This is a genomic window from Rhizobium sp. 007, from assembly GCF_015353075.1.
In the GTDB taxonomy this organism is placed as follows: Bacteria; Pseudomonadota; Alphaproteobacteria; order Rhizobiales; family Rhizobiaceae; genus Rhizobium.
On record NZ_CP064187.1, the window covers coordinates 840,618 to 1,063,764 of the forward strand.

General features: G+C 61.0%; 223 protein-coding genes, 2 tRNA genes and 6 pseudogenes (1 of these 231 running past the window's edge). 105 read left to right on the forward strand and 126 right to left on the reverse strand.

The features are described from left to right. Positions 1-130 precede the first annotated feature (130 nt). Positions 131-310, forward strand: a complete 180-nt coding sequence (locus ISN39_RS04085; protein WP_074067081.1) for a hypothetical protein — start codon at positions 131-133, stop codon at positions 308-310. Between the two features lie 9 nt (positions 311-319). On the opposite strand, the gene ISN39_RS04090 is transcribed toward ISN39_RS04085, so the two are convergent. The 3 genes from ISN39_RS04090 to ISN39_RS04100 form a co-directional block, all read right to left on the reverse strand. Continuing rightward, positions 320-871 carry a DUF1254 domain-containing protein gene (locus tag ISN39_RS04090; RefSeq protein WP_074067082.1) on the reverse strand — a complete coding sequence of 184 codons (552 nt, stop codon included), beginning with the start codon at positions 869-871 and terminating at the stop codon, positions 320-322. Further along, entirely contained in the window at positions 864-1,451 is a 588-nt protein-coding gene (locus tag ISN39_RS04095) for a DUF1214 domain-containing protein (protein ID WP_194729268.1), read from the reverse strand. Before ISN39_RS04095 ends, ISN39_RS04090 begins: the two co-directional genes overlap by 8 nt. 433 nt (positions 1,452-1,884) lie before the next feature. After that, positions 1,885-4,023: a transglycosylase domain-containing protein gene (locus ISN39_RS04100; protein ID WP_194729269.1), complete on the reverse strand. Its 2,139-nt coding sequence runs from the start codon at positions 4,021-4,023 to the stop codon at positions 1,885-1,887. A 186-nt stretch (positions 4,024-4,209) separates the two neighbouring features. Here ISN39_RS04100 and ISN39_RS04105 point away from each other — a divergent pair, with 186 nt between their 5' ends. Both ISN39_RS04105 and ISN39_RS04110 read left to right on the forward strand, forming a co-directional pair. Further along, positions 4,210-4,683, forward strand: coding sequence for a YcgN family cysteine cluster protein (locus tag ISN39_RS04105; protein WP_194730098.1), 474 nt, complete (start codon positions 4,210-4,212; stop codon positions 4,681-4,683). A gap of 43 nt (positions 4,684-4,726) precedes the next feature. Continuing rightward, positions 4,727-4,980, forward strand: a pseudogene (locus tag ISN39_RS04110) (short-chain dehydrogenase); the annotation flags it as partial. Between the two features lie 95 nt (positions 4,981-5,075). Here ISN39_RS04110 and ISN39_RS37580 read toward each other — a convergent pair. Beyond that, positions 5,076-5,207 (reverse strand): hypothetical protein, encoded by a 132-nt coding sequence (locus ISN39_RS37580; protein ID WP_281438304.1) that lies wholly within the window; start codon positions 5,205-5,207, stop codon positions 5,076-5,078. 129 nt (positions 5,208-5,336) lie between these two features. Between ISN39_RS37580 and ISN39_RS04120 the strand changes: the two genes are divergently transcribed. Continuing rightward, entirely contained in the window at positions 5,337-6,020 is a 684-nt protein-coding gene (locus ISN39_RS04120; RefSeq protein ID WP_194729270.1) for a hypothetical protein, read from the forward strand. 17 nt (positions 6,021-6,037) lie between these two features. Beyond that, positions 6,038-6,346: a Dabb family protein gene (locus tag ISN39_RS04125; protein ID WP_194729271.1), complete on the forward strand. Its 309-nt coding sequence runs from the start codon at positions 6,038-6,040 to the stop codon at positions 6,344-6,346. Positions 6,347-6,859: 513 nt separating this feature from the next. On the opposite strand, the gene ISN39_RS04130 is transcribed toward ISN39_RS04125, so the two are convergent. Then, positions 6,860-8,107: an MFS transporter gene (locus ISN39_RS04130; protein WP_194729272.1), complete on the reverse strand. Its 1,248-nt coding sequence runs from the start codon at positions 8,105-8,107 to the stop codon at positions 6,860-6,862. On the opposite strand from ISN39_RS04130, the gene ISN39_RS04135 reads away from it, so the two are divergent. The 10 genes and pseudogenes from ISN39_RS04135 to ISN39_RS04180 all read left to right on the forward strand — a co-directional run bounded on the left by ISN39_RS04135 (position 8,013) and on the right by ISN39_RS04180 (position 18,043). Further along, positions 8,013-8,426, forward strand: coding sequence for a hypothetical protein (locus tag ISN39_RS04135; RefSeq protein ID WP_194730281.1), 414 nt, complete (start codon positions 8,013-8,015; stop codon positions 8,424-8,426). The genes ISN39_RS04130 and ISN39_RS04135 overlap by 95 nt on opposite strands. 297 nt (positions 8,427-8,723) lie before the next feature. Then, positions 8,724-8,972: a hypothetical protein gene (locus ISN39_RS04140; RefSeq protein ID WP_022714559.1), complete on the forward strand. Its 249-nt coding sequence runs from the start codon at positions 8,724-8,726 to the stop codon at positions 8,970-8,972. A gap of 52 nt (positions 8,973-9,024) precedes the next feature. Next, positions 9,025-9,696 carry a response regulator transcription factor gene (locus ISN39_RS04145; RefSeq protein ID WP_074067089.1) on the forward strand — a complete coding sequence of 224 codons (672 nt, stop codon included), beginning with the start codon at positions 9,025-9,027 and terminating at the stop codon, positions 9,694-9,696. Beyond that, on the forward strand, positions 9,686-11,089 hold the full coding sequence (locus ISN39_RS04150) for a HAMP domain-containing sensor histidine kinase (protein WP_022714561.1): 1,404 nt from the start codon (positions 9,686-9,688) through the stop codon (positions 11,087-11,089). Before ISN39_RS04145 ends, ISN39_RS04150 begins: the two co-directional genes overlap by 11 nt. Positions 11,090-11,207: 118 nt before the next feature. After that, positions 11,208-11,600, forward strand: coding sequence for a membrane protein (locus ISN39_RS04155; RefSeq protein WP_039844357.1), 393 nt, complete (start codon positions 11,208-11,210; stop codon positions 11,598-11,600). Positions 11,601-11,712: 112 nt separating this feature from the next. Further along, positions 11,713-12,849 carry a c-type cytochrome biogenesis protein CcmI gene (ccmI, locus tag ISN39_RS04160; protein ID WP_194729273.1) on the forward strand — a complete coding sequence of 379 codons (1,137 nt, stop codon included), beginning with the start codon at positions 11,713-11,715 and terminating at the stop codon, positions 12,847-12,849. Then, a complete protein-coding gene (gene ccmE, locus ISN39_RS04165) occupies positions 12,846-13,298 on the forward strand; it encodes a cytochrome c maturation protein CcmE (protein WP_074067092.1) in 453 nt (150 codons plus the stop codon). Before ccmI ends, ccmE begins: the two co-directional genes overlap by 4 nt. Next, positions 13,295-15,282: pseudogene (locus ISN39_RS04170) on the forward strand (heme lyase CcmF/NrfE family subunit). Before ccmE ends, ISN39_RS04170 begins: the two are co-directional and overlap by 4 nt. Beyond that, entirely contained in the window at positions 15,279-15,734 is a 456-nt protein-coding gene (locus ISN39_RS04175) for a cytochrome c-type biogenesis protein (RefSeq protein ID WP_194729274.1), read from the forward strand. The pseudogene ISN39_RS04170 and the gene ISN39_RS04175 overlap by 4 nt, the downstream one beginning before the upstream one ends. Before the next feature lie 92 nt (positions 15,735-15,826). Next, positions 15,827-18,043: an adenylate/guanylate cyclase domain-containing protein gene (locus ISN39_RS04180; protein ID WP_194729275.1), complete on the forward strand. Its 2,217-nt coding sequence runs from the start codon at positions 15,827-15,829 to the stop codon at positions 18,041-18,043. A 2-nt stretch (positions 18,044-18,045) separates the two neighbouring features. Here the strand turns inward: ISN39_RS04180 and ISN39_RS04185 are convergent, their stop codons facing one another. Then, on the reverse strand, positions 18,046-18,567 hold the full coding sequence (locus tag ISN39_RS04185) for a YHS domain-containing (seleno)protein (protein ID WP_194729276.1): 522 nt from the start codon (positions 18,565-18,567) through the stop codon (positions 18,046-18,048). A 41-nt stretch (positions 18,568-18,608) separates the two neighbouring features. After that, entirely contained in the window at positions 18,609-19,199 is a 591-nt protein-coding gene (locus ISN39_RS04190; RefSeq protein WP_194729277.1) for an ankyrin repeat domain-containing protein, read from the reverse strand. Positions 19,200-19,464: 265 nt separating this feature from the next. On the opposite strand from ISN39_RS04190, the gene ISN39_RS04195 reads away from it, so the two are divergent. From ISN39_RS04195 to ISN39_RS04210, 4 genes are all read left to right on the forward strand, one after another. Next, positions 19,465-21,027 carry a Do family serine endopeptidase gene (locus ISN39_RS04195; RefSeq protein WP_074067098.1) on the forward strand — a complete coding sequence of 521 codons (1,563 nt, stop codon included), beginning with the start codon at positions 19,465-19,467 and terminating at the stop codon, positions 21,025-21,027. A gap of 83 nt (positions 21,028-21,110) precedes the next feature. Continuing rightward, positions 21,111-21,857, forward strand: a complete 747-nt coding sequence (locus tag ISN39_RS04200; RefSeq protein WP_028739555.1) for a response regulator transcription factor — start codon at positions 21,111-21,113, stop codon at positions 21,855-21,857. Next, positions 21,854-23,260, forward strand: coding sequence for a HAMP domain-containing sensor histidine kinase (locus ISN39_RS04205; RefSeq protein ID WP_194729278.1), 1,407 nt, complete (start codon positions 21,854-21,856; stop codon positions 23,258-23,260). The genes ISN39_RS04200 and ISN39_RS04205 overlap by 4 nt, the downstream gene beginning before the upstream one ends. Before the next feature lie 83 nt (positions 23,261-23,343). Further along, positions 23,344-26,298, forward strand: coding sequence for a bifunctional [glutamine synthetase] adenylyltransferase/[glutamine synthetase]-adenylyl-L-tyrosine phosphorylase (locus ISN39_RS04210; RefSeq protein ID WP_194730101.1), 2,955 nt, complete (start codon positions 23,344-23,346; stop codon positions 26,296-26,298). Here the strand turns inward: ISN39_RS04210 and ISN39_RS04215 are convergent. The 3 genes from ISN39_RS04215 to ISN39_RS04225 form a co-directional block, all read right to left on the reverse strand. Continuing rightward, positions 26,295-28,613, reverse strand: coding sequence for a PAS domain-containing sensor histidine kinase (locus tag ISN39_RS04215; RefSeq protein ID WP_194730102.1), 2,319 nt, complete (start codon positions 28,611-28,613; stop codon positions 26,295-26,297). The genes ISN39_RS04210 and ISN39_RS04215 overlap by 4 nt on opposite strands. A gap of 182 nt (positions 28,614-28,795) precedes the next feature. Then, entirely contained in the window at positions 28,796-31,444 is a 2,649-nt protein-coding gene (gene pepN, locus ISN39_RS04220; RefSeq protein ID WP_194729279.1) for an aminopeptidase N, read from the reverse strand. A 176-nt stretch (positions 31,445-31,620) separates the two neighbouring features. Then, a complete protein-coding gene (locus tag ISN39_RS04225; RefSeq protein ID WP_194729280.1) occupies positions 31,621-32,724 on the reverse strand; it encodes a methyl-accepting chemotaxis protein in 1,104 nt (367 codons plus the stop codon). 306 nt (positions 32,725-33,030) lie between these two features. Between ISN39_RS04225 and ISN39_RS04230 the strand changes: the two genes are divergently transcribed. Together ISN39_RS04230 and ISN39_RS04235 are read left to right on the forward strand one after the other, a co-directional pair. After that, a complete protein-coding gene (locus tag ISN39_RS04230; protein ID WP_194729281.1) occupies positions 33,031-33,969 on the forward strand; it encodes a DMT family transporter in 939 nt (312 codons plus the stop codon). A 212-nt stretch (positions 33,970-34,181) separates the two neighbouring features. Continuing rightward, on the forward strand, positions 34,182-35,072 hold the full coding sequence (locus ISN39_RS04235; RefSeq protein WP_074067105.1) for a hypothetical protein: 891 nt from the start codon (positions 34,182-34,184) through the stop codon (positions 35,070-35,072). Here the strand turns inward: ISN39_RS04235 and ISN39_RS04240 are convergent. The 7 genes from ISN39_RS04240 to ISN39_RS04270 all read right to left on the reverse strand — a co-directional run bounded on the left by ISN39_RS04240 (position 35,069) and on the right by ISN39_RS04270 (position 43,444). Then, complete coding sequence (locus ISN39_RS04240; protein WP_167377852.1) at positions 35,069-35,218, reverse strand: hypothetical protein; 150 nt, start codon at positions 35,216-35,218, stop codon at positions 35,069-35,071. The genes ISN39_RS04235 and ISN39_RS04240 overlap by 4 nt on opposite strands. Before the next feature lie 45 nt (positions 35,219-35,263). After that, complete coding sequence (locus ISN39_RS04245) at positions 35,264-35,455, reverse strand: hypothetical protein (RefSeq protein WP_074067106.1); 192 nt, start codon at positions 35,453-35,455, stop codon at positions 35,264-35,266. 134 nt (positions 35,456-35,589) lie between these two features. After that, entirely contained in the window at positions 35,590-36,465 is an 876-nt protein-coding gene (locus ISN39_RS04250) for a uracil-DNA glycosylase (protein ID WP_194729282.1), read from the reverse strand. Between the two features lie 57 nt (positions 36,466-36,522). Next, positions 36,523-37,815 (reverse strand): Hsp70 family protein, encoded by a 1,293-nt coding sequence (locus ISN39_RS04255; protein ID WP_194729283.1) that lies wholly within the window; start codon positions 37,813-37,815, stop codon positions 36,523-36,525. A 302-nt stretch (positions 37,816-38,117) separates the two neighbouring features. Continuing rightward, positions 38,118-41,231 carry an efflux RND transporter permease subunit gene (locus ISN39_RS04260; RefSeq protein WP_194729284.1) on the reverse strand — a complete coding sequence of 1,038 codons (3,114 nt, stop codon included), beginning with the start codon at positions 41,229-41,231 and terminating at the stop codon, positions 38,118-38,120. Then, complete coding sequence (locus tag ISN39_RS04265) at positions 41,228-42,493, reverse strand: efflux RND transporter periplasmic adaptor subunit (RefSeq protein WP_194729285.1); 1,266 nt, start codon at positions 42,491-42,493, stop codon at positions 41,228-41,230. The genes ISN39_RS04260 and ISN39_RS04265 overlap by 4 nt, the downstream gene beginning before the upstream one ends. 162 nt (positions 42,494-42,655) lie before the next feature. Further along, entirely contained in the window at positions 42,656-43,444 is a 789-nt protein-coding gene (locus ISN39_RS04270) for an SDR family oxidoreductase (protein ID WP_194729286.1), read from the reverse strand. Between the two features lie 245 nt (positions 43,445-43,689). Here ISN39_RS04270 and ISN39_RS04275 point away from each other — a divergent pair, with 245 nt between their 5' ends. Next, positions 43,690-45,354, forward strand: coding sequence for an electron transfer flavoprotein-ubiquinone oxidoreductase (locus tag ISN39_RS04275; RefSeq protein WP_194729287.1), 1,665 nt, complete (start codon positions 43,690-43,692; stop codon positions 45,352-45,354). Positions 45,355-45,425: 71 nt separating this feature from the next. Here ISN39_RS04275 and ISN39_RS04280 read toward each other — a convergent pair whose 3' ends face one another. Then, a complete protein-coding gene (locus ISN39_RS04280; RefSeq protein WP_194729288.1) occupies positions 45,426-46,331 on the reverse strand; it encodes a DMT family transporter in 906 nt (301 codons plus the stop codon). Between the two features lie 145 nt (positions 46,332-46,476). Between ISN39_RS04280 and ISN39_RS04285 the strand changes: the two genes are divergently transcribed. Continuing rightward, positions 46,477-46,950: an Lrp/AsnC family transcriptional regulator gene (locus tag ISN39_RS04285; RefSeq protein ID WP_074067114.1), complete on the forward strand. Its 474-nt coding sequence runs from the start codon at positions 46,477-46,479 to the stop codon at positions 46,948-46,950. 348 nt (positions 46,951-47,298) lie between these two features. Here ISN39_RS04285 and mgtE read toward each other — a convergent pair whose 3' ends face one another. Together mgtE and ISN39_RS04295 are read right to left on the reverse strand one after the other, a co-directional pair. Beyond that, positions 47,299-48,675, reverse strand: coding sequence for a magnesium transporter (gene mgtE / locus ISN39_RS04290; RefSeq protein WP_194729289.1), 1,377 nt, complete (start codon positions 48,673-48,675; stop codon positions 47,299-47,301). Between the two features lie 269 nt (positions 48,676-48,944). Continuing rightward, a complete protein-coding gene (locus ISN39_RS04295; protein ID WP_194729290.1) occupies positions 48,945-49,958 on the reverse strand; it encodes a zinc-binding alcohol dehydrogenase family protein in 1,014 nt (337 codons plus the stop codon). Positions 49,959-50,062: 104 nt separating this feature from the next. Here ISN39_RS04295 and ISN39_RS04300 point away from each other — a divergent pair, with 104 nt between their 5' ends. Continuing rightward, entirely contained in the window at positions 50,063-50,455 is a 393-nt protein-coding gene (locus ISN39_RS04300) for a helix-turn-helix domain-containing protein (RefSeq protein ID WP_074067117.1), read from the forward strand. On the opposite strand, the gene ISN39_RS04305 is transcribed toward ISN39_RS04300, so the two are convergent. Then, positions 50,426-51,643 carry an MFS transporter gene (locus ISN39_RS04305; RefSeq protein ID WP_194729291.1) on the reverse strand — a complete coding sequence of 406 codons (1,218 nt, stop codon included), beginning with the start codon at positions 51,641-51,643 and terminating at the stop codon, positions 50,426-50,428. The genes ISN39_RS04300 and ISN39_RS04305 overlap by 30 nt on opposite strands. 312 nt (positions 51,644-51,955) lie before the next feature. Here ISN39_RS04305 and ISN39_RS04310 point away from each other — a divergent pair, with 312 nt between their 5' ends. Beyond that, positions 51,956-52,900 (forward strand): diacylglycerol kinase family protein, encoded by a 945-nt coding sequence (locus ISN39_RS04310; RefSeq protein ID WP_194729292.1) that lies wholly within the window; start codon positions 51,956-51,958, stop codon positions 52,898-52,900. Here the strand turns inward: ISN39_RS04310 and ISN39_RS04315 are convergent. Together ISN39_RS04315 and ISN39_RS04320 are read right to left on the reverse strand one after the other, a co-directional pair. Then, the gene (locus ISN39_RS04315) at positions 52,866-53,732 is read right to left on the reverse strand and encodes a nickel-binding protein (protein WP_194729293.1); all 867 of its coding nucleotides are present in this window, start codon (positions 53,730-53,732) and stop codon (positions 52,866-52,868) included. The two genes, ISN39_RS04310 and ISN39_RS04315, sit on opposite strands and share 35 nt — an antisense overlap. A 94-nt stretch (positions 53,733-53,826) precedes the next feature. Continuing rightward, positions 53,827-55,182 carry a glutamine synthetase family protein gene (locus tag ISN39_RS04320; RefSeq protein ID WP_194729294.1) on the reverse strand — a complete coding sequence of 452 codons (1,356 nt, stop codon included), beginning with the start codon at positions 55,180-55,182 and terminating at the stop codon, positions 53,827-53,829. An 83-nt stretch (positions 55,183-55,265) separates the two neighbouring features. Between ISN39_RS04320 and ISN39_RS04325 the strand changes: the two genes are divergently transcribed. Next, positions 55,266-56,633: an aspartate aminotransferase family protein gene (locus ISN39_RS04325; RefSeq protein ID WP_074067121.1), complete on the forward strand. Its 1,368-nt coding sequence runs from the start codon at positions 55,266-55,268 to the stop codon at positions 56,631-56,633. Here ISN39_RS04325 and ISN39_RS04330 read toward each other — a convergent pair. Genes ISN39_RS04330 through ISN39_RS04335 form a run of 3 tightly spaced genes read right to left on the reverse strand, consistent with a single transcriptional unit; the run spans position 56,630 to position 59,278 of the window. Further along, the gene (locus ISN39_RS04330; protein ID WP_194729295.1) at positions 56,630-58,138 is read right to left on the reverse strand and encodes a glycosyltransferase family 39 protein; all 1,509 of its coding nucleotides are present in this window, start codon (positions 58,136-58,138) and stop codon (positions 56,630-56,632) included. The genes ISN39_RS04325 and ISN39_RS04330 overlap by 4 nt on opposite strands. Position 58,139: 1 nt before the next feature. Continuing rightward, the gene (locus ISN39_RS37585; RefSeq protein WP_281438305.1) at positions 58,140-58,268 is read right to left on the reverse strand and encodes a hypothetical protein; all 129 of its coding nucleotides are present in this window, start codon (positions 58,266-58,268) and stop codon (positions 58,140-58,142) included. Next, on the reverse strand, positions 58,265-59,278 hold the full coding sequence (locus ISN39_RS04335) for a glycosyltransferase family 2 protein (RefSeq protein WP_194729296.1): 1,014 nt from the start codon (positions 59,276-59,278) through the stop codon (positions 58,265-58,267). Before ISN39_RS04335 ends, ISN39_RS37585 begins: the two co-directional genes overlap by 4 nt. Positions 59,279-59,352: 74 nt before the next feature. Here ISN39_RS04335 and ISN39_RS04340 point away from each other — a divergent pair, with 74 nt between their 5' ends. Then, positions 59,353-60,315 (forward strand): lysylphosphatidylglycerol synthase domain-containing protein, encoded by a 963-nt coding sequence (locus tag ISN39_RS04340; protein ID WP_194729297.1) that lies wholly within the window; start codon positions 59,353-59,355, stop codon positions 60,313-60,315. Here the strand turns inward: ISN39_RS04340 and ISN39_RS04345 are convergent. From ISN39_RS04345 to ISN39_RS04360, 4 genes are read right to left on the reverse strand one after another with little or no spacing between them, the layout of a single operon-like run. Further along, positions 60,283-61,527 carry an RNA polymerase sigma factor gene (locus ISN39_RS04345; RefSeq protein WP_194729298.1) on the reverse strand — a complete coding sequence of 415 codons (1,245 nt, stop codon included), beginning with the start codon at positions 61,525-61,527 and terminating at the stop codon, positions 60,283-60,285. The two genes, ISN39_RS04340 and ISN39_RS04345, sit on opposite strands and share 33 nt — an antisense overlap. Before the next feature lie 3 nt (positions 61,528-61,530). Further along, entirely contained in the window at positions 61,531-61,890 is a 360-nt protein-coding gene (locus tag ISN39_RS04350; protein ID WP_074067126.1) for a YciI family protein, read from the reverse strand. 3 nt (positions 61,891-61,893) lie between these two features. Next, positions 61,894-62,253: a YciI family protein gene (locus tag ISN39_RS04355; protein WP_194729299.1), complete on the reverse strand. Its 360-nt coding sequence runs from the start codon at positions 62,251-62,253 to the stop codon at positions 61,894-61,896. 11 nt (positions 62,254-62,264) lie between these two features. Beyond that, positions 62,265-62,615: a YciI family protein gene (locus ISN39_RS04360; RefSeq protein ID WP_194729300.1), complete on the reverse strand. Its 351-nt coding sequence runs from the start codon at positions 62,613-62,615 to the stop codon at positions 62,265-62,267. 155 nt (positions 62,616-62,770) lie between these two features. Between ISN39_RS04360 and ISN39_RS04365 the strand changes: the two genes are divergently transcribed. After that, on the forward strand, positions 62,771-62,989 hold the full coding sequence (locus tag ISN39_RS04365; protein WP_194729301.1) for a hypothetical protein: 219 nt from the start codon (positions 62,771-62,773) through the stop codon (positions 62,987-62,989). A gap of 6 nt (positions 62,990-62,995) precedes the next feature. On the opposite strand, the gene ISN39_RS04370 is transcribed toward ISN39_RS04365, so the two are convergent. Together ISN39_RS04370 and ISN39_RS04375 are read right to left on the reverse strand one after the other, a co-directional pair. Further along, a complete protein-coding gene (locus ISN39_RS04370) occupies positions 62,996-64,501 on the reverse strand; it encodes an AMP nucleosidase (protein WP_074067129.1) in 1,506 nt (501 codons plus the stop codon). 64 nt (positions 64,502-64,565) lie between these two features. After that, positions 64,566-64,736 carry a hypothetical protein gene (locus tag ISN39_RS04375; protein ID WP_167363805.1) on the reverse strand — a complete coding sequence of 57 codons (171 nt, stop codon included), beginning with the start codon at positions 64,734-64,736 and terminating at the stop codon, positions 64,566-64,568. Positions 64,737-64,899: 163 nt separating this feature from the next. Between ISN39_RS04375 and ISN39_RS04380 the strand changes: the two genes are divergently transcribed. After that, positions 64,900-65,601, forward strand: coding sequence for a glutathione S-transferase N-terminal domain-containing protein (locus ISN39_RS04380; protein ID WP_022714610.1), 702 nt, complete (start codon positions 64,900-64,902; stop codon positions 65,599-65,601). Positions 65,602-65,790: 189 nt separating this feature from the next. Then, a complete protein-coding gene (locus tag ISN39_RS04385; protein ID WP_194729302.1) occupies positions 65,791-66,027 on the forward strand; it encodes a hypothetical protein in 237 nt (78 codons plus the stop codon). 89 nt (positions 66,028-66,116) lie between these two features. On the opposite strand, the gene ISN39_RS04390 is transcribed toward ISN39_RS04385, so the two are convergent. Continuing rightward, positions 66,117-66,455: a DUF2147 domain-containing protein gene (locus tag ISN39_RS04390; RefSeq protein ID WP_194729303.1), complete on the reverse strand. Its 339-nt coding sequence runs from the start codon at positions 66,453-66,455 to the stop codon at positions 66,117-66,119. A 441-nt stretch (positions 66,456-66,896) separates the two neighbouring features. Between ISN39_RS04390 and ISN39_RS04395 the strand changes: the two genes are divergently transcribed. Beyond that, complete coding sequence (locus ISN39_RS04395; RefSeq protein ID WP_022714612.1) at positions 66,897-67,163, forward strand: sel1 repeat family protein; 267 nt, start codon at positions 66,897-66,899, stop codon at positions 67,161-67,163. A gap of 140 nt (positions 67,164-67,303) precedes the next feature. Here the strand turns inward: ISN39_RS04395 and ISN39_RS04400 are convergent, their stop codons facing one another. Further along, positions 67,304-68,416 carry a pyridoxal phosphate-dependent aminotransferase gene (locus ISN39_RS04400; RefSeq protein WP_194729304.1) on the reverse strand — a complete coding sequence of 371 codons (1,113 nt, stop codon included), beginning with the start codon at positions 68,414-68,416 and terminating at the stop codon, positions 67,304-67,306. Between the two features lie 91 nt (positions 68,417-68,507). After that, positions 68,508-68,915: a pilus protein PilZ gene (locus tag ISN39_RS04405; RefSeq protein ID WP_022714614.1), complete on the reverse strand. Its 408-nt coding sequence runs from the start codon at positions 68,913-68,915 to the stop codon at positions 68,508-68,510. A gap of 270 nt (positions 68,916-69,185) precedes the next feature. Between ISN39_RS04405 and ISN39_RS04410 the strand changes: the two genes are divergently transcribed. Further along, positions 69,186-69,632 carry a host attachment family protein gene (locus ISN39_RS04410; protein WP_022714615.1) on the forward strand — a complete coding sequence of 149 codons (447 nt, stop codon included), beginning with the start codon at positions 69,186-69,188 and terminating at the stop codon, positions 69,630-69,632. Between the two features lie 45 nt (positions 69,633-69,677). Here the strand turns inward: ISN39_RS04410 and ISN39_RS04415 are convergent, their stop codons facing one another. Further along, the gene (locus tag ISN39_RS04415) at positions 69,678-70,544 is read right to left on the reverse strand and encodes a LysR family transcriptional regulator (protein WP_074067131.1); all 867 of its coding nucleotides are present in this window, start codon (positions 70,542-70,544) and stop codon (positions 69,678-69,680) included. 276 nt (positions 70,545-70,820) lie between these two features. After that, on the reverse strand, positions 70,821-71,171 hold the full coding sequence (locus tag ISN39_RS04420) for a hypothetical protein (RefSeq protein ID WP_074067133.1): 351 nt from the start codon (positions 71,169-71,171) through the stop codon (positions 70,821-70,823). A gap of 337 nt (positions 71,172-71,508) precedes the next feature. On the opposite strand from ISN39_RS04420, the gene ISN39_RS04425 reads away from it, so the two are divergent. Further along, positions 71,509-71,943, forward strand: coding sequence for a glyoxalase superfamily protein (locus tag ISN39_RS04425; RefSeq protein ID WP_194729305.1), 435 nt, complete (start codon positions 71,509-71,511; stop codon positions 71,941-71,943). A gap of 20 nt (positions 71,944-71,963) precedes the next feature. Here ISN39_RS04425 and ISN39_RS04430 read toward each other — a convergent pair whose 3' ends face one another. From ISN39_RS04430 to ISN39_RS04465, 8 genes are all read right to left on the reverse strand, one after another. After that, positions 71,964-72,125, reverse strand: coding sequence for a hypothetical protein (locus tag ISN39_RS04430; protein ID WP_194729306.1), 162 nt, complete (start codon positions 72,123-72,125; stop codon positions 71,964-71,966). A gap of 102 nt (positions 72,126-72,227) precedes the next feature. Then, positions 72,228-73,058 (reverse strand): helix-turn-helix domain-containing protein, encoded by an 831-nt coding sequence (locus ISN39_RS04435; protein WP_194729307.1) that lies wholly within the window; start codon positions 73,056-73,058, stop codon positions 72,228-72,230. Positions 73,059-73,119: 61 nt separating this feature from the next. Beyond that, on the reverse strand, positions 73,120-73,332 hold the full coding sequence (locus ISN39_RS04440; protein ID WP_194729308.1) for a DUF1127 domain-containing protein: 213 nt from the start codon (positions 73,330-73,332) through the stop codon (positions 73,120-73,122). A 91-nt stretch (positions 73,333-73,423) separates the two neighbouring features. Next, a complete protein-coding gene (gene iolB / locus ISN39_RS04445) occupies positions 73,424-74,221 on the reverse strand; it encodes a 5-deoxy-glucuronate isomerase (RefSeq protein WP_194729309.1) in 798 nt (265 codons plus the stop codon). Between the two features lie 39 nt (positions 74,222-74,260). Next, positions 74,261-75,160, reverse strand: coding sequence for a myo-inosose-2 dehydratase (iolE, locus tag ISN39_RS04450; protein WP_194730103.1), 900 nt, complete (start codon positions 75,158-75,160; stop codon positions 74,261-74,263). 21 nt (positions 75,161-75,181) lie between these two features. Continuing rightward, on the reverse strand, positions 75,182-77,026 hold the full coding sequence (gene iolD / locus ISN39_RS04455; protein WP_194729310.1) for a 3D-(3,5/4)-trihydroxycyclohexane-1,2-dione acylhydrolase (decyclizing): 1,845 nt from the start codon (positions 77,024-77,026) through the stop codon (positions 75,182-75,184). Positions 77,027-77,050: 24 nt separating this feature from the next. Then, entirely contained in the window at positions 77,051-78,985 is a 1,935-nt protein-coding gene (iolC, locus tag ISN39_RS04460; RefSeq protein WP_194729311.1) for a 5-dehydro-2-deoxygluconokinase, read from the reverse strand. Between the two features lie 92 nt (positions 78,986-79,077). Then, on the reverse strand, positions 79,078-79,950 hold the full coding sequence (locus ISN39_RS04465) for a MurR/RpiR family transcriptional regulator (RefSeq protein ID WP_074067140.1): 873 nt from the start codon (positions 79,948-79,950) through the stop codon (positions 79,078-79,080). 209 nt (positions 79,951-80,159) lie between these two features. Here ISN39_RS04465 and ISN39_RS04470 point away from each other — a divergent pair, with 209 nt between their 5' ends. The 4 genes from ISN39_RS04470 (at position 80,160) to ISN39_RS04485 (ending at position 84,591) form a co-directional block, all read left to right on the forward strand. Continuing rightward, positions 80,160-81,275: a Gfo/Idh/MocA family oxidoreductase gene (locus ISN39_RS04470; protein WP_194729312.1), complete on the forward strand. Its 1,116-nt coding sequence runs from the start codon at positions 80,160-80,162 to the stop codon at positions 81,273-81,275. An 85-nt stretch (positions 81,276-81,360) separates the two neighbouring features. Further along, positions 81,361-82,578, forward strand: a complete 1,218-nt coding sequence (locus ISN39_RS04475) for an FAD-dependent oxidoreductase (RefSeq protein ID WP_074067142.1) — start codon at positions 81,361-81,363, stop codon at positions 82,576-82,578. An 83-nt stretch (positions 82,579-82,661) separates the two neighbouring features. Then, a tRNA-Ser gene (locus tag ISN39_RS04480) sits at positions 82,662-82,752 on the forward strand. A gap of 762 nt (positions 82,753-83,514) precedes the next feature. Continuing rightward, entirely contained in the window at positions 83,515-84,591 is a 1,077-nt protein-coding gene (locus tag ISN39_RS04485; protein ID WP_194729313.1) for a porin, read from the forward strand. A 98-nt stretch (positions 84,592-84,689) separates the two neighbouring features. On the opposite strand, the gene ISN39_RS04490 is transcribed toward ISN39_RS04485, so the two are convergent. Both ISN39_RS04490 and ISN39_RS04495 read right to left on the reverse strand, forming a co-directional pair. Then, a complete protein-coding gene (locus tag ISN39_RS04490; RefSeq protein ID WP_194729314.1) occupies positions 84,690-85,583 on the reverse strand; it encodes an alpha/beta hydrolase in 894 nt (297 codons plus the stop codon). 57 nt (positions 85,584-85,640) lie between these two features. After that, positions 85,641-87,716, reverse strand: coding sequence for a transglycosylase SLT domain-containing protein (locus tag ISN39_RS04495; protein WP_194729315.1), 2,076 nt, complete (start codon positions 87,714-87,716; stop codon positions 85,641-85,643). Positions 87,717-87,931: 215 nt separating this feature from the next. Here ISN39_RS04495 and dapA point away from each other — a divergent pair, with 215 nt between their 5' ends. The 3 genes from dapA (at position 87,932) to ISN39_RS04510 (ending at position 89,830) form a co-directional block, all read left to right on the forward strand. Beyond that, positions 87,932-88,816 carry a 4-hydroxy-tetrahydrodipicolinate synthase gene (gene dapA / locus ISN39_RS04500; protein WP_074067147.1) on the forward strand — a complete coding sequence of 295 codons (885 nt, stop codon included), beginning with the start codon at positions 87,932-87,934 and terminating at the stop codon, positions 88,814-88,816. A gap of 114 nt (positions 88,817-88,930) precedes the next feature. Further along, positions 88,931-89,410: an SsrA-binding protein SmpB gene (gene smpB / locus ISN39_RS04505; protein WP_022714633.1), complete on the forward strand. Its 480-nt coding sequence runs from the start codon at positions 88,931-88,933 to the stop codon at positions 89,408-89,410. 3 nt (positions 89,411-89,413) lie between these two features. After that, on the forward strand, positions 89,414-89,830 hold the full coding sequence (locus tag ISN39_RS04510; RefSeq protein ID WP_194729316.1) for a DUF3830 family protein: 417 nt from the start codon (positions 89,414-89,416) through the stop codon (positions 89,828-89,830). A 3-nt stretch (positions 89,831-89,833) separates the two neighbouring features. Here ISN39_RS04510 and ISN39_RS04515 read toward each other — a convergent pair whose 3' ends face one another. Next, positions 89,834-90,415 carry an NYN domain-containing protein gene (locus tag ISN39_RS04515; RefSeq protein ID WP_022714635.1) on the reverse strand — a complete coding sequence of 194 codons (582 nt, stop codon included), beginning with the start codon at positions 90,413-90,415 and terminating at the stop codon, positions 89,834-89,836. 295 nt (positions 90,416-90,710) lie between these two features. Here ISN39_RS04515 and rpoZ point away from each other — a divergent pair, with 295 nt between their 5' ends. From rpoZ to ISN39_RS04570, 11 genes and pseudogenes are all read left to right on the forward strand, one after another. Continuing rightward, the gene (rpoZ, locus tag ISN39_RS04520) at positions 90,711-91,115 is read left to right on the forward strand and encodes a DNA-directed RNA polymerase subunit omega (protein WP_022714636.1); all 405 of its coding nucleotides are present in this window, start codon (positions 90,711-90,713) and stop codon (positions 91,113-91,115) included. A 120-nt stretch (positions 91,116-91,235) separates the two neighbouring features. Further along, positions 91,236-93,449 carry a bifunctional (p)ppGpp synthetase/guanosine-3',5'-bis(diphosphate) 3'-pyrophosphohydrolase gene (locus ISN39_RS04525; RefSeq protein WP_074067149.1) on the forward strand — a complete coding sequence of 738 codons (2,214 nt, stop codon included), beginning with the start codon at positions 91,236-91,238 and terminating at the stop codon, positions 93,447-93,449. 164 nt (positions 93,450-93,613) lie between these two features. Beyond that, a complete protein-coding gene (locus ISN39_RS04530) occupies positions 93,614-93,763 on the forward strand; it encodes a DUF3563 family protein (protein WP_074067150.1) in 150 nt (49 codons plus the stop codon). A gap of 145 nt (positions 93,764-93,908) precedes the next feature. Further along, positions 93,909-94,499 (forward strand): DUF2062 domain-containing protein, encoded by a 591-nt coding sequence (locus ISN39_RS04535; protein WP_028739561.1) that lies wholly within the window; start codon positions 93,909-93,911, stop codon positions 94,497-94,499. Between the two features lie 25 nt (positions 94,500-94,524). Beyond that, entirely contained in the window at positions 94,525-94,929 is a 405-nt protein-coding gene (gene acpS, locus ISN39_RS04540; protein ID WP_022714639.1) for a holo-ACP synthase, read from the forward strand. Positions 94,930-95,043: 114 nt separating this feature from the next. Beyond that, a complete protein-coding gene (gene lepB, locus ISN39_RS04545) occupies positions 95,044-95,787 on the forward strand; it encodes a signal peptidase I (RefSeq protein WP_039846693.1) in 744 nt (247 codons plus the stop codon). Further along, positions 95,784-96,503, forward strand: a complete 720-nt coding sequence (gene rnc / locus ISN39_RS04550; protein WP_074067152.1) for a ribonuclease III — start codon at positions 95,784-95,786, stop codon at positions 96,501-96,503. Before lepB ends, rnc begins: the two co-directional genes overlap by 4 nt. 7 nt (positions 96,504-96,510) lie before the next feature. Next, the gene (gene era, locus ISN39_RS04555; RefSeq protein WP_074067153.1) at positions 96,511-97,452 is read left to right on the forward strand and encodes a GTPase Era; all 942 of its coding nucleotides are present in this window, start codon (positions 96,511-96,513) and stop codon (positions 97,450-97,452) included. A 257-nt stretch (positions 97,453-97,709) separates the two neighbouring features. Further along, positions 97,710-98,120: pseudogene (locus ISN39_RS36100) on the forward strand (hypothetical protein); the annotation flags it as partial. 54 nt (positions 98,121-98,174) lie between these two features. Further along, on the forward strand, positions 98,175-98,948 hold the full coding sequence (recO, locus tag ISN39_RS04565) for a DNA repair protein RecO (RefSeq protein WP_074067155.1): 774 nt from the start codon (positions 98,175-98,177) through the stop codon (positions 98,946-98,948). A gap of 98 nt (positions 98,949-99,046) precedes the next feature. After that, a complete protein-coding gene (locus tag ISN39_RS04570) occupies positions 99,047-100,042 on the forward strand; it encodes an aldo/keto reductase (RefSeq protein ID WP_194729317.1) in 996 nt (331 codons plus the stop codon). Here ISN39_RS04570 and ISN39_RS04575 read toward each other — a convergent pair. The 3 genes from ISN39_RS04575 to ISN39_RS04585 all read right to left on the reverse strand — a co-directional run bounded on the left by ISN39_RS04575 (position 100,039) and on the right by ISN39_RS04585 (position 103,416). Beyond that, positions 100,039-100,896: an MOSC domain-containing protein gene (locus ISN39_RS04575; RefSeq protein WP_194729318.1), complete on the reverse strand. Its 858-nt coding sequence runs from the start codon at positions 100,894-100,896 to the stop codon at positions 100,039-100,041. The genes ISN39_RS04570 and ISN39_RS04575 overlap by 4 nt on opposite strands. Positions 100,897-100,905: 9 nt before the next feature. Next, the gene (locus ISN39_RS04580) at positions 100,906-101,550 is read right to left on the reverse strand and encodes an HD domain-containing protein (protein WP_074067158.1); all 645 of its coding nucleotides are present in this window, start codon (positions 101,548-101,550) and stop codon (positions 100,906-100,908) included. Positions 101,551-101,622: 72 nt separating this feature from the next. Then, entirely contained in the window at positions 101,623-103,416 is a 1,794-nt protein-coding gene (locus tag ISN39_RS04585; protein WP_194729319.1) for an EAL domain-containing protein, read from the reverse strand. Between the two features lie 435 nt (positions 103,417-103,851). Between ISN39_RS04585 and ISN39_RS04590 the strand changes: the two genes are divergently transcribed. Both ISN39_RS04590 and ISN39_RS04595 read left to right on the forward strand, forming a co-directional pair. Then, positions 103,852-104,181, forward strand: coding sequence for a hypothetical protein (locus ISN39_RS04590; protein WP_194729320.1), 330 nt, complete (start codon positions 103,852-103,854; stop codon positions 104,179-104,181). A gap of 129 nt (positions 104,182-104,310) precedes the next feature. Next, a complete protein-coding gene (locus tag ISN39_RS04595; protein WP_194729321.1) occupies positions 104,311-104,826 on the forward strand; it encodes a superoxide dismutase family protein in 516 nt (171 codons plus the stop codon). 21 nt (positions 104,827-104,847) lie between these two features. Here ISN39_RS04595 and ISN39_RS04600 read toward each other — a convergent pair whose 3' ends face one another. The 9 genes from ISN39_RS04600 to ISN39_RS04640 form a co-directional block, all read right to left on the reverse strand. Continuing rightward, positions 104,848-105,423: a hypothetical protein gene (locus ISN39_RS04600; RefSeq protein WP_194729322.1), complete on the reverse strand. Its 576-nt coding sequence runs from the start codon at positions 105,421-105,423 to the stop codon at positions 104,848-104,850. A gap of 66 nt (positions 105,424-105,489) precedes the next feature. Continuing rightward, positions 105,490-106,392, reverse strand: a complete 903-nt coding sequence (locus ISN39_RS04605) for a mechanosensitive ion channel domain-containing protein (RefSeq protein ID WP_074067166.1) — start codon at positions 106,390-106,392, stop codon at positions 105,490-105,492. 32 nt (positions 106,393-106,424) lie between these two features. Then, positions 106,425-106,955, reverse strand: a complete 531-nt coding sequence (locus ISN39_RS04610) for a tyrosine phosphatase family protein (RefSeq protein ID WP_194729323.1) — start codon at positions 106,953-106,955, stop codon at positions 106,425-106,427. Continuing rightward, entirely contained in the window at positions 106,952-107,527 is a 576-nt protein-coding gene (locus tag ISN39_RS04615) for an HD family hydrolase (protein WP_074070213.1), read from the reverse strand. Before ISN39_RS04615 ends, ISN39_RS04610 begins: the two co-directional genes overlap by 4 nt. Before the next feature lie 26 nt (positions 107,528-107,553). Beyond that, positions 107,554-108,387 carry a folate-binding protein YgfZ gene (locus ISN39_RS04620; protein WP_194729324.1) on the reverse strand — a complete coding sequence of 278 codons (834 nt, stop codon included), beginning with the start codon at positions 108,385-108,387 and terminating at the stop codon, positions 107,554-107,556. 79 nt (positions 108,388-108,466) lie between these two features. Beyond that, positions 108,467-109,216, reverse strand: coding sequence for a hypothetical protein (locus ISN39_RS04625; RefSeq protein WP_194729325.1), 750 nt, complete (start codon positions 109,214-109,216; stop codon positions 108,467-108,469). Between the two features lie 11 nt (positions 109,217-109,227). Next, entirely contained in the window at positions 109,228-109,485 is a 258-nt protein-coding gene (locus tag ISN39_RS04630; protein ID WP_027507415.1) for a hypothetical protein, read from the reverse strand. A 100-nt stretch (positions 109,486-109,585) separates the two neighbouring features. Continuing rightward, entirely contained in the window at positions 109,586-110,017 is a 432-nt protein-coding gene (locus ISN39_RS04635; protein ID WP_074067175.1) for a TIGR02301 family protein, read from the reverse strand. 60 nt (positions 110,018-110,077) lie between these two features. Further along, positions 110,078-110,494 carry an NUDIX domain-containing protein gene (locus ISN39_RS04640; RefSeq protein ID WP_194729326.1) on the reverse strand — a complete coding sequence of 139 codons (417 nt, stop codon included), beginning with the start codon at positions 110,492-110,494 and terminating at the stop codon, positions 110,078-110,080. Positions 110,495-110,577: 83 nt separating this feature from the next. Here ISN39_RS04640 and ISN39_RS04645 point away from each other — a divergent pair, with 83 nt between their 5' ends. The 3 genes and pseudogenes from ISN39_RS04645 to ISN39_RS04655 all read left to right on the forward strand — a co-directional run. Beyond that, positions 110,578-110,898, forward strand: coding sequence for a YnfA family protein (locus ISN39_RS04645; RefSeq protein ID WP_194730104.1), 321 nt, complete (start codon positions 110,578-110,580; stop codon positions 110,896-110,898). A 44-nt stretch (positions 110,899-110,942) separates the two neighbouring features. After that, the gene (locus tag ISN39_RS04650) at positions 110,943-111,704 is read left to right on the forward strand and encodes an SOS response-associated peptidase (RefSeq protein ID WP_194729327.1); all 762 of its coding nucleotides are present in this window, start codon (positions 110,943-110,945) and stop codon (positions 111,702-111,704) included. A 143-nt stretch (positions 111,705-111,847) separates the two neighbouring features. Further along, a pseudogene (locus ISN39_RS04655) lies at positions 111,848-111,964 on the forward strand (amino acid transporter); the annotation flags it as partial. On the opposite strand, the gene ISN39_RS04660 reads toward ISN39_RS04655, so the two are convergent. The 5 genes from ISN39_RS04660 to ISN39_RS04680 all read right to left on the reverse strand — a co-directional run bounded on the left by ISN39_RS04660 (position 111,961) and on the right by ISN39_RS04680 (position 118,074). Further along, positions 111,961-112,104, reverse strand: a complete 144-nt coding sequence (locus tag ISN39_RS04660) for a hypothetical protein (RefSeq protein WP_022714660.1) — start codon at positions 112,102-112,104, stop codon at positions 111,961-111,963. The pseudogene ISN39_RS04655 and the gene ISN39_RS04660 overlap by 4 nt on opposite strands. A 167-nt stretch (positions 112,105-112,271) precedes the next feature. Then, positions 112,272-113,117 carry a CDP-diacylglycerol--serine O-phosphatidyltransferase gene (pssA, locus tag ISN39_RS04665; protein WP_074067183.1) on the reverse strand — a complete coding sequence of 282 codons (846 nt, stop codon included), beginning with the start codon at positions 113,115-113,117 and terminating at the stop codon, positions 112,272-112,274. A 17-nt stretch (positions 113,118-113,134) separates the two neighbouring features. Next, entirely contained in the window at positions 113,135-113,896 is a 762-nt protein-coding gene (locus ISN39_RS04670; protein ID WP_281438306.1) for a phosphatidylserine decarboxylase, read from the reverse strand. A gap of 77 nt (positions 113,897-113,973) precedes the next feature. Continuing rightward, entirely contained in the window at positions 113,974-115,851 is a 1,878-nt protein-coding gene (locus ISN39_RS04675) for an ABC transporter ATP-binding protein/permease (protein ID WP_194729329.1), read from the reverse strand. A gap of 213 nt (positions 115,852-116,064) precedes the next feature. Beyond that, entirely contained in the window at positions 116,065-118,074 is a 2,010-nt protein-coding gene (locus ISN39_RS04680) for a LysM peptidoglycan-binding domain-containing protein (RefSeq protein ID WP_194729330.1), read from the reverse strand. Positions 118,075-118,229: 155 nt separating this feature from the next. Between ISN39_RS04680 and ISN39_RS04685 the strand changes: the two genes are divergently transcribed. After that, positions 118,230-118,853, forward strand: coding sequence for a TIGR00730 family Rossman fold protein (locus tag ISN39_RS04685; protein ID WP_063855986.1), 624 nt, complete (start codon positions 118,230-118,232; stop codon positions 118,851-118,853). Positions 118,854-118,862: 9 nt separating this feature from the next. On the opposite strand, the gene rarD is transcribed toward ISN39_RS04685, so the two are convergent. Beyond that, a complete protein-coding gene (gene rarD, locus ISN39_RS04690) occupies positions 118,863-119,777 on the reverse strand; it encodes an EamA family transporter RarD (RefSeq protein WP_194729331.1) in 915 nt (304 codons plus the stop codon). Between the two features lie 111 nt (positions 119,778-119,888). On the opposite strand from rarD, the gene ISN39_RS04695 reads away from it, so the two are divergent. Next, positions 119,889-120,761 (forward strand): methyltransferase domain-containing protein, encoded by an 873-nt coding sequence (locus ISN39_RS04695; protein ID WP_194729332.1) that lies wholly within the window; start codon positions 119,889-119,891, stop codon positions 120,759-120,761. A gap of 3 nt (positions 120,762-120,764) precedes the next feature. On the opposite strand, the gene cimA is transcribed toward ISN39_RS04695, so the two are convergent. The 6 genes from cimA to cysS all read right to left on the reverse strand — a co-directional run bounded on the left by cimA (position 120,765) and on the right by cysS (position 126,592). Continuing rightward, positions 120,765-122,381, reverse strand: a complete 1,617-nt coding sequence (gene cimA, locus ISN39_RS04700) for a citramalate synthase (RefSeq protein WP_194729333.1) — start codon at positions 122,379-122,381, stop codon at positions 120,765-120,767. Between the two features lie 220 nt (positions 122,382-122,601). Beyond that, positions 122,602-123,558, reverse strand: coding sequence for a prolyl aminopeptidase (gene pip / locus ISN39_RS04705; RefSeq protein ID WP_194729334.1), 957 nt, complete (start codon positions 123,556-123,558; stop codon positions 122,602-122,604). Next, on the reverse strand, positions 123,555-124,031 hold the full coding sequence (locus ISN39_RS04710) for a GFA family protein (RefSeq protein ID WP_074067199.1): 477 nt from the start codon (positions 124,029-124,031) through the stop codon (positions 123,555-123,557). Before ISN39_RS04710 ends, pip begins: the two co-directional genes overlap by 4 nt. Beyond that, the gene (locus tag ISN39_RS04715) at positions 124,028-124,516 is read right to left on the reverse strand and encodes a GFA family protein (RefSeq protein ID WP_074067201.1); all 489 of its coding nucleotides are present in this window, start codon (positions 124,514-124,516) and stop codon (positions 124,028-124,030) included. The genes ISN39_RS04710 and ISN39_RS04715 overlap by 4 nt, the downstream gene beginning before the upstream one ends. Continuing rightward, positions 124,513-124,986 carry a GFA family protein gene (locus ISN39_RS04720; RefSeq protein ID WP_194729335.1) on the reverse strand — a complete coding sequence of 158 codons (474 nt, stop codon included), beginning with the start codon at positions 124,984-124,986 and terminating at the stop codon, positions 124,513-124,515. Before ISN39_RS04720 ends, ISN39_RS04715 begins: the two co-directional genes overlap by 4 nt. 214 nt (positions 124,987-125,200) lie before the next feature. Further along, on the reverse strand, positions 125,201-126,592 hold the full coding sequence (gene cysS, locus ISN39_RS04725) for a cysteine--tRNA ligase (protein WP_194729336.1): 1,392 nt from the start codon (positions 126,590-126,592) through the stop codon (positions 125,201-125,203). Positions 126,593-126,905: 313 nt separating this feature from the next. On the opposite strand from cysS, the gene ISN39_RS04730 reads away from it, so the two are divergent. Next, positions 126,906-127,655: a GH25 family lysozyme gene (locus ISN39_RS04730; RefSeq protein ID WP_194730105.1), complete on the forward strand. Its 750-nt coding sequence runs from the start codon at positions 126,906-126,908 to the stop codon at positions 127,653-127,655. 3 nt (positions 127,656-127,658) lie between these two features. Here the strand turns inward: ISN39_RS04730 and ISN39_RS04735 are convergent, their stop codons facing one another. The 4 genes from ISN39_RS04735 to radA all read right to left on the reverse strand — a co-directional run bounded on the left by ISN39_RS04735 (position 127,659) and on the right by radA (position 132,294). Continuing rightward, on the reverse strand, positions 127,659-128,399 hold the full coding sequence (locus ISN39_RS04735) for an SDR family NAD(P)-dependent oxidoreductase (RefSeq protein WP_074070214.1): 741 nt from the start codon (positions 128,397-128,399) through the stop codon (positions 127,659-127,661). Positions 128,400-128,491: 92 nt separating this feature from the next. Then, a complete protein-coding gene (purF, locus tag ISN39_RS04740; protein WP_074067213.1) occupies positions 128,492-129,982 on the reverse strand; it encodes an amidophosphoribosyltransferase in 1,491 nt (496 codons plus the stop codon). A 172-nt stretch (positions 129,983-130,154) separates the two neighbouring features. After that, positions 130,155-130,793: a CvpA family protein gene (locus ISN39_RS04745; RefSeq protein ID WP_039844445.1), complete on the reverse strand. Its 639-nt coding sequence runs from the start codon at positions 130,791-130,793 to the stop codon at positions 130,155-130,157. A gap of 97 nt (positions 130,794-130,890) precedes the next feature. Continuing rightward, the gene (radA, locus tag ISN39_RS04750) at positions 130,891-132,294 is read right to left on the reverse strand and encodes a DNA repair protein RadA (protein WP_194729337.1); all 1,404 of its coding nucleotides are present in this window, start codon (positions 132,292-132,294) and stop codon (positions 130,891-130,893) included. A 141-nt stretch (positions 132,295-132,435) separates the two neighbouring features. On the opposite strand from radA, the gene ISN39_RS04755 reads away from it, so the two are divergent. Beyond that, positions 132,436-133,071, forward strand: coding sequence for a LysE family translocator (locus ISN39_RS04755; RefSeq protein ID WP_074067219.1), 636 nt, complete (start codon positions 132,436-132,438; stop codon positions 133,069-133,071). Positions 133,072-133,079: 8 nt separating this feature from the next. Here ISN39_RS04755 and alr read toward each other — a convergent pair whose 3' ends face one another. Both alr and ISN39_RS04765 read right to left on the reverse strand, forming a co-directional pair. Continuing rightward, positions 133,080-134,240 carry an alanine racemase gene (gene alr / locus ISN39_RS04760; RefSeq protein ID WP_194729338.1) on the reverse strand — a complete coding sequence of 387 codons (1,161 nt, stop codon included), beginning with the start codon at positions 134,238-134,240 and terminating at the stop codon, positions 133,080-133,082. Positions 134,241-134,344: 104 nt separating this feature from the next. Further along, the gene (locus ISN39_RS04765; RefSeq protein ID WP_074060728.1) at positions 134,345-135,841 is read right to left on the reverse strand and encodes a replicative DNA helicase; all 1,497 of its coding nucleotides are present in this window, start codon (positions 135,839-135,841) and stop codon (positions 134,345-134,347) included. 316 nt (positions 135,842-136,157) lie between these two features. On the opposite strand from ISN39_RS04765, the gene ISN39_RS04770 reads away from it, so the two are divergent. Further along, positions 136,158-136,601, forward strand: coding sequence for a MarR family transcriptional regulator (locus tag ISN39_RS04770; protein ID WP_194729339.1), 444 nt, complete (start codon positions 136,158-136,160; stop codon positions 136,599-136,601). 77 nt (positions 136,602-136,678) lie between these two features. On the opposite strand, the gene rplI is transcribed toward ISN39_RS04770, so the two are convergent. From rplI to rpsF, 4 genes are all read right to left on the reverse strand, one after another. Continuing rightward, on the reverse strand, positions 136,679-137,257 hold the full coding sequence (gene rplI, locus ISN39_RS04775) for a 50S ribosomal protein L9 (RefSeq protein ID WP_039844450.1): 579 nt from the start codon (positions 137,255-137,257) through the stop codon (positions 136,679-136,681). A 21-nt stretch (positions 137,258-137,278) separates the two neighbouring features. Further along, the gene (locus ISN39_RS04780) at positions 137,279-138,262 is read right to left on the reverse strand and encodes a DUF2232 domain-containing protein (protein WP_194729340.1); all 984 of its coding nucleotides are present in this window, start codon (positions 138,260-138,262) and stop codon (positions 137,279-137,281) included. Between the two features lie 153 nt (positions 138,263-138,415). Then, complete coding sequence (gene rpsR, locus ISN39_RS04785) at positions 138,416-138,664, reverse strand: 30S ribosomal protein S18 (protein ID WP_004680498.1); 249 nt, start codon at positions 138,662-138,664, stop codon at positions 138,416-138,418. 13 nt (positions 138,665-138,677) lie between these two features. Then, complete coding sequence (rpsF, locus tag ISN39_RS04790; protein ID WP_039844451.1) at positions 138,678-139,139, reverse strand: 30S ribosomal protein S6; 462 nt, start codon at positions 139,137-139,139, stop codon at positions 138,678-138,680. Between the two features lie 293 nt (positions 139,140-139,432). On the opposite strand from rpsF, the pseudogene ISN39_RS37835 reads away from it, so the two are divergent. Next, a pseudogene (locus tag ISN39_RS37835) lies at positions 139,433-139,719 on the forward strand (plasmid stabilization protein). A 61-nt stretch (positions 139,720-139,780) separates the two neighbouring features. On the opposite strand, the gene ISN39_RS04795 reads toward ISN39_RS37835, so the two are convergent. Then, positions 139,781-140,824, reverse strand: coding sequence for an aldo/keto reductase (locus tag ISN39_RS04795; protein WP_194729341.1), 1,044 nt, complete (start codon positions 140,822-140,824; stop codon positions 139,781-139,783). 200 nt (positions 140,825-141,024) lie between these two features. Between ISN39_RS04795 and fabD the strand changes: the two genes are divergently transcribed. The 7 genes from fabD to gmk all read left to right on the forward strand — a co-directional run bounded on the left by fabD (position 141,025) and on the right by gmk (position 147,517). Then, positions 141,025-141,969, forward strand: coding sequence for an ACP S-malonyltransferase (gene fabD / locus ISN39_RS04800; RefSeq protein ID WP_194729342.1), 945 nt, complete (start codon positions 141,025-141,027; stop codon positions 141,967-141,969). 30 nt (positions 141,970-141,999) lie between these two features. Continuing rightward, the gene (gene fabG / locus ISN39_RS04805) at positions 142,000-142,737 is read left to right on the forward strand and encodes a 3-oxoacyl-[acyl-carrier-protein] reductase (protein WP_039844455.1); all 738 of its coding nucleotides are present in this window, start codon (positions 142,000-142,002) and stop codon (positions 142,735-142,737) included. A gap of 286 nt (positions 142,738-143,023) precedes the next feature. After that, positions 143,024-143,260 (forward strand): acyl carrier protein, encoded by a 237-nt coding sequence (locus ISN39_RS04810; protein WP_022714691.1) that lies wholly within the window; start codon positions 143,024-143,026, stop codon positions 143,258-143,260. Between the two features lie 88 nt (positions 143,261-143,348). Beyond that, positions 143,349-144,611 carry a beta-ketoacyl-ACP synthase II gene (gene fabF, locus ISN39_RS04815; protein WP_039844456.1) on the forward strand — a complete coding sequence of 421 codons (1,263 nt, stop codon included), beginning with the start codon at positions 143,349-143,351 and terminating at the stop codon, positions 144,609-144,611. 117 nt (positions 144,612-144,728) lie between these two features. After that, complete coding sequence (gene mltG, locus ISN39_RS04820) at positions 144,729-145,949, forward strand: endolytic transglycosylase MltG (protein WP_194729343.1); 1,221 nt, start codon at positions 144,729-144,731, stop codon at positions 145,947-145,949. Between the two features lie 14 nt (positions 145,950-145,963). Then, the gene (locus ISN39_RS04825) at positions 145,964-146,851 is read left to right on the forward strand and encodes a YicC/YloC family endoribonuclease (protein WP_194729344.1); all 888 of its coding nucleotides are present in this window, start codon (positions 145,964-145,966) and stop codon (positions 146,849-146,851) included. Positions 146,852-146,854: 3 nt separating this feature from the next. Further along, positions 146,855-147,517 carry a guanylate kinase gene (gene gmk / locus ISN39_RS04830; protein ID WP_022714695.1) on the forward strand — a complete coding sequence of 221 codons (663 nt, stop codon included), beginning with the start codon at positions 146,855-146,857 and terminating at the stop codon, positions 147,515-147,517. On the opposite strand, the gene rsmA is transcribed toward gmk, so the two are convergent. The 7 genes from rsmA to ISN39_RS04865 form a co-directional block, all read right to left on the reverse strand. Continuing rightward, the gene (rsmA, locus tag ISN39_RS04835; RefSeq protein WP_194729345.1) at positions 147,514-148,341 is read right to left on the reverse strand and encodes a 16S rRNA (adenine(1518)-N(6)/adenine(1519)-N(6))-dimethyltransferase RsmA; all 828 of its coding nucleotides are present in this window, start codon (positions 148,339-148,341) and stop codon (positions 147,514-147,516) included. The two genes, gmk and rsmA, sit on opposite strands and share 4 nt — an antisense overlap. Then, a complete protein-coding gene (gene pdxA, locus ISN39_RS04840; RefSeq protein ID WP_194729346.1) occupies positions 148,341-149,363 on the reverse strand; it encodes a 4-hydroxythreonine-4-phosphate dehydrogenase PdxA in 1,023 nt (340 codons plus the stop codon). Before pdxA ends, rsmA begins: the two co-directional genes overlap by 1 nt. Before the next feature lie 5 nt (positions 149,364-149,368). Then, positions 149,369-150,319 carry a SurA N-terminal domain-containing protein gene (locus ISN39_RS04845; RefSeq protein WP_194729347.1) on the reverse strand — a complete coding sequence of 317 codons (951 nt, stop codon included), beginning with the start codon at positions 150,317-150,319 and terminating at the stop codon, positions 149,369-149,371. 175 nt (positions 150,320-150,494) lie between these two features. Next, positions 150,495-152,861 (reverse strand): LPS-assembly protein LptD, encoded by a 2,367-nt coding sequence (locus tag ISN39_RS04850; protein WP_194729348.1) that lies wholly within the window; start codon positions 152,859-152,861, stop codon positions 150,495-150,497. Continuing rightward, a complete protein-coding gene (gene lptG / locus ISN39_RS04855; protein ID WP_092583163.1) occupies positions 152,861-153,949 on the reverse strand; it encodes an LPS export ABC transporter permease LptG in 1,089 nt (362 codons plus the stop codon). The genes ISN39_RS04850 and lptG overlap by 1 nt, the downstream gene beginning before the upstream one ends. Continuing rightward, positions 153,946-155,124, reverse strand: coding sequence for an LptF/LptG family permease (locus ISN39_RS04860; protein WP_074070217.1), 1,179 nt, complete (start codon positions 155,122-155,124; stop codon positions 153,946-153,948). Before ISN39_RS04860 ends, lptG begins: the two co-directional genes overlap by 4 nt. A gap of 106 nt (positions 155,125-155,230) precedes the next feature. Beyond that, positions 155,231-155,926, reverse strand: coding sequence for a phosphatase PAP2 family protein (locus tag ISN39_RS04865; RefSeq protein ID WP_194730106.1), 696 nt, complete (start codon positions 155,924-155,926; stop codon positions 155,231-155,233). Positions 155,927-156,163: 237 nt separating this feature from the next. Between ISN39_RS04865 and ISN39_RS04870 the strand changes: the two genes are divergently transcribed. Beyond that, positions 156,164-157,654 carry a leucyl aminopeptidase gene (locus tag ISN39_RS04870; RefSeq protein ID WP_194729349.1) on the forward strand — a complete coding sequence of 497 codons (1,491 nt, stop codon included), beginning with the start codon at positions 156,164-156,166 and terminating at the stop codon, positions 157,652-157,654. A 7-nt stretch (positions 157,655-157,661) separates the two neighbouring features. Further along, complete coding sequence (locus tag ISN39_RS04875; protein ID WP_194729350.1) at positions 157,662-158,111, forward strand: DNA polymerase III subunit chi; 450 nt, start codon at positions 157,662-157,664, stop codon at positions 158,109-158,111. A gap of 9 nt (positions 158,112-158,120) precedes the next feature. Here ISN39_RS04875 and ISN39_RS04880 read toward each other — a convergent pair whose 3' ends face one another. The 3 genes from ISN39_RS04880 to ISN39_RS04890 form a co-directional block, all read right to left on the reverse strand. After that, complete coding sequence (locus ISN39_RS04880) at positions 158,121-158,672, reverse strand: GrpB family protein (protein ID WP_074067253.1); 552 nt, start codon at positions 158,670-158,672, stop codon at positions 158,121-158,123. An 83-nt stretch (positions 158,673-158,755) separates the two neighbouring features. Further along, positions 158,756-159,682, reverse strand: coding sequence for a Gfo/Idh/MocA family oxidoreductase (locus ISN39_RS04885; RefSeq protein ID WP_194729351.1), 927 nt, complete (start codon positions 159,680-159,682; stop codon positions 158,756-158,758). A 117-nt stretch (positions 159,683-159,799) separates the two neighbouring features. Next, entirely contained in the window at positions 159,800-161,683 is a 1,884-nt protein-coding gene (locus ISN39_RS04890) for an ABC-F family ATP-binding cassette domain-containing protein (RefSeq protein ID WP_194729352.1), read from the reverse strand. A 460-nt stretch (positions 161,684-162,143) separates the two neighbouring features. Here ISN39_RS04890 and ndk point away from each other — a divergent pair, with 460 nt between their 5' ends. Further along, the gene (ndk, locus tag ISN39_RS04900) at positions 162,144-162,566 is read left to right on the forward strand and encodes a nucleoside-diphosphate kinase (protein ID WP_022714709.1); all 423 of its coding nucleotides are present in this window, start codon (positions 162,144-162,146) and stop codon (positions 162,564-162,566) included. A 73-nt stretch (positions 162,567-162,639) separates the two neighbouring features. Here ndk and ISN39_RS04905 read toward each other — a convergent pair whose 3' ends face one another. Next, positions 162,640-163,146 (reverse strand): hypothetical protein, encoded by a 507-nt coding sequence (locus ISN39_RS04905; protein ID WP_194729353.1) that lies wholly within the window; start codon positions 163,144-163,146, stop codon positions 162,640-162,642. Then, on the reverse strand, positions 163,143-163,688 hold the full coding sequence (locus ISN39_RS04910; RefSeq protein WP_194729354.1) for a CGNR zinc finger domain-containing protein: 546 nt from the start codon (positions 163,686-163,688) through the stop codon (positions 163,143-163,145). The genes ISN39_RS04905 and ISN39_RS04910 overlap by 4 nt, the downstream gene beginning before the upstream one ends. A 66-nt stretch (positions 163,689-163,754) precedes the next feature. Here ISN39_RS04910 and ISN39_RS04915 point away from each other — a divergent pair, with 66 nt between their 5' ends. Further along, positions 163,755-164,651: a branched-chain amino acid ABC transporter permease gene (locus ISN39_RS04915; protein WP_074067263.1), complete on the forward strand. Its 897-nt coding sequence runs from the start codon at positions 163,755-163,757 to the stop codon at positions 164,649-164,651. Here the strand turns inward: ISN39_RS04915 and ISN39_RS04920 are convergent, their stop codons facing one another. The 5 genes from ISN39_RS04920 to ISN39_RS04940 all read right to left on the reverse strand — a co-directional run bounded on the left by ISN39_RS04920 (position 164,652) and on the right by ISN39_RS04940 (position 169,131). Continuing rightward, positions 164,652-165,113, reverse strand: a complete 462-nt coding sequence (locus ISN39_RS04920) for a molybdenum cofactor biosynthesis protein MoaE (RefSeq protein ID WP_194729355.1) — start codon at positions 165,111-165,113, stop codon at positions 164,652-164,654. Between the two features lie 262 nt (positions 165,114-165,375). Then, the gene (gene moaD, locus ISN39_RS04925; protein ID WP_039844473.1) at positions 165,376-165,630 is read right to left on the reverse strand and encodes a molybdopterin converting factor subunit 1; all 255 of its coding nucleotides are present in this window, start codon (positions 165,628-165,630) and stop codon (positions 165,376-165,378) included. Continuing rightward, entirely contained in the window at positions 165,627-166,217 is a 591-nt protein-coding gene (gene pgsA / locus ISN39_RS04930) for a CDP-diacylglycerol--glycerol-3-phosphate 3-phosphatidyltransferase (RefSeq protein WP_022714716.1), read from the reverse strand. The genes moaD and pgsA overlap by 4 nt, the downstream gene beginning before the upstream one ends. A gap of 110 nt (positions 166,218-166,327) precedes the next feature. Continuing rightward, on the reverse strand, positions 166,328-168,367 hold the full coding sequence (gene uvrC / locus ISN39_RS04935) for an excinuclease ABC subunit UvrC (RefSeq protein ID WP_194729356.1): 2,040 nt from the start codon (positions 168,365-168,367) through the stop codon (positions 166,328-166,330). After that, complete coding sequence (locus tag ISN39_RS04940; RefSeq protein ID WP_194729357.1) at positions 168,364-169,131, reverse strand: SDR family oxidoreductase; 768 nt, start codon at positions 169,129-169,131, stop codon at positions 168,364-168,366. Before ISN39_RS04940 ends, uvrC begins: the two co-directional genes overlap by 4 nt. Positions 169,132-169,497: 366 nt before the next feature. On the opposite strand from ISN39_RS04940, the gene ISN39_RS04945 reads away from it, so the two are divergent. Next, complete coding sequence (locus tag ISN39_RS04945; protein ID WP_074067274.1) at positions 169,498-170,133, forward strand: outer membrane protein; 636 nt, start codon at positions 169,498-169,500, stop codon at positions 170,131-170,133. Positions 170,134-170,187: 54 nt separating this feature from the next. Here ISN39_RS04945 and ISN39_RS04950 read toward each other — a convergent pair whose 3' ends face one another. Beyond that, a complete protein-coding gene (locus ISN39_RS04950; protein ID WP_194729358.1) occupies positions 170,188-170,784 on the reverse strand; it encodes a glutathione S-transferase in 597 nt (198 codons plus the stop codon). Between the two features lie 55 nt (positions 170,785-170,839). After that, positions 170,840-171,709: a 23S rRNA (adenine(2030)-N(6))-methyltransferase RlmJ gene (locus ISN39_RS04955; protein ID WP_194729359.1), complete on the reverse strand. Its 870-nt coding sequence runs from the start codon at positions 171,707-171,709 to the stop codon at positions 170,840-170,842. 83 nt (positions 171,710-171,792) lie between these two features. Between ISN39_RS04955 and ISN39_RS04960 the strand changes: the two genes are divergently transcribed. The 3 genes from ISN39_RS04960 (at position 171,793) to ISN39_RS04970 (ending at position 175,982) form a co-directional block, all read left to right on the forward strand. Further along, positions 171,793-173,931, forward strand: coding sequence for a molybdopterin oxidoreductase family protein (locus tag ISN39_RS04960; protein WP_246763278.1), 2,139 nt, complete (start codon positions 171,793-171,795; stop codon positions 173,929-173,931). After that, positions 173,928-174,521, forward strand: coding sequence for an NUDIX domain-containing protein (locus tag ISN39_RS04965; RefSeq protein ID WP_194729361.1), 594 nt, complete (start codon positions 173,928-173,930; stop codon positions 174,519-174,521). The genes ISN39_RS04960 and ISN39_RS04965 overlap by 4 nt, the downstream gene beginning before the upstream one ends. Positions 174,522-174,818: 297 nt before the next feature. Continuing rightward, positions 174,819-175,982 (forward strand): alpha-D-ribose 1-methylphosphonate 5-triphosphate diphosphatase, encoded by a 1,164-nt coding sequence (locus ISN39_RS04970; RefSeq protein WP_194729362.1) that lies wholly within the window; start codon positions 174,819-174,821, stop codon positions 175,980-175,982. Positions 175,983-175,986: 4 nt separating this feature from the next. Here ISN39_RS04970 and purN read toward each other — a convergent pair whose 3' ends face one another. Both purN and purM read right to left on the reverse strand, forming a co-directional pair. Further along, positions 175,987-176,649, reverse strand: coding sequence for a phosphoribosylglycinamide formyltransferase (gene purN / locus ISN39_RS04975; RefSeq protein ID WP_074067283.1), 663 nt, complete (start codon positions 176,647-176,649; stop codon positions 175,987-175,989). Then, the gene (purM, locus tag ISN39_RS04980) at positions 176,646-177,719 is read right to left on the reverse strand and encodes a phosphoribosylformylglycinamidine cyclo-ligase (RefSeq protein WP_194729363.1); all 1,074 of its coding nucleotides are present in this window, start codon (positions 177,717-177,719) and stop codon (positions 176,646-176,648) included. The genes purN and purM overlap by 4 nt, the downstream gene beginning before the upstream one ends. 238 nt (positions 177,720-177,957) lie before the next feature. Between purM and ISN39_RS04985 the strand changes: the two genes are divergently transcribed. From ISN39_RS04985 to ppx, 4 genes are all read left to right on the forward strand, one after another. Further along, complete coding sequence (locus ISN39_RS04985; protein WP_074067286.1) at positions 177,958-179,079, forward strand: AI-2E family transporter; 1,122 nt, start codon at positions 177,958-177,960, stop codon at positions 179,077-179,079. Further along, positions 179,076-179,774, forward strand: a complete 699-nt coding sequence (gene hdaA, locus ISN39_RS04990) for a DnaA regulatory inactivator HdaA (protein ID WP_074067288.1) — start codon at positions 179,076-179,078, stop codon at positions 179,772-179,774. The genes ISN39_RS04985 and hdaA overlap by 4 nt, the downstream gene beginning before the upstream one ends. A 65-nt stretch (positions 179,775-179,839) precedes the next feature. Continuing rightward, positions 179,840-182,044, forward strand: coding sequence for an RNA degradosome polyphosphate kinase (locus ISN39_RS04995; protein WP_194729364.1), 2,205 nt, complete (start codon positions 179,840-179,842; stop codon positions 182,042-182,044). A gap of 12 nt (positions 182,045-182,056) precedes the next feature. Further along, positions 182,057-183,580 (forward strand): exopolyphosphatase, encoded by a 1,524-nt coding sequence (gene ppx, locus ISN39_RS05000; protein WP_194729365.1) that lies wholly within the window; start codon positions 182,057-182,059, stop codon positions 183,578-183,580. 291 nt (positions 183,581-183,871) lie between these two features. Here ppx and ISN39_RS05005 read toward each other — a convergent pair whose 3' ends face one another. The 5 genes from ISN39_RS05005 to ISN39_RS05020 form a co-directional block, all read right to left on the reverse strand. Beyond that, positions 183,872-185,230 carry an esterase-like activity of phytase family protein gene (locus ISN39_RS05005; protein WP_194729366.1) on the reverse strand — a complete coding sequence of 453 codons (1,359 nt, stop codon included), beginning with the start codon at positions 185,228-185,230 and terminating at the stop codon, positions 183,872-183,874. Between the two features lie 55 nt (positions 185,231-185,285). After that, a complete protein-coding gene (locus ISN39_RS05010) occupies positions 185,286-186,350 on the reverse strand; it encodes an adenylate/guanylate cyclase domain-containing protein (protein ID WP_194729367.1) in 1,065 nt (354 codons plus the stop codon). A gap of 93 nt (positions 186,351-186,443) precedes the next feature. After that, positions 186,444-187,589 (reverse strand): ribonuclease D, encoded by a 1,146-nt coding sequence (gene rnd / locus ISN39_RS05015; RefSeq protein WP_194729368.1) that lies wholly within the window; start codon positions 187,587-187,589, stop codon positions 186,444-186,446. 100 nt (positions 187,590-187,689) lie between these two features. After that, positions 187,690-187,815 (reverse strand): hypothetical protein, encoded by a 126-nt coding sequence (locus ISN39_RS37590; protein ID WP_257788099.1) that lies wholly within the window; start codon positions 187,813-187,815, stop codon positions 187,690-187,692. A gap of 235 nt (positions 187,816-188,050) precedes the next feature. Then, a complete protein-coding gene (locus ISN39_RS05020; protein WP_194729369.1) occupies positions 188,051-189,442 on the reverse strand; it encodes a multicopper oxidase family protein in 1,392 nt (463 codons plus the stop codon). A gap of 257 nt (positions 189,443-189,699) precedes the next feature. Here ISN39_RS05020 and aspS point away from each other — a divergent pair, with 257 nt between their 5' ends. Continuing rightward, on the forward strand, positions 189,700-191,490 hold the full coding sequence (gene aspS, locus ISN39_RS05025) for an aspartate--tRNA ligase (protein ID WP_074067298.1): 1,791 nt from the start codon (positions 189,700-189,702) through the stop codon (positions 191,488-191,490). 61 nt (positions 191,491-191,551) lie between these two features. Here the strand turns inward: aspS and ISN39_RS05030 are convergent, their stop codons facing one another. Next, complete coding sequence (locus ISN39_RS05030; RefSeq protein ID WP_194729370.1) at positions 191,552-192,739, reverse strand: hypothetical protein; 1,188 nt, start codon at positions 192,737-192,739, stop codon at positions 191,552-191,554. Between the two features lie 221 nt (positions 192,740-192,960). Here ISN39_RS05030 and parC point away from each other — a divergent pair, with 221 nt between their 5' ends. Together parC and ISN39_RS05040 are read left to right on the forward strand one after the other, a co-directional pair. Continuing rightward, positions 192,961-195,216, forward strand: coding sequence for a DNA topoisomerase IV subunit A (gene parC / locus ISN39_RS05035; protein WP_194729371.1), 2,256 nt, complete (start codon positions 192,961-192,963; stop codon positions 195,214-195,216). A 154-nt stretch (positions 195,217-195,370) separates the two neighbouring features. After that, positions 195,371-195,826: an SRPBCC domain-containing protein gene (locus tag ISN39_RS05040; RefSeq protein ID WP_022714738.1), complete on the forward strand. Its 456-nt coding sequence runs from the start codon at positions 195,371-195,373 to the stop codon at positions 195,824-195,826. Here ISN39_RS05040 and ISN39_RS05045 read toward each other — a convergent pair. The 5 genes from ISN39_RS05045 to hemB all read right to left on the reverse strand — a co-directional run bounded on the left by ISN39_RS05045 (position 195,815) and on the right by hemB (position 199,192). Further along, entirely contained in the window at positions 195,815-196,000 is a 186-nt protein-coding gene (locus ISN39_RS05045; protein ID WP_194729372.1) for a hypothetical protein, read from the reverse strand. The two genes, ISN39_RS05040 and ISN39_RS05045, sit on opposite strands and share 12 nt — an antisense overlap. Before the next feature lie 67 nt (positions 196,001-196,067). Then, positions 196,068-196,703: an EamA family transporter gene (locus ISN39_RS05050; RefSeq protein WP_194729373.1), complete on the reverse strand. Its 636-nt coding sequence runs from the start codon at positions 196,701-196,703 to the stop codon at positions 196,068-196,070. Next, a complete protein-coding gene (locus ISN39_RS05055; protein WP_194729374.1) occupies positions 196,704-197,480 on the reverse strand; it encodes an arginyltransferase in 777 nt (258 codons plus the stop codon). It abuts the gene before it with no gap. A 168-nt stretch (positions 197,481-197,648) separates the two neighbouring features. After that, positions 197,649-198,107, reverse strand: a complete 459-nt coding sequence (locus ISN39_RS05060) for an RDD family protein (protein WP_074067308.1) — start codon at positions 198,105-198,107, stop codon at positions 197,649-197,651. 71 nt (positions 198,108-198,178) lie between these two features. Then, positions 198,179-199,192, reverse strand: coding sequence for a porphobilinogen synthase (hemB, locus tag ISN39_RS05065; protein ID WP_194729375.1), 1,014 nt, complete (start codon positions 199,190-199,192; stop codon positions 198,179-198,181). A 132-nt stretch (positions 199,193-199,324) separates the two neighbouring features. On the opposite strand from hemB, the gene ISN39_RS05070 reads away from it, so the two are divergent. From ISN39_RS05070 to ISN39_RS05100, 7 genes are all read left to right on the forward strand, one after another. After that, positions 199,325-199,762 carry a DUF6163 family protein gene (locus ISN39_RS05070; protein WP_194729376.1) on the forward strand — a complete coding sequence of 146 codons (438 nt, stop codon included), beginning with the start codon at positions 199,325-199,327 and terminating at the stop codon, positions 199,760-199,762. A gap of 131 nt (positions 199,763-199,893) precedes the next feature. Then, a complete protein-coding gene (locus ISN39_RS05075; protein ID WP_074067312.1) occupies positions 199,894-200,409 on the forward strand; it encodes a MarR family winged helix-turn-helix transcriptional regulator in 516 nt (171 codons plus the stop codon). A 463-nt stretch (positions 200,410-200,872) separates the two neighbouring features. Beyond that, positions 200,873-202,174, forward strand: a complete 1,302-nt coding sequence (locus tag ISN39_RS05080; RefSeq protein WP_039844501.1) for a L,D-transpeptidase family protein — start codon at positions 200,873-200,875, stop codon at positions 202,172-202,174. 326 nt (positions 202,175-202,500) lie between these two features. After that, the gene (glyA, locus tag ISN39_RS05085; RefSeq protein ID WP_074067314.1) at positions 202,501-203,799 is read left to right on the forward strand and encodes a serine hydroxymethyltransferase; all 1,299 of its coding nucleotides are present in this window, start codon (positions 202,501-202,503) and stop codon (positions 203,797-203,799) included. 9 nt (positions 203,800-203,808) lie between these two features. Further along, the gene (gene nrdR, locus ISN39_RS05090) at positions 203,809-204,285 is read left to right on the forward strand and encodes a transcriptional regulator NrdR (RefSeq protein ID WP_022714748.1); all 477 of its coding nucleotides are present in this window, start codon (positions 203,809-203,811) and stop codon (positions 204,283-204,285) included. Between the two features lie 3 nt (positions 204,286-204,288). Continuing rightward, a complete protein-coding gene (ribD, locus tag ISN39_RS05095) occupies positions 204,289-205,545 on the forward strand; it encodes a bifunctional diaminohydroxyphosphoribosylaminopyrimidine deaminase/5-amino-6-(5-phosphoribosylamino)uracil reductase RibD (protein WP_194729377.1) in 1,257 nt (418 codons plus the stop codon). Beyond that, a complete protein-coding gene (locus tag ISN39_RS05100) occupies positions 205,545-206,165 on the forward strand; it encodes a riboflavin synthase (protein WP_074067318.1) in 621 nt (206 codons plus the stop codon). The genes ribD and ISN39_RS05100 overlap by 1 nt, the downstream gene beginning before the upstream one ends. On the opposite strand, the gene ISN39_RS05105 is transcribed toward ISN39_RS05100, so the two are convergent. The 3 genes from ISN39_RS05105 to ISN39_RS05115 all read right to left on the reverse strand — a co-directional run bounded on the left by ISN39_RS05105 (position 206,128) and on the right by ISN39_RS05115 (position 207,658). Further along, positions 206,128-206,661, reverse strand: a complete 534-nt coding sequence (locus ISN39_RS05105; protein WP_194729378.1) for a GNAT family N-acetyltransferase — start codon at positions 206,659-206,661, stop codon at positions 206,128-206,130. The genes ISN39_RS05100 and ISN39_RS05105 overlap by 38 nt on opposite strands. Positions 206,662-206,690: 29 nt before the next feature. Beyond that, positions 206,691-207,185: a cupin domain-containing protein gene (locus ISN39_RS05110; protein WP_074067320.1), complete on the reverse strand. Its 495-nt coding sequence runs from the start codon at positions 207,183-207,185 to the stop codon at positions 206,691-206,693. Positions 207,186-207,298: 113 nt separating this feature from the next. Then, complete coding sequence (locus ISN39_RS05115) at positions 207,299-207,658, reverse strand: hypothetical protein (RefSeq protein ID WP_074067322.1); 360 nt, start codon at positions 207,656-207,658, stop codon at positions 207,299-207,301. Between the two features lie 321 nt (positions 207,659-207,979). On the opposite strand from ISN39_RS05115, the gene ribH reads away from it, so the two are divergent. The 3 genes from ribH to ISN39_RS05130 all read left to right on the forward strand — a co-directional run bounded on the left by ribH (position 207,980) and on the right by ISN39_RS05130 (position 211,254). Next, the gene (ribH, locus tag ISN39_RS05120; protein ID WP_074067324.1) at positions 207,980-208,441 is read left to right on the forward strand and encodes a 6,7-dimethyl-8-ribityllumazine synthase; all 462 of its coding nucleotides are present in this window, start codon (positions 207,980-207,982) and stop codon (positions 208,439-208,441) included. After that, positions 208,438-208,920, forward strand: coding sequence for a transcription antitermination factor NusB (nusB, locus tag ISN39_RS05125; protein ID WP_074067327.1), 483 nt, complete (start codon positions 208,438-208,440; stop codon positions 208,918-208,920). The genes ribH and nusB overlap by 4 nt, the downstream gene beginning before the upstream one ends. Before the next feature lie 198 nt (positions 208,921-209,118). Beyond that, positions 209,119-211,254, forward strand: a complete 2,136-nt coding sequence (locus ISN39_RS05130) for a sodium-translocating pyrophosphatase (protein WP_074067329.1) — start codon at positions 209,119-209,121, stop codon at positions 211,252-211,254. A gap of 55 nt (positions 211,255-211,309) precedes the next feature. Here the strand turns inward: ISN39_RS05130 and ISN39_RS05135 are convergent, their stop codons facing one another. Beyond that, complete coding sequence (locus ISN39_RS05135) at positions 211,310-211,834, reverse strand: outer membrane protein assembly factor BamE (RefSeq protein WP_074067331.1); 525 nt, start codon at positions 211,832-211,834, stop codon at positions 211,310-211,312. 189 nt (positions 211,835-212,023) lie between these two features. Here ISN39_RS05135 and ISN39_RS05140 point away from each other — a divergent pair. The 7 genes and pseudogenes from ISN39_RS05140 to ISN39_RS05170 all read left to right on the forward strand — a co-directional run bounded on the left by ISN39_RS05140 (position 212,024) and on the right by ISN39_RS05170 (position 216,756). Then, positions 212,024-212,613: pseudogene (locus ISN39_RS05140) on the forward strand (ubiquinol-cytochrome C chaperone family protein). A gap of 10 nt (positions 212,614-212,623) precedes the next feature. Continuing rightward, positions 212,624-213,178 carry a DUF177 domain-containing protein gene (locus ISN39_RS05145; RefSeq protein WP_194729379.1) on the forward strand — a complete coding sequence of 185 codons (555 nt, stop codon included), beginning with the start codon at positions 212,624-212,626 and terminating at the stop codon, positions 213,176-213,178. Between the two features lie 105 nt (positions 213,179-213,283). Continuing rightward, on the forward strand, positions 213,284-214,330 hold the full coding sequence (plsX, locus tag ISN39_RS05150) for a phosphate acyltransferase PlsX (protein ID WP_039844515.1): 1,047 nt from the start codon (positions 213,284-213,286) through the stop codon (positions 214,328-214,330). A gap of 19 nt (positions 214,331-214,349) precedes the next feature. Further along, positions 214,350-215,321 carry a beta-ketoacyl-ACP synthase III gene (locus tag ISN39_RS05155; RefSeq protein WP_194729380.1) on the forward strand — a complete coding sequence of 324 codons (972 nt, stop codon included), beginning with the start codon at positions 214,350-214,352 and terminating at the stop codon, positions 215,319-215,321. 111 nt (positions 215,322-215,432) lie between these two features. Beyond that, positions 215,433-215,771 (forward strand): integration host factor subunit alpha, encoded by a 339-nt coding sequence (locus ISN39_RS05160; RefSeq protein ID WP_022714764.1) that lies wholly within the window; start codon positions 215,433-215,435, stop codon positions 215,769-215,771. A gap of 133 nt (positions 215,772-215,904) precedes the next feature. Further along, positions 215,905-216,489, forward strand: a complete 585-nt coding sequence (locus tag ISN39_RS05165) for a MerR family transcriptional regulator (protein WP_074067345.1) — start codon at positions 215,905-215,907, stop codon at positions 216,487-216,489. A gap of 6 nt (positions 216,490-216,495) precedes the next feature. Next, on the forward strand, positions 216,496-216,756 hold the full coding sequence (locus tag ISN39_RS05170) for a hypothetical protein (protein WP_194730282.1): 261 nt from the start codon (positions 216,496-216,498) through the stop codon (positions 216,754-216,756). Between the two features lie 88 nt (positions 216,757-216,844). Here the strand turns inward: ISN39_RS05170 and ISN39_RS05175 are convergent, their stop codons facing one another. Next, the gene (locus ISN39_RS05175; RefSeq protein ID WP_194729381.1) at positions 216,845-217,159 is read right to left on the reverse strand and encodes a DUF1236 domain-containing protein; all 315 of its coding nucleotides are present in this window, start codon (positions 217,157-217,159) and stop codon (positions 216,845-216,847) included. A gap of 252 nt (positions 217,160-217,411) precedes the next feature. Between ISN39_RS05175 and ISN39_RS05180 the strand changes: the two genes are divergently transcribed. From ISN39_RS05180 to ISN39_RS05190, 3 genes are all read left to right on the forward strand, one after another. Further along, the gene (locus ISN39_RS05180) at positions 217,412-218,077 is read left to right on the forward strand and encodes an HAD family hydrolase (protein ID WP_194729382.1); all 666 of its coding nucleotides are present in this window, start codon (positions 217,412-217,414) and stop codon (positions 218,075-218,077) included. 194 nt (positions 218,078-218,271) lie between these two features. Beyond that, positions 218,272-218,345, forward strand: a tRNA-Pro gene (locus ISN39_RS05185). A 248-nt stretch (positions 218,346-218,593) separates the two neighbouring features. Beyond that, complete coding sequence (locus ISN39_RS05190) at positions 218,594-218,773, forward strand: hypothetical protein (protein WP_194730283.1); 180 nt, start codon at positions 218,594-218,596, stop codon at positions 218,771-218,773. A 188-nt stretch (positions 218,774-218,961) separates the two neighbouring features. Here ISN39_RS05190 and ISN39_RS36105 read toward each other — a convergent pair whose 3' ends face one another. Continuing rightward, entirely contained in the window at positions 218,962-219,225 is a 264-nt protein-coding gene (locus tag ISN39_RS36105) for a hypothetical protein (protein ID WP_074067353.1), read from the reverse strand. A gap of 308 nt (positions 219,226-219,533) precedes the next feature. On the opposite strand from ISN39_RS36105, the gene ISN39_RS05195 reads away from it, so the two are divergent. Further along, positions 219,534-219,746, forward strand: coding sequence for a hypothetical protein (locus tag ISN39_RS05195; RefSeq protein ID WP_039844526.1), 213 nt, complete (start codon positions 219,534-219,536; stop codon positions 219,744-219,746). 3 nt (positions 219,747-219,749) lie between these two features. On the opposite strand, the gene ISN39_RS05200 is transcribed toward ISN39_RS05195, so the two are convergent. From ISN39_RS05200 to ISN39_RS05220, 5 genes are all read right to left on the reverse strand, one after another. Beyond that, positions 219,750-219,899 (reverse strand): hypothetical protein, encoded by a 150-nt coding sequence (locus ISN39_RS05200; RefSeq protein ID WP_167377858.1) that lies wholly within the window; start codon positions 219,897-219,899, stop codon positions 219,750-219,752. A gap of 74 nt (positions 219,900-219,973) precedes the next feature. Further along, positions 219,974-220,267, reverse strand: coding sequence for a transcriptional regulator (locus tag ISN39_RS05205; RefSeq protein ID WP_039844528.1), 294 nt, complete (start codon positions 220,265-220,267; stop codon positions 219,974-219,976). A 39-nt stretch (positions 220,268-220,306) separates the two neighbouring features. Continuing rightward, positions 220,307-221,551, reverse strand: a complete 1,245-nt coding sequence (locus ISN39_RS05210; RefSeq protein ID WP_194729383.1) for an O-antigen ligase family protein — start codon at positions 221,549-221,551, stop codon at positions 220,307-220,309. Next, positions 221,548-223,098: an undecaprenyl-phosphate glucose phosphotransferase gene (locus tag ISN39_RS05215; RefSeq protein ID WP_194729384.1), complete on the reverse strand. Its 1,551-nt coding sequence runs from the start codon at positions 223,096-223,098 to the stop codon at positions 221,548-221,550. The genes ISN39_RS05210 and ISN39_RS05215 overlap by 4 nt, the downstream gene beginning before the upstream one ends. A 46-nt stretch (positions 223,099-223,144) precedes the next feature. Beyond that, a protein-coding gene (locus tag ISN39_RS05220; protein ID WP_074067359.1) for a glycosyltransferase crosses the window boundary here: on the reverse strand, positions 223,145-223,147 show its 3' end. It continues 1,179 nt past the right edge of the window; the window shows 3 of its 1,182 coding nt (coding positions 1,180-1,182); its start codon lies off the right edge, out of view; it ends in the stop codon at positions 223,145-223,147.

The window sequence follows — 223,147 nt, forward strand, 5'->3', positions numbered from 1 at the left end:
GGTGCCGTGAGAAAGGCGCGAATGCCCTCGGTCCGGAATATCCGGCGCCGCAGGACGCGCTGGCCCGTGCAGGCGGGCAGGGTGAAATCCGCTCACGTTCATCCGTCTCGGGCAGTGCATGGAGACGAGAATGGCCATAGTAGTCGCATTGGCGGACCGGCGGCCACAGGTGCCACGCCGCAAGGAAAAGGAGCCGGTCAAGGCTCAGATTCTGCTGTTTACGGGCGTACGCTACGAGCGCCTCCCGGAGATGCCGAAGCGCCCGGCGCAGCGCGCATCGCGTGTGGAGAACCGCGTGGAGAACGAGTGAGGCCAGGCCTCAGTCGGCGGGTGCATAGGCCTCACAGCCGGCGCCCGCGAGGAAGCTTCTGGCTGCCTCATCGAAGCTTGCCTGCGGGGCAAGCGTTCTGAGCACTGCATAGCCTTGCGGGTGGCTCATCTCGACAAGAATGGTCGGCTGCAGCTCCGCCGGCAGCGATTTGCGCAAACCGGTAAGCTGGATCGGCGTTGCGACGAGAACATCCAGCGCTCCCCCCACAGACGTTCTGTCATTCATGCTGAAGACTTCGTTCGAGGCGCCGTCATAGACGGCGATCGACCAGAACGGCACGTTGCCTTTTGCCGTGAAGCGGACGGGGTTGTCTTCCAGATCGAAGGCGCAGACGGCGGTGCGCAGGAAAGGATCGCTGTTTGCTAGCCCCGCGTCGTCGTTTTGTGCTGAGAGCAGATAGAAATGGTTCGCATCGCCCTCAGCAAGCACCCGCGTCTGGGCGTCCCTGCCGGTGTAGTGCGGCAGCGCGAGAATGATGACGAGATGCAGCAGTGCGGCGCCGAAGAGGCCGGTCAGGATTGAGAATATCAGCCTAAGCATTGCCGCATCCGATCTTCGTAAGCCTCGGCATAGCGAGATCGATGACGCCCGAACTTCCGGCAGTCGGCGTGTCGAACAGCGTCAGCACCAGCCGGAACGTGCCGGCGGCGGGAAGCGCCAGCCAGTTGCCCGGTCTTGCATTGGCGGAAATGTCGATCGTGAAGCTGCTGTCGGCCTGGCGCAGGATCGTCCAGGAATTCAGCGCCGCCGGCAGCCCGGGACGGATAGAGGCGGGATTGCCGCTGTTGTCCGAAGTAAACAGCGTCCACAGCCGGGCAGGCGGCGTCTGGCCGCTGATGCGGTAGCTGCAGGCCGCGTTCAGCCGCTCGCCGCGGTCGTCGACGCTCGCCGTGAATGTCAGCCCCTCGGCGCTGCCATAAAGCAGCTTGCCGGCTCGGGCGCGGTGGGACTTCGCATAAGGATCGGCATCGGCCGTCTGCAATTCGGGAAAGGCTTCCCAGGCGCCGAGCTTGATTGCGCCAAACCCTTGCGTCGCGTCCAACGCATAGAGCGAAACCACGATTCCGCCGCCGAAAGCGACAATCAGCGTGATCGCGATAAAAAGCGGGAATCGAAACACTGCATGCCCTTGGAAACAAATCAGGCGAAAGGGTTAGCATTGATTCCGGCGGGGTGGAATGGCGCGGGCGCGGGCGCGGCCGAATACGCGGTGGAGGATTGGGGTGATATGTGGAGGAAGGAGAAGCTGCCATGCCAAAGACGAGCGACGATTTGCTGCCCAATCCGCATCCGGGCGAAATACTTCGAGAGGAGTTCTTGAAGCCGGCAGCTCGACGGAGATGCGTCGGCAGACGCTGTCGCAGTGTCACCGGAGCGGATCGCTGACATTGTGGACGGCAAGTGCGAGATGACATCCAAATTGGGCGACATCTCTGCAAGGTCTATGAGGCTCTTCGCCGCGCGGACGCACCGTGGCTGGGCTCCTGTGACGAGCGCAGGAATGAGGTTCGTGGGGGTGAACACGCGGCCACCCATCGGTCTTGCAGTGAAACCTACCCCGCGCTCGCCACCTTCTGCGCTTCGAGCGGCGGGGCGGATTTCAGCTTTTCGCCGAGGGCCTTGAGGATCCTGGTCGATTCCACCGAGAGCATGCGGGGACGGATGAGCTGTGGGATGCTGTCTTCGGGTTTGGCGGCGGCGGACTTGGCGGTGTCTTTGGCCGGCGGCGCCGGGTTTTCGACGCCGGGGATGGGACGCAGCACGATGCCCTGGTGGGCGTAATCCATGGCGCGCTTGAAGGTCATGGCGGGAAGCGAGCCGCCGGTCATGTTGTTCGTCGAGGTGTAGTCGTCATTGCCGAACCAGACGGCGCAGGTGTAGTTGCCGGTGAAGCCGACGAACCAGGCGTCGCGATAGGCCTGCGTCGTGCCGGTCTTGCCGCCGGTGAGGATGCCGTTGTCGAGCGCTGCCTTGCGGGCGGTGCCGAAATAGGGGATGCGGGTCAGCATCTGGTTCATGTAGGCATCGGCTTTTTCCGACAGCACGCGCTTGGCCGGCGGCTCGTCGCGGTCGAAATCGTAGAGCACGTCGCCGCCGTAATCGAGGATCTGGGCGATGCCATGGCGACGTGATTGATAGCCGCCCGCCGGAAACACGGCATAAGCCGTCGCCTGGTCGAGAACGGTGACTTCCGACGTTCCGATTGGGATTGTCACGTCGTCGCGCACCGGCGATTCGATGCCCATCGCCTTGGCCATGGCGCGGATCGGCTGGATGCCAAGCTTGTCCTTGGCAAGCCGCACCGGGATCGTGTTGATCGATTGCGCGATCGCCGTTTCGAGCGTAACGCGCCCGGCATAGCGGTTCGCGTAGTTGTGCGGGCTCCAGTTGCCCCAATAGATCGGCGCATCGACGATGGTAGTCTGCGGGGTCATGCCGCTCTCCATCGCCACTGCATAGGTATAGACCTTGAAGGAGGAGCCCGGCTGGCGCAGCGCCCGCGTCGCGCGGTTGAACTGGCTTTCGCCGTAGTCCCGTCCTCCGACCATGGCGCGCACCGCACCGCCGTTTTCAAGCATCACCATCGCGCCCTGCTTGGCGTGAAAGGACTCGCCATATTCGCGCAGCGACGTCTCGACTGAATCTTCTGCCGCCTTCTGGATACCCATGTCGATCGTGGTGCGCACGATCAGTGAATGCTGGTGGAAGCGGGCGGCAAGACGCTGGACCTCCTCGAAGGCCCAGTCGAGGAAGAAATCGGGCGATTCCTGCTCGTTGCGGTCGACGATCGTCGCCGGACTGCGGCGGGCGGCAATCACCTGGCCCTCGGTCATCAATCCGCTCTGGACGATATTGGTAAGCACTTCGTTGGCACGGGCGCGCGCCGCTGGCAAATTGACGTGGGGCGCATATTTCGCCGGCGCCTTGAAGAGGCCGGCAAGCATGGCCGATTCTGCGAGGTTCACATCGGTGATGTTCTTGCCGAAATAGAACTGCGAGGCCGCCGCCGCACCGAAGGTGCCGCCGCCCATATAGGCGCGGTCGAGATAGGTGGAGAGGATCTCCTTCTTCGACAGGTTGGCTTCGAGCCAGAGCGCCAGGAAGGCTTCGGTGATCTTGCGGTCGATCGAGCGCTCGTTGGACAGGAAAAGGTTCTTGGCAAGCTGCTGCGTCAGCGTCGAGCCGCCCTGGACGACTTCGCCGGCGCGGGCATTCTCGCTCATGGCGCGGAACAGGCCGATGAAATCAATGCCGAAATGGTCGAAGAAGCGGCGGTCCTCGGTGGCGAGCACCGCCTTGATCAGCGAATCCGGCAATTCGTCGATGGGCACCGAATTCTGATGGATGACGCCGCGGTGGCCGATGACATTGCCGTAGCGGTCGGTGAAGGTGACGGCGAAATCGCCGCGATTGCGCCAATCTTCCTTGGTAGCCTCGAAGGCAGGCTGGGCGAGGAGGAGCATCAGAACCGACCCGGCAGCGCCGAGCGTCAACGCTTCGCCGCTAAGTTCGAAGACTAAGCGCTTCCAGCCGCGCACGCGGAAGCGGCGGAAAAAGATGGTGACGTCTTCCCAGATCTCGGCGGAGCGGAAACCGGCGTTCCAGAGGGTGGAATCGATCCATGAATCGATCTTCAGCAGGATGTGCCGGCTCCTGCGAGGGCGTTCTTCTGGATTGTCCGGATCCTGCACGTTCTATATTCCCGCCCGATCGCGCTTGACGGCTGGCGAGCCAGGCGTCAGAGCACAGCCATCCTTCGGCATTGCGCTCTTCGATAAACGAAGCATGCTGAATAATTGATTGATTTGGCGGCCGATAACAAGAGAATTGAAGGCGTCTCACGCGGATTTGCGGACGCTGTTGCAAGAAAACGAATGATGAACGAACTACCCTTCTGGAAACGGAAAACGCTGAACGAAATGAACCGCGAGGAATGGGAAAGCCTCTGCGACGGCTGCGGGCTCTGTTGCCTCAACAAGCTGGAGGAGTGGGATTCGGGCGACGTCTATTTCACCTCCGTTGCCTGCAAGCTCCTTGACGGCCAAAGCTGCCGCTGCTCGAACTACGAGAAGCGGCGGGATTTCGTGCCGGACTGCGTGCAGCTGACGAAGGCGAACGTGCAGGAAATCGCCTGGCTGCCGCCGACCTGTGGCTACCGACTGGTGAACGAGGGGCGCGATCTTTACTGGTGGCATCGGCTGGTTTCCGGCGACCCGGAAACCGTGCACCAGGCCGGCATTTCCGCCCGCGGGCGGACGATCAGCGAGACGGAGATCGATCCCGACCACCTGGAAGATTATATCGTCGATTGGCCGCTGACGGTGGGCGACGGCGAGCGGGCGAAGAAGTAGATCCTAAGCGGCGGCGAAGCTTTCGAACGTGAAGGACGGGAAAGTGGCAGCAGACCTCAAGGGAAAGGCGGCACTCGTTGCCGGACGCACGCGCGGCTCCGGACGCGGGATCGTCGTGGAACTCGGCGCGGCGGGCGCGACCGGTCGCACGACAGAGAGCGGCAATTGGAATACGGAAGGCCGGAAACGATCGAGGAGACGACGGAGTTGGTGACGGCTGCCGGCGGCAAGGGCATTGCCCTGCGCGTCGACGGGCTTTCGGGCGGCTGCTCGCCGGACAGGCTGGATGCGCTCGTCTTGGCGCTGACGGCGCTGATCCTGGACGGCGGCGGCGAGCCGAGGGTGCGGGGGATTTGAAGGATCCGCCGTCTCGCCTTTTGAGTTTTATGAGTTTATCGCTGCTTGGGCGGCTGTGGCGCCGGGCGCTGCGTTTCGCGCGCCGGGCCGATCTGGCGCCACTCGTTTTCCATCTGGTCGACGAGGTGCTGTGGAATGGTGGGCTGGCTGTTGGCGGGCGTTTGCATTCGGTCTCCTGTCCTTCGGCGAGCTTCGACAGGAAACGCATGACATAGGCCAAATGCGGTGTAAATCAGGGGCTTAAACGCTTTAAACGATTGAAATTATTTTAATCGATTAGGACCAGGTCAGATTTCATGGTTATCCACATCGACCGGATATTCTTCTTCGATGCTGTGCGGCAAAGCCTGTTCAAAGGGACCCTTTCCGAGGGGCAGGTCGAGGGCATGACGGCGATTCTCGACTTCTTCGAGCAACGCATGCCGCAGGCGGACTGGCGGTGGCTGGCCTACATCCTGGCGACGGCTTTCCACGAGACGGCCTTCACGATGCAGCCGGTGCGTGAGACCCTGGCCGGCAGCGACGCAAAGGCGATCGAGATTCTCGACCGCGCCTATGCGGCAGGCAAGCTTTCCTGGGTGAAGACCGTTTACTGGAAGCCGGACGAGGACGGAAAGTGCTGGCTGGGCCGCGGGCTGGTTCAGCTCACCCACAAGCGCAACTACGAGGCGATGAGTGCGATCACCGGCATCGACCTCGTCGCCGAGCCGGACCGTGCGATGGAGATGGCGGCCGCCGTGACGATCCTGATCGAGGGCATGCTGGTTGGCAGTTTCACCGGGCACAGGCTTGCCGACCACCTGAACGCCGAAAAGGAAGACTGGGTGAACGCACGCCGCATCGTCAACGGCACTGACCGGGCGGAGAAGCTCGCCGAATACGGCCGGACCTTCCATGCGGCCCTGCGCCGCAAAGAGGCGCCGGGCATTCTGCAGCGGTTGAAGGGGTGGCTTGCGCGTGCTATCGCGCGGCTTTGTTGAAGATGAGGAGTGCCCCGGTGATCCGCCATATCGTTTTCTTCACCGCAAGCGCGGAAAACCTGGAGACGGTGCGCGCCGGGCTTTCGGTGCTGACGGCGATTCCGCATGCGCGGCTGTTGGAGATCGGCACCAATGTGAAGACCGACCAGCTCGGCACCGATGTCGACCTGGTGGTCTACGGCGAATTCGACGACGAGGCGGCACTTGCGGCTTATAAGGCGCATCCTGATTACCAGCGCTCGATCGAACTCGTGCGGCCGGTTCGGGAAATGCGGATCGCGGCGGATTACGATGTTGAGACAGCGGTAAGGCAGCCGCTCGGCTGATTGCGATTGACGGTTTGCGACGGCCCTGTGGGCCTCCTCACCATGAAAGCGTTTGATTGCGGATCGTTTGAAGTTTCGCGCTTCACCTGAATTTTGCCCCTCACTCCTCACCCTCACCCTCACCCTCTCCCCGCGCGCCTGGGGCGAGGGGACATGGCCCACGCCGGCTGCCGGCCGTGTAAGAGGGCGCGGCATATCCCTTCTCCCCGTAATCACGGGCAGAAGGTGGTGGCAGACGGATGAGGGACAGCGGCAGACTCTCAGGAAAACACCATGAACATCCGATCTTTCCTGCCGTGGGGCTTTACGGCGGACGAAAGATTGTGGCCGAGAAGAAGGCGGCGTCCGGTTTCCTGAGCTGGCAGCGCAGGGGCGGGCGAACTGGACGGGGTGCTCTTATGCGGCGCTGTCGCGCGAGGGCTTCATGAGAACCCGGTGGGGGCGATCGCTGCGTGCGGCTGACGCGCACGCACCGGGAGGCGAAGGCCAAGCTGCACGAAGCGGAGACGCGGTTCAGGGCTGTGACGGAACCAGCTGCTTTGCCGATCTGACCATTCCCGCCAGCATGAAAACGAAGACCAGGGCGAGGGCGGCGAGCGCTGCGCAGATGGTGAGCGTCAGTCCGGTGCCGACGCGGTCGAGGGTGGCGGTGAATATGACGGGGGCGATGGCGTTGGCAAGGTTTTGCGGCAGCGAGAGGCGGGCGGCTTGCAGGCCGTATTCGCGGGGCGAGAAGAAGGCGAGCGGCAGCAGCGCACGGGCAACGGCAAGCACGCCGGAGCCGAAGCCGTACATCACGATGAAGGCGACAAGCAGCGGCGTCGAGGTGCCGCATAGCAAAAGCATGAGGAAGCTTACCAGCATGAGGCTGATGCCCATGACCGAGGTGAGGATCGGGTTGCCGCGTTTTCCGAGCAGCATGTCGAGCCCGCGGGCGGAAATGCCGATGACGCCGCGGGCGGAACCGAGCTGCAGGGCAAGCGCCGGCGAGGCACCGGACTGGCGGAAGATTTCGATCAGCGAGGGCGCAATGCCGAAGCTGATGAAGGTGCCGAGCGTCGTCGAGGTGGCAAGCAGCAGGAAGGCCTTGCGGCGCTCACGCGGCGATAGCGCGATCGGTGGGGTATCCGCGGCGGTGCCTTGCGTGTGCGTTGCGGCGGGCTTCGGCAGGGCGAAAAGATGAAGCGGCAGGCAGACGAAAATGTGAAGTGCCGCCGAGAAGATGAAGGCGATGCGCCATCCATAGGCGTCCGTCACCAGCGTCAGGACCGGCCAGAAGAGCGTTGCCGACAGGCCGGTGAAGAGCATGAGGATGGCGATGATCCGCTTGCCGTTCAGGCCTTCTCGCTCGACGACGGCGGTATAGGCGGGCGCTGAAAGGCCAAGCGCGCCGCCAAGACCGATGACGATCCAGGCAGCCGCATAGAGGACGACCCCATGCGTGGCGGCAAGCATCAGCAGGCCCGTCGCGAAGGTGACCGACGATGCGGCAAGCACGCGGGCTGCACCAAAGCGCGCGAGCCAACGCCCGGTCGCGGGGCCTGCGATGGCACTGACGACCATCATGACGGTGAGGCCGGCAAAGACCACTTCGTTCGGCAGGCCGAGATCGGGCGCGACGACGCGGCCCATGACGCCGAGCATATCGAAGGTGGTGCCCCAGCCGATGAGCTGGCTGACGGCAAGCACGGCGATCGTCTGCGCCGAGCGCAAGGGGAATTTGAACATTCGTGCTGAAACGGATTTGAGAGCTGAGGACATGGGCCATAGCAGTTTTGCATGTGCGGCGAAAGCCGCGGCAACCATTTGCGGAACGGCGCCTCGCCTGACTGGTAAGAGGTGTGGCTTTGTATCTTCGGCCTTCATCAAGTCGTTTATGAAGGGCGCAAGGAAAACCATACTCATCACCCGCCCTCATCCTTGCAGGCTGCGCCCTGCGATGTCTCGCGGGCCGAGCCTATCTTATGAGCCGATTGGACTGTGGGCCGGCCTGTACGCGACGCCGGACGATGCGTGTGTGGTCTTGGCGCTGGCCGATCTGAAGGCGCAGGGATTGAGGTCTTCCTTTATTCCTTCGTGACGATGGACATGACCGAGGGAAATGCGCTGCCCGATCCTTGACGGCGGCGCAGACCAGGCAGCCTATCCCTTCGCGACCTGCCATCCGGCGGCCCGGCAGGTCGTTCGCGGAGGAAATCTCAGGCGGGACATCTGTGTTTTCACGGCATCCCGCCCTCTCGTCTTTCGGCTGTGGAAGTTCTGGAAAAATACAGTCCAGAATTGTTCTAAACGTCCGGCGTTACAGGGCATTCATTTGCCATTCAGGTCACGTGAGTACATAGTCGGACCAAGTTGGAATTACGTTGGAAGCATGCACATGGCCTCTCCCTTGAGCGTCGTAGTTTTGGCCGCCGGGCTGGCGGTATCGGCGCCCTCACCGGACGAACCGCGCGGTCTGATCGTGCGCGTCGCAGGCGATTGCAGCGCGGCGGCTGAGCAGGTCGTCGAGCAGACGGGCGGGCAGCTTCTTTCCGTGCAGCCATCGGGCAACACCTGCATCATCACCGTTCTCGTCCAGGGCAACGGCCAGCGTCCACGCAAGGTGACCGTCAGGGTTCCGATGTAGGCGGAATCGGCCTATGAAACACCAGTGATACACTTGAGGTGAAAGCGGACCGATGCGCATTCTGGTAGTCGAAGACGATGTCAATCTGAACCGGCAGCTCGCCGATACGCTGAAGGAGGCGGGCTATGTCGTCGATCAGGCCTTCGACGGCGAGGAAGGACATTTCCTCGGTGAAACCGAGCCTTATGACGCGATCATCCTCGACATCGGCCTGCCGGAGATGGATGGCGTCACCGTCCTTGAAAAGTGGCGCGGTGCGGGCCGCGGCGTGCCGGTTCTGATCCTGACGGCCCGCGACCGCTGGAGCGACAAGGTCGCAGGCATCGATGCCGGGGCCGATGACTACGTGACCAAGCCCTTCCATGTCGAGGAAGTGCTGGCGCGCATTCGCGCCCTGATCCGCCGTGCGGCCGGGCATTCCTCCTCCGAGATCATCTGCGGCCCGGTGCGGCTCGACACCAAGACCTCCAAGGCGATGGTCAACGGCGTGACGCTGAAGCTCACCTCGCACGAATACCGGCTGCTTGCCTATCTGATGCACCATATGGGCGAGGTGGTTTCGCGCTCGGAGCTCGTCGAGCACATGTACGACCAGGATTTCGATCGCGATTCCAATACGATCGAGGTATTCGTCGGCCGCCTGCGCAAGAAGATGGGCGTGGACCTGATCGAAACGGTGCGCGGTCTCGGCTACCGCATCCAAGCGCCGAACAATGCGCATTAAGTCGCTCACCGCACGCGTTCTGCTTCTAACGACCGTCTGGTCGACCGTGGCGCTTGTGGTGATCGGCCTGCTGATTTCCACGCTTTACCGCCGCAGCGCCGAGCGCGGTTTCCAGGATCTGCTGCGCGCCCAGCTCTACAACGTCATCAATTCCGTGACGATCGGCGATCAGGGCGCGCTGAGCGGCAGCCCCCAACTCGGCGACCTGCGCTTCGCCCAGCCGAGGACCGGCTGGTACTGGGTGGTGGAGCCGCTTGGAACCTACACGGCGGCGCCGCTGGTTTCGCCTTCGCTGGGATCGGCGACGATCCCTGTTCCCTCCGTGCTGGAAGCGCCCTTCGACAAGAATTACGAGCGCTATTACCAGGTGACGGACGCGACCGGAAACCGCGTGCAGGTGGCGGAAACCGAAGTGGTGCTCGACACGGACGGTCGCGCTGCGCGCTTCAGGGTGTCAGGCAATGTCGAGGTCGTCGAGAGCGACGTCAGCAACTTCTCCCACAGTCTCTATCTGGCGCTTGCCGGCTTCGGGGTCGGAAGCCTGATCGTCAATGCGCTTGCCATTCTCTACGGCCTGAAGCCGCTCGACAAGGCGCGCGCGGCGCTGGAGCGTATCCGGGCGGGAGAGAGCGAACTGCTGAAGGGCGATTTCCCGCGGGAAATCCTACCGCTTGCCAACGAGGTGAATGCACTGATCGACAGCAACCGGCGCATCGTCGAGCGCGCCCGGATGCAGGTCGGCAACCTGGCGCATTCGCTGAAGACGCCGATTGCGGTTCTGCTTAACGAGGCGAGGGTGCTTGAGCGCTCGCACGGCGAGCTGGTGCGCAGCCAGGCAGAAGCGATGCAGGGACAGGTGCAATCCTACCTCAACCGGGCACGCATCGCCGCACAGCGCGAATCGGTGCTGGCGCGAACCGATGCGGAACCTGCGCTGGAGCGGCTGGTGCGCGTGATGCGGCGGCTCAATGGCGACAAGGAATTCGAGCTCAACGTGACGCCTCAGAACCTCGCGGTTGCCATGGAGCAGCAGGATCTGGAAGAGACCGTCGGCAACCTTTTGGAGAATGCGTCGCGTTTTGCCACGACGAAGGTGCGGCTCAGCGCAGCCGAAGCGGCCGAGGATGTAAAGGGTGCCGAAGCAAGTGCGCGGCGGCACTGGGTGGAGCTTGTCATCGAGGACGACGGACCGGGACTGGAGCCCGACCAGATCCGCGAGGCGCTGAAGCGCGGGCGGCGATTGGACGAGAGCAAGCCGGGAACGGGCCTCGGGCTTTCGATCGTCACGGAGATTTCCAACGAGTATCAGGGCCGGCTCGAGCTCTCTCGTGGGGAGTGGGGCGGCCTGAAGGCGCGGCTAATCCTGCCCGGCGTCACAAAGGATGTTGCATGAGCAATTGCTTGATGCCACAAAGACATAGGCAATTGCATAGCATGCTTTGCCTTAATGCCGACATGGGGCGATGCGCATCTGGCGGCACTGATTCACACCCAGATGCTGGTTTGACCGAATGATGTTACGACCGAATGTTTTGATCGTTTCTTCGCTTCTTGTTGCCGTTGCGCTGTCGTCGTGCACGACCTCCAGGCCTTCGGCATCGGCGGCGTTCATCACGGCGCTGCAGGGCGGAATTGCCGGCCGCAGCGGCGTGCAGCTGAGCGACAGCGACAAGCAGCGGGCTCTCGAAGCCGAATACCGGGCGCTCGAAGGGGCTGGTGTCGGCCAGCCGGTCGTCTGGAGCGGGCGCAATGTAAGCGGTAAGGTTGTGGCGGCCGCACCCTATCAGGTGGGTTCGCAGAACTGCCGTCAATACACGCATACACTGACTGCGGACAGCAAGGACACCGTCACGCGTGGCGCGGCCTGCCGCAACAGTGACGGAAGCTGGTCGCCGCTCGGCTGACTTCGGCCGGTGCTGCAGATAACGTCCTGCTATTGCGGCCAAACGCCTCAAATCTTCGTCATTCCGACTTTGCCAGTTGGAATGGCCCCGCGCTTCAAGTATTTGGGCCGGTATGATGTTCTGGATTCTGGTGGCCACGATGACCGCGGCTGTTGCCGCCTTCCTGCTTTATCCGCTTTTGCGCGGCGCGAAGGCGGCTGACGACGACCGTGCCGGCGAAGCGGCGGTCTACCGCGATCAGCTGCGCGAACTCGATCGCGATCTGGCTGGCGGATTGATTTCGGCCGACGAGGCGGATTATGCGCGGGCCGAAATCGGCCGCAGGCTGATTGCCGTCTCGGCTGCCGAGCCGAAGACGGAACGCAAGCCCGTTCGCCCGCACCGTTTCAGCGAGGCTTTCGTTCTCCTGCTGCTGCCAGTTCTCGGGCTCTGTCTTTACATCACGCTCGGCCGTCCTGATGTGCCGTCGCGGCCGTTGGCGGATCGGCTGGCGGATCCTGGCAACGACATGGCGATGCTGATTGTGAAGGCGGAGCGGCATCTGGCTGAGGATCCGGAAGACGGCAGGGGCTGGGACGTGCTAGCGCCGATCTATTACAATGCGATGCGCATCGCCGATGCGGAAAAGGCCTACCGCAATGCCATCCGGCTGCTCGGGCCGAACCCGATCCGTCTCGACGGGCTGGCCGAAACGCTGATGGCGGGCGCCAACGGTGTCGTGACCGAGGAGACGCGCAAGGTGCTGGAGCAGTCGCTTTCGCTCGAGCCTGACAATCCGCGTGCGAGGTTCTACGTGGCGCTGAGCCTGGAGCAGGCGGGGCAACCGGGGCAGGCGAAGGCGGCCTTCGAGGCGCTGGCGAAAGAATCGCCCGCCGATGCGCCATGGCTGCCGCTGGTCAACGAGCATATCGCCAAAAACGGCGGCGCTCCGGTGGTGGCGGACGGCAAGGCGCCGGGCAATCCAACAGAGGAAGATGTCGCGGCGGCGCGGGATATGAGCAGTAGTGAGCAGCAGCAGATGATCCGCGGCATGGTTGAAAGCCTCGATGCGAAGCTTGTTGCAGACCCGAACAATTTCGAGGGCTGGATGCGGCTTGTCCGCTCCTATGCCGTCTTGAACGACAAGGATCGTGCCGCAAGCGCGCTGAAGCGCGCCTTGGGGGCCTTTCCTGCCGACGGCGAAGAGGGCAGACAGCTGATGGCGCTGGCGCGCGAACTCGGCATTGCGGCGGAAGGAGGAACGGAATGACGCGCAAGCAGAAGCGCCTGGCGGTGATTGGCGGCGGCATGGGCTTCATCCTCGCCGCGGTGCTGCTGGTCATGTTCGCCTTCAGCCAGTCGGTCGCCTATTTCTACATGCCGGCCGATCTTGCCAAAACACCGGTGGCGCCGGAGACGCGCATCCGACTCGGCGGGCTGGTCGGCGAGGGCAGCGTCGTGCGCGGCGCAGGCTCGACGGTGGAATTTGCCGTCACCGACGGCAGCGGCGATGTGGTAAAGGTCAAATATACCGGCATCCTGCCCGACCTGTTCCGCGAAGGGCAGGGGGTCGTGACGGAAGGCAAGTTTGCGGCCGGCAGCCGGGAGTTCCTCGCCGACACGGTGCTTGCCAAGCACGACGAGAAATACATGCCGAAGGACGTTGCCGACCGGCTGAAGGCGCAGGGTCTGTGGCAGGAAGGCGAGGGTACGCAATGATCATCGAGATCGGTCACTACGCACTTGTCCTGGCGCTGGCGGCAGCGATCGTTGTTTCGCTGGTGCCGGCAATCGGCGCGCGCAGGCTTGACCAGGCGATGATGGATGTCGCGCCGCTTGGCTCCGTCGTGCTCTTTGCGCTAGTGACCTTCTCCTTCGGCGTTTTGACCTATGCCCATGTGGTCTCCGACTTTACCGTCAGGAACGTCTGGGAGAACTCGCATTCGCTGGTGCCGCTGATCTACAAATATTCCGGCGTCTGGGGCAATCACGAAGGCTCGATGATGCTGTGGCTGCTGATCCTTGCGCTGTTCAGCGCCCTGGTGGCGCTCTTCGGCCGCAATCTGCCGGACAGGCTGAAGGCCAATGTGCTTTCGGTTCAGGCCTGGATCTCCGCCGCCTTCATCCTCTTCATCCTGTTGACCTCCAACCCGTTCGTCCGCCTCAATCCGGCACCGGCCGAGGGCCGCGACCTCAATCCGGTGCTGCAGGATATCGGGCTCGCCATCCATCCGCCGCTGCTTTATCTCGGTTATGTCGGCTTTTCGGTGTGCTTCTCCTTTGCCGTCGCCGCCTTGCTGGAAGGCCGGATCGATGCCGCCTGGGCGCGCTGGGTCAGGCCCTGGACGCTTGCCGCCTGGACCTTCCTGACGCTCGGCATCGCCATGGGCTCCTACTGGGCCTACTACGAACTCGGCTGGGGCGGCTGGTGGTTCTGGGATCCGGTCGAAAACGCCTCCTTCATGCCGTGGCTTGCCGGAACCGCACTGCTGCATTCGGCGCTGGTGATGGAAAAGCGCGAGGCGCTGAAGATCTGGACCGTGCTGCTTGCAATCCTCACCTTCTCGCTGTCGCTGCTCGGCACCTTCCTGGTGCGCTCCGGCGTCTTGACCTCGGTGCATGCCTTTGCCAGCGACCCGAGCCGCGGCGTCTTCATTCTCTGCATTCTCATGCTCTTCATCGGCGGGGCGCTGTCGCTGTTTGCGTTTCGCGCACCGCGTTTGAGTGCGGGCGGCCTGTTTGCGCCGGTCTCGCGCGAAGGCGCCTTGGTGCTGAACAACCTGATCCTCACGGTTGCCTGCGGCACCGTCTTGACCGGGACGCTCTATCCGCTGCTTCTGGAGACGCTCACCGGCGACAAGATCTCCGTTGGCGCGCCGTTCTTCAACATGACCTTCGGGCTCTTGATGGCACCGTTGCTCGTCGCCGTGCCGTTCGGGCCGCTGCTTGCCTGGAAGCGCGGCGACCTTTTGGGCGTGCTGCAGCGGCTCTATGTCGTGGCAGGGGTTGCCTTCGCCGCGGCGATCGCCGTCTTCTACATCGAGCATGGCGGACCGGTGTTGGCGGTTCTCGGGCTGGCGGCCGGGCTGTTCCTCGTCTTCGGTGCCATTGCCGACCTCTGGTATCGCGCAGGCTTCGGCAAGATGGCGGCGGAGATCGCATGGCGGCGGCTTTCCGGCCTGCCGCGTTCGGCTTTTGGCACGGCCTTGGCGCATGCCGGGCTCGGCGTCACCGTGCTCGGCATTGTTGCCGTTACGACATTTGCGACCGAGCATGTGCTTGAAATGAAGCCCGGCGAGACATGGAGGCGGGAGGCTACAGCGTCCATTTCGACGGCATGCAGCCGGCGGCCGGTCCAAACTACAAGGAAGATCGCGGACACTTCAGTATCCGCCGCGGCGGCGTCGAGGTTGCGGATGTCTGGTCGGCAAAGCGCGTCTATGCCGCCCGCCAGATGCCGACGACGGAAGCCGGCATCCTGACCTTCGGGGCAAGCCAGCTCTACGTGTCGCTCGGCGATCCGACCAGGGACGGCGGCATCGTCGTGCGCATCTGGTGGAAGCCGTTCATCCTGTTGATCTGGGGCGGGACGCTGCTGATGGCGGTCGGTGGCTTCGTGTCGCTCTCCGACCGGCGGCTGCGCGTCGGCGCCCCGCGCCGCAAGGCAAAACCGGTAAAACCGGTCTTGGAGGCGGCGGAATGATCCGGCCGATCCTCCTCGCCATCGCGCTGTTTCTTTCTGCAGAACCAGCCTTTGCCGTCAATCCCGACGAGGTGCTGGCCGACCCGGCGCTCGAGGCGCGTGCCCGGGCGTTGTCGGCTGAACTGCGCTGCATGGTCTGTCAGAACCAGTCGATCGACGATTCCGATGCCGGCCTTGCCAAGGACCTCAGGCTGCTGGTGCGCGAGCGCATCACCGATGGCGACACCGACGAGGAGGTGCTGAACTACATCGTTTCGCGCTACGGCGAATTCGTGCTGCTGAAGCCAAGACTCAGTACCCGCACCGTCCTGCTTTGGGGCGCGCCAGTGCTCCTGATCATCGTAGGTGGCATCTCACTGCTGGTGTTCGCGCGGCGGCGTGCGGGAAAGCCGACCGGTAGCCCGCTGACGGCGGAGGAGCAGGCAAAGCTCGACGAACTGCTTGGCAAGTGATCACGCCCCATCTTGCTGACAGCATAATGGCTTCGCCAATTAACCTGCGGTAAGATGCGCGCCCGGGAGCCATCGCAGCATGCGGGGAAGACATGGAGCGCCGTCTTGCAGCAATTCTGATCGCTGACGTCGCCGGTTACAGCCGTTTGAGCCAGATCGACGAAGAGAGCACGCGCCGCTGCTTCCAGGCGGATATGGACGACATCATCCTGCCCAAGATCACCGAACATCACGGCCGGCTGGTGAAGACCATGGGCGACGGCCTGCTTGTCGAATTTCACAGCGTTGTCGATGCCTTGCACTGCGCAATAGACGTACAGCGCGAGAAGGCATTGCGAAAAGCATCCGACGATGGAGCGATGCGGCTCGATTTCCGCATCGGCGTCAACCTTGGAGACATCATTGTCGAGGGCGACGACATTCAGGGTGATGGCGTCAATATCGCGGACCGCATACAGGGGCTGGCCGAGCCGGGCGGGATTGCGATCTCCGGCACGACTTACGATCAGGTAAAAACCAAGCTTGATGTCGGCTACACCTCGCTTGGCAGGCAAAAAGTGAAGAGCATCGTCGAGCCGATCCGCGTCTACCGGGTCGTGCTGGATCCGAATAAAGCCCGGATATTGCCGAGAAGCTTCAAGCGTCTGTTGAGGATGCCTGCCGGCCTAGCGGCTGCCATTGCCGTCCTGCTTTTGGCCGCTGCCACAGCCTACTGGTGGCAGCCGTGGGAGCTTGGCCTGACGCCAACGCTGGTCGAGCGCTTCGCCTATCCCCTGCCGGACAAACCTTCGGTGGCGGTGTTGCCGTTCATCAATGTCAGCGGTGATACGGAGCAGGATCATCTGGCGCAGGGGCTGACCGACGACCTGATCACGGAGCTGTCCAAGGTTTCGGGACTCTTCGTCATCGCCAGGCATTCAGTATTTGCCATTCAGAACGGTGCAGGAAAGATTCAGGATGTCGCCGCGGAGCTCGGCGTCCACTACGTGCTCGAAGGCACGTTGCAGCGCGCGGGGCCGCGGCTGCGGATCAACGTCAAGCTGATCGACGCGCTGAGCGGGCTTTCGGTTTGGGCCGAGCGCTACGACCGCCAATATGCCGATCTATTCGCAATTCAGGACGACGTCACCGGCAAGATCATCTCCGCGCTCGCGGTGGAACTCAGCGAGGGCGAGCGCACCCAGCTGGAGCGGATACCGAGCGACAATCTGGAAGCCTACGATTACTACATGCGGGCAGAGCAGGAGGGCCTCGCCTACAGCGACGTGGAAACCTATCGGCGCACGCTGTCCTATTATCAGAAGGCGATCGATCTCGATCCTAACTTTGCTGATGCGCATGCCGGCATTGCGCGCGTTGCCGTCGACGTCTGGCGCAACGACTACAACTTCCTCTGGTCGGCGGCTGTGGCGCGCAAGATCGCCTATGATGCGGCCGGACAAGCGCTCAAGCTCGACCCCGACAATGCGCGCGCCCACATTGTTCTCGCCCTGCTGCAGCTGGTTGACGGTCGGGCCGCGGAGGCGCGGGACTCGGCAAACCGGGCGGTACAGGCGCAGCCCAACAGTGCGGAGGCCTTCGGCAACCTGGCTTTGATCCTCGTCCATACGGGAAGTCACGAAGAAGCGGTAGCTGAGATGGAAAATGCTTTGCGGCTCGATCCCGCTCCACCGTCGAGCTTCCGGCTGCTGGCCGGAATCGTCTTTTACACCGCGCGGGACAACAGGCGCGCAATTCCGCTCATCGAGGCGGCGCGGGATGCGCTGCCCAACGCAGAGCCTGCGCGCGAGTACCTGACGGCAGCCTATGCGTATGAAGGGGACCGGGTTCGCGGCGCGAAGGAAAAGGCCAAGCTTCTGGAACTGTTTCCGGACGCCAACCTTACCTACTACAACTATCTCTACGACTACTGGCGCGAAGACGACCTGGAGCATCATCTAGCGGGATTGCGCGCGGCCGGGATTCCGGAATGGCCGTTTGGGTTCGTCGGTTCGGAAGCTGATCAGCTTGATGCAGACGCCTTGCGCAACCTGATCAGCGACAAGACGTGGAGCGGAAAACACAAAAACGGAACGGCGTTCGTCCAGTATTTCGACAAGGCCGGCAATACCGCCTACCGCAGCGCCAATACCAACATCACCGGCACGGTGGAGGTGCAGGGTAACAGGCTCTGCGAGCGGTTCGGCGGCTATTTTCTCGATCGCATGGTGTGCGGGCAGGTTTACAGAAACAAGGACGCCGGACAAGCCGGCGCCCAGTATGTTCACGTAACCCCGCAGGCGCTGAAGTTCTTCTCGCTGACCCCGTGAACTCACTCGGCCGACATATCCTGCCAGTCCTTGCGCACCTTGTCGGAAATCAAGGTGCTCTGCACCTCCGACCAGTGCTTTTGGGAGTCGACGACCTTGGTCGGCTTCTTTTCGAAGCCTTCCGCGGCACCGGGATCGTAACTCAGATAGAGCTTGCCATCGATGATCCGCCATGCCTTCGGGTCGATATTGGTCGTGACGGTTCCGAAGGAAACGCCATCAGCGCAATAGCCGCCGTATTGAGGCGCATATTTGCCGGGTTCGGCAATGAAGCGGTCGCGGTTTTCGGAACTGGTGAAATGCCATTCGGCACCCAGCCACCGATACGAATAGACCGGAGATCCTTCCACGGCCTTGTTCTCGGTGAAATAGGCCACGGGATCGTAGCCCTTGATCGCCACGTCCCCGAAATAGCCGGTATTCACCGGCTCTTCCGCCGATGCCGGCTGCACAAACGCCAAGAGGATCGCGGCGCCAGCGATAATATAGGCGGCAGCGCCGCCTGTCTGCTTGCGATATGACATGTGTCCATTCTCCCAGTTCGGGCGATGAGATGCAGCAAGCGCTATTTCCGCTTCGTGCACTCGCCGTACAGCCAGTCGCCGACCAGGTCGGCCTGCTGGCAAACAGCGCCCGCTTTCAACAGCAGGTCTGCGGCATCCCAGTGGGATCGCCATCCGGCCTGCGTCAGCGGCGTGTAGCCGTTGCGTTCCTTCGCCTCTATGTTTGCCTTGTGCGCGACGAGAAATGCGACGACATCGGCATGACCTTCTTCGGCCGCAGCATGAAGCGGCGACATTTGGTAGAAGTTCTTTTCATCATTGATCAGCGCACCCTTCGATACGAGCAGTTCAACGACATCGTGGTGCCCGCCATAGGCTGCCGCGTGCAACGCCGTCAGCCCGCCCTTGTTTCTGATCTCGATATCGGCGCCTTTTTCGAGCAGAAGTGCGACGATATCCTTGTTTCCGGCAAGTGCCGCGATCAGTAGAGGCGGCTCTCCTGCCGCATCCGGCTCGGCGATATTCGCGCCCTGATCGATAAGCTGGCCGGCATGTTCGCGATTGCCGTCCTTTGCCGCATCGTGCAGAGGACCAGCCCAGGCGAGCGAGATCCCAAGCAAGACACCCAACGCAGATATTCCGACAACCCTCATCGCATGACCCTTGCCCCAAGGCATCCTCGCCGGATCGGAAGAATATTTAAGATATCATGAATATATCTGGGGGAGCAAGAAGTACGGCGCTCAACCCGTCGAGGCTGCCTCGGACATTGAAATTTATAGAGCGTCGCTTATTCCTACATTACGAATTTTTCATTATGCGGACAGTTCGCAGTAAGGTGCGGCATCCTATATCTTCATCCATCGACCGATCCGGCATTGGCCGGGACGAAGACAAGAAGAAGAGAAGGTGCCTAAAATGTTCAAGACTCCCTCCCTCAAAACGATGCTGAAGGCGTCCACGGTCGCAGGTCTCGCTGCCGCCGTGTTTGCAACCGGTGTGCCGCTTGAGATCACGCGCTCCTACGCCGAAGCTGTCAATGTTCAAGCTCCGTCGGTCCCGAGCTTTGCGAATGTCGTCGACGCCGTTTCCCCGGCCGTCGTTTCCGTTCGCGTCGAATCCCGCATCAATCCGGCCTCCGACAGCACCGACGGCTTCGCGTTCGATTTCAACGGCCGCGGTTTCGACGATCTTCCCGACGACCACCCGCTGAAGCGCTTCTTCAGGCAGTTCGGCGAACAAGGCCCGAACGGTCCGCAGGGCGGTCCGAACAGAAGGTTTGGCCCACCGGATGGCAAGGGCCGCCTGCGCCCAGTCGCGCAGGGCTCCGGCTTCTTCATTTCCGAGGACGGCTATGTCGTCACCAACAATCACGTCGTTTCCGACGGCTCGGCCTTCGTTGCCGTCATGACCGATGGGACCGAGTTAGACGCCAAGCTGATCGGAAGGGACCCGCGCACGGACCTCGCAGTGCTCAAGGTTGACGGAAAGGGCCGCAAGTTCACCTATGTCAACTGGGCTGACGACAACAATGTCCGCGTCGGTGACTGGGTCGTGGCGGTCGGCAATCCGTTCGGTCTCGGCGGCACGGTAACGGCAGGCATCATTTCGGCCCGTGGCCGCGATATCGGCTCCGGTCCTTATGACGACTACCTGCAGGTGGACGCAGCCGTGAACCGCGGTAACTCCGGTGGTCCGACCTTCAACCTCAGTGGCCAGGTGGTCGGCATCAACACCGCGATCTTCTCGCCGTCGGGCGGCAGCGTCGGCATCGCCTTCGCGATCCCGGCTTCGACCGCCAAGGACGTCGTTGCCGACCTGATGAAGGACGGTACCGTTTCGCGCGGCTATCTCGGCGTACAGATCCAGCCGGTTACCAAGGACATCGCCGATTCGCTCGGCCTATCGGAAGCCAACGGCGCGCTGGTCGTCTCGGCTCAGGATGGAACGCCGGGCCAGAAGGCGGGCATGAAGGCAGGCGACGTCGTCACTGCCGTCAACGGCGAAACGGTCAAGGATGCCCGCGATCTGAGCCGCCGAATCGGCGCCATGCAGCCTGGCAGCAAGGTCGAAGTGTCGGTCTGGCGCGACGGCAAGGCTCAATCCCTCACCGTTGAACTCGGCACCTTGCCGATTGACCAGAAGGACGCTTCCAACGACGACAATGGTGGTCCGGCACCGCAGCCTGAGGCACCGGCATCCGAAAAGGCGCTTGCCGATCTCGGCCTGACGGTCGGCCCCTCCGATGACGGCAAGGGCTTGACGATCACCGGCATCGACGCGGATTCGGATGCTGCCGACAAGGGCATCAAGCAAGGCGAAAAGATCACCTCGGTGAACAACCAGCAGGTCTCGAACGCCGATGATGTCGTCAAGGTTCTGAACCAGGCGAAGAAGGACGGCCGCACCCGGGCTCTTTTCCAGATCCAGTCCCAGGAAGGCAGCCGCTTCGTTGCGCTGCCGATCAACGGCCAAGGCTGATCCTCCCACCTTGGCCTAAAAAGGGGAGCCGCGATCCGACCTCCGCGCGGCTCCCTTTCTCCATCTTTTCAAGGACGACGGCGATGACCCCACTGCAACAGGATGACGCTTTGAGCCTTGCCCAAACGCAACCGGCAGGTAATGTCGGCCGGATGAAGATTCTCATCATCGAAGACGATCTCGAAGCCGCGGCCTACCTCACGAAGGCCTTTCGCGAGGCGGGCATCATCGCCGATCATGCAAGCGACGGCGAAAGCGGGCTCTTCATGGGGTCCGAAAACAGCTACGACGTGATCGTCATCGACCGCATGCTGCCGCGCCGCGACGGGCTCTCCGTCATCAGCGAGTTGCGGCGCAAGGGCGTCCATACGCCGCTTCTCATTCTTTCCGCCCTGGGGCAGGTCGATGACCGCGTGACCGGCCTTCGCGCCGGCGGCGACGACTATCTGCCGAAGCCCTATGCCTTCAGCGAGCTTCTCGCCCGTGTCGAAGTGCTCGGCCGTCGCAAGGGGACGCCGGAGCAGGACGTGGTCTACCGCGTCGGCGACCTCGAACTCGATCGGCTTTCCCATGAAGTCCGGCGCGGCGGCAAGGAAATTCCGCTGCAGCCGCGCGAATTCCGCCTTCTCGAATATCTGATGAAGAATGCCGGGCAGGTCGTCACGCGCACCATGCTGCTCGAGCATGTCTGGGATTACCATTTCGATCCGCAGACGAACGTCATCGACGTGCATGTCTCGCGCCTGCGCTCGAAGATCGAGAAGGACTTCAGCCGGCCGCTGCTGAAGACGATCCGCGGTGCGGGATACATGATCAAGGACGAGGGATGAGCCGTTTTTGGGTTCTCTTCAAGTCCACCGCAGTCCGCCTTTCGGCCCTTTATATCCTGCTTTTCGCAATCTGCGCCGCAACGCTCGTCTTCTACGTGACGGCGATGTCGCAGCGGCTGCTCAGCGGGCAGATCCGCGAGGCCGTCCAGCAAGAAGTCGATGTGGTCAGGCGTGCGTATGATCTGGGGGGCATGAACGCGCTGCTGCGCGCGATGGAGCGCCGCACGCGTCAGCCGGGCGCCAATCTCTATGTCATCGCCGGCCCGTCGGGCGATATCCTTGCGGGCAACGTCGCCTCGGTGCAGCCGGGCGTCTTTGAGGAAACCGGTTGGACCTCCGTTCCCTTCTTCTATCAACGCTACGCCGACAGCGGGGTCGACCGCCGCCACATGGCGATCGCCAATATCTTCGTGCTCGACAACGGCCTGCGCATTCTCGTCGGCCGCGATCTCGGCGAGCCCGAGCGCTTCCGCGTGCTGGTGCGCCAGGCGCTGATGATCGCGCTTGCGATCATGGGCCTCGGCGCCATCATCATCTGGTTCGGTATCGGCCGCAACGCGCTGAAGCGGATCGATCGCATGTCCGCCGCAAGCAAGAAGATCATGGCGGGCGATCTCTCGCAGCGCCTGCCGGTCGGCGGTTCGGGCGACGAGTTCGACCGCCTGTCGGTTTCGCTGAACACGATGCTGGAGCGCATCGAAAAGCTGAACGAAGGCCTGCGGCAGGTTTCCGACAACATTGCCCACGACCTCAAGACGCCGCTGACGCGCCTGCGCAACAAGGCCGCTGATGCGATTGACACGGCCAATGAGGATCAGCGCCGCCTGGCTCTGGACGGGATCATTTCGGAATCCGATCAACTGATCCGAACCTTCGATGCGCTTTTGATGATCTCGCGCGTGGAAGCGGGTTCTGTCGCCGCGGAGATGTCGCCAATCGAGCTTTCGACGATTGTTGCCGACAGCGCCGAACTTTACGAGCCGGTTGCGGATGAGGCCGGACTGGTGCTGACATCCAGCATCGAACCCGGCATATCCATCCAAGGCAACCGCGAATTGATCGGCCAGGCGATCTTCAATCTGATCGACAACGCGATCAAATATTCCGGGGATGCCAAGGGCGGTGAAATCAGCCTGAAGCTGTTGCGCCGGCCCAACGGCATTTGCCTTTCGGTCGCCGACCACGGGCCGGGCATCCCCGCCGACAAGCGCGAGGATGTCATAAAGCGCTTCGTGCGGCTTGACGAGAGCCGGTCGAAGCCCGGCACGGGGCTTGGCCTTTCGCTGGTCGAGGCAGTGATGGAACTGCATGGCGGCACGCTGGAGCTTTCCGATACAGATCCGGAAAAAGAAGACGGTCGTGGCCTTACCGTCAGCGTGATTTTCCCCGTCAAGCCTGCTTAGGGTTGGCCGCCCCGGATTGTGACCCTAGGTTAGGGGCTCGTATGGCAGCGCTTATTCCGGGCGCGGCGGCACCGGGAGGTGAAATGCTGACGAATTCGACACACAGCCTGAAGGACGTGGGTGGCGGTTTATTGCGACCGCTGAACCAATCCGAGCTCAAGCTGGCGCTCGCCGACCTTCAGGATATCGGCAGACACGAACCGGCCGTCGCGGCACTGCTGAAGGCAGGTGGACCGCTATCCGACTTCATCGCTGCGGTACTGACGCTTTCGCCCTATCTTCGCGAGATTGCCACTATAGACAATGCGGTTCTCGCTGCTGCGATTTCATCGCCTGTCGAGCCGCAGATCGAAGTGCTGATCGCTGAGGCGCGCGACTGCTGGAAGCCCGACGACGGGATTTCGCCTGCCGAATCTGCCGTCATGAGCCGGTTGCGTACCATCAAGCGGAAAGTGGCGTTTCTTGTCGCTCTCGCCGATCTCGCCGGGCTCTTCGACGGGCGGCAGACGACGGCCTGGCTGAGCGCCCTGGCCGAAGCCTCGGTCAAGGCCGCGATCGACTATCTGCTGCTGTCTGCCCATGAGGCCGGCAAACTGCAATTGAAGGACGCCGAAAATCCGAGCGAAGGTTCCGGTCTGGTCGTGCTCGGGATGGGAAAGCTCGGCGCATCGGAACTGAACTATTCATCCGATATCGATCTTGTGGTTTTCTTCGACGAGCATGCCGGCATCGTGCCTGATCCGGATGATGCGATCGACATCTTTCCGCGGATGATGCGGCGGCTGGTGCGAATCCTTCAGGAGCGCACGGCCGACGGATATGTCTTCCGTACCGATCTGCGCCTACGTCCCGATCCCGGTTCGACCCCGCTTGCGATCCCGGTCGATGCCGCGATGATCTACTATGAAGGGCGCGGCCAGAATTGGGAGAGGGCAGCCTTCATCAAGGCGCGGCCCGTTGCCGGGGATATGAAGGCGGGAGAGGGGTTCGTGCGCGGGCTTGCGCCCTTCGTCTTCCGCAAATATCTGGACTATGCGGCGATCGCAGACATTCATTCGATCAAGCGGCAGATCCACGCGCACAAGGGTCACGGCGCAATTGCGGTCAAGGGGCACAATGTCAAGCTCGGCCGCGGCGGCATCCGCGAGATCGAATTCTTCGTGCAGACGCAACAGCTGATCGCCGGCGGGCGCATGCCGGCGCTGCGCAGCCGCGGCACGGAGGAGACGCTTGCCGAACTGACCAAGGCGAAATGGATCGATGCGGAAACCCGCGACGAACTGACAGAGGCCTACTGGTTTCTCCGTGATGTGGAACACCGCATCCAGATGGTGCGCGACGAGCAGACGCATTTGCTGCCGGAAACAGAGGCCGATCTGAAGCGCATCGCCTTCATGATGGGCTTTACGGATACGCCGAGTTTTGCTGAGCGGTTGGTGGAGGTGCTGCGGACCGTGGAGCGGCGCTATGCGCGGCTCTTCGAGCAGGAGACCAGGCTGTCGACCGATACCGGAAATCTGGTGTTCACGGGCCAGGCCGACGATCCGGATACGCTGGAGACGCTGAAGAAGCTCGGCTTCAAGCGCACGTCCGATATTTCCCGCATTATCCGCACTTGGCATTACGGCCGCTATCGCGCGACACAATCCGTCGAAGCGCGGGAGCGGCTGACGGAGCTCGCGCCGGAGCTGCTTCGCGTCTTCGGCGAAAGCAAGCGGGCTGACGAGGCGCTGCTGCGCTTCGACAGCTTCATTTCCGGCCTGCCGGCCGGTATTCAGCTTTTCTCCTTGCTCGGCAGCAATCCGGCGCTGCTTTCGCTGATCGTCAACATCATGTCTTCGGCGCCAAAGCTTGCCGAGGTGATCGCCGCCAAGCCGCACGTCTTCGACGGCATGCTCGATCCGGGACTGATGGCGGAGCTGCCGACGCGTGACTATCTCGGCGAACGTTTGAAGGCATCGCTGGCGCAGGCGGGCCACTACGAGGAGGTGCTGGACCGGCTGCGCATCTTTGCGGCCGAGCAGCGCTTCCTGATCGGCATCCGGCTCTTGACCGGCGCGATCAACGGGCGGATGGCAGCTCGCGCCTTCACCCATCTGGCCGACCTTGCGATCGAAGCCGCGCTCGATGCGGTCAGGCAGGAAATGCGGGCGGCACACGGCGATTTTCCCGGCGGCAAGGTCGCCATTGCCGGCATGGGCAAGCTTGGCAGCTTCGAGCTGACGGCGGGCTCCGACATCGATCTCATCCTGCTCTACGACTATGACGATGCCGCTTCCGAATCCGACGGCGGGAAGCCATTGGATGCCGTGCGTTACTTTACCCGCATGACGCAGCGTCTGATCGCGGCGTTCTCGGCGCCGACCGCCGAAGGCGTTCTCTACGAAGTTGACATGCGGCTTCGCCCCTCGGGAAACAAAGGCCCGGTCGCCACGCGCATCAGGTCTTTCGAGAAATACCAGCGCGACGAGGCTTGGACATGGGAGCATATGGCGCTTAGCCGCGCCCGTTTGATCTGTGGTGATCAGAGCCTGATGAGCGAGGCGGAACGGATCATCCGCGATGTTCTCTCAAAGAGACGCGATGCCGCAAAGGTGAGCCGCGACGTCGCTGAGATGCGCGAACTGATCGACAAGGAGAAAGCGCCGGACGGCATCTGGGATCTGAAACTTATTCCGGGCGGCGTAATCGATATCGAATTCATTGCGCAATATCTGGCGCTGATCGCGCCGGCGAGGAGCGTAACGGCGAAGATCGGCGGGATGAATACCGGCGAGGCGCTGAAGACGCTCGGGGCGAAGCTCCTGCCGGCGGCCGACCTCGACCTCTGCCTGGAGGCGTTCACGCTCTATACGGAGCTGTCGCAGCTGATCCGGCTTTGCATCGACGGGCCTTTCAATCCCGCCGAGGCGCCGTCCGGGCTGACCGAGCTGGTGTGCAGGGCAGGGGACTGCCCGGACGTCAAGACGCTTGAAGGCGAGATCAAACGGCTTTCGAAGGCTGTCCGGAAGATATTCCAGACGACGGTGAATTCCTAACGCGCTCCGTCCGGAATGCGGAACGAGACGACGGTGCCGATCGCCTCACGCGAACGGATACGCATCTTGCCGTCGTGAAGCGCCGTCAGCGAGCGGGAGATGGCGAGGCCGAGACCGGAACCGCCCTTGCTCTTGGCATATTGACTCTGAACCTGCTCGAAAGGTTGGCCAATCTTCGTGAGCGCTTCGTGCGGGATGCCGATCCCGGTATCGGCGATCGTGACGATGACGCCTGCCGCATCGCGGCGGGTGCGGAGCGCGATACGGCCGCCGTCGTTGGTGAACTTCACCGCATTGGAGAGAAGGTTGAGGAGGATCTGCTTCATGGCGCGGCGGTCTGCCGTCAGCGTCATGCCATCACAAACGCGCTGCTCGATGACGATGTTCTTCTGGGCGGCCGGAATGGCGGTGAAGCGCAGGCTTTCCTCGATCAGCGGCGCAAGATCGATCTTCTCGCGGTGCAGTTTCATGTGCCCTGCCTCGATCTTCGACATATCCAGGATATCGTTGATGACGTTGAGCAGGTGCTTGCCGCTGTCATGGATGTCGCGGGCATATTCGTCGTATTTCAGCGAACCGAGCGGGCCGAACATCTGGTTCTGCAGAATTTCGGAGAAGCCGAGGATGGCGTTGAGCGGCGTGCGCAGCTCATGCGACATGTTGGCAAGGAATTCCGACTTCGCCTTGTTCGCCGCTTCCGCGCGTTCCTTCTCGGCCTGGTAGTTGGCGTTTGCGACCGAAAGAGCAGCTTTCTGACTTTCGAGCGTCTGACGCGATGCCTTGAGGTCGCCGATGGTCGCGATGAGACGCCGCTCGGATTCGCGCAGGCGCTCCTGGTTGCGCTTCAGAAGCGTAATGTCGGTGCCGACCGAAACCATGCCGCCGTCGCGGGTGCGGCGTTCGTTGATCTGCAGCCAGCGCTCGTCGGCAAGCTGGACCTCGGTCGTGCGCGAATGGCCGGCGCCATCGGCATCCGCCATGCGGCGCTCGATGACCGGCCGGGCGGCTGCGGCGTTGACCACGCTGCGCTCGGTGCCTGGAACGAGGACGCTGTCTGGGAGCCCGTAGGCCTGCTGGAAGTGGGCGTTGCACATCACCAGGCGGTCATTCTTGTCCCAGAGAACGAAGGCTTCCGACGTGCATTCGATCGCGTCCGCAAGGCGCTGGTCGGCCTCGGCGTAACGCTGCGCGAGGCGATGCTGCTCGGTCACGTCCATCGCGATGCCGATCATGTGGACGCGGCCGGAATTGCTGCGGATCATCTGGGCGCGGGCGCGCATCCACACATAGTGGCCGCCGGCATGGCGCATGCGGAAGATCTGGTCGACCTGGCCGGAACTGCCCTTGGCGATCGAGCGCGCGATCTCGTGCAGCCCACCGTCTTCCGGATGCATCAGCCGCGCCGCGTCGCCGAAGGAAATCGATCTGTCGGAAGCCGGCAGGCCGAGCATGCCGTACATCGAACGCGACCAGAAGAATTCTCGGCTGTCGAAATCGAAATCCCAAAGCCCGCAGCGGCCGCGCGAAAGTGCTGTCTCGACGCGTTGGTTCGATTCGACGAAGATCTCGTCGGCGTCCCGGGCGCGCTTGACCTGCATGTAGTAGGCGTAAAGGATTACCAGCAAGATCGAAGAAATGCCGGCAAACAGCGTCACGTTGAGTGTCAGCTCTTCGCGCCAGAGCCTGCCGATCTCGTCCAGCGAGGTTGCTGCGATGATATAGCCGCCGGTGCTGCCGACCAGGGTGATTTCGGCGTAATGCGGATTGCCGCTGATCGTCGTTTCAATGACGCCGGCCCGATCTCCGAAGCGGCGGATGGCGGAAACCTCGGGAAAGAAATCGCCGGCATTCGATCCGACATAGGCAAGGCCCGCGGTGGATGCGGCGAAGACTTTGCCGCTCGTCTGCACGAGCAGAATGAAGGAGCCGCTGCCGAGACGGTCCTGTGGCAGGAATTTCGCAAGTTTTGCTTGGGCTTCGGCGGCTCTGCCGTTGTCGAAGAGATCGCTGGAATCGGCAAATACGGCCGCGGCGGTCGCCGCCGAAAGTGCGGTCGCATGCCGGGCGGCTGCGCCCATGCGGGTATATTCCGACATCATCCCGAAAAGATGCGAGGCTGCGACGACGGCAAGGAAGGCTACGATCAGTGCCGGGATGGCGCGCTTTAGGATGATTTCGGTGTGCGGAAGGCGGCTTGCTATCGGCTTGGAGATCGCCGCGGTGCGGTTGGAGGCATTGCCGTGCCAGGCACGAAGCCCCTCAAAATCAACACGCAGCCGCCCTCCGGCCGCAGTTGCCCGCCGCACGTTCATCATCACCAGCCTTGATCCCTCGTGTGATTCGCAGCGCCGCTCGCTCGAACCTCACTCAATGAATCATTACTGATTCGCCGTGTCCAGAGGGAAAGGTAAAAATCTGTTAACTATCTATAAGTGCTGTTTTTTTGCCGAGACGTTTCGAAGCGCCGCAGGCTCGCGCGGCGCCTGTGGCGAGCAAATCACCCCTTCAGCGTGCGCTCGACGATGTCGCGAACGTCCGTCGAAAGGGCGGGTGCGTGTTCGATCTCCGTCAGAGCAGCGCGGGCCAAACCGGCGCGCACCGGCTCCAGCGACCGCCATGAACGCATGGATGTCAGGATGCGGGCAGCAAGCTGCGGATTACGCTGGTCGATATCGAGGATCTCGCGCGCCAGGAAGCGATAGCCTTCGCCATCGGCCCGGCCGAAGCCGGTGGGATTGGTGAAGGCAAACGTGCCGACAAGCGCGCGAACGCGGTTCGGATTGGTGCGATTGAAGAGCGGACTTTCCATCAGCTTGCGGACCCGGTCGAGCGCGCTGGGGCCAGGGATGGTTGCCTGCACGGAAAACCACTTGTCGATGACGAGGGCGTTCTCCGCAAAGTGGTCCCGGAATGTTGAAAGAGCGGCGATCGCTTCACCGCTTTCGGGAAAGCGGTGAGCCAGGACCGTCAGCGCGTGCAGCCTCTCGGTCATGTTGTTGGCGGCGTCGAACGCAGCCTTGGCGCGTGCTGGGCCATTCTCCACATAGGAAAGGTAGGTCAGCGCGGCATTACGGAGCGCCCGGCGGCCGGCGCTCTTTGCGTCAGGGCTGAAGTCGCCCGGCGTGGTCATTTTCTCGAAGAGACCGGTAAAGATTGCGATTCCACGATCTGCAATCTGCTTCATGACGGCCTGGCGTCCGGCATGGATCGCATCCGGATCGTTGTTGCTGCCGAGTTCGCGGGAGATGTCGGATTCGCTCGGCAGGGCGAGCGCCTGGGCGCGGAAGGCGGGCTCAAGGCTCTCGTCGGCGGCGGCATGAAGCAGTGCATCGATGGAGGTCTGTTCGCAGGCAATCGCTCTGCCTTCACGCGCATCGCGCGCTGCCTTCAGCAGGTTCGGCAATGCCAGATCAGTCAGCGCCTGCCAGCGAGCGAAATGGTCCGTCTCGTGACGGGCGAGCAGCGCGAGGTCGGCGGGGCTTTGGTCGAGATGCAGGTTGATCGGCGCCGAAAAGCTGCGGTTGATCGAAACGACTGGCCGCGATCCGATGCCGTGGAGAACAGCAGTCTGCGTTCTGCCGATGAGATGCAGCACCTCTCCGGTATATTCGGCTCCTTCGACGGAGGCCGGCTCGATCTTGCCGCCGTTTTCGCCGAAGAGGGCGAGGCTGAGCGGGATATGCATCGGCTTCTTGTCGGTTTGGCCCGGCGTCGCCGGAACCATCTGCTCCAGAGACAGGCTGAAGGTCTTGGCGGTCGCATCGTAGCTGCCGGAGGCGGTGACGAGCGGCGTGCCGGCCTGGTGGTACCAAAGCGAGAACTGCGCAAGGTCGCGGCCGCTCGCATCCTCGAAGCACTTGACGAAATCCTCGATCGTGACCGCCTGGCCGTCATGGCGATCGAAATAGACGTCCATGCCCTTTTTGAAAGTCTCCTTGCCGAGCAGGGTGGCGATCATGCGGGTGACTTCGCTGCCCTTCTCGTAGACCGTTGTCGTATAGAAGTTATTGATTTCCCGATACTTCGTCGGACGAACCGGGTGGGCGAGAGGGCCGGCGTCTTCCGGAAACTGCTCCGACTTCAGATGCCGGACCTCGGCAATGCGCTTGACCGGACGCGAGCGCTGATCGGACGAGAATTCATGGTCGCGATAGACGGTCAGGCCTTCCTTGAGGCAGAGCTGGAACCAGTCGCGGCAGGTAATGCGGTTGCCGGTCCAGTTGTGGAAATATTCATGCGCGATGATCGCTTCGATATTGGCGTAGTCGGCATCGGTTGCGGTTTGCGGATCGGCGAGAACATATTTGTCGTTGAAGATATTGAGGCCCTTGTTCTCCATCGCCCCCATGTTGAAGTCGGAAACGGCGACGATCATGAAGATGTCGAGATCGTATTCGCGTCCGAAGGCCTCCTCGTCCCACTTCATGGAGCGCTTCAGGGCGTCCATGGCATAGGCTGCACGCGGCTCCTTGCCGTGCTCGACGTAGATCTTCAGGGCGACCTCCCGGCCGGACATCGTCGTGAACGTGTCCTCGATGACGCCGAGATCGCCGGCGACGAGCGCGAAGAGATAGCTCGGCTTCGGATGCGGATCGAACCAGGCCGCGAAATGCTTGCCTTCGCCATAGCCGGCGCCGCCGAGGAAGTTGCCGTTGGAAAGCAGAAGCGGATTGGCGGCCTTGTCGGCGATGATGTTGACAGTATAGGGCGCCAGAACATCCGGACGGTCTGGGAAATAGGTGATGCGGCGGAAGCCCTCGGCCTCGCATTGGGTGCAGTAGATACCGCCGGTGCGGTAGAGGCCCATCAGCTGGGTATTGGCTTGCGGATTTATGATCGTTGAGATCGTCAGTTCGAAGGGGTCGGCTGCGGGAAGGTTGTAGACGGCCAGGCTATCGGCTGTCGCCGTATATTGCTCCGGCGGCATTTCCATCTGGTCGAAGAGCAGGCCGGAAAGTGAAAGCTCGTCGCCGTCGAGAACAAGCGGCGCCTTCGGATCGGCACCTTCGCGGCGATGGAAGATCAATCGCGCTTCGACTTTTGTTTCTGTGGGATCAAGGTCGAAGGTCAGGTCCACGCGTTCCAGAACGAAATCGGTGGGGCGGTAGTCTGCCAGATTGATGACCTGGCCGGTGTCTGTACGCATAGTGTTCCCTGAAGACCTTTATCGATATGGGCTGGGACAGACGCGAATGCTCTGCCGTAGGTTTTGCAGCATCATCACATTAAAGTCTGAACTAAACTTAAAGCGAAATGGAGGGAGTGCAAGTTTGATTGCCGCAATTGGCGGAGATGCTTAGATGACAAGCGGACGAGCGTGCACTATCTGAGATTGAGCGCGGCCCTTATGGCAGCATCGTCTTCTGTCCGCTGGACGACGACGCCGTGCCACCCGAGACCGTCATAATCTTCGTATCCCAAGGTCTTGGCAAATGCGACGATCGATCCGTTGTTGTCGTAGTAGCTGCCGCGGGATTGGCCTGTCTGATTTTGCAGTGCGAAGTGGGTGAAGAGAAGCGCCGGATTGCTTGCGGCGATGATCCTGCTTGCGCCATCGAGTAGCATGACGGTCGTCTTTTCCGCGACCTGCGGCGGCAGGTTGGCCTCTTTGTCGACGATCGCCTGTCCCTGGTTCTGCCAGTCGAAATAGACGCCGAGCGTCCCGACGATCGCCCCGTCGACTTTGCCGCCTTCGCGGACGCCGGTGGCATAGACAAGCGCGGTCCGGCCGTCGTGCAGCGGGCTGGGGCGGACCTCGTCGACGATGTAGTCGTCGCCGCACTTGCAATGCGCCGCCGCCTGGAACCAGGCGTCGCCGGCAAGCGAACGGTTGGTGACTTTGCGCTGGAACTCGGGATTTGCCGAGGCGACGATACGCCCGGAAAGATCGGTCAGCACGAGGTCCAGATAGACCGTGTAGAACCGGTTTATCACGCCGAGCCGCTCGAACGCAAAGCTTGCCTTGTCGCTGCCCGGCTCCTGCAGGGCCTGCCACAATGCGGTATCGGTTGCCCACCATCGCACGTCGGCCGTCCGTTCGAAGAGGTTGCGCACGATAAGCTGGACGAGGGTTTGCGCAAGGTCCGTCAACCTCACGCCTTCCATCTCGTTCACCAGCGATTCCGCCATCGTCCGCGACAGCCCGATGCGGCCAAGGACGTTGCTCTCGAATTTTCCCGCGATATCGCTTGCAACCTGCGCCAGACGCTGTACCTCGTTGGCAACGACGGCAAAGCCCTTGCCGGTCTCGCCCGCGCGAGCGGCCTCGATCAGTGCGTTGATCGCCAGCAGCTTGATCTGCTTCACCACATGCGTGTTGGCTAAACTGAAATGCTCAAGATCGGTACCGATCCCTTCGGTCACAATGCGCATGGAACGCGGCGTTGCGGTCTGCTGTGTCTGATCGCTTGTCTTAAGCGGCATCATGGAGATGATCCTGGCAACAATTGAAGTGGCGGTTATGAAAGTGACGCTTGCGATACTGCTGAAATCAATGCGAGGTTATGGTTTTCAAAAGATTAAGAGTTGAAATGTTCGACCAAACATTTTTGGGCACATCTCTTTTGTGCTGATTTTTTGTGCAGCCATGCGCCGTAATGCGAGGGAACTGAATGCGCCGGCGCTTTTTTTTCACTTTTGGCCTGTTCTTCGAGCGCAGCGCCTGCCACAGTCATGTTGCGTCGAGTCTGACGTATTTCCCCGCTTCAAATTACTGGCGCACGAGTTTCTGACATGCAGTCGGCTTTCGAAAACCCGATGAGAGGTATCCTGATGAAGGTCTCATCGGTGGTGGTCTTTCTCGGCATGCAGACCTTCATCAAGCTTGCCGGTTCCGATGTCGCGCCGGGGCAGGTGACCTTCTATCGCTCCTTCTTCGCGCTCTTCCCGATCATGGGTTATCTTGCTTATCGCGGACAGTTGCGGGCGGCCTTCCGTACGGCAAATCCGATTGGCCATCTAAAGCGGGGCACGATCGGCATCCTTTCCATGGGCTTCGGGTTTTACGGCCTACTGCATCTGCCGTTGCCGGAGGCGATTGCGCTCGGCTATGCGACACCATTGATCGCGGTCATTTTCGCGGCAGTCTTCCTTGGGGAGACGGTCAGAATATACCGTTGGAGTGCGGTTTTCTTCGGTATCATTGGCGTTGCCATCGTCTCGTGGCCCAAGCTTACGCTTTTCAGGCAGGGCGGCATGGAGGCAGAACAGGGGGTCGGGGCGTTGTGCGTCCTGATGTCCGCCGTGCTTGCCGGCATGGCGATGATCCAGGTCCGCAAGCTCGTCGAAGAGGAAAGGACGGCGACGATCGTTCTCTATTTCTCGATGATCGCATCGCTGTTCTCGCTCGCGACGCTGCCGTTCGGCTGGGCCTCGCTCGATCTCGACACGATGTTTCTGCTGGTCTGCGCAGGATTTTGCGGCGGCGTCGGGCAAATTCTTCTGACGGAGAGCTACCGTCACGCTGATGTGTCGACAGTGGCGCCGTTCGAATACACGTCGATCCTGCTTGGCGGCATTGTCGCCTATTTCGTGTTTGGCGATGTCCCGGGCGTCCATATGATGGTCGGAACGGCGATCGTCATCGCAGCCGGCATATTCATCATCTACCGCGAGCATCAACTCGGGTTGGAACGCCGCAAAGCCCGGAAAGCCGGCACGCCGCAGCCCTGATCGGATCAAGGCAGAAATCCGCCTGCCGATCGTCCAACCCGGCCGGGAATGCACTGGCGAAATTTAAGGATACCAATCGGCCCCCAAATGTGGTTTCTAAATATGACGAAACTTCATTTATTCAAAGCCTTGCATGTCTGATTGGCCGCTGATGCCGGATCCTGGTCCCCGTGCTTAGCTGCTCCGAACGCTGGCTTGCGAGCGGGACGCCCATGAAATTTACGGCAGAAGAACTGGCGCGGCACCCTGATTTTCTGCTCAGCATCCGTCATCTGGCCGGGACTTTGCGCGGCATGTTCCAAGCCGGTCCGCGCCTTGCGCGTCTGCTCACCTCCCACCAGCGCTGGCTCCTCACCCAGACGGCCTATGCGCTCGCCATGCAGTACGATCCTGGCGATCCCTCTTCGGGGCTTTCCGCAGTTTCGCTGACGACGCTGATAACACGACACAAGGTCGCGAGCCGCAACACGGTTTTGAACTTCATCGAAGAGCTCTTCACCTATCGCTTCATCACCCATGCGCCGGGCGAAGAGCGCCGCCGCCCGCGTCATTTCGAACCGGCCGAAGTCAGCAATCAGGCAATGTACGGCTGGCTTCTCGCCAATCTCGCCGCTCTCGACATGTTGGACCACGGCGATCGCGCCGGCTGCCTGCAGGCGCATCCGGAGCTCCTTCGGATTGCCCAGCCGCTGGTTGCCCGCCGCTGCCTCGAAGATACGGCCTGGCGGGAGCCGCCGGAGCCCATTGCGCTCTTTCTTTGGACGGAAGCGGGCGGTCTGGTAGTGGACCATCTCATGGCTCGAATTGACCTTAACGGTGCCGACACCGAAAGGTTCGACGTCGGCCGCGTCGAAACGCGCAATCTGGCCGGCGATTTCATGATGTCGCGAACGCACCTCCAGCGCCTCTTTGCAAAGGCGGTGCAACAAGGCTGCGTTGGCTGGTACGACGAGCCCAGGAAGACGCAGTTATGGGTGTCGCGCGATTTCGTCAGGGAATATTGCAGCTGGCAGGCCGTCAAGTTTGCCTATGTCGAGGACGCCTTTCACGTTGCCCGGGCAAAACTGGAGTGCGTGCCGGCCAAAGTGCTGGCGCAAGCTTAAAGCGCGATCGCCGCGATTTCTTTGACCAGCGAATCCGGCTTGGCGGTGGAAAGCTCGCGCTGATACTCCTTCGCGGCGCAGACGGCAGCGCGGATATGCTCGATCGTGTCGATATTGCTCAGAAGCGAAACGAGAACTGCAGACATCAAAAAACTCCGATCGCGCGCCCGATGCCGGGCCGCGCGCTCATCTCAGTATTCCTGGAAATCCACGAAGATTGCGGAGGGCCGCGCCGTGCGGCCGCCGATACCGGTCCCGCGGGCGATCATCTGCTCGTTGGTCGCAAAGCCCAAGCGGCTGTAGCCTTGCGTGGTGCGAGCCGGATCACTTGCCAGGCGGAGGGTTTCAAACCCGCAGTGTATAGGACGAAAACTTGCGTTCATTGCCTTGGTTCCTGTCAGATTCCTCCCAAGACAAGACTATATATTGCAGTGCAGCATCGATTCTGCAATGCGCCAAAATAGGATACAGCCATGCGGGAAATGCATGGGTTGTTTCATAAAAACTTAATGTTTGTCTATTTTCTAATCAGTTCGAGCGACTTAAGGCGTGCCTGAAACGCCAGGAGATCACTCCAAGCCAGCCGCTTGTTGATCGGCGCGGTCAGGAGATCCTGCGGGTGTAGCGTCGCGATTGCCGGTATCGTCAGCGGCCCGGCACCGATCTCTTTCCACTGCCCGCGCAGGCCGTGAATGGTGTCGTTCTCGCCGAAAAAGAAGCGGGCGGCGAAATTGCCGAACAGCAGGATTACCTTCGGTTCGGCAAGCGCGATCTGGCGTTCGATGAAGGGACGGCAGATTTCCATCTCGGGGACAGAGGCGACACGGTTGCCTGGCGGGCGCCAGGGAATGACCTGCGTCAGAAGAATGCCGTCGCGATCGAGCCCAATGGCCGCCAGCATCCTGTTGAGAAGTTCTCCCCCGCGCCCGGCAAAAGGCGTGCCCTCGCGGTCGTCGTCGGCGCCAGGTGCCGACCCGATCACCATAATGCCGCTTGCAGCGTTGCCCGTCGCAAAGATCGTCGAACGCGCACTGTGCTTGAGATTGCAGCCGTTGAAGGCCTCGATCGCCGTCTTGAGCTCTCCGAGCGATCGCGCACTCTCGGCCGCAAAGCGCGCGTGCTGCACGGCTTCGCCATCAGGAATGGCAGGCTGCGGCCGAGGGGCTGCGCGCTCAGCCGGCGCTGCGGCTTGACGTTGCGCCGCCGCTGGCCGCTCGGGCTGGGTCGGGCTTTGCGGGGGAGCGGCGGCGTTGCGCCGCGCCACCTTCATCGCCTCGAACTCGGCGAAGCGATCGACTGCCTCCTCCTCCAGCAGCCATTCGACGCCGGCTTCTGCATGGAAATGCAGAAGCGCGGCAAGCTCGGCCGGGGAAAGTTCGTTGACGGAGACCATACGGCGACCTTAGCGAAGTGGCAGCAGCAATGAAAGGGCGGGTGCCGTGCTCTGCGGCTATTGCACAGTCCATTGCGCGATGTCGTCGCGTTCGCCGATCAGGGCAAGCCCGTGGGCAATGGAGAGAAGCTCGCCGCCGGTCTCGATCTTGCCGGCGTCGAAGCGTTCGGTGAAGATGCGGCGGACGGCAGGCACGAAGGATGTGCCGCCGGTCAGGAAGACCTTGTCGATGTCGCCGGGCTTGGTTTCTGTCTTCTCCAGAACGTCGTTGAGCGTGCCTTCGATACGAGCCAGATCCTCCGCGATCCAGCTTTCGAAGTCCTTCCGGCGAATGATGCGATGGCCGCCGCGGCCGAGCGGGCCGAAATCGAATGGTGCTTCGTCTGCCGAAGACAGTGCCATCTTGGTGGCGGAGATCGCCTGATAGAGCGGATAGCCCTCGTCGTGATCGACGAGATCGATGAAGGTCTCGAGCTTCTCCGGCTCGAGCGCCGTGCGGACCAGTTTCTTCAGATCCTCGAATTCGCGCGAGGTCTTGAAGATCGAAAGCTGGTTCCAGCGGCCGAAGCTCGAATAATAGTTCGACGGCACCTCAAGAATCTTGTCGAAGCTCTTGAAATGACTCCCCTTGCCGATCTGCGGCGCGACGATGTTGTCGATCATCCGGTAGTCGAAATGATCGCCCGCGACGCCGACGCCCGAATGGCCGACCGGCGTTGCCGTCAGCTTGCCGGCAACGGTTTGGAAGCGGATCAGCGAATAGTCCGTCGTGCCGCCACCGAAATCGGCAACGAGCACCGTCGCGTCCGACTTCAGGTTCTGCGCGAAGTAGAAGGCGGCGGCAACCGGTTCGTAGACGTAGTGGATTTCGCGAAAGCCGAAGCGCAAGAGCGCTTTGTTGTAGCGTTCGGTTGCAAGCGCCGGATCGGGATTGGCGCCGGCAAAGTGCACCGGCCGCCCCGTGACGATGCGCGTCACATCCGTCGACCAGTTTTCGCCCGCATAGGCGCGCAGCCGCCGGATGAAGACCTCCATCAGGTCTTCGAAGCTGTGGCGCTTGGCAAAGATCAGCGTGCCCTGGAAGAGGGCGCTTGCCGCAAAGGTCTTGATCGACTGGAGGAAGCGGCAATCGCCGGGATTGTCGATGAACTGGCGGATCGCCGCATGCCCGGCCTCGACCTTCAGGGCCGATGTGCCGAGCTGCGGATCCTTCATGAAGGAAAGCGCCGTGCGCATGCTGTCGGCCGTGCCTTGCGCGCTGGTGAACGCCATAGAATGCGTCGTCCCGCCATCGGCCGTGGCGAGAACCGTATTCGTCGTGCCGAAGTCGAAACCCAGCGCCTGAGCCATGCCCGCACCTCTTCATGCCGATTGTGATTGAGACCGGAGCCTTGCTCCGCATGAAGGACGCACGCGCGCCCAAAATTTAGGAGGGCGCGTGATGCCATAGAGGGGCGACACATTCAAGAGGGAAGGTCTGGTGGTGGGCCCCTCATCCGCCTGCCGGCACCTTCTTCCCGTAAACGCGGCGAAGGGGATATGCCGCGCTGGCTTGCCCACTTCTCCAACGTCGAGTGAGGCGCGTCCTCATCTCCCCGCAGGCGGGGAGAGGGTTAGGGTGAGAGGCAATGCGCGAAAGCCCGACCGAAAGATCACTCCGCCGCGATCGCCGTCGGCCCCTCTTCGTCCGGCATCGCTTCCTTTCGCTGCCAAAACCTCTGAAGCCAGCTGTTCAGGCGGCCCATCTCGATGAAGATAACGGGTGTGATGAAGAGCGTCAGAGCCTGGGAAACAATGAGGCCGCCGACGACGGCGACACCCAAAGGCTGGCGCAGCTCGGAGCTGGCACCGGTGCCGAGTGCGATCGGAAGAGCGCCGAGAAGCGCACAGAAGGTCGTCATCATGATCGGCCGGAAGCGCCGCACGCAGGCCTCGTGAATGGCCTCCATAGGCGACATCGATGTGGAGCGCAGGTTCTCCAGCGCCACGTCGATCATCATGATCGCGTTCTTCTTCACGATGCCGATCAGCATCAGGAGGCCGATGAGCGCGATGATCGAGAGGTCGAAACCCATCACCTTCAGAGCCAGCAGTGCGCCCAGAGCGGCGGCCGGAAGGCCGGACAGAATGGTGAGCGGGTGGATGAAGCTCTCGTAGAGAACGCCGAGGACCACATAGATCGTCAGCACCGCGGCGAGGATCAGAAGCGGCGTGTTGCCTTGCGACTGCTCGAAGATCTGCGCCGTACCGCCATAGGACGTGAAGACGTCCGCCGGCATGTTGATGTCCTTCTTGATCTGGTCGATCGCGGCTGTTGCGTCACCCAGCGCCTCATCGGCAGGCAGGTTGAACGAAACCGTCGTCGAGACGAGCTGACCTGTCTGGTTGATCGTCACCGGCCCGGTGTTTCGCTCGACCCTCGCGAAATTCGACAACGGGACCAGCGTGCCGTTGGTTGAGGCGACCCGGATATCCTGTAGCTTCTGGTCGTCCCAGGGCTTGTTGGTGTCGTATTCGACGATGACGTCGTAGCTGTCGCCGGTGGATTGGATTTGCGCTGCCGTATAACCGCTGAACGCTTCCTGCAGGGTCGTGCGCAGCTGGCTGTTGTCGATGCCGAAGGCGGCTGCCTTTTCGGAATCGACGACGATATTGGCCTGTAGCGCGTTGTTCTGCGCATCGGTTGTCACGTCGGTGAAGCGCGGATCGCCGCGCATTGCCTGCTGGATATTATTGGCCCAGAGGTTGGTCTGGTCGGCGCTGAGTGCCTGAACGACCAGCTGATACTGGCTTGCGGTCTGACGGCCGCCGAAGCGCAGGCTCTGCTGCGGCGTGATGAAGGCTTGCAGGCCGGGCACCTTGCCGATGCTGGCCCGCAATTCGCGCAAGGTCTGGTCAAGCGGCGGACGCTGCTCCTTGTCCTTCAGCTCGACATACATCGTGCTATTGTTGAGCGGGCTCCGCGCGTTGCCGCCGACGATCGACATGACGTGATTGACCGCCGGATTCTGTTTCACGATCGCTGCGGCCTGGTTCTGCAAGGCTACCATCGCCGGATAGGAGATGTCCTGGCGCGCCCTTGTGGAGATGTTCAGCCGGCCGATGTCCTCGGTCGGGAAGAAGCTGGAGGGCAGCGTCATGAACAGATAGGCGTTCAAGCCGACCGAAGCGAGGAACAGGCCAAGGATCGCAGGCCGGTGGCCGAGGCACCAGCCGACCGCCCGATCGTAACCTCGGAGCGTGCGTTCAAAGCCCGCATCGAACCAGCGGACGAAGAGGGGCGGGGTGCCCTTACCGCTTGAAAGCCGCGAGCCGAGCATCGGCGTTACCGTCAGCGAGACGATGGCGGATGCGACGATCGCCATTGCGACGACCATGCCGAATTCGTTGAAGATGCGGCCGACGACCCCGCCCATCAACAGGATCGGGATGAAGACCGCAATCAGCGACACCGACATCGAAATGATCGTGTAGCTGACCTCGCCGGCGCCCTTGATCGCCGCATCGAGGACCGGCATTCCCTCTTCGACATGCCTAAGAATGTTCTCCAGCATCACGATCGCATCGTCCACCACGAGGCCGACTGCGAGCGTCAATCCGAGCAGCGAGATGTTATCGACGCTGTAGCCGAGTACGTACATCATGCCGAAGGTCGAGATCAGCGAGAGCGGAACGGCAAGGCCCGGAATGATCGTTGCGGTCAGATGGCCGGTGAAGAGGTAGATAACGAGCACAACGAGGCCGATCGTCAGCAGCAGGGTGAACTTTACATCGGAAATCGCGTCGCGGATCGGCTTGGCGGAATCGTTCATGACCTTGGTGGTGACTGACGACGGGATCTCGGCATGCAGCGTCGGCAGCTTGGCGTTGATCGCATCGACGACCTCAACCGTGTTCGCATCCGGCTGGCGCTGAATGGCGAGGATGATGCTGCGGTTACCGTCGTACCAGCTGCCGGTATTCTGGTTCTCGACGCTGTCTTCCACCTTGGCGATGTCGCCGAGATGAATCGGCGCCCCGTTCGGGTTTGCGATCACCAGCGAGCGGAATTCCGCTGCGTTGGTGCGTTGCGTGTCGGCGTTGATCGTCATGCTCTGCGCGTCGTTCTGCAGCGTGCCGACCGGCACCTGGCTATTGGCGGCGCTGATTGCCTGGTTGACGGTATCGATGCCGATGTTGCGGGCAAGCAGCTTGTTGGGATCGACCTCGACGCGGACGGCATAAGTCTGTGCGCCGAACACGGTCACTTCGGCCACGCCGGGCAGGGTGGAGAGCGACGGCGAGATGATGTCTTCGGCGATGGCGTCGAGCTTGCTGCGCGGCATCGTATCGCTCTGCACCGCAAGCAGCATCACCGGCGCGTCGGCCGGGTTCGTCTTGCGGTAGCTCGGCGGCGTGGTCATGTTGTCCGGCAACTGCCGGGTCGCATGCGAGATTGCGGCCTGCACGTCGGCCGCGGCCGCATCGATGTTGCGGTCGAGGTCAAACTGCAGAATGATGCTGGTATTGCCGAGCGAATTGGTCGCGCTGATTTCGCTGATGCCGGGGATGGTCTGGAACTGCTTGATCAGCGGCGTTGCGACCGAAGTCGCCATGGTCTGCGGCGAGGCGCCGGTGAGCGCGGCCGAGACGTTGATCGTCGGGAAGTCGACCTGCGGCAAGGCCGCGACTGGCACGAGCCGGTAACCTGCAAGACCTGCAAGGATCACGCCGATGGCGAGAAGGGTCGTCGCAACCGGCCGCCGGATGCAGAAATTCGGGATCATTGTTTTGCCTCCGCCGCCAGGGTTTCGGTCTGGTGAGCCGGCTGGTCGGCGGAGGCGACGTTCAGCGCCTTGTCATCGAATTGCTCGTTGACATGCTGCTGGTCGGCAAGCTGCGCCTGTCCCTCGATGACGACGTGATCGCCTTCCGAGAGCCCGGCGGAAACGGCGGTGAAACCGCCGTTCTCGCGGGCGACGGTGACGGGCGTCATCTGCACCTTTTCATCCTTCACGACATAAGAAAAGAACCCGTTGGCGCCGGGGCTGACGGCGACGGTCGGTACGACGACCTGCTGTTCTTTATTGTTGAAGTGAACGACGAGATTGACGGATTGCCCGGGCCAGAGCGCGCCGGTCGCGTTTTCGAAGCGCGCCTTCGCGAGGATCGTGCCGGAAGCAGGGTCGACCGTATTGTCATAGAAGCTGATCGCCCCGCGGCGCACGCTGCCCTTCGTCGAATCCGGTGTGGTCGTGACCTCGACGGGTCCGGTGGCGAGCGATTGCTTCAACTGGCGCAGATCGCGTTCCTGCAGATGGAACTTCACATAGATCGGATCATACTGGGCAATCGTCACGATCGCCGTCCCGGCACCGACGAAAGCTCCAGGGCTGACCGCGATGTCGCCAAGGCGGCCGTCGAAAGGCGCGCGGATTTGCGTGTGTTCGAGCAGAACCTGATCGGAGGCGAGCGAGGCCTTGTCGGCCTCGACGGTGGCGGCAGCCGTGTCGCGAGCGGCCTTGGCCTGGTCGTAGCTCTGCTGCGTGCCGGCCTTTTGCGCCAGGAGATCGGCTGCGCGTGTGAGAGCGGTTTCGGCTTCCGAGAGCGTCGCTGTGTCTCGGATGATCGTCGCTTTGTCCTTGTCGACGGCGGCTTGCGCCGGCCGGTCGTCGAGCTTGACGATCAGGTCGCCCTGCTTGACCGTGGCGCCGTCGGTCGCGACGATCGAAGTGACAAGGCCCTGTTCCTGCGCGGCGATCGTGGTGGTGTTTTCGGCTTCCGCCCACCCCGATGCCGTGACGTCTCGCGGCAGCACTGTCTTCACGGCGGCGACCGTTTTCACGAGCGTCGGGCCGCTGCCTCCCCGCCGGTTATGCTGCCCGCCGCCTTGCTGGCCCGCTTGCGCCTTGCCGCCTTGTTGCGCAGGCGCCCTGACCAACTGCGAGACGTAGGGAAGCTGGTCGACGAAGGGAATCCTGTTTCCGAATTGCCAAATGCTGACGGCAGTAACTGCAATAATGGCGAAGGTGATCCAAAATTTCTTCATGTGTGAGACCGGTCTTGACGGGTTGCGCGAAGTTTCCGGTCCCGATTGAGCCGCCCATATTGCGGCGCGAAAAAGACATAATCCGCCGGCCGCAATCAATAAGTGGTTATAATGGCTTAAATTTTCGTAATGATCGGCGTGGCGCCTATCTCGCGCTTGCGGTCAAACCGAACGCGCCGCACCGCCGTCGCAACGGATCTGTGAGCCGGTGATGTAACTCGCCGGCTGGCTGCAGAGGAAAGCGGCGGTTGCTGCGAATTCCTCCACCTTGCCATAGCGGCCAACCGGAATGCGCGCTTCCTTGTCGCTGCGGATGTCTTCCATGCTTTTGCCGGTGCGCTTGGCGGCCGCGCCGTCAAGCTCGTCGAGGCGTCCGGTGAGGATGCTGCCCGGCAAGAGCAAATTGGCCGTCACGCCGTGGCTTGCGACTTCCGAGGCGAGCGTCTTCGACCAGCCGGCAAGGGCAGGGCGCAGCGTATTGGAAAGCGCCAAATTGGCGATGGGCTCTATGACGCCGGACGAGGCGACGGTGAGGATGCGGCCCCAACCTTGCGCCTTCATGCCCGGAAGCAAGGCGTTGGTCAGTGAAATGACACGCAGCACCATCGAGAAGAAATAAGTCTCGAGCTTCTCAGGCGTCATGTCCTCGGTCGTTCCGGGCGTCGGGCCGCCGGTATTGTTCACTAGAATATCCAGGCCACCGAACTTTTCCTTGACGGCGGCAGTCACCGTCTCGACGAATTTCTCGTCAGCCAGATCAGCCCAGATCCAGTCGGCCTTGCCGTTGCCCTCGGCGTTGATCGCCTTGCAGTTGGCCTCCAACTGCTCACCACTGCGGCCGCACAGAAGTACGTTTGCGCCTTCACGTGCGAGTGCGACCGCAATGCCATGGCCAAGCCCGCGCGACGAAGCCAGAACGAGTGCGCGTTTGCCGTTGATTTCGAGATCCATGATGTCCTCCAGATGCTTCGGCTTCTGTATAAGGCGCAGCCGACGGAAAAGGGAAGGGTGCTTCTACCGAAGAACAATTGACGTTAACGTAAGCGTTATATAATCTTGCGGTGGAGGAGATATTCATTGTGCGAATTGGAGGATCGGCTGTCGCTTCCCGGCTCGACAATGCTTTCCGGTTTTGACAAGACAATGACCCGACAAGGGGATTATGGCCGCGTGGGCGGCCGAACGGAGACGGATGAATGACCGAGACGACTGAGCTGCCGGAACGTGAGTCGATGGAATTCGACGTTGTGATCGTCGGCGGGGGACCTGCGGGTCTTTCGGCAGCCATCCGGCTGAAGCAGGTCAATCCGGAGCTTTCCGTCGTCGTTCTGGAAAAGGGGGCGGAAGTCGGCGCGCATATCCTCTCCGGCGCCGTCGTCGATCCGATCGGCATCGACCGGCTGCTGCCGGATTGGCGCAGCCAAAGCGATCATCCGTTCAAGACCGAGGTGACCGCCGATCATTTCCTGGTGCTCGGTCCGGCCGGTTCCGTCCGCCTGCCGAATTTCGCCATGCCGCCCTTGATGAACAACCACGGCAACTACATCGTCTCGCTTGGAAACGTCTGTCGCTGGCTCGCCACCAAGGCGGAGGCACTCGGCGTCGAGATCTATCCGGGTTTTGCGGCAACCGAGGTGCTCTACAACGACGACGGTGCGGTCATCGGTGTCGCCACCGGCGACATGGGCATCGACAAGAGCGGCGAGCCAGGGCCGAACTATACCCGCGGCATGGCGCTCATCGGCAAGTACACGCTGATCGGCGAAGGCGTGCGCGGCTCGCTCGCCAAGCAGCTGATCGCCAAGTTCGACCTTTCGAAGGGCCGCGAGCCGCAGAAGTTCGGCATCGGCCTCAAGGAGCTCTGGCAGGTCAAGCCGGAGCACCACAAGCCTGGCCTGGTGCAGCATTCCTTCGGCTGGCCGCTCGGCTTCAAGACCGGCGGCGGCTCGTTTCTCTATCATCTGGAGGACAACCTCGTCGCCGTCGGCTTCGTCGTCCACCTGAACTACAAGAACCCCTATCTCCATCCGTTCGAGGAGTTCCAGCGCTTCAAGACGCACCCGGCGATCCGCGGCACCTTCGAGGGGGGCAAGCGGCTCTCCTACGGTGCCCGCGCCATCACCGAGGGCGGCTACCAGTCGGTGCCGAAGCTTTCCTTCCCCGGCGGCGCGCTGATCGGCTGTTCGGCGGGCTTCGTCAACGTGCCGCGCATCAAGGGCAGCCACAATGCCGTGCTGTCGGGCATGCTGGCGGCCGACAAGATCGCCGCGGCAATCGCTTCGGGCCGCGCCAACGATGAAGTCGTCGAGATCGAAAACGACTGGCGCAAGAGTGATATCGGCAAGGACTTGAAGAAGGTCCGCAACGTCAAGCCGCTCTGGTCGAAGTTCGGCACGGCGCTCGGCGTGGCGCTCGGCGGCCTCGACATGTGGACCAACACGCTGTTCGGCTTCTCCTTCTTCGGCACGCTCGGCCACGGCAAGACCGATGCCCAGTCGCTGGAACCGGCCGCCCAGCACACAAAGATCGACTATCCGAAGCCGGATGGCGTCTTGACCTTCGATCGTCTCTCCTCGGTGTTCCTGTCGAACACCAACCACGAGGAAGACCAGCCGGTCCACCTGCAAGTCAAGGACATGGCGTTGCAGAAATCGTCCGAGCACGACATCTATGCCGGACCGTCGGCGCGCTACTGTCCGGCCGCCGTCTATGAATGGGTGGAGAAGGACGGCAAGGACACCTTCGTCATCAACGCCCAGAACTGCGTCCACTGCAAGACCTGCGACATCAAGGACCCCAATCAGAATATCAACTGGGTCCCGCCCCAGGGCGGCGAGGGGCCGGTCTATCCGAATATGTGAGGTCGAGCAGGCTTGATTTTCAAACACAAGGAGCCCGGCAAACGCTGGGCTCCTTTGTGTCCGGGTCTCATTCAGCGCTGACGGGCGGCGATGCCCGTCGACAATGCTACGCCGATCCCTGTGATGACAGCGGCTGCGATTTCCGCCAGACCGATTTCCTCGCCCAGCAGGACGCCCCCGCCAAGCGTTGCCAACACCGGCGTGATCGCCGTAAAGGCAGCCGCCTGCGTGCCGCCCAGCGTTTTGACGGCGGTGCCGTAGGCAACCATGGCGACAAGGCCGGACAGGATGCCCTGGCTCAGGACCTGTAGTCCGAGATCTCCAGCACTTGCCCGGGTCAGCGAGGTGCCGAAGCCGGTGGCAAGCGCTGCAATGATCAGGAACGACCAGATGGCGATCAGTGCGCTCGCCTGGATGGCGGTGAGCCCGCTGTGGCGGAAGGCGTGCGTATAGCTTGCCCAAAGAACGGCGCCGGCCGGCAAAAGCACGAAGCTCGTCCACGGCAGCGATGCATCCGAAAGGCTCTGCACAAGCAGGATCAGCACGCCGCAGACGATCGCGGCGAGGCCGAGCTTGCGGGTAATATCCGGCCGCTCCCCGAAGATGAATATGCCGATGAGTGCCGTCGCAAGCGGCATGGAGCCGCCGAGCAGGATGCCCGACGAACCTGCCGGGGTCGCATGGATGGCAAGTGTGGTGACGAGGAAGAAGACAGCACCTGCGCCGGTCACCATCAATGCCAGCAGATGCAGCGGAACGCCCTTCGGCAGCAGGCCGGTCTTGAGCCAAACGGGCGAAAGGGCAAGCGCAGGAATGCCGTAGCGGATCAGTCCGATATCGATCGAGCCGAGCGGCGTTGCTGCGCTGTGGCGGGTCGCAAGAAGCCACGTCGCCCAGATGAGCACCGTGACGGTTGCGCCCGCGTAACCGGCGATGAGGGATGGGGATTTCTCGTTGGCGATGCTGAAGCTGGTCATCGGTCTATCCTTTCTTGTCATTCGGTGCGCTGTCCGACCAAGAAAAAGATAGGCCCGATGGTCAGGGCATGTCCTTGCTATCTGTAGCGCCAAAAACATGCTAGCAGCAATGATCTGCCAACAATGAGGGCTGAAGGTAGAAAATATGCCAAATCTCGATAAATTCGATCTGGCCATCCTCGAATGCCTGCAGGAGGATGCACGCGCCACTAACGTCGAAATCGCCGAAAAGGTAAACCTCTCGCCGTCGCCCTGCCTGCGGCGGATCCGCAACCTGGAAAAAGCGGGTGTGATCCGCGGCTACCGCGCCGATATCGACCGAAAGGAAGTGGGGCTGGGGCTGACGGTCTTAGTCGAGTTCAAAGTGGCCCATCACAGCCGCGAAAATTCGGAATCCCAGCAGGCGGCTCTCCTTGCGATCCCGGAGATCGTTTCCTGTTTCCTGATTTCTGGAAGCGCGGATTTTCTGGCAGAAGTCGTGGTGGAGGACCTTGCTGCCTACGAGCGGCTTCTCACCGATACGTTGCTGACGCTGCCGAACGTCAGCGACATCCGCTCGAACTTCGCCATCCGCAGCATGAAGACCAACGGGCCTTTGAAGCTGCCCAAGGGGAGGTAGATCTGCACGCTCGCCAAGTCAGCCGGTAAAACAGATGGAGGGCAACATGTGAGCGAGCCTTGGTGGTGCCGAGAGCTCACCCTGGATTTTCTCATTCATGTCCTTGTGACAGGAATCCAGCCATGGGGCGTCCGCCGTGACCCTTTTCATTGAACAGGTCAGGACATGGCGCTGCTGGATCCCTGTGGCAAGCAAGGATGAGGAAGGAGGGTGAAGGCGCTCAACAACACAGCAACGTTGTGCATGCCGCTCGTCTCCTTGCTCGCTCCTTCGTCGCTCAACCCTTACCCGCTCTGAGGACGAGCCACCCAGTCCCCCTTCTCCGCCAGAAGAAGGGGAATAGCCTGCCTAAAGCAACGTCCCGCTAAGGATGAGCAGGGCCACGGAGAAGTAGATCACCAGGCCGCTCACGTCGACCAGCGTCGCGACGAACGGTGCCGACGCGCTGGCGGGGTCCAGGCGAAGCCTTTGCAGCAGGAACGGCAGCATCGAGCCGCAGAGCGAGCCGAAGGTGACGATGCCGATCAGCGCGGCGAAGACGGTGAGGCCGACGAGCAGCCAATGCTCGCCGTAGTCGTAGAGGCCGATTTTCTGCCACAGCACGATGCGGCCGAAGCCGACGAGCCCGAGGATGGTGCCTAGCACGATACCGGTCGGCAACTCGTGCAAGAGCACGCGCCACCAATCCGAAAGCTTGAGCTCGCCGAGCGCCAGGGCACGGATGATGAGCGACGTCGCCTGCGATCCGGAATTGCCGCCCGAGCTCATGATGAGAGGGACGAAGAGCGTCAGCACGATCGCCTTCTCCAACTCCCCTTCGAAATGCTGCATGGCGCTTGCCGTCAGCATCTCGCCGAGGAAAAGGGCCGAAAGCCAGCCGGCCCGTTTGCGGATCATGCCGAAAAAACCGATCTTCATGTACGGCTTGCCGAGGGCTTCCATACCGCCGAACTTCTGGGCGTCCTCGGTCGTATCCGCGATCATCGTGTCGATGACGTCATCGACGGTGACGATGCCGAGCATGTGGCCGTCGTCGCTGACGACCGGCAGCGCCAGCAGATTGTGCTTGCGGATCAGCCGGGCGACGTCCTCCTGCGTCATCAGCGGATCGCAGCGAACGAGGCCGCCCTTGTGCGCAACGGAGAAAACCGATGCCTGCGGTTCGCCGGTGATGAGGCGGCGCAGTGTCACGACATTGGTCAGCCGCTGCGTTGCCGCGTCGAGGACGTAGATCGCATAGACCGTCTCGCGCGAGCGCTCGACCTGGCGAACATGGTCGAGCGTCTCGGCAACGGTCCAGGCGTCCGGCACGCTGACGAACTCGGTCGTCATGATGCTGCCGGCCGTGCGCGGCGGATAGCCCATCAGGTGCTTGACGGCGAGCGCCGTTGTGCGGTCGAGCTTCGCGAAAAGGGTCGCGCGGGAATCCTCGTCCAATTCATGGAAGAGATCGGCGACACGATCGTTTGCGGTGGCGTTGAGCAGCCGCGCGGCGTGCTCGACCGGCATCTCGGCGAGAATTGCGGCAGCGTTGTGCAGCTCCGGCCTGCCGAGAATGCGGACGGCCTTCTGCTGCGGAAGCGTGGCGAGGATGGCCGCTGCCTCCGGGATGTCGAGTATGTTGAGACGCTCGACGCGCTCTGCGGTGGTGACCGCTCCGAGGCTGTCGTGGGTGAAGAAACGGGCAGCATGGCCTGCCCGCAGGGGGAAGCGATTGATGTTCACTGGCTCGCCTTTCCGTCGATCCGCCGCAGCGTCCGGCGGGCGAGCCCGACAGGAGTCGGTCAGCGCACGGCGGCCGCGTACGGCAAGGGCAATCGACTGCTACTGTCGCTTGGCATCGGGTTGATGGCTCCGTTGATTTTCCGCGGAAAAGCGCTGTCATCCGCGTGCCGTAAGACCTGCTCCTCCGATCGAGAAAAGTCAAGCGGCGGTGGTTTGTGAGCAAATGCCGCACCCGGGGTGCGGCAATATGCGCGGATTATCGATGCTGGTCAGAAGCCGGCGAGTACTGCCTTGCCCTTCATTCTGCCGCTCTCGACCATCGAATGCGCCTTCTTCATATTGGCAGCATTGATCGCGCCGACGGTTTCGCTGAGTGTCGTGCGGATATTACCGGCCTCGACAAGCTCCGACACCTTGTTGAGGAGGTTATGCTGCTCGATCATATCGGGCGTCGAAAAGAGCGGCCGTGTGAACATCAGCTCCCAATGCACCGAAACGGCCTTGCGCTTGAAGGGCACGACGTCGAGGAACTTCGGATCGTCGATCAGCGCGAAACGGCCCTGCGGTGCGATCGCCTCGACGATGTCGGGGATGTGGCTGTCGGTGTTGGTTGTCGAGAAGATGAAGCCTGGAGCCCCGATGCCGAGAGCCGCAACCTGCGGCGCGATCGGCTTGGAGTGATCGACGACGTGGTGCGCGCCAAGTTCCTTCACCCAGACCTGTGTTTCGGGACGGGAGGCGGTTGCGATGACTGTCAGATCGGTCAGCGCCCGGGCGATCTGGATGGCGATCGAGCCGACGCCGCCGGCACCGCCGATGACGAGGAGAGCGCGAGCAGCGCCCGGCACCGCGTCCTGAACCTTCAATCGGTCGAACAGTGCTTCATAGGCGGTGATCGAAGTCAGCGGCAGTGCGGCGGCGGCCGCGAAATCGAGGCTCTTCGGCTTGCGGCCAACGATACGCTCGTCGACGAGATGGAATTCTGCGTTCGAGCCCGGGCGATTGATCGCACCGGCATAGTACACCTCGTCTCCGGGCTTGAAGAGCGTGACATCCGGACCCACGGCCTTGACGATGCCGGCTGCGTCCCAGCCGAGAACCTTCACTTCATCTGCCGGTGGTGCCGAATGTGCCCGCACTTTCACATCGACCGGATTGACGGAGACGGCCTTGATTTCGACGAGCAGGTCATGCCCGGTCGCCTCCGGAACGGGCAGGTCGACATCGATCAGCGATGTCTCGGCGGAAATGGGCTGCGGGATCTTGTAGGCGACGGCGCGCATGGAAACCTCCTATGTTCGTTGCACGCAGGCTAGATGCGTCTTATGTTCGAAGATTGCAAGAATGCACAAATTCTGTACGTAGTACCAAAAAGGATACTGTAAAAATGTCGTTGCCCCGCGCCAAGCTGACGAAGAATTTCCCCGGCTGTCCGGTCGAGGCGACGCTGAGCTATCTTGATGGAAAATGGAAAGGCGTCATCCTGTTCCACCTCATGGACGGAACGTTGCGCTTCAACGAATTGCGCCGGAAGCTGCCGGCGGTGACGCAGCGCATGCTGACCAAGCAGCTGCGGGAACTGGAAGAATCCGGCCTCGTCTCGCGCACGGTCTATCCGGTCGTGCCGCCGCGTGTGGAATATGCGCTGACGCCGCTTGGCGAAACGCTGAAGCCGGTCATCCGCGCACTGGCGGCCTGGGGTGAAGAATATGTCTTCTGCCGCCCGGAAGGCCACGAACTGCGCGATCCTTCATGCGCGCCGGCTGCGCTCCAGGCGTAGCGACGCGGCGTAGACGAAGAGGCCGAACAAGGACAGCACGGCGCCGACATAACCCGTTGCCGCAAAGCCGTAGTCCCAGGCGATCACAAGGCCGCCGAGCCAGGCGCCGAGTGCATTGGCGATGTTGAAGGCAGAGTGGTTTGAGGCGGCGGCAAGCGTTTGCGCGTCGGCGGCGACGTCCATCAGCCGCGTCTGCAGCGCAGGACCGGCCGCAAAGCCGCAGCCGACGAGGAACACGCAGATCGCCAGCATAATGGGGCTTGATGCCGTCAGCGAAAACAGCGTCAGCACGACGATGTTGAAGACCAGCGAGCCGCCGATCGTTCCCATGATCGATTTGTCGGCGAGCCATGAGCCGACGATGTTGCCGGCATTCATGCCGACGCCGAAGAGGACCATCATAACGGCAACCAAGCTCTCCGGCAGCATCGCGACCTTCATGGTCGTACCGGCGATATAGCTGAACATCGCGAACATCCCGCCATAGCCGACGGCTGCGATGCCGAGCGTCAAGAGCACCTGCGGACGCTTGAAGGCGCCGAGCTCGCGCAGGAAGCTGGCACCGTCCGCGACCTGGTCGCGCGGCACGTAGTACCAGATGAGCGCCACGGTCACGAGGCCGATAACGCCGACGGAGGTGAAGGCGACGCGCCAGTCGAGCGACTGGCCGAAGAAGGTAGCAAGTGGCGTGCCGAGCAGGGTTGCGATCGTCAGACCCATCATCACCCGGCCGACGGTTCGCGCTCGCTTGTGCACCGGCACCATCGAAGCAGCGACAATCGCGGCGACGCCGAAATAGGCGCCGTGCGGCAGGCCGGTGATGAAGCGCATCACGGTGAAGCTCTCGAAGGTTGGGGCCAGTGCGCTCAAGATATTGCCGACCGCGAAAATGCCCATCAACAGCAGAAGCAGTGAGCGGCGTGTCATCTTGGCGGCGAGGACCGCGATCACCGGAGCGCCGATGACGACGCCGAGCGCATAGGCGCTGATGACATAACCCGCCTGCGGGGTCGTGACCGAAAACGTGTCCGCCACATTCGGCAGCAGGCCCATGATGGCGAATTCGCCGGTGCCGATCCCAAAACCGCCGCAGGCGAGCGCCAGCTGCACCAGGGCGATCGCCATCGGCGAGGGGGCTTCGCAAGCCGGACTGGAATCGATGGAATCGTCTACGGCGATCTGGCTCACGCGAGCTCCTGAGGCGTGTCTGCAGGGCAAACCATCCGAAGTGCGGGCGCTGAGGCGGATGTCGGCCGTTCTATGGCGGGAGACGGAGATCAAGAGTCTCCATCATTGAAATCATGGGTGATCGCGCCGTCAGCGTCGAGTGCGTTTTTCGCAGTGCAGCGTCCTGCTATGTGCATACGTGCATTGCAATATTTGCGCTTGGACGCCTCGCAGATACGTCGGTCACAGCCATGCCGCGCTTGAAAACGAAGAGGGTCCAACCATCTTAAGAGGCACTGATGAGACGCCACGACGCGAGGAACGGCACGCCTGATGAAGCTTGTAGGTTTTTTCAATAGAGACGGTGGTACCTTCCGCACCACCGATATGGAGGCCTACGAAAAGCGGGCAGAGGCGACCTTCCGGGAAGCGGGACATGACTTCGAGGCCATCGTCTTTTCCGGCAAGGAGATCGTTCCCGCGATGGAGCGGGCCGCCCGGCGCGACGATATCGACGGCATCGTCGCGGGCGGTGGTGACGGCACGATTTCGGCAGCCGCCTCGATTGCCTGGAAGAACGGCGTCGCCCTCGGTGTCGTACCGGCCGGAACCATGAACCTCTTCGCCCGCTCGCTGAAAGTGCCGCTCGATATCTGGCAGGCGCTGGATGTGTTGGCCACCGGCGAGGTCGATCATGTCGACATAGCAAGCGCCAACGGCCGGCCCTTTATCCATCAGTTCTCGGCAGGGCTTCATGCGCGCATGGTGCGATACCGCAACTCCTTCACCTATCGCTCCCGTTTCGGCAAGATGCGCGCCAGCGTCCGCGCAGCCTTCGGCGTAGTGCTCAACCCGCCGGAATTCGAAGTCGAATTCCAGGCGCTCGGCGTGCGCGAGACGCGCCGCGTATCGGCCGTTTCGGTCTCCAACAATCCCTTCGGCGAGAACGCGCTTCTTTACGCCGATAACCTGCGCAGCGGCGAGCTTGGCTTCTACACCGCAAAACCGCTGAAGCCGATCGGCGTCGCCCGTCTTGCCGTCGATATGCTGCGGGGCAAGGTGCGCGAAAATGCCGATGTGATGGTCATGCATCCGGCCGAAGTACATCTGCATTTCCCGAAGCTGAGGGCAAAGGCCAATTGCGTCATGGACGGCGAGCTTTTGCCGCTCGAACGCGACATTTCCATCAAGCTGCATCCCGAAGAGTTGAAGGTGCTGGTCAAGCAGGGCCTTGCCGCGCAGGTCAATGAGGCTGAGCGGCGGGAGCCTGCGGCTTAGTTTGCCTCTTCACGCCAGCATCGGCCCAGTCGCATTGGAATGCCAGCACGGGCTTCGAAAATCCTTTCAAACGCCGCCGCGTCGCATGCGTGAAAAGATCAGCGGTGCCGTACTCCCGAAAAATATTCTCCGACACGAGGATATGGTCGCCGGAGGCGGCCGCGCACAAGCGTGCTGCAAGTTGCACAGTGGAGCCGAACAGGTCGTTGCTGTCCTCGACGGGCTCGCCGCAATCCAGTCCGATGCGAACATGAATCGGCTCGGGGTTTCCGCGGTTGTAACGTTTGAATTCCTGCTGGATCGTCCTGGCGCAATCGACGGCTGCGGCTGTCGAGGCGAATGTCGCCATGATGCCGTCACCGGTGTGCTTCACCTCGCGGCCTGAAGAGCGGCTGAGGCATCTGTGCACGATCGAGTCATGCGCCCTGACCAGTTCGGTCGCCATGCGGTCGCCAAGGCGCGATGTCATCGCGGTCGAGCCGACGATGTCGGTGAACAGGATGGCGCGGTGGCCGGAATCCATCTCACCTGAGGCTTGTCCAGGCGCCGGCTCGGGGTCGTGAATTCGGCCAAGAAACGCCTCGACCGCCGACAACGCGACCTCGACAACCTCGCCGGCGACGAAGCCATGCGCTTCACGGTGCACGCATTGAGCGGTTTCCGCGTCGGGCGCGTCCACGAGGCAAAATGCGGTCCCGCGCCGCTGGCCGAACCAGTAGGTGAGGAACTTAACGCCATACCGGTCCTGAATCTCGAGATCCCTGCGATGGGCCTCGGCAACGTCGGCGGCTGTGGTTCCCGTGAGTTCATGCCGGTCCATGAAGATAGCCATTGCGCGCTCCTTTCGGAAACCTCCGCTTATAGAACGTTTCATTCTACGACTTGGACACCGCCCGGTCCACCTTTGAGATGGCTGCCGGCAAGCCTTAGACGCGCGGCAGATAGGTCCGGTAGTCGAAGTCCGAGACCGTGCGCAGATAGGTGATGGCTTCCTTGTATTTGGTGTCGCCGTAGAGTTTCTGATAGCGCTCGCCGAAGATGTCGGCGATGAAGGGCGATGCGCGAAAGGCTTCCACCGCCGTCAGGAAATCATGCGTCAGCCGAGCCGTGTTTTCCGGCACATGCGACGGCGTCGTCTCCTCGCCGGGGTCGAGATCGTCGTCGAGGCCAAGCAGCATGCCGCCGAGGATGGCGGAAAGCAGCAGGTAAGGATTGGCATCTGCGCCGGCGACGCGATGCTCGATGCGCGCTGCCGGCCCGTACGTATCCGGGATGCGGATCGCCGTGTCGCGATGGCCGGTGCCCCAAGTGAGGTCGATGGGCGCAAAGGAGCCCGGCTGGAAGCGGCGGTAGGAATTGGCGAAAGGCGCAAAGATCAGCTGCGCCTCGCGCATCGTGTTCAGCATTCCGGCGCAGGCGGATTTCAGCCGCTTCGGCTCACCGCCCTTTGCATCGAGGATATTGCGGCCTTCCCTGTCGATGACGCTCGCATGCACATGCAGGCCGGAGCCGGCATGTTCGGAATAGGGCTTGGCCATGCAAGTCGATTTGAGGCCGTGCTTGCGGGCGGCCTGTTCGGCGATGCGCTTCAGGTAAATGCAGTCGTCGGCGGCGGCCAAGGCATCCGGCCGGTGCAGCAGGTTGATTTCGAATTGCCCGGGCCCGAAGTCGGCCGTCGTCGCCTCCGCAGGCAGGTTCTGCGCCTTGGCATAGGCGCGCACCGTTTGCAGGTAATCGTCGAGCGCATCGACGGCGCTCATGTCGTAGAGCTGGAAACCGTTCGGCTCGCCGCGATAGGTCAGGCTTTTCGGCGGCGAGGGACGGCCGGTATCGCGCCAGTCCTGTTCCATTACATAGAATTCGAGTTCCGTCGCGACGACCGGCGTGAGGCCGCGCTCTTCGTAGCGCTTCAGCACCGCTGCCAGGATCGCTCGCGGATCCATGAAGCTCGGGCTGCCGTCGAATTCGTGCATGGTTGCCAGCACCTGCATGGAGCCTTCCGGCGTCGCCCAGGGCATCGGCGCAAGGCTGCGCTCATCGGCGATGCAATTGCCGTCCGGATCGCCGATCGTCAGCGACAGGCCGGTGATGTCGTCATTATCGTCGCCCCAGATATCGAGCGACTGCGTCGAGGAGGGGAGACGCACCGCGCCTTCCCAGATTTTCTTCTGGGCATCCAGCGGGATCTGCTTGCCGCGCAAATCCCCGTTCATGCCGACCAGCAGGATTTCGATCCTCGGTTCGCCTGTCGCAGCATTGCCATGCATGATGTCGGCCGTCATGATCTTGAAAATCCCCTCGGACAAGGCCAAGGTCGTAGCTCATTGAGACGGCCCGTTCAATCTCCGCAGGTGTTTTGCAAATCATGTCCGATACTTACCAGCGCTCAAATCTCGCCGCCATCGATGCCGCCCACCATCTGCATCCCTTTTCCGACATGAAGAAGCTGAATGCCGACGGCACGCGCATCATCCAGCGCGGCGAGGGCGTCTACATCTGGGATAACCACGGCAAGAAGTATCTGGATGGTTTTGCCGGGCTCTGGTGCGTCAATGTCGGCTACGCCCGCAAGGAAATCACCGATGCCGTCGCGCGGCAGATGAACGAGCTGCCTTACTACAACACCTTCTTCGGCACCACGAGCACGCCGACGACGCTGCTTGCGGAAAAGGTAACCGCGCATGCCGGCCGGCGCTTCAACCATGTCTTCTTCACCGGCTCCGGCTCAGAGGCCAACGATACCTGGTTCCGCATGGCGCGCGTCTATTGGAGTGCGGTCGGCAAGCCTTCGAAGAGGATCGTGATCGCCCGCAAGAACGGCTACCACGGCTCGACGGTTGCCGGTGCCAGCCTCGGCGGCATGAAATATATGCATGAGCAGGGCGACCTGCCGATTCCCGGCATCGTCCATATCGGCCAGCCTTATTGGTACGGCGAGGGCGGCGACCTCTCGCTCGCCGAATTCGGCCTTAAGGTGGCCCGCGAACTGGAGGCGAAGATCGATGAGCTCGGCGAGGAGAATGTCGGAGCTTTCGTCGCAGAGCCGGTGCAGGGTGCGGCGGGCGTCATCATCCCGCCTGAGACCTATTGGCCGGAGATCGACCGCATCTGCAAGGCGCGCAACATCCTGCTCGTTGCCGACGAAGTCATCTGCGGCTTCGGCCGTCTCGGCGAATGGTTCGGCCATCAGCATTTCGGCGTCGAGCCAGATCTGGCGCCGATCGCCAAGGGTCTCTCATCGGGCTACCTGCCGATCGGCGGCGTGTTGGTCAGCGGTCGCATCGCCGATGTGCTGATCAACGAGGTCGGCGACTTCAACCACGGCTTCACCTATTCCGGCCATCCGGTCTGCGCTGCCGCGGCGCTGGAGAACTTGCGCATCATCGAGGACGAAAAGCTGGTCGAGCGCGTCCGCGGCGACATCGGTCCTTACTTTGCCAAAGCCTGGGGCGCTCTCGGCGACCATGACCTCGTTGGCGAAGCGGTGAGCATCGGCCTGATGGGCGGCCTGCAGCTTACTGCCGATAAGAAGACGCGCACCCGATTCGAAAAGCCCGACGCGGTCGGAGCGCTCGTCCGCAACCATGCACTCGCGAACGGCCTCGTGCTGCGGGCCACCGGCGACCGCATGCTGGCATCCCCGCCACTTGTCATCACTCATGATGAGGTGGACGAAATGGCACGGATCGCAAGGATCGCGCTGGATGCGGCGTGGAAGGAACTGAAAATCTAATCCGCGGGCGCGACCCACGCGTAGCCGAAACGATAGGAATCGCCGTTGCGGGCGTAGTAATACGGAACCTCGATCGTCGAAACCTCGGGCGCGATGCTGCCGAGCTCCGGCACCGATTTTAGCCACTCGGCGGCTTTGGCGGGCAGGGCATTGCCTTGTGCAGTGCTTAGCGGCCAGACAACGAGCAGCGGGCGCTCCTTCGAGATCGAGACCGTAGGCTTGAACCCTGGATAGTCCGTTGAAATCACGGTCGCCGGAAGAAGGTCCTTCCGCAAATTCCCCGCAAGCAGGCTGCCTTCCGCGAGAATAGCGGCAGGCTCGCCCTGTTGCCGGAGCGCTGCGGCGAGCTGCGCGTAGGGAACGTTCAAACGCTCGTAATCGCCGTTCAAAGTGGCAGCTGCAATGCGTCCGAAGAGAATACTTGGAACGGCGATCATGATTATCGCGACGACCGGTACGAGGCGGCGCAAGGGATTTAGAACCGCAACATTCGATGCCTCGATCTTCAGGCAAAGATAAAGCGGGAAGATGAAGAAGAGCGGCACCAGCCAGCGATCCTTGATATGGGCCGCTCCGCCGAAAATGACGAGAAGCAGGATGCCAAGGATGGAAAAAAGCATAATGCGCTCAAGGAGCTGCGTCCACTGCGACCTGCCGGAGAAGGCCGAGAGAAACGGCTTGCCGAACGCGATCGCGAAGACAAGCAACGTGACCGCGCAAAAGCCAATCACTGCCAGAACGAGCAACCCTGAACCCATGGCGACCTGCACGACATAGCTCGCATTGCCGCCGTCGGTCAGCTTTTTCAGTGTCCGGGCCGTTGCGAAACCGAGATTGTCCTTCAGCCAGAAGAGATGCGGCAGTGCGATGACGAGAGCGGTGATTGTGGTCAGGGCCATGCGCCAGTCGAAGACGCGCTTGCGCATCTGCGGATCGAGCAGTGCCGCCAAGAGCGCCGAAGCGGGCAGAAGGGCGAAATTATATTTGGACAGCAGGCCGATGCCGATGCCGATGCCGGTCACGAGATATGAGAGCACATCCGGCTTCTTGAGCGATCGGATAAATCCGTAGAGGAAGACGCAGCCGGAGAAGAACACCGCGACCGTATGCGTCAGGTCGCGCTGCATTTCGAATGCGACTTGCGGAAGCGTCAGGAGCCCGAGCGTTGCGACCACCACAAGCACGCTGTTCTTCAGGATCATCCGTGCCGTCAGGCCGTAAATCACGTAGGATGTGAAGAGCAGCGCATTCTTGACGACGGCAAGCGAAAGCAGCGAGACACCGCTGATCGAAAAGGCGGCATATTGCAGCCAGTTATAGAAAGGCGGCTGCGGGCCATAACCGGCGGCAAGCCATTGTGAGCGGAAGGCCTGCTCGGCTTCGTCGAGCCCGAGTGTCGGCGGCATCGCCACGCGAACGGCGATCTGTATGAGAAAATATGCGGCAAGCACAGCGAAAAACCACCGCAAGTCGACGTTGCGGGCCTTGTCCACGTCCTCGTTCATTTCATTTCCGTTCAAGCCAGACATAGCCGAGCGCAAAGATGTTGCCGCTCTTGCCGAAGTGGTACGGGAGCGCCAGCGAGCCGATCGCGTGCGGTTCGATGCCGCAGCGAGCTGCCCCGCCGCCTCTCAAACGTCGCTTCCATCGAAAACCTGCCGCACGATGTAATTAGGCGAAGCGTCGTCGCGATAGTAGGTGCGGGCAATCATCTCGGCCAGAATGCCAGTCGTGATCAACTGCACGGACGAGAGCAGCAGTACGACGCCGACCATGAGCATCGGGCGGGTACCGATATCGTTGCCCAGAACGAACTTGTCGAAGAACAGGTAAAGCAGGATCAGCGTTGCGAGTGCTCCGAGGCCAAGGCCGAGCGAGCCGAAGAAATGGCCGGGCCGCGCCTTGTAGCGCATGAAGAACATCACCGACAGCAGGTCGAGGATAACGCGGAAGGTTCGCGAGATGCCGTATTTCGACTGGCCGTGCTGGCGAGCATGGTGCGTGACGGCCATTTCGCCGATGCGCGAGCTCGGGACGACGCCGGCGACCCAGGCGGGGATGAAGCGGTGCATTTCGCCCATCAGCTTCACCTGCTTGATGATGGAGGCGCGGTAGATCTTCAGGCTGCAGCCATAGTCGTGCAGCTTCACGCCGGTGATGCGGCCGATCAGATAGTTGGCGCACCATGAGGGAATCTTGCGCAGCAGCAGGCCGTCCTTGCGGTTCTTGCGCCAGCCGACCAGGAGATCGAGTTCACGGCGCTCGAGTTCGGAAATCATCGAAGGAATGTCTTTCGGATCATTCTGCAGGTCGCCGTCCATCGTTGCAATCAGCCGGCCTTGCGCCGTGTCGATGCCGGCCTGCATCGCAGCGGTCTGGCCGAAGTTGCGCTGCAACTCCACGATCCTGAGCGCCAGCCCTTCACGCCCTAGATATTTGCGGGCATTGACGAGCGTGGCATCCGTGCTGCCGTCATCGATCAGGATAAGCTCCCACCGGTAAGGATAGGCGACCATCGCATCGCAGATGCGTTCGACAAGCGGGCCGACGCTTTCTTGCTCGTTGAAGACCGGCACCACAAGCGAAAGTTCGAGCGACTGCGTTAGATCATTTGCGCTTTGCAGCGACTCTGACGTTGTCTGCAACTGTTATTGCTCCTAAAAGGCCGTGACGGCCAGTCGAGCGGCGTTTTGGCCGCTGAAGTCAGGAAGCCTAGTACATGAACTCTCCGGTTGGCGCCAGCCGACAATCCTGGTTCGGGCGCAATCGCATGACACTGCTGACGGTCGTAATCGTCGCAGCCTATGCATCCTTCATCGAGTGGTTCTGGGGATGGTCGGCCATCATCGCCCAATGGGCCGCCGTCGGCGTGATGCCGATCCTTGTGGCTCTTGCATTATTGACCAGTACCTATTTCCTGCGGACATGGCGCATTCTCGATTACTTCCCGCGGGAGACGGCGGGCAGTTTCCGCACGCTTTTCCGGGTGACGCAGGTTCATAACCTGCTCAATATCATGATGCCGTTTCGCACCGGGGAGACGAGCTTTCCGGTTCTCATGCGCGCGGAATTCGGCATTCCGCTGACGCGGGCAACCTCTGCCCTGCTTGTCATGCGTCTCCTCGATCTGCACGCGCTGCTTGCCGCAGCCGGCATCGGATTTGCGGCAGCCGCCCCGAGTGCCGTTCTGGCCTGGCTTTTGTGGGCCGCATTCCTGTTCTTGCCGATCACCGCTTTCCTGATCCGCAAGCCATTCCTTCGCTTCGGATTCCGGCTCTTTCCCACCAAGGCGCAAGGCTTCCTGTCGGAGATCGAAAACGGCCTGCCCGCAAATGCCTCAGCCTTCGCGCGGGCCTGGGCCATGACGGCGGTGAACTGGCTGGTGAAGGTCGTCGTGCTCGCCTGGGCGCTTAGCCTCATGGGCGTTTCGCCGCTCACGGCGAGCTTCGGCGGCGCGCTCGGTGGCGAGCTTTCGTCGGTTCTGCCGGTCCATGCGCCGGGCGGCGTTGGCACCTATCCCGCGGGCATTGCCGCAGGCGCCGTTGCCTTGGGTGCACCGGGCGGAAAGGCGGAGCTTGCAGCCCTGGCGCAGGCAAGCATCAACGCACATCTGTTGATCATCGTCTCCGCCTTGACGGGAACGGCAATCTCACTGCCCCTCGGGCGCCGCCGTCAGCTCTGATATCCTCTTGCGCAGGAAAGCCAGCTCAGGCCCTTGCTGGCAAAGGGACAGCGCGCGTTCATAGGCGGTGATCGCCTCCGCCGGTCGGCCGAGCTGGCGCAGGAAATCGGCGCGTGCGGCATGGGCAAGGTGATAGGTGCCGAGCTTTCCGGATGCCAGGATGCCGTCGATGATCTCAAGCCCTCTCTGCGGTCCTTCCGACATTGCGATCGCCACTGCGCGGTTGAGTTCGACGATCGGCGAGGGCTGCGCCGTAATCAGCAGGTCGTAATAGGCAGCGATGCGCGGCCAATCCGTTGCCTCCGGCGTTCCGGCCTTGGCATGTTCGGCGGCGATGGCGGCCTGGACAGTGTAGAGGCCGACCTCGCTAGGTTCCATCGCCCGCCGCAGCAGGTCCAGACCTTCTTCTATCTTCCTGCGATCCCAGGTCGATCGATCCTGCTCTGCAAGCAGGATCAGGCTGCGGTCCTCAGCGCACCGCGCCAGCCTGCGGGAGTCCTGCAGCAGCATCAGCGCCAGCAGGCCCTCGACATCGGGGTGCGGCAGCAAGTCCGCGACCAGCCGCGCCAGCCGGATCGCCTCGGCCGTCAGGTCCGCCCGTACCACTTCTGTGCCCCAAGAAGCCGAATACCCCTCGTTGAAGACGAGGTAGATGACGTGTAGCACGCGGTCGAGGCGCTCCGGCAGTTCGTCGAGGTCCGGAACTTCGTAAGGGATGCGGTCGGAACGTATCTTGATCTTTGCCCGCACGATCCGCTGTGCGACGGTCGGGGCCGGAACGAGGAATGCATGGGCGATTTCCTCGGTCGTCAGGCCGCAGACTTCGCGCAGCGCCATTGCCATCTGCGCGTCGGATGGAATGGCCGGATGGCAGCAGGTGAAGATCAGCCGCAGCATGTCGTCGCCGATAAGCTCCATGTCGCCGATCTCGGTCGCGTCGGCCTCGCCGTATAGGCTGTCTTCGATGTCCTTCAGCGACGCATCGAAGCGCGAGCGCCGCCGGATATGGTCGATTGCCTTGTGGCGTCCGGTGGAAACCAGCCATGAAAAAGGATTGCCGGGAACGCCGTCGCGCGGCCATGCGCGCGCGGCCGCCGCAAAAGCGTCGTGCAGGGCCTCCTCCGCCCGGTCGAAATCGCCGAGCAGGCGGATGAGAGTTGCCAGCACCCGTCTCGATTGCGACCGGTAGATGTCCTCGATCAGTTTCTCCAAATGCTACTCCGGTAAAGTGAGTATCCGCACCGGCCGCAGTTCCACGGCGCCGACGCGTGCGGAGGGGATGCGTGCGGCAATCTCCTTCGCCGCTGCATCGTCCGGTGCTTGGATCACGTAGAAACCCGCAAGATGCTCCTTGGTTTCGACATAAGGGCCATCGGTCGCCTGCAGTGCGTTGTTGCGGACCCGCAGCACGGTTGCTTTCTCCGGCATTTCCAGCGCATCGGAGTGGAGCATGATGCCGTTGCGGCGCAGCCCTTCGTCGAAGCTGAAATGCGCTCTGACGAGTTCGCCAGTCTCCTTCGGCGTCAGCGTGCCGTCAACGTCTGCGGAATTGTAGATCAGGCAAACATAACGCATCGACTACTCTCCGTCTTTGATGGAATAGGCAGGGCGGATCTCGACAGAGGCGTATTTCAGGATCGGGAAGCTCGAAACGATCGATTTCGCTTCTTCCATGTCCCTGGCTTCGAGCAATACGAAGCCGCCGAGGTGCTCCTTGATTTCTGCGAAGGGACCATCCGTGGCAACCGTCGTGCCCTTGCGGATGCGCAGAGTGACGGCTGACGCGGGCTCGCGCAGCGCAAGCGCAACCTGAAGGAAACCGCGCTCGCGCCAGAGATCGTCACTGACGATGCATTCCTGCGTCAGTGCCTCCCATTCTTCCTGCGGGACCAGCTTGCTTTTTTCGGTATCGAACCAGACCTGGCAAAGAAACTTCATGGCGTGCTTCCTCAGCCGAACGTGTAGACAGGACGAACTTCAATGCTGCCGAGCTTTGCCAGTGGGATACCGGCTGCGACACGGATCGCATCATTCAGATCGTTGGCCTCGATCAGGATGAAGCCGCCGAGTTGTTCCTTCGTCTCGGCATAGGGGCCATCTGTCACCGACACCTCGCCATTGCGGACACGGATGGTTACTGCACTCTTCGGCGATTGTAGAGCCTCGGCGTGGATCATGTGGCCGCTTGCGACGAGGTCCTCATCATAACCAAGCGAATCCCTGTCGAGCTTCTTCTTCTCCCCGTTCCTCATGCGCTCGAGCACGGATGGCTCGAACCACACCTGACACAGATATTTCATCGCCTGTCTCCTCCGGCCTGCCTCTCACAGCATGTTGACGAAGAGACTAGGCTGAATTCGACAGCAAAGAAAAAAATCTTTGTTCGCCCGGACTGTCGAAATCAGCGGCGCGCATTCGACAAAGCTCCATCGATAACATTGAAGGAGTGAAGGACATGGGAGTTCTGGAAGTCGCCATTGCAAGTCTCATCTGGGCGCGCCGCACGGAGCAGCCTCGCGATGAGCTTTACGGGACAGATATTGGCCAGTTTCTTGGGCGGATGGTGGTTGCCTTTGCGGTGTTTGCAACGGTCATCACAGGACTGCAGATTGCGGCCGCACGCCATGACGACCCGCAAACGGTTGCGGATCACACGATGGCAGAAGCGAATTGAAATGGCCTACTGGAACGCCGTCTCGAAGAAGCTGCGAAGCTTGCGGGAATGCAGTGCCTCCGGCGGCATTGCCGCAAGCTTCTGGATGGCGCGGATGCCGATCTGCAGGTGCTGGTTGACCTGTGTTCGATAGAAGGCGGTCGCCATGCCCGGCAGTTTCAGCTCGCCATGCAGCGGCTTGTCGGAAACGCAAAGAAGCGTGCCGTAGGGCACACGGAAGCGGAAGCCGTTGGCCGCGATCGTTGCCGATTCCATGTCGAGCGCGATGGCACGCGCCTGGGAGAGCCGCTTCACAGGGCCGCGCTGGTCGCGTAGTTCCCAGTTGCGGTTGTCGATCGTGCCGACGGTGCCGGTGCGCATGATGCGCTTCAGCTCGAAGCCTTCGTAGCCGGTGATTTCGGCGACGGCTGCTTCCAGCGCCACCTGCACTTCGGCAAGCGCGGGGATCGGCACCCAGACCGGCAGGTCGTCGTCGAGAACATGATCCTCGCGCATATAGGCGTGCGCCAGGACATAGTCGCCGAGCCGCTGGCTGTTGCGCAACCCGGCGCAGTGGCCAAGCATCAGCCAGGCATGTGGGCGCAGAACGGCCACGTGGTCGGTGATCGTCTTGGCGTTGGAGGGACCGACGCCGATATTGATCATGGTGATCCCGGCATGGCCCTTTTTCTTCAGGTGATAAGCAGGCATCTGCGGCAAGCGCGGGGCCGTGGCATCGGTTTCCGGCTGGCACGATCCGGCGTGGGTGATGATGTTGCCCGGCTCGACGAAGGCCGTATAGCCGTCCTCGCCGCCGCCCTTGGCTATCGTCCCGCGCGCCCAGGCGCAGAACTCGTCCATATAGAACTGGTAATTCGTGAAAAGCACGAAGTTCTGGAAGTGCTGCGCGCTCGTTGCTGTGTAGTGGGCAAGGCGGGCGAGCGAATAATCGGTGCGCTGCGCCGTGAAAGCGGCAAGCGGCGAGGGCTCGCCCGGCGGTGGGATATATTCGCCGTTGGCGATCTCGTCGTCGGTCGTATTGAGGTCTGGCGTGTCGAAGAGGTCGCGCATCGGAATGTCGATGAAGGTCGAGGCGGACGCTTCGACGTGCGCGCCCTCGCCGAAGGCGAAATGCAGCGGGATCGGCGTCGAGGACTCGGACACGACGATTGGAACGTTATGGCTCCTCATCAAGAGCGCCAGCTGTTCCTTCAGGTAGTGACGGAAAAGCTTCGGCCGGGTGACGGTCGTCGTATAGACGCCCGGCGCCGTCACATGCCCGTAGGAGAGGCGGGAGTCGACATGGCCGAAGCTGGTCGTCTCGATGCTGACCTGAGGGTAGAAGGCGCGGTAGCGCGAGGTAATCGGCGCGCCCTTGGCAAGCTCCGAAAAACTGTCGATCAGGAAGGTGGTATTGCGTTCGTAGAGCGCAGTCAGCGCATCGACGGCCTGCGCTGGATCGTCGAAGCTTTGCGGTTCAAAGGCAGGTGGCGAGGAAATATCAAGAGGTAATGGAGAGATTCGTTTGCTCATGGCGCATTATAGGTTGCCCTTTTTAACAAGCAAGCGACGCGCCTTCGGCCGGCGGGAGAATTATTCAGCGGACGCCGGTGCAGAAGGGGCTGGTCACGTTGAGGCAGGTGTAGTTCGCACCGAAATGCGATTGTGCTCCGCCCCCGCCGCCGCGCACGACCGCTGCCGAAAATGTAATCGCGAAAACCGCCGCGAACAGCGTGATGACGGTGAAGCGTCTTGCGAGAATAAGCACGTCCATGTTCCTCGGGCCGATATGCGTCTTATCGTTGAGATAACTCTTGCCACACGCCAGCTGAACGGGTGCTGAGGTTCCGGTTCATTTGGCGTTCACAATGGTCGACGGCTTGAAGGCGGCGCTTGGCAACTTATGTGTCTAGTCCCGCAAAGGAGATTTCATGACCGCACCGATCGAACTTTACTACTGGCCGACCCCGAACGGCTTTAAGATCAGCATCATGCTCGAGGAACTCGGCGTTCCCTACGAGGTGAAGTACATCAACATCGGCAAGGGCGAGCAGTTCGCGCCCGACTTCCTGAAAATCGCGCCGAACAACCGCATGCCGGCGATCATCGATCCGGACGGTCCCGGCGGGGCGCCGATCTCCGTCTTCGAATCCGGCGCCATTCTCCAATATCTCGGCCGCAAATACGGCAAGTTCTATCCACAGGACGAGCGCACGCGCGTGCAGGTGGAAGAATGGCTCTTCTGGCAGGTCGGCGGCCTCGGCCCGATGGCCGGCCAGGCGCACCACTTCCGCAGCTATGCGCCGGAAAAGATCGAATACGGCATCAACCGCTACACGAACGAAGTGAACCGCCTCTACGGCGTGATGAACAGGCGGCTGGAAGGCCGCGGCTACTTCGCCGGCGACTATTCGATCGCCGACATGGCCTGCATCGGCTGGGTGATCCCCTACGAGCGACAGGGACAGAACCTCAATGATTTCCCGAACCTCAAGGCCTGGTTCGAGCGCATGCATCAGCGCCCGGCGGTCTTGAGGGGTATCGAAGTCGGCAAGGAAGAGCGCGAACGCCAGGCGAATCTCGCCGAGGACAAGGAAGCGCAGAAAATTCTCTTTGGCCAGCGCGCCCGCTGAAGGCGGCACCCAAGGGTATGGCTTGAATGTCGAATTAAAGGCGAGGTCGCTTAAACCACGTTGTTAGGGCGGCCTTCCTTGTTCAAGATAATTCAGCCGTGAGTTCGCGGATTTCGATTGTTGCAGAAGGTCGCTTGGCAATGTTGCAAAAGTCAAAGGCTGCAACAGTTCCTCAACTTGTGAAGCGAAATGATGCCGGCTATCGACACGAAGTTAAAAATCGCTCTTCCCGAAATTGCCGATGATCGGTTGTTTTTCAGGGAGACGGCGTTCATCCATGTTGCGCGCGTTGTTCAGTCTGCCTTGGTTACTGGACAACGCTTTGACGGTGTCGCAACACCCCGCAGCCGCATCCTCTGGCATCTTGAGTCATCGATTTTTGCATGCGGGCACGCTGGCGTTGGCCCGGCATTTCTTCGGCCCTGACGACCAGGCTCGCGAGACTTCACGAGCGTTGGCCCAATAGCACCTCCTTGGAAGCCGATCCCGTGCAGTTTTTGCGGCCGCTTTTGATTCTAAAGCCGCGTCCAGGTCTGCGACTTGCAGAGTACCTTAAGCACGCAGCCCTTCATCTTTAACGAATTGCCGGAGAGGCTTCCCGAGCCGCTGTAGGTCTTGTCGTTTTTAGGGTCGGTGATCTCGCCGTTATAGGTGCCGCCGGTGCCGGCAAGTGTCCCGATCTTCTTGCCCGCGAATTTGCCGGTTTTCAGCGTCACGCAGTAGCTGCCGCCGCAAGAAGCGATTTGGGCGGTTTCGCCCGAGGCCGTCTTCCAGTTGCCGACGATCGGCTCCTCCGCGCAAGCAAGGCTGGCTGAAAGCGCCATGGCGCCGGCGAGAATAAGTGTACGGATCATCCTTTCCTCCCTGATGTCCTGAGCGCGGCGAAATTAACTGACGCGAACGTAAAGGTAAACAGGCGACAATCGTGAAATTTCGCTGATTTCCAAGGTGCTTTTTCGCAAAATTGTTTCCAGCCAGCTTTTTGCGGACTGATTTCGTGGTGAACGAAAGGTTGATTTTCAAACGTGAATCTTTCGTAAAATTGTCCGGAAAGTCCTTAATGCGCAGGGACTCCGATGTTTAACGAAAACCCAATTTTACCAAGCGTTTGCACTTTGTTTGTCTCAAATTAATCATGCATTTTAGGCGTTTTTTGAAAGCGTCCCGGCATAGTGGAGCTATCAAACGAGCGGGGCAAACCCGCCGGACCGAAGGGACCGAAAGCTGCGATAGACGGCAGGGCCTGGAAGGTAAAACAGGGCAAGTCGATAACAGACTAAACAGGGATTAAACCGATGGCACGCTTTGAAATGCACAATGCTGAAATGGCCACCATGGGTGGCGACAACAACGCCGATATCTTCTGCGAAATGGGCCTGATGTATGCAACGGGCCGCGGCTGCGACGTTGATCTCGTCGCCGCGCACAAGTGGTTGAACATCGCCGCGATCAAGGGCAACGACCGTGCTGCCGAACTTCGCGCCGATGTCGCCGCCACGATGGACAAGATGCAGCTCGCCGCGGCACTCCGCGCCGCCCGTGAGTGGATGACGGTCCACTGAGACCGTCTCCGGCGCGAAGGAACAATTGAGAGAAATAACAACCTCAAAAGAGGGGACTGGCGGGGCGCCTTGGACGGGGCCGGGGCCGGGAGAACGGAAACCGCGACCGGCAGGTAACAAGGCCGGCGCGGTCTTTCCATTTAGTCCAGCAAGCGGAGAACCTTGGGCAGCGCTTCCTCGAAGCGGGCCATATCCCGCTCCGGCCCGACGCTGACGCGGACGCAGCGGTTGAGCGGCGCGACACCCGGCATGCGGATGAAGACGCCGTGCTGCATCAGCCCGTCGACGATTGAGCGGGCATAGGTACCGTCGCGTCCGGCGTCGATTGCGACGAAGTTCGTGGCCGACGGCAGCGGCGAAAGCTGGTTGGCGCGGGCGATCGAGGCGATGCGTTCGCGCGCGGCATGGATATTGCCGACGACCTCGGCGAGATAGGCCTGATCCTTGAGCGCGGCAAGTGCAGCCGCCGTCGCCAGCCGGTTCATGCCGAAATGGTTCCTGATCTTGTCGAAGGCCAGCGCCGTGCCGGGCGTCGAGATGGCATAGCCGACGCGTGCCCCGGCGAGACCATAGGCCTTCGAGAAGGTACGGGTGCGCACGACGTTCGGCAGGCCGATCAGCGCCTCGATCGAGGGAAGTGAGCCGGCAGGGCCGGTTTCGCTATAGGCCTCGTCGAGCACCAGCAGGCAGGTTTCCGGAAGGGCGCGGGCGAAGGCGACGATCCTGTCGGCATCCCACCAGCTTCCCATCGGATTGTCCGGATTGGCGAAGTAAACGAGCGGGGCGCTTTCGCGCTTCACCGCATCGAGCAGGCCGGAGAGATCCTCGCGGTCGTTGACGTAGGGCACTGTCACCAGCCGTCCGCCGAAGCCTGCGACGTGGAAATTGAAGGTCGGATAGCCACCGAGCGACGTGACGACCGGCATTCCCGGTTCGATCACCATGCGGACGATCTGGCCGAGGAGTTCGTCGATGCCGCCGCCGATCGCGATATTGGCAGCCGTCACGCCGAGATGAGCAGCCAGCGCCTCGCGGAGATCGAAGTTCTCCGGATCGTTGTATTTCCAGATATCGCCGGCCTGCTCGCGCATCGCGGCAAGCACGGAGGGCGCGGGGCCGAAGCCGTTTTCGTTGGCGCCGATGCGGGCCTCGACCTTGAGGCCGCGCTGGCGCTCGATGGCCTCGGGGCCGACAAAGGGAACGGTGGAAGGAAGGACGCTGACCAGCGGCGTGAAGCGCGAGAAGGCGGACATCGAAATGCAGGTTCCAGGGATGATAAAATCGCGCCAACAATAGGCGCTGCCATCCTCATGGCAAGGAAGATTATTCTATCGCGCGCGTAGCTTACGGTCTGCTTTCGATACGCGGTGCGCGATACGCTTCGATCGCTTCGAGATTGCCGGCCATGAAGTCGGCGCGCACGACGCGCCGAAGCACTTCGGGGTCCAGCGTGTTGATGAAGCGGACACCGATGCGCTCGTTGTTGCGGTGCACCTCCGCGCAGCCGATGCGATAGGCAAGGCCGAGAATGTTGAGATAGTAGTGTTTCGGCAGCCCGGCCGCCGACGAGACGACGAAGGTGGCGCCGCCGCGGGAAATATCCAGGATCTCCGCGCTTCGAAGCGAGATGCCGGTCAGGCACGGGCGGACGGCGACGATGCGGGCCGGGCGCCGCACGTTGAACTGTTCCCAGCGTACGTCGTAAACTTCCGATCTGACCGTAGCAAGGTGGGTTGCTCGGAGCATGGACATGACGCGGCTCTCCCTGGGCCAAGCTCATCCTGGCCCTGTTGTCGCATAGCGTTACATGAATGTTTTTCGCATTCGTCAAACGGATCGAGATAATTTTAATGAAAGCTAATTTTGTTTTAAGTGCACAGGCCTGATTTCGTTCGTTCAGGCATCGGATCACCTCTCCGAATCGATTTATGCGTGGACCCTCCGAACTCTTTCAATTACTGTACGTTTTGCCTCTGTCGATGAAGCATTTCGCTTCGAATTATCATTTAAGAGGAAACGAAAATGGCTGACATCAAAGTGCCGTGGGAATCATGGGTCGTGGTCTGTGATGGTGCGAAGGCTTTGATCATGCGCAATGCAGGCAATGCGCTTCTCATGAACCTGCAGGTGCATGAAACGCTGAGCCAACCAAGCGAGCCTACCCGCGAACTCGGCACCGATAAGCCAGGACGGGCCCATGCTCCTGACGGCACGAGCGGCAGCGCCATGGAGCAAACAGACTGGCAGGAGCAGGCGGAAGCCGATTTTTTGAGGCGGATCGCCGCGAAGTTGGATAAGCTGGTCCGTGAAAGGAACGGTAGCCGCATCATCCTGGTTGCGCCGCCCAAGGCGCTCGGTACTTTGAGACCGAACCTGAGCGCCGAAGCCCAGGCAGCCATCTCCGCGGAAGTCCCCAAGGATTATACCAACATGCCGGTCGATGAGATCGAGCGCCGCCTGGCTGCCTGATCGTATCACCGGAAGAAGAGCGCGGGCAAAAGGCTCGCGCTTTTTTCATCCACCGCTCTTTCGCCCTGCAAACAAATCCTCGCTCTCGCCGAAAAGCGCCGCAAGCCTGTCGATGACCGTGCGCACCTCCGGACGCTGGCGCTCGTCGTCATGCGCCGTGATCCACATGTCATAGGTGAGCGGCTCGATGATCGGTCCGGCGCGCGTCAGGCCGGGCTCAGCATCGCCTATGAAGCATGGCAGCACGCCGCGGCCGGCGCCGCCGCGGATCAGGTGGAAGAGCATATGTGGCGTGTTCGTCCAGCCGGTGATCCAATAGTCCGGCTGCTCGAAGGTCCATTTGTCCGCCGGTGTGATCGCGATGTCGGTGCCCAGCGAAATCCAGTTGCGGTTGTCATCGTCGAAGCTTGCCGCCTGGTAGGCGGCGTGCGCTACCGTTACCGAACGCCGGATCGCGATATTGCCGTTTTCCGGACGGCTGTGCCGGATGGCGATATGCGCTTCGCGATAGGTGAAATCGACGCCCGCGTCGCAGGTCTTGTAGCACATGCGGAACCGGTCTTTCGGCGTCCAGATTCTTGCCAAGTGGTCGGCGATGAAACGCGACGTCCAGCTGTCGGCAGCCGTCGAAACGATCGGCAGGGTCAGCACTTCGCCGCGCCAGTCGGAGATCGACTGCGCGGCCTCCTGCATCAGGCGCACGCGCTCCAGAAGCGCCGTGCCGTCCTTTGCCAGAAGATAGCCGGTTGGCCCACGTGTGAAGAGCGCGCGGCCCGTAGCGCGCTCGAGCGCTAGCATGCGCCGGCCGATTGTCGGCGCGCTGAGGCCGGTCTTTGACGCAGCCGCCGACAGTCCTCCGGCGGTCGCAACATGGAAGAAGAGTTGAAGATCGTCCCAGTTCGCGTCTTTCATTTTTGAAAACCCCCTTTCTTCCGCAGGCTCTACATTCGGCTGCGGCGAAGGCCTAGTTCAAGTGCTCCAACAGATAGATGGAGAACCTGACAATGCTTCTCAACTGGGCTGTTCTCTGGAACGAGCTGGAGACAAGAAACAGAAGCCGCCGCCGCGATCCCCTGGCAGACCCGCTCGACGGGCCAGAATGGGACGGCCTGCGGTGGCTCCTGCCGTTGATCGTGTGGTTTGCCGCGCGCGACAGTGCCCGCCCTCCCGACCGGGCAGCAAGGCGCGTCAGACGTCCGCTTCGAAGCTCAGGCGCAGCACATGGTGCAGGAATTCGGCATTGATCAGCATGTTGAAGCTGATCGTCACAAGCTCGCCTTCGCGTTTGACGACCGTCGAACCGATCTCGTCTCGGATGCCGAGGATTTCCAGGAAGAAATGGTTCGGAACCTCGAGCGTCGGGCTCACTTCGAGGACGGCGCCGGCGAGATTGATGGTGCGGATTAGGCAGCGGACCTGCGTGCCGGTGCTGAGGTGATGGCCGACGAAAATGATCTTGCCGGGCCGGTCGAGCGAGAAATCCCGGTAGGATTTCTCCCGCTCGTTACTGTCGTCGTTGAGGTGCGTCTGAAAGGCCATTTCAGCCTCCGCTCGTTGTACGATTGAAAGGTAACGCATGAATGCTGACAGGTACTGAACCGGATCAATAGAATTTGAGCCTTATGCGTAGCTGGACGAAAAAACCCTTGATTTCGGCAATGGCGGAAGAGCCGCGCGGTCATTCTGGGGCAATTCTTGACAGAGCCGGCCGCTTCGCCCATATCAAGCGCCGGTTCGAGGCGCCGGCCGCTCGCGGATGAAAGTCCATGGTGAAGTCCTCGAAGTTCACGTCGCAGCCAATTGGTGCATGCTGACCGACGGCAATGCGAGCTCCCCTTTGCAGTCAAAATGGCATGCCTTCCGAAAGGCTCAGCACATGACGACCTATCTTACCAGCGATGAACTGAAGGCGCAGGCAAAGCGGCTTCGCCAGGCGATGGAAACACGCGGTACTGCGATTTCGCACAGTGCCGCGCTCGAACTCGTTGCCCAGCAACACGGCGTGCGCGATTGGAATACGCTTTCGGCTCTCGCAACGAAGCCGAACGCCGTTCCCATCGCCGCGCTCTCCGTCGGCTCGCACGTGCGCGGCCGCTACCTGAACCAGCCGTTTACCGGCAAGGTTCTGGCACTCGCAGAGACCGGCGGTGGGCTTCACAAGATCACCATCCATTTCGATGAACCGGTGGATGTCGTGACCTTCGAGAGCTTCTCCGCGTTCCGGCAGCGCATCAACGCGCAGATTGACACGAACGGCGTCTCGCCGCGGAAGACATCGAACGGCCAGCCGCATCTGGTACTCGATATCTAGCCGCGGCAGAGGTCCTGACCTCAGTTCTTGCCGGTCGTCGCTGCGGTTGCAGCGGCGTCGGCCTCCTTCAGCGCTGCGGCGCATTCTTCGCAGCAGACCTCGACAGTCTTGCCGCCGAGTTTGACGCTGATCGCCTCGGGACCGAGTTCGCAGTCGCAGGCAGCGCATGTGGTCTTCTTCATCGGATGATCCTCCGGTTGATCGTCCCGCAACCGGGACAGGATCATAAGATCATCAGGAGGGGCATCGGCGCTGTCGAAATCTTTAGCGATCGGCCCTGCGCTTCACCTCAGTCGCGCCAAGCGTTGAAATTCGGCGGGCGTCTGGCCGAAGGCCTGCTTGAAGGAGGCACTGAAGTGGCTGTGGCTCGAGAAGCCCAGATCGAGGCCGAGCGCGGTGAGATCCTCGTATTTTCCAAGAAGGTCAAGGGCGCGGGCAAGGCGCAGCCGCAGTTGATAGCGATAGAGCGGCGTCGCTTCCACCTGCTGGAAAACCTGGGTGAGATAGACGGGCGAGACGCCGACTTCCTTGGCGATCTCGGCCAGGGTCCAGCGGCGCGCGAGATCTGAAGAGAGCACGAGCTTTGCCCGGTCGACCAGCTTCTGCCGTCCGGCGCTGGCGCCTGCGGCATGCGAGGTGCGCTCGCCGAGCGAGCGGCGCACGAGTGTCAGCGCCAGTGTCTCGGCCTCAAGCGGCTCGGCTGCTTTCCGGTGTAGGCCATGGCGCAGCAGCGCAACCAGCGCCTGAGCGCGCGGATCGATCCGGCGGCGCTGGCGGCGGAAGGAGAGGAGTTCGCCTGCCTGCACCTGCTCCTTCGGCGCAAGCTCTGCAAGGACGGATTCGTCGATCGCCAGATCGATGCAGGCATCGCCGCCTTCGACCGGATGGCTGATCCGGTAACCCTGGCCGGCATTGAAGAACAGCATCTGGTTGGCTTCGGCCACCGCATCGTTGCGGCCGGCATGGCGCATGAAGACGCCGCGATAGGGGTAGACGAGGCTTGTCCTGTGGGCGCATTCCTCGCCGCTCTTGTGACGGCACTCCCCACTGCAGACGATGTCACGAATCGTCACGGTCTTCGTCTTCAAGAGCAGGGCGGTTGATATCTGCGGCATCGAGTCTTCCAGGTCCGATAGGCGGCGATACGGGGCCGGCCTGTTTGCACGGTATCACACCTCAGTAGCGTGAATAGACATGGACGTCGCTTTCGGTCTGGCCGCGCGAAAGACCGATATCCTTGAGCTGGTCGTCTGAAAGCTCGAGCAGGGCGTTGCGATTGCGCCGTTCGGCCATCCAGCGCGCTGCCGCGATGAGGATTGCAAGCAGCCACGCCTGCATCGCATGCGTGGAACGGAACCGTCGGGACGGGATGAAGCTTGAGCTGCGCATGGTGATCCTCCATCCCTTCTGATTGGATGGAGGCAGTGAACCACCTGCGCGGCTTTCGCGCTGTCAGATTATTTAGCGATCGAAGGCGGCGCTACGCCTTCAGCAGCCATTCGTGCTCGGGCGCATTGTGGAACTTCCAGATGCGCTTCGGACCGGCCATGACGTTGAGATAGTAAAGGTCGTAGCCGTGGCAGGCGGCACAGGGGTGGTAGCCCTTCGGCACCAGCGTCACGTCGCCGTCTTCCAGCACCATCACCTCGTCCAGCGAGCGGTCATCGGTGTAGACGCGCTGGAAGCCGAAGCCCTGGGGCGGGTTCAGGCGGTGGTAATAGGTCTCTTCGAGGAAGCTTTCGTTCGGCAGGTTGTCCTGGTCGTGCTTGTGCGGCGGATAGGAAGACGTATGGCCGCCCGGCGTGATGACTTCGACGACCAGCAACGAATGCGCCGAGCTGTCGTCCTCCGGCATGATGTTGTTGACGTAGCGGACATTCGTGCCCTTGCCGCGCGTGAGTGCCGGATGCGTGCCCGGCGGGATGGCTTTCGCCTCGTAGGTGCCGCCGCCCGGGCCTGAGCAGACGGCGAGTTCCAGATCGGTCTCGGCCGTCACAGACCAGGTCGATTCCATCGGGATATAAAGCGCATGCGGGCTGCCCTCAAAGGGGCTCATGCGCTCGCCGAGCGTACCGAATTCCTTGGTACCGGCCTTCGCCTTGCCCTTGCCGCTCACCCAGACGAGGCAGACCTCGCGGTCGCCGGTCTCGCCGGACGCAGTTTCGCCCGGCTTCAGCCGGTGGAGGTCGAAGCCCACATAGGTCCAGCCGGCATTCTCCGGTGTGACATGGGTGACGCGGCCGTTCGTGCCGTTCGGCTTGACCTTGAGATTGGGCATGGTGGTTTCTCCTTGTAAGCTGTGGGGGGGCCAGTCAACTCAGCCCTTGTCCAACCCAGCTTCCTTCGCAAAACCCTTCAGTGCCTTCAGCCCCATCGACTGATACTCGAACGGATTGCGCTTGAGCGGGTCCTGCTCGGCTTCGATAACCAGCCAGCCCTCGTAACCGTGTTCGGCGGCGACCCTAAGGACCGGCAGGAAATCGACGCCGCCCTCCTTGTCGCCGGGGACCGTAAAGACGCCGCGGCGCACGCCTTCGAGGAAGGAGAGCTTGTCACCCTCGACCTGATCGCGGATTTTTGGGCGGACGTTCTTCGCGTGGATATGGCGGACGCGGTGCATGTACTTCTTCGCGACGTCCACGGGATCGCTGCCGCCGAACCAGGCATGTCCCGTGTCGAGCAGCAGCTTCGTTGCCGGTCCGGTATTGTCCATCAGCTTGTCGATCTCGGCGCCTGTCTGCACGACCGTGCCCATATGGTGATGATAGACGAGATCGATCCCCTGATCCGCGCAATATTGCGCGATCGCCTCGATATCGGCGCCGAACTTCTTCCACTGATCGTCGGCGAGAGCCGGCTTGTCGGTGAGAGCTTTGCTGTCGTTGCCGTGGATGGCGTTCGACGTTTCGCAGACGATGCACACCTTGCAATCATTGGCCTTGAGCATGTCGAGATGCGGCTGGATCGCTTGTTTCTCGTCCTCGACACTGTGGTCGAGCAGGTTCAGCGAGTGCCAGCCGGATACGAAGACGAGCTTGTGCGCGGCGAGCACTTTCTTCAGTTCGTGGCCGTCGGACGGCATCTTGTGGCCCTTCTCGATGCCGTCGAAGCCGATCTTCTCGCAATCGCTGAGGCAGTCCTCGAGCGTCAAATGCGCGCCGATCGTGCGGTCGTCGTCATTGCTCCAGGCGATGGGGTTGGTCCCGTAGCGGATCATCATTGTCTCCGGATATGTGATTTAGCGTTGATGCTTGCGCGCTTCGACATAGTTCTTGCGCGCCTTGTTGACCTGTTCGCGCGGGCTGACCTCAGGAACGGCGACATCCCACCAGTGACCGCCGGCTTCTGTCGTGATCAGCGGGTCGGTATCGATGACGAAGACCGAGGTACGGTCGTTCTTCTTCGAATCGGCAATCGCCCTCTCCAGTTCGGCAATCGAAGAAACCTTGACCGCGATGGCGCCCATGCTCTCGGCATGCGCCCGGAAGTCGATTTCCGGCATCACCTGGTGGTAGGAGTCCTTCAGCAGGTTGTTGAAGTTCGCACCGCCCGTTTCCATCTGCAGGCGGTTGATGCAGCCGTAGCCGCGGTTGTCGAGCAGGACGACGTTCACCTTGATGCCCATCATCACCGAGGTTGCGAGCTCGGAGTTCAGCATCATATAGGAGCCGTCACCGACGAGAACGAAAACCTCCTTATCGGGGTTCGCCATCTTGGTGCCGAGGCCGCCGGCGACCTCGTAACCCATGCAGGAGAAGCCGTATTCCATGTGGTAGCTGCCGGGGGCTGTTGCTGGCCACAGCTTGTGCATCTCGCCCGGCAGGCCGCCTGCGGCGCAAAGGCCGATCGCCTTTTCCAGTTCGATCGAGCGCGTCACCGCGCCGATCACCTGCGCATCCGAGGGCAGGGCGGCATTGGTGGAAGCCATCGCCTTGTTGGCAGCATCCATCCAGATGTTCTTTTCCGTCGTCGCCCTTTCCGTGAGTGCCGCCGGTGCCTTCCAGCCGCCAAGCCCTTTCGACAGCGCCTTCAGGCCTTCGCGGGCGTCGGCGATCAGCGGCTGACCGTCATGCTTGTGGGCATCGTAGGCGGCGATGTTGAGGCCGAGGATCTTCAGCTTGTCGTTCTTGAACAGCGCCCAGGAGCCGGTCGTGAAGTCCTGGCAGCGGGTGCCGATGGCGATGATGAGATCGGTTTCCTCGGCAATGGCGTTGGCAGCCGAAGTGCCGGTGACGCCGACGGAGCCAAGCGCCAGAGGGTGGCGCTCGTCGATCGAGGATTTGCCGGCCTGGCTGACGACGACGGGAATGCCGTGGGCCTCGACGAAGGCTTTAAGTTCCTGCGTCGCCTGTGAATAGAGCACGCCGCCGCCGGAGATGATCACCGGCTTTTCGGCGGATTTGATCAGCGTGATCGCAGAGGTCAGTTCATCGGCGTCCGGCTGCGGACGGCGGATCGTCCAGACCTTTTCTTCGAAGAGGCTCTCCGGATAGTCGAAGGCTTCCGCCTGGACGTCTTGGCAGAGGGAAAGCGTCACCGGGCCGCAGTCCAGCGGATCGGTCAAGACCTGCATGGCGCGCTTCAGCGCCGTGATGATCTGCTCGGGGCGGGTAATGCGGTCGAAGTAGCGCGAGACCGCGCGAAAGGCGTCGTTGGCCGAAACCGTGCCGTCGCCCCAGTCCTCGATCTGCTGCAGCACCGGATCGGGCGCGCGGTTGGCGAAGACATCGCCCGGCAGGAAGAGCACCGGGATGCGGTTGACATGTGCGACGCCGGCCGCCGTCACCATATTCAATGCGCCGGGGCCGATCGAGGTCGTGCAGGCCATGAACCGCTGGCGGAAGCTTGCTTTTGCATAGGCGATCGCCGCATGCGCCATGCCCTGTTCGTTATGTGCGCGATAGGTCGGCAGCTCGCCGCGCACCTGATAGAGCGCTTCGCCGATGCCGGCGACATTGCCGTGGCCGAAGATCGCCCAGACGCCACCGAAGATCGGCACCTTCTTGCCGTCGACGACAGTCATCTGCTTCTTCAGGAAATGCGCAACCGCCTGCGCCATCGTCAATCGGATCGTCTTGCCCATCGGGCACCTCCCAAATGCTCTTAATTAATGCAGGCCGCGGGTTTTCAACCAGGCCTCGGTCAGTCGGCGGAAGCGTCCGGCCATGTCGGCGATTGCTTCCTCGTCATTCATATTGCCGGAGAGCCAGGCGCGCGCCGCATCGGCAAAGATGGTGCGGCCGACGGCAAAGCCTTTTACCGAAGGGGCGGCAAGCGTTGCCTCGAAGCCCTTCACGAGCTCTTCGGCCGGCGCCTCCAGCCCGAGCAGCACGATACCGCGGCACCACGGATCGTTCTTGGCGATCACGGCGTCGATCTTCCTCCAGGCAGCCATCGAGGCCTGCGGCTCCAGCTTCCACCAGTCCGGCTTGATACCGAGCGCGTAAAGCTCTTCCATCGCCGTCGAGATCGTGTCGTCGGTCAGCGGGCCGTTCTTGCTGGCGATGATTTCCACCAGCAGTTCGCGGCCGACCTTGCGCGCGGCCTCGAAGAGTGTGCGCAGCTTCTCCTGCTGCTTGCTCTTTAGATCGGTCGGATCATCTGGATGATAGAAGCACAGGCACTTGATGCAGTGGTCGAGCGGCCATTCGACAAGCTGCGAGCCGATATCCTGGCTGAACTCGAAGCGCAGTGGCTTCGAACCCGGCAATTCGACCGGCCGTCCGATCCAAGAGAAATTCTTGCTCGCCGCATCGAAGAAGGCGTCACGGCCGAACCGCTCGTCGATCAGCATGCCGTAGCCGTCGCGGCCGCCGGCAACGCGCGCTGCCGCTTCGACGGCCAGCCGCTTGAAGGCGACGATCTTCTTGTAGTCGACGCCCAACTCGTCGCAAACGCTGGTGAGTTGCGACCGATGGTCGATGGCGAGCGCCATCAGCAGCGGAATATCGCCCTTGCGCGTCGAAGCCCAGTGAATGTGGTTGATCGCCTCGTCCTTGCGTAGCGCGCGGTGCTCGCTACCGTTCTTCAGGAAGAAATCGAGCTCCGCCCAGGTCGGATATTCCGGCGAGCAGAGCAGGCGGGAGACGGCAAAGGCGCCGCATGCATTGGCCCAGGTGGCGCAGGTCTTCAGCGGCTCGTCCTTCAGCCAGCCGCGCAGGAAGCCGGACATGAAGGCGTCGCCGGCGCCGAGCACGTTGAAGACCTCGATCGGGAAGCCCTGGCCGATGATGCCTGCTTCCAGATCGTCGGCAATCGGTCCGTCGTAGACGATGCATCCCATCGCGCCGCGCTTCAGCACGATCGTTGCCGGCGAGAGGCGGCGGATTTCCTTGAGCGCGCCGAGCACGTCATCCGCGCCGGAGGCGATCAGGATTTCCTCCTCGGTGCCGACGATGAGATCGCAATCCGGCAGCGTCTCCTTCATCTTCGAAGAGACGCGGTCGGACTTCACATAGCGCTCGAAGCCTTCGGCATGGCCGGCAAGCCCCCAGAGATTCGGCCGGTAGTCGATGTCGAAGATCACCTTGCGGCCATTGGCCTTGGCGATCCGGATCGCCTTTCGCTGCGCAGCCTCAGTGTTCGGTCGCGAGAAATGTGTGCCGGACACGAGAACCGCGCGTGACGACTGGATGAAGTCCTCGTCGATATCGCCTTCGTCGAGCGCCATGTCGGCGCAGTCCGAGCGATAGAAGATCATCGGCGAAACGCCTTCTGCTTCCACCGCAAGCAGCACGAGTGCCGTCAGCCGTTCGTTGTCTGTCCGGATACCCTTAGTTTCCACACCTTCGCGCGCCGACTGCTCGATGATGAAGCGGCCCATCTGTTCGTTGCCGACGCGGGTGATCAGGCCGGACTTGAGGCCGAGGCGCGCCGTGCCGATGGCGATATTGGCAGGGCAGCCGCCGACGGATTTGGCGAACGAGCCGATGTCCTCCAGCCGCGAACCGATCTGCTGGCCATAGAGATCGACGGAAGAGCGGCCGATGGTGATTACATCAAGAGACGGCTCGGGCTGCAGACCCGGATTCGAATGTGCCATGATGTCCTCCCGCTCGATTCCTGCAGGACCTTGCCGCCTGCAGATTTTGAGTAATGAAACATTGGTTCCGAGTTTTTGTCAATTCGGAATATTTATTCCATTTTCTCTTTTGCGGTTTTGGGATGGTGAAGTTTGCGCCGGCGCTCGGCGATCGCCACCGGCAGCGCCATCACCAGCGCCATGGAGGCGGAAAGCGAGCGGAAGCCGGCAAAGTCAGCTTCGGCAACCTCGAACCAGCAGGCGGCGCGGGCCGCAAGCGGCGAGAAAGCCGAATCGGTTATCGCGACGACCGGCACGCCGCGATCGGCCAACCCTTCAGCCTGGCTGAGGCTGTCGGCAGCGTAGGGCGAGAAGCTGGCGGCGATCGCCGCATCCTTCGGCGTTGCGAACTGCACCATCTCCGGATCGACCCCATTCGGCGAAGCGACGATCTGGTGGCGGATGCCAAGTTTCGAAAGGGCATATGTCATATGCGCCGTAAGCGGATAGGAGCGGCGTTTCGCTATAAGATATATGGTGTCTGCCGCCGCCAGGATATCGACGGCCCTGGTGAAGGTCTCCGTCTCGACGGTCGCCGCCATGCGGTTGATGGATTGGGTGGCCGCGGCGATGAACCCTGAAAGCAGATTGGCATCTTCGTCACCTTCGGATCGCTCCAGCGTGGCGAGGCGCTCCTCGTAGCTCAGCGTCCGGTCGCGCAGCCGCTCGCGGAAAATACTCTGGAGATCGGAGAAGCCTTCATAGCCGAGGTGACGGGCGAGCCGCACCAGCGTCGACGGCTGGACGTCCGAAGCCACCGCGATGCTCGCCGTCGTGCCGAAGGCAATCTCGTCCGGATTGCCGAGCGCAAAGGCGGCGACCTGGGCCAACCGCTTCGGCATGCTTGCCTTGCGCTCGATGATCGTGCTGCGCAGGCTTTCGAAATCGCGTGGCACGCGCACAAATCTCTTGGTGTCGTTATCCATGCAGGCGGTCCATAGGATGAAACAAATATTCCATATTCAAAAGCATAAATGATTTCGCTTTTCGATCCTAACGGTTTTTAATTCCCTCGAAATCAAGGGTTTTGAACAATATTCGACATCGCCTGACGCAAATGACGCATCCGTGCCGCCTTGTCAAAACGGTCCAAATATTCCAAAAATCACCGCGGACATGGAGGAGAGTACGGAAAATGAAACCACTCGGCATCGGTTTGATCGGCACCGGTTATATGGGCAAGTGCCACGCGCTGGCCTGGAATGCGGTGAAGGCTGTCTTCGGCGATGTCGAGCGTCCAAGGCTCGTGCATCTCGCCGAAGCCAACGCAGACCTCGCGAAATCGCGCGCCGCCGAATTCGGCTTCGAAAAGGCGACGGCCGACTGGAAAGCGCTGATTGCCGATCCGGACGTCGATGTCGTCTCCGTTACCACACCGAACCAGTTCCATGCCGAAATGGCAATTGCGGCGCTCGAGGCCGGAAAGCATGTGTGGTGCGAAAAGCCGATGGCTCCCGCCTATGCCGATGCGGAGCACATGCTGAAAGCGGCGAGGGCTTCCGGCAAGGTAGCCGTTCTTGGATACAACTATATCCAGAACCCGGTCATGCGGCACATCAAGACGCTGATCGGTGAGGCTGCGATCGGCGCTGTCAACCACATCCGCGTCGAGATGGATGAGGATTTCATGGCGGATCCGGACGGCCCCTTCTATTGGAAGAGTGAACTGTCTTCCGGTTACGGCGCGCTTGACGATTTCGCCGTGCATCCGCTCTCGCTGCTCTGGTATCTCTTCGGCCACGTCGAAGCGGTCATTACCGACATGGTGAAACCTTATGCCGACCGTCCGCTCATGGAAGGCGGTCGCCGTGCGGTCGAGAATCACGATGGCGCAAACATCCTGATGCGTCTTGGCGGCGGCATCTCCGCCGTACTGATGGCAAACCGTGCCGCCTGGGGCCGCAAGGGCCGCATCGCACTGCAGATTTTTGGATCGAAAGGATCGATCGCCTACGATCAGGAACGCATGAACGAATTCGAGCTCTATCAGGCCGAAGGCCGCGGCACCGAGCAGGGCTTCCGCAAGATCCTCGCAGCGCCCGCCCACCAGCCTTATGACCGCTTCATTCCCGCGCCTGGCCATGGCCTTAGCTTCAACGACCTGAAGATCATCGAGTGCCGCGAGCTGATCCGCGCCATTTCCGGTCAGCCGTCGTCCTTGGTCACGTTCGAAGACGGTCTCAGGATAGAGAGGTCGGTGCATGCCATGGCACAGTCCTTCCACGAGCGCCGCTGGATCGAGATCGGCTGACGGGCAAGATCGCTTCCTGTTGACGGCGCCAAGGGCGGGGGCTACGTCTCGCCTCTATAATAACGCTGCTTGTGGGAGTGGGATCGTGACGGACAGACTGGTAATCATCGGTGCGGGGCAGGCGGGCTTCGCGATGGCCGCAAAGCTGCGCGCGCTGCACGACACCCGCCCAATCACCATTATCGGCGCCGAGGACGTTCTGCCCTACCAGCGGCCGCCGCTTTCGAAGAAATACCTGCTCGGCGAGATGACCTTCGACCGCCTGCTGTTCCGCCCCGAGCACTGGTATCCGGACAATAATGTCGAAATCCGCCTCGCGACCTGGGTCGAGCAGATCGACCGCGACAAGAAACAGGTCGCGCTGCAGGACGGCTCGATCCTTGACTACGGCACGCTGGCGCTGACCACGGGTTCGGCGCCGCGCAGGCTGCCGGCAGCCGTCGGCGGCGACCTCGACGGCGTCTATGTCGCCCGCGACAAGCGCGATGCAGACCTTCTCGCCAACGAGATGCGGCCCGGCCGGCGCGTCCTTATTATAGGCGGCGGTTATATCGGTCTCGAAGCGGCAGCCGTTGCGCGCTATCGCGGCCTCGAAGTGACCGTTATCGAAATGGCCGACCGCATTCTCCAGCGCGTTGCCGCCAAGGAAACGGCCGATATCATCCGCGCGATCCACGAGAGCCATGATGTCGTGATCCGCGAAAAGACCGGGCTTAAGCGTCTCGTCGGCAGGGATGGGCATGTTTGCGGCGCTGAGCTCTCTGACGGCTCGGTGATCGAGATCGATTTCGCCATCGTCGGCATCGGCGTCGTGCCGAACGATCAACTGGCCAAGGAGGCCGGTCTTGACGTTGCGAACGGCATCCTCGTCAACGAATTCGCCCGCACCTCGGACACGTCGATCTTTGCCGCCGGCGATTGCGCCGTGCAGCCCTGGCAGGATGGGCGGATAAGACTAGAATCGGTGCAGAACGCCGTCGACCAGGCTGAAGCCGTCGCTGCGGTCATCGCCGGCGGCGACGCGCCCTATGACCCGAAGCCGTGGTTCTGGTCCGATCAGTATGACGTGAAGCTGCAGATCGCCGGCTTCAACCTCGGCTACGACGAAACCCTTTTGCGCCCCGGCGCCCGCGAAGGCGCGCATTCCGTCTGGTATTTCAGGAACGGCCAGTTCATCGCCGTCGACGCGATCAATGACGCAAAGGCCTATGTGACGGGCAAGAAGCTGCTGGAAACAAAAATCAATCCCGACAAGGCCGTGCTGGCAGACGCGGCCGCCGATCTCAAGCAGTTGCTGGCTTAAGATCACAGCATTGTTTTCTTCCCGGGTGGAAGCCGAAAAAGCGCTTGCTTCACCTGCCGAATGACTCTATCAGGGCTCCCACCGGAGAGGTGGCCGAGTGGTCGAAGGCGCTCCCCTGCTAAGGGAGTATACGTCAAAAGCGTATCGAGGGTTCGAATCCCTTCCTCTCCGCCACGAAACGTTTTGTCCATACCGCACACATAGGCAACGATCTTACCTAAGTGTAGTGCACCCCGATTTTGAGACAGAAAAATGGCAGCAGTTCTCTGTTAGGAGGACTGATGAGGACGGACGATCCTGGGCGGCGGTTCAGTCGCGAGTTTAAGCTGGCCGCGGTTCAGCGAATGGCTGCCGGGGCCAATGTCGCCGATCTCTCGGGCAATCACCCTATCTCTCGGGTCGGGGGAAAAATCATAAAATCGGTTTGTTCTGCCCTCGGCCGATACGCATCCCCTGAAATCGAATCCCTCCGCGCCAGAATCGGCTGAAGAGAATCAATTCTCACCCGGAAGTGATTCCTGCGGTGAAGCATCGTCAATTCGGATGCCCCCTCATGCACGGTCGCATTGCGGGGCTGTCATAAAAGCCGCCGAATCCGGCTGGAAATTGGTATCAATGCGGCACAGGATGCGTCGTGCCATACATGTGAGGCGATGCTAAACCCCTGCAAAACCGGCAGTTTCTTAACAAACCATAAAGAAATGCGGCGGCGCCTGCCCAACTTGTGGCCTTTCAGCAACAGGGCGGCGGTAAGGCTGATGCAAATACCACAAAGGAGTAAGTTGGTGATTGCGTGACAGGCGCGGTCTTGTATTTTCAACCTCGGAAGCGAGGGCGGTTGATCGTCCGACTTCTTGAAACATGGGGATGGGGCAGGGAACGCTGCTCAAGGCGAAAAATCCCAGACCCGATCGAAACTTTGAATTGGAGGTCACTATGAACATCAAGAGCCTTCTTCTCGGCTCCGCTGCTGCTCTCGCAGTAGTTTCCGGTGCTCAGGCCGCTGACGCTATCGTCGCTGCTGAGCCGGAACCGGTTGAATACGTTCGCGTCTGCGACGCTTACGGCACCGGCTACTTCTACATCCCGGGCACGGAAACCTGCCTGAAGATCGAAGGTTATATCCGCTTCCAGGTTGACTTTAGTTTTGGCGACATCGCTGACCAGACCTACGGCGGCGAAGATTGGTCCGCTCGTACGCGCGGTCAGGTTGCCTTCACGGCGAAGAGCGACACCGAGTATGGTCCGCTCACCGGCGTTATCGTTTACCAGGCAAACTTCCGCCCGAACGGTGAGGCCAATAGCCAGGATAGTCAGAACGACACGGTTATCGATGAAGCTTACATCGATCTCGCCGGCTTCCGCGTTGGTAAGTTCGTCAACTGGTGGGATAATGACTTCTCCGGTGAAACGGAATCCATCAACAACAACACCAACTTCAACGCGATCCGTTACCAGTACGACGCTGGCGACTTCTACGCAGGTATCGCTGTTGAAGAGCTGACCAACACCGGCCTGGAACTCCGTGACGGCGTGCTTGTGCCGGCTGATGGTGGCAACAACGTCGGTATCGACGCGGCTGTCGGCGGCAAGTTCGGTGCCGTTAGCTGGGAAGTTCTCGCCGGTTACGACATGGACCGTGAAGACGGCGCCGTCCGTGGTATCATCTACGCAGACATCGGCCCCGGCACGTTCGGCCTCGCCGGTATCTGGGCGAGCGGTGCGTCGGACTACTACGCCCAGGGCGAGTGGACTGTTGCTGCGCAGTACGCTGTCAAGGCAACCGACAAGTTCACCATCACCCCGGCCGTTCAGTACATCAGCGACATCGAATCCGACGATGAGGGCGAATTCGACGGCGGTAGCGAATGGCGCGCTGGTGTGACGCTCGACTACGAGATCGTCGAGAACCTGACGACGAAGGTGACTGTCAACTACATCAGCGAAGATTTCGACGATGGTGAAGATGTTGACGGCGTAACGGGCTTCTTCCGCCTGCAGCGTTCGTTCTAATCTGATCTGACTTCGGTCAAATCGGGAAGCCCGGCTTTCGAGCCGGGCTTTTTGCGTTGTGGGTGGTCTGCATCCGGAGGCTCGGAGACGCTCTGCCGTCAGTGATCGTTGAGAAAGCGACGGATTTCCTCTGCTACATCCTCTAGATGCAGCAGCGGCGCATGTCCCTGTTGTCCTGCTGTGAACTGCCGTGCTGCCGGATGCCGCCGCCGCATCTCTTCGACCGTTGCCTTTGACAGCAGTTTTGAAGTCTCGCCGCGGATAACCAGCAGCGGTATCGCCGCCATCGCGTCGAACGGCTTCCAAAGATCCGGCAGCGGCTTGCTGAAATCGGCAGCGATCACTGCCTCAGCGATGGCCGGATCGATATCCGTGACCAACCCATAATCGGTTTCGCGATAGATTGCGAAGGCCATGCCGCGCCAATCGCCGGCGGAAAGAGCGGGAAATTCCGCCTCGTGCAGTTCGCGAAGCAATCCGGCCGCATCGTCCCAGTCACGGGGCTTTCGCGGATTTGCAAGATAAGCTTGAATATGCCGAAGCCCTTCCAGTTCGAGCACCGGCCCGACATCGTTGAGCACGACGGATGCCAGCAGTTCCGGCTTCATCTCGGCGATGAGATGCAGGATGAGCCCGCCACGTGACGTTCCGATGAAGACGGCTTGCGTGATGCCTAAGGCGCCGCAGGCGGTCAGAACGTCGTTTGCTTCCACGCCGAGATTGTAATTCTGCTTGTTGTCGTCCCACGCCGAGCGGCCGCGTCCCCGATAGTCGAGCGCGACCACGCGTCTGGGGCGCTCCGGGTCCTTCGAAAGGATGAGCGCAAGCTGATGAAAATCGCGGGAATTGCGTGTCAGGCCGGGAAGGCAGATTACGGGCGGATAGACGGATGCCGACGGATTCCGGGCTCCATAGTCGCGGGCGTAGAGCTTGAGCCCGTCGACTGACAGGTATGTCGTCTCCTCGAAGCCTTCGGTGGTGTTTGAAAACATTGCGATTTCCCAATTGCGCTCAGGAAATCTAGCCTGCTTCAGCGTCAAAGCAAATGATCAGGATGAAGACCGCCCGCCGATCAGGTCGCGCTCGATATCCGGCGTCTGCCCGAGCCGCGCCTTATAGACCTCGTAATTCTCCATCACGCGCTGGACATAGTTGCGCGTTTCCGGAAAGGGGATGCGCTCAATCCAGTCGACGATTTCATTGATGGATTTGCCGCGCGGGTCGCCGTAGCGGCTGATCCATTCGGGCACGCGCTTCGGCCCGGCATTATAGGCGATAAAGGTCAAGATGTAGGAGCCGCCGAAGGCGTCGATCTGTTCACCGAGATAATGCGCGCCGAGCGTGGCGTTGTAGCCGGCGTCCGCTGTCAGCTTGTCGGCTGAATAGGTGATGTTGTGGCGCTTGGCGACTGCCTTGGCGGTCCCGGGCAAAAGTTGCAGAAGGCCACGGGCGTTTGCGGGCGAGACGGCGGTGGGGTTGAAAGCGCTTTCCTGCCTTGCGATGGCATAGGCGAGCGCCTTGCCCGAGCCGGAGATATTCGCGTTCGAGGGAATGACGCCGACAGGGAAGGCCAGCGCCGCGACATCGATCCCGCGCGCATAGGCGATCTTGCCGACCTGCAGCGACAGGTGATGGTTGCCGGAGCCTTCCGCCTGCGCCGCCAGGATGGCAAGTTCGCCGGCACTTTGAAGCTGCTCGGCGAGCGCCAGGTAAAGGCTTGCCGCACGCCAGCCATGGCCTGCGGCCTCAAGGCGCGAAATTGCCTGAACGGCTTCGCGGGATTGGAGGCGCTGCCGGTCTTCCCTTGTGGGCGACGGATAGGCGACGTTGAGCGTCTTGCGCCCCAGCCGCTCAGCTGCGAGCTGACCGTAGAAAGTGCTCGGGAATTCTGCTGCTTTTGCGTAGAATTCGCTGGACTTGCCCGCCCCGCCGGCATCTGCGGCACGGCCCAGCCAATACCAGGCCCGCGAAACGGAAATCGGACCGTTCGAAACCTGAAGAATCTTGCGGAAATGCGTCTCGGCCGTCGCCGGATCCTGCAGCCCTCGCAACGCATACCAGCCGGCGTGGAATTCGGCTTCGACAATATCTGTCGGGTTCGTGGCGACATGGTTGGCGACGACACGGTAGGCGGCCTTGAACTGGCCCTGGTCGACGAGGCCGCGGCTGACGATGCGCTGCTCGTTCCACCACTCGCCGGAATTCACCAGTTCATCGCGCGCCGAAGGCATTTGCGCCAGAAGCTTGGCGGCTTCGGCATATTTGTCCTGCTTGCGCAGATATTCGATGCGGGCAAACAGATAGCCTGGGTCATTCGACCATTTGCCATCGACGGCATAAAGGAGCGCGCCGGCATTGGCCGCCTTGCTCGCGACCGCCGACCATGCGTTGTAGAGGGACTGCGCCTGGCCCATGTCGCCGAAGCGCTTGGCCTGCGCCGTCCGGCCGCGATACATCAGATATTCCATGCGCGCCTTGTGGTCGGCGGCGCCGAGCAGTGCTGAGAACTCCGCCAGGATCTTGTCTTCGGTGTCCTTGTCGAGTGCTTCGCTGCGCCAGACCTTGCGGATATGTTTCGCGGCCTGCGTTTGTCTGCCGGCAGAGACCAGCGCTCGCGAGAGGATGATCGCGCCTGGGGTCGTTTCCGGCGCGGTGTCGCCGAAAGCCGCAAGGATTGCAGCCGGGTCCGGATTTTCGTCGTAGAGTGCGCGCTCGGAATAAGCGCGCAGCTTGGTAAGTCCCGGCCAGCCTTTGAGTTCCTGTGCCGCGCCTGCGATTTCATAGGAAGGCACGCCCTTGATGCCGGAAACGGCGATCGACCATGTCAGGATATGCCGGTCGAGCGTGCCCTTGGCCATGCCGTTGCGGATCGAGATCGCCTGCTGCGCATTCTTGCTGGAAAGCGCATCTAATGCGGCCTTCAGGTTTCCGCTCACGGGCGCGACGGTCGTGCTGCGCGGGATGGCGCCGGTCATGATCGATTGAGGTGCCGAGGTTTGCGGCACGAAGCCGATCGGCCTTACCTCGGGTACCGGAGCGCCCGTGTCAGGCAGCGGCGAGGCGGCGCTGCTCCACGCGGCGGCGGCAAGGCCGAGGGTGGAGAGGATCAACACAGCTTTTTTCATCCGGGATACTCGTCAGGAAAATATGCCTCGAGTTTCGCAACAGGCCTCTTAATGAAACCTTACCGAAACCGGTAAAATTCGTTCACATTTGATGTCGGAATTTGCCCTAAACCGATCCATGCGCGCTTGTCGCGGCGATTTCGCCGCTTTATGGTGCGCAACCTATATTCAAGGAATGCGGCTGAAGCGTGGATATCGGCCGTGAGGAGTTGCGCATGTTTAAGGGATCCATTCCCGCCCTCGTCACCCCCTTCACTGATGCCGGACTGGTTGATGAAGCCTCCTTCGCTTCCCATGTCGATTGGCAGATCAGGGAAGGCAGCAGTGGTCTCGTTCCGGTCGGCACAACCGGCGAGTCTCCGACGCTGTCGCATGGCGAGCACAAACGGGTCGTGGAAATCTGCATCGAAGCGGCGGCCAGGCGCGTACCGGTCATGGCGGGCGCCGGCTCGAACAATACGCGCGAGGCGATCGAGCTTGCCCAGCATGCCGAAAAGGCGGGCGCCGATGCCGTGCTCGTCGTCACGCCTTATTACAACAAGCCGACCCAGAAGGGCCTGATCGCGCACTTCTCGGCCATCGCCGAGGCCGTCAGGCTGCCGATCTATATCTACAACATCCCCGGCCGCTCGGTGGTCGACATGACGCCGGAAACGATGGGCGCGCTTGCCAAGGCGCATTCGAACATCGTCGGCGTCAAGGATGCCACCGGCAAGATCGAGCGCGTTTCCGAACAGCGCATTACTTGCGGCAAGGATTTCCGCCAACTCTCGGGCGAGGATGCTACGGCACTCGGCTTCAACGCCCATGGCGGTGTTGGCTGCATTTCGGTAACGGCGAATGTCGCGCCGCGTCTCTGTGCAGAATTCCAGGCGGCAACGCTTGCCGGCGATTACAATAAGGCGCTCGAATATCAGGACCGTCTGATGCCGCTGCACAAGGCGATCTTCCTGGAGCCGGGCCTCTGCGGCGCGAAATACGGCCTCTCTAGGCTCGAACGCATGAGCCGCAACGTACGCTCGCCGCTGATCTCCACGCTGGAGCCGGCGACAGAAGCGGCAATCGATGCCGCGATGCGTCACGCCGGTCTGCTGAACTGAGCGAAGCTGGAAGGCGGGTTGCGTCCGTCTTCACAAGTTTCGGCTGTTCCCCTACATAAGGGCAGGAAATGAGGGCGCGCGGTTTTGCGCGCCCGCAAAGGATTGGATTGAGTGATGGCCCCCAAAGGCAGCCAGCGTATCGTGAAGAAGGTCGTGGCCGAAAACCGCAAGGCCCGCTTCAACTACGAAATCATCGATACATATGAGGCCGGGCTCGTTCTGATGGGCACCGAAGTCAAGTCCTTGCGCGAAGGCAAGGCCAATATCGCTGAATCCTACGCTTCGGATGAAGGCGGCGAGATCTGGCTCATCAATTCCTACCTGCCGGAATATCTGCAGGCCAACCGCTTCAACCACGAGCCGCGCCGCCGCCGCAAGCTGCTGCTTTCGAGCCGCGAGATCAACAGATTGCGTGCCGGCATCAACCGCGAAGGCATGACGCTGATCCCGTTGAAGATCTATTTCAATGACCGCGGCCGGGCGAAGATGGAACTGGCGCTCGCCAAGGGCAAGAAGCTGCACGACAAGCGCGAGTCCGAGAAGGAGCGCGATTGGAACAGGCAGAAGAGCCGCCTGCTGAAGGACAATGGCTAAGCGATGCGAAGGCTGAAGATTTCGGTGGCGTCGCAAGTCTTCGTGGCGAAGCTGGAGGTCGAAAAGGCGCCGAAAACCTGCGCGGCGTTCACGTCGCTGCTGCCCTTTCGAAATCAGACTATCCATTCGCGATGGAGCGGGGAGGCGATCTGGGTGCCGCTCGGCGATTATCAGTTCGGCGTGGATCTCGAAAATCACACCTGCCATCCGTCGCGTGGCGATATCCTGCTTTATCCGGGCGGGCACAGCGAGACAGAGCTGCTCTTTGCCTATGGCAGCTCGTCATTTGCGAGCAAGATGGGCGCTCTTGCCGGCAATCATTTCCTGACGATCGTCGAAGGCTGCGAACAACTCGATGACATGGGCAAACTGGTGCTCTGGAAAGGCGCCCAGCCGATCCTGTTTGAGGCTTTGGATTGAGAATTACTCCTCGAAGTCGCTCGCCGGGGCGATCTCGACAGGCTTCTGCGGGCGTTCGGACGGGTCGCGGCCGATCTCGCTTTTCAGCGACAGCAGATCGATGAAGTGATCCGCTTGGCGGCGCAGGTCGTCGGCGATCATGGGCGGCTGCGTCGCCATCGTGGAGATGATCGACACCTTGCGGCCCTTGCGCTGAAGGGCTTCCACAAGGGTGGTAAAATCGCCGTCGCCGGAAAAGATGACAAGGTGGTCGACGGTTTCGGATTGCTCCATGGCGTCGATCGCCAGTTCGATATCCATGTTGCCCTTGATCTTCCGGCGGCCCATGGAGTCGGTGAATTCCTTGGCAGGCTTGGTGACGACCTTGTATCCGTTGTAATCGAGCCAGTCGATCAGCGGGCGGATGGAGGAATATTCCTGATCCTCGATCAGCGCGGTGTAATAGTAGGCGCGCAGCAGGTAACCGCGTTTCTGGAACGCTTTCAACAGCTTGCGATAATCGATATCAAAGCCGAGGCTCTTGGATGCAGCGTAGAGGTTGGCGCCGTCTATGAAGAGTGCAATTTTTTCGCGTGGGTCGAACATCGCTTGCCAATCCAATTAGAGTAATCCAAATCTTCTTCGGTCAAAATTCCATAAAAACAATGGCTTAGTTAACGAAGAAAGAATAATTCTTAATTTATGAATTATTCATATAAGGGAGATTTAGGGCACGATTCGGCATATTCCAAGCAACTAACGGTGGAATTGTCACATTCACTCGAAAATTTTAGCAGGACGACCCATAAACGGCGGGGCGGTGCATGAAAAACTTGAATTTGTCGGCTTTTAATTGTATCGGGCGTTCTAATCCCGAAATCACGACCGTAAAGGACAGGCAATGGCCCGTGTCACAGTTGAAGATTGCATCGACAAAGTTGAGAACCGCTTCGAGCTGGTTCTGCTTGCCAGCCACCGCGCCCGGCTGATTTCCCAGGGTGCCTCGATCACCATCGATCGCGACAACGACAAGAACCCCGTCGTGGCGCTGCGCGAAATCGCCGATGAAACGCTGTCTCCCGACGATCTGAAGGAAGACCTCATCCACTCGCTGCAGAAGCACGTCGAAGTCGACGAGCCCGAGCCCGATCCGGCAAGCCTCATTGCCGCTGGTGGCGTTGCGGCTGCGGAAGGCGAGGAGCAGGACGATCAGCCCGAGACGATCACTTTCGACCAGATGTCGGAAGAAGAGCTTCTGGCCGGCATCGAGGGTCTTGTGCCTCCGGAAAAGAGCGACGACTACTGATACGTCGCGAGACGATTACCAATCGTCAATCTTGCGCCTTTATTGCTAAGGCATATTATGACCAGTGCGTGCGCCAATCGGTGATTGGCGCGCTTTTGTTTTTATTGGAGTAGTTCCGGGATGATGCGGCAGTACGAGCTCGTGGAGCGGGTGCAGAAATACAAGCCCGACGCCAATGAAGCTCTGCTGAACAAGGCCTATGTCTATGCCATGCAGAAGCATGGACAGCAGAAGCGCGCCAGTGGTGATCCTTATATCTCCCATCCGCTCGAAGTCGCCGCGATTCTGACGGACATGCATCTCGACGAGTCGACCATTGCCGTCGCTCTGCTGCATGATACGATCGAGGATACGACGGCGACACGCGCCGAAATCGACGAGCTCTTCGGCGAAGATATCGGCCGGCTGGTCGAAGGCCTGACGAAGATCAAGAAGCTCGATCTCGTCACCAAAAAGGCCAAGCAGGCGGAGAACCTGCGCAAGCTGCTGCTTGCGATCTCCGACGATGTCCGCGTGCTGCTCGTCAAGCTGGCCGACCGCCTGCACAATATGCGAACGCTCGACCATATGTCGGCTGACAAGCGTGCCCGTATCTCCGAGGAGACGATGGAGATCTATGCGCCGCTTGCGGGTCGCATGGGTATGCAGGACATGCGCGATGAGCTGGAGGAGCTTTCCTTCCGCCATATCAACCCGGAGGCTTACGAAACCGTCACGAAGCGTCTGCAGGAACTCTCGCAGCGCAACGAGGGCCTGGTCAAGAAGATCGAAACGGAACTGCGCGATCTGCTGGTGGCCAACGGCTTGACGACGGCTAAGGTCAAGGGGCGCCAGAAGAAGCCGTACTCGGTTTTCCGCAAGATGCAATCGAAGTCGCTTTCCTTCGAGCAGCTTTCGGATGTCTATGGCTTCCGCATCCTCGTCGAGGATGTTCCAGCCTGCTATCGCGCGCTCGGCATTGTTCATATGCGCTGGCGCGTCGTGCCTGGCCGCTTCAAGGATTACATCTCAACGCCAAAGCAGAACGACTACCGTTCGCTGCACACGACGATCGTCGGCCCCTCCAGCCAGCGCATCGAACTGCAGATCCGCACCAAGCGCATGCATGAGATCGCCGAATACGGCATCGCCGCGCACGCCCTTTACAAGGACGGCGCGACCAATACCGAGGGCGATATTCTCTCGCGCGAGTCTAATGCCTATTCATGGCTCCGCCACACGATCGAGGCGCTGGCCGAAGGCGATAGCCCCGAGGAATTCCTCGAACACACCAAGCTTGAGCTGTTCCAGGACCAGGTCTTCTGCTTCACGCCGAAGGGCAAACTGATCGCCTTGCCGCGCGGCGCAACGCCGATCGACTTTGCTTATGCCGTTCACACCAATATCGGCGACACGACGGTTGGCGCCAAGATCAACGGCCGCATCATGCCGCTGGTGACAAGACTTGCGAATGGCGACGAGGTCGAGATCATCCGCTCCGGCGTGCAGGTGCCGCCAGCTGCGTGGGAGGAGATCGTCGTGACCGGCAAGGCGCGTGCCGCAATCCGCCGTGCCACGCGCCTGGCCATTCGCAAGCAATATGCCGGCCTCGGCCATCGCATTCTGGAGCGCACCTTCGAGCGGGCGGGGAAGATATTTTCCCGGGACGCGATGAAGCCGGCGCTGCACCGCCTCGGCCAGAAGGATGTCGAGGACGCGATCGCCGCCGTCGGCCGGGGCGAGATGTCGTCGCTCGATGTCCTGCGCGCTGTCTATCCTGACCATCAGGATGAGCGTGTCACCGTCAAGCCGAGCGGCGACGACGGCTGGTTCAATGTCCGCAGCGCCTCTGGCATGATCTTCAAGGTTCCAGACAAGGCCAAGACGGAGGCGGAGACGGATGCCGATATGGGCCCGATCCGCGGCATTTCCGGCAATATCGCCGTGCAGTTCGCACCCGCAGGCGCCGTGCCCGGCGATCGCATCGTAGGCATCATGGAGAAGGGGAAGGGCATCACCATCTACCCGATCCAGTCGTCCGCGCTGCAACGTTTCGATGATCAGCCCGATCGCTGGATCGATGTGCGCTGGGACCTGGACGAGGCCAACAAGTCGCGCTTCATGGCGCGCGTGCTCATCAACGCATTGAACGAGCCGGGCACGCTGGCCAAGGTGGCGCAATCCGTTGCAGGCCTTGACGTGAATATACGTTCCTTAAACACGGTGCGCGTCGCCGCCGACTTCACCGAAATGGCGGTCGATGTCGAAGTATGGGATCTCCGCCAGCTCAACCAGCTGCTCGCGCAACTGAAGGATCTGGATTGCATTGCGACGGTGCGGCGCCTCTACGACTGAGGCGTCTGCACATTTTATAATCGCTTTGTTGCAGAATTCGCGTACCGAAAAGGCAAGGCATGCACGTCTTGCATGGCTGTGCCTATATTAGAGCGTTGGTAATTGTGCGCTGCAGCACCTATCTTCCGGTCATCAGAGAATGAACGAAAGAAAGAGCCAACGCTATGTTTACTCCGATCAAGAAAATCGCCCGCGCTCTTCGCGTTCCAAGCGTACAGGAACGTGAAATGGCATACCTCAACGGTTCGTATGACCGTATTGATCTTGAATACCGTCAGCGCCAGGTTGACCGGGGCCTGTTCCGTAGCCGTTGATTGCGGGTCTAGACTTCCAAGGATGCAAATGGGCGCCATGCATGACGCGCGCCCTTCGGTGAAGAGCTTCGGCGGCGGCTGAGGCGAGCCCCGAGACTTTTGACTGCTCTTGTCATGGCGACCTGCGCTGCCCTAAATAGCTGCCATGCTGTTTCGCCGTAGAAAACCTGCAGGATTTCGTGAAAGGACGCGAGAGTTGTTCTGGCCCCGCAAGGGCTTTCTGCGTCCGCTGCGCTATCTGAAGATGCGCATCCTGCGCCTGACGGCTTCGCCGCACGCCGTGGCAATGGGCGTTGCAGCCGGCGTCTTCGTATCCTGGACGCCGTTCATCGGCGTGCATTTCATCATGGCCTTCGTGCTTGCCTATTTCCTCTCCGGAAACATGGTTGCGGCCGCGCTCGGCACGGCGGCCTTCGGCAATCCCCTCACATATCCCTTCATCTGGGCGGCGACCTGGGAAATCGGTCATCTGCTGCTCATGCGCGAAAATGCGATGACCGGGCAGTCCGTCGATCTGATGGAGCTTTTTCACAAGCTCCGTTTCACCGAGCTCTGGAAGCCGGTGCTCGAGCCCATGCTGATCGGCGCCATTCCTCCGGCCGCCATCAGCTCCGTTGTGCTTTATATTCTGACGTTCTACACCGTGAAGGGTTTTCAGGTCCGCCGCCGCGAGAGGCTGATGGAGCGGGCGCGCCTTCACCTTGCCCATCCCACGCAGGATATTCCGACTGTATGATTTCGTTTCGACAGAGAGGCATCGCATGATCATCGGCATTGGCAGCGATCTCATCGACATCCGCCGTGTCGAAAAGTCGCTTGAGCGCTTCGGCGAGCGCTTCACCCACCGTTGCTTCACCGAGATCGAGCGGGCGCGCTCCGACCGCCGCGCCAACCGCGCCGAATCCTATGCGAAGCGTTTCGCCGCCAAGGAAGCCTGTTCGAAGGCGCTCGGCACGGGCATGGCGCAGGGCGTTTTCTGGAAGGATCTGGGTGTCGTCAATCTGCCGAGCGGCAAGCCGACGATGCAGCTGACGGGCGGCGCCGCTGTCGTGCTTCAGTCCATGCTGCCTGCCGGACACAGGGCGATGGTGCATTTGACGATAACCGATGATTATCCGCTTGCTCAGGCATTCGTGATCATTGAAGCCCTGCCGGAAAGCGCGTGAGGAGCGGCGTGTGGTCGCTTTTAATGTTCGCGGCATTGCCGCCACCCGCCGAAGCCGCTAGAGAGAAGCAAACAGAGAATGCGCCGCTGCGGCGCCTTTAAGGAACAAGACTGCGTGTCCGAAAAAGCCGATACTAAGCCGAACGCCCTTTGGGAAAATATTAAAGTCATTATTCAGGCATTGTTGCTGGCGATGGTGATCCGGACGGTCTTCTTCCAGCCGTTCACGATACCATCCGGATCGATGATGCCGACCCTGCTCGTCGGCGACTACATCTTCGTCAACAAATTCGCTTACGGCTATTCGAAATACTCGCTGCCTTTTTCGCCGAACCTTTTCAGCGGCCGCATCTTCGGCTCCGAGCCGAATCGCGGCGATATCGTCGTCTTCCGCTTCCCCCCGAACCCGGACATCGACTACATCAAGCGCGTCGTCGGCCTGCCGGGCGACCATATCCAGGTGACGGATGGCGTGCTCCATATCAATGGCAAGCCGGTTCCGAAGGTGGCCGACGGCGCCTTTACCTCGGATTACAAGCTCGATCCGGGCGAAGACGTGCCGGTGTTCCGCGAAACGCTCGACGATGGCAAGACCTACGACACGCTGGACCAGTCGCCCGTTTCGCGCGGCGACAACACCCAGGATTTCGTCGTGCCGGAAGGCCATTACTTCATGATGGGCGACAACCGCGACAATTCTCTCGACAGCCGTTTCGACGTCGGCTTCGTTCCGGCGGAAAACCTCGTCGGCCGCGCCAGCGTCATCTTCTTCTCGCTCGGCAACGACACGTCGTTCCGCGAAATCTGGAAATGGCCGGCCAACATGCGGTGGGACCGCCTCTTCAAGGTTGTTGAATGAGCAAAGTGCAGACGCTTTCGGCGGCGGACCGGACGAGGCTTGAAGCCTTGATCGGCCACGAGTTCGCCGGGAAGGAGCGCCTGGACCGGGCTTTGACGCATGCGAGCGCCCGCACGCAGAAGGGCGCCAATTACGAACGTCTGGAGTTCCTGGGCGACCGTGTGCTGGGCCTGTGCATCGCCGAACTGCTTTTTCGCACTTTCGGGACGGCCGGGGAGGGCGAGCTGTCGGTGCGCCTGAACCAGCTGGTCAGCGCCGAGACCTGCGCGGAAGTGGCCGACGAACTGGGTCTACACCTTTTTGTCCGCACAGGCTCCGACGTCAAGAAGCTCACCGGCAAGCGCATGATGAACGTGCGCGCCGATGTAGTCGAAAGCCTGATCGCGGCACTCTATCTCGATGGCGGTCTTGAGGTCGCCCGCCGCTTCATCCTGAAATACTGGGAAAAGCGGGCGACCCGCGCCGACGGCGCAAAGCGGGACGCCAAGACCGAACTGCAGGAATGGGCGCACGCGAAATTCGGCGTCACGCCGCAATATCGGGTTGAAGAACGCACCGGGCCGGATCATGATCCGCGCTTCACGGTGACGGTGGAAGTGGTCGGCGTGAAGCCGGAAACGGGAGTCGAGCGCTCGAAGCGTGCGGCCGAACAGGTCGCCGCAGCAAAGATGCTGGAACGCGAAGGCATTTGGCTGAAAGCCTCTGCCGGAAATTGACGGGACAATGACGGAAGAAAACGATATGGCGCATGAAGTCGCCGCTGAAACCAATGGCGAAACGCATTCCGGCTTCGTCGCCCTGATAGGCCCGACCAATGCCGGAAAATCGACCTTGGTAAACCGCCTTGTCGGTGCCAAGGTGTCGATCGTCAGCCACAAGGTGCAGACGACGCGCGCCATTGTCCGCGGCATCGCGATCCATGGCAATGCGCAGATCGTCTTCATGGATACGCCCGGCATCTTCAAGCCGCGCCGCAGACTGGACCGCGCCATGGTCACGTCGGCCTGGGGCGGGGCCAAGGATGCCGATCTCATCATGTTGCTGATTGACAGCGAGCGCGGCCTGCGCGGCGACGCGGAGGCGATCCTGGAAGGGCTCAAGGAGGTGCGACAGCCGAAGATACTCCTGCTCAACAAGATCGACCGCGTCAAGCGCGAAGACTTGCTCGCGCTGGCCGCTGCCGCGAACGAAAAGATCGCCTTCGAGCAGACCTTCATGATCTCGGCGGAGAACGGCTCCGGCTGCGACGACGTCATGGATTATCTGGCCAAGACCCTGCCCGAAGGCCCATGGTACTATCCGGAAGATCAGATTTCCGATCTGCCGATGCGCCAGCTCGCCGCCGAGATCACCCGCGAAAAGCTCTTCCTGCGTCTGCACCAGGAGCTTCCCTATTCCTCCCACGTCGAAACGGAAAAATGGGAAGAGCGCAAGGACGGCTCGGTCCGTATCGAGCAGGTGATCTATGTCGAGCGCGACAGCCAGAAGAAGATCACGCTTGGCAAGGGTGGCGAGACGATCAAGGCGATCTCCTCGGCATCCCGAAAGGAACTCGCCGAAATCCTTGAACAGCCGGTGCACCTGTTCCTCTTCGTCAAGGTTCGCGAGAACTGGGGCGATGACCCGGAGCGGTTCCGGGAAATGGGGCTCGACTTTCCGCGTTGACCGATTGAGAAAGACCGGCAGCTCGAATGGCTTGGCGAAACCAGGCGGCTGCTCATAAAATTTCTGCGGCCATGTCTTTTTTGAATGCAAATCGGTCAAACAGAAAATAAGGTCGGTGATGCCACTTTTCCTCCTATTTTGCTTCTTATCGACAGAATCGGAAAAGCGGCTCACTCAGGTCGCATGGCCTATAGCCCCCTAACCGGGCATAAGGGGGTACCAGAGGTAGAGATGCGGGTTATGCAGACGGTGTGCGCCGTAAACGGCGTTCAGCGAAGGGCGCGGAGATCATGAACGCAAGCCGTGTTCTGGTCCTTGAAGACAGTCTCATCATCGCGATGGAAGCGGAAGATATGCTCCGCGCCGTCGGCGTGGGGGCCATCGATATCGCAAGCGGCCTCGATCAGGCGATGGATGCCGTGAAGTCGGAAAGCTATGATTTCGCGCTGCTCGACGTCAATCTCGGCGAGGCGATGAGCTTCGGCTTTGCCCGGCATTTGAATGATACGGGCATCCCTTTCGGCTTCGTCAGCGGCTATTCCGATACGCGGGACTTCCCACCGGACCTCCAGGATGTGCCGCTTCTCGTAAAGCCCTTCGACGAAGGTGCGATGCGCGAATTCCTCGAGAAGCTCTTTCCGACTGCCGAATTGGACCCGGCTTCATGACATAGGGCTGTGCTTGCTTTAGGATCAATTCCGCAAGCTTGAGGGTCGTTCGCCATGCAGTGGCAGGATCATGCAATCATTCTTGGCGTCAAACGCCACGGCGAGACCAGCGTCATTGCCGAGGTGATGACGCGTGCTCGGGGCCGGCATCTCGGGCTGGTGCGTTCCGGCCGTTCGCGCGCGATGCAGCCGGTACTGCAGCCCGGCAACGAGGTGGATGTCATCTGGCGCGCGCGCCTCGACGAGCATCTCGGCGAATTCCGCGTCGAGCCGCTGCGGTTGCGCGCAGCACAGCTCATGGAAACAGCCACCGCCGTCTATGGGGTGCAGGCGATGGGCGCTCTTTTGCGGCTTTTGCCGGAGCGCGACCCGCATCCGCATCTTTACGATGCGCTCGAAGTCATCCTCGACAATCTCCACAATCCGGCGGATGCCGGTGAACTTTTCGTCCGCTTCGAGCTCGCCGTCCTCAACGACCTCGGCTTCGGCCTTGACCTTGCCGAATGCGCCGCAACGGGCGCGCGGACCGATCTTGCCTATGTCTCGCCGAAATCCGGCCGGGCGGTCAGCCGGTCAGCCGGTGCCCCCTGGGCGGACAAGATGTTCGTGCTTCCGGGCTTTCTCCGCGCCGACGGCAATGATGCCGCAGACTTCGACAGTCTGAGCGCGGCCTTTCGCCTGACGGGCTTTTTCTTGCATCGCCACGTCTACGAGCCGCGCGGGATCGAAGCGACTGCAGCCCGCGACGGCTTCATTCAGGCAGCCCTGAAGGCACTCAATTCGTCTCTCGGGGCCGTTCCTCCAGCGCCGGACGAGCTCTCGGCCTGAGGGTGGTTTTTCACTGCTGAAAAACATGCTGCGGAATTGGAGGTTTATCCGTTCCGGCGTCCTGCCTATGTCTGCTCATATTGCTTTGGAGGACTTTCATGCTGACGAAGACAGATAATGCGACAACGATCACGCTCTGGAATGGCCGCGAAATCCCGAGGCTCGGCATGGGCTGCTGGGCGATCGGAGGGCCGTTCTTCGCAGGCGACGTGCCACTCGGTTGGGGGGAGGTCGACGATGACGAGTCGATCGAGGCCATTCATCGCGCCGTCGATCTCGGCATCCGCTTTTTCGACACGGCTTCGAACTATGGCGCCGGGCATTCGGAAGAAGTCGTTGGCCGCGCGATCGGCAATCGCGACGATATCGTTATTGCCACGAAATTCGGTTTTGCCACCGACGAGAAAACGAAGCAGGCAACGGGCGCCTTTGCCGATCCAGCCTTCATCCGCCAATCGGCGGAAACGTCGCTGCGCCGGCTGAAGCGCGAGCGGCTCGATCTCCTGCAGTTCCACCTGAACGATTTCCCGCTGGAAGCGTCGGACGAAGTTTTCGATGTACTCGAGGCACTCAAGGCAGAGGGTAAGATCGACGCCTTCGGTTGGAGCACGGACTTCCCGGATCGCGCCGCCCGCCACGCAGGTTGCAAGGGCTTCGTATCCATACAGCACACGATGAATGTCTTTGAGCCGGTGCCGGCCATGGTCGATGTAGTCGAAAAGAACGGCCTGCTGTCCATCAACCGCGGACCGCTGGCGATGGGGCTTCTGAGCGGCAAGTTTACGCCGGAGAAGACAGTCGGCGCCAAGGATGTCCGCGCCACGAGCCTCGACTGGATGGTTTATTTCAAGGATGGGCGCATCGCGCCGGAATTCGCAGCCCGTTTGGAAGCCGTTCGCGACCTGCTGACCACCGGCGGCCGCACGCCGACACAAGGCGCTCTTGCGTGGTTATGGGCACGCTCGCCACGCACGCTGCCCATTCCCGGCTTTCGCACAGTCGCCCAGGTTGAGGAAAACGCCGGCGCTTTGGAAAAGGGACCGCTGCCACGGGATGTGATGGCACGGATCGATGCGGCGCTAGCCGGCCGCTAACCCGCCGCGCGCACCTTGAAAGCCCAGCCTTCCGGCCGTTCCTCGATGATGGTGACGGCATCGCCGATGGCGATCCGGCCGGTGCCGCGCGGTACGGCATTCCAGCCGAAAATCGCGCCGCGCACGCGGCGGTCTGCCGACATGCGGATGCGGCCCATGGCAGGCATCGGGTTTGGCACCTCGCGCGAGCCCGTCATTTGGTCCTGCGTCGTCATGATGCAGCGCGCGCAGGGTTTCACGAGATCGAAACGGATGCCGCCGATCTCGATTGCCGCCCAGCGGTCCTCCGGCCAGGCTTCGTCCGTATCGATAACGATGTTCGGCCGGAAGCGCTCCATGCCGACGCTGCCCTCCGCATGCGAGGCGAGGTTGGCGTTGAGCGCTTTCAGCGAGCCGGTCGTTGTCACCAGGATCTGATAGCCGTCCGCGAATGTCATGGGGGTCTCACCGCCTGCCCATTCGGGGTTGGCGATGCGCTGCGCCTGACTATCGAAGAAGACCAGCTTCACGTCCCGTCCGAGCCATTCGGAAAGCCGAGCATTGCTTTCGTCGTCGGCAACTGCGGCATTCACCAGGGATTTCCAGACGACGACATCCATGCGGCGGTCCGGCTGCGGCGGCGGGACGGCGATATCCGGCTTCCCCGTCATCACCAGCCGGAAAGCCCCCGGCTCGGGCTGGACTTCGATCCGGGCGAGTGCCGGCAATTCGCGTTGCGTGATGAAATGACCGTCAGGATCCGTCACCATCGCGCGCCGGTCGCCGGGAAGGCCGAAGGCGTCTACCGCCGAGAAAGGGATGGCGATGGCGCGCGCGCTCTTGAGCGGATAGATAAAAAGATCGCTGACGCGCATTTCGTTCTCCTAAATCTCGTCCATGAATGCCGTGAGGAAGTCGCGCAGACGCTTGTCGCGTTCGGCGGCAAGGGCGCGACCCGCCACCGTCTGAAATCCGTCGGCAAGTTTGAACAGCTTTGTCTGAAAATGGTCAATGGCATAGCGCCGGTCGTCGAGGGGGCGACGTTCGGCAGCCGGATCGAATGGATCATAAAGGCCCGACGCCATGCGGCCGCCGATATAGAAACAGCGCGCCGCGCCCACCATGCCGATTGCGTCGAGGCGGTCGGCGTCTTGCAATATTCGCGCTTCCAGGGTTTCCGGCGTGATGTTGGCAGAAAAGCTGTGGGTGGTGATCGCATGCGCAACGGCCGCGATCTCATCTGCCGCCCAGCCCAGTTTCTTCAGGATGCCGGATGCCTTCTCTGCGGCGAGTGCCGAGGCTTTGGAGCGCAGCGGTGAGCTCTTTTCGACCGCGACGCAGTCATGGAGCAGAACGGCGGCGGCTAGGATCCGACCGTTTCCGCCCTCTGTTGCGTGTATCCGCATCGCATTGCGGAAGACGCGCAGGATATGGGCAAGGTCATGCGACCCGTCATCGCCCTCCGCGGCGTAGGGAGTGAGTTTGGCCGCGAGACTTTCAAAAGGAGAAAAGGCCTTGGCTTCGAACATGCCTGTCACCGGATTTTTAGGAGTGCTCGGACTTTCGCATAAAGCTTCCGGACACGAGTCGCAATGAAGCTCTCAGCTCGCCTTCGCCATGGATCCGGAGCGTGATGCTGAAAGCAGCCGCGCGACGTCAGCGGCAGGTGCCGGCGGGCTGATGTAGTAGCCTTGAATCTCGTCGCATTCCTCGCTTTCGAGCAGGCTCTTCTGTTCGGCCGTCTCGACGCCCTCGACGGTGACGCGCATGCCGAGCGCGTCGCCGAGCAGGATGATTGCGTGCATGATGGCATAGGCCTCCTTGTTTTCGGCGATTCCGCAGACGAACGATTTGTCGATCTTGATCTTGTCGAAGGGAAAGCTCCTCAGGTAGCTCAGCGACGAATAACCGGTGCCGAAATCATCCATGGAAATCCGGATGCCGCGCTCCTTTAAGGCATGAAGGATCGGCAGCGTATCGTCGAGATTTTCCATCAGCACGCTTTCGGTGATCTCCAGTTCCAGCCGCGCCGGGGATATCGCAGCCTGCGCAATCGCCTCATCGACATCGGCCAGCAGATTGCTGCTGGTGAACTGGATCGCCGAGACGTTGACGGCGATCTTGATGTCTTCCGGCCAGCATGCGGCCTGGCGGCACGCCTTTCTCAGAACCCAGCGCCCGATATCGACGACGAGGCCGACCTCTTCGGCAAGTGGGATGAACTCCATCGGCGGCACGCGGCCGCGCGTTGGATGGTTCCAGCGTACAAGGGCTTCGAAACCGCAAATGCGTTGCTGACGCAGGTCGTAGAGCGGCTGGTAGTGCAGTTCGAATTCGTCGCTGTGCAACGCCAGCCGAAGGTCGGCTTCGAGCGCGTGGCGGGCCTGGATGCGGGATGCCATCTCGCTCGTGAAGAAGCGCTCGTGCTTGCGTCCGTCCGCCTTGGCCTGCGAGAGCGCGACACCGGCGTTGCGGAGCAATACGTCGGTCTCGGCACCATCTTCGGGCGCGAGTGCAATTCCCATCGAGACGCTGAGCTCGATCTGCTTGTCGCCGCGAAAGAAGGGCTCTGAAAGCTCGCGGCGGATCTGGTCGGCAAGCGCCGTGACATTCCACGGCTGCTGCCTTCCACGTTGAAGAATCGCGAATTCATCGGAGCCGAGGCGGGCCAGCATATTCTCGCTGCTAGCCGATGCACGGATGCGTTCTGCAACCTGGCGAAGGATGGCGTCGCCGGTCGAAACGCCCATTGTATCGTTGATAGATTTGAAGCGGTCGAGGTTCAGGTGCACGAGCGCGATCTGCTCGTTTGGCGCGCGCTCGGAAAGGGGGGCATCGACCTGCTCGCGAAAACGGATGCGGTTCGGCAGGCCGGTCAGCGGATCGTGATGCGCGAGGTGGGCGATCCGCTCGGCGGACTTCCGCTCTTCGGTGATGTCTGAATGGATCGCGATATTGCTGCCATCCGGTAAGACGGTCACAACACTGAAGATAATGCGGCCGTCGTCCATCAGCCATTCGCGCCGGCGGATTTTACCTTGGCCGGGCGGCATCGCAGACGCCTCTTTGGAGCGGTAAGCGGATCGAACCATCTTCCTCTCTTTTCCGGGGATCCTGGTGCTGAGAGCCCGCACAGAAACTCCAGGGACTGCCTGATCGGCGGAGAAACCGAAGAGCTGGCGGAACCGGTCGTTGCAGAGGATCAGGCGCTGTGCCGAATCGAAGACGCTGAGACCGAGCGGCAGGTTATCGAGCACGAGGGCGAAAAGGGCATGGTTGCGGCCATGGCTTCGATAGGTCTCGATGACCAGCGCCATGAGGCGCTTCGCATCGACTGAACCGTCGTTGTTTACGGCTTGGGTGCATTGCTGCCAAAAGAGCGTATCAGCATCCATGAGGGCAATTATCCTGCATGCAGGCCGCTGCGAATTACCGCTGATCCCCATAGCTCAAATCCGAGCAGGAAACGCCGCGCTTCGCACCGGGCATGCAAAGGCCTTTCTGAAAATCTTTAAAATATTCGATTTAAACAATACCGGAAACGACCGGTTCTGCTGCGGCAACCCGTTGCAATCATTATCTGTGGGCCGAATTAACAAGCGGTTGCCTGCGAAGTATATGAGAAATCGTATATTTCAACCATGCCACGTGCACGCTTAGGATGCAAGGCGGCAGCTTCGTGTAAAAGCTTTGTCAACCTTGATTAATGAGAGGTTAACAACTTATTGACCCGACTCGCAAATCAGTTTATCCACCGAGTCAGTTTTGATTTTCCCCCATCGTATTGCGTACAGACATCACCGGAAAAAAGGCGGTGAACGGAGGTTTGTATGACTCATGTTTCATCTGTTTCAGAAACGTCTTATGCCTATTTGGCGACCCTTTCGCGGCTGGACGCGAATGGTGATGGCGTATTGAGCCGCGGGGAGCGTGCAGCTGATGAAAAGCCCGGCATTTTCAAGCGGTTCAGTGAAGACCATGCAGGACGCGAGCCGCGCTCCACAGCTGGCGACAATGTTCTCGCCTTGATGATCGAACTTGGCGATAGCGGCGCCGGGAGCGTAGCGTCGAATTCTCAGGATGCGGCAGGCGAGAGCGATCACGCCTCCGAACTCTACCGCAATACATACGGCCAGTACGACCTCGACATCGCGCCCTGAGCTTGACCTGCAGCAATCGATGAAGCCGGCCCCGAATGGCCGGCTTTTTGTTTGTCTGATCTGCAGCAGGAACACCTTCCTCCATGAGGCGTTGGGAACAATAAGCTCTCAAAAATGGAAGGAATCCGCATGGCAAGGATAGTCACAATCGCGGCATTCGCCGTTGCCGCAACGGCTTCGATGGCATTTGCGCAGGATAAGCAGACAGCGGTTGCAAATTTTGTCGGCGAGGACGGCAAGGAGAACGGCCGTGCGACGCTGACGGCTGCGGCCAGCGGCGGCGTACTAATCGAACTCGAGGTCTCCGGCCTTCCGTCAAACCGATGGGTGGGGTTCCATGTCCACGAAGTCGGCAAATGCGACCCGGCCACCCATCATGAATCGGCAGGCAAGCATTTCAATCCGACGGAGGCCGAGCACGGCATCCTGACAGCCAAGGGTCCGCATGCCGGCGATATGCCGAATCAATTTGTCGACCAACACGGCGTGCTGCGCGCCCAGGTCTTCAACGGCATGGCGACGCTTGACGGCAAGGAGGACGGCGTTCGCGGCCGTGCGCTGATGATCCACGCAAATTCGGATGACTATCGCAGTCAGCCGGCGGGCGATGCAGGCGCAAGGCTCGCTTGCGGCGTTATCGAATGATGGGTGGGGCGCGCCGTCTTCTCAACTGTAGTAGAAGCGTTCGGCGTACCAGTCCGTCGAAGCCATCGGCTTTTCCTGCGCGACCCAGCGGGCGATATCGCTTTCCTCCAGCAAATCCGCCGTCACCTGATCTTCAACGCCGACAAAGATGAGATTGGTATTTTCCCTGAGGCGCGGATCGAGCGTAAAGCCCATCCGGCTGTCATTGGCGCTGTGAAGCAGGTCCATCCGGACATAGAAGAATTCCGGATGGTAGCTCATCCCGCTTGCCTCGTTGAAGGCATGCGCGACGTCGATGACCGACTTCGCCGGACCATTATAGGCCGTGATCGCCTCGTTAAGCCCGAAGGTCGCCCCGTAAAGAGCAGTGGAGCGGGCGGGAATGATGGTGATTTCGCCGTTCGTCAGATCGATCTGTTGACCAGAAAAGCTGCTGACCTGACCGTCGAGCGCGCCTCGGAAGAAATAGGAGAAGCGCCCGCGCGTCAGATAGATCGCCTGCCAGCGAAACCGCACATATTCCTCCGACGGCCCCATAAGGTCCTTCAGGGTCTGCAGGCACTGCAGAAACGTATCGCGGTAGTTCGGCAGCGGCATCGGTCCATCTCCTTGGGAGGTTAACCGATGGAGAGTCAAAACGTTCCGTGCCGGAGTGCCGGTTGCCTACCGGCGGCTTTTTCGTTCTGGCATCGCAGGCTCTCCGGCTATCATTTCGGCATCGGCGACCGCCGTCGGCCCGGACTGCGCTTCGGCGCCGTATAGGGGAATGAGATGCCCGGCCTGATCGATGGCGAGCTTGGCACGCTTGATCATGTCGCGGCTCACACCCCACCAGTCCCCGGTCTTGGCCCAATAGCGCAGCGTGAGACCGATCGTTGCGCCGCTCATGCTGTCGATGAAGACGGCAGGGGCTGGCGTTTTCAGGATGCGCGGGTCGGCCTTGGCAAAGCCGAGCAATCGCTCCATGGCGGCATCGGCATCGTCTTCATAGGCGAGGCTTATCTTCAACTCGTTCTGGCGCGTTGGTTCCCGGCTGTAGTTGGTGATCGGCGTGTTCCAGAGGATCGAATTCGGAGCGAGCCGATAGAGCCCGTCAAATGTCTTGAACTCCGTGGCGAAGAGACCGATCTCGCGAACGGTGCCCGAGACGCTGCTCGTCTCGATATATTCCCCGACCCGGAAGGGGCGCAGGATGAGCAGCATGATGCCCGCCGCGATATTCTGCAGCGTTCCCTGCAGCGCCAGGCCGATCGCCAGGCCCGCAGCGCCAAGAGCAGCGATGATCGACGCCGTCTGAACGCCGAATTGGGCAAGAACCGTGACAAAAACGAGGATTAGCAGAGCATAGCGCAAGACATTCGTGAAGAAACGCGCCAGCGTTTCGTCGATGCCACGCACCCGCGACATGCCTTCATAGGCCCAACGGCTCACGAAGCTCGCCATGACCCAGCCGGCGATCAGAAGGATAATCGCTCCGAGGATCGAGAACGAGTATTGCACGGCAAGTGCGCTTGCCTCGTTGAGCGCGGTGCGGGTTGCCGCGATGACGTCCGTTGCCTGCTCCATGCCAAGGCTAGATGGGGCAGGCGGCAGAAGCGTCAACCGTCAAATTCTGTCGTCACCGAGAACACGAAAGGCGCATTGCCATCGGCATCAGCACCGCGTCCGATGGCGCGGACGGCATCCACCAGACGGCCCTTCCTTTGGAGCAGCACATCGCCGATTTCGACGATTCGGGCATTGGGCGTCGCATAGGGCGAGGCGCTGCGCAGGCGCTTTGCCAGCGCCATCTCGTCCTGGTCCGGCGCAAGCGAAAGCGCGGCGATCAGGGCGGCGGCGGGGGAGCGGGAAACTCCCATCCAGCAATGGATCAGCAGAGGCGAGCGCTGATCCCAGGCGGCGGCAAAATCGATCAGCTGGCGCACATGCGCCTCCTCAGGTGCGACGAGATTTCCTGTTCCCTTGAAGGCGATGTCGTTCATGTACAGGAGCAGGTGGCGGTCGGCGGCAATCACGCCGGGCCGGTGGAAGGCCTGTTCCTTTGCCATCAGGCTGATCATTTCCCGCGCCCCGTGGCGCACCGCCATTTCGGCGATCCGGAAAAGCGGCGAGACGACGATCCTCGTCAAGGTTTCGCACTCCTCCGCATCGTCTCGATCGCCTCGAAGCGCTCGCAGAAGAGCCGCTGTGCCTCCAGCGCCGGAAGCGGCTCGATCAACAGCATGTCCTTGCTGATGCCGCGCGGCTGGCCGAAGAATTTCCGGGCTTCGACAGGCGTGAAACCGGCCAGGCAGGTCGCCTCGAAATAGGCCGCGATCGTATCGGCCTTCTTGATTTTATCCTTGAGTTCCCGTGACGGGTGCGGCGGCAGGCCGAAGCGCAGGTGAACCGCCGCCTCGAGACGCTTCTCCACGGCCTTATAGCCGCCGCCGACGACTGACTTGAACGGCGAGATCATGTCGCCGATCACATATTCCGGGGCATCGTGCAGCAGCGCCATCATGCAATCGTCCGGCGTCGCATGGTTGAACCGCCGGAAAATGTCCTCGACGACGAGGCAGTGCTGGGCGACGGAGAAGGCATGGTTCCCGCAGGTCTGGCCGTTCCAACGCGCGACACGCGCCAGGCCGTGGGCGATATCGCTGAGCTCGACATCGAGCGGCGAGGGGTCGAGCAGATCCAGGCGTCGGCCAGACAGCATGCGCTGCCATGCGCGTGGCTCCTTGCTCACGCGCTCGCCTCGTCGGCGCTCGCAGGGAAGGTGAGGCCGGACCAGGGCGGCAGTCTTAGCGAAACGGTCGTCTCTCCCGCCAGCAGCGAAATACCGCTTGCGATGGCTTCGCCGACGCGATCGATGCGGACGATCGCAAGCCCATTTTTGCCGACGACGGTGCCCAAAGCGCCGACCGGCTTTCCGGCAGCGGTGATCTCGGTCCCTGTGGCGGGCAGATCGGCATCGGCGCTGACTGATACGACACGCCGGCGCGCGGTGCCGCGATGCTGCATACGGGAAACCACCTCCTGACCGACATAGCATCCCTTTCTGAAGGAAAGACCACCGTTCAGATCCAGCAGCACGTCATGCGGAAACGCGTCCTGGAGGGCGAAATCCACACCGGAAATCGCAACGCCGTGCGCGGCGCGCAGGGCATCATAAAGCATGGCATCCGCCGTGCCATGATTGCCGCGGCAGCGCAGAAGCACCTCCCCGGCCTTCGCAAAGCGGCTGTCGGCCACGCCTTCCGCGGCCACTTCGTCCCAGGACACGGTAACGCCTTGCTCTTCGACCGGTTCAAGTGTCACAGCGGCGTGCAGTTTGTACATGGCCAGCCGCTTCAAGAGCGCATCCCGCTGGCCGGCGTCCGTCTCGATGATGAAATCGGCACCGTCGCGCCAGATCATGAAGTCGAACAGGATCTTGCCCTGCGGCGTCAGCAGCGCGCCCGGCCGGGCTTCGCTTGCGGAAAGCGAGACGATGTCGGTCGTAATGAGATTGTGCAGAAAGGCTTCGGCCCCGCTGACGCGGATAAGCGCGCGATCCTTCAGAAAGACGGCTGGCATGGCGGAACCTGTCGCGTTCGTTATCGCTCAGAAGTAAGTCTTCCGTGCGCTGGCTGCAAGCGGGATTGAAAGGCCAAGCTCAGTCGCCGGCCGTGAAGAACTTCCATTTGCCGGCGGGCGTAATGCCGAGACGGTAGAAAGTGTAGCCGCCGAATTCCTGCATGTCGGAAAGGTCGCCCGCAGTGACGATGCGCAACAGTTCCACGCGTTCCGGCGGGGTCAGAGCCTTCAAATCCTTCTCGGCGAAATAAGGCCAGACATACATCTCGTTCGGCGTGCCTGCGCCGACATGCACAAAACCGGTCGAGATCACGTCGAGCATGATTGCAAGGATCTCGTCGCCGTCCGGGTCGCCCGATAGGTCTTTCAGCGTGCCGATCGGGTCGTCCGTCGGTTCGCCCACTGACACTTGCGTCTGTTCGGCACCGCTGCCGAAGAGCGGCCGCAGGCGCTCCAGGTCGCCGGATGCTGCGGCTTCTACGATCTGCTCGCGCATGCGGCGCACCGGCTCCGGCACCTTGCTGATGTCGTAGATTACTTCGACAGGCTTCGAATCGTCACTCGCGCCCGGCGTCGTGTCGCTGCCTTGGCTGCTGTCCTTGCTGACGAGGGGATCCGGCATCGGCACGCCCGGAGACGTTGAAGGCGGTGTCTGGGACTGTCCGGAATTTTTCTGATCGGCCGCCTGCGGATCGGCTTGGCCCGGAATCTTCTGGAGTTCAGAAAGAGCATTTGCCGAAGGAGCCGCCAGAATGCCGGCGCTGAGACAAACAGCGAGCAGGAGCGGCGCGATCGAAAGCCGCGGTTCGGTGTCCTTACCGGTACGCATGGGACTCTCTATTATTGCAGGGTGCGGTTCGGAGAAAATTCGCCACCCAGCATACGTTCGCGCAACGAATCAAGCAGCGCCTCTGCACCCTTTTCGCCATGGCGGCGGATCGTTTCGCGCAGCGCTTGAACGATTGCCGTGTCGGCAATAATCTCTGGCTCGATACCGTCAGCCATACCGTCGGCCCAGGCTTCGTTGTGGTACTCCAGAGCCGCCTGCATCTTTTCGTGGACGATCATGTCGTCGATGTCATTGAGGCTTGGTTCCATCATCTCTTCCTCAAATTGCATGCCTTACTGCCTGGTTAACAACTCTATCAGCCTTTTCCCAAAACGACACGTGCGCGAGTGAAAACAGGTTAATTTATCCCTAATTTCCAAAGCGCGAGGTAATTTCTGTGGCGAGTGTTGCACCTTCGTTACGGTAGCGCTCTTCTGCCACGATGGCTGATGGAGTGCAATCGTTGTAGACCGAAGCAAAAGCGCGGTAGCCGCGGTTGAACGCCGCCGTCAGCCTTTCCTTCCGCTGCGGTTCGTCTTTCGTTTCCGAATCCAGCAGCTTTTGCATGTCGCTTCGCCATTCGCTGCCGCCCGGCGCCTTGCAGAGCGTGCGCAGGTAGTGGACCGAGCCGATCACCTCCGCCAGCCGCGAGAGCTTGTCGTCATAAGGCACGACCACGGGCGCTGCCGGCACGGCTTCGGGAACCGCCGGCGGAGCCTTGTCCTGCGCCCATGCCGCAGCCGCTATTGCCGAACCGGCGCAGACAACGAGAGGCAGAAAAACGCGTCGCACGGGAATCATATTGATAGAAGATACCTGCGCCGTGACCGGAACAAGGCAGGCTGATGACTATCCACGCCGTTATTGTTGCACGGAGAGCCGTTCGGCACATTCAAGCACCGACTGCGGCACCGGCAAGCGGCGGATTTCCTCGACGGTGTACCAGCCGAGAGCCGCTGCGTCGTCCGACGCCACCGCCACCGCGTCCCCGTCAGCCTCCACGGTGAAGACCGAAAGGAGAAAGTGGCTGCTGACGCTGCCGTCGGCGGCATGGGCCGTCAGGTCGTAGGACGCAAAGAGCTGCGGACTATAGGCGCGGATGCCGGTCTCCTCCTCAAATTCGCGCAGCGCCGTTTGATCAGGCGTCTCGCCATCCTCCGCCCGGCCGCCGGGAAAGGCGTACATATCCGCAGACGGCGGGTTGCGGCGGAGCACGAGGAGAAAGCGGCCGTCGCGCTCGAGGATCGCTGAAGACGCTGCTCTTGGTTCTGAAGTCATGACCTGCCGTCTCTACTCTCAGCCGGGGATTTGCGTATTCTCGTTTTGAATATTCAATCGCCGATTCGAAGGGAAGGGGCACCCTGACCTATATCATCTACGTTTTTGCAGCACTCTTCGAAATCGCGGGCTGCTTTGCCTTCTGGGCCTGGTTGAGGCTGGGCAAGCCGATTGGCTGGCTCGCGCCGGGCATGGTCTCGCTTGCCCTCTTCGCCTGGCTTCTGACGCTGGTGCCGAGCGAGGCGGCCGGGCGCACCTTCGCGGCCTATGGCGGCATTTACATCGTCGCATCGCTTGTCTGGCTGTGGCTTGCAGAAAACCGTGTTCCGGACCGTTGGGATATCGGCGGGGCGGCCGTCTGCCTTGCCGGAACGGCGATCATTCTCTTCGGGCCGCGTAGCTAGGGTTGCGCCTTGACGGTTGCGAAACAGGGTGCAAAGACAAATTCATGTGCGGACGCTATGCCTTGACGCTGACCCCGGAGGAGTTGAAGGAGATACTTGGGCTGCTGGAGCTCGGGGACTTTCCCGCGCGCTACAATATCGCGCCGACGCAGCCGATCCTCGTCGTCGTTTCCGGCGAAGCGCAGGAGCGCGGCAGCAATCTTCCAGATCGCCGCGCCGTGCTGGTGCGCTGGGGTTTCACGCCGTCCTGGGTCAAGGATCCGAAGGAATTTCCGCTGCTCATCAATGCGCGGGCCGAAACCGCAATCGGCAAGGCATCCTTCCGCGCCGCGATGCGCCATCGCCGTGTGCTCGTCCCGGCTTCCGGCTTCTACGAATGGCATCGTCCCTCGAAAGAAAGCGGCGAGAAACCCCAGGCTTATTGGATCAGGCCCCGCCGCGGCGGCGTGGTTGCGTTCGCCGGCCTGATGGAGACCTGGTCGTCGGCCGACGGCTCGGAAGTCGATACGGGCGCGATCCTGACCACGGCCGCCAACGCTTCCATCGCAACGATCCATGACCGCATGCCGGTCGTCATCAAGCCGGAGGATTTCGCCCGCTGGCTCGACTGCAAGACGCAGGAACCGCGCGACGTCGCCGGTCTGATGCAGCCGACGGACGAGGATTTCTTCGAAGCCATCCCCGTCGCAGACAAGGTCAACAAGGTCGCCAACATGGGAGCCGACCTGCAGACGCCCCTGGTGGTCGAGACGCCGCCGAAACCGCCCGGCAAGAAAGCTGGCGACGGCCAGCTCAGCTTCTTTTAAAACCCCATATCATTCAGCATTTTCCTGAAACCCAAAGTTCTTGATCGAGGCTGCCCTTTCGGGTTTGGGGTTCGGACAGGATCGCCTACGGGGGCCGCCGTCGGGTCGTTCCTCTGATTTTTTGGCTTGGGATATGGCGCGCGTTACTGCAGCCGGCATTCGCAAAACCCGCCGCGTGGCGGGTTCTCGATGTCATCATCGGTATCGTCATGAGCTTGCTGGCGATCAGCCTGCTCGTTCGTTTCTACCGTCCGGCTTAGGCGATCTTCTTGACGAGGGCCGGCTTGCTCTTCAGCATCAGCGCGGCGGCCAGAACGGCCTTGAGGCCGAGCGGGCGGTAATGTGTGCTCAGATCCGGCTTTGCCGCTTGTTCCGCCTGGTCTGTTTTCTTCGAGGTCACGATACTCTCCTTACACGCTTCCCTAGACTTTTTATTGTTCTGCTCTTTTGTCGCCAAAAACGACAAAATAGAGGCATGGTTTATCAGGAATTGTGTACTCCATGCACATTGCGCGAGGCTTGATGCGAAGCCTCGCGTTCGTCGGGGCTTACCGGGAGAGTACGAAATCAGATGTGGCGGCCGATATCGTCGTCGCCGTCGCCCGGTTCTTCGATCGTGAGCGTGCCGTACTTCAATCGCCACTTACGTGCTCCGAAGGGCAGCGACAGCAGGTAGACGATGACGGTGAACACCATGACCTCCCAGGTAAAGCTCATCAGGAGAGCGACATAGAGCACGACGCCGAGCATCAGCGGCAGCACCAGATCGCGCCGTAAGCGGCTGCCTTCGGACTTGCCGGACCAGACAGGCAGGCGGCTGATGAGCAGGAAAGCGATCAGAACCGTATAGGCCGAAGAGATATAGGCGAAGGTGCGGTCTTCGGTGAGGCCGAGGAAGCCGAGATAGACGGGCAGCAGCACCAGCATGGCACCGGCGGGCGCAGGCACGCCGACGAAATATTCGGATTGCCAGGGCGCGCGGTTTTCCCGTTCCGCCATGACGTTGAAGCGGGCGAGGCGGAGGCCTGCGGCGATCGCATAGATCAGCGCGGCGATCCAGCCGATGGAGCGCGCGCTGTCCAGCGCGAAGACATAGACGACGAGAGCGGGCGCGACACCGAAATTGACGATGTCGGCGAGCGAATCCATCTGCGCGCCGAACTTGGAGGTTGCTTTCATCAGGCGGGCGATGCGCCCGTCGATACCGTCGAGAAAGGCGGCCAGCAGCACCATTATCACCGCCAGCTCGTAGCGGCTCTCGAAAGCGAGGCGGATGCCGGTGAGGCCCGCGCAGATCGCCAGAATCGTGATGAGATTGGGAACGACGAGGCGTAGCGGAATTTCGCGGAGCCGCGGACCGCGCGCGGCATCGTTCGGGCCGTTCGGTTCGAAGGGCGGAAAAGGCGTCTCCATAGCACGCTCCATTCGTTCTAGCTGCGGCGGCTGATGACGGGTCCCTTGGCGGAGCCGAATTCAGCAAGTACCGTTTCGCCGGCAATCGCCGTCTGGCCGAGCGAAACACGTGCTGCCGCGCCGGCCGGCAGGAAGACGTCGAGCCTGGAGCCGAAACGGATAATGCCGAAACGCTCGCCGGCATCCAGCGGCTCGTTGTTATTGGCCCAGCACAGAATACGGCGGGCGACGAGGCCGGCGATCTGCACGACGCCGATCTGGCCGTGGACGGTCTCGATCACCAGCCCGTTGCGCTCGTTGTCTTCGCTGGCCTTGTCGAGCTCGGCATTCACGAAGCTGCCAGACCGGTAGTTGATGCTCACGACGCGGCCGCGCATCGGCGCGCGGTTTACATGGCAGTTGAAGACGTTCATGAAGACGGAGATGCGCAGCATCGGTTCGTTGCCTAGGTTCAGCTCGGCGGGCGGCGTTACCATCTGGATCGAAGAGACCTTGCCGTCGGCCGGCGAGATCACCAGGTCATCATCCTGCGGTGTCATGCGCTCGGGATCGCGGAAGAAGTAAGCGCACCAGAGGGTCAGGACGAGGCCGACCCAAAAGAGCGGCTCGAATATCCAGCCAAGGATCAGCGAAGCTACGAAGAACGCGGCGACGAATACATAGCCTTCCTTGTGCACCGGAACGATGGTGTTTCGAACGGTATTGAGCAAGCTCATCGACGCTGGTCTCCTCGCGCTTTTTCGTTCCCGCTGGTTATAGAAAAAGTCCTGCGGGAGCAATGCCGTGCCGCTTCCGCCCGACCTTATGGCATGGTTCTAAACAGCAAAACGACAGAGCGGCCCTTTGGTTCGAACGCTCAGCTTGCCGGCGCGAGACGGGCAACTATGCCCAGGTCGTCGCTTTCGCGCACTTGCTTCAGATGTTCCTCCGCCTGCGTTGCTTCGCGCTGGCGGTTCCACATCGAGGCATAGAGGCCATTTTTCTCGAGCAGCGCCGCATGCGTTCCACGCTCGGCGATCTCGCCGCTTTTCAAGACGATAATCTCATCCGCGCCGATGACGGTCGACAGGCGGTGGGCGATGACGAGTGTCGTGCGGTTCTTCGAAACGACGTCGAGGGCCGCCTGGATTTCCCGCTCCGTCGTCGTGTCGAGCGCCGAGGTCGCCTCGTCGAGGATCAGGATCGGCGGCGCCTTCAGGATCGTGCGGGCGATGGCGACGCGCTGTTTCTCCCCGCCCGAAAGCTTCAATCCGCGCTCGCCGACCTTGGTTTCGAAGCCCTCCGGCAGCAACTCGATGAAATGCGCGATCTGGGCAATTTCCGCAGCCGTCTTCACCTCGGCATCGCCGGCCGACGGGCGGCCATAGCGGATATTGTAGGCGACTGTGTCATTGAAGAGCACGGTATCTTGCGGAACCATGCCGATCGCCGAGCGAAGGCTCTTTTGCGTGACATGGCGGATATCCTGGCCGTCGACTGTGATCGCGCCGCTCTGGATGTCGTAGAAACGGTAGAGTAGGCGCGAAAGCGTCGATTTGCCGGCGCCGGACGGGCCGACGACCGCGACGGTCTTGCCGGCCGGGACTTCGAAGGAAATTCCCCTAAGGATCGGCCGCACCGGATCGTAGGAGAAATGCACGTCCTTGAAGCTGATCGCGCCCTGACCGATCTTGAGCGGAGCGGCGTCCGGCGCATCGGTTACCTCGGGCGTCACGTCGAGCAGGTCGAACATCTGCTCTATATCCGTAAGTCCTTGGCGGATTTCGCGATAGACGAAGCCGATGAAGTTCAGCGGCACGGAAAGCTGCAGCAGCATGGAATTGACGAAGACGAAGTCGCCGATGGTCTGCTCGCCGCGCTGGACGGCAAAGGCTGAAAGCAAAAGCATGACTGTCGTGCCGAGGCCGAAGATGACGCCCTGGCCGAAGTTCAGCCAGCCGAGCGAGGTCCAGACATCGGTCGCTGCCTTCTCGTAGCGTTCCATCGACCTGTCGAAGCGTCTGGCCTCCATCTCCTCGTTGCCGAAGTATTTGACGGTCTCGAAGTTGAGGAGGGAATCGATCGCCTTGGTGTTGGCGTCGGTATCGCTGTCGTTCATCGTCCGGCGGATGGCGATGCGCCAGTCCGACGCGCGGATCGTGAACCAGATATAGGCCCAGACGGTGAAGGCGGTCACTGCGAGATAGGAAAAACCGTAGCCCCACCAGAAGATCACGGCGGTCAGCAGGAATTCGATGACGGTCGGAACCGAGTTCAGGATCGTGAAGCGCACGATCGTCTCGATGCCCTTCGTGCCGCGCTCGATGATCCGCGACAAGCCGCCGGTCTTGCGCTCCAGATGGAAACGCAGCGAGAGTTCGTGGATATGCACGAAAGTCCGGTAGGCGAGCTGGCGCACCGCATATTGGCCGACGCTTGCAAAGAGTGCGTCGCGCAGTTGATTGAGGCCAAGCTGGATCAGGCGGGTGAGGTTATAGGCGATGACCAGTACGGTCGCGCCGACGAGGAGCGGCGGCAGGGTTCCGGCGAGATCCACGCGGCCGTTCAGGGCATCGGTCGACCATTTGAAGAAATAGGGAACGAGCAGCAGCACAAACTTGGAGACGAGCAGGAAGACCGTTGCCCAGACGACGCGCATCTTCAGGTCCGTCCGTCCGGAAGGCCACATGTAGGGCCAAAGATTGAAGAGCGTCCGCAGGAGGTTGGATTCCGAAACCGTCTTGCCGTTTGCCATGCCTATCTCCAGCCCGGTCGGGCTCGGCCGCGGATGCGGCGTTTCGATACGGCAAAAGTGCAAAAAGCGGAGATGCCCGATTGAGCCTCCGCAGACAGGATCGCCGTCTCCGCCACATAGGGTGCGCGACGTGCGAATGCAACATGTGAAAAGCCGGGGAAAGACAAAGGCCGGGCGCTATATCGGCCCGGCCTTTCCATCACCTGGTTCGGCTTAGAAGTGCTCGCCGGAAAGGCGCTTGCGATGAAGCTCTTCGGCGTTCGGCAGGGCTTCCTTCGGCAGGCCGAAAATCTGTCCGGGCAGGATGCGGTCCGGATTGTTGATCTGGGTTTCGTTCGCCATGTAGATCGTCGTGTAGCGGACGCCGAGGCCGTAGAAGCGGCGCGAAATCTGCCACAGCGTGTCGCCGCGGCGGATGATGACGGCGGTGTTGTTCGCCGTTAGTGGCGCCTGCTCGATCGTCTTCGGCTGGCTCGGGTCGGCCGCTGCTTCGTTTGAAGCCGGTGTGCCGGCTACCTTTGGCGCGGGCGTGGCTGTAAGACCATCGATCGTCGTCCCAAGATTGCCGAGAGCGTCGCCTACGGAATTTGTATCCTTCGGCAGTGCCTGGAGCATGGCGAGCGCGCTTGAGGCCGACTGCGAGGCTGCGCCTGCCGTCTGCTTGAAGGCAGGTGTTGCCTCTGCTGCCGGACGGAATTCGGCGATCGAGCGAAGCGCGAATTCGGTTGCCGAACGCGCTGCCGCAAGCTGCTCGGCGCCAGGAAGCTTGCCGTCGGCGAAAAGGCCCTTCAGCAGCCCAAACGCCTTACCCGCATCGGCTCTCAGCTTGCTGAGTTCACCTTCATCGAGGGGAACCATCGCGGCACCAGCGTCGTTTGCGGGCGGGTTGCCGGGCTGCGCCGCTACGGTGACCTGGTCGCCTGCCGGGCGGGTGAAGTTGACGGAGGCGCGGATGAGCACCTTGCCGCTGCCGTCGACGACATCGACGCGGATCTTGTGGTCGCCGACCGAAAGATCCATCACGCCGTCGATGACGAAATGGCCGTCGGCGCCTGCTGTCGCCTTGCCGATCAGGGCGTCGTCCGCATAGGCGATCACGTTGGCGTTCGGCTTGGCGGTGCCAGCGACGAAGATCTTCTTGCCTTCGATTTCAACTGCGTTGACCATCACCTCGGCCGGTGCCGAGGCTGTATCGCTTGCGCCTGCCTGCGGTGCACCCGGAACTGCCGGTGCGGTATTGGCGATCTCGGGCGAGCCGGCTGGCAGGCCCGGCTGAGCGGAAGCCTGTTCGTCTGCTGCGGGCTGAGCAGCCGGCCTGCCGGCCGTCGGTGCCGTGATGATGCGGCTCGCTGCGCCTGGCTTGGAAACCATGGCGAGCAGCTCGGAGCCGCTGCCGTCCTTCGGCACGGAAACGGTTGCGACTTCTTCGGAAGTCAGGCTCTTGCCGTCCTTGCCGGTCGTCTTGAGCACGAGCTGGTGGTCGCCGGGCGGCAGCGGGTTGTCGAGGACGGCGGCAAAATCGCCGGTCGGGCCGACATTCGTCGTAGTGACGACCTTGTCTCCGTCCATGACTTCGAGCTTGCTGTTGGGCGTGGCCGAACCGGCGATGACGGTGGACCCGTCCGGCTCTACACGCAGAACGTCGAAAGCCGGGAGCTTCGATCCGATATTTGCATCGGTCGCCGGTGGGGTCGACGCAGGCTGGCTTCCCATCGCGCCGGACAGCTCCGCCTCGGCCTTGGTAATGGCGGCAAGCGCGTCGGCGATGTTTTCCGGCAGGGCCCGGACGATTGCCAGCGCCTTTGCCGCGCCGTCCTTGGCTTTCGTAGCGGCGGCCGCGGTCGCCGGATCGGTGCCTTCGGGGATTGCGAAGTCGGCGAGCGCCTTCAGCGAGCCCGCCGCCTTCGTCTTGGCGGCATCGAATGCTTCGCTCGTCGGACCCTTGCCGTCTGCAAAGTGCGCCTTAAGTTGCGTGAGAGACTGACCTGCATCGGCCGAAAGACGGCCGAGCTTCTCGGTCGTAACCGCCGAGTCGGCAGCCGCGTTCTGCGCGCTCTTGCCGGCTTCTTCAACCGTGTTCTTGACCTCGGAGCCTGCTTGATTGATGGCATCGCCGATTTTCGACGCGTCTTCGCCGATCCGGGGCATGACCACGAAGACCATCAGAAGGATCGCAACTGCAAGCACTGCGAAAGCCAGCAAGCCGGCACGATTTCTCATCATTCACTCTCCCCAGACGGCAAATGTGCCGTAGTACTAAAAATTGCTAGCGATTCCCGTTGCTTTTCACAAGCATTCAAAGCAATGACGCAGGCTCAACGCGCAGCTTTTCTGTCATTTTTCTTGACTGCGCAGGCATGGAATAGTTGTTTTCCCATATGAGCGATCAATCTCATTCAATTCAGTCCATCTGTGTCTACTGCGGGTCGAGGCCCGGACGGGATACGGCATACATGGCCGCCGGGCGCGCGCTCGGCAAAGAAATCGCCGAATACGGCCTGCGGCTCGTATATGGCGGCGGCACCAAAGGCATCATGGGTGCTGTTGCGAGCGGCGTGCTTTCCAATGGGGGGCAGGTGACCGGCATCATCCCCGAATTCCTGATCGACATGGAGGCGACGCGCCATTCCCTCGGCCAGCTCAACGAGCTCATTGTAACGCCGGACATGCATGCGCGCAAACACCTGATGTTCGAGCGTTCCGACGCCTTCGTGGCGCTGCCGGGCGGGATCGGCACGCTGGAGGAAATCGTCGAGATCATGACCTGGGCGCAGCTTGCCCGTCACGAAAAACCGATGGTCTTCGCCAACATCAAGGGCTTCTGGGACCCGATGATGGAACTGATGAAGCACATGACGGATGAGGGTTTCGTGCACACCGCCCATCGGGTGCAGCCGCTCGTCATCGACGACGTCTCCGGCATCATTCCAGCCATCATGGCGCAGGCAGCGGAACTCGCTGCCGACCGTGAGGGCGAGGATGCCGTGATTTCGAAGATGTGAGGCGGGCGCTCAGCGCCCGCGCGTTGCGTTCAGCATCGACCACGTATAGAGCACGAGGCCTGCCCAGATGAGCGGGAAGGCGATCATGCGCGCTGTATCCAGCGGTTCGTGGAAGACGAAGATCGCGATCAGGAAGATCATCGTCGGCGCGATGTACTGCATGATGCCGATCGTCGAGAGCTTCAGAAGCTTTGCGCCGTTGGCGTAGATCATCAGCGGTGCGGCAGTGACGATACCGCAGCCGAAGAGCAGTGCTGTATCGCTGAAGCCGGTCTGAACGAAGTGGCCTTCGCCACTGAAGAACTCCAGATAGACGATGTAGAGGACGGCCGGAACGCTGAGAATCAGGACCTCGAGCAGGAAGCCCTGGTTGGGGCCGAGCTGCAATGTCTTGCGGAAGAAGGCATAGAAGGCCCAGCTGAAGGCGAGGGTCAGCGCTACCCACGGAAGCCCGCCGCCGTCGACGGCGAGAACGACAACGGCAATGGCCGCCAGGCCGATTGCGACGATCTGAGCCGGGCGCAGCTTCTCCTTGAGCAGCACCGAGCCCATGAAGATGCTGATCAGTGGGTTGATGAAATAGCCCATGGCGGCATCGAGCGAATGTCCGGTGCCGATCGCCCAGACATAGGTACCCCAGTTGACGGTGATGAGTGCCGCCGTCAGCGCAGCCATTGCGAGCATGCGCGGCGAGCGCAGCGCGTCGCGGATTTCCTGCGTACGTCCGAGCGCGACCAGCACGAGGCCGGCAATCGGAAGAGACCAGAGAACGCGATGCGCAATCACCTCGGCCGGAGAAATATGCGCCAGCGCCTTCATGTAGATCGGCAGGAATCCCCAAAGAAGATAAGCGGTCAGCGCAAAGGCGAAGCCGCGCGCGCTATCTTCGTTTTTGATGGCAGGAGGGCTCGCTTCGGCAGACATCAGGTGTTTCCAGCTTTGTTCTTCTTCTGATCTCGATTAGCTTAAGTGCCGTGAATAGACCAATTCATTTCGGTGAATGGATTGTCAGCGGATTTGAGGCGGAGGACTTGCATGGCTTTCGAGGATGAGCCGCCATACCGGCAGATTTATGCCCGCCAGATACTGGCGAAGGCAGGTGTTGCGAAGAACGACAGGCTACTTGCAGCCCTTGCCAAAGTGCCGCGCGAAAAATTCGTCGGTCCGCCGCCCTGGGTCTACAACGACTTCCGCCATTATCGGGAAATGGCTTCCACCGATCCGGTCGTACTTTATCAGGATTTGTTGATCGGTCTTAATACCAGGCGTGGGGTCAACAACGGCATGCCCTCCCTTCACGCGTCCGCCCTGAATGCCCTTGGAATTCGGGAGGGCGAGACGGTTGCCCATCTGGGTGCCGGGACCGGCTATTACACTGCGATCATTGCCGGACTCGTCGGCTCCTCTGGCAAGGTCGTCGCCGTCGAATACGACGAAGCGCTGGCCGAAAAGGCGCGGGAAAACCTTTCCGGTTATCCCAATGTCGAGGTAGTGCAGGGCGATGCGGCCGATTGGCCGAAGGAAGACGCCGACGTCATATACGCCAATTTCGCGCTCGACCATCCGCCGGCTGCCTGGATCGAAAACCTGGGCGTCAGTGGGCGGCTGTTGTTTCCGCTCGGGATCCCGGCAGTCGAAAATGGCAGGGCGACCGGCTTCACCCGTTCGGCAGGCTTCCTGCTTATAGACCGTCGCGCCCGAGGTTTTGGCGCCCGCTTCATTCAGCCGGTCTCCTTCGTCTGGGCGGAGGGTCAAGAACCGCCGCCGTCCGGTCGCCACGAGGGTCTGGCGGAAGCCTTCCGCAGCCGCCGGCTGTTCCAGGTTCGCAGTTTCCGCTGGCGGACTGCGGCCCAAGGCGAAGAGTGCTACGGCGAGGAGGACTGGGGGCTTTCTTTCGAGGAGCCGTGATCTTCACTCCGCCGCGATCTTGCCCGCCAGCTGACGGTTCTTCATCAGCTTGTAGATCACGGAATCCATCAGCGCCTGGAACGAGGCGTCGATGATGTTTTCCGACACGCCCACCGTCCACCAGCGCAGGCCGTCGCTGTCGGTGGATTCGATCAGCACGCGCGTGATGGCTTCGGTGCCGCCATTGAGGATACGCACCTTGAAGTCGGCGAGAACCAGGTCGTCGATTTCGTGCTGATACTTGCCGAAATCCTTGCGTAGGGCCAGGTCGAGCGCGTTGACCGGGCCGTCGCCTTCCGCCACCGACATGATCGTGTGGCCGTCGATCACCATCTTCACGACGGCTTCCGAGACGATCTTCACCCGCCCGTGCGAGTCGAAGCGGCGCTCGACCATCACGCGGAAGCCTTCGATCGAGAAGAATTCCGGGATGGTGCCAAGCGTGCGGCGGGCCAGCAGCTCGAAGCTCGCATCCGCCCCCTCATAGGCGTAGCCAGAAGCTTCGCGCTCCTTGACGATGGAAATCAGCCGGTCGAGCTTCGGATCGTCCTTGGCGACCTCGATGCCCCGGCGTTTCAGAGCATTGATGAAATTCGCCTTGCCGCCCTGGTCGGAGACCATGACCTTGCGGTAATTGCCGACACTTTCCGGCGGCACATGCTCGTAGGTGCGCGGGTCCTTGAGCAGTGCGGAGGCATGGATGCCTGCCTTGGTGGCGAAGGCAGAAGCGCCGACATAGGGCAGTTGATGATCTGGCGAGCGGTTCAGAAGCTCGTCAAAGGCATGGGAAAGGCGGGTGAGGTTCACCAGCCGCTCCGCATCGATGGTGGTTTCGAAGCGGGTGCTGTAGGTGTCCTTCAGGGCCAGCGTCGGGATCAGCGTCACCAGGTTGGCATTGCCGCAACGCTCGCCGATGCCGTTGAGCGTCCCTTGGATCTGGCACACGCCGGCCTCGACGGCCGCAAGCGAATTGGCGACTGCCTGACCCGTATCATTATGCGCATGGATGCCGAGACAGTGACCGGGAACGCCTGCGGCAATCACCGCCTCGACGATGGCGTGGATCTCGGGCGGCTGCGCGCCGCCGTTGGTGTCGCAGAGCACGACCCAGCGGGCACCCGCTTCATAGGCGATCTTCGCGCAGGCGAGCGCATAGGCGGGATTGGCCTTGTATCCATCGAAGAAATGCTCGCAATCGACGATCGCCTCCTTGCCGGCGGCGACGGCTGCCTTCACGCTCTCGGCGATGCATGCGAGGTTTTCCTCGTTGGTGCATCCGAGCGCGACCTTGACGTGATAGTCCCAGCTCTTGGCGACGAAACAGATCGCGTCGCTCTTTGCCTGCAACAGCGCTGCGAGGCCCGGATCGTTGGAGGCTGAAACGCCCGGCCGCTTCGTCATGCCGAAGGCGACGAATGCTGCCTGGCTGGTGCGCCTCTCTGCGAAGAAGGCAGTGTCCGTCGGGTTCGCGCCCGGATATCCGCCCTCGATATAATCGAGGCCGAACTCGTCCAGCATGGTCGCAATCGCAATCTTGTCCTCGACCGAGAAGTCGATCCCGGGCGTCTGCTGCCCGTCGCGCAGCGTCGTGTCGAAGAGGTAGATTTTTTCTCTGGTCACCGAGGTGCCTCCGAAGCATTTGATCTTATGCCGTGCGCCTCACCCCCCTCTGCCGGCAGAGCCGACATCTCCCCCGCAAGGGGGGAGATTGGGAATATGCGGCGGCTCTCTCCCGCTGCATCGATGGTTGCACGAGTGGGTGCGGACAGCCGATCTCCCCTCTTGTGAGGGAGATGCCCGGCAGGGCAGAGGGGGGTATCCACGACGCGCATCATTTGCCTTATTTCCCCGCAAACTTGTCCGTTGCCCGGATCAGCTGATCCAGGATGCCGGGTTCGGAAAATGCATGGCCTGCACCTTCGATCAGGTGGAATTCCGCCTTCGGCCAGGCCTTGTGCAGCGCCCAGGCGAAGCGGGCGGGGCAGGGCATGTCGTAGCGACCGTGCACGATGACGCCCGCAATATCCTTGAGCTTGTGCGCCTCGCGGATCAGTTGGCCTTCCTCCAGCCAGCCGGCATTGACGAAGAAATGGTTCTCGATGCGGGCGAAGGCATAGGCGAACTCGGCCTCCTCGAACTTGCCGCTAGTCGACGGCTCGGGCAGTAGCGTGATCGTCTCGCCTTCCCAGATGCTCCAGGCATGCGCGGCTTTGAGCGCGATTGCCTTGTCGTCGCTCGTCAGGCGGCGGTGATAGGCCTGCATCATCTCGTGACGCTCTTCCGGCGGAATGGGAGCAATGAAGCGTTCCCACTTGTCCGGGAACATTTCCGAAACGCCGAACTGATAGTACCAGTCGAGTTCCGCTTTCGTGAGCGTATAAATGCCGCGCACGATGAGTTCGGAGACCCGATCGGGATGCTTTTCGGCATAGGCGAGCGCCAGCGTCGAGCCCCAGGAGCCGCCGAAGATCTGCCATTTCTCGGCCCCAGCCATATCGCGCAGACGCTCGATGTCGGCAACGAGATGCCACGTCGTGTTGGCGTTCAGATCCGCATGCGGCGTGGATTTACCGCAGCCGCGCTGGTCGAACAGCGTCACGTCGTAGAGCGCCGGGTCGAAGAGGCGGCGATGCACGGGCGAAATGCCGCCGCCAGGACCGCCGTGCAGGAATACGGCGGGTTTGGCGCCCGGCGTTCCGCAGCGTTCCCAGTAGATCACATGGCCGTCGCCGACATCGAGATTGCCCGAAGCATAGGGTTCGATTTCAGGATAGAGGGTACGCAGCACTTCGGTCATATCTTCAAGCCTTTCGCGGGCCATATGTCGGTATCGTGGTCGGGATGCTGGAAGGAGATGATCTGCTCCTGCCGGGCATAGTAATCGGGATCCCGGTGAACCGGTGTGTCGAAGATCGTTTCGACCCAGGGCAGACGCGAGTCGTAATTCACCTGGATCTGCGGCGCGAGATCGCTGCGGTCGTCGAAGGTGCCGATCGCAAGCTCCAGCCCGCCGGGATGCCGGTAGGTCATCGGCGTGCCGCAACTGCTGCAGAAACCGCGGTCGATATTGATCGAGGATTGGAAATAGCTCGGCTCGCCGCGCGTCCACTCCACGCCCTCTTCCGGCGCGGTAATGAGCGCCGAAAAGAAGCCGCCGAACTGCTTCTGGCACATGCGGCAATGGCAGATAGACGGACGCCCCAGCTTGCCGCTGATACGAAAGCGTATGGCGCCGCATTGGCAGCCGCCTGTTCTGATAGGTTCGCTCATGTCTGGGCTCCGGATGGCCAGTGGTTCGTATCGTGATCGGGATGCTGATGATTGCTGGCTGCGATCGCGTCTTCGCGCTCCGAGCTCCCGGCGGCGGGCTCTACCGGCAGGGTGTCCAGCGCGTGAAACCAGCTCATCTTGCGACCGGTATTCGATTGCATCACCGGCCTGACCGCATCGGGATCGTCCAGCGAGCCGAGTGTAATGTTGACGGACTCGGCACGAGGTATGTCGTAGAAGAGTGGCGTGCCGCAATCGCCGCAGAAGCCGCGGCGAACGAGATCGGAAGAGCGAAACCACTTCGGTTTTCCGCGCGTCAACGCAAAATCCGTTCGCATGACCGCTCCGAGCGGCAGGAAATAGTTGCCCGCCGCCTTCTGGCACATGCGGCAATGGCAGATATGCGGATAGCCGAGTTCGCCCGCCGCGCGATAGCGCACCGCGCCGCATTGGCATCCGCCGCTATGGCTTGTTCCCGCCGTCATTTGCGCTCCTCTGGCCACTCTGTCGTGTCGTGATCTGGATGCTGATAGGAGACGATCTCACTGGTGAATGCGGCCGTCTCGACGTCGTCCTCCGTCCGTGTGCCGGGAAGCTCATGCAGTTTGTCCGTGAACGGCAGCTTGCCTTCGATGCCATACTGGATCGTCGGCGGCAGAAGAGCCGGATCATCGAACGCGCCCGCTGCAATCGCCATCCCATCCGGCGCCTCATAGGTCAGCGGTGTGCCGCAATCGCCGCAGAAGCCGCGCTCGGCGAAATTGGAGGAACGGAATGTCTTCCGCTCGCCGCGCGTCCACTCGAAATCAGCCCCGCGCACGGAAACAAGCGGCGCATAATAGCCGCCGAACGCCTTCTGGCACATGCGGCAATGGCAGATCGACGAATGCGAAAGCTCGCCTTCCACCCGGAATCGGATCGCACCGCACTGGCAGCCGCCGGTGTAGACAGTCATCGACTCTTCCTCCCGTTTGGCATGGGTAAAAAGACCCCTTCCAACCCTCCCCACAAGGCGGAGGTCTGGTTCGCGCCGCCGCGGGCATTGTCAGCGCCAATCTCGGCGGATGCTGCATGCTCGACAGGAGTGTTGCTCCGAAGCGGCGTGACGCAGTAGCCCCTCCCATTTGTGGGGAGGGGTTGGGGAGAGGCATTTTTCGATAGCACTGACCTCACCGCTTCACCTCCCAGGTCGTCACGCGCTCGCCGGTGACCGCATCTTTGCCGTCCTTGAGCTGGATGCCCTCGGCAAGCAGCGTCTCGCGGATCTTGTCGGCCTCATTGAAGTTTTTTGCCTTCAAGAGTTCAAGGCGGGCGCGCACCCGCCTGTCGATCTCGGCGGCGACCGCCTCATCCACTTCCGTTTCCTTCGGCTCTACGCCGAGAAGGGCAGCGCTCGCCGCGAAGGCGGCGGCGTTGCCGGACTGCGCCAGGGCATGAAGCGCCTGAACGGCGGCGACGGTGTTCAGGTCATCGGCAAGCGCGTTCAGTACTGCCTCGTCCGGCGACGCGTCGCCGGCATCCGCCGCTGGCCACTTCGCCAGCAGGCGTTCGGCCTCTTCTAGCCGCTTGATCGAAAAATCGATCGGCTCGCGGTAATGCGTCATCAGCATCGCAAGCCGCAAAACTTCGCCCGGCCACTTCCGGCCGCCGAATTTTTCGGTGTGCAGCAGCTCGTAGATGGTGACGAAGTTGCCCTCGGATTTCGACATCTTGCGGCCCTCGACCTGCAGGAAGCCGTTGTGCATCCAGACATTCGACATCACATCCGTGCCGTGGGCGCAACGGGATTGGGCGATCTCGTTTTCGTGGTGCGGGAAGATCAGGTCCAACCCGCCGCCGTGAATATCGAAGACCTCGCCGAGATAGCGCTGGCTCATCGCCGAGCATTCGATATGCCAGCCCGGACGGCCGCGGCCCCAGGGGCTTTCCCAGCCCGGTTCGTTATGGCTCGAAAGCTTCCAGAGAACGAAGTCGCCGGGGTTCTTCTTGTGCGCGTCGACGGCGACGCGCGCGCCGGCCTGTTGCTCGTCGAGATTGCGCTTCGAAAGGGCGCCGTAATCCGCCATGGATTTCGTGTCGAACAGCACTTCGCCCTCCGCCTGATAGGCGTGGCCCTTGGCAATCAGCTTTTCGATGATCTCGATCATCTGCGCGATGTTTTCGGTCGCGCGCGGCTGGATGGTCGGATCAAGGCAGCCGAGAGCCGTGGCATCTTCGAGATACTGCGTCTCGGTTTTTTCGGTGACCAGGCGGATCGCCTCGTTCAGCGGCAAGCCGGGGTGGTCGCGCAGAGCCCGCAGGTTGATCTTGTCGTCGACGTCGGTGATATTGCGCGCATAGGTGACGTGCTCGGCGCCATAGACGTGCCTGAGCAGCCGGAACAGCACGTCGAAAATGATGGCGGGCCGCGCATTGCCGATATGGGCGTAGTCATAAACCGTCGGCCCGCAGACGTACATGCGGACGTTGAGCGGATCGATGGGCTTGAAGACCGTCTCCTCGCGCGTCAGCGTATTGTATAGCTTGATTTCCGGCTTCTTCAGTTCCGGCTGGCCGGCCATGTCTATTCTCCCAAAATGCAATGATCCGAAAAATACCGCCGCCGGCGGGCCGGGGCGTTTCTCATCTTTGGGTATTTGGGAGACGAAAACGGCCAGGCCAGCGAGCGCGCTAGCGAATAATCTTCCGGCAGATAATGCAGGTAACCGTTTTCATGGCGGGTTTTATGGCGCGGGAACGATGTTTGGTCAAGTGGTGCGTAAGAGACGAGCGTCGCGAACGCAAGTGCAGGGCTGGCATGGCGAACAATTCGCCATCTTTCCGGCGCAAGCCTTTCCTGGCCAAAGGCGGAAGCGGTGGAGCGAGAGAGCATCAGTGAAGAAAGCAGTTCAACGAGCCGTCATCAGCGCGGCGATTCTAGCGGTCGCATCCGCTTCCTATTTGGCTTACGATTTCGGCATGGTCCGCTTCAATCATCCATCCATCAAGGACTATCCGATCCAGGGCATCGACGTTAGCCACCATCAGGGCGACATCGACTGGAAGAAGCTCGCCGCTCAACTGAATGTCCGCTTCGCCATCATGAAGGCGACAGAGGGCGGGGATCATAAGGACAGGCGATTTGCCCGGAACTGGCAGGCCGCAAAAGAGGCCGGCATCGTGCGCGGGGCATATCACTTCTTCACCTTTTGCCGTCCGGGCCGTGAGCAGGCGCAGAACGTATTGGCGACAGTTCCCAAAGAGCAGGGCACGCTGCCCATTGCGATTGATCTCGAATTTGTCGGCAACTGCGACAAAGTTCCGACGGTCGAGCAGCTGACCGCCGAGGTCAATGCCTTCCTGGCCGAGATCAAGAGCACATATCCGGAAAAGCCGATATTCTACGTCACGCAGGAATTCTTCGACCAATATCTGAAAGGCAACGAATCCAGCTTCCCGGATCATTATCTCTGGCTGCGCAGCGTATTCAAAGAACCAGAGCAGGAAAAATGCGGCCGCTGGTCGATATGGCAGTTTGCCGACAACGGCAAAGTCGATGGCATCGACGGGCCGGTTGACCTCAACGCGCTCTGCCCTACGGAAACGGGCCTTGCGGCGCTGTTTGCTGAAAAAGCCGGCCGGTAGCCCTTATTCCGGCAGCCGGTAATCTACAAGCCTGTTCTCGCGGACGATGAAGAGCTTGCCTGTCTCGGTTACATCCGGGCCGACGAGCGGCAGGATCGCCTTGGCGACTTCGGAAGGATGCGGCAGCGTCGCGGGATCTTCGCCGGGCACGGCCTGGGCGCGCATGGCGGTGCGGGTGGCGCCGGGATCGACGCTGGTGATGCGAAGAGCCGTCGACCGGCTTTCGCCGGCCCAGGTGCGGGCGAGCGCTTCGACCGCGGCTTTCGACGCGGAGTAAGGCCCCCAGAAAGGCCGGCATTTGTGAGCGGCAGCCGAAGAAATGATCACGGCGCGGCCGGCGTGCGAGCGCGCCAGCAGCGGATCGACGGAGCGGATCAGCCGCCAGGTGGCCGTGACGTTGATGTTCATCACTTTGTCGAAGGTCTTTGCCTCGATATGGCCAATCGGCGAGATGACGCCGAGCACACCGGCATTGGCAACGAGGATGTCGAGCTTGCCCCAGCGCTCGAAAATCGAGGCGCCGAGCGCGTCGATGGCGTTCATATCCGCAAGATCGAAAGGCACGAGTGTGGCGCTGCCGCCCGCAGCCTTGATCGCGTCGTCAAGCTCCTCGAGGCCGCCGACCGTGCGGGCGCAGGCGATCACGTGGGCTCCGGCCTTTGCCAGTTCCAGCGCCGTGAAATAGCCGATGCCCCGCGATGCACCGGTGACGAGTGCGATGCGGTTTTTGAGGTCGATGGTCATGATCGTGTGGTCCGTGTCGGTTGCGCGCAAACGCATCCCACCTAATGAGGGGAAGAGGAGGCGCCGGCGTTCATTCAGGTTTATGAAGTCCCTTAGCCGTTGCTGGCCATCACGGCGAGCTTGCGCACGTTGCTCGTGCTTTCCTTGTCGAGCAGGCGCGTCGGGTAGTCGCCGGTGAAATAGTGGTCGGTGAACTGCGGATTCTCGTTGTTGCGATCTTCCCCGCCGACCGCACGATAAAGCCCGTCGATCGAGAGGAATTCGAGCGAGTCCGCGCCGATGTAATCGCACATCGCCTTCAGGCTGTTGTACTGGTTGGCAAGCAGCTTGTCGGCGTCCGGCGTATCGATGCCGTAGAAGTCCGGGAAATAGATCATCGGGCTTGCGACGCGGATATGGACTTCCTTCGCGCCTGCGTCGCGGATCATCTGGACGATCTTCAGCGAGGTGGTGCCGCGCACGATCGAATCGTCGACGAGGACGACGCGCTTGCCTTGGATCATCGCCCGGTTGGCCGAATGCTTCAGTTTGACGCCGAAGGCGCGGATCTGCTGCGTCGGCTCGATGAAGGTACGGCCGACATAGTGGTTGCGGATGATGCCGTATTCGAAAGGAATGCCGCTCTGCTGAGCGTAACCGAGCGCTGCCGGCGTACCGCCGTCCGGAACCGGCACGACGACATCGGCATCGACCGGGGCTTCCTTGGCGAGATTGATGCCCATGTTCTTGCGGGCGACATAGATGCTGCGGCCGCCGACGACGGAGTCAGGGCGAGCGAAGTAAACAAATTCGAAGAGGCAGAGACGCTCCGGCTTCGGCGCTTCGGGCTTGCGGGCGTCGATGGTGATCGAGCCGTCCGGCTGGATTTCGCAGATGACGACTTCGCCGTTCTCGACGTCGCGGATGTATTTGGCGCCGATGATGTCGAGCGCACAGGTCTCCGAACAGAAGATCGGCTTGCCGTCGAGCTCGCCCATGACGAGCGGACGGATGCCGATCGGGTCGCGCGCGGCGATCAGCTTCGTGCGGGTCATGGCCAGCATCGAATAACCGCCTTCCATCTGGCGGATCGCATCGATGAAGCGGTCGGAGGAGGAGACCTGTTTGGAGCGGGCGATCAGGTGGAGGACGACTTCGGTATCCGAGGTCGACTGACAGATGGCGCCGTCGGCAATCAGTTGACGGCGAAGCGTCAGGCCGTTGGTGAAGTTGCCGTTATGGGCGACAGCGATGCCACCGACTTCCAGTTCGGCAAAGAGCGGCTGGACGTTGCGGAGCGCCACTTCGCCCGTCGTCGAATAGCGCGTGTGGCCGATGGAGATGAAGCCTGGCAGCTTCGCGAGCGTTGCAGGATCGGTGTAGTGGTCGCCGACGAGCCCCATGCGCTTTTCGGTATGGAACTGGCGGCCGTCGAAGGTGACGATACCGGCCGCTTCCTGTCCACGGTGCTGGAGGGCGTGAAGCCCGAGAGCCGTCAGCGTTGCTGCATCGGGATGGCCGAGAATGCCGAAGACGCCGCATTCCTCGTGGAGTGTATCTCCATCGAGTTCATCGTTGAGCGTGGAGGAATGGGACTGGTTCATTGATGCGGGCCTTTGCTCTCACAAGAATGGATCGGCTTTCCATAGCATGATGCCGGATTCAGGCATTTTAAACGGCGGGGGCCCGGCAGAGCAAATGCCCGGCCGGACCCTTATGTCACGTCCCGCTCAAATGGCAATTGCCACGCGGCAGGTCAAGCTGTTGAACACTGTGTCAATTCGACTGCGGCTGCGCGCCGCCCGACGGGGCTGCGCCACCTGCAGGCGCTGTATCATCCGCCGGGGCCTGTTCGCCGGCCGGTGCATTGCTACCTTGCGTGCCTTCGGCCGGCGGCTGAACCTTCTCGAGCACGCTGGCTTTCACCATCTGTGCGAATTCCTCAGGCAGGACCGATTGCAGCTTTACGACCATCGAGTCAAGGAACGGCTTGGACTTGGCGTTGTTCACCCAAGAGGGCCGGTGATCGGCATCGACGAGCCAGTTCCAGAAGGCCACTGCCACGACGAGAAGCAGTATGCCGCGTGCCGCGCCGAAGAGGAAGCCCAAAGTGCGGTCAAGCGCGCCGATCCGGCTGTCGATGATGAAATCGGCAATCTTCATGGTGATGAACGAGATGACGATCAGCGCAATCAGGAACACGACGGCGGCGGAGCCGACGATCGCGATGCGGTCATCATCGGTGTACCTCTTCGCGTAAGGCACGAGGTACGGATAGAGGTAGTAGGCAGCGGCGGCCGAGCCGCCCCAGCTTGCGATCGACAGCACCTCGCGTGAAAAGCCGCGGACCATCGCCAGAACGGCGGAGAATAGGACGACGCCGATGACAATACCGTCGAAAATCGTGATGGGCATATAAATTCAACTCCAGGACCGCCGCGTCGGTGATGCGGTTCGGTCGGGCCTCATTCGTGTGCATCCTATATCATCACCGTTTATGGCAATGAAAGGATCAAACCTCGTCTTCCACACGTCGTAGCGCACCTTTGGATCCGGCAATGCGCACGACCAGATCCGGCAGGCTGTCGATCTCGCTCCAGCGTCCGCCCGAACCCTTCGGCAAATCGACGGATGCTGACGGAAGCAGCGCTGCAGAAAATCCCAGCTTCTCGGCTTCTTTGAGGCGCTGAGGGGTATGCGCAACCGGACGGACGGCCCCCGACAGGCTGACTTCGCCGAAATAGACGCAATCGGCCGGCAGAGCAATACCGGCAAGCGAGGAAACCAATGCGGATGCGACGGCGAGATCAGCGGCCGGCTCGCTGATACGATAGCCGCCGGCGACATTCAAATAGACGTCATGCTGGCCGAGCCGAACGCCGCAATGGGCCTCGAGCACCGCAAGGATCATCGAAAGTCTGGCGGAATCCCAGCCGACCACGGCGCGGCGCGGCGTTCCGAGCGATGTCGGCGCCACCAGCGCCTGCACTTCGACGAGGATTGGGCGCGTTCCTTCCATGCCGGCGAAGACCGCCGCTCCCGGCGACTTTTCATTGCGCTCGCCGAGGAAAAGTTCAGATGGATTGCCGACCTCACGCAGGCCGCCGTCGGACATTTCGAAGACGCCGATCTCGTCGGTCGGCCCGAAGCGGTTCTTGACCGTGCGCAGGATGCGGTAGTGATGGCCGCGGTCACCTTCGAAGTAGAGCACGGCGTCGACCATGTGTTCCACCACCCGCGGACCGGCGATCTGGCCGTCCTTGGTGACGTGGCCGACGAGAACCATGGCCGCTCCCGTCTGCTTGGCGAAGCGGATCATCGACTGCACGCCGGTGCGCACCTGCGTGACCGTTCCGGGCGCCGATTCGGCCAGTTCGCTCCAGAGAGTCTGGATGGAGTCGATGATGACGAGGTCCGGCCGCTTGCCGTCGGCGAGCGTCGCGAGGATATCCTCGACATTGGTCTCCGCGGCAAGCATGACGTCGGTATCGGCCGCGCGCAGGCGCTGGGCGCGCAGCCGCACCTGCGCCACGGCCTCTTCTCCCGAGACGTAGATGATCTTGTGGCCGCGGCGCGAAAGCGCTGCCGCCGCCTGCATCAGCAGCGTCGACTTGCCAATGCCGGGATCGCCGCCGACGAGCACCGCCGAGCCGCGCACGAAACCGCCGCCGAGCGCCCGGTCGAGTTCCGAGATGCCGGTATGGATGCGCGGCGCTTCTTCGATCTCGCCGGAAAGCGCCGTCAGCGTCACCGGGCGGCCCTTCTTCGGCGTCCTTGCCGGTCCGCCGCCAATCCCGCCCATCGGATCTTCTTCGACGATGGTGTTCCACTCGCCGCAGTTTTCGCATTTGCCCGCCCAGCGGTTGTGGATCGTGCCGCAGCTCTGGCAGATGAATTGTGTCCTGGCCTTGGCCATCAATGATGCTTTCGTCCATGAGCGCCGGCGCGCCCGAATCAGATTTGCCCTAGATAATGGCCTGCGGGAGCGATCAAAACTAATGATTTTCCCATCAGGCGCCCAAGTGGCAGCCTGGCGGGGTCATCCGACGGATCGCCCATGCTCGATTATTCGCTCGCCCACTGGATCGCCTTCTTCACCGCCGCCGTGCTTCTGAACCTGTCGCCGGGTCCGGATATGGCTTTTATCCTCGGCCATACGATCAAGAGCGGCACGCGTGCCGGCTTTTCGGCTGTCTTCGGCATCTGGACCGGCGCATGCCTGCACGCGCTTCTCGCAGCCTTCGGCCTTTCGGCGGTCCTTGCCGCCTCTGCCGTTGCCTTCTCGGCAGCGAAGTGGATTGGTGCGATCTATCTCGTCTGGCTCGGCATCCAGGCCCTGCGGTCGAGCGGCGAGGGCGGCTTCGTCAAGGCGACAGGCGAAAGGCTGGGCTCAGGACGGATCTACCGGCAGGGTTTGCTCGTTTCGCTGCTTAACCCGAAGGTTGCGATCTTCTTTCTCGCCTTCCTGCCGCAGTTCGTCGTCGAAGGCGCTGGGCCTGCCTGGCTACAGCTTTCCGTGCACGGTGGGCTGATTATCGTCGTGGCCGCCTTCATAGAGCCGCCGCTGATCCTAGCCGGAGGGCGGCTTGCCGATCTGATCAAACGCAACAGGAGGGTCGGCCTCTGGCTCGATCGCGGGCTTGGCGCGCTGTTCGTTGCCCTCGGCGTGCGGCTGGCCCTGACAAGCCGCTGAGCCGGACCTCATTCTTCGCTGGCGTATTTTCGCTCATACCGCAACCCGACGCTTGCCAGCATCTCGTAGCTGATCGTGCCTGCCGCCCGTGCCGCATCGTCAACGGGGATGTTCTTGCCGAAGAGCTCGATGTAATCGCCGGCACGGATGAGGTTTTCCGGTAGGTCGGTCACATCGAAGATGGAAAGGTCCATGGTGATGCGCCCGGCGACCGGCACGGTGTAGCCCTCAAAGAAGCCTTGGCCGCCCTGCGGCACGACTTGGCGAAGCGGGACGCCGCCGCTCGACTGGCTGCGCATGTAGCCGTCGGCATAACCGGCGGAAACGATGGCGAGGCGGCTATCGCGGTCAAGCTTCAGCGCCCGGCCATAACTCACGGATTCGCCAGCGCGCACGGTGCGGACCTGGATCACGCGGGCCTCCGCGGTCGCAACCGGCCGCATGGGGTTCGCCATGCCGCTCACCGCTTCGCCGCCGTAGATGGCAATGCCGGGGCGCGTCAGGTCGAAATGATAATCCTCGCCAAGAAAGATGCCGCCGGATGCTGCGAGGCTTGATTCGATACCTTCATATGCGGCGCTAACCTTGCGGAATGATTCGAGCTGCTGCTTGTTCATCTGCGATGAAGGATCGTCGCCGCAGGCGAGATGGCTCATGACCAGAACCGGGGCGAAGCTGGCCGGGCGGGAGACGTCATCAGCCAGCGCAAGCGCTTCGTCGATATGAAGGCCGAGCCGGTTGAAGCCGGTGTCGACATGCAGCGCGCAAGGGTAATCGCCATACTCCGAAAGCACCGCCATCCAAAAGGCGAGCTGCTCCTCGGAGGAGATGACCGGCACGAGGTCGTTTTCAAAGAAACGTCGTTCAGTGCCTAGCCAGATGCCGGCGAGCACGAAGATGCGCGCATCAGGCGCGTAGAGGCGCAGCGTCACGCCTTCATCGACCGTTGCGACGAAGAAGTCGCGGGCACCCGCGATGTAGAGCGCTTCCCCAGCGTCCTCGATGCCCATGCCATAGGCGTCGGCCTTCACGACCGCGGATGCGCGCGCCCTTTTGGAGCGCCGTGCCATGTCCCGCCAGTTTTCCGTCAGCGCAGTCAGGTCGACAGTCAGTCGCACGCCGGCGGAAGCAAACCTGTCTTCTTCGGAGGCGGCGGAAATTTCAGTCATGAATCCACATAAAAAAATGGCCGGAGATGAGTCTCCGGCCAGTTTAAAGGTCAATTTGGTCAATAGGAAGTCCGCCCCGCACTGCAGCAAGAAATCGGAACTACTCAGTGTTCCTCGTACTGAATGAAGGACGGGTCGGCGAGGTCGGCAAAGCGCGTGAATTCCGCCTGGAAGGCAAGCTTTACTGTGCCGGTCGGTCCGTGACGCTGCTTGGCGATGATGACGTCCGCCGTGCCCTTCACCTTGTCGAACAGCGCTTCCCATTCCGCATATTTCGGATCGGCCGGATCGCGGGGTTCCATGTTCTTGACGTAATATTCCTCGCGGAAAACGAAGAGCACGACGTCGGCATCCTGCTCGATCGAGCCCGATTCACGCAGGTCGGAGAGCTGCGGGCGCTTGTCGTCGCGGCTTTCGACCTGACGCGAAAGCTGTGAGAGCGCGATGATCGGAACGTTCAGTTCCTTGCCGAGGGCTTTCAGGCCGGTGGTGATCTGGGTGATTTCCTGGACGCGGTTCTCGTTCGACTTACCCGAGCCGGTCATCAGCTGCACGTAGTCGACGACCAGCACGTCGAGGCCGCGCTGGCGCTTGAGCCGCCGTGCGCGGGCGGCAAGCTGGGCGATGGAGATGCCGCCGGTCTGGTCGATGTAGAGCGGCACCTTCTGCATCATCATCGAGCAGGCGACGAGTTTTTCGAAGTCCGCGTCGTTAATGTCGCCGCGGCGGATTTTCGAGGAGGAGACTTCCGTCTGCTCGGAGATGATGCGGGTGGCGAGCTGTTCCGACGACATTTCGAGCGAGTAGAAGCCGACGACGCCACCGTTCTTCGCCTTCATGCTGCCGTCGGATTGGACTTCGCCCTCATAGGCGGCGGCGATATTGTAGGCGATATTGGTTGCAAGCGAGGTCTTGCCCATGCCCGGACGTCCGGCAAGGATTATCAAGTCGGAGCGCTGCAGTCCGCCCATCTTCGAATCGAGCGAATGGATGCCGGTCGAAATGCCCGAGAGGCCGCCGTCGCGCTCCTTGGCGACTGCCGCCATGTCGATCGCCAGCGCCACGGCGTCGTTGAAGGCCTGGAAGCCGCCGTCGTAGCGGCCGTTTTCGGCAAGCTCGAAGAGGCGGCGTTCGGTATCTTCGATCTGCGTCTGCGGCGGCATGTCGAGCGGCGCGTCGTAGGCGATGTTGACCATGTCCTCGCCGATGGTGATCAGCGCCCGGCGCAGCGCCAGATCGTAGATCGCGCGCCCGTAGTCCTCGGCGTTGATGATTGTCACGGCTTCGCGGGCAAGGCGCGCGAGATATTCGGAGACCGTCATGTCGCCGACTTTCTCGTCGGCCTTCAGGAAGGTCTTGATCGTCACTGGATTGGCGATCTTGCCCATACGGATGATGTCGCCCGCGACCTCGAAAATCTTGCGGTGGAGCGGTTCATAGAGATGGATCGGCTTCAGGAAGTCGGACACCCGGTAATAGGCGTCGTTGTTCATTAGGATGGCACCCAGAAGCGCCTGCTCGGCTTCGATGTTGTTGGGTGCTTCGCGGTAGTGCTGCTCTGCTGGAGCAACGGCGGCAATCTTTCGCGCGGCGTCGTTCATCTTGATCCGTTCTGTCTTTTCCGTTCCCGGATTTGAAGGCTCGCCAAGGCAAATGCAAGTGCAGCTCAGCAACAGCCTTGGGCCTGTCGTGAAATCTGTAACGCTTTGCACATTGTTCGACTTCTCCACAGCGCTGATGGCCGCCACGGAGAAAATATTGCCGATGTCACCTTGAGGACACGGCATGAAGACCGCGACTCATTCCAACCGATAAAATTTTAGCCTGAATGCCTTGAGCGTGGCACTTGAAAAGACGTCTGAACTCAATTAGACAGAGGAAATATAATTAGTGCGCTAACTAAATAATGGGGAATCTATGGGGAATATGCTTCTCAGGCGGCAACTCATTGAGGACATCGCTGCGTTTACCCGAAAATTGAGAGCGACGTTCGATTCCCTGGTGCGTGAGAGAAACATGACACTGCCGCGCGCGCGAGTCTTTTTTACGCTCAACAAGAAGGACGGCATCAATCAGCGAGAACTGGCCGAACGGCTGGAACTCGAAACGCCGACGCTGGTCCGGATCCTGGACGCAATGGAGGCGCAAGGCTTCCTGGAACGCCGTGTCGCTGGTTCCGATCGCCGCGCCAAGGAGATCTACATGACGGATGCGGGAAGGGTCGTCGCCGGCGAGGTCGAGGATCTTGCCGCAGACGTGCGCGCCCGGGTCGTCGCCGGCATTTCCGAAAGTGACTTGAGGACGACGCTGAGCGTCATCCGCGCCATGCAGGCAAACCTGCTGGCAGTTCGGGGGCAATGAGAACCGCGGCCAACTGACAAACGCAAGAAGCCCGGCCTGGAGCCGGGCTTCTGCTTTGTGAAGTAAGCGTGCGAAGCTTATGCTTCGTCTTCGGCGTTGCCGTCGGCATCCGGATCGAAGAAGTCTTCCGCACGAAGGGCGTCTTCATCAACGCCGTAGATCGCGTCGACGGAGGTGAGCGTCTCGCCCTTTGCCTGGCGCTCGGCTTCGTCGGCGGAGCGGGCAACGTTGAGATTGACGTGGATTTCGACTTCGGCGTGAAGCTGCAGTTCGACCTTGTGGATACCGATCGCCTTGATCGGCGTGTTCAGGTGAACCTGGTTGCGGCCGATGTTGAAGCCTTCGGCGGCCAGTATTTCAACGACGTCGCGGGCAGCAACCGAGCCGTAGAGCTGGCCGGTTTCGCCGGCAGAGCGAACGACGATGAAGGACTTGCCGTTAAGGACGTCGGCGACCTTCTGGGCTTCCGACTTGCGCTCGAGGTTGCGGGCTTCGAGCGTTGCGCGTTCGGATTCGAAACGGGCCTTGTTGGCGGCGTTGGCGCGCAGTGCCTTGCCGAGCGGCAGGAGGTAGTTGCGTGCAAAGCCGTCACGAACCTTGACGGTTTCGCCCATCTGGCCGAGCTTGGAGATGCGTTCGAGAAGAATGACTTCCATCTTCGTTTTCCTTTCGTGTCTCTAGGTTTTCTTATCTGTGGATTGAGGGGCATCGGCATTCTTGTTCGGGGTCAGGGCAATCGCCTTGCGCGTATCGGACAGACCGACGACAAGAATGAAAAAAGCTGGCAGCATCAGAACGAGCGATGCCAGGTAGCAGAGGACGAGCGCCGGCAGGCGCCAGTCCTTGCCGCGCGTGCGGAAATGCAGCGCGGCGAAGCCGGAAAGCAGGAAGCCGGCGCCAAAGGTGCCGACGACAGTTGCTCCGATCATCGCCGGAACGCCGCCGAAGAAGGTGGCGGCAAGACCAGCGAGGAAGACGAAGATCGCGTTGCGGTTCATGCGCAGCGCGGACGGAATGTCCTCGCGCGGGCGGAGCGCGCGGCCGGACGCATTCACGATGCGTGCCGCGATATAGTAGGCCGCAAACAGCATCAGCACCCACATCGCGCCCTGAATGGCGGGCAGCATCAGGAGCAGCAGCGACTTGGTCTGCGCAGTGGCCGTGTCATTGAATGTGAAATCCGGCTGTTGTTGCGCAAAGGAACCGAAAAGTGCATCGACCATCTGGCCGATAAGTTCCGGGCCATAGCCGATCATGTAGCCGGTCACGATGACGGCGAGCGTCACCAGGCCGCAGAGATGCAGCAGGATGTCGGAGAGCGGATACCAGGCCGTCAGGTGTTCCGGGCCGCCGAGCTCGGCGGCGGGGCGGGCAAGGTTTGCCAGGTGGCTGATCCAGCCGGCGGGAATCAGCGTCACCAGCGTCATCATCAGCGCGAAAGCCGGAGAGGCGGCGACAGCGCCGAAGGCGGCAGCGGTGACGACGGCAGAGATTGCCGCGGCATTGCCCCAGCCAAGACCCACGAGAAGGATGGGCAGGGCGGAAGCGGCGTAGAGCAGGGCGCTGAACGACAACTGGACGCTCGCGCCGAGCGCCAGGAGCGCGGCGGTCAATCCGGCGAGCGCGCCGGTCAGCAGCCTCTTGAAGTTCATTTTGGTCACGTCGCTGTCCTGCTTCATCAAGCAGTTAGAGGATGTCTCCTGAATCAAATTCAGAAAAACCCGCCTCAACATGGGTTTTCAGGGTTCCGATCCGCGCCCACCGCGGAAGGGATGCGACCCTCTGGTTTGGGACCAGAGGGCCGCGATAGCAAATTAGGCCACGACGTACGGCAGCAGGCCGAGGAAGCGGGCGCGCTTGATCGCCTGGGCGAGTTCGCGCTGCTTCTTCTGCGAAACAGCCGTGATGCGGGACGGAACGATCTTGCCGCGCTCGGAAATGTAACGCTGCAGAAGACGGACGTCCTTGTAGTCGATCCGCGGAGCATTCGCACCCGAGAACGGGCAGGTCTTGCGGCGGCGATGGAACGGGCGGCGGACCGGAGCGGAGGAAGCTTCAGACATATCTCAAATCTCCTTATACGCGGTCTTCGCGCGGACGGCGCGGACGGTCTTCACGGTCGCCGAAGCCACCTTCGCGCGGCGGGCGCGGGCCACGGTCGAAACCGCCTTCGCGCGGGCCACGGGCGCCGTCACGCGGGCCACGGTCGTCGCGGTCGCGCTTCTGCATCATGGCAGACGGGCCTTCTTCGTGCTTTTCGACAGCGAGCGTCATGTAACGCAGAACATCTTCGCTGATGCGCATCTGGCGTTCCATTTCTTGGACGGCAGCTGGCGGTGCATCGATGTCCATCAGGGCGTAGTGAGCCTTGCGGTTCTTCTTGATGCGGTAGGTGAGGGACTTAAGACCCCAGTTTTCGATGCGCCCGACTTTGCCGCCGTTAGCTTCGATCACGCCCTTGTACTGTTCTACGAGGGCATCGACCTGCTGAGCGGAAATATCCTGCCGGGCAAGGAATACATGTTCATAAAGAGCCATGACAGCTTTGCCTTTCTTGCGTTGGTTCAACCCGATATTCGGCGGCTAAGCCTCAACGACTGCTCCTGATTGGGCTGAACCCAGGCAAGAAAAGCGTTTCCGAGACGGTCGAGAGCGGAGACACGGGAGGCTGGAACGCTTCCGTTCCGAACGATTTCCAAAGAAACCGGCCCTCCGTTCAGCCACCAGCCAGAAGACCGGGTTTGCGAACAGGGGCGCTTATACGGATTTTTCGGCGAAAGGCAAGCGTTCGGATACAATTAAGCAGGGCCATCTTGCCGTTTACAGTCATCTTGAGGGCAAATTCTGCATATGCCAGAAAGGAGTTATCCGCGGCCGAACCTCGGCTTTTCGCTCGCCGCGCCAAGCCCATAATCTTGTCCACAGGCTTGCGCACCGTGAAAACCGTTCTATCGCCGATATAGTCGTGAGCGCTCTCGAATTCGATGAGATCCGACAGGCGAGCCGGGAACCCGGCCCGGCTTTCTATAAGCGCTTGGCCGAAAGGCATGCGACAGACACCGACCTGAAAGCGGTCATCAAGGAAGGGCGCAGTCCTCACAAGGGTATAGACCTTTAATTCTCCGCAGCGCTGGAAACAGATGTTCCGGGCTTGGTTTATCCGAAGTCCGTAGCGCTCGTCACAGCGGCATCGGATACTGCCGGTGGACCTTTTCGATCTCGGAGAGGACGTCGCTCGAGAGTTTCACCTCGACGGCGCTCAGATCGACCTTCAGCTGCTCCATCGTCGTTGCGCCGATGATGACGGAGGTCATGAAGCGGCGGGTGAGGCAGAAGGCAAGCGCCATGGCTGCCGGATCAAGCCCGTGCCTCGCTGCAATCTCGACACAGGCCCTGGTGGGCGCTTCCTGCAGCGGCTGCAACCGGCCGCCGAGATCGCCGTTGATCGTAGCGCGCGATCCTTCTGGCCTGACGCCATCGAGATATTTTCCGGTGAGCAGGCCAGCCGCAAGCGGTGAATAGGCGAGCAGGCCGACATCCTCGTGATGCGACAGTTCCGCCATGTCCAGGTCGAAGTGGCGGTAGAGCAGGCTGTATTCGTTCTGGATGCTGGCGACACGTGGAAGGCCCTTGTGCTCGGAGAGCGTCAGGTATTTCTGCGTGCCCCATGCAGTTTCATTGGACAGGCCGACGGCGCGCACCTTGCCTTCCTTCACGAGCATATCCATCGTCTCGAGGATATCGGTGATGTTGGCGACCGCCTTTGCCCGATCCTGCTTGAAGGGGTCGTAATGCCAGTTCTGCCGGAAGTGGAAATGCCCACGGCTCGGCCAATGGATTTGGTAGAGATCGATGTAATCGGTCTGTAGCCGCTTGAGGCTCGCTTCGACGGCAAGCTTGATATTCTTGGCGTCGGCACCTTCGCCGCCCCGGATATAGGAGCGTCCAGGCCCCGCGACCTTTGTCGCCAGCACGATGTCGTTGCGCTTGCCGGTCGTTGCGAACCAGCTGCCGATATAATCCTCGGTGCGCCCCTGTGTTTCCGCTGAAAGGGGAGTTGTCGGGTAAAGCTCGGCGGTATCGAAGAAGTTGACGCCTTTCTCGACGGCGTAATCCATCTGCTCGTGCGCTTCGGTTTCGGTGTTCTGCGTGCCCCACGTCATGGTGCCGAGGCAGATTTGCGAAACGGAAATATCGGTGCGGCCTAATCTATTAAACTTCATTGGAACCTTGAAAACGGATGAGCGGAGGTAGCCGGGGAGGGCGGCGCAAATTTAGGCACGAATTGCGCAAGCGCAAGGAAAAAATCGCGGCTTTTCGCGCCTGCAACGGCTCTGGAGACCCTGGCAGCGCTATTGACTCTGCCCGCAAGAACGTCAATTGGAGGCGAAATAGTCCAAATTGACATAATAAGGGACATTAGATGACCGTCGCTTTCACATTTCCCGGCCAGGGAAGCCAGGCCGTGGGCATGGGCAAGGAACTCGCGGAAAATTTTTCCGAGGCCCGTTCCGTCTTCGAAGAGGTTGACGATGCGCTCGGCGAAAAGCTTTCAACAATCATGTTCGAAGGGCCGGACGATACGCTGACGCTGACGGCCAATGCCCAGCCGGCGCTGATGGCGGTATCGCTTGCGGTGGTCCGTGTCCTTCAGGCGAAGGGTCTCGACCCCAAGTCGAAGGTGTCCTATGTTGCCGGTCATTCGCTCGGCGAATATTCCGCACTCTGTGCCGCCGGCACCTTCTCACTCGCCGAAACCGCGCGTCTACTGCGTATTCGTGGCAACGCCATGCAGGCTGCCGTTCCTGTCGGCGTTGGTGCCATGGCGGCGATCATCGGGCTCGAACATGCCGATGTCGTGGCCGTTTGCGAAGCTGCTTCGGTCGCTGGTGCCTGCCAGATCGCCAACGATAACGGCGGCGGCCAGATCGTCATCTCCGGCGAAAAGGCCGCGGTCGAAAAGGGCGCGGCACTGGCAACCGAGAAGGGCGCCAAGCGTGCGATCCTTCTACCGGTTTCCGCTCCCTTCCACTCCTCACTGATGGCGCCGGCTGCCGAGGCGATGCGCGAAGCGCTCGCGGGCGTCTCAAAGGCCAACCCGGTCGTGCCACTGATCGCCAACGTTCGCGCCGCGCCAGTGACAGACGCCGATGAGATTGCCAGGCTCCTCGTCGAGCAGGTCACCGGCCAGGTCCGCTGGCGCGAAACGGTGGAATGGTTTGCCGCAAACAATGTCACGACGCTTTATGAACTCGGCTCCGGCAAGGTGCTGACCGGCCTTGCGCGCCGCATCGACAAGACGGTGAACGGCATTGCCGTCAATACGCCCGCCGATATCGACGCGGCCGTCGCCGCCCTCATGGCCTGATTGGTTTCACCAGATATAAGGAACGCATCCATGCTCGATCTTTCCGGCCGCAAGGCGCTCGTAACCGGTGCATCCGGCGGCATCGGCGAGGAAATCGCCCGCATTCTCCACAAACAGGGCGCCGTCGTCGGCCTTCACGGCACGCGCGTCGAAAAGCTCGAAGCGCTGGCAAACGAGCTTGGCGACCGCGTCAAGATATTCCCGGCGAACCTCTCCGACCGTGACGAGGTCAAGGCACTCGGCGTCAAGGCCGAAGCCGAGCTCGAGGGCGTCGATATTCTGGTGAACAACGCAGGCATCACCAAGGACGGCCTCTTCGTCCGGATGAGCGACGAGGACTGGGATAACGTCATCGAGGTCAACCTGACAGCGATGTTCCGCCTGACGCGCGAGCTGACGCATCCGATGATGCGCCGTCGCTACGGCCGCATCATCAACATCACCTCGGTGGTCGGTGTCACCGGCAACCCGGGTCAGGCGAACTACTGCGCCTCCAAGGCCGGCATGATCGGCTTCACCAAGTCGCTCGCCCAGGAGATCGCGACCCGCAACGTGACCGTCAATTGCGTCGCGCCGGGCTTCATCGAATCCGCCATGACCGGCAAGCTGAACGACAAGCAGAAGGAAGCGATCATGGGCGCAATCCCGATGAAGCGCATGGGCACGGGTGGCGAAGTGGCGTCCGCCGTTGCCTATCTCGCCTCCTCCGAAGCCGCCTATATGACGGGTCAGACGCTGCACGTAAATGGCGGCATGGCCATGATCTGAAACAGAAACTGGCCCTGTTTGCGTTTTTCGGCGGAATAGCGTGTTGAGCAATGGAACAGGGTTGATTTTCAGGCTTTGCGGCAGACATAAACCGTGTTAAGCGGGCCATGACTGTCACAGTCGTTCCGGGAAACAAGGCGGACCAGCGGGCGTTTTGCCAGCGGGGAACATCTTAGAGAGCCGGGCTAACGAGTTTGCTGAAAGTGCCGAGAGGGCGCCGAAGGCTGAACCAGGGTAGGGATGTCGGAAGGCATTCTCATCAGGATATAAGGTCGAGGAAACCGACATGAGCGATATCGCAGAACGCGTAAAGAAAATTGTTATTGATCATCTTGGCGTCGATGCCGAGAAGGTTGTCGAGAGCGCCAGCTTTATCGACGATCTGGGCGCTGACTCGCTCGACACGGTCGAATTGGTCATGGCCTTCGAAGAAGAATTCGGCGTAGAAATTCCGGACGACGCAGCAGACTCGATCCTCACGGTCGGCGACGCAGTAAAGTTCATTGAAAAGGCCCAGGCTTAATCCTGTGTGATTTTCAAAGGGCGGGCCATGAGTCCGCCCTTTTTGTTTGTGCATTGCTTTAGCGAAAGAACAGGCGGGGAAGCTGTCGATGAGACGGGTCGTCATCACCGGTACCGGTATGGTATCACCCTTGGGATGCGGAACTGAAGTGACGTGGTCGCGGTTGCTCGCCGGCCGCAGCGGCGCCCGCCTTGTCACCGAATTCGAGGTGGATGATCTCCCTGCCAAGATTGCCTGCCGCATTCCGGTTGGTGATGGCACAGAGGGCACATTCAACCAGGATGACTGGATGGAGCCGAAGGAACAGCGCAAGGTCGATCCCTTCATCATCTACGGCATGGCCGCTGCCGACATGGCGCTGAATGACGCCGGCTGGCATCCTGAGAACGACGAGGACCAGATCGCGACCGGCGTGCTGATCGGCTCCGGCATCGGCGGCATCGAGGGTATCGTCGAGGCGGGCTATACGCTCCGCGATAAGGGCCCGCGCCGCATCTCGCCCTTCTTCATTCCCGGCCGCCTGATCAACCTCGTATCCGGCCAGGTCTCGATCCGCCACAAGCTTAGGGGGCCGAACCACTCGGTCGTCACCGCCTGCTCGACTGGCGCGCACGCCATCGGCGATGCTGCCCGTATGATCGCGCTCGGCGATGCCGATGTCATGGTCGCGGGCGGTACGGAATCGCCGGTCAGCCGCATCTCGCTTGCGGGCTTTGCTGCCTGCAAGGCGCTTTCCACGCAGCACAACGACGATCCTGAGAAAGCATCGCGTCCCTACGATCGCGACCGCGACGGCTTCGTCATGGGCGAAGGCGCCGGTATCATCGTTCTCGAAGAGCTGGAACACGCCAAGGCGCGTGGCGCGAAGATCTACGCCGAAATCGTCGGCTACGGCCTCTCGGGCGACGCCTACCACATCACCGCGCCGGCGGAAGACGGTGACGGCGCGCAGCGCTGCATGGCCATGGCGCTGAAGCGCGCCGGTCTGACGGCTGCAGATGTCGATTATATCAACGCGCATGGCACGTCGACCATGGCCGATACGATCGAGCTTGGCGCCGTCGAGCGTCTGGTCGGCAATGCGGCATCGAAGATTTCGATGTCTTCGACCAAGTCGGCGACCGGCCATCTGCTGGGCGCAGCCGGTGCCATCGAGGCGATTTTCGCGACGCTTGCGATCCGCGACAATGTCGCTCCGCCGACGCTCAATCTCGATAATCCCGAGCGCGAAACGGCGATCGATCTTGTCCCGCACAAGGCTCGTCAGCGAGAAATCAATGTTGCACTCTCGAATTCCTTCGGATTCGGCGGTACGAATGCATCGCTGGTGCTGCGCCGCTATACTGCCTGAAGGCGGTTTTTGACAGGACGGGAGGACGGGCCAGTACCTTTCGGGAGGGTGGCCTACCTGTTTTTTGCCGTATTGCTTCTTAAAACAGCGGACAGGGCCAAGTTTAGAGGATTGCCGGTGAGCGATACGAATCAGAGCAACGACGCGGCGGGCCACAACGGCCATCCGGCGCAGAACGGGCCGATCATTCCGAAGTCGCCCAATGAAGCGCTGCGCCCGGAACGCGTTCCGGAGCCGCCGAAGCGCTCGAAGAAGGCGCGCAGCCAGGTCGTCATCTTCCTGAACTTCCTGATGACGATGGTCGTGCTTGCCTGCGCCGCCGGCATCTTCGCCTTCTACTACGCGATCTCCAGTTACCAGGACCCCGGTCCGCTGGAGACGAACACCAATTTCATCGTGCGCAGCGGCGCGGGCCTTTCGGAAATCGCCACCAATCTCGAGCGCAACAACATCGTCTCCGACGCCCGCATCTTCCGCTATCTCACGGCGACGTACCTGAACGAGGGCGAGAGCCTGAAGGCCGGCGAATACGAGATCAAGGCGAAGGCTTCCATGAACGACATCATGGAACTGCTGAAGTCCGGTAAATCGATCCTCTATTCGATCTCCTTCCCGGAGGGCCTGACGGTGCGCCAGATGTTCAACCGCATGAGCGGGGATACCGTCCTCGAAGGCGAGCTGCCGACGGCGCTGCCGCCCGAAGGCAGCCTGCGTCCCGATACCTACAAGTTCTCCCGCGGCACGAAACGCTCCGAGATCATCGACCAGATGGCTGCAGAGCAGAAAAAGCTCGTCGACCAGATCTGGGAGAAACGCGATCCTTCGGTCTCGCTGAAATCCAAGGAAGAGTTCGTGGTACTTGCTTCGATCGTCGAGAAGGAGACTGGCATTCCCGACGAGCGCGCGCATGTCGCATCCGTTTTCCTCAACCGGCTCGCCAAAGGCATGCGGCTTCAGTCCGATCCGACGATCATCTACGGCCTCTTCGGTGGTGACGGCAAGCCTGCCGACCGGCCGATCTACCTGTCGGACCTGAAGAAGGAAACGCCTTACAACACTTACGTGATCAAGGGCCTGCCGCCGACGCCAATCGCAAATCCCGGCCGTGATGCCCTGGAAGCGGCGGCCAATCCCTGGAAGACGGCGGACCTCTATTTCGTTGCCGACGGCACCGGCGGCCACGTTTTTGCGGCGACGCTCGAAGAGCACAATGCCAACGTCAAGCGCTGGCGCAAGCTCGAAGCTGACAAGGGCGCCGATCCGAATATCGTGGTTGACGGCCAGCCGGAGGCCCAGGCCGAGCCGGCGGCTCAGCAGAAGAAAAAGAAGACGAACTGATTTCGGAGGCTCGGATGGCTTTGCAGTCCATGACCGGTTTTGCGCGGCGCGAGGGAACGAGCGGCCGCTGGCGCTGGGCTTGGGAACTGCGGTCGGTCAACGGCAAGGGGCTCGACCTACGCCTTCGCCTGCCGCCGGGCCTCGAGCGCATGGAAACAGACGTTCGCCGCATTACGGGTGAACAGTTCAGCCGCGGCAACATGCAGGCCAACCTTTCGGTTTCGGCAGCCGAAAACCGCTTCGAAACGGTTCTCAATCAGGACGCTCTGGCCAATGTGCTTGCAATGCGTGACCAGCTTGCAGGCGTCATCGATCCGGCGCCTCTGACCCTCGAAACGCTGCTTTCGATCCGCGGACTCGTCGAATTTCGCGAGACGGAGGACAGCGAAGAAGAAATCGCCGCCCGCGATGCGGACGTCACCAGGGGCCTGCTGGCTGCACTTGATGACCTCAAGCTCATGCGGGAACAGGAGGGGGCTGCACTGTCTCGCGTGCTGCTCAATCATGTTTCGACGATCGAGGACTTGACGCACGCGATCGAACGCGACCCGTCGCGCACGCCGCAGGAGATTTGCGCGCGCATCAAGGCGCAGGTTGCCTTGCTGATGGACGGAGCGGGCGCGCTCGACCGCGACAGGCTGCATGCGGAGGCCGCTCTGCTTGCGACGAAGGCCGATTTGCGCGAAGAAATCGACCGGCTGAAGGCGCATGTCGCGGCCGCACGGGATCTGTTGGGCCGCGGCGGCCCGGTCGGCCGCAAGCTCGATTTCCTTGCACAGGAATTTAACCGCGAATCGAATACCATCTGTTCGAAGTCGAATGCCTCGGCGGTCACTGCCGCCGGCATCGAACTGAAAGTCGTCATCGACCAGTTCCGCGAACAGGTCCAGAATCTGGAGTAGGACATGAAACCGGCGAAAGCCTCGCCCGTTCCGATCGCTCGCCGCGGTCTGATGCTCGTCATCTCGTCGCCCTCGGGCGCGGGAAAGTCGACGATTGCGCGGACGCTGCTTGCGCAGGATAGCCAGATCGGCCTCTCAGTCAGCGTGACGACCCGCCAGCGGCGCCCGAGTGAGGTCGAGGGCATTCACTACCACTTCAAGAGCATCCGCGAATTCGAGCGACTGCGCGATTCCGATGCGCTGTTGGAATGGGCTGAAGTGCACGGCAATTTCTACGGCACGCCGCGCGAACCGGTGGAAGCAGCGATGGCCGAAGGCCGCGACATGCTTTTCGACATCGATTGGCAGGGCGCCCAGCAGCTGCAGGAGAAGATGTCGGCAGATGTCGTATCCATCTTCGTGCTGCCGCCGACGATGACCGAGTTGCAATCACGGCTTCACCGCCGTGCGGAAGATTCGGAAGAGGTCATCGCCCAGCGGCTTGCCAATTCGCGCGCCGAAATCGCCCATTGGCGGGAATATGACTATGTCATCGTCAACGACGATCTCGATACTGCCTTCGACGCCGTGCAGTCGATCGTGAAGGCCGAGCGCCTGCGCCGCGACCGGCGGCACGGCATCTACGATTTCGTCACCAAACTGCTGGAAGAGACGCCGGTCCTTTAAAGCGAATTCGCGAGCAGGCAGAATTCCTCGACGGATAGCGTTTCGGCGCGGCGCTGCGAGTCTATACCCACCTTGTTGAGCAGATTCTCGCCGCCGAGCGGCTTGAGGCTCTGGCGAAGCATCTTGCGCCGCTGACCGAAGGCCGCATGTGTTACTCTTTCAAGATTGGCGACGGCGCAGGGGATGGGGTTTGCCTTCGGCGTCAGATGCACCACCGTCGACGTCACCTTCGGAGGCGGCGTGAAGGCTTGCGGCGATACGTCGAAAGCCATGCGGGCTTCGGCGCGCCAGCCGCAGAGTACGCCGAGGCGGCCATAGTGGTCGTCATCCTGTTCGGCGACGATGCGCTCGCCGACTTCTTTCTGGAACATCAGCGTCAAGGATTCCCAAAATGGCGGCCACTCTTTTGGCAGCAGCCAATTTACCAGCAGTTGCGTGCCGACATTGTACGGAAGATTGGCGATGATCTTGACGGGTCCCCCAGGCGCCAGCGCCTCGAAATCGGTCTTCAGCGCATCGCCGCCCATGACCTCGAGCCTGCCAGGATAATGAGCGGATATTTCCGCCAGTGCTGGCAGGCAGCGCGGATCACGCTCGACGGCAATCACCTTCTTCGCACCCAGCGCCAGGATGGCGCGCGTCAGCCCGCCGGGTCCAGGTCCCACTTCGAAGACGGTGCAGCCTTCCAGCGATCCTGCCGTGCGGGCGACTTTCTGCGTCAGGTTGAGGTCGAGAAGGAAGTTTTGCCCGAGCGCCTTGCGCGCATCAAGGCCGTGACGCTGGATCACGTCGCGAAGCGGCGGCAGACCATCGAGCGCAGCCATCAGCGGTGTTCCGCGGGACGACTGAGATGGGCTGCAAGCTTGAGGGCGGCAATCAGGCTCTTTTCGCGCGCGATGCCCTTGCCGGCAATGCCAAAAGCTGTGCCATGATCCGGCGATGTCCGCACGAAAGGCAGGCCGAGCGTCACATTGACGGAATCGTCGAAGCCGAGCGCCTTGACCGGGATCAGGGCCTGATCGTGATACATGCAGACCGCGACATCATACCGGGCGCGAGCCTCGTCGTGGAACATGGTATCGGCGGGCAGGGGGCCGATCGCGTCGATGCCCTCGGAGCGCAGAAGCTGTATGGCGGGATGAATGATGTCTTCGTCCTCGCACCCCATCGTTCCGTTTTCGCCGGCATGCGGATTGAGACCGGCGACGGCAAGGCGCGGCCTTTCGATGCCGAAGCGGTGCCTGAGATCGGAATGCGCGATACGGCAGGTCTCTGCGATCAATTCACCGCTCAAAGCCTGCGGCACGTCCTTGATTGGGATGTGAATGGTAACCGGTATCGCCCGCAACTTCGGTCCGGCAAGCATCATCACCGGCCTGACCGGATTGCCGGTCGCGCGGCTCGCGAGATCAGCAAGGAATTCGGTGTGGCCGGGAAACTTGAAGCCGGCCTCGTAAAGAACAGCTTTGGCGATGGGATTGGTGACGACGCCCTCTGCCTCGCCCTTGACGACCAGCGATACGGCCGTTTCGATCGCGGCGATCGTACCCGTTGCAGTCGCGACATGCGGCTCGCCGGCAGCCACCTCGACGCCCGCAGGAACAGGCAGGACGGGGAGAGCATCGGCAAAGACATCCGCGGCCGTTGCGGCGTTCGCTTCGGCTATCGCGACGGAAAGATCGAGCTGGCGTGCTCTTACCGCCAGCACGTCAGGATCGCCGATCAGAAAGAAGGGCGGCAGGCCGAGCTCATGCCGCCTCAGCCAGGCCATCAAGGTTATGTCCGGGCCGATGCCGGCCGGATCGCCTTGCGTCAGCGCAAGCGGGCGCGAAAACGGGGTAGCCACGGCGGTCAGCGATAGATGATCTGCGCCTTCTTGCGCAGCTCTTCGAGATATTTGGTAGCGTTTTCGTTTTCCGGGGCGCTCTTGCCAGCCTTGGCCTTGTCCAGATCCTCCTGGCGGAACACGATCTCAGCGGCGGTGTCGTCGGATACCTCGCGCTGGCTGCAGATTGCAAGATATTCCACGCCCTTTTCTGTCACGCGGGTTGCCGTAGTATTGCCCTTGGCCTGCTCGATCAACGGCTTCCACTCGACCGGAAGCTCCGGTGCCAGCACGCGGCCGAGTTCGCGGACCGATACGTCACGCATCGTTGCTGCAAAGACCTTTGCCTGTTCGCAGCCTGGATATTTCGAACGGGAGGCTTCGGCCTCGCTCTTGCGTTTGCCCGTAATGCCTTTCTTCGATTGCGGCACCACGAAGATGATCTGCTGAAGCATATATTCGGTCGTGACGGGCTTCTGCTTATTGTTTTCCATCATGCGGCTGACAAGGTCGCTGCTCGACATGCGGGCGCTCGACCCGTAGCGCGCATTGACGACGCGCGGCCAGCTCATTTGCACGGCAATATACTGCTTGAAGTGATCGGCCCCGACCCCGGCCTGAGTGAGAATTTGCGTAAGCTGCTCGGTGGAAAGCTTGTTTCCGGACGCAAAACGCACAAAGGACGCATCGACTTCATCCTTGGAGACGGACATGCGCACACGCGAGATTTCCTGACGTTTCAGGGTCTCGTCAACGAGCGATTCTTCCGCCGTCTTCGCATCGGCCTTCTGGTGCTGGAGACGAAGAAATGCCTGGCGCCTTGCGACATCGCCCGTGGTCAGTGCCACCCCGTTGACGACGGCCTTGACTTCGCTGGCTGCAAATGCGGAACCGCTTTGTGGCTGAGCAAGCGCCGCGAGCACACAGAACGCAGCGCCGGCAAACAGAGTCGTGACAGTCTTTCTCGCGCCAATCATGTGTCGATCCTTCCCATAGACGCTGCGGCAGCACGTGCGCGTGAACACAGCTTTACCGAGGTCGAAGCCGCCTCCAAGCGACATTCCTATGCCTCATAACCCGATTGACGGCAATGTCCTGCATAGTGTTGCGGCGAAAGAAAGGCTCGCTTTCTTTCGCCGTCCAATATCGCAATCAATTATTGTAGATATTCTTTTCGATATCGTCAGAATATCCGACGTTGACATCGCCGAGCGTGCGGAACGTAAGTCTGGCGCCAATGCTCCAGTCGCTTGCCGACTCGTCGCTTGTATCGCGTTTTGAAGTATAGGCGATCGTGAAGATCGTGCATTCGTCTTCATAGGAGAGGCCGAGCGTCTTCCTGCTGATGACGTCGTTGTTGAGATCCCACGCAATGCCGCCGAAGACGGACCAGTAGTCCCTGAACTTGACCGTTGCCTTGGTCTGGATTTCATCACCGCCTTCGGCGGACCCGTAATCCGGCTGAGGCGAAATGTGGGTGTAAAGAAGCTGGCTCTGGAATGTATCGGTCTGGAACCCGGCCGTCAGATCGCCACGGCGAAAAGAGAGATCCTTCTCGTCCAGACGGTACGAGGCGGCGAGGGAAAGGCCCTGCGGCGTCTCGATGCCGCCCAGCCCGACATAGTCGGAACGGTCGGTCTCAAGACCCGAATTCGCCCCCGCATTCACGAGATCGTCCGTGGCGAACGAGTTCTGGCCGGCAAGATGATAGGACTGGCCGAAAATGCCGTGAAGTTTGTAGCCGTTGTCGAAGGTGCCGGTGTACTGGAAGCCGATATTGGCACGCGTGCCGCCCTCGATGCGATCGTAACCCGAGAACTTGTCGCGCTCGAAGAGCGACGTCGCGTCGAAGACGAAGCTCTGCGCGTCCTCGTTGGGCAGGGCGCCCGCCAGAGACTCATCGGGACGGGCGTAGATTTGGGCGATCGGCTCGAAGACATGCGTGCTGTTGGCCGTCGTCATCAGAATCGGATAGCGCGCTTCCAGGCCGGCGGTGATCATCCCGCGCGTTGCGCCATCACCGTTTTCGAAGTCGCCGTCGTATACGGACGTCCCGCTGATGGAGTTGGGATCGTCCACATTCAGCGCCAGTGCATCGCCGCGCGCGGCGAGCAGAGGCGTGATGAGTACGCCCTGCGGCGTCACGAAAGTTCGCTTCCACTCGAGTTCCCCGGTCAGACGCGATGTCTGCCCCTTCAATGAGAAGCGATCATCACCTACGGGGTTGTCGAAGAAACTGTCATGCGTGCGCGAAATATTCGTGAAGTTGACGTCGAGCGACAATTCGCCGCCGGCCAGCGGCTGCGGAGCCACGGCATGATAGTCTATCACGGGATAGACGATCGCCTGCTGCTTTTCTTCCTCGCTATGCGGGTCGGAGTCCTGAACGTCGAAGTAGAACGATCTGATGTCGAAGTAATTCCGCTTCCCGAGGCCGGTCAGGTAGACTTGGTTGACATGGGTTGTCTCGTTGAACCCTCTGAGTTCGTAGGTACGCGAGAAGTTATTATCGCTCTGCACCATGACATCCCAGCCGAATGCCCAGCGGGGATTGATCTTGAACTCCGCCTTGGATCCGATCATTCCGCGGTCATCGGCCTCCTGGTCGCTTGTTCCCTCGGTGAAGCTCTCCGGGCGCATCTGGTTGATGCCCGCTACGCGCAGGGTATGCGTGCCGTTCTCGAAACGCTGCCGGAACTCCGCGTCGAGCAGGAAGCCCTGATTCGTGTAGCCGGTGCCGCTGACCGTCAGGTCCATGCTGGGCGAGAAGACATAGTAGTAGGGAACGGTAACGCCGAATCCGAGGTTTTCCGATGTACTGAAACTCGGAAACAGAAAGCCGGACTTCCTCTTGACCGTCTGGTCCGGGACCTCGATCCAGGGGAGGAAGGCGATCGGATGGCCGAGCAATTCGAAGCGTGCCTTCTCCAGCCGGATGGTATGTTTTTCGCCATTCTGAATGACGCGCTCGGCCTTGACTTGCCAGAAAGGCGGTCGTTCCGGCCGTTCGGCGCAGGGAAGGCATGCGGTGTAGACGCCCTTGTTGAGGATCATCAGATTGTCGTTGACGCGCTCACCGCTTTCGGCCGCGATGCGCGTGTTGTCCGTGGTCTCGATACGCAACGCATTGACGAAGCCTTCGGCGAAGTCGTCGGTCACATCGAGCTTGTCGGAATACATGCGGTTGCCGTCGGGGCTGATCAGCTCGATATTGCCGACCGCCATCATGCGGCCCGTCTTCTGGTTGTATTCCACGCGCTGGGCCACCATTCTGTAGCCCGCATAGTTGATCTGGACGCCCCCGACTGCGGAGACGATCTGCTGGTCCCTGTTGTAGACGAGCTCGTTGGCCGAAAGCATCATTTTCGCTTCGGGATCGATCTTCGGCTGCAGCCTCTGCAACGTCGAATTCTCCTGCGCGAACACAGCAGGAATGCTTCCAGAATAGCCAAGCAGAGTCGCCCCTGCGAGCAGGGCAACCAACTGTTTACTAAAAGTCTTGCGGTCGCCTGCCGCCACTAGCCGTCCTCCTGATGAAGCAGAATCGTTGCGCCCAGAGCCAGCGCGACGACTACCGGAATCCACGCCGCCACGAAAGGCGGTACGACTCCGCTGCTTCCAAATGCTTTTACAAGCACGTTGACGACATAAAGCACGAAGCCCGAAAGGATTCCACCCAGAATCACCGACCTCGACTGGTTGAACCGGCTAAATTTTAAAGACACTGTTGCAGCAATGAGAGTCATCGCGACAAGCAGCAGTGGTTGAGACAGCAATGAGTGAAATTGCGTCTCCAGCGCCTTCGTCGGAACACCGAAGGATTTTGCAATTGCTATTCGATTGGAAAGGTCAAAAAAAGCAATGGTTTCAGGCGATGTCAGGCGCTCCTGGACGAAGTCTTGTTTCAAATTGGTGCGAAGCTGGACCGTATCCTTGCGGACCGCGATTTCGCCCGGCCGGCGCTCGGTAACGTTCTTAAGGAGCCAGTAACCATCTTCCAATTTTGCGGAAGCTGCATCCTGGCGCAGAATCACGCGGCCGTCCGAATCGAAGTGGATCAAAACGGCATCGATCAGCAGCGTTCCGTTCTCCTGAATCGTACGAGCGCCGATGATGACGTCGTCCTTCCCGCTGATCTGGCGCAGCCAGGGAACCTGCGGCTTACTGCTTGTGGCCTTCTCCTGGCCGCGCCAATCGGTCTCCACCAGTGCCGCCTGACGCTGGCCCCAGGCCGCGAGCGGATTGATGACTGCCATCGTCAGGATGCCGAGCAGGAAGGCACCGGCGATGAAGGGCGACATGAACTGCCATACCGAGATGCCGGCTGCGCGCGCCACCACGAGTTCATACTTGCGGTTCAACCCGATCAACACCGTCATTCCGACAAAGAGCGCAATGAACGGAACGGTCTGCTGGATGATGAGCGGCAGTCGGACGGCCGTCATCAACAGGCCACCGGCTACGGTATAGCCCGGAAGCCCGGACATTCGGCCTGCCGTCTCGCTGAAATCGATCAGAAAGACAATCGAGATGATTCCAAGGAAGAACCAGATCGTTATCGCAAGATAGCGGCGGAAGAAGTAGCGTCCCAAGGTGCCGAAGATCATGCGCTGCCTCCGGGCGTCTTTCCGAGCGCAGAAGGCAGTCGCCGCTCGATTCTGTGCCAGATGCCGGCGGCACGTTCGCCCACGGCGGCCGGAATCGAAAGGCGCTTATGCATATTGAGGAAGCCGCTCGCCGCGACGCCGGCCACGACCGGAATCGCATACAGCACGCCGATGTAAAACGGATTGGTGTCGATCTGGTTCGCGGCGTAGAACGACGCCCAGCGCAGCGCAAAGGAAAAGGTCAAAGCCGTGACCATCGGGTGCAGGCGCGCCTCGCGATGCGAACGCGCGTCACCGGCGATCGCCAGCGAAATCAGCGCCAAAACGAAAGGCAGAACCCAGTCCGTCAGCCGTCTGTGAAGTTCGGCGCGGTATGATTGCGGCCTGGAGATGTAATCCTTGTCGGCCGGATCCGGATTGAGCAGGAAGCCCAGGTCGCGGTCGCTGGCGCGGAGCGTCGCCTGTCCGCGGTTCTGCGTCAGATCGGAGAGATCGAAAGAATAGGAGTCGAATTTGATAATCGAGACGTTGCCGTCGCGGGCTTTGCGCTGAACCTCGCCGTCGCGCATGATGAGCGATGTTCCCGTATCGTCGACGGCGCCCTCGCGCGCATAATAGATCATGTCGAAGGCAGGATCGCGCTCGTCGACGACGAACAGGCCCCTCAGCACGCGGCCGGCCAGCCGTTCCGAAATCTGCACATAGAGACCCTCATCGATCCTGCGGAAGTTCTTTTCTTCTATGACGGTGGACAGAAGATCGGCATAGGCCGCCGCAATCATCTGTCGCGCACCGGTCTTTGCCTTCGGCTCGACGACGTTGTCGACGAAGAAGGAGAACGCGCTAATGACAGCCGCAAGCAGCAGGATCGGCCGGACGATGATGTTCCGCTTGGCGCCGGCCGCATCGATAACGGTCAGCTCCGAATCGTTGTTCATCGTTGTCAGCGTCTGGGTGACGCCGATCACAAGGGCGAAGGGCAAGACGACAGGAATAATCGACGGCAGAATCAGCGTCGCAAGCTTGGCGAACGAGCCGATCGACTGACCGCTATCGGTGACCAGGTTGATGCGCTGCAGGACCTGGGTCGTCCATATGATCGCGAGCACCGGCAGCAGCGCTACGAGAAACATCTGGCCGACGCGCCGCAATATGTAGATTTCAAGTAGTTTCATGCCTGCCCTTGAAACGCACCTGCGAAGCGGAAGCATCGCAGCAGGAACCATCTAAGCTCTTTGCTGCGCTTTTGCGACAAGCAGGTGTCAAAATTTCATGCAAAATTCAGAATTTTTTGGCCCGTGTGATGAATTCGGTACCCGCATAGACACCGGCAAAAACGACAATCGCCAATAGCCAGCCGAGTACGATATCGGAAAGGAAGTGCGCGCCGAAGGAAAGCCGCATCAGCGGCGTGAGGATAGAGATCGCCAAAATCGGCAGGAATAGTCCGGTTCGTGCCGGCTGCGGTATCAGCATGACGAGACAGAGCAGCCAGCCGGCGCTTGCCGCTTCTCCGGAGACAAACGAGCAGTTCGAAATGCACTTTCCGGCAATCGATCCCGCCTGCACGAAATCGAGGGTACCGCCGAAATTGAGGGTCTCGATCGGCCGCGGGCGGCCCCAATGCTCCTTGAGGATGACGTTCGCGATAAGGCCGGGTCCGAGCAGCAGCGATGCCAGAGCGATCTTGAGATTTCGGGCCCGAAGCGCGTTGAACGTTGCACCGTGAGGCCAGTAGCACGCGATCAGCATGGCGAGTTGAACAGCCGCCACAACATACGGCAGCCGGAAGAAGATCGTTCTGAGCGTGTCCAGAAAGGCTGTCTGACGGGAGGGGAAACGTCCGCAAACCTGTGCCGCTGCGTCCGAGGTTTTGCAGGTATCGACGAGAAAGAAATGCCACGACGCTACGATGTCGACATGCGGGAAGGTATGGAATATCAGAAGCAGCGCCCACCACAGACAGAAGAGGCCGATGAAAGTACCTGCCGCGCTGGGCGGGAAGCGAACTTGGGAGCCGGATAATTTGTCTGCAAGACTAGCGGTCACGTCAGGGCATTCTTCTCGTGGTTTTCGGCGCCGTTTCAAGCACAGTTGCTTTTTGACTCGGTATCGCGGATTTGTCCATGGCCTCCCGATCAAGCCTTGTTTTCGGCGCTGAAACCCGAAATTATCGCCGCCGGTTGGATTCTGCAGAATCCGAATGGAGAAAACATGGCAGCCAAATTCGATATCTCATTTTCAAAGTCGGCCAAGATCAGCGGCGGACTGACCATACTGTTGAAGGCAAGCGACGCCGATTTGGCTGCGGGAGCTGAAATCGCCGACCCGGCCGGTGTCATCGCCAGGGCCGCGAAAATTGCCAAATTCTCGGCAAAACCGGTGAGTACGCTTGATCTTGTCGCCCCCGAAGGCTCGCCGGCCGAACGCGTCATCGTGGTTGGTCTCGGCAAAGCCGAAGAACTGACGGCGCATGACTGGCTGAAGGCTGGCGGTACGGCTGCCTCGAAGATCAAGGGAGCCGAGAAGGCGACGGTCTTCATCGACGCGCCAGGCGTTGGCGTCGATGCCAGGGCCGGGGCCGATTTCGCGCTCGGCATGCTGCTGCGGGGCTACAGCTTCGACACCTACAAGACGAAGAAGACCGATGACGAGGACAAGGCGAGCGGCAAGGCCAAGGTTACTATCATTACCGCCGATGCGGCAGGCGCAAGGAAGGCCTTTGCCGATGCCGAAACTGTCGCCGATGGCGTCAATCTGGCGCGCGATCTCGTGAACGAACCGCCGAACGTCCTTGGCCCCGTCGAGTTCGCCGCGAAGGTAAGGGAACTGGAAAAGCTCGGTGTCGAGGTCGAAATCCTGACGGAGCGCGAGATGAAGCGCCTCGGCATGGGCGCGCTGCTCGGCGTCGCCCAGGGTTCCGTCCGTCCGCCGCGCCTTGCCATCATGCAGTGGAAGGGCGGAAAGGCCAAGGAGCGTCCCGTCGCCTTCATTGGCAAGGGCGTCGTCTTCGATACAGGCGGCATCTCGATCAAGCCGGCAGCGGGCATGGAAGACATGAAGGGCGATATGGGCGGTGCGGCGGCCGTTACCGGCCTCATGCATGTTCTTGCGGCGCGCAAGGCGGCCGTCAACGCGGTCGGCATCATCGGCCTTGTCGAGAACATGCCGGACGGCAATGCCCAACGCCCGGGTGATATCGTCACCTCGATGTCCGGCCAGACGATCGAGGTTATCAACACCGATGCCGAGGGCCGTCTCGTGCTCTGCGATGCGCTTTGGTACTGCAACGACCGCTTCAAGCCGCAGTGCATGGTCAACCTTGCGACGCTGACAGGCGCTGTCGTCGTGGCGCTCGGCAGCGTCTATGCCGGCCTGTTTTCGAACGACGACGCGCTTGCCGACCAGTTGACGGAGGCCGGCTTCTCCACAAGCGAGAAGGTCTGGCGCATGCCGCTCGGCAAGGAATACGACAAGATGATCGACAGCAAGTTCGCCGACATGAAAAACACCGGCGGCCGCTATGCAGGTTCGATCACGGCGGCGCATTTCCTCAAGCGCTTCGTGCAGGACACCCGCTGGGCGCACCTCGATATCGCGGGCACCGCGATGGGTTCGCCGCTTGATGAGATCAACCAGTCCTGGGGCTCCGGCTTCGGCGTCCGCCTGCTGGATCGTCTGGTGCGCGACCACTACGAAGCCTGATCGCGCAATGACGGAAGTCCTGTTCTATCATCTGACCGAATCCAAGCTGGAGGACGCGCTGCCGCCGCTCGTCGACAAGAGCGTGGGGCGCGGCTGGCGTGTCGCGATCCAAGTGAAGGAAACGGCTCGAAGGGATGCGCTCGACGCGCATCTGTGGACTTTCCGCGAAGACAGCTTTTTGCCGCACGGTACGGACGAGGCTGAATTCGCCGAAGACCAGCCCGTCCTGTTGACGGCATCGGCCGGAAACGCCAACGCTGCGACCGTGCGTTTCGTCGTCGACGGCGCCGAACCGCCGTCGGTGGACACCTATGAGCGCATCGTCTTCATGTTCGACGGATACGACCAGGAGCAGCTCGAAGCCGCTCGGGCCCAGTGGAAGAGGCTGAAGGGCGAGGGGCACAGCCTCACCTATTGGCAGCAGACGCCGGAGGGACGCTGGGAGAAGAAGGCCTGACCGCCAAGGTCAGGCAAGACCGCTGTCCGTCACGACCTTGTCGATGAAAGCCTTCTTCGACGCGGTATAAGCGGCGCGATTTTGGGCATATTTCCGCGCAAGATCGATCTTCAGCTCTTCATAGGCTTGGACGAGAATGGGATCGCTCCGAAGCCTATCGCGGAAAAGAATGTTCCGCTTCCAATTGTGACCCTGATACTCGACGATATGGGCGAGGTGCGTGCGCGTCTCGCCCTTGATGCCGCGGCCGAAGATGTAGTCGTCGGGCACGATATCGGCTCCAGCATAATCGTAGCCGATCTGTTCCATCGGGCCGATAAAGGTCGCCCCGTCTTCGAAACGTCTGACGCCGATCAGAATGTCGATTATTGGTTTTGCTTTGATCGCCGGGATGGCGGTGCTGCCAAAATGCTGGATGTCGAGCGCCAGAGATCCGAGCGCACCTCGGATTCTAGCCTCTTCCAGCGCATAGGCTTCCCGCCATCTCGCGTCGGGAGCGGCGAGCGTGACGGTCAGATGCCGCACACCCAACCCAAAAGATTCGTCTTGCTCCTGATGCATGGTATTGGTCGTCCTTGGCGAGGGTCGATCTTGCCACTCTAACATTCAACGGTAGCACTGGCAGCCGGCCGACGATCCGTCGGTCAGTCGTGGAATGCTTCCACGAACTTCCGCTTGCCGAGCATGAAGGCGTCGGCCACGTGCCGTAGCGGTGCGAGGTCGACATCCGACTTGCCTGCCTTGATGATCTCTGCGAAGCGCCGGTAGAGCGCCGGATATTCCTCTTCCGGAGCGGAGAATTTCAGTTCGCCGTTGACGGAAAGCTTCGATCCGCCTTCCGCAAGCTCCATCTTGCCGGCTGCCGTCTCGGCAATGATGTCCCAACTCTGTTTGCCGGTTTGGCGCCAGTCGAATTCGCCGTGAACCGGGACATCGTCGGCATTCTTGAAATGCATGTCGGCCGCAATCGGCGCGTCGCGGTTTTCCGGAAACTCCAGCGTGGCGCTCGTCAGGAAGATCGCCCTCGGCAGGATATGGGTGACGATTGACAGCGCATTGATACCCGGATCGAAAACGCCGAGCCCGCCCGGCTGCCAGATCCAGTCCTGATTCGGATGCCAGTGGCGCACGTCCTCCTTCCAGATGACGTGGACGCTTTCGATCTTCGTCGAGGCGAGGAAGGCCTTCGCGGCCTCGACCGCAGCCGCATAGCGCGAATGCCAGCTTGCAAAAAGCGAGACGCCTCTTTCGGCGGCCAGCGCTTCAAGGTCGGCGACCTCGCTCAGGGTCGCGCCCGGCGGCTTTTCGAGGAAGACGTGCTTGCCGGCAGAAAGCGCCTTATGGGCTGCCTCGTAGCGATATTGCGGCGGCATGCAAAGCGACACGGCGTCGATATCAGGCACGGCGTCGAGCATGGCCTCGATGCTTGTGAAGCTCTGGATGCCGTCGACGCTGCCGTGGCGGCTTGCCGTCGCGATAAGCTTGAAATCCGGATTCTTGGCGATCGAGGGGAGGTGCTGGTCGCGGACGATCTTGCCGACGCCGACGATGGCGAGGTTGATGGGTGACATGGCTGAAGCTCGCGTTCGGTGTTTCGCTCAAAAGTATGATTTATTGGGCGGTGTTTTATCAGAATGTTACCGCCGGGCAAGCGGCCTTGTCACGTGCAGATCGAAAAGGCGCGACACTCAGCCCGCCATGGCGTCCTCATATTCGGCAGAAAGCTCCAGCCACTGTTGTTCGGCGGCTGCGAGCTTTGCGGCTGCCTCGCCACGCTGCTTGGCTTTCTCGCTGGCCTTTGCCGGCGCCTTTTCGTAGAGCGCCGGATCGGCAAGCTCCGCATCGAGCTCCTGAATCTGTTTCTCCAGCTTTGCCGTCAAAGATTCGATTTCATTGATCTTTTTCCTGAGCGGCGCGAGCGAGGCGCGCTTGCCGGCATTCGCCTTGCGCTGCTCCGCCTTGGAGGAGGGCTCTTCGCTCAGATCAGGCCTTTCGTCTTTTTTTTTGCCCGAAGAGACGACGAGATTGCGGTATTCCTCCATATCGCCCTCGAAATTCGAAACCGTGCCGTTGTTGACCAGCCAGAGACGGTCGACCGTCGCCTCGATGAGATGGCGGTCGTGCGAAATGAGGATGACGGCGCCATCGTAGTCGTTAAGCGCTTCTATCAAAGCGCGGCGGCTGTCGATGTCCAGGTGGTTGGTCGGCTCGTCGAGAATGAGAAGGTTCGGCGCGTGGAATGCAGCAAGCCCCATCAGCAGGCGGGCCTTCTCGCCGCCAGAAAGATCCTTGGCGGCGGTCGACATCTTTTCCGTCGAAAGCCCCATCTGCGCCACGCGGGCGCGGACCTTGGCCTCGGGCGCTGCGGGCATCAGGCGGCGCACATGCTCGACCGGCGACTCGTTGGGGACGAGATCGTCGAGTTGGTGCTGGGCGAAAAAGCCGATCTTCAGGCTCGGTGCGAGTTTGATGTCGCCGCTTTCGGCCGAAAGTCGGCCGGCGATGAATTTTGCGAAGGTCGATTTGCCGTTGCCGTTGGAGCCGAGCAGCGCGATGCGGTCGTCGTTGTCGATGCGAAGGCTGATGTTTTTGAGGATCGGCTTGCCCGATTCGTAACCGACGGCACCGCTCTGGATGGCGACGATCGGCGATGCCGGCTGCTTTTCCGGTTCCGGGAAAGTGATCGGCTGCACATGATTTTCGATCACCGCGGCGACCGTGCCCATGCGTTCCAGCGCCTTGACGCGGCTCTGCGCCTGGCGCGCCTTGGAGGCCTTTGCCTTGAAGCGGTCGATGAAACTCTGCAGATGTTTGCGCGCGGCCTCGTTCTTGGCCTTCGCTTTCGTCTGCAATTCGTCGGCTTCCGCCTTCTGCCGCTCGAATTGGTCGTAGCCGCCGCGGTAGAAGGTCAGCTTCTTCTGGTCGAGATGGACGATCGAATTGACGGCATTGTTCAGAAGGTCGCGGTCATGGCTGATGATGATGACCGTGTGCGGATAGCGCCGCACATAGTCTTCCAGCCAGAGCGTACCTTCGAGGTCGAGATAGTTCGTCGGCTCGTCGAGAAGCAGCAGATCGGGTTCGGCAAAGAGCACTGAGGCAAGGGCCACGCGCATGCGCCAGCCGCCGGAGAAGGCCGAGGCCGGGCGCTGCTGGGCATCCTGGTCGAAGCCGAGGCCGGCAAGAATGCTTGCCGCCCGCGCCTCTGCCGAATGCGCATCGATATCGACAAGGCGCATCTGGATTTCCGCAATCCGGTGCGCATCGGTCGCGATCTCGGATTCGACAAGCAGCGCGGCGCGCTCCTTGTCGGCGGACAGCACGATCTTGATCAGTGAATCTTCCGTGCCCGGTGCTTCCTGCGCCACCTGGCCGATGCGGGCGTTCTTCGGTATGGAAACTGAGCCCGTTTCTGCGCCGAGATCGCCGGTGATGATCCTGAAAAGCGTAGATTTGCCCGCGCCGTTCCGCCCCACAAGGCCAGCCTTCGTGCCCGCCGGAAGCGTCACGCTGGCATTGTCGAGGAGAAGGCGCCCGGCGATGCGGGCAGAAATGTCGGTAATTGTGATCATGCGCGGCGTTTTGGCCGAAAGCCGCGATCAAGGCAAGACCGTGGCGGCAACCTCGTGAATGTCGATCCGAGATACACGTCCGTGACCTGCTGCGAATGCGGGGTCGAGGGACAAGGGAAACCGCGAAAACCAAGCGAAGTTCCTCTGCCTCTCCTGCCGACAGGCAGACCATGCCGACGTCAACGCGGCGGTCAACATCCTGGCGGCCGGAACACGGCCATCGAAGGCGGTTAAACCCGTCTCCCGAGAACGCGAAAGGGCGACCTGAGCCGCCCCTGAAAATCTCCGTCCTTTCGGGCGGGGAAGATGTCAAGAGTTGGTTCGAGCGCTGCCTTGATCTGTATGAAGGCAGGGGCCGCACTATGACAACGGCGTGAAATTGCCGCGTCCCCCTTGTTTTCGGGGCTAGGGGCGGATAAAGACCGCCCACTTTTCCCGCTAAACCAGAGGATTTGACCCAATGGCGATTGAACGCACCTTTTCGATGATCAAGCCGGACGCAACGAAGCGCAACCTGACGGGCGCTATCACCAAGATGCTGGAAGATGCGGGCCTGCGCGTCGTTGCTTCCAAGCGCGTTTGGATGAGCAAGCGCGAAGCTGAAGGCTTCTACGCCGTTCACAAGGAGCGTCCGTTCTTCGGCGAACTCGTCGACACCATGACCTCCGGCCCGACCGTCGTGCAGGTTCTCGAAGGCGAAAACGCAATCCTCAAGAACCGCGAAATCATGGGTGCGACGAACCCGGCAAACGCTGACGAAGGCACGATCCGCAAGGTGCACGCCCTTTCGATCGGCGAAAACTCCGTTCACGGCTCCGACGCTCCGGAAACGGCTGCGCAGGAAATCAAATACTGGTTCTCCGACACCGAAATCGTCGGCTGAATCGGAATTTCAGCCGAGAGGCTGAAGCCTTTGAGATGTTTCTGAAAGCCGGTGCTTCGCTCCGGCTTTTTCGTTATGCGGCAGGGCACTTGTCTGTATTGCTGAAGTCCGTCGTTCCGTCCGGCTTGAAGACATCCGGGTTCTGCGTATAGAGCGGCCCGACGACCAGCGGCTTGCTCGGCAGGATCGATTGATCGACGTCCGAGACCAGTTGTGCCTTCAACTCCTGCAGCGTCGCCCCCTCGGCATCGACGAGACGGATCTTTACGGAATAAGGCCTATCCTTGCGGATGCAGTGTACTTTTGGGCTCTGGAGGGTGATCTTGTCCCAGGCCGGATAGATCTTCTCGGTGAGCACGATTGGGTCGCCGCCGGCCGGGTTCTCGAATTCCGCGATCGCCACCGCGCCATCGGGAATGGCTGCAGTCTTCTTCAACGTGACGAGGTAGGTCGCGCTTGCGACGCGGTAGTTGAACACGAAAATATGGCCGCTCACTTCGACCATCTTCTCCATCTCGCGCTGGCAGCCGGCGAGCAGCGCGGCGCTCAGCGCCAGCGCCGTGATAACCTTGATCTTCATGTCGCGTCCTCTTTCTTCCGGCGGTAGTGCCGGCTTGCCTTGGCGCGGTTGCCGCAGACGCCCATGTCGCACCAGGCACGGCTTTTGTTCTTGCTGCGGTCTATGAACAGCCAGCCGCAATTGCGGCATATCTTCAAGCGCTCCGCATCAGGCATCGCGATCAGGCGAAGCACCGAATGCGCGGTCGCGGCGTCGAGCCCGTTGGGCCGGGCATTGCGGAGGGTTACGGCAAGTTTTCCAAGCAGGTCCGCGAGAAGTCGATCGTCATTGCCTGTCAAAACCCGTTGCCGGAAATAGCGGTCCGTCGCCTCGCGCAGCGCGATGAAATTCGGCCTGTCTTTTGGCGCCACCGGCAGAACTTCCCTGAAAAGTGCGCGCTCGGCGCAGAATTCCGCAGCCGCATGCGGAAAGCTCGTGAACTGTTCATCCGCCGCAAAGCGGTCGATGCTGCGCGCTATATCATGACGCAGAATGACGCTGTTGGCGACATCCAGCGCCAGCGCGCCGCCAGAGAAACGATGTGCGGTCCAGGCAAAGATCATAAAGAAAATATAACTGGTAAAATAGGTTTTGCCAGTTATTATTTGCAGAGGATCCGGAGTTTCCTGATGGGTTATCTATTGCAGCAGCTGGCAAACGCGGTGCCGTTGGCAGCGCTCTACGCCGCGCTTGCCTTTGGCTATGCGCTTGCCTTCGGCGTCACCAAGCGCGCCGATATCACCTATGGTGCGGTCTTCGCTTTCGCGGGACAGATCCTGCTGCTGTTCACCGATTTCGCCTATAACCGCCTCTGGCTGGTCCTGCCCGCATCGCTCGCGATCGGCGCCGTCATGTCTTTCGTCTATTCGCTCGGCGCCGGCTTCTGGATCGGCCGCTCCGTCATGCAGCCGCTCGTGCGACGCTCACCGAACACGGTCATCGTCGCAGCCCTCGGCGTGACCATCCTGCTCATGGAGACGGCGCGGTTGGCCTCCGATACGCGGGAGCTCTGGCTCTCGCCCTTCCTCAACCGCACCGTCGTTTTCTGGAGCGACGCATCCTTCAAGGTGACGCTGACCTATATCCAGCTTATCAATACCGGGCTGATGTGTGCGCTGATCGCGGTCGGCGGCCTGGTGCTGCGCCGCAGCGCCTGGGGTCGCGTCTGGCGCGCAGTGACGGACGATCCGCTCGCCGCTGAACTCTGCGGCGTCAGCGCAATCCGCGTGTTCCTCGCTGCCTATGTGGCGGCCGTCTTCATCGCCACCTGCTGTGGCATCCTGACGACCTTCTATTATGGTTCGATGGATTTCGGTGCGGGTCTGCTCTTCGGCCTCAAGGTGCTGATGATCGCCGCTGCCGGCGGCTATTCCGATCCGCTGAAATCCGCAGGCGGTGCAGCAGGCATCGGTTTTGCCGAAACCCTCTGGACCGCCTACGGCCCGTTCCTCTGGCGGGATTTCGTCATCTTCTCGCTGCTCGTCTTCCTGCTGGTGCTGAGCCGGCGCGAGCGCGCCATTCCGTGACTACTTCCACTTGTCGCGCGCAGCGTCGTCTGCGTCCTTGGCAGAGACCCAATCGCCTGCCGAGCCATCCGTGCCATGTTCCCTCTTCCAGAAGGGCGCGGAGGTCTTCAGATAATCCATGACGAAGTTCGCGCCGTCGAATGCCGCCTGCCTGTGCGGCGCCGCGGCAATCACCAGCACGATATTTTCCCTTGCGGCGATTCTTCCGAAGCGGTGGATGGCGGTGAGCCCAAGCAGGCCAAAACGCTCGATCGCCAAATCGGCGATGCGCGTCATCTCCGCCTCGGCCATGCCCGGATAATGTTCCAGTTCCAGCGCTGCCAATGTGCCGCCTTCGTCGCGGCAGAGGCCGGAGAATGTCACGATCGCTCCAACGCCGGGCGCGGCCTTTTTCAGCCGGTCGACTTCAGTCTGCATGTCGAAATCTTCGCGCTGGACGCGGATGGTGGGGGCTGGGCTCACGTCATGCTTCCCCTTTGCTGATGTACGATGACCTCAAAACGCACTCCCTCATCGCTGTGCTTGTCACAGGCAGCGGGTGCGCCCAATGCCTTGGGAGCGAAAGAAGTTCTTGCAAGACAAAGAGAGTCCTTCACGGCAAGGACGCGCCGTGGCTCGATTCCGGTGACAAGCGCAGGAATGACGGAGAAGCGTGGGGCAGCCGTCTCCATAGGCAGTGTTTCCATTTGTCTTCTCGGAAACGCGAGCGTGCGTCCGTCATCCGTCACCCGCCCGTCATCGGCGGAAAAATCCCGATCTCCCGGGCATTGCCGACCGGTTCGTCGTGTTCGGCGTGTTCCTGATCGAGCGCCACGCGGATGACGTTTTCGTATTGAAGCGCCGTTTCGTACTCTTCGCCCAGGGTCTTCAAGTGACCGAGAAGATCGGCAACGGTGACGACGGAGGCGGGAAGGGCGATGTCTTCCTCACTCTTGCCGATCCGTTCCCGCACCCAGGCAAAATAGACAAGACGCGTCATTCTTCGTCATCCACGATATGCTTCAAGCCGGCGCGGAAATAGTCATAGCCGGTATATATGGTCAAAATGGCCGCGATCCAAAGCAGGCCGATGCCGATCTGCGTCGTATAGGGAAAAATCTCGTCGCCCGCAGGACCGGCAAGCAGGAAGGCGATAGCCACCAGTTGCAGCGTCGTTTTCCATTTGGCGATCCGTGTGACGGGAACGCTGACCTTGAGGGCGGCGAGATATTCCCGCAGTCCCGAAACGAGGATTTCGCGGCACAGGATGGTGATTGCCGCCCAGATCGACCAGCCGGCGATTGTCTGATCCGCGGCAACCAGGAGCAGGATCGAGGCGACCAGAAGCTTGTCGGCGATCGGGTCGAGCATGCGGCCGATATTCGAAGTCTGGTTCCAGATGCGCGCCAGATAGCCGTCCAGGAAATCGGTGAGAGAAGCGATGATGAATATCCAAAGGGCGACCCATCGCGCCGTGTTGCTGATCGCAAGCCGTCCCTCGACAAAGAAGCACAGGACGATCAGCGGTACCGCGAGAATGCGGCCGTAGGTCAGCAAATTGGGAATATTATACGCGCGCGATGCCATGAAACCGTTCTCTGAATTTATGTGCTTGTAGATGACGGGTTTGACCGCAAGCCGTCAACATTCTTTCTGTTTTTCTGCCGCCTTTGCGTGGAATTTGCGACCGTAGCCGCCTATTTCGCGGCATCGTCGTGAAAATGGTTATAGACCTGCTTTGCGACCGTTTCGGAAATGCCCTCGACTGCCATGAGATCGGAAAGCGCTGCCCGCGAAACGGCCTTTGCGGTGCCGAAATGCTGCAGCAGCGCCCGCTTGCGCGACGGGCCGATGCCGCCGATCTCGTCGAGCGGGTTCTTCACCATCTCCTTCTTGCGTCGCGCGCGATGCGAGCCGATGGCGAAGCGGTGGGCTTCGTCCCGCATGCGCTGGATGAAATAGAGCACGGGATCGCGTGGCGGCAGCGTAAAGCTTTCGCGCCCCGGCGGGAAGAAACGCTCGCGCCCCGCATCGCGGTCGACGCCCTTGGCAACGCCGATGGCAATGACGCTGTCCGAGATGGCGAGTTCCTCGAGGATGGCGCGCACCGCCGTCATCTGACCCTGGCCACCGTCGATCAGGATCACGTCCGGCCAAACAGGGAAAGGCAGATCGGCGGCCTCAGCGCTCGATACCGTCTGCGTCCGGTCCGGAATGCCTTCCTCCTTGATGAGCCGCGAAAAGCGCCGGGTCATCACCTCGCGCATCATGCCGAAGTCGTCTCCGGGCGTGATGTCGGTCGATTTGATGTTGAACTTGCGGTACTGGCTCTTCACGAAGCCTTCTGGCCCCGCCACGACCATGCCGCCCACGGCATTCGTGCCCATGATATGCGAGTTGTCGTAGATCTCGATCCGCTGCGGCGCATAGGGTAGACCGAACGTTTCCTTGAAGCCCTCGAGCAGGCGCGATTGCGAAGCAGTCTCGGCGAGCTTGCGGCCATGTGCCTCGCGGGCATTGGCAACGACATGGTCGACCAGATCGCGCTTTTCGCCGCGCTGCGGCACCAGGATCGAAACCTTGTGCCCGGTCTTTTCGCCGAGCGCTGCCGCCAGCAGCGCCATTTCATCGACGGTTTCCGACAGCATGATCTGCTTCGGCACCGGCTTGTCGTCATAGAACTGCGCGAGGAAGGCATTCAGAACCTCGGCGCCCGAAAGCTGCGGGTCGGCCTTTGGGAAATAGGCGCGATTGCCCCAGTTCTGGCCGGTGCGAAAGAAGAAAACCTGGATGCAGGAAATCCCGCCCTCGTGGTGGATCGCAAAGACATCCGCCTCCTCGACGCCTGCCGGATTGATGCCCTGATGGCTCTGGACGTGCGACAGCGCGGCAAGGCGATCGCGATAGATCGCCGCACGCTCGAAATCGAGATCTTCGGCGGCGGCGTTCATTTCCTGCGCCATGTGCGCCTTCACCTTCTGGCTTTTGCCGGAAAGGAAATCCTTCGCCTCCTGCACCAGTTGCGCATAGCCTTCGTCGCTGATCTCCCGGGTGCAGGGGCCAGAACAGCGCTTGATTTGATAAAGCAGGCAGGGGCGCGTGCGCGTCTCGAAAACGCTGTCCGTGCAGGTGCGGATCAGGAAGGCGCGCTGCAGCGAATTGATCGTGCGGCCGACTGCGCCGGCGGAAGCGAAGGGACCGAAATAATCGCCCTTGCGGGCGCGGGCGCCGCGATGCTTGAAGATCGAGGGGGCGCGATGATCGCCGGTGATGAGGATATAGGGAAACGACTTGTCGTCGCGCAAAAGCACGTTAAAGCGCGGCCGCAAGCGCTTGATCAGATTCGCTTCCAGGAGCAGCGCCTCGGTCTCCGTGCGCGTCGTCACGAATTCCATATGCGAGGTCAGGCGGACCATCTGCGCGATGCGGTTGGAATGGACCCGGCCCATCGCATAGTTGCCGACGCGCTTCTTGAGGCTGCGCGCTTTGCCGACATAGAGCACGTCGCCATCGGCATTGAACATGCGGTAGACGCCGGGGCTGTTCGGCAGCCGCTTGACGAATTCGCCGATCAGTTCCGCGCCGGCAAGCCCGCTCTCGTTGCCGCCGCCTTCATTCCAGTCGATCGCAGCCGGAAGCGGCGAGGCGGAAAGGTCGCTTTCCACCTCGATATCGTCTTCGTTTTCATCGGTTTCATCATAAAGAACACCGCCATCGGGCAGCTTCTTGGCATTCATTCCTTGATCTCCAGCACATCCGGCGTCTGCCACGCGAGATGCTGGCCGCCGTCGAGTGCAATCATCTGACCCGTGATCGAAGGCGTCTCGAACAGAAAACGAATCGTCCGGCCGAATTCCTCCAACGCAGGTCCTTGCTTCAAGATAAGGGCTGCGACCTGCGCTTGGAAGTCTTCCTGCAACTGCCGTTCGCTTGGCATCGAGGGGCCAGGCCCGATGGCGTTGACACGAATCTTCGGAGCAAGCGCCTGCGCCATCGTCTGTGTTGCGGTCCAAAGCGCCGACTTCGACAGGGTGTAGGAATAGAAGCTCGGCCGCAGCGCCCAGACGCGTTGGTCGATGACATTGACAATGAGGCCAGTGGACTTTTCCGGTAGCTGGGCGGCGAATTGGGCGGCGAGGATCGACGGCGCCCGGACATGCACGGCGAAATGCTCGTCCCAGACACCGGCATCCATCTTTCGCACCGAATCTTCGCGGAAGACGGAGGCATTGTTGACGAGCAGATCGATGGGACCAAGCCGGTCTGCGGCCCTTTTTACCAGGGCTTCCGTCTCGTTTATTTTCGTGAGGTCGCCTTGCACTACGACGGCGTATTTGCCTTTTTGCCGCAATTCCGCCGCAACCGCCTCCGCCTCGTCGATCGAGCTATTGGCATGAATGGCAACGGAAAAGCCGTTTTCCGCCAAATCCTCGACTATCGCCCGGCCTATTCTCTTGGCAGCCCCGGTTATGAGCGCGGCCTTAAGTCTTTTCTCGTTCAAAAGCGTGCCTTCTGGTCCCGCGAGTCTAAGTGCGTTTCTATATAGGGGCAGGCACAGACTATATAAATAGGGTGTCACGATTGCCTTTGTGGCAGACCTATTCTATGTATTATTTGAGAAATAAATTTCTTAGAATAAGTATTGACAATTTAACCCATCGTTATGGTTAACAAATATTCTGTTGCTCTATAGCAACATCAAATTTCAGCCGCTTCGCTGCCTCAATCATTTCACAATTTGGCTCTCTCAAATCCGCAATTGCGCTCCACTTTCGACCTCGATCCGAGAGGGACATCTTGTAATTTCTCGCGAATGCTTCGGCGTAGGACAGTCACGAAGGGCGCGAGATCGAAAGGAGAAATGAGTATGCGTACATTTATTGCTAGTCTGATGGCGTCCGCCTTCGTGATCGCCGGCTTTTCTGCCGCCAACGCCGCCGATGCAGTCGACCAGGTTCCGGAAGCTCCGGTAGCACAGGCCGAGCCGGCCGCTCCGGCAGGTAACTGGGAAGGCTTTTACCTCGGCGGCGCGGGCACCTATAACAAGGGCAACTTCGGTGCAGACCGCGACGGTTACGCGATGGGCGGCCAGCTCTACACGGGCTACAACTGGCAGAGCGGCCAGATCGTCTACGGTGTCGAAGCCGATCTCGGTTATTCCGGCCTCGACAGCACGTCTGACGGCATCACCAACAAGAACCGCTTCAACGGCTCCGTTCGCGGCCGTGTCGGTTACGACCTGAACCCGTTCCTGCTCTACGCCACGGCTGGTGCCGCTGCGGCGAACAACAAGGTCAGCGGCTTCGGTCAATCCGATACCAATACGGCTTTCGGTTACACCGTCGGCGCCGGCGCTGAAGCTATGGTGACGAACAACATCACGGCACGTGTCGAATATCGCTTCAGCGACTATCAGAACAAGGACTTCGATCTCGGCGCCACGAACGTATCCCGCGGCTATGACGAACACAGCGTCAAGGTCGGTATCGGCGTCAAGTTCTAAGTCTGCCGAACACATCTAATGAAAGCCGGGCCTCGCGCCCGGCTTTTTTGTTTCTCAGCCGTGCGGCTTGAGTTCCTGATAGGCAGGAAATTTCTTCTCGAATTTGCGTGCCCAGTCGATCAGTTCCGGATGTTCGGCTTCCCACTGGCCCTTGAAGCGCAGTTCCAGATAGCCGATCGTCGCAGCAAGCGCGAAGTGCCCGCCATTCAGCCTCCGGCCGATCTTCGGTGGATGCGCGCTGATGTGGTTCAGGCCGCTGACGGCCTTCTTCCACTGCCGGTCGATCCAGGGCTGGTGCACCTTCTCCTCGTCGCGGAAGCGGCGCTCGTAAACGATCGCCAGCAGGCAGTCGCAGATGCCGTCGCAGAGTGCTTCCAGAATTTCGGCATCGGTTCGCTTGCCGTTCTTCGAAGGGTAGAGCTTCGTGTTCTTGAGCCGCCCGAAATAATGCATGATCGCCACGCTGTCGAAGACCGAAACCCCTTCGTCGGTCAGAAGCGTGGGGATTTTGCCGAGCGGGTTGTTGTCGACGAGGATTGCCGGGCCGGCATTGGTATCGACACGGATTTCGGTGACGCCGAGTTCCAGATAATGCGCAGCCATCAGCACCTTGCTGGAATAGGGCGATGTCGGGGAGCAGAGCAGCTTCATGTTTCACCTCGAAAGCGGTTTCGGTGCGGACAAATTTCGCACGTGCAGCAAGCGGTCAATCGGCGTTTCCGGTCTTCGCTTCGCCACGCAGCCAGAATGCGCGCTGTGAGGCGAACCGATCTTGGGCGAGATGATCCTTGAGCGCCGGCAGCAGCGCGTGCAACTCGTCCTTCAGCGTGAAGGGCGGGTTGACGATGATGAGACCGGAGCCCGTCAACCCGGTAACGCTGCGGTCGCTGCGCACGCTGAGTTCAGCGCACAGCATCTTCGGAATTTGGGTCGCCTGCAGCGCCTCGTGAAATTCCTTGATGGGAGCGCCCCTCTTCAGCGGATACCAAAGGCAATAGGTGCCGCCCGGAAACCGCCGGTGGGCCCTCGCCAGGCCGTCAACTAGACGCTCGTATTCGCCGTCCTCCTCGAATGGTGGATCGACAAGCACGATGCCGCGTTTTTCCTTCGGCGGCAGATGCGCGCCGAGCGCCAGCCAGCCGTCGAGCTCGGTGATGCGGGCATGGTGATCGCCTTCGAACAGCCGGTGAAGGCGGATATAGTCCTCCGGATGCAGTTCCATCGCCGAAAGCCTGTCCTGTGGGCGAAAGAGCATGCGCGAAAGCTTCGGCGAACCGGGATAGAAGCGCACGCCGCCATCCGGGTTGAGTTCCCGGACCGCGGAAAGATAGGGCTCGAGCAGTCCGGCCACCTGCGGCGCAAGCTCGGCCTCCATGATCCTGCCGATGCCGTCCTGCCACTCGCCAGTCTTTTGCGCCTCTTCCGAGGAGAGGTCGTAAAGCCCGACGCCGGCATGCGTGTCGAGCACTCGGAAAGCGCCGTCCTTCTTCTGCAGATAGCGGATGAGACGCGCCAGAACGGCGTGCTTCAGCACATCGGCAAAATTGCCCGCGTGATAGATGTGGCGGTAGTTCATTTTCGCTGATGCCTGTTATGAATTCATGTCATAGCCGTCATTTCCGGCTTTTGGCGGATGACGGCTTGGAATATAGAAAAGCCATGAACATTGCGACCCCCATTCACGCCAAATCCGCCGATCCCGGCAAGAAGGTCGGGCACACCGCGTGTCCGCACGACTGTCCCTCCACCTGCGCGCTGGAAGTGGAGATTGCGGAGGACGGCCGCATCGGCCGTGTGCGCGGTGCCAACGACCACACCTATACGTCCGGCGTCATCTGCGCCAAGGTCGCGCGCTATGCCGAACGCCTCTACCATCCGGACCGGCTGATGCACCCTCTGCGCCGCATCGGCGCGAAAGGCGAGGGGCGCTGGCAGCAGATTTCCTGGGACGAGGCTCTGGACGAGATCGCCGAAGCCTTCATGAAGGCCGAAGGGAAGGATGGCAGCGAGGCGGTCTGGCCTTACTACTATGCCGGCACCATGGGCTGGGTGCAGCGCGACAGCATCGAGCGCCTGCGCCACGCCAAACGCTATTCCGGCTTCTTCTCGTCGATCTGTACCAACCCGGCCTGGACCGGCTTCACGATGGCGACGGGCACGCTCCGCGGTCCCGATCCGCGCGAGATGGGTCGCACCGATTGCGTCGTCATCTGGGGTACGAACGCGGTCGCGACGCAGGTTAATGTGATGACGCATGCGATTAAGTCGCGCAAGGAACGCAGCGCGAAGATCGCCGTCGTCGATATCTACGACAATCCGACGATGAAGCAGGCCGACATGGCGCTGATCGTCAGGCCTGGCACCGATGCGGCGCTCGCCTGCGCCGTCATGCACATCGCCTTCCGCGACGGCTACGCCGACCGGGCCTATATGGCAAAATATGCCGACGATCCGGCAGGTCTCGAAGCGCACCTCAAGACGAAGACGCCGGAATGGGCGGCCGCGATCACCGGTCTCTCGGTGGATGAGATCGAAGCCTTCGCAAAGCTCGTCGGTACGACGAAGAAAACCTATTTCCGCCTCGGCTACGGCTTCACCCGCCAACGCAACGGCGCGGTCGCCATGCATGCCGCAGCCTCGATCGCCACCGTGCTCGGCTCCTGGCAGTATGAGGGCGGCGGCGCCTTCCATTCGAACAGTGACATCTTCCGCATGAACAACGCGGAGCTGACCGGAAAATCGATGAAGGATCCGGATATCCGCATGCTCGACCAGTCGCAGATCGGCCGCGTGCTGACGGGCGATGCCGCATCACTCCGCCATCGCGGACCGGTCACCGCCATGCTTGTTCAGAACACCAATCCGATGAACATCGCGCCTGAGCAACGCCTTGTGAAGGGCGGCTTTGCGCGGGGCGATCTCTTCGTGGCCGTACACGAGCAGTTCATGACCGAGACGGCGGAAATGGCCGATATCGTCATTCCCGCCACGATGTTCGTCGAGCATGACGACATCTACCGCGCCGGCGGCCAGAACCATATCCTGCTCGGCCCGAAACTCGTCGAACCGCCGCCGACGGTGCGCGCCAACCTTTTTGTCATCGAGGAACTCGCAAAGCGCCTCGGCGTTGCGGATCAGCCAGGCTTCGGCTTTAGCGCCCGGGAAATGGTTGACCGCATTCTCGAAACAAGCGGCCTGCCGGACTACGATCACTTCCTCGAGCATAAATGGTTCGACCGCCAGCCTGACTTCGAAGACGCGCATTTCCTCAACGGTTTCGCGCATACGGACGGCAAGTTCCGCTTTCGGCCGGATTGGGCGAACCAGCCGGCGCCTAACCGTCCACCGGAATCCGTCGGCTTGCTCGGCCCGCATCCCGAGCTGCCGGCTTTTCCCGATCAAGTGGATGTCATCGAAATGGCCGATGCCGAACATCCCTTCCGGCTGGCAACCTCGCCCGCGCGCAACTTCCTCAATTCCAGCTTTTCCGAAACAAAGACGTCGCGGCAGAAGGAGGGGCGTCCCGAACTGATGATCAATCCGCAGGATGCCGAGATAAACGGCATTGCCCACGGCGATCTCGTCCAGATCGGAAACCGGCGCGGCGAGGTGCGCCTGCACGCCCACGTCACGACCGAGGTCAAGCCGGGCGTTCTGATCGCCGAAGGCTTGTGGCCCAACAAGGCGCATGTCGACGGCGAGGGCATCAATGTGCTCACCGGCGCAGACCCCGTTGCGCCCTATGGCGGTGCGGCGGTCCACGACAACAAAGTCTGGCTGCGCAAGGATGCCGTATGACGAAGTTCGCGAAGGCAAGGGCGGAGGTCGTCGGGGAAACGACGCTCGCGGAGGGCTGGACGCGGCTGAGCGTTTATAAGCTCGATTACACGGATTCGAACGGCCTTACCCATCGCCTCCATCGCGAGGTCTATCACCGCACGCCGGCCGCGACGATCCTGCTCTACGATCCGAAACGCGGCTCCGTCGTACTCGTCAAACAGTTCCGCCTGCCGCCCGATCTTCGGGGCGAGCCCGCCTTCATGATCGAAACGCCGGCCGGCCTTCTCGACGGCGAGGAGCCGGAAGCAGCGATCCGCCGCGAAGCGATGGAAGAGACGGGCTTCCGCGTCCGCGACGTCCGGTTCCTCTTCAGGGCCTACAGCTCGCCCGGTTCGAACAGCGAAGTCGTGCATTTCTTCGCCGCGCCGATCGATACGTCCGACCGCGTCTCGAACGGCGGTGGCCTGGCCGAAGAGCATGAGGATATCGAAGTGCTGGACGTGCCGCTGGACACGGCAATCGCCATGATCGAAAGCGGCGATATCCGCGACATGAAGACGATCATCCTGCTGCAATGGGCGGCGATGAAGAGGGATAGCTTGATCTAATCGACATTTTTTCCCAGGACCGTTGATCTTTCGGCAGTCGACCGGTTGGATCGATGACCCTCACCTGATACGCAAGCGTGCTCGACCATTTCCAGAGTACGAGATTGATGGTCGTTTCCGCACGATGGGCAAAGGACGGCACGAGCAGGGCCGACATATTTTTCATGCAGCTCATCAAGTATTGTGAAAGTGCTTTGGGTTGGTTGTCGCAGCAGCATCCAAGTTCATACCGCTGTCACGAATCCCGCCTAAGCGCTGCAGTTTATCAAATCATGGAATGCCGTCAGGAGAGTGCCTATGTGGCTCAGCAATTTCACGCTCGTTCTTCCCGAAGAGGTGGTGAGCCGGGGCGCAATCCGGATCGAGGACGGGGCGATTGCCGAGATACGGTCGGAGCCGGTCGGCAATGCCGCGATCGACGGCGGCGGGCGGTTGCTGATGCCGGGTTTCGTCGATCTGCATGGCGACATGGTCGAGCGCGAGATCGCGCCGCGCCCGAACGCCATGATGCCGATTGATTTCGGCATCCATGAACTCGACAAGAAACTCGCGGCCGCCGGCGTGACGACGGCTTTTGCGGCGATCTCCTTTGCGACCGAGAGCGTCTACGGCTATGTCCGCTCACTCGAAACAACAGGTGCGATCATCGAGGGGATCAACCGGCTCAAGCACGATCTGCTGATCGACCATCGCGTCCATGCGCGCTATGAGATCACCAATCTGGGTGCCGCGCCCGCGCTTGAAAAGCTGCTTGAAGCCGGTCATATCGATATGGTGTCGCTGACCGACCATACGCCGGGGCAGGGGCAGTACAACAACATCCAGAGCTACATATTGAGCATCGCCGAGCGCCGGGCGATCTCCGAGGAAATGGCAGCGGAAATGGTCGCCAAGCGCATTGCCATGCGCAGCAATCCGGAGATCGAGGCAAAGCTGAAGGAGATCGTCGCCCTCTCGCTCAAGGGGAAGCTGTCGCTTGCTTCGCACGATGACGATAGTGCTGAAAAGGTCGCCGAGATGCATGATCTCGGTGTGACGATCAGCGAGTTTCCGGTCACGCTACCAGCTGCCGTGGAGGCCCGCCGCCGCGGGCTCTGGACGCTTATGGGAGCGCCCAATGCGCTTCGCGGCCAGTCAATGTCGGGCAATCTGAGTGCGCTCGATGCCGCCAAGGCCGGGCTACTGACGGTGATTGCTGCCGATTATCACCCGGCGGCTTTCGTGCCCGGCATCTTCAAGATCGCCGAGTACACCGCAATGCCGGCCGCGGTCGCCATGGCGACCAGGAATGCCGCCCGTTCCGCAGGTCTGACGGACCGCGGCGAGATCGCCGTCGGTCAGCGCGCCGATCTGGTCGTCGTCGAGCCGGGCGATGTGCACCGCATCCGCGCCACCTTCTGCGGCGGACGCTTCGTCTACAGCGACGGCACCTTGCATCAGCTTCGGGCGCTCGTTGCCTGAAGGATCAGGCGATCAGGGAAATGATGTGATTGGCATTGGGGCGGGCGGATATCTCTGCGCCCACCGCCCTGCCGCCTTCCATCCGCACCTTGCCTTCGGCAAAGAGCCGCAGCGCTTGCGGATAGAGCTGATGCTCGACCGTGAGGACACGCGCGGCGAGCGTCTCGGCGGTATCGCCGGACAGAACCGGTACGGCGGCCTGTCCGATCGCCGGCCCTTCATCCATGCCTTCGGTCACGAAATGCACCGTGCACCCTGCGATCCGCATGCCGGCGTCGATGGCGCGCTGATGCGTGTGGAGGCCCGGGAAGAGCGGCAGAAGGGAAGGGTGGATGTTGATCATCCGGCCCTCGTAACGTTGGATGAATCTCGCGCTCAGAAGCCGCATATAGCCCGCAAGGCAGAGAATATCCGGCGAGAGCCGGTCGAGCGCTTCAAAGATCGTCGCCTCGTGGGCTTCCTTACTGGCATAATCCTTGCGAACGAAAGCGAACGTGGAAATGCCTTCCGCGGCGGCTTTCGCAAGGCCGCCCGCATCCGCCTTGTCGGAAATCACGCCGACGATTTCAGCGGGAAAGTCCGGAGCTTTCGCTGCCGCGACGAGCGCCATCATGTTGGAGCCGCCGCCGGAAATGAAGACGACGACGCGTTTGCGCGGCATGGTCATAGAGCGAGCGTGCCCTTGTAAACCGTTCCCGGCGCACCTTCTGCGCGGCCGATTATCCGGCCGAGCGTGATGATCTTCTCGCCTTCCGATTCCAGGAGGGCGGTCACCGCAGCGGCATTTTCAGCCGAGACGACGGCGATCATGCCGACTCCGCAGTTGAAGGTGCGCAGCATTTCCTTCGCCTCGACGCCACCCGTCTTGGCAAGCCAGGAGAAGACCGGCGGAACCTTGACCGCGGCAAGATCGATCTCGGCGGCAAGATGCTTAGGCAGCACGCGCGGGATATTTTCGGGGAAGCCGCCGCCGGTGATGTGCGCCAGCGCCTTGACGGCGCCGGTTTCGCGGATCGCCTTCAGAAGCGGCTTCACATAGATGCGGGTCGGCGTCAGCAGCGCTTCGCCGAGAGCCGTGCCTTCGGCGAAAGGCGCCGGCGCCTCCCAGCCGAGACCCGAAAGCTCAACGATCTTGCGCACCAGCGAAAAGCCGTTCGAGTGAACGCCGGAGGAGGCGAGGCCGAGGATGATATCGCCCTCGGCAATATCGCCTGCAGGCAGAAGCTGGCCGCGCTCGGCGGCACCAACGGCAAAGCCTGCGAGATCGTAATCGCCGGAAGAATACATGCCCGGCATTTCCGCCGTCTCGCCACCGATCAATGCACAGCCCGCCTCGCGGCAGCCGGCAGCAATACCGCCGACGATCGCCGCACCCTGTTCCGGATCGAGCTTGCCGGTCGCGAAATAGTCGAGGAAGAAGAGCGGCTCAGCACCTTGCACGACAAGGTCGTTGACGCACATGGCAACGAGGTCGATGCCGACCGTTTCGTGGTAATCCGCGTCGATGGCGATCTTCAGCTTGGTGCCGACGCCGTCATTGGCGGCGACGAGAACCGGATCGGTGAAGCCGGCGGCCTTGAGATCGAACAGGCCGCCGAAGCCTCCTATTTCGCCATCGGCGCCAGGCCGCCTCGTGGAGCGTACGGCAGGCTTGATCTTCTCAACCAGAAGATTTCCGGCATCGATATCGACGCCTGCGTCGCTATAGGTCAGGCCGTTTCTTCCAGACTGGCTCATGCTGATCTCCGATGGCTGGTTCGGGCGGTATAATGGACCGCGTCACATGCGGGTCGCAATTGCATGAGAGTGCGCTTTATGCAAGGTGGCGATGGAGAAAAGCCCCAATTTCCCGCTCTTTCCATAGGGGAGGGCTGGATTTTCCGCCGCAGGGTTGACCATCTTCCGGCCCGCATCCTATGTGCTTCGAGTAGCGGCGCGAAAAGATTGCGTCACGGGCGGACGAACGGGGAAAGCGATGCCACATCAGGTCAGCGGAGCAAGTCTCAAACGGCAGGTCTTCTTCTGGCTGGGCGTGCTCGTCTTCTTCATCGTCTTTCTCTATATCTTCAGCTCCATCCTGCTGCCCTTTGTCGCCGGCATGGCGATCGCCTATTTCCTTGATCCCGTGGCCGACCGTTTGCAGCGTCTGGGGCTCAGCCGCCTGATGGCAACAATCGGCATCCTGGTCGCCTTTGTCATCATCTTCGCGCTCGCCCTGATGATCCTCATTCCGGTCCTGATCAATCAGTTCAACGATTTCGCCCAGCGGCTCCCCGGATATATCAGCCAGCTGCAGGCCTTCATCGCCAATGTACAGGATTCCGTGCTGCCGGGTTGGATCAGGAACCAGCTCGGCACGATCAAGGACAATTTCTCCGGCATATTGTCGGAAGGCATGGGCTTCCTGACCGGCCTCTTTGGCCAGATCTGGAATTCCGGCAAGGCCATCGTCGACGTCATCTCGCTGCTGGTCGTGACGCCGGTCGTTGCTTTTTACATCCTGCTCGACTGGGACCGCATGATTTCCAAGGTCGATCAGTGGATTCCGCGCGATTATGTCAGCGACGTTCGCCAGATCGCTCATGAGATCGATCAAGCGATCGCCGGCTTCATTCGCGGGCAGGGCTCTCTCTGCCTGATCCTCGGAATCTACTACGCCGTCGGTCTGTCGCTCGTCGGCTTGAACTTCGGCCTGCTCATCGGACTCTTTGCCGGCATGATAAGCTTCATCCCCTATGTCGGCTCGCTGGTCGGGCTGGTTCTTGCGGTCGGCGTGGCGCTCGTTCAGTTCTGGCCGGATTATCTCTGGGTCGGCGCCGTGCTCGTTGTCTTCTTCAGCGGCCAGTTCCTGGAAGGCAATATCCTGCAGCCGAAACTCGTCGGCCACAGCGTCGGACTTCACCCGGTCTGGCTGATGTTCGCGCTCTTTGCGTTCGGCGCGCTCTTCGGCTTCGTCGGCCTGCTCGTTGCCGTGCCGGCCGCTGCCGCCGTCGGCGTCCTTGTCCGCTTTGCGCTCTCGCGCTACCTTCAGAGCGATCTTTATGCGGGCCGTTCGCAACCTGCCGACGCCCGGAAGACAAAAGCCGAATCCAAATGAACGACGTGAAGCGCAAGGCGGGGGAACAGCTACCGCTGGTCTTTTCCCATGATGCGGCAAGCGGCCGGGACGACCTGCTGGTCTCCGACCGGCTGAGCGCTGCGGTGACCATCATCGACGCCTGGCCGCAATGGCCGTCGCCGGTCGTCATTCTGGCCGGGCCGGTCGGTTCCGGAAAGTCGCATCTTGCAAGCATCTGGAAAGAGCATAGCGGTGCCGTCAGCATCCATCCGAAGCGAGGATCGGATGCCGCCGTTACTGCGGCAAACGGGCCTGTCCTTTTCGAGGATGTCGACCGCCTCGGCTTCGATGACACCGAACTTTTTCACGTCATCAACAGCGTGCGCGAAAACGGCAACAGCCTGTTGATGACGAGCCGCCTGTGGCCGATGTCGTGGCCGGTGGAGCTTGCCGACCTGCGCTCGAGGCTCAAGGCTGCGACCGTCGTCGAAATCGGCGAGCCGGACGAGGAATTGCTGTCGCAGGTTATCGTCAAGCTCTTCTCCGACCGGCAGCTTAATATAGATGACAAACTCGTCCTTTATATCGTGAACCGGATGGAGCGGTCGCTGAACGCGGCCCAGACGATCGTCGAAAGGCTCGACCGGCTGGCCCTTGCACGGGGCACGAAAATCACCCGGTCTCTCGCTGCCGAAGTGTTGAATGAATTGGGTAATTCGGCGTCGTCCGATTGACTGTCACAGTTCCGTCGTGAAACTGATATACTGCGCATGGACGAGTGAAACGGGGTGATCGGAACATGGACAGTGCGGTAGCAGAGCATCAGGAACCCATTCCGGAAACAGCGGCAGCAGTCCCGCCGCTGGAAGACCTGCTCGCTAGTCCCGAACGTTTCATCAACCGTGAATTTTCCTGGCTGCAGTTCAACCGTCGCGTTCTCGAGGAAACGCTGAACACTGAGCACCCGCTGCTCGAGCGCGTCCGTTTCCTGTCGATTTCCGCGGCCAATCTCGACGAATTCTTCATGGTGCGCGTCGCGGGCCTCGAAGGCCAGGTACGCCAGAACATCGTGGTTCGCACGCCGGACGGGAAGACGCCCGCCGAACAGCTCGATGCAATCCTGCAGGAGATCGACAATCTGCAGATGGAGCAGCAGGCTTCGCTTGCCGTCCTGCAGCAGTATCTCGCGAAGGAAGACATTCTGTTCGTCCGTCCCGGCGCTCTCAGCGACGCCGACCGGCAGTGGCTGGCCGCAGAGTTCGAGCAGGCGATCTTTCCGGTTCTGACGCCGCTGTCGATCGACCCGGCTCACCCGTTCCCGTTCATCCCGAACCTCGGTTTCTCGATCGGCTTGCAGCTGACCAGCAAGCACGGGCGCGAGCCGATGACGGCGCTGCTTCGCCTGCCGCCTGCGCTCGATCGCTTCGTGCGCTTGCCCGATGACGCCGGCACGATCCGCTATATCACGCTGGAGGATGTCGCGAACATCTTCATTCACCGGCTCTATCCCGGTTACGAGGTGCAGGGCTCCGGTACATTCCGCCTCATCCGCGACAGCGATATCGAAGTGGAGGAAGAAGCTGAAGACCTCGTGCGCTTCTTTGAAACCGCGCTGAAGCGCCGCCGCCGCGGCAAGGTAATCCGCATCGAGACGGATTCCGAGATGCCGGCATCGCTGCGCCAGTTCGTGGTGCAGGCGTTGAACGTTCCAGACAATCGTGTCGCCGTTTTGCCGGGCCTGCTTGCGCTCAATACGGTCTCCGAGATCACCAAGGCGCCGCGCGACGACCTTCGGTTTCCGCCGTACAATGCGCGATTTCCCGAACGCGTTCGCGAGCATGCCGGAGACTGCTTCGCGGCCATTCGCGAAAAGGACATGGTGGTTCATCACCCCTACGAGTCTTTCGACGTGGTCGTCCAGTTTCTTCTCCAGGCTGCGCGCGATCCTGACGTTCTGGCGATAAAGCAGACCCTTTACCGCACTTCGAACGACAGCCCGATCGTCCGGGCTCTCATCGATGCTGCCGAAGCCGGTAAGTCGGTGACTGCCCTCGTCGAGCTCAAGGCCCGTTTCGACGAAGAGGCGAACATCCGTTGGGCACGCGACCTAGAACGCGCCGGCGTGCAGGTCGTCTTCGGCTTCATCGAGCTCAAGACACACGCAAAGATGTCGTTGGTCGTTCGCCGCGAGGAGGGCAGACTTCGCAGCTACTGCCACCTCGGCACCGGCAACTACCATCCAGTCACCGCGAAGATCTATACCGACCTCTCGTTCTTCACCTGCAATCAGGTGATCGCCCACGATATGGCGAACATCTTCAACTTCATCACCGGCTACGGCGAGCCGGAGGAGAGCATGAAGCTCGCCGTTTCGCCTTATACGCTGCGCTCGCGCATCCTCTTTCACATCGACGAGGAGATCAAACATGCCAAGAACGGTGCGCCGGCAGCGATCTGGATGAAGATGAACTCGCTCGTCGATCCGGAAATTATCGACGCGCTCTATACGGCAAGCCGGGCAGGCGTTGAAATCGATCTGGTTATTCGCGGTATCTGCTGCCTACGCCCGCAGGTGCCGGGCCTCTCCGACAATATTCGCGTCAAGTCGATCGTCGGCCGCTTCCTGGAGCACAGCCGCATCTTCTGCTTCGGCAATGGACACGGCCTGCCGTCCGACAAGGCGCTCGTCTATATCGGCTCCGCCGACATGATGCCCAGAAACCTCGACCGCCGCGTCGAGACGCTCGTCCCGCTCATCAATCCGACTGTGCACGAGCAGGTTTTGTCCCAGATCATGCTAGGCAATATCATTGACAATCAGCAGAGCTACGAGATATTGCCCGACGGCACGTCTCGGCGCATGGAAGTGCGCAAAGGCGAAGAACCGTTCAATGCGCAGCAGTATTTCATGACCAATCCCAGCCTTTCCGGCCGTGGTGAAGCCCTGAAATCCAGTGCGCCCAAGCTGATTGCCGGCCTGCTTTCCGGCTGGACCAAGAGATAAAACTGGACCTGCATGGTTGAATCAGAAGCCCAGGGGCGCCTACCAGGGATTGCCCCGGTCTCCGTCGTCGATATCGGGTCGAATTCGATCCGCGTGGTCATCTACGAAGGCATGTCCCGGTCGCCGGCGATCCTTTTCAACGAAAAGGTGCTCTGCGGCCTCGGTAAGGGCATCGCGCTGAACGGCAGGATGGATGAGGAAAGCGTCGCCCGCGCGCTGGCCGCCCTGCATCGTTTCAAGGCCCTTTCCGACCAGGCCCGCGCGGCGACCATGTATGTGCTGGCGACGGCTGCCGCGCGCGAAGCCTCCAACGGGCCCGATTTCATCCACCAGGCCGAAACGATCCTCCAGCGCAAGATTCGCGTGCTTTCCGGCGAGGAGGAGGCGAAGTTTTCCGCGCTCGGCGTCATCAGCGGCTTCTTCCATCCGGACGGCATCGCGGGCGACCTCGGCGGCGGCTCGCTGGAACTCATCGACATCAAGGAGCGCGAGATCGGCAGGGGGATCACCCTGCCGCTCGGGGGGCTTCGCCTTTCGGAATATGCCAACGGCTCCCTCGTGAGAGCCCGCACTTTCGCTCGCAAGCATGTTCGAAGCGCCACGAAAATCCTGGAAAAGGGGGCCGGGCGGACCTTCTACGCGGTTGGTGGCACCTGGCGTAACATCGCCAAGCTGCACATGGAACTTACCCAATATCCGCTTCACATGATGCAGGGCTACGAGGTTTCTCTCGAAGGGATGATGCAGTTCCTCGATCAGGTGGAAGTAGCCAGGGACTCCAAGGATCCGGCCTTCCAGGCGGTCTCGAAGCATCGCCGTGCGCTGCTGCCCTTCGGCGCCGTTGCCATGAAGGAAGTGTTGAGCGCGATGAATCCCGGTGTCATTTCCTTCTCGGCGCAGGGCGTTCGCGAAGGCTATCTCTACTCGCTGCTGTCGGAGGGCGAGCGCCGCGCCGATCCGCTGCTTTCGGCGGCCGGCGAGCTTGCCATCCTACGCGCGCGTTCCCCTGAGCATGCGCGCGAGCTTGCGCGATGGACCGGCTACATGATGCCGTATTTCGGCGTTGTGGAAACGGAAGAGGAAGCCCGCTACCGCCAGGCGGCGTGCCTGCTCGCCGACATCAGCTGGCGCGCGCATCCGGACTACCGCGGCCTGCAGGCGCTGAACCTGATTGCCCATTCCTCCTTCGTCGGCATCAGCCATCCCGGCCGGGCCTTCATCGCGCTCGCCAATTACTACCGCTTCCAAGGCCTGCATGACGACGGCTCGACGGCACCGCTTGCCACGATCGCCGGCCCGCAATATGTCGAGCGCGCCAAGCTGCTCGGCGGCATGCTGCGCGTCGTCTATCTCTTCTCGGCCTCCATGCCGGGCCTGGTGAAGAACCTGACATTCCGCAAGTCCTCCAATCCAAGCATCGACCTCGAATTCGTCGTGCCATCGGAATATCGCGACTTCGCGGGAGAACGCCTCGACGGCCGCCTGCAGCAGCTCTCGCGGCTGACGAACAGACGGCTGGCGTTCAGGTTCGAGTAGGGGGCATTCGTGGATTTTGTTCTGCGGTGAAGCGCCCTTGAACACCGTCATTCCTGTTCTCGTCAGAGGAATCCAGCCACGGCGGGTCTGCGCCGTGAATTACTCTCCCGCAAATCAAAATGAACCTCCCGCGCCTCAAGGACTTGGGCGCACCTGATTCTGTGGCAGGCACAGGTATGAGGCGGGAAAACGAAAAAACGGTCTGCCGAGCAACGCCTCATCCGCAGTCAGCCGCAAGGAAGGGGAGGATGGCACTCACGCGCCACCCTCTCCATCCCCAAGAGCGTCTATTTATTTCGCACTCAAAAAATCACCCACTTCCAGCAGGCTGAACTCGTTGTCATCTGCCTTGTCGACGGCGCGGCCGGCGGAGAAGGGAAGGTTGTTGTCGTTGCCGACGATGATGTGCGTGGCATCGACGCGGTCGACATTCTCGATCGTCACGAAGGGCATGTCGTAGAAGCCTTCGCGGCCGCCCTGTTTCTTCTTGTTGTTTGGGTCTTCGATATGCATCAGGTCGATGTAACCGATCTTGCGCACGGCCTTGCCGGCGTTGGCATCGTCGAGCTCGATTTTGTAGATGCGCTTGAACTCCGCCGGGGCTTGGAAGCAGTCCGGCTTAGGCTCCTTGGGATCGGCACAGACCTTGTCCTTCGTACCGGCGCCATTGTCGCGCTCGATGACGAGGGCGGTCGTGTCGTCCAGCATGTTGAAGTCGCCAATCGCGGCACCCTTGTCCTCGAATGGATAAAACCAGCTGCGGCCCGTCCATTTCTTGGAGGCGACGTCGAACTCGATGACGCGGATGGCAGTGTGGCCGTCAACGGATTCCATCTTGCCGTCATCCTGATAGAGCGCGCCTTCCAGAAGGCCGTAAAGCTTGGTTCCGTCCTTCGACATGGCAAGACCTTCGAAGCCACCGGAGCGCTTGAGGTTGAAGGCAGGCATCTTGGCGGCCGGATTTGCCGGAACCGAGAGCAGCGGGTTGTCGGGCGACATCACCAGCTTGCCATCGGCCGTGGTGGCGATCACGTCGGTCAACCGGCCTTCGGTATCGACTTTCAAAAGATAGGGACCGAACTCATCGCCGAGCCAGAAGCCGTCGGCGACCGGCTGGATGGATTCGATGTCGAAATCTCCGCCGGTCAGATAGCGTTTCTCGGCACCTTCGAGAGTAATCGGGAAGGGCGCGATCTTGTTCGGATCGGAGAGGAAGATGTTCTTGACGACGTCGGCCTTGCCGGTCGTCCAGTCGAGTTTCATCTGGTGCAGGAAGAGCATGGCGTCGCTGGAGTTGCCCTTGGAGCCGAAACCGTTGTCGGAGAGCGTCCAGAACGTGCCGTCTTCCATCGTCTTGATGCCGGAAAAGCCTTGGACAGGCTGGCCGTCGAGCGGCAGCTTGATGTCGGTGACGCGCTGTCCGTCCTTGCCGGGAACGGAGCCGAGCGCTTCGGTGCGCTTGCGGTCCGGAGTGGTGAACTTGCCGGCGTGCTTCAGGAATTCGGGCGCGTCGGCGGGTGCCGGAACCAGCGTGTTGGCAGGCAGGATCGCCTGGCCGGCGAGCTTGGCCGGAAAAGCCCGCTGGTCGGCGGAAGCGGAGGCGGCGACGAGGAAGAAGAGGGAGACGGAACTGAAAAGCGCAGCTTTCATGGAAACCTCCAGTAAAATGAAATGGCGGTTTCGCTTAGCAGTCCATTGATGGCGCCTAATTGAAGGTTGAATGAAGCTTTGGTGACGCTGCCGACGTGGGCAGGGCCTGTGCCAGCGTCATGACGCCGAGTCCTTGGCCCCGGCCCTTGAGCGCATGAACACCCAGGTCCTGCGCGCTGATCCTTTCAGGCAGCGTCAGACGTTGGGCAAGCTCGCTCGAGATCAGCACCGGCCGGTTCAGTGTCTTGCAAAGGGACTCAAGCCTTGAAGTTGTATTCACAGTGTCGCCGAAATAGGCGATCTTGTGGTGATCGACGCCGATTTCCGCTGTGATGACGAAGCCACCATGGAGTGCTGCGCGCAGGCGGGGCACCTGTCCATATTGCTTCAGCCAGCTTTCCGCATCGGCTTCGATATCGTTCAGGATGTCGAAGATACAGCGCACGCAGCGGCCATCCTTCAGCCCGCGCGCGAGCGGCCAGGTTATGATCGCGGAATCGCCGACGTAATCATCAATCGCCCCTTTGTTCCGCCGCACCGGTTCGGCAAAAGCGGCAAACAGCGAGTTCAGCAATTGCTGCGCTCGAAGATCTCCGTGCTTTTCGGCAAAAGGGGTCGAATCGACGAGGTCGATAAAGAGGAAGATGCGTTCCTCCTGGACGGGGGTCCGGTAGCGGCCGGAAAACATGCTGAGAAAAACATCGCGGCCGAGCAGTTCGCGCACGCGCAACACGAAGATGACGACGGCGCAGACCCCCAGCGCATACATGAAGACGTTGAACGGCATCACCAGGATGTTCAAGAGCGACTCAGGCTTGATCAGCCCGATCGCCGACAGCAGCGAGGCGGCCAGCGCATAGCCGATGTTCATGAGGGCTTCATAAATCAGCAAAGCTGAAATGATGAACGACGCCGTCGGAAGTTTCTGGAGCCGCCGGTAGAGCGGGCGCAGGAAGGCTCTCCGCTCGAAGGCCAAAATCGGCATGCCGATAAAGACCGCAAAGACCGCGCCGATGATGACCGGTTCGTCGGGATAGACCACCAGGCTATAGGCTACGCCGCTTGCAGCCATCACGGCCGTTAAGAGAAGCCAGTTCTGCGCTGGAGAAATCTCTTTCATGACATCTGACCTGTGTTGGCGCCCGCGCGCATTTTTCCACGCGAGACGCTTCGGTCAAGCGATTTCGCAAGCCGGCTCAAGGGGCGAGGGCCATCAAAGCGAGACGGTATCGACTTTCTTGCCGACGAAACGAAGCGCGATCTCGCCCTTGATAAGCTGCAGCGCGGGCGCACCGAACAATTCGCGGCGCCAACCGCTGAGTGCTGCGACCTCCGCCTTCTCGCCGTCCGCGGCAATCTTGTCGAGGTCTTCGCTGTTGGCGATGACTTTCGGCGCGACGCCGTGTTTTTCCGAAATCAGCTTCAACAGTACCTTGAGCAATTCGACCGCAGCGGCAGCACCCTCAGGCGCCTGCGTGTGGCGGGGCACATGGGGCATCTCGGCTTTCGGCAGGGCAAGGGCCGTATTGACGGCTTCGAGAACCGCCGTACCGGCGGCAGAACGCTCCCATCCCTTCGGGATCGTGCGCAGGCGGCTCAGGGCCTCGGTGTCCTTCGGCTGCTGCTGGGCGATCTCGTAGATCGCATCGTCCTTCAATACGCGCGAACGCGGCACGTTGCGCGATCGCGCCTCCCGCTCGCGCCAGGCCGCGACATATTTGAGGGTCGCAAGTTCCTGCGGTTTGCGCAGCCGCATCTTCAAACGTTGCCAGGCGTCATCCGGATGCATGTCGTAGGTCTCGCGCGATTCGAGAATATCCATCTCCTCCGAGAGCCAGGACGAGCGGCCTTCGCGCTCCAGTTCGGCCTTGAGATAGAGATAGGCGTCGCGCAGATGTGTGACGTCCGCCAACGCATAATCGAGCTGCTTTTCGGAAAGTGGCCGGCGGCTCCAGTCGGTGAAGCGCGAGGATTTATCGATTTGCACGCCCTTTGTCCGGCTGATGAGCTGGTCATAGGAAACGCTGTCGCCGAAGCCGCAGACCATGGCGGCGACCTGCGTGTCGAAGATCGGATGCGGGATCAGCCCGCCGCGATGGAAGATGATTTCGATGTCTTGGCGCGCCGCATGAAAAACCTTCAGCACATTCGGGTTGGCCATCAACCCGAAGAAGGGTGCAAGGTCTATGCCCTTAGCAAGTGGGTCGATGATGACTTCCGTCGTCAAGCTTGCCATCTGTATCAGGCAAAGCTCCGGCCAGAATGTCGTCTCACGCAGGAATTCAGTGTCGATTGTAATGAAGTCGGACTTGGCCAGCTCTTTGCAGGCGGCCGCCAATTCGGCGGTTGTTTCTATCATGTCAATTCATTCGCAAGGAAAAAGGTCGATTAACCTTCCTTCTCCTTTACGCTCGATATGTCAATACGTTGAAGGTGCCTATGCCGGCGTGGCCGGCGGGTTATTCGCCGGGATCGATACAGCGCTTCGCACGATTGCTGTATTCATTGGCGAGCACGGCAATCCAGCCTCCGGCGGCGATCGTCGCAGGCAGAACAATGAAAGCGAAGATTGCGATGCCGCTCATAGGGGTAGGCCCTCTCAGTGCACGTCCTCCTCCGAGATGTAATGCAATCGGCGAGGAACAAGATGCAGGAGGCTGCGTCATGCCGAAGCCCTTCACCCTAACCCTCTCCCCGCAAGCGGGGCGAGGGACTTGCCTCGCGAAATGGCTGAGAAGGACGGAGAGGCTGCGGCATATCACCTGTGCCCGTTAAAGCCGGAAGAAGGTGCCGGCAGGCGGACAAGGGCTTTAGCTTACCTCAAACAACCTGCACATAACTCGTCATGCCCGTCTTCTGATGCTCGATGATATGGCAATGAAGCACCCAGTTGCCCGGATTGTCGGCGACGAAGGCAAGCTCGACCTTCTCATCGGGCTGGACGAGATAGGTGTCGGAAACGAGCGGCATCACCTCGCGTGTCGAGGACGAAATGACCGTGAAGCTCATGCCGTGCAGATGGATCGGATGCAGGTGCGGCGTCAAGTTCTCGAGCTGGAAGATGTAGCTCTTGCCAAGCTTCAGTTCGGCAAGCGGGGCGGTCGGATCGGCAATGTCGCCCGGCCACGGCAGCCTGTTGATCGCCCAGAAACTGAAGCCGAGTGTGCCGCATATGCTGTCGACGGAGGCGCTTTCCGCTGTGGCGCTGAGCACCAGCGGGATCTTTTCGGCGGCGGAAAGATCGGCCTGCGCGACCGGATTGGCGGCAAGCGGGGCAAGGTCGCCCGCGTTGCGTTTCAGCGACTGACCGACGGCGCGCAGGCTCGCGATCGTTTTCGGCGTGGTCCCCCGGATATCCTCCAGTATCGCTACACCGCCTTCGCTGTCCGGCATCCGCACGGCAAGGTCCAGCCGCTGCCCGGGACCGATCTGGAGCAGGTCAAGCGGAAAGCGCTGCGGCACCGGATTGCCGTCGATGGCGATTACCGTCGCCTTGGCGCCTTCCATCCGCAGCGAGAAGACGCGGGTGACATCCGTCACGGCGATGCGCAGGCGGACAAGGCCGCCGGCCGGCGCATCATATTGCGGCTCCTGCTGCCAGTTCGCCGTGCGCACCGTTCCATAGGTGCCGGTCTTTGCCGCCTCGCGCGGACGGAAGGGCGCGATGAATTGCCCATCTCCGCCGAGCCGCCAGTCGCGCATGTTGAGCGCGATCTCGGCATCGAAAGTCGGATCGGCAGGATCCTCGATGACGATCACGCCGGTCATGCCGCGGCCCATCTGGGTCAGCGTATTGCAATGCGGGTGATACCAGAAGGTGCCGGCATCCGGCGGCGTGAAGGCGTAGTCAAAGCTGTCACCCGTATAGACGTAGGGCTGCGTCATGAAGGGCACGCCGTCCATCCTGTTGTCGATGCGAAGGCCATGCCAGTGGATCGTCGTTGGCTCGTCGAGAGCATTGGTCAGGCGTGCGGCATAGGGCCTGCCGCGGGTCATGCGAAGCACCGGCGGCGGGCCGCCATCGCCCCAGGTCATGACATCCCTCGTGGGTCCGGCAGCAGCAAGCGAAGCCTCGGTCTTCACCGCCTTCAGCACCTGCGGTTCGGGCGCCGAGCCGGCAAAGCCGAACTTGCCGGCAATGCCCATGCCGGCACTGTAGGCGCCGGCGACGGTGGACGCCTTCAACAGATTGCGGCGGGTGAATAGGGGCATCTGGCGCTCCGGCAACAACAATGGCGCCATCTTTAAAGTTGACTGCGCTTTTCATCAATAAGGAAGTGAGGGCCAAACTGCCGCAGTTGCCTTGCATCATGCGCCCGAATAAACCGCGCCAAAGTGGTGCTCAATGCGGCCCAAGCCTTGACAAATCAGACCGTCCATGCGCTTTTCCGCCCGATTTTCTTGTCGGCACCGGAGAGCCATTCGAGCCCCTGCTGCCGTCTCAAGCCAAAATACCAGGATTAGACATTATGCATCGCTACCGCAGCCACACATGTGCAGCCCTCCGTAAGTCGGATGTTGGCGCGAATGTCCGGATTTCCGGCTGGGTCCACCGCGTTCGCGACCATGGCGGCGTTCTCTTCATCGACCTTCGCGACCATTACGGCATCACCCAGGTTGTTGCCGATCCGGATTCGCCGGCTTTCAAGATCGCTGAAACCGTTCGCGGCGAATGGGTCATCCGCATCGACGGCCTCGTGAAGGCGCGTACTGAAGACACCGTCAACAAGGCGATGGCGACCGGCGAGATCGAGCTCTACGCGCAGGAGATCGAAATCCTGTCCGCCGCCAAGGAACTGCCGCTGCCAGTCTTCGGCGAGCCGGACTATCCAGAAGACGTCCGCCTCAAGTACCGCTTCCTCGACCTTCGCCGCGAGACGCTGCACAAGAACATCGTCAAGCGCACGCAGATCATCTCTGCCATGCGCCGTGAAATGGGCAATATCGGCTTCACCGAATATTCGACGCCGATCCTGACGGCCTCCTCGCCGGAAGGCGCGCGTGACTTCCTCGTGCCGAGCCGCATCCATCCCGGCACCTTCTACGCCCTGCCGCAGGCGCCGCAGCTGTACAAGCAGCTCTTGATGGTTGCCGGTTTCGACCGCTATTTCCAGATCGCGCCCTGCTTCCGTGATGAAGACCCGCGAGCCGACCGCCTGCCTGGCGAGTTCTATCAGCTCGACCTCGAAATGAGCTTCGTGACCCAGGAAGACGTCTGGAACGCCACGGGTCCGCTGATGACCAAGGTGTTCGAGGAGTTTGCCGAAGGTAAGCCGGTGACCAAGGAATGGCCACGCATTCCTTATGACGAGGCAATTCGCAAATACGGCTCCGATAAGCCGGACCTGCGCAACCCGATCGTCATGGAGGCCGTGACCGAACACTTCGCCGGCTCCGGCTTCAAGGTCTTCGCGAACATGATCGCGTCCAACCCGAAGGTCCAAGTCTGGGCGATCCCGGCAAAGACCGGCGGCTCCCGCGCCTTCTGCGACCGCATGAACGCTTGGGCGCAGAGCCAGGGCCAGCCCGGCCTCGGCTACATCTTCTGGCGCAAGGAAGGCGAGAAGCTCGAAGGAGCCGGTCCGCTCGCCAAGAACATCGGCGAAGAGCGCACGGATGCGATCCGCACTCAGCTCGGCCTCGATGACGGCGATGCCTGTTTCTTCGTCGCCGGCGAGCCGGACAAGTTCTACAAGTTCGCAGGCGAAGCGCGCAACCGCGCTGCCGACGAGCTGAACCTCATCGACCGCGACCGTTTCGAACTCTGCTGGATCGTCGACTTCCCGTTCTTCGAATGGAACGAGGACGAGAAGAAGGTCGACTTCGCGCACAACCCCTTCTCCATGCCGCAGGGCGGTTTGGAGGCGCTGCAGAACCAGGATCCGCTGACGATCAAGGCCTTCCAGTACGACGCCGTCTGCAATGGCTTCGAAATCGCTTCGGGCTCGATCCGTAACCAGTCGCCGGAACTGATGGTCCAGGCCTTCGAAAAGGTGGGTCTCAGCCAGGCGGACGTCGAGGATCGCTTCGGCGGTCTCTATCGCGCCTTCCAGTACGGCGCACCGCCGCATGGTGGCGCCGCCTTCGGCATCGACCGGATCGTGATGCTGCTCGCTGGCGCGAAGAACCTGCGCGAAATCTCGCTCTTCCCGATGAACCAGCAGGCCCAGGACCTCCTGATGGGCGCACCGTCGCCGGCAACGCCTGCGCAGCTGCGCGAACTGGCGATTCGCCCGATCCCGCCGGTCAACAAAGACTGAGTTATTCCAATGCAATAAGCCCGGTGCGTTACCGGGCTTATTTGTTGGTGGAGTTCAAATCTTACTGGTTCGCCGTCACCTTCACGCCGAGCACGCCGGGCAGTGTGTTCGGAGCGCCCATGGCAGCACCCATGATGGTCGGGAAGGGGACAGGCTTGGCCGGTGCGGCGCTGACGGCGAAGCTTTTCGGGTCGTCGAGATAGGTGTTGACCGCTGCCGAAATCGCATTCTGCAGTTCCGGGATGTTGAGCTGCGCCAGCGCAATCGGCGCCATAGCCTTCAGCGCATCCGCCATCTGCTGTGCCGAGATGTTCTGCTTGGAGCCAGCATATTCCAGCGCACGCTTGGTGATCGATGCGTCATCGAAGCGGATTTCGGCGCCGTTGAACGAAAGTTGCTGCATCAGGCCGAGCATGGCAAGGCCAAGCGCCTGCTGCGCTTCTTCCTTGTTCGGGTTCGCTTCGGAGGCCTTCGCCGCTTCCTGCAGCGACTTCATGAAGGGCAGGGTGTATCCCGAAATCTTGAAGGCAAGGTTTAGGCGGCCGACATTTGTCACGTCGAAGGCAAATTCGGAGATGTCGATCGTGCCGGGGCCGAGATCCCAGGCGCCCTTCATCGTGATGTCGCCGTTGACGTGCTGCAGGGCTAGCTTCTCGATCGCTTCCTTCGCCTGTGGGTCCGGAGCATCGCTGAGGTCCGCCTTCATGCTCTTGAATGCGCCGTCGAAGTCGAAGCCGGATTCGTCTTCACGAAGCGACAGGTTCATCTGGGTTTCGCCGAGCGAGAAGACTTCCTTGCCATTCTTGGTAACCTTGAACGGGCCGACATGCGCCGTTTCGTAAAGCAGTATGGAGTCGAGGCCGTCACCGCTGACATCAGCAGGAATGGATATGCCGCCGAGCGTCATTTCGGAGGCGCTGACGGTCGCGCCGTCTTCCGTGATGTTGATGTCGGGAAAGGCTGCTTCCTCGATGTAGTAACCGCCGTCTTCGTCTTCCTCGACGCCGGTCATCGTGATGTCGCCGATGTGGAGGGCCTCGCTGCCAGTCGGCTTGAAGCTCGCGTTCTTCAGCGTCACCGTCGTGTCGTCGACATCGACATCATCGGCAGTGATCGTTCCGCCTTGGGCGCTATAGGCGGCATTCAGCTTCCTCAGGAGATCCTGCCCGTCGAGCGCGAACGCGGAGCCGGCGAGTGACAGGAACGCGGCGCCAGACAGGATCAGCCGGGTTGTCCGGTAAAAGGTCATAGGTAAGTCCTTTGGTGGCGGTTGCAAATTGCAGTGAAATTACTGCGAATCGAACGCGGTTTATATTTGCAGGTTTCTAAATTTCTGTTGAAGGGGAAAGCAAACAAAGTCCAAATTGGTGGCGATGCTTGATGACCTTTTCATGTCGTTCCGGGAGGTCATCCACAGGGCCACCCCGCTCATTCCTTGCCGTGAATCGCCTTCTGGGCTAGGCAAGGCTCATGGGACAAGAGATTTTGCCGCCTTCCGGCGGAGACGACGACAGCATTCACCCGGTTGATCTGAAGGCCGCGCTCGAGGAGCGTTACTTGGCCTATGCACTTTCGACCATCATGCACCGCGCGCTTCCAGACGTCCGCGATGGTCTGAAGCCGGTTCATCGGCGCATCATTCATGCCATGAGCGAGATGGGCATACGCCCGAACGCGGCCTTTAAGAAATGCGCCCGCATCGTCGGCGACGTCATCGGTAAGTTCCACCCGCATGGAGACCAGTCCGTCTACGATGCGTTGGTGCGTCTCGCGCAGGATTTCTCCCAGCGTTATCCGCTCGTCGACGGGCAGGGAAACTTCGGCAATATCGACGGTGATAACGCCGCCGCCTACCGTTATACCGAAGCGCGCATGACGGAGGTCACGGCGCTGCTTCTCGAAGGCATCGAGCAGGATGCCGTCGATTTCCGCCTGACCTATAACGAGGAAGACGAGGAACCGACCGTTCTTCCGGGGTCTTTCCCGAACCTGCTCGCGAACGGCTCCTCCGGCATCGCCGTCGGCATGGCGACTTCCATTCCTTCGCATAACGCCCATGAGCTTTGCGATGCGGCACTGCACTTGATCAAGCATCCGGATGCGACCGTCGAAAAACTCGTCGAGTTCATTCCGGGGCCGGATTTTCCGACGGGTGGCATCATCATCGACGGTCGCGAAAGCATCATCGAAAGCTACCGGACCGGCCGCGGCGGCTTCCGGGTACGCGCCAAGTGGCAGATCGAAGATCTCGGTCGCGGCGGCTATCAGATCATCGTCACCGAAATCCCCTTCCAGGTGCAGAAGTCGCGATTGATCGAAAAGATCGCCGAGCTGCTGATCGCCCGCAAGCTGCCGCTGCTGGAAGACATACGCGACGAGTCTGCCGAAGACGTCCGAGTCGTGCTGGTGCCGAAGAGCCGTACCGTCGATCCGACGATCCTGATGGAATCGATGTTCAAGTTGACGGAGCTGGAGAGCCGCTTCCCGCTGAACATGAACGTTTTGTCCATGGGGCGCATTCCGCGCGTCATGGCGCTGAACGAGGTGCTGAAGGAGTGGCTGAATCACCGCCGCGAGGTCCTGCAGCGCCGTTCACGCTTCCGCCTTGCCGCAATCGACAGACGCCTCGAAATCCTCGGCGGCTTGCTCATTGCCTACCTGAACATCGACGAGGTGATCCGCATCATCCGCGAGGAGGACGAACCGAAGCCGGTGATGGTGGCCCGCTGGGGACTGACCGACAACCAGGTCGAGGCGATCCTCAACATGCGGCTGCGCTCTTTGCGCAAGCTCGAGGAGTTCGAAATCCGAACCGAGTTTGACGAACTCACGAAGGAGAAGACCGGCATCGAGGCGCTGCTCGCCTCCGAGGAAAAGCAGTGGCAGACGGTCGCCTGGGAAATTGGCGAGGTGAAGAAGAAGTTCGCCAAGGCAACCGAAATCGGCCGCCGCCGCACCCAGTTCGCCGAGGCGCCCGAAGCCGACGAACAAGCCATCCAGCACGCGATGATCGAGAAGGAACCGATCACCGTCGTGGTTTCCGAAAAAGGCTGGATCCGTGCGCTGAAGGGCCACATCGCGGACACCGCGAGCCTGACCTTCAAGGAAGGCGATGCGCTGAAGATAGCCTTCCCGGCACAGACGACGGACAAGATCCTTGTCGTCACCACCGGCGGCAAGGTCTTCACGCTCGGCGGCGACAAGCTGCCCGGCGGGCGTGGCCATGGCGAGCCGCTGCGCATCATGGTCGACATGGATAACGATCAGGCTGTGCTGACGGCCTTCGTCCACGATCCGGCGCGCAAGCAGCTGATCGTCTCGACGGCCGGCAACGGCTTCGTTGTGGCGGAATCCGAAATGGCTGCCAACACCCGCAAGGGCAAGCAGATCATGAATGTTGCGATGCCGGACGAGACCAAGCTCATCGTGCCTGTCGGCGGCGATCACGTCGCTGTCGTCGGCGAGAACCGCAAGATGCTGGTCTTCCCGCTGGCCCAGGTTCCGGAGATGGGCCGCGGCAAGGGCGTGCGCCTGCAGCGATACAAGGATGGCGGCATTTCCGACGTCCGTTGCTTCGCGATCGCCGACGGTCTCGTCTGGGAAGACAGCGCAGGTCGTACTTTCACAAAAAACAAGGAAGAACTGGCCGAATGGTTGGGCGACCGCGCTTCTGCGGGCCGCACGGTTCCAAAGGGCTTCCCCCGCAGCGGCAAATTCGCCGGCTGAGGCAATAACAAATTGGCGATCCGCTCTTGGCGAGCGGGTCGCATCCTCTATTTCATTCCTGTTATCAAAATTGGGAACAGGTTCATTCCGAGGACGGACGGAATGGCCGTTGGGCATTGCGCTCGCAGCGCAGCCCCCACACGGAGGAGCATCAATGTCTGCCAATACCATCAAGCTACATGTCGATCACACCTATAATGCGCCGCCTTCCGTCGTCTACGACGCATGGCTCAACCCGCAAATCGCCAGGCGCTTCCTTTTCGCGGCGAAGGATGGCCATGTTATCCGCGCCGAAATCGCTCCCCATGTCGGCGGCCGCTTTCTGATCATCGACAGGCGCCCAACCGGCGACGCATGCCACTGCGGCATATTTCTCGAACTTCGCAGGCCGAGACACATGGCCTTCAGCTTCTCGGCGGAGGAGCACGACCACAATCCCGACCGCGTCGAGATCGACATCGAGCCGCTGGGTGACGGCAGCCGCCTGACGCTGTCCCACGAAATGTGCGCCGAATGGGGGGCCTTCGAAGAAAAGACCCGTCAGGGTTGGACGCGTGTGATGGACGGTCTGGAACGGGTGCTGGAACAGACGGACCGGCTAGCGAGCTAAGGATACGCTGAAATCGCGCAGAAACCGCGTCACGCCCGCTTCGTCTATTTCGCAGGCGGCGACAGAGGCGACGAAGGCAACAATTCGTGCATTCTCGGCATCAATGAGACAGCCGTTTAGATATAAGAAGGCGAACGCATCGAGGTAGCCGGTCTGCTTGTTGCCGTCGATCAAAGGATGGTTTCGGACAATCCCATGAAATATGCACCGGCGAGGACAAAGATATCGTCCTCGCCGAACGCTATCGTCGCTGCCGAACACCGCTTCCGCGTGCCATCCAGAGCAAATGCGTCATGATCGCTATGAAGAGGATGGCGCCGCCCATGAGTGTCATCGCGGTCGGAATTTCGGCGAAGATGAACCAGACCCAGATCGGGGCAAGTACCGTCTCCAGCAGGTAGAGCATGCCGACTTCGGGGGCCGAGAGATAGCGCGGGCCGGTTGCCAGACACCAAAAGGCGACGGGCATCACGATGGCGCCGTTGAAGGTGATCCAGCCGGGATGATCGATCGAAACGCCCGCAGGCAGCGCCATGCCGAAGCCGAGGATCGCCGGGAACATCGCGGCAAGGAGCGGCACGAACCCCATGTCGCGCCGAGAGGCCCGGCCGACCGTGATTGCCGCGTCAAGGATGAGCGCGCTCAGCAGCGCCGTCGCGTCGCCGAAGATGTGGCCGCTCGAAATTCCGTCATGCACGCCGATCGCTGCGACGATAAGCAGCGTCACCAGAACCGTCGTGATGCTGCGAAGGCCAAGGATCGGCCACATCTTTCCTTCGGCGAGTCGCACGAGCGGAATGTCCATGGAAAGGGCCAGGCCACCGATTGCCGTCAGGGCAAGCCCTTTCCGGTGACCGGAAAGGGCAGGAAGGGACATTTAGTCGTGCGTGCTTTCGGGCACCGTGGAGGGATCGAAGCGTTCCCAGCCGCGCGGCGTCAGGTGCTCTTGCGGCTGGAAGCGCGTCTTGTAATCCATTTTGCGCGATCCCTGAACCCAGTAGCCGAGATAGACATGTGGAAGGCCGAGCGCCTTTGTGCGCTTCACATGATCGAGGATCATGAAGGTGCCGAGCGAGCGCTTGTCATATTCGGGATTGAAATAGGAATAGACCATGGAAAGGCCGTCGCTCATCGTGTCGGTCAGCGCGGCAGCCAGGAGCTCGCCGCGCGGACGGGTCTCCAGCCCCGAACCTTCCTCGCGTTTGCGGTATTCGATGATCTTGGTGTTCACATGCGTATCTTCCACCATGATCGCATAGTCGAGCACCGTCATGTCGGACATGCCGCCTTGCTGATGGCGGTCGTCGAGATAGCGGCGAAAGAGTGAATACTGCTCGCTGGAAGGCTGCGCCGGAAATTCGGTCGCAATGACGTCGACGTTGTGGGCGAGCACCCGTTTCATCGAATTCGTCGGCTGGAACTCCTGCGCGAGGATACGCACCGAGACGCAGGCACGGCAGGCTTCGCAGGCGGGGCGGTAGGCGATGTTCTGCGAACGGCGGAAGCCGCCTTGTGTCAGGATGTCGTTCATTTCTGCAGCGCGCGGACCGACGAGATGCGTGAAGACCTTACGCTCCATCTCATGCGGCAAATACGGACATGCAGCCGGAGCCGTCAGATAAAACTGCGGTGATGGCGAGGCCTGCGTATTCATCTGCCGGGGAAATGTCCTTTCGCACTGACTATTTGAAGACAGCATGAACTAAGAATAGAAAACGTCAACAGCGCGGCTGGTCTATCCGCGCTATCAATTTTCTGTTCTTTTTTGATATGGCGCCGCGGGCCGGCCGGCAAAGACCGGCGGCGGATTTTATTTGCCGCCTCAGTCGGTGCGAACGGTAACCGTGCCGACAAGCAGGTCGTGAATCAGCCGGCTGCGCTCGGTAAAAAGACCAGCAAGCAGAATCAGCGGCGTCAATAGCGAATTAAGGATCCAGAAAAGCGCCAGATGAGCGATCGCCAAAAGGAAATCCATCGGGCGGCCATCGACGCGCACGATTGCGATCCCCATCGCCCGCATGCCGGGCGAAGCCTGGTTCGGCCCGCCGACCGTCAAGCCGAAATAAAGGCCGGCAACCAGCACGAAGAGCGCCGGATAGAGAAAGAAGCCGAGGCCGAGCGTCAGAATCGACAGAAAAAACAGCACGACTGCCGCGGGAATGCAGAGCAGCAGCACAATGATGTAGTCGAGAATGAACGCGAAGACTCGCCGGCTCAGCGTGCCGCTATAGGCGCGCCAGTCTTCCGGTGCGGCATAAAGCGGGTTCGGATTAAGGCTCATCTGCGGTCTCCTTTGGAAATCGATGCCACTGATATGGTGTCCGCCGCCGGAGATACAATAATGCGCGAGGATCAGCGCTTTGCCAGCAGTCTGGCGACCTCGATCGCGAAATAGGTCAGGATCCCGTCGCAGCCGGCGCGCTTGAAGGCAAGCAGCGTTTCCAGCATCGCCCGTTCGCCGTCGATCCAGCCATTCATCCCTGCAGCCTTGATCTGCGTATATTCCCCGGAAACCTGATAGGCGAAGGTCGGAAGTCCGAAGGCCTCTTTCATCCGCCAGCAGATGTCGAGATAGGGCAGGCCGGGCTTGACCATCAGCATGTCCGCACCCTCTTCGACATCGAGTGCCGCATCGCGGATCGCCTCGGTGCCATTGGAAGGATCGATATAGTAGGTCTTCTTGTCACCCTTCAGCAGGCCGCCGGTTGAGATCGCCTCGCGATAAGGCCCGTAGAATGCCGACGCGAACTTGGTGGCATAGCTCATGATCCCGACATTCTGGTGCCCTGCAGCATCGAGCGCCCGGCGGATCGCGCCGATGCGGCCGTCCATCATTTCCGACGGGGCAATGATATCGGAACCGGCATCAGCCTGCATGACGGCGGCGCGCGCGACCTGATCGACGGTCTCGTCGTTGACGATTTCGCCACCGTGCAGGATGCCGTCATGGCCGTGACTGGTGAAAGGGTCGAGAGCCACGTCGGTGATCACGCCGATGTTTCCAACGGCTTTCTTGATGGCGATCGTCGCCTGATTGATGAGATTGTTGGCCTCCAGGCTGTTCGAGCCCGTTTCGTCACGTAGTGCCATCTCGATGTTCGGGAAGGTGGCGATTGCCGGGACGCCGAGGTCAGCCGCTTCCCTGGCTGCATCCGCCAGCTTGTCGATGGTCATGCGGTTGACGCCGGGCATGGCGGGGATCGGTTCCACGATGCCGGAACCGGGGATCACGAAGACCGGCCATATCAGGTCGTCCACCGTCAGCCGGTTTTCCTGCACCAGCCGGCGCGTCCAGTCCGCCTTGCGGTTGCGGCGCATGCGGCGGTGTCCGGTGATCTCGTCGACGAGGTGCGTCTTGTCCTGCATTGTCTTTCGTCCCTGGCCATTCCATTTCTTGGTCCGCTCATTATCATGACGGACCGGAAAACCAAACCGGGCGATTGGCCGCGGCGGATCAGCCGCTGGTGGAGCCGCAACGGGAACCCTAAAGTCTGCGCCATGGAAAATGATTCTACGACGATGCCGAAGCGGACGCTGATAGACATCCTGTTCATCCTCTTCCTGAGGCTGATCGCGATCTCCTGCTTCTGGTTCGGCCTGCAATATTGGGCGATGCTTGTTGGCTATTCACTGGTGGGGGCAGGGCGCTTCGATCTTCTGAGCTTGCCGTGGAAAGTTGCGGCCACCAGCCTTGCCGTTCTCTTCCCCGTCGCTTCGCTCGGCCTCTGGCTGACGGTATCCTGGGGCCCGGTCGTTTGGGTGCTCGCCGCAGGCGGACAAATCCTGATGTATGGCCTGCTGCCGCAGACCTTCGGCTCCAACCGGCTCATCCTTGTGATGCATGGCGCGGTTGCCTTGGTCTATCTGGTTTTCCGCCTGGCGCTCTGGCTGGAGAAACGCCGCCAGCGCCGCAAAGTAAGCGTTGATTTACCCTGATACAACGCGGGGTTTCCGGTAAGGTGCTGTTAAGCCTGCAGTTTAAGTAGAATTTTATTTGTATTCGATAGGGTCTGTCTCAAGGCGGGAAGAAAACCAACACCGCCAAACAAAACAGTGAGGCAGTCATCATGAATACGAAAATCAAGCCGCAGGCGGTATCGAACCTCCGTGATCAGCAGGACCAGGACATCCGTGATCTTTACATGGAATCCCTTCACCTTGTTGAACGTCTTCACCGCCGCCTTCTGGATGTCATCAAGGACGAGTTCGACCGTCAGGGCCGCAGCGACGTCAACGCCATCCAGGCTCTGCTCCTTTTCAACATCGGCAATTCCGAGCTGACCGCCGGCGAGCTGCGCTCGCGTGGCTACTATCTCGGCTCGAACGTGTCCTACAACGTCAAGAAGCTGGTCGATCTCGGCTTCATCAACCACCAGCGTTCGCGCATCGACCGCCGCTCCGTCCGCATCAGCCTGACGGAAACCGGCACTGAGGTCGCCGAAACAGTCGCCAGGCTCTACGAGCGCCACATCGCCTCGATCGACAAGGTCGGCGGCATCGGCACGGACGAGTTCACCCAGATGAACAAGCTCCTGCAGCGCCTCGACCGCTTCTGGAACGACCAGATCCTTTACCGGCTTTAAGGTAAGAGACCTCCTCCAAGGTCGAAGAAAACCGGACGCGTCCCTGCGCGTCCGGTTTTGCCGTTCCGGGCCAAGCGTGTCATCTTTGCAACGCATCGCACCCAAGCACAGCGGCCTGTATTCAGGTCCTGTATTCAGGCCGTTTTTTAGCCGTTATTAACCAGCACCGTTTACGACGGATCGATTGGTTTCGTCCGTGCCGCTCCCGACCATAGGTAGGCATCTTGGACGTCGGCGACACGAATTGGCCATATTGGTATGACAGCGGACATGCAAGGCAAGCGGCGCTTCTCATATGGTAGTTCAAAGTCGTCCGCGCTTCCGGCTCGCAATCTTGTGATGGCCAGGCGCGGAAAACCTGTGATGCGCCGGAAAACGGAATGGTAGTGATCTGGGCCGTGGCGCAGTGAATCGCAAAGCCCGCGGTTTTCCTTTCAAGCTGCGGCATTGAGTGGTTGGGATTATGTCGAAGAAAAACCGTATTGAAGCTCTTTCGCGCCGCGCCTTTCTTGCGTCTGCGGCAACCGTCGGCGCTAGTGCAATCGCCGCCCCGGCATTTGCGCAGTCCGCGCTCGATGCGCTGATCAACGCACCGCGCCGCGGCGCCTGGGATGACCAGTTCGATGCCAAGGCTGCCTCGCGTACGGCGAGTGCCGCCGTCTCCAATACCCCGATCCTCAGCCCGCAATCGGTTCCGAGCATCCAGCAGGCGATCATGGAGTATCAGCAGATCGCCTCCGCAGGCGGTTGGCCTGAGGTCAATCCGGCTGGCCTGCGTCTCCAGCTCGGCGTGACGGATCCTTCCGTTCAGGCTCTGCGCCAGCGCCTTGCCATCACCGGCGACCTGCCGCGCGAAGCAGGCATGTCGTCTGCCTTCGATTCCTATGTCGATGGAGCGGTCAAGCGCTTCCAGGCTCGTCATGGCCTTCCGGCGGACGGCGTCATTGGCGAATTCACGCTGAAGGCGATGAACATTCCGGTTGATGTGCGCCTGCAGCAGCTGAACACCAACCTCATCCGCCTGCAGACCTTCCCGGAAGATCTCGGCCGCCGCCACGTCATGGTCAATATTCCGGCCGCCTATGTCGAGGCGGTCGAGGACGGCAGCGTGGCGACACGTCATGCGGCCGTCGTCGGACGTATCAGCCGCCCGACGCATATCGTCAACTCGAAGATCTACGAGGTCATCCTCAATCCCTATTGGACTGCGCCGCGCTCGATCGTCGAGAAGGACATCATGCCGCTGATGCGCAAGGATCCGACTTATCTCGAGAAGAACGCCATTCGCCTGATCGACGGCAAGGGCAACGAAGTCGCCCCGGAAACCATCGACTGGAATGGCGAGGCGCCGAACCTGATGTTCCGTCAGGATCCAGGCAAGATCAACGCCATGGCCTCGGCGAAGATCAATTTCCATAACAAGAACGGCGAGTACATGCACGACACGCCGCAGCAGGGCCTGTTCAACAAGCTGATGCGCTTTGAGTCGTCCGGCTGCGTCCGCGTCCAGAACGTCCGCGACCTGACGACTTGGCTGCTGCGCGACACCCCGCCGTGGTCGCGCCAGCAGATGGAGCAGGTGATCGCCAGCCGGGTCAACACGCCGATTACGCTCGCCGAGGAAATCCCGGTCTATTTCGTCTACATCTCCGCCTGGGGCATGCCGGACGGCCTCGTGCAGTTCCGCGACGACATCTACCAGATGGACGGCAACGCCGAGCTTGCTCTCGATACGACCGCTGGAATGGAACAGCCGGTTCAGTAAGCGTCATGCGTATGAATTGGGAAACCGCGCTGGAAGGCGCGGTTTTTTCTTTGCCAGCGGTTGCCCTTCATCCGTTTGTCGGGACATTCTCCCGGTAAACGAGGCGAAGGGGATATGTCGCAACGCTTCGGTTAATCTCCAAGTTTTGTGAGGCACGTCCCCTCCAAGCTGGCGCAGAGAGGATTAGGGTGAGGCGCATCCCACGATAACCTGCCAAGCCCAGGACACTCCTGCGCGTAGATTGCCCAGCAAATGTCGTTCTTCGTATTGCTCTCGGCAGGGCGGAACGCTAATACCTTCGCGCATTCCAGTTGAGGAGCCCGCCCATGACAAATGCTTCCACGCAGACCTTCTTCAATCGCTCGCTTGCCGACACCGATCCGGATATCTTCGGCGCGATTGAAAAGGAGCTCGGCCGCCAGCGGCATGAGATCGAATTGATCGCATCGGAAAACATCGTTTCCCGCGCGGTGCTGGAAGCCCAGGGCTCCATCATGACGAACAAATATGCGGAAGGTTATCCGGGCAAGCGCTACTACGGCGGCTGCCAGTTCGTCGATATTGCTGAAGAGCTGGCGATCGAACGCGCCAAGAAGCTCTTCGGCGTCAACTTCGCCAACGTCCAGCCGAATTCCGGCTCGCAGATGAACCAGGCGGTCTTCCTGGCGCTGCTGCAGCCGGGCGACACCTTTATGGGCCTCGACCTGAACTCGGGCGGTCACCTGACGCACGGTTCGCCGGTCAATATGTCCGGCAAGTGGTTCAACGTCGTGTCCTACGGCGTTCGCGAAGGCGACAACCTGCTCGACATGGACGAAGTCGCCCGCAAGGCCGAAGAGCACAAGCCGAAGCTGATCATCGCCGGCGGCACCGCTTACTCCCGTGTCTGGGACTGGAAGCGTTTCCGCGAGATTGCCGATTCCGTCGGCGCCTATCTCATGGTCGACATGGCTCATATCGCCGGCCTCGTTGCCGGCGGCCAGCATCCGTCGCCGTTCCCGCACTGCCACGTCGCAACGACCACGACCCACAAGTCGCTTCGCGGCCCGCGCGGCGGCGTCATCCTGACGAACGACGAGGATCTGGCGAAGAAGTTCAACTCGGCTGTTTTCCCGGGCCTCCAGGGTGGTCCGCTGATGCACATCATCGCCGCCAAGGCCGTCGCCTTCGGCGAAGCGCTGCAGCCGGAATTCAAGGACTACGCCGCGCAGATCGTCAAGAACGCTAAGGCGCTTGCCGAGACGCTGATGGCAGGCGGACTCGATGTCGTCTCCGGCGGTACCGACAACCACCTGATGCTCGTCGATCTTCGCAAGAAGAACGCGACCGGAAAGCGCGCCGAAGCAGCGCTCGGGCGCGCCTACATCACCTGCAACAAGAACGGCATTCCGTTCGATCCGGAAAAGCCCTTCGTCACCTCCGGCGTCCGTCTCGGCGCTCCGGCAGGCACGACGCGCGGCTTCAAGGAAGCGGAATTCAAGGAAATCGGCAACCTCATCGTTGAAGTTCTCGACGGCCTCAAGGTCGCCAATTCCGATGAAGGCAACGCTGCAGTCGAAGCAGCCGTTCGTGGCAAGGTGGTCGACCTTACCGGCCGCTTCCCAATGTACGACTACATCGGCTAAGGATAGCGCATGCGCTGCCCATTCTGCGGATCGGAAGACACCCAGGTCAAGGATTCACGTCCGGCGGAGGACAATACGTCCATCCGCCGCAGACGGATCTGTCCCGATTGCGGCGGCCGCTTCACGACCTTCGAGCGCGTGCAACTGCGCGAGCTGATGGTCGTCAAGAAGACCGGCCGCAAGGTGCCTTTCGACCGCGATAAGCTGGTACGGTCCTTCGAGATCGCGCTGCGCAAGCGTCCGGTCGACCGTGACCGCATCGAAAGGGCTGTTTCCGGCATCGTCCGCCGCCTCGAAAGCTCCGGCGAAGTCGAAATCAGCTCCGAGGCCATCGGCCTTCAGGTGCTGGAAGCTCTCAAGAGTCTCGATGACGTTGGCTTTGTTCGGTACGCGTCGGTCTATCGGGATTTCTCGCATGCCGAGGATTTCGAAAAGGTCATCTCCGAAATCAACGCCAAGATCAGCCGCGACACTTTGGAGACCTGAGCCTTGAGCGCCGGGCCGCATGACAAGCGTTTCATGGCCGAGGCAATCCGTCTTGGCCTTCTGCATCTCGGCCAGACCTCCACAAATCCTTCCGTCGGCTGCGTCATCGTCAAGGACGGCGAAATCGTCGGCCGCGGCACGACGGCGATCGGCGGGCGCCCGCATGCCGAGCCGCAGGCGCTCACCGAGGCAGGCGAACTGGCTCGCGGCGCCACCGCCTATGTGACGCTCGAACCCTGCTCTCATCACGGCAAGACGCCGCCCTGCGCCGACGCGCTGATCGCCTCTGGTGTCGCGCGCGTCGTCATCAGCGTGACCGATCCCGATCCTCGTGTCTCCGGCCGCGGCATCGCGCTTCTGCGCGAAGCCGGCATCGAGGTTGATACCGGCGTGCTGGAAGAGGAGGGCAGGCGCTCGCTCGCCGGCTATCTCACCCGGCAGACGAAGAACCGGCCCTATGTGACTCTGAAGCTTGCCGTTTCCGCCGACGGCATGATCGGCCGCAAAGGCGAGGGACAGATCGCCATCACCAGTCCTCTCGCCCGCGCACAGGTCCAGGCGCTCCGCGCTGAAACCGACGCCATCCTCGTCGGCATCGGCACGGCGATCGCCGACGACCCGGAACTGACGGTGCGCGTGCCGGGCCTGCAATCGCTGTCGCCGGTGCGTGTCGTGCTTGATCCGCGGCTTGATTTGCCGCTCGGCAGTAAACTTGTGCGTTCAGCACGAGAGGTGCCGACCATTGCCGTTGCAGGCGAGGCACCCCCCTTTATCCTGCCGGACATCTCTCCTACGAGGGGCGAGATAGATGAGGTGAACGCTCGCCCGCATTCTTCCGCCGGGACCGACGCCACCACTGATGAGGTGCCAGTAGAAGCGAGCTGCGACAATCTGCCGATCCCTCCCCTGGTGGGGGAGATGCCCGGCAGGGCAGAGGGGGGTGAGGCTCGCGCCGAAGCCCTGCGGGCTGCAGGCGTTGAAATTCTCTATTGCCATCCTTACCATCCCGAAGTGCTGCTTCCGGCGCTCGCCTCACGCGGCATTTCCTCGCTCGTCGTCGAAGGCGGTGCGAAGACGGCGCGGCTTTTCCTCGACGCCGGTCTCGTCGATCGAATCCAGCTTTACCAGGGCCAGCTCATCATCGGCGAGGGCGGTATTGAATCGCCATTGACGAAGACCGATATGCCATCCGGTTTTGCCCATAGAGGCACATTCATGTTCGGCGACGACCGGCTGGACGAATACGAAAGAGAATTTTGATGTTCACCGGAATTGTCACCGATATCGGCATGATCGAATCCGTTTCTCCCATGAACGAGGGTGTGAAGCTCCGCGTCGTGAGCAATTACGACCCTAAGACAATCGATATGGGCGCGTCGATTTCCCATTCGGGCATCTGCCTGACGGTGACCGGCCTGCCGGACGAAGGCAGCAACGGGCGTTGGTTCGAGGTGGAGGCCTGGGAAGAGGCTCTGAGGCTCACGACGCTTGCAAGCTGGAAGGAAGGCACCCGCGTCAATCTCGAGCGTTCTCTGAAGATCGGCGACGAACTCGGCGGCCACATCGTCTCAGGGCATGTCGACGGCAAGGCAGAAATCCTGTCGGTGACTACGGAAGGCGATGCGACCCGCTTCCGTCTGCGCGCCCCGGAGCATCTTGCGAAGTTCGTGGCGCCCAAAGGCTCGATCGCGCTCGATGGTACGTCGCTGACGGTCAACGCCGTCGAAGGCACGGATTTCGATGTGCTTCTCATTCGCCATACTTTGGAAGTCACGACATGGGGCGAGCGAGAGGCCGGCGATTTCGTCAATTTCGAGGTCGATACGATGGCGCGCTATGCCGCTAGGCTGGCTGAATTCCCTGCCGCGAAAGCAGAATGATTTCGCCGTGATAATCGGTACGTGCCACCTCGCGGAAGCCGAGCTTTTCCGCGACGCGTAGCGAAGCTGCGTTTTCCGGGCTGACGATGCAGGTCATCTCCTTGCCGGGGAAATGACAGTCAGCCCATGCGATCAGCGCCGTGAGCGCTTCTGTCGCATAGCCCCTTCCGTGTGCGGAAGGCAGCAACACCCATCCGGTTTCCAGTGTTTCCTCGATGGGTGGAGACATCTCACGTCGGGCTTCGTGGAAGCCTGCTTCGCCGATCAGCCGCCCGCTTTGCTTTTCCTCGATGATCAGAAAGCCGAAACCCATATGATGCCACATGCCGCTCGCCCTTATGAGGCGGGACCATGTCTGCTCGCGTGTCGATGGCACGCCGCTGATATAGCGAACGACGTCCGCATCTGCCCATAAGTGTATGTAGGCATCGAAATCGTCGAGCCGGTGCGGCCGCAGAATCAACCGTTTCGTTTCGATGGTCGGAACATTGATCATCTTGGATATCGTTTCTGTGAACACCTGTCTCACGCGCCTGCTTCGCCGTCCCAGTAGTCGAGATCGTTCTCCGCGCGCCCGATGAAGCGGAAGCGCCCGACGTCATGATTTGTCTTGGCGAGGAATTTTTGGGAATCCGGGTATTCGACGATCTCCGTCTTCGCCATCGTGGAGATGCCGAGATAGATCAGCGTCGTGCTGCCGGTATTGAGGATCTGGTGTGCCGTTTCCTTCCCGCCGGCAGGCGCGCCGAGCGTGTCGCCTTTCCTGATGGGGTAACGTTCGCTTCCAAAACGGTATTCGCCTGTCCCTTCGATTACGAAGAACAGCTCATCCTCGACATGGTGATTGTGGAACGGACAGCTCGATTTGCCGGGCGGCACCTCGTTGTAGCTGATCCCGAGATTGGAAAGGCCAAGCAGGCGGCCGAAGGATGTGTCGGCGCCCTCGTAGAGCGCGCCCTGTTGCCACCGCTCCAGTGTCAGGTCGGCAATATTGAGAACCGGTTTGATGTCCCGTGGCATGTCTTTTCCCCTTTTGCAGGGACGAACAGACCATCAATTCGGGATGGTTTTCAATAGGCGTCAGTAGAATTGTCGGGGAGGGCGGCGCAGCGATCTGCGCCGCCCTGCGCCGATCAGTCGGTATAGAAGGTAATGCTGCCATCGGCCGCCTGTTCGGCATTGATGACGTTGCGGACATTGACTCCGTCATTGCCGAGCTTGCGCGTCAGCATCTTGTTGGCGTCGATCGATGCCTGAATCTGGCGCACTTCCTGGGCCGAGCGTGGCGGAGCGGAGCGCGGACCATATGCTTCGGGGCTTGCGTCGTGCCAGTTGTAGAAATGCTTTACGTTGAAGTCGTTACCCCGGAAATTGCGGAGCGTCTGTTCGATGCCCGATGGGCTGTTCATGCCAAAGCTTTCCGCACGGCTGACGCCGGCAAGCGCGAGGGAGGAGAACGCGGAAACGATGGCGATTGTGGCAACGCGGTTCATGATGGTATCCTTTCATCTGCTATGACGGTCGGCTGTCGTGCAGGGGATCGTCAGCGTTACGCTTGTTGAGTTGGGTCGGCCACAGCGTGGAATCAAGAGCTAAACACCTGAAATAACATTACAAATTGTTCATAACGATTGCCTTCGATTTGCCGTTTTCAAGGTGCTTGCGAGCGTGCACGGCAAACGGCCGGCGTATATTTCCGCTATCCTCTTGCAGAGATTTCCGGCCATGATCCGAATTTGCTTGCCATTCATCGAAAGGCATGTTTTGACCGCGGCCTGCCAAATGGCAAAGTCCTCAGAAACCGAAGGTGATGCATGGCGCGAGATAACGCTCCCCATATTTTGATCGTCGAAGCCCGCTTCTACGACGACATGGCCGACGCTCTTCTGGAAGGGGCAACCTTTGCGCTCAAGGAAGCCGGCGCGAGCTACGATGTCGTCACCGTTGCAGGAGCTCTGGAGATTCCGCCGGCGATTGCCATGGCGCTTGACGGCGCCGACAATGGCGGCACGCAATATGACGGCTATGTCGCTCTCGGCATGGTCATCCGCGGCGAGACCTACCACTTCGACATCGTGTCGAACGAATCCTCCCGCGCATTGATGGATCTCGCCGTCAGCGAATCCCTTGCCATCGGCAACGGCATCCTGACGGTCGAAAACGATGAGCAGGCTTGGGCACGCGCCCGCCGCTCGGACAAAGACAAGGGCGGCTTTGCCGCTCGCGCAGCTCTCACGATGATCGAGCTGAAGAAGAAACTGGGTGCGTACGAATGACTAGTGAAAATCCGGAGCGTCAGGTAAAGGCGGCAAACCAGCGCGGCGCTGCGCGTCTGGCTGCTGTTCAGGCGCTCTACCAGATGGATATCGGCGGCACCGGTGTTCTGGAAATCGTCGCCGAATATGAGGCTCACCGCCTCGGTCAAGAAATCGACGGCGAGACCTATCTCAAGGCCGATGCCGCGTGGTTCCGTTCCATCGTTTCCGGCGTGGTGCGCGAGCAGCTTCGTCTGGATCCTTTGATCGCCTCTGCCCTGCAGGACGACTGGGCGTTGTCGCGCCTCGACAGCACCGTGCGCGCGATCCTGCGCGCCGGCGTTTTCGAACTTCTCGACCGCAAAGACGTGCCGGTGGCCGTGATCGTTACGGAATATGTCGAGATCGCCCAGGCTTTCTTCGAGGATGACGAGCCGAAGCTCGTCAATGCCGTGCTCGACCGCATCGCCAAACAGGTGCGCGGCGAAACGAAGAAGTAAGCCTTCCGTCCACTATCGGACCATTTCGCGCTTTACGCTGCGCTGCAAGGGTTTTCGTCCCTTGCGGTCTTGACGTCGTGTTTCCCACCCCGCAATCTCCGCACGCAAAGCTAGAGCGTTTCTGTGGAGAGAAGACGATTCGGCTGCGTTCGTGGCCGGAGGGAGGAGTGCTCCGGCACTTTTGGAGGAAAGAGCGAAATGATAATTCTTTTATGCGTAATTGCATGCGGTCTGCTCTCGGTGGTTTATGCCATCTGGGCAACCCGCTCGGTGCTGGCGGCCGATCAGGGAAACAGCCGCATGCAGGAAATCGCGGGGTATATCCGTGAAGGCGCGCAGGCCTATCTCATGCGCCAGTACAAGACGATTGCGATCGTCGGCATCGTTGTTTTCATCGCAGCCTGGCTGCTTCTCTCCGGCATGGCCGCCATCGGCTTTCTGATCGGCGCCGTGCTTTCCGGTGCCGCCGGCTTTATCGGCATGCACGTCTCCGTTCGCGCCAACGTCCGCACGGCGCAGGCCGCATCGCACAGCCTCTCGGCCGGCCTCGATATCGCCTTCAAATCCGGTGCCATCACCGGCATGCTCGTCGCCGGTTTGGCACTGCTCGGCGTATCCATCTATTATTTCATCCTGACCGGCCTGCTCGGCCATGAAAGCGGTTCGCGCGAAGTCATCGATGCGCTTGTCGCGCTCGGCTTCGGTGCCTCGCTGATCTCGATCTTCGCTCGTCTGGGCGGCGGCATCTTCACCAAGGGTGCCGATGTCGGCGGGGATCTCGTCGGCAAGGTCGAGGCAGGCATTCCGGAAGACGACCCGCGCAACCCGGCGACGATCGCAGATAATGTCGGCGACAACGTCGGCGACTGCGCCGGCATGGCCGCCGACCTTTTCGAGACCTATGCCGTTTCCGTCGTCGCAACCATGGTTCTTGCCTCAATCTTCTTTGCCGGGGCACCGATCCTGCAGTCGGCGATGGTCTATCCGCTGGCAATCTGCGGCGCCTGCATCCTCACCTCGATCGTCGGTACCTTTTTCGTCAAGCTTGGAACCAACGGCTCGATCATGGGCGCACTCTATAAGGGCCTTATCGTCACCGGCCTCCTGTCGATCGTCGGCCTAGGCGCTGCAACATCGTTGACGGTGGGCTGGGGGTCGCTCGGACAGGCCGGCGGTGTGGATGTTACCGGTACCAATCTCTTCTTCTGCGGCCTCGTCGGCCTCTTGGTAACGGCGCTCATTGTCGTCATCACCGAATATTATACCGGCACCAACAAACGCCCGGTCAATTCGATCGCCCAGGCATCCGTGACCGGCCACGGCACCAACGTCATCCAGGGCCTTGCGGTCTCGCTGGAATCGACGGCGCTGCCTGCGATCGTCATCGTCGCCGGTATTATCGGCACCTACCAGCTCGCCGGCCTCTTCGGCACCGGCATCGCCGTCACCGCCATGCTCGGCCTTGCCGGTATGATCGTTGCGCTCGATGCCTTCGGTCCCGTGACCGACAACGCCGGCGGCATTGCCGAAATGTCCCATCTGCCGCCGGAAGTCCGCAAGTCGACGGACGCGCTCGACGCCGTCGGCAATACGACGAAAGCCGTGACAAAAGGCTACGCGATCGGCTCTGCCGGACTCGGCGCGCTGGTGCTTTTTGCGGCCTATTCCTATGACCTCAAATATTTTGCGGCAAATGGCGACAAGTTTCCCTACTTCGCAGGCATAGGGGAGATTTCATTCGATCTCTCCAACCCCTACGTGGTGGCCGGATTGATCTTCGGTGGGCTCATTCCCTACCTCTTCGGCGGTATCGCCATGACGGCCGTCGGCCGCGCCGCCGGCGCAATCGTCGAGGAAGTGCGCCGTCAGTTCAAGGAAAAGCCGGGCATCATGCAGGGCACGGAAAAGCCGGACTACGGCAAGGCCGTCGACCTTCTGACCAAGGCCGCAATCCGCGAGATGATCATCCCCTCGCTATTGCCGGTCCTGGCTCCGATCGTCGTTTATTTCGGTGTTCTGCTGGTCTCCGGCTCCAAGGCCTCGGCCTTCGCCGCACTCGGCGCATCGCTCCTCGGCGTCATTATCAACGGCCTGTTCGTCGCCATCTCGATGACGTCGGGCGGCGGTGCATGGGACAACGCGAAGAAGTCCTTCGAGGACGGCTTCGTCGACAAGGACGGCGTCCGCCACATGAAGGGCTCGGATGCACACAAGGCCTCCGTCACCGGCGATACGGTCGGCGATCCTTACAAGGACACCGCAGGTCCAGCCGTCAATCCGGCGATCAAGATCACCAATATCGTCGCCTTGCTGCTCTTGGCGGTCTTGGCCTGATCGAAGAAGAAACCCGCCGGAGCGATCCGGCGGGATTCTTTGTTGGGTCGGATAGTTATCGGATACTTGCAGGATTCTGCGGATTGCCTGAAGGCGTTCCGAACAGGCTCTTTGCTGCACCGCCCGCGCCGCCTGCCAGAACCTGCTGCAGGAAGGTCAGTTCGCGGCCGCCGGTCGGGGTCACGCGCGAAATCGTATCGAAGACCCTGCCGTCCTGGAGCGTGTAATTCGCGCGGCGCGTGACGACGCCGTCCTTATCGAAGTAGATCGCAAGCACGCTCTGGTCGACGACCTTCAGTTTCTGGAAGGCGACAGAGCGCGTGCGCTTCTGCGAGATGTAATAGAAGACCTCGGTGTCGAACGTTGCCGTCGTCGAAGGCGTGCCGAGCGACAGAAGCACCTGTTCGCGGCTCGAGCCTTCCGGAACGAGATTGAGGGATTGCTCGTCGACGATATAGCCGCCGTTAAGCACTGTTCCCGTTTGGCAACCTGTGAGGCCTGCTGAGGCAATCATGATGGCGATGGCTGCGCTGCTGAAGAATCTTATGTCAGACTTGAAATACCGTTTCTTCAACGACATCTACTCCCTTGAGGTCTCGATAGGCAGCTTTCCGGCCCTGCAATCACCGCTGATGCAAAACCTTTGTGGCCTTTCCGGGGTCGAATACTCCCAATTCCCCGAGATCGAGCCGACAAGGGCGCTGTCCCGAAAGTGGCCACCTTCGGCATTGCAATTCGCGCCTGCTTCGGTAAACCAGCTTTCGAAATCATGCAACACGGCCCACGCAACTCCGCGTGAAGAACGAGGCTTTTCCGGAAGAAACAATGATCTTCGGGCTCTTTCGCAAGAAAAACAACAATCAGGCGATCGTCGAACGGCAGTATTCGGTACTGACTGCCGCAGCCCGTATGCCGGAATTCTACGAGACCATGCATGTTCCGGACACCGTGATGGGCCGTTTCGAGATGCTGTCGCTGGTGATGATCCTCTTCTTCCGCCGCACACGCTCCTGCGAAACCAGCGGACAGGAGATTGCCCAGGAGATCGTCGATGCCTTCTTTGAGGATATCGACCATTCGATCCGCGAACTCGGCATCAGCGACAACGGGGTGCCGAAACGCATGAAGAAGCTTGCCGGCATGTTCTACGGACGTCTCGAGTCCTATTCGGCGGCAATCGATAGCGGCGACCGCGCGGCCCTTGCCGCAGCCCTTAACCGCAATATCCATCCGCAAGCCGCCGACGCTTACGACATGACGGCGCTTGCCAACTGGATGTTTGACGCCGAAGCCGATCTGTCGGCCCAGTCCGAGGAGCGGATCGCCACCGGCTCGGCGACGCTGCCACAGGCAGCGTAAGGAGGACGCCATGAAACATCGCAACGACGACATTGCATTTTCTTACCTCGTCAAGGTCGGCCATATCTCCGCAAACCCTGTCGAAGTGCACCTCAAGGCAGACGAGAAGGAGCGGAAAGCGCTTGCCGAACGCTGGGATGTACTGTCCGTCGACGATCTGCGTGCGGACCTGCAGATCAATCGCTGGAAGAAGGATGGCGTCCGCGTGAAGGGCAGGGTGCAGGCAAAGATCGTTCAGGCCTGCGTGGTGACGCTCGACCCGGTACCTGCCGATATCGACGAGCAGTTCGAGCAGATCTACGTGCCCGAGAATTCGAAACTCGCGCGGCACCCGGCCAATGATGCCGGCGAAATGGTTCTCGATCCCGACGGGCCGGACCTGCCTGAAACCTTCTTTGGCGACACGATCGACGCGGGAGAAGTGGTGATGGAATTCGCCGCGCTGGCGATCGATCCCTATCCCCGCAAGAAGGGTGTCGAGTTCTCCGGCCATATCGAAGATACGGGGGAAAACGATAAGAAGCCTTCTGCCTTTGCGGTACTCAAGGATTGGCAGAAGGACTGAACACCCGTGGGGTATTTGACACAATTCAGTTGTAAGCGATAGGAAAACCGGTATTTTGGCCGAAATTTTCGCTCCCCTCAGGCGAAAGAAAAGGATCAGGGACGCGTGATCAGAATATCTCTCGACCTCATGGGTGGCGACTTTGGTCCCCAGGTTGTCATCCCCGGTGCCGCGAAAGCATTGGAAAGGCATCCGGATATCTCCTTCGTCTTTTTTGGACTGAAAGAGCAGTGCGATCCGGTTCTCGCCAAGTTTCCGAAGGTGAGGGAAAAGTCCGTCTTCCACGATTGCGAACTTGCCGTTCGCATGGACGAGAAGCCCAGCCAGGCGCTGCGCCGCGGCCGATATATTTCCACCATGTGGCGCTCGATCGAGGCCGTGAAGACGGGCGACGCTGATGTCGCCGTTTCCGCGGGCAACACCGGCGCTCTGATGGCCATGGCAAAGTTCTGTCTGCGCACGATGGCCAATATCGAGCGCCCGGCGATTGCGGCCATTTGGCCGACGCTGCGGGGCGAGAGCATCGTTCTCGATGTTGGCGCGACGATCGGCGCTGATTCTCAGCAGCTGATGGACTTCGCCCTGATGGGCGGCGCCATGGCGCGCGCCCTCTTCGAACTCGAACGGCCGACGATCGGCCTGCTGAACGTCGGCGTCGAAGAGATGAAAGGCCAGGAAGAAGTCAAGGAAGCAGGCCGGCTGCTTCGCGAGGCCAATATCGATTCGCTCGAATATTCCGGTTTCGTCGAAGGCGACGACATCGGGAAAGGCACCGTCGATGTCGTCGTGACCGAAGGCTTTTCGGGCAATATCGCCTTGAAGGCGGCAGAAGGTACGGCAAAACAGATCGCCGCATACCTGCGTGCCGCGATGTCCCGCACGCTGCTTGCCAGGATCGGCTATCTCTTTGCCAAGAGCGCCTTCGACATGCTTCGCGAAAAGATGGACCCGAGCAAGGTCAATGGCGGCGTATTCCTTGGTCTCAACGGCATCGTCATCAAGAGCCATGGCGGTGCCAATGCAGACGGCATCGCTGCTGCCATCGAGGTCGGCTATGATATGGCCAAGAATGGCCTCAATCAGAAAATAGAAAACGATCTCAAGAAATATCATGCCAAGCGGTTACCCCCGATGGGGCCGGAAGCCGCATGAGCAACGAGGTTTAACCAGAATGATCCGTTCAGTGGTTCGCGGGTTCGGAGCCGCACTTCCGAAACGCGTAATGACCAATCGCGAGATGGAAGATGTCGTCGATACGTCTGACGAGTGGATCGTCCAACGCACCGGCATCCGCCAGCGACATATCGCAAGCGATGACGAGACCACGTCTTCGCTCGGCGAGCGGGCCGCGCGTGCGGCGCTCGACAAGGCAGGGATGACACCTGCCGATATCGATCTCATCATCTGCGCCACCTCGACGCCGGACAACACTTTCCCGGCGACGGCGGTCAATATCCAGAACCGTCTCGGCATGCACCACGGCTTCGCCTTCGACGTTCAGGCGGTCTGCACCGGCTTCGTCTATGCCGTGACGACGGCCGACGCCTATATCCGTGGCGGCCTCGCCAGGCGTGCCCTCGTGATCGGTGCGGAAACCTTCTCGCGCATCCTCGACTGGAACGACCGCACCACCTGCGTGCTTTTCGGCGACGGCGCCGGCGCGATCGTGATCGAGGCTGCCGAAGGTGAGGGTACGACAGCCGATCGCGGCATCCTGACGGCGCATCTTCGCTCCGATGGCTCGCACAAGGAGAAACTCTTCGTCGATGGCGGCCCGTCCACCACCGGCACCGTCGGCAAGCTGCGCATGGAAGGCCGCGAGGTCTTCAAATATGCCGTCGGCATGATCACCGACGTGATCCAGGCCGCCTTCGATTCGACGGGTACGACCGCCGAAGATCTCGACTGGCTTGTGCCGCACCAGGCGAACCGCCGCATCATCGACGGCTCCGCCAAGAAGCTGCATATTGCCCCCGAGAAAGTCGTCATCACTGTCGACCTGCACGGCAACACCTCGGCCGCCTCGATCCCGCTCGCACTTGCCACTGCAGCAGGCGATGGACGCATCAAGAAAGGCGATCTGGTGATGCTGGAGGCGATGGGCGGCGGCTTCACCTGGGGTGCTTTGCTGCTGCGCTGGTGACGGCGAAGAATCGCAAAAAACTGGCGACGAACAAGAGCTTGACCGTAAGGCGCAAGACAAATAGTCTTTGCTCGCATTTAAAAAATATTTTGTAGAATTGGCGGGGAGACCATGACCGGAAAGACAGTTACGCGAGCAGACCTGGCGGAATCGGTTTTCCGGAAGGTCGGTCTCTCCAGGACCGAATCCGCCGAACTCGTCGAGACCGTGCTCGACGAAATCTGCAACGCCATCGTCCGTGGCGAAACCGTCAAGCTTTCCTCCTTCGCCACCTTCCAGGTCCGCGATAAGAACGAGCGCATCGGCCGCAACCCCAAGACGGGCGAAGAAGTGCCGATCTCGCCCCGCCGGGTGATGACCTTCAAGGCTTCGAACGTCCTGAAGACCCGTATTCTCAAGGCGCACACCCTGCGCAAGGTCAAGCAGAAGCCCGCAAATCCGGCCATGTAAGGGTGCAATGGGATAAGTTGAATATCCGTCCCTGATTGCTGCCTCCTGATCATTTTTCTCCAACCGCGCTTTCCGGCTTGTGGGCTATGCGAAGACATGACTTGAATTCAACGCCGCAAACCGTTGAAATATGATGAGTCGCGGTTTGGACCGCCCCGGTGATCGCGTAGGGAGTACGACCTTGGACAAGAGCCCCGATGCCTTCCGAACAATCAGCGAAGTCGCTGACGACCTCGATCTGCCGCAACACGTTCTGCGTTTTTGGGAAACGCGCTTTCCGCAGATAAAGCCAATGAAGAGGGGCGGCGGGCGCCGCTATTACCGGCCGGAAGACGTGGATCTGCTGAAGGGCATCCGCCATCTCCTTTACGACCATGGCTATACGATCAAGGGCGTTCAGAAGCTCCTGAAGACAAACGGCAACAAGTTCGTCGTCGCTGTCGCGCAAGGCGATCTCGCCAGCGTCGAGGCGCTTGCGGCGGGCGGCAGGGACAGCGCTCCGGGTGAACCGCGCGTCGGCATTGCGGAGGAGGATCAGCTGGTCGGCCGCGCAAAGCCGCCGATTACCCGCCGCTTCTTCAATTTCGTCGCCGGCGACGACGATCAGTCTGAAGTCTCGATCGGCAAGTCGAGCGTCAGCAAGGAGGACAGGGCGCTTCTGCAGGAGGCGCTCTACGATCTTCTGGAATGCAAGCGCCTTCTCGATCAGGTGCGCTAAAAATCGTTGCGCCCTGGGAATGCGGTCCGTGACCAGGTACTGGACGGTGATCACCAGCTCGGCCTGACGTCGGCCAATTCCCAGGCGGCATCGTCGACGTCGATTGCCTCTCCCGTGGAAAATGTCGCCGGAAGCAGCGTCTTTCCGACGGGAGGGCAGGCGAATCCGGCGCTACCAGCGGTCGTGCTCGCCATGCGGCTGGCGGAACAGCTGCCGCGTCATGCGCCGGGAAGGCTATTCATCGCCGGCTCTGGCTCAAAACATTGAGAAGGCTTCCTGAGGATGGAACACCTGTGCTGTCTGCTGCTCTGGGAGGGACATGGGCGCGAAGCTGTGAGCTTCGCGCCTGATCTGGTCACTCGAGGATTTGAATGACACGGTGCGTCTGAGGTTCGACGATCACTCTGCGATCGTTGACGACGGTATAAGCATAACCGTCCATATCCGGGACCTCGTGGATTTCGACGGTCTCCGGAAGCATCGTTCCGACGACGACATCGCCCTCATAGACGACAGAAGGTACCTGCTGCTCCATCACATAGGTGCGAACTTCGCCCGGCAAGACGATGGCGCCGGTGGGTGCAGGGTCGACGATTACCGTACTCTGTGCGAAGGCGGCAGAGCAGACCGTCAGTGTTACGGCGGCCGTAGCCAGCATGGTCTTGCGCATAGGACAAATCTCCTTTTCCTACCCAGCCTTGATGAAAAAACGCCCCCACGGGTCCGTTGTTCCGGAAAAGGTCACAGCCGCCTGCTGCTTCGGCGCTGACGTGGCACCGATCTTGGCAAAGCCGCCGGCATCTGTTTAGAGAGGATCGCACGAAAGGACTCGTGCTGAGAACCGCCAGAAAAACGGGAGAGACAATCCTGATCTCCGTCCGCCTTTCTGCTTACAAAGCCCCATTTCACAAGGAATTCCCCTGTGTCCTCTTTCAATGTACCCGGCAAAGCCTACGATGCATTCCTCTTCGACATGGACGGCACGCTGCTTAACTCCATAGCAGTCGTCGAGCGCATCTGGGGCGATTGGGCAAAGGATCACGGCCTCGAGCCCGAAGTGTTCCTGAAGACGATACACGGCGTCCGTGCCAGCGACACCATCCGTCAACTGGCGCTTCCCGGTGTGGATCCGGTGCTTGAAGCGAAAAAACTCCTGATCGAGGAAATGGAAGACGTCGACGGTATCGTGCAGATCCCCGGCGCAATCCGCTTTCTGAACGGCATTCCCGCCGACAGATGGGCGATCGTCACCTCCGCCCCATTTGAACTCGCCAAGCGACGCATGGCCGCCGCCGGCATCCCGATGCCGAAGGTCATCGTCACCGGCGAGGAAGTCCAGGCAGGCAAGCCCAGCCCGGAATGCTACCTGCTCGGCGCCAGCCGCCTGGGTGTCGATCCGAAACGCTGCTTGGTCTTCGAAGACGCGGTTGCGGGCATACTTGCAGGAGAAGGTGCAGGAGCCGATGTCACCGTCATTACCGCGACACATGCCACGCCCTTCGAAACACCGCATTTCTCGATTGCGGACTACGAGGCATGGACCGTGAAGAAAATCGGCGGCATCGGAATCGGAATCGTCGGAGCCTAAGTGGCACATCGGCTTTTTGCGCGGAGTACGGCTTTTTCCGCTTGCATTGGGCGACACGAAAAACTAAACGAAACAAGCTGTTTCGGCAGGTCGAGGCGTAGCGCAACCAGGTAGCGCACTTGACTGGATCAAGGGGCGCTGGTTCGATATAAGGATCAGCGAAATTGTTGAGGCCTACCGAATGACGCATATGACGGAATGTAGCGCAGTCTGGTAGCGCACTTGACTGGGGGTCAAGGGGTCGTCGGTTCAAATCCGGCCATTCCGAGATTTTTACTCGTTAATTCAACGAGTTATCTTTGGGCATCCGAAAGGCGGCTGGTGGGGCAAGCGTCCGACTGGCCGCTATTTCTATCTGGAACAGTTACTTCGAGAGCTCGTCATGGAGCGGAGCCGGAAGAAACCGGCCGCTCGCGAGAGCGTGATGAGCTGTTATCATGAACCGCCGTTTTTCCCGGAACAAGCCCGTCTTCTTAGGGTTAGCCTGCCGTCACCCACGCAACACTGGAGGACGTTATGCGTATGAAACTTTTAGCAGCATCCATTCTGGCCCTCGGCATGGCAACATCGGCTTCCTATGCCCAGAGCCAAGGCGCTCCGGCCAGCTCAACGAATTCGCCCCCATCGGTGCAGGAAGGGGAAACCAACCTTTCGGCAACAATAGCAATGCGCCTGCTGCGGTTGATCCCAATGTAACCGGCAGCACGACCATGACACGGGGAGGCTCCATGGAAAGCAATTGCTCTGCGTACGACAAGGCGCGGACCTCTCCTGGCCGCGGCGACGACCAGACCGCCATGGCAGAACTATGCGGTAACAAGTAACCGATGTGCTTCCAAGGAAAGGCCGGTGTCGCACCGGCCTTTCCTTTTGCTTGTGTCCACTCAATCGGCGCTGTCGACCACATCACGCCGTCTTACGAGCTTGAGGCTTCTGTCCGGTTGAATGATGTAGGTTTCCTCCACCCATCGGCCGGTCGGGTCGATAAATTGATGGGGCAGAACAGAGCCGGGCGGCGATTTGCTAAGCCGCACCGGTGGCTGGCCTCCATATGTGATGCTTCCGCGTATCGGCTCAATTCCTTCGGAGCCGCTGGTGCAGCCGGATAACACCAGTGCAGCTATCAAAATCGTCGGTCGAATTCCCATTACTGTTGGCCTTCAAATGTTTTGCCGTGTAACGGAGGAACGTTCCGTGTCGCGCGCCTCTGGCGCACGAAGTAAATGGTGCTCTGTTTTATGCAGGAAAGCGTAAGCTCGACTGGCATGCAAAAAAAGCACGCAGAAGGGGGCCGGCACAAGCGCAGGCGCGCCGGAAACCCAGCCTGCGACCCCGAGACATTTGTTCCAGTTGCCAAGCCGGAAATCGGCGCGCATATTATCTATATCGTCGGCCATGGATGGGCGGCTGGCGAATGATGCAGTTGTGCTTTCGCCCTCATGGGAAGTGCGGCTCGATGCTCGATACACCTTTTCATCCCCGTGATCTGCCGCTCTTTTCGGAAGACCTAGATGTGATTTCCGGAGTGTTGGATGTCGTTTGCAAGGCGAGGGGACTAAGCCGCAACACGCCCGAAGCCGAGCACCTCGGCGCGCTGATCATCCAGCTCTATCGCCAGGGTGCCAAGGACAGCACGAAACTCGCCGCCCTTGCGAAGGCCTATCTCTAGCCCTCACTTTTCCTCGACGGAAATGCCGTTCTGGCCGATGCGAAGTTCGATGCCATCGGGCTTGCGTTCCTCATTGAAAATATAGGCGCCAAGGCCGACAATGACGACGACCAAGGCGCCGACGACGAAATAGAGACCATTGTTGCGGTTCAAGATTTTTTCCCCAACGTTTTGATATCGAAGGAAAAACGCGTGAACATCCCTTTGGTTCCTTGTGCGGGCCACACTCAGTCGTCGTTGGTGGCGTTGAGGTTTTCGGGGCGGATGCCGTCGTCGCTTGACGTGCGCGCCCGCAGACGCACACCGGGGCCGCCCTCGTCCTGATTGCCGCTTGCGATAAAGATCACGCCGGCTGCTTCCAGCGCGTGCTTGGCGGCAAGGAATGCGCCGGGCTCGCCCATTCCGTCGCCGTCTTCGAGTGCCTCTATAGCTTCCGGCGTCAGGCCGGACGCAGCGGCAAGCTCATCGATGCTCATCCCGGTCATGGCGCGCGCGCCGCGTATCTGCATTCCTGTGATCATGCTTGGAAGTTTAGCGCGAATGCCGCCGTTCTCAAGTACTTAGGCCGCGCTATGGCCGGGGAAACTCTGCCGGTGGCGATGTTCGAGCGCGGCGCACCCCCAGACGATGCCGAAGAGAAGATAGACATGCCGCCAATGGTCGATGTCGATCACGTTGCCGATGACCGCGTGGCCGATGATGCAGATCCAGGCGATCATCAGATAAGGCTGCCAGGGCCGATCCCTGAGGAGGTTCTTGAGGCCGAGGTAAAGCGTCCACACGAGGAGCGACACGTAGGAGACGAAGCCGAGCCAGCCATAGGTCGTCAGCGTCTTCAGCCAGATATTGTGCTCGTCTTCCGGAAAGATGGTGCCGAACACCATCGGGCCGAGACCGAGCGGCCTTTCCATCATCATCTGAAAGCCGATGCGGTGGCGGTCGAAACGGCCGAGATATTCGCCGTCATATTCCTGGACGAGCTGTGCGCGGGTGCTGAACAAATCGCTGACCTGCGGGAATTGAAGCGCGATCAGAAGGGCTGCGACCATCAAAACGATCGCCAGAAGCGAGAGGATGAGGATGCGCAGCCGGAAAGCGCCGCTTCGCTCCTTCAGGAGCATCAGGAAGATGAGCAGCACCACACCGAGCAGGAAGAGGCCCCAGGCGGCGCGCGAGAAGGACAGGAATACGCCGAGCGCAACGATCAGCAGCGCGGCGGCGCGCAACGGCGAGGTCTTCAGGTCGCGCGTCAATATGCCGTGGATGAGATAGAGGGACGGTACGACGAGGAACGGTCCGAAGACGTTCGGATCCTGGAATGCGCCCTTCGCGCGGTCGTAGAGCGTGAAGACCTCGGCGCCGGGAAAGGCATGGAAATATCCAAGTATACCGAGCAACGAGGTGATGACGGCTGCAAAGACCCAGGCATTGAAGATCAGCGGCAGCCGCTTGGCGCTGTCTTCGATGATGGCCGCATAGAAGACCGAGGTCAGGGCAAGGAAGGTCGAGACCGCGACATACATCGGCCCGCCGGTCATGTCCTTCATTTGCGTCAGTGAAAGCATGCCGCCGACATTGAAGGTCAGGAGCAGGGTCAGAAGCATCGCGGTGAAGCGCGAGATTCGGAGGCCGAGGATGAACCAGATGCCGACGAGCCCCGCCATCCACAGTTCGTAAGGCGCAGGCTCATTGATGACGAAGCCAGCGAGGAAGACGCCGAAGGCAACCATCGCCGAGCCGATGAAGCGCAGTGCGGCGCGCTGCGGTTGGGCGACGTGGGAATATGCCGCCTCGATCGCGCTCAATAGGCGTTTTCCGTGTTGAGCAACCGCACCGGCGTCAGGAACAATATCTTGAGATCGAACCAGAGCGACCAGTTCTCGATATAGTAGAGGTCGTAGGCGGTGCGGAACTTGATCTTGTCGTCATTGTCGATCTCGCCGCGCCAGCCGTTGATCTGCGCCCAGCCGGTCACGCCGGGCTTCACGCGGTGACGGGCGAAATAGCCTTCCACGATGTCGCCCCAGGCGCGATCTTTGGTCTGCGCCAGGACTGCATGCGGCCGGGGGCCGACGAGCGAGAGATCGCCTTTCAGCACATTGAACAGTTGCGGCAATTCATCGATCGAGGACTTGCGGATGAAGCGGCCGACCGGCGTCACGCGCGGATCGCCCTTGGTCACTACGACCTTGGCGATGTGATCGCTCATGTTGGTGTACATCGAACGGAACTTGAAGACGTTGATGACCTCATTGTTGAAGCCGTGCCGCTTCTGCATGAAGAAGACTGGACCCTTGGACGTCAGCTTGATTGCAATGGCCGTCAGGATCATCACCGGCCAGAGCAAAGCAAGCGCAAGCGATGCGAAGAAGACATCGAAGCCGCGTTTGGCGACAGAGTCCCAATCGCGGATCGGCTTCTTGAAAATGTCGAGCATCGGCACGGAGCCGATATGCGAATAGGCACGCGGCCGGAACCGCAGGCGATTGGCATGTGCCGCAAGGCGGATATCGACCGGCAGGATCCAAAGTTTTTTGAGAAGCTGCAGGATGCGCGCCTCGGCGCTGAGCGGCAGCGCGATAATCAGCATGTCGATCCGGGTCAGCCGTACGAATTCGACCAGTTCGGCAACGGTGCCGAGCTTCGGATAGCCGGCGACCATGACCGGCGAGCGCTTCTCGCCCCGGTCGTCGAAGATGCCGCATATGCGGATGTCGTTGTCTGCCTGCTGCTCGAGAACGCGGATCAGATCCTTGGCAGGTTCGCCGCCGCCGACGATCACGGCGCGGCGCTCCATGACGCCGTTGCGCGCCCAGTTGCGGATGCCGTAGGCGACCAGGAAGCGTGAGCCGAGCAGGAAGATTGAGGCAAGCGAGAACCAGGCGACATGCAGGTTTATCTCTGCCCATGCGAGATCGCGGAAGAGCGAAAAGATCACTTCCGTTACGGCAAAGGCAGCCGCCCAGGCGCCGAAGATGCGCGGCAGCAGGCGAATGCGGGCCCGCAGCGCCGGAATGGAATAGGTATCCGAAAGCTGCAGCGCCATGACGCCCAACGCCGCCGCGGCGGCTGCTATGCCCGCCCGCGCGCCAAGGCTTTCGCTGCCGTCTCCAGGCCAGATCAGGAAGGCGAGCAGCCCGATTGCGAATTGCGAGACGAATTCGAAGAGGCGTAGCTGGCCGATGACCATCGACGGGGAACGCGTTCCCTCGCGGAACTGTTCGGCAATCTGCCGGGCATAGGCGTTGATCTCTCCCGGGGTTTCCCTCCCGCCACCGTCTGCGCTGGCAGCGGAAACCCGCTTGCGCAGGGCTTCCACGTCGAACTGATCGCTCTTTTCTGCTTTGTTCATAAGGCTTCAGCCGCTCGTTGTTTCAAACGGCATTAGCAGAAAGGCCCTA

What these genes read in the sequence shown, in the direction of transcription:
- ISN39_RS04085 (WP_074067081.1), top strand. Translation starts at nt 131, where the DNA reads ATGGCCATAGTAGTCGCATTGGCGGACCGGCGGCCACAGGTGCCACGC.
- ISN39_RS04090 (WP_074067082.1), bottom strand. Translation starts at nt 871, where the DNA reads ATGCTTAGGCTGATATTCTCAATCCTGACCGGCCTCTTCGGCGCCGCA.
- ISN39_RS04105 (WP_194730098.1), top strand. Translation starts at nt 4,210, where the DNA reads ATGAACGAACTACCCTTCTGGAAACGGAAAACGCTGAACGAAATGAAC.
- ISN39_RS37580 (WP_281438304.1), bottom strand. Translation starts at nt 5,207, where the DNA reads ATGCAAACGCCCGCCAACAGCCAGCCCACCATTCCACAGCACCTCGTC.
- ISN39_RS04120 (WP_194729270.1), top strand. Translation starts at nt 5,337, where the DNA reads ATGGTTATCCACATCGACCGGATATTCTTCTTCGATGCTGTGCGGCAA.
- ISN39_RS04135 (WP_194730281.1), top strand. Translation starts at nt 8,013, where the DNA reads ATGAGCTGGCTGACGGCAAGCACGGCGATCGTCTGCGCCGAGCGCAAG.
- ISN39_RS04130 (WP_194729272.1), bottom strand. Translation starts at nt 8,107, where the DNA reads ATGTCCTCAGCTCTCAAATCCGTTTCAGCACGAATGTTCAAATTCCCC.
- ISN39_RS04140 (WP_022714559.1), top strand. Translation starts at nt 8,724, where the DNA reads ATGGCCTCTCCCTTGAGCGTCGTAGTTTTGGCCGCCGGGCTGGCGGTA.
- ISN39_RS04145 (WP_074067089.1), top strand. Translation starts at nt 9,025, where the DNA reads ATGCGCATTCTGGTAGTCGAAGACGATGTCAATCTGAACCGGCAGCTC.
- ISN39_RS04150 (WP_022714561.1), top strand. Translation starts at nt 9,686, where the DNA reads ATGCGCATTAAGTCGCTCACCGCACGCGTTCTGCTTCTAACGACCGTC.
- ISN39_RS04155 (WP_039844357.1), top strand. Translation starts at nt 11,208, where the DNA reads ATGATGTTACGACCGAATGTTTTGATCGTTTCTTCGCTTCTTGTTGCC.
- ccmI (WP_194729273.1), top strand. Translation starts at nt 11,713, where the DNA reads ATGATGTTCTGGATTCTGGTGGCCACGATGACCGCGGCTGTTGCCGCC.
- ccmE (WP_074067092.1), top strand. Translation starts at nt 12,846, where the DNA reads ATGACGCGCAAGCAGAAGCGCCTGGCGGTGATTGGCGGCGGCATGGGC.
- ISN39_RS04175 (WP_194729274.1), top strand. Translation starts at nt 15,279, where the DNA reads ATGATCCGGCCGATCCTCCTCGCCATCGCGCTGTTTCTTTCTGCAGAA.
- ISN39_RS04180 (WP_194729275.1), top strand. Translation starts at nt 15,827, where the DNA reads ATGGAGCGCCGTCTTGCAGCAATTCTGATCGCTGACGTCGCCGGTTAC.
- ISN39_RS04185 (WP_194729276.1), bottom strand. Translation starts at nt 18,567, where the DNA reads ATGTCATATCGCAAGCAGACAGGCGGCGCTGCCGCCTATATTATCGCT.
- ISN39_RS04190 (WP_194729277.1), bottom strand. Translation starts at nt 19,199, where the DNA reads ATGAGGGTTGTCGGAATATCTGCGTTGGGTGTCTTGCTTGGGATCTCG.
- ISN39_RS04195 (WP_074067098.1), top strand. Translation starts at nt 19,465, where the DNA reads ATGTTCAAGACTCCCTCCCTCAAAACGATGCTGAAGGCGTCCACGGTC.
- ISN39_RS04200 (WP_028739555.1), top strand. Translation starts at nt 21,111, where the DNA reads ATGACCCCACTGCAACAGGATGACGCTTTGAGCCTTGCCCAAACGCAA.
- ISN39_RS04205 (WP_194729278.1), top strand. Translation starts at nt 21,854, where the DNA reads ATGAGCCGTTTTTGGGTTCTCTTCAAGTCCACCGCAGTCCGCCTTTCG.
- ISN39_RS04210 (WP_194730101.1), top strand. Translation starts at nt 23,344, where the DNA reads ATGCTGACGAATTCGACACACAGCCTGAAGGACGTGGGTGGCGGTTTA.
- ISN39_RS04215 (WP_194730102.1), bottom strand. Translation starts at nt 28,613, where the DNA reads ATGATGAACGTGCGGCGGGCAACTGCGGCCGGAGGGCGGCTGCGTGTT.
- pepN (WP_194729279.1), bottom strand. Translation starts at nt 31,444, where the DNA reads ATGCGTACAGACACCGGCCAGGTCATCAATCTGGCAGACTACCGCCCC.
- ISN39_RS04225 (WP_194729280.1), bottom strand. Translation starts at nt 32,724, where the DNA reads ATGATGCCGCTTAAGACAAGCGATCAGACACAGCAGACCGCAACGCCG.
- ISN39_RS04230 (WP_194729281.1), top strand. Translation starts at nt 33,031, where the DNA reads ATGCAGTCGGCTTTCGAAAACCCGATGAGAGGTATCCTGATGAAGGTC.
- ISN39_RS04235 (WP_074067105.1), top strand. Translation starts at nt 34,182, where the DNA reads ATGAAATTTACGGCAGAAGAACTGGCGCGGCACCCTGATTTTCTGCTC.
- ISN39_RS04240 (WP_167377852.1), bottom strand. Translation starts at nt 35,218, where the DNA reads ATGTCTGCAGTTCTCGTTTCGCTTCTGAGCAATATCGACACGATCGAG.
- ISN39_RS04245 (WP_074067106.1), bottom strand. Translation starts at nt 35,455, where the DNA reads ATGAACGCAAGTTTTCGTCCTATACACTGCGGGTTTGAAACCCTCCGC.
- ISN39_RS04250 (WP_194729282.1), bottom strand. Translation starts at nt 36,465, where the DNA reads ATGGTCTCCGTCAACGAACTTTCCCCGGCCGAGCTTGCCGCGCTTCTG.
- ISN39_RS04255 (WP_194729283.1), bottom strand. Translation starts at nt 37,815, where the DNA reads ATGGCTCAGGCGCTGGGTTTCGACTTCGGCACGACGAATACGGTTCTC.
- ISN39_RS04260 (WP_194729284.1), bottom strand. Translation starts at nt 41,231, where the DNA reads ATGATCCCGAATTTCTGCATCCGGCGGCCGGTTGCGACGACCCTTCTC.
- ISN39_RS04265 (WP_194729285.1), bottom strand. Translation starts at nt 42,493, where the DNA reads ATGAAGAAATTTTGGATCACCTTCGCCATTATTGCAGTTACTGCCGTC.
- ISN39_RS04270 (WP_194729286.1), bottom strand. Translation starts at nt 43,444, where the DNA reads ATGGATCTCGAAATCAACGGCAAACGCGCACTCGTTCTGGCTTCGTCG.
- ISN39_RS04275 (WP_194729287.1), top strand. Translation starts at nt 43,690, where the DNA reads ATGACCGAGACGACTGAGCTGCCGGAACGTGAGTCGATGGAATTCGAC.
- ISN39_RS04280 (WP_194729288.1), bottom strand. Translation starts at nt 46,331, where the DNA reads ATGACCAGCTTCAGCATCGCCAACGAGAAATCCCCATCCCTCATCGCC.
- ISN39_RS04285 (WP_074067114.1), top strand. Translation starts at nt 46,477, where the DNA reads ATGCCAAATCTCGATAAATTCGATCTGGCCATCCTCGAATGCCTGCAG.
- ISN39_RS04295 (WP_194729290.1), bottom strand. Translation starts at nt 49,958, where the DNA reads ATGCGCGCCGTCGCCTACAAGATCCCGCAGCCCATTTCCGCCGAGACA.
- ISN39_RS04300 (WP_074067117.1), top strand. Translation starts at nt 50,063, where the DNA reads ATGTCGTTGCCCCGCGCCAAGCTGACGAAGAATTTCCCCGGCTGTCCG.
- ISN39_RS04310 (WP_194729292.1), top strand. Translation starts at nt 51,956, where the DNA reads ATGAAGCTTGTAGGTTTTTTCAATAGAGACGGTGGTACCTTCCGCACC.
- ISN39_RS04315 (WP_194729293.1), bottom strand. Translation starts at nt 53,732, where the DNA reads ATGGCTATCTTCATGGACCGGCATGAACTCACGGGAACCACAGCCGCC.
- ISN39_RS04320 (WP_194729294.1), bottom strand. Translation starts at nt 55,182, where the DNA reads ATGACGGCCGACATCATGCATGGCAATGCTGCGACAGGCGAACCGAGG.
- ISN39_RS04325 (WP_074067121.1), top strand. Translation starts at nt 55,266, where the DNA reads ATGTCCGATACTTACCAGCGCTCAAATCTCGCCGCCATCGATGCCGCC.
- ISN39_RS04330 (WP_194729295.1), bottom strand. Translation starts at nt 58,138, where the DNA reads ATGAACGAGGACGTGGACAAGGCCCGCAACGTCGACTTGCGGTGGTTT.
- ISN39_RS04340 (WP_194729297.1), top strand. Translation starts at nt 59,353, where the DNA reads ATGAACTCTCCGGTTGGCGCCAGCCGACAATCCTGGTTCGGGCGCAAT.
- ISN39_RS04350 (WP_074067126.1), bottom strand. Translation starts at nt 61,890, where the DNA reads ATGCGTTATGTTTGCCTGATCTACAATTCCGCAGACGTTGACGGCACG.
- ISN39_RS04355 (WP_194729299.1), bottom strand. Translation starts at nt 62,253, where the DNA reads ATGAAGTTTCTTTGCCAGGTCTGGTTCGATACCGAAAAAAGCAAGCTG.
- ISN39_RS04360 (WP_194729300.1), bottom strand. Translation starts at nt 62,615, where the DNA reads ATGAAATATCTGTGTCAGGTGTGGTTCGAGCCATCCGTGCTCGAGCGC.
- ISN39_RS04365 (WP_194729301.1), top strand. Translation starts at nt 62,771, where the DNA reads ATGGGAGTTCTGGAAGTCGCCATTGCAAGTCTCATCTGGGCGCGCCGC.
- ISN39_RS04370 (WP_074067129.1), bottom strand. Translation starts at nt 64,501, where the DNA reads ATGAGCAAACGAATCTCTCCATTACCTCTTGATATTTCCTCGCCACCT.
- ISN39_RS04380 (WP_022714610.1), top strand. Translation starts at nt 64,900, where the DNA reads ATGACCGCACCGATCGAACTTTACTACTGGCCGACCCCGAACGGCTTT.
- ISN39_RS04385 (WP_194729302.1), top strand. Translation starts at nt 65,791, where the DNA reads ATGATGCCGGCTATCGACACGAAGTTAAAAATCGCTCTTCCCGAAATT.
- ISN39_RS04390 (WP_194729303.1), bottom strand. Translation starts at nt 66,455, where the DNA reads ATGATCCGTACACTTATTCTCGCCGGCGCCATGGCGCTTTCAGCCAGC.
- ISN39_RS04395 (WP_022714612.1), top strand. Translation starts at nt 66,897, where the DNA reads ATGGCACGCTTTGAAATGCACAATGCTGAAATGGCCACCATGGGTGGC.
- ISN39_RS04400 (WP_194729304.1), bottom strand. Translation starts at nt 68,416, where the DNA reads ATGTCCGCCTTCTCGCGCTTCACGCCGCTGGTCAGCGTCCTTCCTTCC.
- ISN39_RS04405 (WP_022714614.1), bottom strand. Translation starts at nt 68,915, where the DNA reads ATGTCCATGCTCCGAGCAACCCACCTTGCTACGGTCAGATCGGAAGTT.
- ISN39_RS04410 (WP_022714615.1), top strand. Translation starts at nt 69,186, where the DNA reads ATGGCTGACATCAAAGTGCCGTGGGAATCATGGGTCGTGGTCTGTGAT.
- ISN39_RS04415 (WP_074067131.1), bottom strand. Translation starts at nt 70,544, where the DNA reads ATGAAAGACGCGAACTGGGACGATCTTCAACTCTTCTTCCATGTTGCG.
- ISN39_RS04420 (WP_074067133.1), bottom strand. Translation starts at nt 71,171, where the DNA reads ATGGCCTTTCAGACGCACCTCAACGACGACAGTAACGAGCGGGAGAAA.
- ISN39_RS04425 (WP_194729305.1), top strand. Translation starts at nt 71,509, where the DNA reads ATGACGACCTATCTTACCAGCGATGAACTGAAGGCGCAGGCAAAGCGG.
- ISN39_RS04430 (WP_194729306.1), bottom strand. Translation starts at nt 72,125, where the DNA reads ATGAAGAAGACCACATGCGCTGCCTGCGACTGCGAACTCGGTCCCGAG.
- ISN39_RS04435 (WP_194729307.1), bottom strand. Translation starts at nt 73,058, where the DNA reads ATGCCGCAGATATCAACCGCCCTGCTCTTGAAGACGAAGACCGTGACG.
- ISN39_RS04440 (WP_194729308.1), bottom strand. Translation starts at nt 73,332, where the DNA reads ATGCGCAGCTCAAGCTTCATCCCGTCCCGACGGTTCCGTTCCACGCAT.
- iolB (WP_194729309.1), bottom strand. Translation starts at nt 74,221, where the DNA reads ATGCCCAATCTCAAGGTCAAGCCGAACGGCACGAACGGCCGCGTCACC.
- iolE (WP_194730103.1), bottom strand. Translation starts at nt 75,160, where the DNA reads ATGATCCGCTACGGGACCAACCCCATCGCCTGGAGCAATGACGACGAC.
- iolD (WP_194729310.1), bottom strand. Translation starts at nt 77,026, where the DNA reads ATGGGCAAGACGATCCGATTGACGATGGCGCAGGCGGTTGCGCATTTC.
- iolC (WP_194729311.1), bottom strand. Translation starts at nt 78,985, where the DNA reads ATGGCACATTCGAATCCGGGTCTGCAGCCCGAGCCGTCTCTTGATGTA.
- ISN39_RS04465 (WP_074067140.1), bottom strand. Translation starts at nt 79,950, where the DNA reads ATGGATAACGACACCAAGAGATTTGTGCGCGTGCCACGCGATTTCGAA.
- ISN39_RS04470 (WP_194729312.1), top strand. Translation starts at nt 80,160, where the DNA reads ATGAAACCACTCGGCATCGGTTTGATCGGCACCGGTTATATGGGCAAG.
- ISN39_RS04485 (WP_194729313.1), top strand. Translation starts at nt 83,515, where the DNA reads ATGAACATCAAGAGCCTTCTTCTCGGCTCCGCTGCTGCTCTCGCAGTA.
- ISN39_RS04490 (WP_194729314.1), bottom strand. Translation starts at nt 85,583, where the DNA reads ATGTTTTCAAACACCACCGAAGGCTTCGAGGAGACGACATACCTGTCA.
- ISN39_RS04495 (WP_194729315.1), bottom strand. Translation starts at nt 87,716, where the DNA reads ATGAAAAAAGCTGTGTTGATCCTCTCCACCCTCGGCCTTGCCGCCGCC.
- dapA (WP_074067147.1), top strand. Translation starts at nt 87,932, where the DNA reads ATGTTTAAGGGATCCATTCCCGCCCTCGTCACCCCCTTCACTGATGCC.
- smpB (WP_022714633.1), top strand. Translation starts at nt 88,931, where the DNA reads ATGGCCCCCAAAGGCAGCCAGCGTATCGTGAAGAAGGTCGTGGCCGAA.
- ISN39_RS04510 (WP_194729316.1), top strand. Translation starts at nt 89,414, where the DNA reads ATGCGAAGGCTGAAGATTTCGGTGGCGTCGCAAGTCTTCGTGGCGAAG.
- ISN39_RS04515 (WP_022714635.1), bottom strand. Translation starts at nt 90,415, where the DNA reads ATGTTCGACCCACGCGAAAAAATTGCACTCTTCATAGACGGCGCCAAC.
- rpoZ (WP_022714636.1), top strand. Translation starts at nt 90,711, where the DNA reads ATGGCCCGTGTCACAGTTGAAGATTGCATCGACAAAGTTGAGAACCGC.
- ISN39_RS04525 (WP_074067149.1), top strand. Translation starts at nt 91,236, where the DNA reads ATGATGCGGCAGTACGAGCTCGTGGAGCGGGTGCAGAAATACAAGCCC.
- ISN39_RS04530 (WP_074067150.1), top strand. Translation starts at nt 93,614, where the DNA reads ATGTTTACTCCGATCAAGAAAATCGCCCGCGCTCTTCGCGTTCCAAGC.
- ISN39_RS04535 (WP_028739561.1), top strand. Translation starts at nt 93,909, where the DNA reads ATGCTGTTTCGCCGTAGAAAACCTGCAGGATTTCGTGAAAGGACGCGA.
- acpS (WP_022714639.1), top strand. Translation starts at nt 94,525, where the DNA reads ATGATCATCGGCATTGGCAGCGATCTCATCGACATCCGCCGTGTCGAA.
- rnc (WP_074067152.1), top strand. Translation starts at nt 95,784, where the DNA reads ATGAGCAAAGTGCAGACGCTTTCGGCGGCGGACCGGACGAGGCTTGAA.
- era (WP_074067153.1), top strand. Translation starts at nt 96,511, where the DNA reads ATGACGGAAGAAAACGATATGGCGCATGAAGTCGCCGCTGAAACCAAT.
- recO (WP_074067155.1), top strand. Translation starts at nt 98,175, where the DNA reads ATGCAGTGGCAGGATCATGCAATCATTCTTGGCGTCAAACGCCACGGC.
- ISN39_RS04570 (WP_194729317.1), top strand. Translation starts at nt 99,047, where the DNA reads ATGCTGACGAAGACAGATAATGCGACAACGATCACGCTCTGGAATGGC.
- ISN39_RS04575 (WP_194729318.1), bottom strand. Translation starts at nt 100,896, where the DNA reads ATGCGCGTCAGCGATCTTTTTATCTATCCGCTCAAGAGCGCGCGCGCC.
- ISN39_RS04580 (WP_074067158.1), bottom strand. Translation starts at nt 101,550, where the DNA reads ATGTTCGAAGCCAAGGCCTTTTCTCCTTTTGAAAGTCTCGCGGCCAAA.
- ISN39_RS04585 (WP_194729319.1), bottom strand. Translation starts at nt 103,416, where the DNA reads ATGGATGCTGATACGCTCTTTTGGCAGCAATGCACCCAAGCCGTAAAC.
- ISN39_RS04590 (WP_194729320.1), top strand. Translation starts at nt 103,852, where the DNA reads ATGACTCATGTTTCATCTGTTTCAGAAACGTCTTATGCCTATTTGGCG.
- ISN39_RS04595 (WP_194729321.1), top strand. Translation starts at nt 104,311, where the DNA reads ATGGCAAGGATAGTCACAATCGCGGCATTCGCCGTTGCCGCAACGGCT.
- ISN39_RS04600 (WP_194729322.1), bottom strand. Translation starts at nt 105,423, where the DNA reads ATGCCGCTGCCGAACTACCGCGATACGTTTCTGCAGTGCCTGCAGACC.
- ISN39_RS04605 (WP_074067166.1), bottom strand. Translation starts at nt 106,392, where the DNA reads ATGGAGCAGGCAACGGACGTCATCGCGGCAACCCGCACCGCGCTCAAC.
- ISN39_RS04615 (WP_074070213.1), bottom strand. Translation starts at nt 107,527, where the DNA reads ATGCTGTCTGGCCGACGCCTGGATCTGCTCGACCCCTCGCCGCTCGAT.
- ISN39_RS04620 (WP_194729324.1), bottom strand. Translation starts at nt 108,387, where the DNA reads ATGCCAGCCGTCTTTCTGAAGGATCGCGCGCTTATCCGCGTCAGCGGG.
- ISN39_RS04625 (WP_194729325.1), bottom strand. Translation starts at nt 109,216, where the DNA reads ATGCGTACCGGTAAGGACACCGAACCGCGGCTTTCGATCGCGCCGCTC.
- ISN39_RS04630 (WP_027507415.1), bottom strand. Translation starts at nt 109,485, where the DNA reads ATGGAACCAAGCCTCAATGACATCGACGACATGATCGTCCACGAAAAG.
- ISN39_RS04635 (WP_074067175.1), bottom strand. Translation starts at nt 110,017, where the DNA reads ATGATTCCCGTGCGACGCGTTTTTCTGCCTCTCGTTGTCTGCGCCGGT.
- ISN39_RS04640 (WP_194729326.1), bottom strand. Translation starts at nt 110,494, where the DNA reads ATGACTTCAGAACCAAGAGCAGCGTCTTCAGCGATCCTCGAGCGCGAC.
- ISN39_RS04650 (WP_194729327.1), top strand. Translation starts at nt 110,943, where the DNA reads ATGTGCGGACGCTATGCCTTGACGCTGACCCCGGAGGAGTTGAAGGAG.
- pssA (WP_074067183.1), bottom strand. Translation starts at nt 113,117, where the DNA reads ATGGAGACGCCTTTTCCGCCCTTCGAACCGAACGGCCCGAACGATGCC.
- ISN39_RS04675 (WP_194729329.1), bottom strand. Translation starts at nt 115,851, where the DNA reads ATGGCAAACGGCAAGACGGTTTCGGAATCCAACCTCCTGCGGACGCTC.
- ISN39_RS04680 (WP_194729330.1), bottom strand. Translation starts at nt 118,074, where the DNA reads ATGATGAGAAATCGTGCCGGCTTGCTGGCTTTCGCAGTGCTTGCAGTT.
- ISN39_RS04685 (WP_063855986.1), top strand. Translation starts at nt 118,230, where the DNA reads ATGAGCGATCAATCTCATTCAATTCAGTCCATCTGTGTCTACTGCGGG.
- rarD (WP_194729331.1), bottom strand. Translation starts at nt 119,777, where the DNA reads ATGTCTGCCGAAGCGAGCCCTCCTGCCATCAAAAACGAAGATAGCGCG.
- ISN39_RS04695 (WP_194729332.1), top strand. Translation starts at nt 119,889, where the DNA reads ATGGCTTTCGAGGATGAGCCGCCATACCGGCAGATTTATGCCCGCCAG.
- pip (WP_194729334.1), bottom strand. Translation starts at nt 123,558, where the DNA reads ATGACCGAAGTGCTGCGTACCCTCTATCCTGAAATCGAACCCTATGCT.
- ISN39_RS04710 (WP_074067199.1), bottom strand. Translation starts at nt 124,031, where the DNA reads ATGAGCGAACCTATCAGAACAGGCGGCTGCCAATGCGGCGCCATACGC.
- ISN39_RS04715 (WP_074067201.1), bottom strand. Translation starts at nt 124,516, where the DNA reads ATGACGGCGGGAACAAGCCATAGCGGCGGATGCCAATGCGGCGCGGTG.
- ISN39_RS04720 (WP_194729335.1), bottom strand. Translation starts at nt 124,986, where the DNA reads ATGACTGTCTACACCGGCGGCTGCCAGTGCGGTGCGATCCGATTCCGG.
- cysS (WP_194729336.1), bottom strand. Translation starts at nt 126,592, where the DNA reads ATGGCCGGCCAGCCGGAACTGAAGAAGCCGGAAATCAAGCTATACAAT.
- ISN39_RS04735 (WP_074070214.1), bottom strand. Translation starts at nt 128,399, where the DNA reads ATGACCATCGACCTCAAAAACCGCATCGCACTCGTCACCGGTGCATCG.
- purF (WP_074067213.1), bottom strand. Translation starts at nt 129,982, where the DNA reads ATGAACCAGTCCCATTCCTCCACGCTCAACGATGAACTCGATGGAGAT.
- ISN39_RS04745 (WP_039844445.1), bottom strand. Translation starts at nt 130,793, where the DNA reads ATGCCCATCACGATTTTCGACGGTATTGTCATCGGCGTCGTCCTATTC.
- radA (WP_194729337.1), bottom strand. Translation starts at nt 132,294, where the DNA reads ATGGCCAAGGCCAGGACACAATTCATCTGCCAGAGCTGCGGCACGATC.
- ISN39_RS04755 (WP_074067219.1), top strand. Translation starts at nt 132,436, where the DNA reads ATGCTCGATTATTCGCTCGCCCACTGGATCGCCTTCTTCACCGCCGCC.
- alr (WP_194729338.1), bottom strand. Translation starts at nt 134,240, where the DNA reads ATGACTGAAATTTCCGCCGCCTCCGAAGAAGACAGGTTTGCTTCCGCC.
- ISN39_RS04765 (WP_074060728.1), bottom strand. Translation starts at nt 135,841, where the DNA reads ATGAACGACGCCGCGCGAAAGATTGCCGCCGTTGCTCCAGCAGAGCAG.
- ISN39_RS04770 (WP_194729339.1), top strand. Translation starts at nt 136,158, where the DNA reads ATGGGGAATATGCTTCTCAGGCGGCAACTCATTGAGGACATCGCTGCG.
- rplI (WP_039844450.1), bottom strand. Translation starts at nt 137,257, where the DNA reads ATGGAAGTCATTCTTCTCGAACGCATCTCCAAGCTCGGCCAGATGGGC.
- rpsR (WP_004680498.1), bottom strand. Translation starts at nt 138,664, where the DNA reads ATGTCTGAAGCTTCCTCCGCTCCGGTCCGCCGCCCGTTCCATCGCCGC.
- rpsF (WP_039844451.1), bottom strand. Translation starts at nt 139,139, where the DNA reads ATGGCTCTTTATGAACATGTATTCCTTGCCCGGCAGGATATTTCCGCT.
- ISN39_RS04795 (WP_194729341.1), bottom strand. Translation starts at nt 140,824, where the DNA reads ATGAAGTTTAATAGATTAGGCCGCACCGATATTTCCGTTTCGCAAATC.
- fabD (WP_194729342.1), top strand. Translation starts at nt 141,025, where the DNA reads ATGACCGTCGCTTTCACATTTCCCGGCCAGGGAAGCCAGGCCGTGGGC.
- fabG (WP_039844455.1), top strand. Translation starts at nt 142,000, where the DNA reads ATGCTCGATCTTTCCGGCCGCAAGGCGCTCGTAACCGGTGCATCCGGC.
- ISN39_RS04810 (WP_022714691.1), top strand. Translation starts at nt 143,024, where the DNA reads ATGAGCGATATCGCAGAACGCGTAAAGAAAATTGTTATTGATCATCTT.
- fabF (WP_039844456.1), top strand. Translation starts at nt 143,349, where the DNA reads ATGAGACGGGTCGTCATCACCGGTACCGGTATGGTATCACCCTTGGGA.
- ISN39_RS04825 (WP_194729344.1), top strand. Translation starts at nt 145,964, where the DNA reads ATGGCTTTGCAGTCCATGACCGGTTTTGCGCGGCGCGAGGGAACGAGC.
- gmk (WP_022714695.1), top strand. Translation starts at nt 146,855, where the DNA reads ATGAAACCGGCGAAAGCCTCGCCCGTTCCGATCGCTCGCCGCGGTCTG.
- rsmA (WP_194729345.1), bottom strand. Translation starts at nt 148,341, where the DNA reads ATGGCTGCGCTCGATGGTCTGCCGCCGCTTCGCGACGTGATCCAGCGT.
- ISN39_RS04845 (WP_194729347.1), bottom strand. Translation starts at nt 150,319, where the DNA reads ATGATTGGCGCGAGAAAGACTGTCACGACTCTGTTTGCCGGCGCTGCG.
- lptG (WP_092583163.1), bottom strand. Translation starts at nt 153,949, where the DNA reads ATGATCTTCGGCACCTTGGGACGCTACTTCTTCCGCCGCTATCTTGCG.
- ISN39_RS04860 (WP_074070217.1), bottom strand. Translation starts at nt 155,124, where the DNA reads ATGAAACTACTTGAAATCTACATATTGCGGCGCGTCGGCCAGATGTTT.
- ISN39_RS04870 (WP_194729349.1), top strand. Translation starts at nt 156,164, where the DNA reads ATGGCAGCCAAATTCGATATCTCATTTTCAAAGTCGGCCAAGATCAGC.
- ISN39_RS04875 (WP_194729350.1), top strand. Translation starts at nt 157,662, where the DNA reads ATGACGGAAGTCCTGTTCTATCATCTGACCGAATCCAAGCTGGAGGAC.
- ISN39_RS04880 (WP_074067253.1), bottom strand. Translation starts at nt 158,672, where the DNA reads ATGCATCAGGAGCAAGACGAATCTTTTGGGTTGGGTGTGCGGCATCTG.
- ISN39_RS04885 (WP_194729351.1), bottom strand. Translation starts at nt 159,682, where the DNA reads ATGTCACCCATCAACCTCGCCATCGTCGGCGTCGGCAAGATCGTCCGC.
- ISN39_RS04890 (WP_194729352.1), bottom strand. Translation starts at nt 161,683, where the DNA reads ATGATCACAATTACCGACATTTCTGCCCGCATCGCCGGGCGCCTTCTC.
- ndk (WP_022714709.1), top strand. Translation starts at nt 162,144, where the DNA reads ATGGCGATTGAACGCACCTTTTCGATGATCAAGCCGGACGCAACGAAG.
- ISN39_RS04905 (WP_194729353.1), bottom strand. Translation starts at nt 163,146, where the DNA reads ATGAAGATCAAGGTTATCACGGCGCTGGCGCTGAGCGCCGCGCTGCTC.
- ISN39_RS04910 (WP_194729354.1), bottom strand. Translation starts at nt 163,688, where the DNA reads ATGATCTTTGCCTGGACCGCACATCGTTTCTCTGGCGGCGCGCTGGCG.
- ISN39_RS04915 (WP_074067263.1), top strand. Translation starts at nt 163,755, where the DNA reads ATGGGTTATCTATTGCAGCAGCTGGCAAACGCGGTGCCGTTGGCAGCG.
- moaD (WP_039844473.1), bottom strand. Translation starts at nt 165,630, where the DNA reads ATGACGCGTCTTGTCTATTTTGCCTGGGTGCGGGAACGGATCGGCAAG.
- pgsA (WP_022714716.1), bottom strand. Translation starts at nt 166,217, where the DNA reads ATGGCATCGCGCGCGTATAATATTCCCAATTTGCTGACCTACGGCCGC.
- uvrC (WP_194729356.1), bottom strand. Translation starts at nt 168,367, where the DNA reads ATGAATGCCAAGAAGCTGCCCGATGGCGGTGTTCTTTATGATGAAACC.
- ISN39_RS04945 (WP_074067274.1), top strand. Translation starts at nt 169,498, where the DNA reads ATGCGTACATTTATTGCTAGTCTGATGGCGTCCGCCTTCGTGATCGCC.
- ISN39_RS04950 (WP_194729358.1), bottom strand. Translation starts at nt 170,784, where the DNA reads ATGAAGCTGCTCTGCTCCCCGACATCGCCCTATTCCAGCAAGGTGCTG.
- ISN39_RS04955 (WP_194729359.1), bottom strand. Translation starts at nt 171,709, where the DNA reads ATGAACTACCGCCACATCTATCACGCGGGCAATTTTGCCGATGTGCTG.
- ISN39_RS04960 (WP_246763278.1), top strand. Translation starts at nt 171,793, where the DNA reads ATGAACATTGCGACCCCCATTCACGCCAAATCCGCCGATCCCGGCAAG.
- ISN39_RS04965 (WP_194729361.1), top strand. Translation starts at nt 173,928, where the DNA reads ATGACGAAGTTCGCGAAGGCAAGGGCGGAGGTCGTCGGGGAAACGACG.
- ISN39_RS04970 (WP_194729362.1), top strand. Translation starts at nt 174,819, where the DNA reads ATGTGGCTCAGCAATTTCACGCTCGTTCTTCCCGAAGAGGTGGTGAGC.
- purN (WP_074067283.1), bottom strand. Translation starts at nt 176,649, where the DNA reads ATGACCATGCCGCGCAAACGCGTCGTCGTCTTCATTTCCGGCGGCGGC.
- purM (WP_194729363.1), bottom strand. Translation starts at nt 177,719, where the DNA reads ATGAGCCAGTCTGGAAGAAACGGCCTGACCTATAGCGACGCAGGCGTC.
- ISN39_RS04985 (WP_074067286.1), top strand. Translation starts at nt 177,958, where the DNA reads ATGCCACATCAGGTCAGCGGAGCAAGTCTCAAACGGCAGGTCTTCTTC.
- hdaA (WP_074067288.1), top strand. Translation starts at nt 179,076, where the DNA reads ATGAACGACGTGAAGCGCAAGGCGGGGGAACAGCTACCGCTGGTCTTT.
- ISN39_RS04995 (WP_194729364.1), top strand. Translation starts at nt 179,840, where the DNA reads ATGGACAGTGCGGTAGCAGAGCATCAGGAACCCATTCCGGAAACAGCG.
- ppx (WP_194729365.1), top strand. Translation starts at nt 182,057, where the DNA reads ATGGTTGAATCAGAAGCCCAGGGGCGCCTACCAGGGATTGCCCCGGTC.
- ISN39_RS05005 (WP_194729366.1), bottom strand. Translation starts at nt 185,230, where the DNA reads ATGAAAGCTGCGCTTTTCAGTTCCGTCTCCCTCTTCTTCCTCGTCGCC.
- ISN39_RS05010 (WP_194729367.1), bottom strand. Translation starts at nt 186,350, where the DNA reads ATGAAAGAGATTTCTCCAGCGCAGAACTGGCTTCTCTTAACGGCCGTG.
- rnd (WP_194729368.1), bottom strand. Translation starts at nt 187,589, where the DNA reads ATGATAGAAACAACCGCCGAATTGGCGGCCGCCTGCAAAGAGCTGGCC.
- ISN39_RS37590 (WP_257788099.1), bottom strand. Translation starts at nt 187,815, where the DNA reads ATGAGCGGCATCGCAATCTTCGCTTTCATTGTTCTGCCTGCGACGATC.
- ISN39_RS05020 (WP_194729369.1), bottom strand. Translation starts at nt 189,442, where the DNA reads ATGCCCCTATTCACCCGCCGCAATCTGTTGAAGGCGTCCACCGTCGCC.
- aspS (WP_074067298.1), top strand. Translation starts at nt 189,700, where the DNA reads ATGCATCGCTACCGCAGCCACACATGTGCAGCCCTCCGTAAGTCGGAT.
- ISN39_RS05030 (WP_194729370.1), bottom strand. Translation starts at nt 192,739, where the DNA reads ATGACCTTTTACCGGACAACCCGGCTGATCCTGTCTGGCGCCGCGTTC.
- parC (WP_194729371.1), top strand. Translation starts at nt 192,961, where the DNA reads ATGGGACAAGAGATTTTGCCGCCTTCCGGCGGAGACGACGACAGCATT.
- ISN39_RS05040 (WP_022714738.1), top strand. Translation starts at nt 195,371, where the DNA reads ATGTCTGCCAATACCATCAAGCTACATGTCGATCACACCTATAATGCG.
- ISN39_RS05050 (WP_194729373.1), bottom strand. Translation starts at nt 196,703, where the DNA reads ATGTCCCTTCCTGCCCTTTCCGGTCACCGGAAAGGGCTTGCCCTGACG.
- ISN39_RS05055 (WP_194729374.1), bottom strand. Translation starts at nt 197,480, where the DNA reads ATGAATACGCAGGCCTCGCCATCACCGCAGTTTTATCTGACGGCTCCG.
- ISN39_RS05060 (WP_074067308.1), bottom strand. Translation starts at nt 198,107, where the DNA reads ATGAGCCTTAATCCGAACCCGCTTTATGCCGCACCGGAAGACTGGCGC.
- hemB (WP_194729375.1), bottom strand. Translation starts at nt 199,192, where the DNA reads ATGCAGGACAAGACGCACCTCGTCGACGAGATCACCGGACACCGCCGC.
- ISN39_RS05070 (WP_194729376.1), top strand. Translation starts at nt 199,325, where the DNA reads ATGGAAAATGATTCTACGACGATGCCGAAGCGGACGCTGATAGACATC.
- ISN39_RS05075 (WP_074067312.1), top strand. Translation starts at nt 199,894, where the DNA reads ATGAATACGAAAATCAAGCCGCAGGCGGTATCGAACCTCCGTGATCAG.
- ISN39_RS05080 (WP_039844501.1), top strand. Translation starts at nt 200,873, where the DNA reads ATGTCGAAGAAAAACCGTATTGAAGCTCTTTCGCGCCGCGCCTTTCTT.
- glyA (WP_074067314.1), top strand. Translation starts at nt 202,501, where the DNA reads ATGACAAATGCTTCCACGCAGACCTTCTTCAATCGCTCGCTTGCCGAC.
- nrdR (WP_022714748.1), top strand. Translation starts at nt 203,809, where the DNA reads ATGCGCTGCCCATTCTGCGGATCGGAAGACACCCAGGTCAAGGATTCA.
- ISN39_RS05100 (WP_074067318.1), top strand. Translation starts at nt 205,545, where the DNA reads ATGTTCACCGGAATTGTCACCGATATCGGCATGATCGAATCCGTTTCT.
- ISN39_RS05105 (WP_194729378.1), bottom strand. Translation starts at nt 206,661, where the DNA reads ATGATCAATGTTCCGACCATCGAAACGAAACGGTTGATTCTGCGGCCG.
- ISN39_RS05110 (WP_074067320.1), bottom strand. Translation starts at nt 207,185, where the DNA reads ATGCCACGGGACATCAAACCGGTTCTCAATATTGCCGACCTGACACTG.
- ISN39_RS05115 (WP_074067322.1), bottom strand. Translation starts at nt 207,658, where the DNA reads ATGAACCGCGTTGCCACAATCGCCATCGTTTCCGCGTTCTCCTCCCTC.
- ribH (WP_074067324.1), top strand. Translation starts at nt 207,980, where the DNA reads ATGGCGCGAGATAACGCTCCCCATATTTTGATCGTCGAAGCCCGCTTC.
- nusB (WP_074067327.1), top strand. Translation starts at nt 208,438, where the DNA reads ATGACTAGTGAAAATCCGGAGCGTCAGGTAAAGGCGGCAAACCAGCGC.
- ISN39_RS05130 (WP_074067329.1), top strand. Translation starts at nt 209,119, where the DNA reads ATGATAATTCTTTTATGCGTAATTGCATGCGGTCTGCTCTCGGTGGTT.
- ISN39_RS05135 (WP_074067331.1), bottom strand. Translation starts at nt 211,834, where the DNA reads ATGTCGTTGAAGAAACGGTATTTCAAGTCTGACATAAGATTCTTCAGC.
- ISN39_RS05145 (WP_194729379.1), top strand. Translation starts at nt 212,624, where the DNA reads ATGAAACATCGCAACGACGACATTGCATTTTCTTACCTCGTCAAGGTC.
- ISN39_RS05155 (WP_194729380.1), top strand. Translation starts at nt 214,350, where the DNA reads ATGATCCGTTCAGTGGTTCGCGGGTTCGGAGCCGCACTTCCGAAACGC.
- ISN39_RS05160 (WP_022714764.1), top strand. Translation starts at nt 215,433, where the DNA reads ATGACCGGAAAGACAGTTACGCGAGCAGACCTGGCGGAATCGGTTTTC.
- ISN39_RS05165 (WP_074067345.1), top strand. Translation starts at nt 215,905, where the DNA reads ATGAGTCGCGGTTTGGACCGCCCCGGTGATCGCGTAGGGAGTACGACC.
- ISN39_RS05175 (WP_194729381.1), bottom strand. Translation starts at nt 217,159, where the DNA reads ATGCGCAAGACCATGCTGGCTACGGCCGCCGTAACACTGACGGTCTGC.
- ISN39_RS05190 (WP_194730283.1), top strand. Translation starts at nt 218,594, where the DNA reads ATGCGTATGAAACTTTTAGCAGCATCCATTCTGGCCCTCGGCATGGCA.
- ISN39_RS36105 (WP_074067353.1), bottom strand. Translation starts at nt 219,225, where the DNA reads ATGGGAATTCGACCGACGATTTTGATAGCTGCACTGGTGTTATCCGGC.
- ISN39_RS05195 (WP_039844526.1), top strand. Translation starts at nt 219,534, where the DNA reads ATGCTCGATACACCTTTTCATCCCCGTGATCTGCCGCTCTTTTCGGAA.
- ISN39_RS05205 (WP_039844528.1), bottom strand. Translation starts at nt 220,267, where the DNA reads ATGATCACAGGAATGCAGATACGCGGCGCGCGCGCCATGACCGGGATG.
- ISN39_RS05215 (WP_194729384.1), bottom strand. Translation starts at nt 223,098, where the DNA reads ATGAACAAAGCAGAAAAGAGCGATCAGTTCGACGTGGAAGCCCTGCGC.